General features: G+C 45.5%; 163 protein-coding genes and 2 tRNA genes (1 of these 165 only partly in view). 35 read left to right on the top strand and 130 right to left on the bottom strand.

Going from position 1 to position 230,686, the window contains the following annotated elements; translation table 11 throughout:
• Positions 1-1,492: the 3' portion of a choice-of-anchor X domain-containing protein gene (locus C7475_RS18920; protein ID WP_110054946.1), read on the top strand. The gene continues 425 nt to the left of window position 1, outside the view; the window shows 1,492 of its 1,917 coding nt (coding positions 426-1,917); its start codon lies beyond the left edge, outside the window; the stop codon is at positions 1,490-1,492.
• A gap of 559 nt (positions 1,493-2,051) precedes the next feature.
• Here C7475_RS18920 and C7475_RS18915 read toward each other — a convergent pair.
• Both C7475_RS18915 and C7475_RS18910 read right to left on the bottom strand, forming a co-directional pair.
• Positions 2,052-2,324, bottom strand: coding sequence for a hypothetical protein (locus C7475_RS18915; protein ID WP_146217591.1), 273 nt, complete (start codon positions 2,322-2,324; stop codon positions 2,052-2,054).
• Positions 2,325-2,605: 281 nt separating this feature from the next.
• Positions 2,606-3,418, bottom strand: a complete 813-nt coding sequence (locus C7475_RS18910; RefSeq protein ID WP_110054944.1) for an alpha/beta hydrolase family protein — start codon at positions 3,416-3,418, stop codon at positions 2,606-2,608.
• A 115-nt stretch (positions 3,419-3,533) separates the two neighbouring features.
• On the opposite strand from C7475_RS18910, the gene C7475_RS18905 reads away from it, so the two are divergent.
• Both C7475_RS18905 and C7475_RS18900 read left to right on the top strand, forming a co-directional pair.
• The gene (locus C7475_RS18905) at positions 3,534-4,409 is read left to right on the top strand and encodes an SPFH domain-containing protein (protein ID WP_110054943.1); all 876 of its coding nucleotides are present in this window, start codon (positions 3,534-3,536) and stop codon (positions 4,407-4,409) included.
• Positions 4,410-4,425: 16 nt separating this feature from the next.
• A complete protein-coding gene (locus C7475_RS18900) occupies positions 4,426-4,614 on the top strand; it encodes a hypothetical protein (RefSeq protein WP_110054942.1) in 189 nt (62 codons plus the stop codon).
• 60 nt (positions 4,615-4,674) lie between these two features.
• On the opposite strand, the gene C7475_RS18895 is transcribed toward C7475_RS18900, so the two are convergent.
• Positions 4,675-7,002 carry a M1 family metallopeptidase gene (locus C7475_RS18895; RefSeq protein WP_110054941.1) on the bottom strand — a complete coding sequence of 776 codons (2,328 nt, stop codon included), beginning with the start codon at positions 7,000-7,002 and terminating at the stop codon, positions 4,675-4,677.
• 47 nt (positions 7,003-7,049) lie between these two features.
• Entirely contained in the window at positions 7,050-7,637 is a 588-nt protein-coding gene (locus C7475_RS18890; protein WP_110054940.1) for a HupE/UreJ family protein, read from the bottom strand.
• A gap of 70 nt (positions 7,638-7,707) precedes the next feature.
• Here C7475_RS18890 and C7475_RS18885 point away from each other — a divergent pair, with 70 nt between their 5' ends.
• A complete protein-coding gene (locus C7475_RS18885) occupies positions 7,708-8,193 on the top strand; it encodes a DUF6702 family protein (protein WP_110054939.1) in 486 nt (161 codons plus the stop codon).
• A gap of 16 nt (positions 8,194-8,209) precedes the next feature.
• Here the strand turns inward: C7475_RS18885 and C7475_RS18880 are convergent, their stop codons facing one another.
• The 30 genes from C7475_RS18880 to C7475_RS18735 form a co-directional block, all read right to left on the bottom strand.
• A complete protein-coding gene (locus C7475_RS18880) occupies positions 8,210-9,499 on the bottom strand; it encodes a phenylacetate--CoA ligase family protein (protein ID WP_110054938.1) in 1,290 nt (429 codons plus the stop codon).
• 12 nt (positions 9,500-9,511) lie between these two features.
• The gene (acpS, locus tag C7475_RS18875) at positions 9,512-9,889 is read right to left on the bottom strand and encodes a holo-ACP synthase (protein WP_110054937.1); all 378 of its coding nucleotides are present in this window, start codon (positions 9,887-9,889) and stop codon (positions 9,512-9,514) included.
• 1 nt (position 9,890) lies between these two features.
• On the bottom strand, positions 9,891-11,579 hold the full coding sequence (locus tag C7475_RS18870) for a C45 family peptidase (RefSeq protein ID WP_110054936.1): 1,689 nt from the start codon (positions 11,577-11,579) through the stop codon (positions 9,891-9,893).
• Between the two features lie 13 nt (positions 11,580-11,592).
• A complete protein-coding gene (locus C7475_RS18865) occupies positions 11,593-13,098 on the bottom strand; it encodes an NAD(P)/FAD-dependent oxidoreductase (RefSeq protein ID WP_110054935.1) in 1,506 nt (501 codons plus the stop codon).
• Complete coding sequence (locus C7475_RS18860) at positions 13,088-16,963, bottom strand: trifunctional MMPL family transporter/lysophospholipid acyltransferase/class I SAM-dependent methyltransferase (RefSeq protein ID WP_110054934.1); 3,876 nt, start codon at positions 16,961-16,963, stop codon at positions 13,088-13,090. The genes C7475_RS18865 and C7475_RS18860 overlap by 11 nt, the downstream gene beginning before the upstream one ends.
• A 7-nt stretch (positions 16,964-16,970) precedes the next feature.
• On the bottom strand, positions 16,971-18,182 hold the full coding sequence (locus tag C7475_RS18855; RefSeq protein ID WP_110054933.1) for a DUF2062 domain-containing protein: 1,212 nt from the start codon (positions 18,180-18,182) through the stop codon (positions 16,971-16,973).
• On the bottom strand, positions 18,182-18,547 hold the full coding sequence (locus tag C7475_RS18850) for a 3-hydroxyacyl-ACP dehydratase (RefSeq protein ID WP_110054932.1): 366 nt from the start codon (positions 18,545-18,547) through the stop codon (positions 18,182-18,184). Before C7475_RS18850 ends, C7475_RS18855 begins: the two co-directional genes overlap by 1 nt.
• A complete protein-coding gene (locus tag C7475_RS18845; RefSeq protein ID WP_110054931.1) occupies positions 18,547-19,167 on the bottom strand; it encodes a hypothetical protein in 621 nt (206 codons plus the stop codon). The genes C7475_RS18850 and C7475_RS18845 overlap by 1 nt, the downstream gene beginning before the upstream one ends.
• Positions 19,145-19,780, bottom strand: a complete 636-nt coding sequence (locus tag C7475_RS18840) for an outer membrane lipoprotein carrier protein LolA (RefSeq protein ID WP_110054930.1) — start codon at positions 19,778-19,780, stop codon at positions 19,145-19,147. Before C7475_RS18840 ends, C7475_RS18845 begins: the two co-directional genes overlap by 23 nt.
• Positions 19,773-20,549 carry a polysaccharide deacetylase family protein gene (locus tag C7475_RS18835; protein ID WP_110054929.1) on the bottom strand — a complete coding sequence of 259 codons (777 nt, stop codon included), beginning with the start codon at positions 20,547-20,549 and terminating at the stop codon, positions 19,773-19,775. Before C7475_RS18835 ends, C7475_RS18840 begins: the two co-directional genes overlap by 8 nt.
• Entirely contained in the window at positions 20,543-21,607 is a 1,065-nt protein-coding gene (locus C7475_RS18830; protein WP_233259896.1) for a beta-ketoacyl synthase N-terminal-like domain-containing protein, read from the bottom strand. The genes C7475_RS18835 and C7475_RS18830 overlap by 7 nt, the downstream gene beginning before the upstream one ends.
• A 3-nt stretch (positions 21,608-21,610) precedes the next feature.
• On the bottom strand, positions 21,611-22,825 hold the full coding sequence (locus tag C7475_RS18825; RefSeq protein WP_110054928.1) for a beta-ketoacyl synthase: 1,215 nt from the start codon (positions 22,823-22,825) through the stop codon (positions 21,611-21,613).
• A complete protein-coding gene (locus C7475_RS18820; RefSeq protein ID WP_089838859.1) occupies positions 22,825-23,085 on the bottom strand; it encodes a phosphopantetheine-binding protein in 261 nt (86 codons plus the stop codon). The genes C7475_RS18825 and C7475_RS18820 overlap by 1 nt, the downstream gene beginning before the upstream one ends.
• A gap of 23 nt (positions 23,086-23,108) precedes the next feature.
• A complete protein-coding gene (locus tag C7475_RS18815; protein WP_110054927.1) occupies positions 23,109-23,726 on the bottom strand; it encodes a 3-oxoacyl-ACP synthase in 618 nt (205 codons plus the stop codon).
• Position 23,727: 1 nt separating this feature from the next.
• Positions 23,728-24,975, bottom strand: coding sequence for an NAD(P)/FAD-dependent oxidoreductase (locus C7475_RS18810; RefSeq protein ID WP_110054926.1), 1,248 nt, complete (start codon positions 24,973-24,975; stop codon positions 23,728-23,730).
• 28 nt (positions 24,976-25,003) lie between these two features.
• On the bottom strand, positions 25,004-26,071 hold the full coding sequence (locus C7475_RS18805) for a methyltransferase (protein ID WP_110054925.1): 1,068 nt from the start codon (positions 26,069-26,071) through the stop codon (positions 25,004-25,006).
• An 11-nt stretch (positions 26,072-26,082) separates the two neighbouring features.
• Complete coding sequence (locus tag C7475_RS18800; protein ID WP_110054924.1) at positions 26,083-27,237, bottom strand: beta-ketoacyl synthase N-terminal-like domain-containing protein; 1,155 nt, start codon at positions 27,235-27,237, stop codon at positions 26,083-26,085.
• Positions 27,234-27,683, bottom strand: coding sequence for a thioesterase family protein (locus C7475_RS18795; protein WP_110054923.1), 450 nt, complete (start codon positions 27,681-27,683; stop codon positions 27,234-27,236). The genes C7475_RS18800 and C7475_RS18795 overlap by 4 nt, the downstream gene beginning before the upstream one ends.
• A 17-nt stretch (positions 27,684-27,700) precedes the next feature.
• The gene (locus C7475_RS18790) at positions 27,701-28,405 is read right to left on the bottom strand and encodes a hypothetical protein (protein WP_110054922.1); all 705 of its coding nucleotides are present in this window, start codon (positions 28,403-28,405) and stop codon (positions 27,701-27,703) included.
• Positions 28,406-28,418: 13 nt separating this feature from the next.
• Positions 28,419-28,838, bottom strand: a complete 420-nt coding sequence (locus C7475_RS18785; RefSeq protein ID WP_110054921.1) for a 3-hydroxyacyl-ACP dehydratase — start codon at positions 28,836-28,838, stop codon at positions 28,419-28,421.
• Between the two features lie 8 nt (positions 28,839-28,846).
• The gene (locus tag C7475_RS18780; RefSeq protein ID WP_110054920.1) at positions 28,847-29,737 is read right to left on the bottom strand and encodes a lipid A biosynthesis acyltransferase; all 891 of its coding nucleotides are present in this window, start codon (positions 29,735-29,737) and stop codon (positions 28,847-28,849) included.
• On the bottom strand, positions 29,737-29,994 hold the full coding sequence (locus C7475_RS18775) for an acyl carrier protein (protein WP_110054919.1): 258 nt from the start codon (positions 29,992-29,994) through the stop codon (positions 29,737-29,739). Before C7475_RS18775 ends, C7475_RS18780 begins: the two co-directional genes overlap by 1 nt.
• 232 nt (positions 29,995-30,226) lie before the next feature.
• A complete protein-coding gene (locus C7475_RS18770; protein WP_110055060.1) occupies positions 30,227-31,450 on the bottom strand; it encodes a beta-ketoacyl synthase in 1,224 nt (407 codons plus the stop codon).
• 73 nt (positions 31,451-31,523) lie between these two features.
• Entirely contained in the window at positions 31,524-32,252 is a 729-nt protein-coding gene (fabG, locus tag C7475_RS18765; protein WP_110054918.1) for a 3-oxoacyl-ACP reductase FabG, read from the bottom strand.
• Between the two features lie 20 nt (positions 32,253-32,272).
• On the bottom strand, positions 32,273-33,811 hold the full coding sequence (hutH, locus tag C7475_RS18760) for a histidine ammonia-lyase (protein ID WP_110054917.1): 1,539 nt from the start codon (positions 33,809-33,811) through the stop codon (positions 32,273-32,275).
• Positions 33,812-33,971: 160 nt separating this feature from the next.
• Positions 33,972-35,273 carry a hemolysin family protein gene (locus C7475_RS18755; RefSeq protein ID WP_110054916.1) on the bottom strand — a complete coding sequence of 434 codons (1,302 nt, stop codon included), beginning with the start codon at positions 35,271-35,273 and terminating at the stop codon, positions 33,972-33,974.
• Between the two features lie 24 nt (positions 35,274-35,297).
• A complete protein-coding gene (locus tag C7475_RS18750) occupies positions 35,298-36,029 on the bottom strand; it encodes a ZIP family metal transporter (RefSeq protein ID WP_110054915.1) in 732 nt (243 codons plus the stop codon).
• Entirely contained in the window at positions 36,026-36,604 is a 579-nt protein-coding gene (locus C7475_RS18745; protein ID WP_110054914.1) for a phosphatase PAP2 family protein, read from the bottom strand. The genes C7475_RS18750 and C7475_RS18745 overlap by 4 nt, the downstream gene beginning before the upstream one ends.
• A gap of 2 nt (positions 36,605-36,606) precedes the next feature.
• Positions 36,607-37,350, bottom strand: a complete 744-nt coding sequence (locus tag C7475_RS18740) for a class I SAM-dependent methyltransferase (RefSeq protein WP_233259895.1) — start codon at positions 37,348-37,350, stop codon at positions 36,607-36,609.
• 47 nt (positions 37,351-37,397) lie between these two features.
• The gene (locus C7475_RS18735; RefSeq protein WP_158286546.1) at positions 37,398-39,335 is read right to left on the bottom strand and encodes an LTA synthase family protein; all 1,938 of its coding nucleotides are present in this window, start codon (positions 39,333-39,335) and stop codon (positions 37,398-37,400) included.
• A gap of 300 nt (positions 39,336-39,635) precedes the next feature.
• On the opposite strand from C7475_RS18735, the gene glmM reads away from it, so the two are divergent.
• Positions 39,636-41,018, top strand: a complete 1,383-nt coding sequence (gene glmM / locus C7475_RS18730) for a phosphoglucosamine mutase (RefSeq protein WP_110055059.1) — start codon at positions 39,636-39,638, stop codon at positions 41,016-41,018.
• Between the two features lie 241 nt (positions 41,019-41,259).
• Complete coding sequence (locus C7475_RS18725) at positions 41,260-42,387, top strand: cysteine desulfurase family protein (protein WP_110055058.1); 1,128 nt, start codon at positions 41,260-41,262, stop codon at positions 42,385-42,387.
• Between the two features lie 90 nt (positions 42,388-42,477).
• Here C7475_RS18725 and C7475_RS18720 read toward each other — a convergent pair whose 3' ends face one another.
• The 4 genes from C7475_RS18720 to C7475_RS18705 form a co-directional block, all read right to left on the bottom strand.
• On the bottom strand, positions 42,478-43,188 hold the full coding sequence (locus tag C7475_RS18720) for a LytTR family DNA-binding domain-containing protein (protein WP_110054911.1): 711 nt from the start codon (positions 43,186-43,188) through the stop codon (positions 42,478-42,480).
• A complete protein-coding gene (locus tag C7475_RS18715; protein WP_110054910.1) occupies positions 43,163-44,425 on the bottom strand; it encodes a sensor histidine kinase in 1,263 nt (420 codons plus the stop codon). Before C7475_RS18715 ends, C7475_RS18720 begins: the two co-directional genes overlap by 26 nt.
• 179 nt (positions 44,426-44,604) lie before the next feature.
• Positions 44,605-45,000, bottom strand: a complete 396-nt coding sequence (locus C7475_RS18710; protein WP_158286545.1) for a DUF4907 domain-containing protein — start codon at positions 44,998-45,000, stop codon at positions 44,605-44,607.
• Positions 44,984-46,000 carry a kelch repeat-containing protein gene (locus C7475_RS18705; protein WP_110054908.1) on the bottom strand — a complete coding sequence of 339 codons (1,017 nt, stop codon included), beginning with the start codon at positions 45,998-46,000 and terminating at the stop codon, positions 44,984-44,986. Before C7475_RS18705 ends, C7475_RS18710 begins: the two co-directional genes overlap by 17 nt.
• Positions 46,001-46,251: 251 nt before the next feature.
• On the opposite strand from C7475_RS18705, the gene C7475_RS18700 reads away from it, so the two are divergent.
• Together C7475_RS18700 and C7475_RS18695 are read left to right on the top strand one after the other, a co-directional pair.
• A complete protein-coding gene (locus C7475_RS18700; RefSeq protein ID WP_110054907.1) occupies positions 46,252-47,583 on the top strand; it encodes a DUF4270 family protein in 1,332 nt (443 codons plus the stop codon).
• Positions 47,584-47,603: 20 nt separating this feature from the next.
• Positions 47,604-48,836, top strand: a complete 1,233-nt coding sequence (locus tag C7475_RS18695; RefSeq protein WP_146217590.1) for a hypothetical protein — start codon at positions 47,604-47,606, stop codon at positions 48,834-48,836.
• Positions 48,837-48,908: 72 nt separating this feature from the next.
• Here C7475_RS18695 and C7475_RS18690 read toward each other — a convergent pair whose 3' ends face one another.
• On the bottom strand, positions 48,909-50,270 hold the full coding sequence (locus C7475_RS18690) for a GH1 family beta-glucosidase (protein ID WP_110054905.1): 1,362 nt from the start codon (positions 50,268-50,270) through the stop codon (positions 48,909-48,911).
• A gap of 102 nt (positions 50,271-50,372) precedes the next feature.
• Between C7475_RS18690 and C7475_RS18685 the strand changes: the two genes are divergently transcribed.
• Positions 50,373-51,425: a formylglycine-generating enzyme family protein gene (locus C7475_RS18685; protein WP_110054904.1), complete on the top strand. Its 1,053-nt coding sequence runs from the start codon at positions 50,373-50,375 to the stop codon at positions 51,423-51,425.
• A 158-nt stretch (positions 51,426-51,583) separates the two neighbouring features.
• On the opposite strand, the gene C7475_RS18680 is transcribed toward C7475_RS18685, so the two are convergent.
• From C7475_RS18680 to C7475_RS18485, 40 genes are all read right to left on the bottom strand, one after another.
• On the bottom strand, positions 51,584-51,928 hold the full coding sequence (locus tag C7475_RS18680; protein ID WP_146217589.1) for a hypothetical protein: 345 nt from the start codon (positions 51,926-51,928) through the stop codon (positions 51,584-51,586).
• Positions 51,929-52,279: 351 nt separating this feature from the next.
• Entirely contained in the window at positions 52,280-53,845 is a 1,566-nt protein-coding gene (locus C7475_RS18675; protein ID WP_110054902.1) for a M56 family metallopeptidase, read from the bottom strand.
• Positions 53,846-53,850: 5 nt separating this feature from the next.
• Positions 53,851-54,207 (bottom strand): BlaI/MecI/CopY family transcriptional regulator, encoded by a 357-nt coding sequence (locus tag C7475_RS18670; protein WP_110055057.1) that lies wholly within the window; start codon positions 54,205-54,207, stop codon positions 53,851-53,853.
• Positions 54,208-54,396: 189 nt separating this feature from the next.
• Positions 54,397-55,551, bottom strand: coding sequence for a TlpA disulfide reductase family protein (locus C7475_RS18665; protein WP_110054901.1), 1,155 nt, complete (start codon positions 55,549-55,551; stop codon positions 54,397-54,399).
• 129 nt (positions 55,552-55,680) lie between these two features.
• Positions 55,681-56,766, bottom strand: a complete 1,086-nt coding sequence (locus C7475_RS18660; RefSeq protein WP_110054900.1) for a TlpA disulfide reductase family protein — start codon at positions 56,764-56,766, stop codon at positions 55,681-55,683.
• A gap of 24 nt (positions 56,767-56,790) precedes the next feature.
• The gene (hisIE, locus tag C7475_RS18655; RefSeq protein ID WP_110054899.1) at positions 56,791-57,399 is read right to left on the bottom strand and encodes a bifunctional phosphoribosyl-AMP cyclohydrolase/phosphoribosyl-ATP diphosphatase HisIE; all 609 of its coding nucleotides are present in this window, start codon (positions 57,397-57,399) and stop codon (positions 56,791-56,793) included.
• Between the two features lie 57 nt (positions 57,400-57,456).
• Positions 57,457-58,212, bottom strand: coding sequence for an imidazole glycerol phosphate synthase subunit HisF (gene hisF, locus C7475_RS18650; protein WP_110054898.1), 756 nt, complete (start codon positions 58,210-58,212; stop codon positions 57,457-57,459).
• Positions 58,213-58,268: 56 nt separating this feature from the next.
• Positions 58,269-59,423, bottom strand: coding sequence for a 1-(5-phosphoribosyl)-5-[(5-phosphoribosylamino)methylideneamino]imidazole-4-carboxamide isomerase (gene hisA / locus C7475_RS18645; protein ID WP_110054897.1), 1,155 nt, complete (start codon positions 59,421-59,423; stop codon positions 58,269-58,271).
• Between the two features lie 6 nt (positions 59,424-59,429).
• On the bottom strand, positions 59,430-60,023 hold the full coding sequence (gene hisH, locus C7475_RS18640) for an imidazole glycerol phosphate synthase subunit HisH (RefSeq protein WP_110054896.1): 594 nt from the start codon (positions 60,021-60,023) through the stop codon (positions 59,430-59,432).
• Positions 60,024-60,036: 13 nt separating this feature from the next.
• Positions 60,037-60,807 carry a tryptophan synthase subunit alpha gene (trpA, locus tag C7475_RS18635; RefSeq protein ID WP_110054895.1) on the bottom strand — a complete coding sequence of 257 codons (771 nt, stop codon included), beginning with the start codon at positions 60,805-60,807 and terminating at the stop codon, positions 60,037-60,039.
• Positions 60,808-60,816: 9 nt separating this feature from the next.
• Positions 60,817-62,043, bottom strand: coding sequence for a tryptophan synthase subunit beta (trpB, locus tag C7475_RS18630; protein ID WP_110054894.1), 1,227 nt, complete (start codon positions 62,041-62,043; stop codon positions 60,817-60,819).
• Positions 62,044-62,050: 7 nt separating this feature from the next.
• Complete coding sequence (locus C7475_RS18625) at positions 62,051-62,686, bottom strand: phosphoribosylanthranilate isomerase (RefSeq protein WP_110054893.1); 636 nt, start codon at positions 62,684-62,686, stop codon at positions 62,051-62,053.
• A complete protein-coding gene (gene trpC / locus C7475_RS18620) occupies positions 62,683-63,483 on the bottom strand; it encodes an indole-3-glycerol phosphate synthase TrpC (protein WP_110054892.1) in 801 nt (266 codons plus the stop codon). The genes C7475_RS18625 and trpC overlap by 4 nt, the downstream gene beginning before the upstream one ends.
• On the bottom strand, positions 63,480-64,475 hold the full coding sequence (trpD, locus tag C7475_RS18615; protein ID WP_110054891.1) for an anthranilate phosphoribosyltransferase: 996 nt from the start codon (positions 64,473-64,475) through the stop codon (positions 63,480-63,482). Before trpD ends, trpC begins: the two co-directional genes overlap by 4 nt.
• 10 nt (positions 64,476-64,485) lie before the next feature.
• Entirely contained in the window at positions 64,486-65,055 is a 570-nt protein-coding gene (locus tag C7475_RS18610) for an aminodeoxychorismate/anthranilate synthase component II (protein WP_110054890.1), read from the bottom strand.
• Between the two features lies 1 nt (position 65,056).
• Positions 65,057-66,466, bottom strand: coding sequence for an anthranilate synthase component I family protein (locus C7475_RS18605; RefSeq protein WP_110054889.1), 1,410 nt, complete (start codon positions 66,464-66,466; stop codon positions 65,057-65,059).
• A 914-nt stretch (positions 66,467-67,380) separates the two neighbouring features.
• A complete protein-coding gene (gene hisB / locus C7475_RS18600) occupies positions 67,381-68,517 on the bottom strand; it encodes a bifunctional histidinol-phosphatase/imidazoleglycerol-phosphate dehydratase HisB (protein WP_110054888.1) in 1,137 nt (378 codons plus the stop codon).
• A gap of 83 nt (positions 68,518-68,600) precedes the next feature.
• On the bottom strand, positions 68,601-69,656 hold the full coding sequence (gene hisC, locus C7475_RS18595) for a histidinol-phosphate transaminase (RefSeq protein ID WP_110054887.1): 1,056 nt from the start codon (positions 69,654-69,656) through the stop codon (positions 68,601-68,603).
• An 18-nt stretch (positions 69,657-69,674) separates the two neighbouring features.
• Entirely contained in the window at positions 69,675-70,964 is a 1,290-nt protein-coding gene (hisD, locus tag C7475_RS18590) for a histidinol dehydrogenase (protein ID WP_110054886.1), read from the bottom strand.
• A gap of 67 nt (positions 70,965-71,031) precedes the next feature.
• A complete protein-coding gene (gene hisG / locus C7475_RS18585) occupies positions 71,032-71,886 on the bottom strand; it encodes an ATP phosphoribosyltransferase (protein WP_110054885.1) in 855 nt (284 codons plus the stop codon).
• Between the two features lie 225 nt (positions 71,887-72,111).
• Entirely contained in the window at positions 72,112-74,367 is a 2,256-nt protein-coding gene (gene bglX, locus C7475_RS18580) for a beta-glucosidase BglX (RefSeq protein ID WP_110054884.1), read from the bottom strand.
• A gap of 199 nt (positions 74,368-74,566) precedes the next feature.
• Complete coding sequence (locus tag C7475_RS18575; protein ID WP_110054883.1) at positions 74,567-75,106, bottom strand: hypothetical protein; 540 nt, start codon at positions 75,104-75,106, stop codon at positions 74,567-74,569.
• 396 nt (positions 75,107-75,502) lie between these two features.
• Positions 75,503-77,068 (bottom strand): glycosyl hydrolase family 65 protein, encoded by a 1,566-nt coding sequence (locus tag C7475_RS18570; protein WP_110054882.1) that lies wholly within the window; start codon positions 77,066-77,068, stop codon positions 75,503-75,505.
• A complete protein-coding gene (locus C7475_RS18565) occupies positions 77,047-78,030 on the bottom strand; it encodes a pectinesterase family protein (protein WP_110054881.1) in 984 nt (327 codons plus the stop codon). Before C7475_RS18565 ends, C7475_RS18570 begins: the two co-directional genes overlap by 22 nt.
• 257 nt (positions 78,031-78,287) lie before the next feature.
• Complete coding sequence (locus C7475_RS18560) at positions 78,288-81,044, bottom strand: family 78 glycoside hydrolase catalytic domain (protein ID WP_110054880.1); 2,757 nt, start codon at positions 81,042-81,044, stop codon at positions 78,288-78,290.
• Between the two features lie 5 nt (positions 81,045-81,049).
• Positions 81,050-83,446, bottom strand: a complete 2,397-nt coding sequence (locus C7475_RS18555; RefSeq protein WP_110055056.1) for a sugar-binding domain-containing protein — start codon at positions 83,444-83,446, stop codon at positions 81,050-81,052.
• 2 nt (positions 83,447-83,448) lie between these two features.
• Entirely contained in the window at positions 83,449-87,816 is a 4,368-nt protein-coding gene (locus C7475_RS18550; protein ID WP_110055055.1) for a glycosyl hydrolase, read from the bottom strand.
• 90 nt (positions 87,817-87,906) lie between these two features.
• The gene (locus C7475_RS18545; protein ID WP_110054879.1) at positions 87,907-88,806 is read right to left on the bottom strand and encodes a sugar phosphate isomerase/epimerase; all 900 of its coding nucleotides are present in this window, start codon (positions 88,804-88,806) and stop codon (positions 87,907-87,909) included.
• Complete coding sequence (locus tag C7475_RS18540; RefSeq protein WP_110054878.1) at positions 88,797-92,594, bottom strand: family 78 glycoside hydrolase catalytic domain; 3,798 nt, start codon at positions 92,592-92,594, stop codon at positions 88,797-88,799. Before C7475_RS18540 ends, C7475_RS18545 begins: the two co-directional genes overlap by 10 nt.
• A complete protein-coding gene (locus tag C7475_RS18535; protein WP_233259894.1) occupies positions 92,594-94,438 on the bottom strand; it encodes an exo-alpha-sialidase in 1,845 nt (614 codons plus the stop codon). The genes C7475_RS18540 and C7475_RS18535 overlap by 1 nt, the downstream gene beginning before the upstream one ends.
• A gap of 5 nt (positions 94,439-94,443) precedes the next feature.
• Complete coding sequence (locus C7475_RS18530) at positions 94,444-95,277, bottom strand: glycoside hydrolase family 43 protein (RefSeq protein ID WP_233259893.1); 834 nt, start codon at positions 95,275-95,277, stop codon at positions 94,444-94,446.
• Positions 95,278-95,761: 484 nt separating this feature from the next.
• Complete coding sequence (locus C7475_RS18525) at positions 95,762-97,156, bottom strand: glycoside hydrolase family 140 protein (RefSeq protein WP_110054875.1); 1,395 nt, start codon at positions 97,154-97,156, stop codon at positions 95,762-95,764.
• 9 nt (positions 97,157-97,165) lie between these two features.
• A complete protein-coding gene (locus tag C7475_RS18520; protein WP_110054874.1) occupies positions 97,166-100,261 on the bottom strand; it encodes a DUF6298 domain-containing protein in 3,096 nt (1,031 codons plus the stop codon).
• On the bottom strand, positions 100,254-102,359 hold the full coding sequence (locus C7475_RS18515; protein ID WP_110054873.1) for a DUF3826 domain-containing protein: 2,106 nt from the start codon (positions 102,357-102,359) through the stop codon (positions 100,254-100,256). Before C7475_RS18515 ends, C7475_RS18520 begins: the two co-directional genes overlap by 8 nt.
• A 64-nt stretch (positions 102,360-102,423) precedes the next feature.
• Positions 102,424-104,187, bottom strand: coding sequence for a RagB/SusD family nutrient uptake outer membrane protein (locus C7475_RS18510; protein WP_110054872.1), 1,764 nt, complete (start codon positions 104,185-104,187; stop codon positions 102,424-102,426).
• An 11-nt stretch (positions 104,188-104,198) separates the two neighbouring features.
• Positions 104,199-107,375, bottom strand: coding sequence for a TonB-dependent receptor (locus tag C7475_RS18505; protein ID WP_110054871.1), 3,177 nt, complete (start codon positions 107,373-107,375; stop codon positions 104,199-104,201).
• Between the two features lie 571 nt (positions 107,376-107,946).
• Positions 107,947-109,500 carry a T9SS type A sorting domain-containing protein gene (locus C7475_RS18500; RefSeq protein WP_158286544.1) on the bottom strand — a complete coding sequence of 518 codons (1,554 nt, stop codon included), beginning with the start codon at positions 109,498-109,500 and terminating at the stop codon, positions 107,947-107,949.
• Positions 109,501-109,782: 282 nt separating this feature from the next.
• Positions 109,783-111,648: a beta-N-acetylhexosaminidase gene (locus C7475_RS18495; RefSeq protein WP_110054869.1), complete on the bottom strand. Its 1,866-nt coding sequence runs from the start codon at positions 111,646-111,648 to the stop codon at positions 109,783-109,785.
• 896 nt (positions 111,649-112,544) lie between these two features.
• Positions 112,545-113,549: a helix-turn-helix transcriptional regulator gene (locus tag C7475_RS18490; RefSeq protein WP_110054868.1), complete on the bottom strand. Its 1,005-nt coding sequence runs from the start codon at positions 113,547-113,549 to the stop codon at positions 112,545-112,547.
• Between the two features lie 32 nt (positions 113,550-113,581).
• Entirely contained in the window at positions 113,582-114,094 is a 513-nt protein-coding gene (locus tag C7475_RS18485; RefSeq protein ID WP_146217588.1) for a hypothetical protein, read from the bottom strand.
• Between the two features lie 633 nt (positions 114,095-114,727).
• Between C7475_RS18485 and C7475_RS18480 the strand changes: the two genes are divergently transcribed.
• Positions 114,728-115,120 (top strand): response regulator, encoded by a 393-nt coding sequence (locus tag C7475_RS18480; protein ID WP_110054866.1) that lies wholly within the window; start codon positions 114,728-114,730, stop codon positions 115,118-115,120.
• Here the strand turns inward: C7475_RS18480 and C7475_RS18475 are convergent.
• The 3 genes from C7475_RS18475 to C7475_RS18465 form a co-directional block, all read right to left on the bottom strand.
• Entirely contained in the window at positions 115,117-116,268 is a 1,152-nt protein-coding gene (locus C7475_RS18475; protein WP_110054865.1) for a glycoside hydrolase family 172 protein, read from the bottom strand. The genes C7475_RS18480 and C7475_RS18475 overlap by 4 nt on opposite strands.
• 111 nt (positions 116,269-116,379) lie before the next feature.
• Positions 116,380-116,907, bottom strand: a complete 528-nt coding sequence (locus C7475_RS18470; protein ID WP_110054864.1) for an O-acetyl-ADP-ribose deacetylase — start codon at positions 116,905-116,907, stop codon at positions 116,380-116,382.
• 3 nt (positions 116,908-116,910) lie between these two features.
• A complete protein-coding gene (locus C7475_RS18465; RefSeq protein WP_110054863.1) occupies positions 116,911-117,444 on the bottom strand; it encodes a hypothetical protein in 534 nt (177 codons plus the stop codon).
• A 79-nt stretch (positions 117,445-117,523) separates the two neighbouring features.
• Here C7475_RS18465 and C7475_RS33020 point away from each other — a divergent pair, with 79 nt between their 5' ends.
• A complete protein-coding gene (locus C7475_RS33020) occupies positions 117,524-117,667 on the top strand; it encodes a hypothetical protein (protein ID WP_158286543.1) in 144 nt (47 codons plus the stop codon).
• A gap of 149 nt (positions 117,668-117,816) precedes the next feature.
• On the opposite strand, the gene C7475_RS18460 is transcribed toward C7475_RS33020, so the two are convergent.
• From C7475_RS18460 to C7475_RS18415, 10 genes are read right to left on the bottom strand one after another with little or no spacing between them, the layout of a single operon-like run.
• Positions 117,817-119,199 carry a discoidin domain-containing protein gene (locus tag C7475_RS18460; protein WP_158286542.1) on the bottom strand — a complete coding sequence of 461 codons (1,383 nt, stop codon included), beginning with the start codon at positions 119,197-119,199 and terminating at the stop codon, positions 117,817-117,819.
• Positions 119,200-119,228: 29 nt separating this feature from the next.
• On the bottom strand, positions 119,229-120,956 hold the full coding sequence (locus tag C7475_RS18455; protein ID WP_158286541.1) for an alkaline phosphatase family protein: 1,728 nt from the start codon (positions 120,954-120,956) through the stop codon (positions 119,229-119,231).
• Between the two features lie 17 nt (positions 120,957-120,973).
• The gene (locus C7475_RS18450) at positions 120,974-122,551 is read right to left on the bottom strand and encodes a DUF5008 domain-containing protein (RefSeq protein ID WP_158286540.1); all 1,578 of its coding nucleotides are present in this window, start codon (positions 122,549-122,551) and stop codon (positions 120,974-120,976) included.
• Positions 122,552-122,568: 17 nt separating this feature from the next.
• The gene (locus C7475_RS18445) at positions 122,569-123,270 is read right to left on the bottom strand and encodes a hypothetical protein (RefSeq protein WP_146217587.1); all 702 of its coding nucleotides are present in this window, start codon (positions 123,268-123,270) and stop codon (positions 122,569-122,571) included.
• A gap of 10 nt (positions 123,271-123,280) precedes the next feature.
• A complete protein-coding gene (locus tag C7475_RS18440; protein WP_158286539.1) occupies positions 123,281-124,807 on the bottom strand; it encodes a RagB/SusD family nutrient uptake outer membrane protein in 1,527 nt (508 codons plus the stop codon).
• A 20-nt stretch (positions 124,808-124,827) separates the two neighbouring features.
• Positions 124,828-127,959: a SusC/RagA family TonB-linked outer membrane protein gene (locus C7475_RS18435; RefSeq protein ID WP_233259892.1), complete on the bottom strand. Its 3,132-nt coding sequence runs from the start codon at positions 127,957-127,959 to the stop codon at positions 124,828-124,830.
• Positions 127,960-127,984: 25 nt separating this feature from the next.
• On the bottom strand, positions 127,985-129,025 hold the full coding sequence (locus C7475_RS18430) for a DUF5007 domain-containing protein (RefSeq protein WP_110054856.1): 1,041 nt from the start codon (positions 129,023-129,025) through the stop codon (positions 127,985-127,987).
• A gap of 13 nt (positions 129,026-129,038) precedes the next feature.
• On the bottom strand, positions 129,039-130,619 hold the full coding sequence (locus C7475_RS18425) for a carbohydrate-binding protein (RefSeq protein WP_158286538.1): 1,581 nt from the start codon (positions 130,617-130,619) through the stop codon (positions 129,039-129,041).
• Positions 130,620-130,636: 17 nt separating this feature from the next.
• A complete protein-coding gene (locus tag C7475_RS18420; RefSeq protein WP_110054854.1) occupies positions 130,637-132,151 on the bottom strand; it encodes a RagB/SusD family nutrient uptake outer membrane protein in 1,515 nt (504 codons plus the stop codon).
• A complete protein-coding gene (locus C7475_RS18415; protein WP_110054853.1) occupies positions 132,151-135,054 on the bottom strand; it encodes a SusC/RagA family TonB-linked outer membrane protein in 2,904 nt (967 codons plus the stop codon). Before C7475_RS18415 ends, C7475_RS18420 begins: the two co-directional genes overlap by 1 nt.
• A gap of 857 nt (positions 135,055-135,911) precedes the next feature.
• Here C7475_RS18415 and C7475_RS18410 point away from each other — a divergent pair.
• Positions 135,912-137,426 carry a hypothetical protein gene (locus C7475_RS18410; protein ID WP_110054852.1) on the top strand — a complete coding sequence of 505 codons (1,515 nt, stop codon included), beginning with the start codon at positions 135,912-135,914 and terminating at the stop codon, positions 137,424-137,426.
• A gap of 3 nt (positions 137,427-137,429) precedes the next feature.
• Here the strand turns inward: C7475_RS18410 and C7475_RS18405 are convergent, their stop codons facing one another.
• Genes C7475_RS18405 through C7475_RS18395 form a run of 3 tightly spaced genes read right to left on the bottom strand, consistent with a single transcriptional unit; the run spans position 137,430 to position 141,373 of the window.
• Complete coding sequence (locus tag C7475_RS18405) at positions 137,430-139,025, bottom strand: MFS transporter (RefSeq protein WP_110054851.1); 1,596 nt, start codon at positions 139,023-139,025, stop codon at positions 137,430-137,432.
• Positions 139,018-140,085 (bottom strand): HlyD family secretion protein, encoded by a 1,068-nt coding sequence (locus tag C7475_RS18400; protein ID WP_110054850.1) that lies wholly within the window; start codon positions 140,083-140,085, stop codon positions 139,018-139,020. The genes C7475_RS18405 and C7475_RS18400 overlap by 8 nt, the downstream gene beginning before the upstream one ends.
• Before the next feature lie 4 nt (positions 140,086-140,089).
• Positions 140,090-141,373: a TolC family protein gene (locus C7475_RS18395; RefSeq protein WP_255412658.1), complete on the bottom strand. Its 1,284-nt coding sequence runs from the start codon at positions 141,371-141,373 to the stop codon at positions 140,090-140,092.
• Between the two features lie 146 nt (positions 141,374-141,519).
• Here C7475_RS18395 and C7475_RS18390 point away from each other — a divergent pair, with 146 nt between their 5' ends.
• The 7 genes from C7475_RS18390 (at position 141,520) to C7475_RS18355 (ending at position 147,843) form a co-directional block, all read left to right on the top strand.
• On the top strand, positions 141,520-142,314 hold the full coding sequence (locus tag C7475_RS18390) for an AraC family transcriptional regulator (RefSeq protein ID WP_110054848.1): 795 nt from the start codon (positions 141,520-141,522) through the stop codon (positions 142,312-142,314).
• A 287-nt stretch (positions 142,315-142,601) separates the two neighbouring features.
• On the top strand, positions 142,602-144,170 hold the full coding sequence (locus C7475_RS18385) for a S8 family peptidase (protein WP_110055054.1): 1,569 nt from the start codon (positions 142,602-142,604) through the stop codon (positions 144,168-144,170).
• A gap of 389 nt (positions 144,171-144,559) precedes the next feature.
• Positions 144,560-145,408, top strand: a complete 849-nt coding sequence (locus C7475_RS18375; RefSeq protein ID WP_233259890.1) for an AraC family transcriptional regulator — start codon at positions 144,560-144,562, stop codon at positions 145,406-145,408.
• Between the two features lie 110 nt (positions 145,409-145,518).
• Positions 145,519-146,016: a nuclear transport factor 2 family protein gene (locus C7475_RS18370; RefSeq protein ID WP_110054846.1), complete on the top strand. Its 498-nt coding sequence runs from the start codon at positions 145,519-145,521 to the stop codon at positions 146,014-146,016.
• A 72-nt stretch (positions 146,017-146,088) separates the two neighbouring features.
• Positions 146,089-146,478: a nuclear transport factor 2 family protein gene (locus tag C7475_RS18365; protein WP_110054845.1), complete on the top strand. Its 390-nt coding sequence runs from the start codon at positions 146,089-146,091 to the stop codon at positions 146,476-146,478.
• A gap of 207 nt (positions 146,479-146,685) precedes the next feature.
• Entirely contained in the window at positions 146,686-147,081 is a 396-nt protein-coding gene (locus tag C7475_RS18360) for a VOC family protein (RefSeq protein ID WP_110055053.1), read from the top strand.
• Between the two features lie 222 nt (positions 147,082-147,303).
• Positions 147,304-147,843: a hypothetical protein gene (locus C7475_RS18355; RefSeq protein ID WP_110054844.1), complete on the top strand. Its 540-nt coding sequence runs from the start codon at positions 147,304-147,306 to the stop codon at positions 147,841-147,843.
• A 260-nt stretch (positions 147,844-148,103) separates the two neighbouring features.
• Here C7475_RS18355 and C7475_RS18350 read toward each other — a convergent pair whose 3' ends face one another.
• Positions 148,104-150,221, bottom strand: a complete 2,118-nt coding sequence (locus tag C7475_RS18350; protein WP_110054843.1) for a hypothetical protein — start codon at positions 150,219-150,221, stop codon at positions 148,104-148,106.
• A gap of 253 nt (positions 150,222-150,474) precedes the next feature.
• On the opposite strand from C7475_RS18350, the gene C7475_RS18345 reads away from it, so the two are divergent.
• On the top strand, positions 150,475-151,455 hold the full coding sequence (locus tag C7475_RS18345; RefSeq protein WP_110054842.1) for a lipase family protein: 981 nt from the start codon (positions 150,475-150,477) through the stop codon (positions 151,453-151,455).
• 194 nt (positions 151,456-151,649) lie between these two features.
• Positions 151,650-152,351, top strand: a complete 702-nt coding sequence (locus tag C7475_RS18340) for a DUF695 domain-containing protein (protein ID WP_158286537.1) — start codon at positions 151,650-151,652, stop codon at positions 152,349-152,351.
• A gap of 53 nt (positions 152,352-152,404) precedes the next feature.
• Here C7475_RS18340 and C7475_RS18335 read toward each other — a convergent pair whose 3' ends face one another.
• From C7475_RS18335 to C7475_RS18325, 3 genes are all read right to left on the bottom strand, one after another.
• Positions 152,405-154,417, bottom strand: coding sequence for a hypothetical protein (locus C7475_RS18335; protein ID WP_110054840.1), 2,013 nt, complete (start codon positions 154,415-154,417; stop codon positions 152,405-152,407).
• A gap of 38 nt (positions 154,418-154,455) precedes the next feature.
• Complete coding sequence (locus tag C7475_RS18330; RefSeq protein ID WP_110054839.1) at positions 154,456-156,177, bottom strand: alpha-keto acid decarboxylase family protein; 1,722 nt, start codon at positions 156,175-156,177, stop codon at positions 154,456-154,458.
• Positions 156,178-156,527: 350 nt separating this feature from the next.
• Positions 156,528-157,553 (bottom strand): metallophosphoesterase, encoded by a 1,026-nt coding sequence (locus tag C7475_RS18325; RefSeq protein ID WP_110054838.1) that lies wholly within the window; start codon positions 157,551-157,553, stop codon positions 156,528-156,530.
• 258 nt (positions 157,554-157,811) lie between these two features.
• On the opposite strand from C7475_RS18325, the gene C7475_RS18320 reads away from it, so the two are divergent.
• From C7475_RS18320 to C7475_RS18310, 3 genes are all read left to right on the top strand, one after another.
• On the top strand, positions 157,812-158,666 hold the full coding sequence (locus C7475_RS18320; protein ID WP_110054837.1) for a TIGR02452 family protein: 855 nt from the start codon (positions 157,812-157,814) through the stop codon (positions 158,664-158,666).
• Between the two features lie 409 nt (positions 158,667-159,075).
• A complete protein-coding gene (locus C7475_RS18315) occupies positions 159,076-160,809 on the top strand; it encodes a family 43 glycosylhydrolase (RefSeq protein WP_110054836.1) in 1,734 nt (577 codons plus the stop codon).
• A 236-nt stretch (positions 160,810-161,045) separates the two neighbouring features.
• Positions 161,046-163,448, top strand: coding sequence for a glycoside hydrolase family 2 protein (locus C7475_RS18310; RefSeq protein WP_110054835.1), 2,403 nt, complete (start codon positions 161,046-161,048; stop codon positions 163,446-163,448).
• A 341-nt stretch (positions 163,449-163,789) separates the two neighbouring features.
• Here the strand turns inward: C7475_RS18310 and C7475_RS18305 are convergent, their stop codons facing one another.
• Together C7475_RS18305 and C7475_RS18300 are read right to left on the bottom strand one after the other, a co-directional pair.
• Positions 163,790-164,329, bottom strand: a complete 540-nt coding sequence (locus tag C7475_RS18305; RefSeq protein WP_110054834.1) for a DUF1349 domain-containing protein — start codon at positions 164,327-164,329, stop codon at positions 163,790-163,792.
• A gap of 264 nt (positions 164,330-164,593) precedes the next feature.
• On the bottom strand, positions 164,594-165,433 hold the full coding sequence (locus tag C7475_RS18300; protein WP_146217586.1) for a DUF4846 domain-containing protein: 840 nt from the start codon (positions 165,431-165,433) through the stop codon (positions 164,594-164,596).
• 276 nt (positions 165,434-165,709) lie between these two features.
• Here C7475_RS18300 and C7475_RS18295 point away from each other — a divergent pair, with 276 nt between their 5' ends.
• Positions 165,710-167,761, top strand: coding sequence for a metallophosphoesterase (locus C7475_RS18295; RefSeq protein WP_110054832.1), 2,052 nt, complete (start codon positions 165,710-165,712; stop codon positions 167,759-167,761).
• Between the two features lie 78 nt (positions 167,762-167,839).
• Here C7475_RS18295 and C7475_RS18290 read toward each other — a convergent pair whose 3' ends face one another.
• Both C7475_RS18290 and lysA read right to left on the bottom strand, forming a co-directional pair.
• Entirely contained in the window at positions 167,840-168,496 is a 657-nt protein-coding gene (locus C7475_RS18290) for a suppressor of fused domain protein (protein ID WP_110054831.1), read from the bottom strand.
• A 19-nt stretch (positions 168,497-168,515) separates the two neighbouring features.
• The gene (lysA, locus tag C7475_RS18285; protein WP_110054830.1) at positions 168,516-169,823 is read right to left on the bottom strand and encodes a diaminopimelate decarboxylase; all 1,308 of its coding nucleotides are present in this window, start codon (positions 169,821-169,823) and stop codon (positions 168,516-168,518) included.
• Positions 169,824-169,925: 102 nt separating this feature from the next.
• Here lysA and C7475_RS18280 point away from each other — a divergent pair, with 102 nt between their 5' ends.
• Complete coding sequence (locus tag C7475_RS18280) at positions 169,926-170,228, top strand: helix-turn-helix transcriptional regulator (protein WP_110054829.1); 303 nt, start codon at positions 169,926-169,928, stop codon at positions 170,226-170,228.
• Between the two features lie 51 nt (positions 170,229-170,279).
• On the opposite strand, the gene C7475_RS18275 is transcribed toward C7475_RS18280, so the two are convergent.
• The 11 genes from C7475_RS18275 to C7475_RS18225 form a co-directional block, all read right to left on the bottom strand.
• Positions 170,280-172,514 (bottom strand): GH92 family glycosyl hydrolase, encoded by a 2,235-nt coding sequence (locus tag C7475_RS18275; protein ID WP_110055052.1) that lies wholly within the window; start codon positions 172,512-172,514, stop codon positions 170,280-170,282.
• Positions 172,515-172,607: 93 nt separating this feature from the next.
• Positions 172,608-173,183, bottom strand: coding sequence for a collagen-like protein (locus tag C7475_RS33170; RefSeq protein WP_199236253.1), 576 nt, complete (start codon positions 173,181-173,183; stop codon positions 172,608-172,610).
• A 93-nt stretch (positions 173,184-173,276) separates the two neighbouring features.
• On the bottom strand, positions 173,277-174,314 hold the full coding sequence (locus C7475_RS18265; RefSeq protein ID WP_110054828.1) for a type IX secretion system membrane protein PorP/SprF: 1,038 nt from the start codon (positions 174,312-174,314) through the stop codon (positions 173,277-173,279).
• Positions 174,315-174,317: 3 nt separating this feature from the next.
• Positions 174,318-176,087, bottom strand: a complete 1,770-nt coding sequence (locus C7475_RS18260) for an OmpA family protein (RefSeq protein ID WP_110054827.1) — start codon at positions 176,085-176,087, stop codon at positions 174,318-174,320.
• Between the two features lie 18 nt (positions 176,088-176,105).
• Positions 176,106-177,113 (bottom strand): PorP/SprF family type IX secretion system membrane protein, encoded by a 1,008-nt coding sequence (locus C7475_RS18255; RefSeq protein ID WP_110054826.1) that lies wholly within the window; start codon positions 177,111-177,113, stop codon positions 176,106-176,108.
• 45 nt (positions 177,114-177,158) lie between these two features.
• Positions 177,159-181,286 (bottom strand): gliding motility-associated C-terminal domain-containing protein, encoded by a 4,128-nt coding sequence (locus C7475_RS18250; RefSeq protein WP_110054825.1) that lies wholly within the window; start codon positions 181,284-181,286, stop codon positions 177,159-177,161.
• A 2-nt stretch (positions 181,287-181,288) separates the two neighbouring features.
• Entirely contained in the window at positions 181,289-190,198 is an 8,910-nt protein-coding gene (locus tag C7475_RS18245; RefSeq protein WP_110054824.1) for a right-handed parallel beta-helix repeat-containing protein, read from the bottom strand.
• Between the two features lie 24 nt (positions 190,199-190,222).
• Positions 190,223-191,524 (bottom strand): DUF4302 domain-containing protein, encoded by a 1,302-nt coding sequence (locus tag C7475_RS18240; RefSeq protein WP_110054823.1) that lies wholly within the window; start codon positions 191,522-191,524, stop codon positions 190,223-190,225.
• 99 nt (positions 191,525-191,623) lie between these two features.
• Positions 191,624-192,535 carry a putative zinc-binding metallopeptidase gene (locus tag C7475_RS18235; protein ID WP_110054822.1) on the bottom strand — a complete coding sequence of 304 codons (912 nt, stop codon included), beginning with the start codon at positions 192,533-192,535 and terminating at the stop codon, positions 191,624-191,626.
• 29 nt (positions 192,536-192,564) lie between these two features.
• Positions 192,565-194,013, bottom strand: coding sequence for a RagB/SusD family nutrient uptake outer membrane protein (locus C7475_RS18230; RefSeq protein ID WP_110054821.1), 1,449 nt, complete (start codon positions 194,011-194,013; stop codon positions 192,565-192,567).
• Positions 194,014-194,024: 11 nt separating this feature from the next.
• A complete protein-coding gene (locus C7475_RS18225) occupies positions 194,025-197,435 on the bottom strand; it encodes a SusC/RagA family TonB-linked outer membrane protein (RefSeq protein WP_110054820.1) in 3,411 nt (1,136 codons plus the stop codon).
• 445 nt (positions 197,436-197,880) lie between these two features.
• Between C7475_RS18225 and C7475_RS18220 the strand changes: the two genes are divergently transcribed.
• Genes C7475_RS18220 through C7475_RS18210 form a run of 3 tightly spaced genes read left to right on the top strand, consistent with a single transcriptional unit; the run spans position 197,881 to position 201,506 of the window.
• Positions 197,881-199,941 (top strand): sensor histidine kinase, encoded by a 2,061-nt coding sequence (locus C7475_RS18220; protein ID WP_110054819.1) that lies wholly within the window; start codon positions 197,881-197,883, stop codon positions 199,939-199,941.
• Positions 199,916-200,551, top strand: coding sequence for a response regulator transcription factor (locus tag C7475_RS18215; RefSeq protein ID WP_110054818.1), 636 nt, complete (start codon positions 199,916-199,918; stop codon positions 200,549-200,551). Before C7475_RS18220 ends, C7475_RS18215 begins: the two co-directional genes overlap by 26 nt.
• Positions 200,552-200,588: 37 nt before the next feature.
• Positions 200,589-201,506: a hypothetical protein gene (locus C7475_RS18210; protein WP_110054817.1), complete on the top strand. Its 918-nt coding sequence runs from the start codon at positions 200,589-200,591 to the stop codon at positions 201,504-201,506.
• Positions 201,507-201,855: 349 nt separating this feature from the next.
• On the opposite strand, the gene C7475_RS18205 is transcribed toward C7475_RS18210, so the two are convergent.
• The 3 genes from C7475_RS18205 to C7475_RS18195 all read right to left on the bottom strand — a co-directional run bounded on the left by C7475_RS18205 (position 201,856) and on the right by C7475_RS18195 (position 206,409).
• Positions 201,856-202,650: a hypothetical protein gene (locus tag C7475_RS18205; protein WP_110054816.1), complete on the bottom strand. Its 795-nt coding sequence runs from the start codon at positions 202,648-202,650 to the stop codon at positions 201,856-201,858.
• A 574-nt stretch (positions 202,651-203,224) separates the two neighbouring features.
• Positions 203,225-205,561 carry a family 78 glycoside hydrolase catalytic domain gene (locus C7475_RS18200; RefSeq protein ID WP_146217585.1) on the bottom strand — a complete coding sequence of 779 codons (2,337 nt, stop codon included), beginning with the start codon at positions 205,559-205,561 and terminating at the stop codon, positions 203,225-203,227.
• 149 nt (positions 205,562-205,710) lie between these two features.
• Complete coding sequence (locus C7475_RS18195; protein WP_110054814.1) at positions 205,711-206,409, bottom strand: HAD family hydrolase; 699 nt, start codon at positions 206,407-206,409, stop codon at positions 205,711-205,713.
• A gap of 259 nt (positions 206,410-206,668) precedes the next feature.
• Here C7475_RS18195 and C7475_RS18190 point away from each other — a divergent pair, with 259 nt between their 5' ends.
• The 4 genes from C7475_RS18190 (at position 206,669) to C7475_RS18170 (ending at position 210,094) form a co-directional block, all read left to right on the top strand.
• The gene (locus C7475_RS18190; protein WP_110054813.1) at positions 206,669-207,466 is read left to right on the top strand and encodes a TerC family protein; all 798 of its coding nucleotides are present in this window, start codon (positions 206,669-206,671) and stop codon (positions 207,464-207,466) included.
• Between the two features lie 468 nt (positions 207,467-207,934).
• Positions 207,935-208,594 carry a bifunctional 2-polyprenyl-6-hydroxyphenol methylase/3-demethylubiquinol 3-O-methyltransferase UbiG gene (locus tag C7475_RS18180; RefSeq protein ID WP_110054811.1) on the top strand — a complete coding sequence of 220 codons (660 nt, stop codon included), beginning with the start codon at positions 207,935-207,937 and terminating at the stop codon, positions 208,592-208,594.
• 199 nt (positions 208,595-208,793) lie between these two features.
• On the top strand, positions 208,794-209,795 hold the full coding sequence (locus C7475_RS18175; protein ID WP_110054810.1) for an acyltransferase: 1,002 nt from the start codon (positions 208,794-208,796) through the stop codon (positions 209,793-209,795).
• 228 nt (positions 209,796-210,023) lie between these two features.
• Positions 210,024-210,094, top strand: a tRNA-Gln gene (locus C7475_RS18170).
• A gap of 104 nt (positions 210,095-210,198) precedes the next feature.
• Here the strand turns inward: C7475_RS18170 and C7475_RS18165 are convergent.
• From C7475_RS18165 to C7475_RS18150, 4 genes are all read right to left on the bottom strand, one after another.
• A complete protein-coding gene (locus C7475_RS18165) occupies positions 210,199-210,591 on the bottom strand; it encodes an acyl-CoA thioesterase (RefSeq protein ID WP_110054809.1) in 393 nt (130 codons plus the stop codon).
• Between the two features lie 413 nt (positions 210,592-211,004).
• Positions 211,005-211,075 (bottom strand) — tRNA-Gln (locus tag C7475_RS18160).
• A 68-nt stretch (positions 211,076-211,143) separates the two neighbouring features.
• Entirely contained in the window at positions 211,144-212,190 is a 1,047-nt protein-coding gene (locus C7475_RS18155; protein ID WP_110054808.1) for a glycosyltransferase family 9 protein, read from the bottom strand.
• Positions 212,191-212,193: 3 nt separating this feature from the next.
• A complete protein-coding gene (locus C7475_RS18150; protein WP_110054807.1) occupies positions 212,194-212,796 on the bottom strand; it encodes a DUF4254 domain-containing protein in 603 nt (200 codons plus the stop codon).
• A gap of 154 nt (positions 212,797-212,950) precedes the next feature.
• Here C7475_RS18150 and C7475_RS18145 point away from each other — a divergent pair, with 154 nt between their 5' ends.
• Positions 212,951-213,481: an RNA polymerase sigma-70 factor gene (locus C7475_RS18145; protein ID WP_110054806.1), complete on the top strand. Its 531-nt coding sequence runs from the start codon at positions 212,951-212,953 to the stop codon at positions 213,479-213,481.
• Positions 213,482-213,501: 20 nt separating this feature from the next.
• Entirely contained in the window at positions 213,502-214,896 is a 1,395-nt protein-coding gene (locus tag C7475_RS18140; RefSeq protein ID WP_110054805.1) for a S41 family peptidase, read from the top strand.
• A 203-nt stretch (positions 214,897-215,099) separates the two neighbouring features.
• Here the strand turns inward: C7475_RS18140 and C7475_RS18135 are convergent, their stop codons facing one another.
• The 9 genes from C7475_RS18135 to rpoC all read right to left on the bottom strand — a co-directional run bounded on the left by C7475_RS18135 (position 215,100) and on the right by rpoC (position 230,657).
• A complete protein-coding gene (locus tag C7475_RS18135) occupies positions 215,100-215,795 on the bottom strand; it encodes a hypothetical protein (RefSeq protein WP_146217584.1) in 696 nt (231 codons plus the stop codon).
• 18 nt (positions 215,796-215,813) lie between these two features.
• Positions 215,814-216,623, bottom strand: coding sequence for a hypothetical protein (locus C7475_RS18130; RefSeq protein WP_146217583.1), 810 nt, complete (start codon positions 216,621-216,623; stop codon positions 215,814-215,816).
• Positions 216,624-216,735: 112 nt separating this feature from the next.
• Complete coding sequence (locus tag C7475_RS18125; protein ID WP_110054802.1) at positions 216,736-218,103, bottom strand: hypothetical protein; 1,368 nt, start codon at positions 218,101-218,103, stop codon at positions 216,736-216,738.
• Positions 218,104-218,152: 49 nt separating this feature from the next.
• Positions 218,153-221,389 carry a TonB-dependent receptor gene (locus C7475_RS18120; RefSeq protein ID WP_158286536.1) on the bottom strand — a complete coding sequence of 1,079 codons (3,237 nt, stop codon included), beginning with the start codon at positions 221,387-221,389 and terminating at the stop codon, positions 218,153-218,155.
• A gap of 95 nt (positions 221,390-221,484) precedes the next feature.
• Complete coding sequence (locus tag C7475_RS18115; RefSeq protein WP_158286535.1) at positions 221,485-222,447, bottom strand: FecR family protein; 963 nt, start codon at positions 222,445-222,447, stop codon at positions 221,485-221,487.
• Positions 222,448-223,264: 817 nt separating this feature from the next.
• Positions 223,265-224,686 (bottom strand): APC family permease, encoded by a 1,422-nt coding sequence (locus tag C7475_RS18110; RefSeq protein ID WP_110054799.1) that lies wholly within the window; start codon positions 224,684-224,686, stop codon positions 223,265-223,267.
• A gap of 108 nt (positions 224,687-224,794) precedes the next feature.
• Positions 224,795-225,412, bottom strand: a complete 618-nt coding sequence (locus C7475_RS18105) for an OmpH family outer membrane protein (protein WP_110054798.1) — start codon at positions 225,410-225,412, stop codon at positions 224,795-224,797.
• 148 nt (positions 225,413-225,560) lie between these two features.
• The gene (locus C7475_RS18100; protein ID WP_110054797.1) at positions 225,561-226,262 is read right to left on the bottom strand and encodes a DUF4397 domain-containing protein; all 702 of its coding nucleotides are present in this window, start codon (positions 226,260-226,262) and stop codon (positions 225,561-225,563) included.
• A 99-nt stretch (positions 226,263-226,361) separates the two neighbouring features.
• Positions 226,362-230,657, bottom strand: coding sequence for a DNA-directed RNA polymerase subunit beta' (gene rpoC, locus C7475_RS18095; RefSeq protein WP_110054796.1), 4,296 nt, complete (start codon positions 230,655-230,657; stop codon positions 226,362-226,364).
• Between the last annotated feature and the right edge of the window lie 29 nt (positions 230,658-230,686).

Raw genomic sequence — 230,686 nt, 5'->3', positions numbered from 1 at the left:
CAGATGGGCCGGCAGGTCTGCCACGGTGATCGATAACCTGGTGAAAGAAAACAATGTGAGGAACCTGGATTTCGTTAAAGGCGCGAACATTAATCCGGAGTTGTTCAAGCTGATCCCTGATCCTGAGTTAAGAACACGTTCACTGATGATCACTGATCTGGGCGTGATTGAAGATCCTGACCGCACGTTTAATCCCTGTACGAAGAAAGGTAATCCCAACGGGGTATGGACCTTTGGTCATCTGATCACACAAATGGCCAATACGCCTTCCACCGGCATTAGTGTAACGGACCTCATTCAGTCCTGGCTGGAAAAATGGATGGCAGCGCAAACCATCAATACTGATAACGTGCCTGCCCGTACTGCCATTTTCAACCAGGTGATCCTACCCTGGTTACAGAAAAGTAACCCCGGGGCGATCATTACGACCGCTAACTGGAAAACATTTCCGTTTGATCCTACCTTCGCCCCTTTCCGGCTGCTGGCGATAGTCAACCGTCTTGACCTGCGTGGTAATAGCGGCTATACGATCAGCAACGCGGGAGAAGGCCGTTTTGTGTTTGGCGTATTGAGCTCGAGCTGTACGCCATTGCGGTTTACCGCCATCCTGGAATACGGCATTCCGAAAAACAACTGTAAGGAACTGCATGAATTTGCCCAGCAATGGTGGGACCTGAAATCACTGGTACCAGGTACGGGTGCATATAATAGCGCTTTACAGGCTATTACAGACCAGTTCACTCTTGCGAACACCAGTACATCCAAACCAAACGGAAGCAGCTTAAATCAGCTTAGAACGAACGAAATTGCGCTTTCCCGTCCCTGGGAGCTGAGAGAGTTCGTAATAGGCAAAAAAGGCGTCTTTGAAGAGGTGACCGTTAAACAGGAACCGGCATTGAAATTCAACAGGATATCAGGAGCTACAGTTGCCAATCAGCAAGTGCTGGCCGTATATGCCAATACCAATCAGCCTGAAATTCTTGACCAGACCTACGTCATACCGAACGTCGATCCGATCAGCTCACTGAACTTCCTGGGAGGCAAGGCACATACCGTTACTGCCGGTCATTTCTGGGATGCCTCTGCTACTGCAGGTCCTGCTTTTATCACGAACGATACGGTACGTCATCTTCTTTCCGTGAATACCTGTAGTGGATGTCACGGAGGAGAAGCGCGTACAGCTGTGGGTAACCTCATTAACGACCCTGTTGGTGTTTCCCATGATCCTTTCCTGCAGATAGCACCGAAACCATTTGGCACCAAACCTACCCTGGCGGCCTTCCTGACAGGTGATCCATCTCAGCCGGACGGCTTGTTCCGGGTAACTGATCCGGCAGGCAGACCAACAGGATCACCTATCCAATGGACGTTCAATGACCTGGCCAGAAGAGCGGAAGACCTGGAATTACTGGTGAAAAAAGGTTGTGGGAAGTCTAGATTGAAGGAAATTGTGGGTGTGTTATCGTTTAAACCATTGAATGCCACTCACTAATAACAGTATTTCATAAGGCGGCTCAATAATATTATTTTAACATTGCTGGATTTTACACTGAATTTCATTAGCTCACACCAGGACAAACCTTGTACTATGGATACTTTAACCCAGTATCAAGCATGGACTTGAGGTGGAGTTAAGGTGGACATGAGCTGGACTTGATCAGGACCTAATTCAGAGAAGATAGTATTATAATAGGGTGTATCATGCAAAGATACACCCTATTATGATTTTGATTTTTTGGGGCTTAGAACTTATTATAGCCGGTAACGTGTTAGACAAACTGCGGACTAAAAAAGGTGCTGAAGCCCCCGTATGAAAATACACTATACGATTATGGCTAACAGGCTCACCATCAAAATAAACAACTCCAACAATTACAGCAATAGCAATGGAGGCGGTAGCTGTAACATAGTACTTGATTGACCTATAATCTGGTCTCTTTTTTGACGGTCGTTTTGATTCCTCTATTATCCGTAATAGTTGCAATGCGATTGCACCCAACATACAATAGTAAATTGGAGATTGAAAAAATGCCATACAGTTTTGGAAATTTTTAAACTATTCTATCAGTAACGGCGCTTAATAGCTTTTGCCAAAAAGAGGCTCTCTTTCTGTATACATTACGAGTGGTAAAAACAGGTTCCCCATCTTTTTCTCTATAAGATGCCTCTAAAAATTCCCTTGAAGACAAAACTATTTTTACTACATCATCCAGCTTGATCCTGGAGGATGTTGCGATTTCCCCTAACGTTTTCCAATAGTCATCGGAAGCTTCTTCAAAAGAATTTAAAATTGTCTCCTTTTTTCTTTCCATTAAAGCATTCATAACGTTCATTTAATTAAATTAATAAAAACTGAATCATAGAGGGAATTACACTTCAATACGTTCAGACAGTATCAAAGTCTGATTATCCTTGAAATAGATAACAATCGTCTTAAAATAATATTAAGGGAATCAATTTGTGAAGAGGGCCTAATGCCGGATTCTTTTGGGCCAATGGCTATATGTAAGCAATATCATACTTTTTCCTGAATGAATAAAAAAAAGATCCCTTGAAAGGATCCTTTTTTATTCATTCAGGAAAATTTTAGTCTGTACAATATTTACTACTTCTTAAAAAACCTGTTAAAGTAAAACAACTGATACATGATCGAATTGCTCCAATAGTCCCAGCTATGCCCGCCCTCGCGTTCGATATAGTCATGTGAAATACCTTGCTCGAGTAAACGCTGATGTAACTGACGGTTCACATCGATGAAAAAGTCCTTTACACCACAGTCTATAATCAATGAGAGAGAATCGTTCTTTAAACCCGACAACTGGTTTACTACCACGTTTTGATCCCAGTTACTTTCATGCCCTCTGTAAACTCCCAACTTTGCTGCTAATTGCCAGTTATTAGGGAAAGGTCGAAAATCCACGCCCCCACTCATACTGCCTGCAGCACCAAAAGTATCCTGGTGACGGATGGCAAGATACAATGCCCCATGTCCGCCCATACTCAGACCGGTAATAGCGCGATACTTCCGGGAAGTCTTTGTGCGGTAATGCTGATCGATCCAGGATGGGATCTCCCTACCTACATATGTCTCAAAACGCACGGCGCTATCCACGGGACTGTCCAGGTACCAGCTGTTAAAACCACCATCGGGGAAAACCAGTATTTCCTGATAAACATCTGCCATGGCTACAATTGCCGGGATCTTCTTTACATAGTCGCTATAGTTTCCACTATGACCGTGCAGGATATATACTACAGGATAACGTTCCTGCTTATCCTTATAACTATCAGGCGTTACCACTACACACTTAATGCTCTTGTGCATAGCATTGCTAAAGATGTCAATTGTATCCACGCTGGCAGCCTTTGTAGTCAAAAAACCGCTTAATATCAACAGCGTTCCCATTATAAACTTCATAACCAGAATTTTGCTTTAAAATAATCCCTTTAGATGATGCCTGCAAATTAATAGCCTGAATTTGGTTTCTTTTAATTACTTTTGATATCATAATGATATCAAAACAACATTACTTATGGAAAAGATCATTAAGCCTGTATCGGGCTACCTCGCTATTGTTATGGCCCTGGTCACCCTCCCTTTATCCATCGTCTTTTTTGTAATGATGGGACAAACCGGGAATTCCGGTTTTTTCTTCCTGGCCGCCATTTTTTTTATTGCCTTTATCTTCCTGGTCAAAGGTATCCTGATCGTGAACCCCAATCACTCGCGCGTGCTGACCTTCTTTGGTAAATATATCGGCACTGTTAAGGAAAACGGCCTGATGTGGGTCAACCCATTGTATAAGACAGTACATCTGTCTTTAAGGGCGCATAACCACAACGGACAACAGTTAAAAGTGAACGACAAACTTGGAAACCCTATCGAAATTGCTGCTGTTATTGTATGGAGAGTAAGTGATACTTACAAAGCATCCTTCGAAGTAGACAACTACCTGCAGTATGTAAATGTACAGAGCGAAGCGGCCGTACGTCACTTAGCAGTAAGCTATCCCTACGACAGGATGGAAGAAGAAGGCTCAGAACAAGATATCACACTGCGGGACGGTGGCGACAAAGTAAATGAGATGCTGGAAAAAGAGCTGAATGAACGTCTCGGCCCGGCAGGTATCACCGTGCTGGAAGCCCGTATCAGCCACCTGGCTTATGCCCCTGAAATAGCAGGTGCGATGTTGCAACGTCAGCAGGCAACCGCTATCGTTGCTGCCCGTACCAAGATCGTGGAAGGTGCTGTTGGTATGGTAGAACTGGCACTGGACAGGTTATCCCAGAAAGATATCGTGGTATTGGATGAAGAACGCAAAGCGGCCATGGTATCTAACCTCCTTGTAGTGCTTTGCGGAGAATCAAAAGTGTCACCTGTTGTCAATACCGGAACGCTGCATCAATAATCTGTAAATTTGCGGTATGGCGGATAAGAAATCATTTGTATTAAGGATAGACAGTCAGACTTATGATGCATTGGAAAAGTGGGCTGCGGATGAATTTAGGAGCATCAATGGTCAACTGGAGTGGATCATCCACCGCGCCCTTAAAGAAGCTGGAAGAATGCCCAAAAAAGGCCCTTCGGAGAAGGAGAAACCTGGTAAAAAATAAAAAGGAATGCCGCGAAAATTATTCGCGGCATTCCTTTTTATGATCGTTTATCTTGATCGTTTATTTCTTCGCTTTCTGCATTGGGTTACCACCTACAGACGCACCACGTACGCTCTGTGACTGACGGAACAATTCGAAACGGGAAGGTGCTGCAACACGTGGCCAGCTGTTGTTGGACTCATCGATATCAGCAGTTTCACGTTGAGGGTCCAGTTTAATAGCTACTACTTCTTTATCTTTTGCAAATACCTTGGATATATGCTGCTCGCTCTTGCGCCAGATATAAGCGGAGATACGGTCAGTTTCCTTAGTACCATCTGCATATGTCCATTCGATGATCAATGGCATTGGCAGACCGCCTACGTTTGAGAAAGATACTTCGTAGAAGTTCTTCTTGCTATCGTACAGGCGCTTTTCTTCCGGTGACAGACCTGCATAGAACGCATCATAAGTTGTTTTGTCTTCCGGAGTTACTTCAAAGCGGTCCCATTTAACATAGAAATCCTGCAGGGCTGTATCCTGATCTACGGCAAACTTCATTCCCGCTGCCTTGTTACGTGCACGGGAGATATGATCTGCAGCGCGGTCATATTTTGCTTTTGCTTCAGCCTTGCTGATCTGTGGTTCTTTTGTATCTAAACGGAACAGTTTCACGCTATCGAGAGAGATATCAACAGGTTCGATACCAAAGAACCAGCCACGCCAGAACCAATCCAGGTCTACTGCAGAAGCGTCTTCCATTGTACGGAAGAAGTCAGCAGGAGTAGGATGTTTAAATGCCCATCTGCGTGCATATTCGCGGAAAGCGAAATCGAACAGTTCCCTGCCCATGATAGTTTCACGCAGGATATTTAGGCCGGTAGCTGGTTTTGCATAAGCGTTCGGTCCAAACTGCACGATATTCTCAGAATTAACCATAATAGGTTCCAGCTGATCTTTCGGCATCTTCATGTAGTCGGTGATCTTGTAGGCTGGTCCACGGTTGGAAGGGAAGTTATTATCCCACTCCTGCTCAGTCAGAAACTGGCAGAAAGTGTTCAGACCTTCGTCCATCCATGTCCACTGGCGTTCGTCAGAGTTTACGATCATCGGGAAGAAGTTGTGTCCCACTTCGTGAATGATCACACCGATCATACCGTTCTTAGTGCTCTCTGAATAGGTACCATCCTTTTCAGCACGGCCATAGTTGAAACAGATCATCGGGTATTCCATACCGTTCGCAGCTTCCACAGAGATAGCTACAGGATAAGGGTAAGGAATAGTATGTTTGGAATACGTTTTAACAGTGTGCGCTACAACTTTGGTAGAGTAACGGTTGTACAGCGGATAAGCTTCAGGACCATAATAGGACATCGCCATTACCTTCTTACCTTCCACGTTGGTAGCCATAGCGTCCCATACCAGGCGACGGGAAGATACCAGGGCGAAGTCACGTACGTTATCAGCCTCATATACCCATGTTTTACGGCCTGTAGCATGTCCCGCAAGCGCTTTCTTAGCCTCGTCCAGGTTTACCACTTCCACCGGCTGCTTTGCAGATTGTGCCTGCTGCCAGCGCTGGAACTGTGCAGGAGTCAGTACTTCTTTGTAGTTCTGACATTCGCCGGTAGCACCTACTACGTGATCGGCAGGTACATTCATACTTACCTTGAAGTTGCCGAAGGTCAGTGCAAACTCTCCACGACCGGTAAACTGTTTGTTCTGCCATCCCTGGAAGTCGGAATACACCGCCAGGCGAGGGTACCACTGGGTGATAGTATAGAGGTAGTTTTTGTCTTCTGCAAAGTATTCATAACCTCCGCGGCCACCTTGAACCATACGGTCAGAAATGTTGTACCACCACTCTACCTTAAAGCGGAGCTTCTGGCCCGGCTGCAGGGTCTGTGGCAGATCAATGCGCATCATGGTCTGATTGATCGTATAAGATAAAGTCTTGCCGCTTTCGTCGGTCAGCTTTACTATATTCATTCCAAATTTCTTGCTGCCCGGATTACCAAGTATACCATTTACGGTACGCATGCTCATCTTATCGGACATAGAGCTTGGATCAAAGCTGTTGTTATCGCTTTTCAGATCGTGCTCATTTTCATCCAGCTGTAACCAGATGTAAGTCAGCGGATCAGGCGAATTGTTGTAGTAAGTGACAGTTTCCGCACCTGTAAGTTTCTGCTGCTCATCGTCCAGCGTAGCGGTAATGTCATAGTCGGCCCGTTGCTGCCAGTATTTTGGACCGGGCGCTCCGGAAGCAGAGCGGTATTCATTAGGATCTGTCAGCATAGTACCCAGCTGCTCAAAGCGGTTACCATGATTAGAACCTGGATTTTGCGCCTGCGCCAGTGCCGTCATAAAGCATAGGGCCAGTGCCAGTTTGAAGGATTTCTTTCTCATAAACAAGTCTATATTACAAAGGTTAGCAGCTGGTTGATACTGCTTACTTAACCAATCAATTCTTTATACCGCTCAACGGCCATCATTAAAGCAACGCCAAAAATGGCGGAAGAAAGAAACAGGTTCCAGTCCCTCCGTTTAACGTGCCCGATATTCACAACAATAGCGGCCAGTACAAGTACGCCTGTCACTATTAGGATCTGACCAAATTCCAGCCCCAGATTAAAGGCCAGCAAGGGTTTGACAATATTTGTCTGCGACCCGAGCAAACTTTTCAGGTAACCTGAAAAACCCATTCCATGTATCAGGCCAAAAAATCCTGCAAAAAAGTAGTTGATCTGTATTTTCGCCGGAACGGCTTGCTTCCTTACAATGTTTGAAAAAGCAGTAATAGCGATTGTTACAGGTATCAGGAATTCTATCAGGCTGCTCTTGATATAAACTACATTCGTTACGCTCAGTGCAAGGGTAATAGAGTGACCTATCGTAAAAGCCGTGACCAGCACCAATACTTTTTTCCAGTCGTTCAGCAGGTACACAGCACATAGCGCAGCAATAAATAATATATGATCCATCCCCTCCAAATCGACGATATGCTGCCACCCCATCTGAAAATACATCACAAACTCGTTCATTAACCTATATTTGTTGCCAGTTTCAGTAATTATACAAAGGTCATTTTAAAATTTAAAATTTTTTAGGCAAGTGGGGGTATTATTATTTAAATGGTTGATTACGGCGTGGGCGTCTTTCCATCCTTTCTATGTAAGCGTCACTGAAATAGCACATGATAAGTCCAGGAATGAGTTACAGGTAAGCTGCCGGATCTTTGCTGATGACCTGGAAAATGCAATAAAAAAGCAATATAAAGCGCCCCTTGACATTATACATCCGGCCAACAGGGCTGTCGCCGATAGCCTGATATCCGTTTATCTTTCAAAACATTTGTTTGTAACAGCTGATGGTAAAACTATTCGCCTGCAATATCTTGGTTATAAGATCGAGGAAGAGGCGGCCTGGTGTTTCCTTGCGGCTGAAAAAGTACCGGTGTTCAAACGTGCTCACGTCAGGAATGATATCCTTTATGCCGAACATCCGAACCAGATCAATATGATCCACGTGATCCAAAACGAAGTGCGCAAAAGCACCAAACTGGATAACCCTAAAGCGGACGCCGACTTTGACTTCTGATCATCCCGTTTTTCTTCTATCGCCTGTCAATAAATTTGATCGGCTTCCTGCTGCCTTCCGGGAATTGCATTTTCATGATATCTGACTGGGAAACATATCGTACCTGTGGAATAACCCTCAGTTTTGCCTGAAGATAGGAACGTATCTTCCGGTCTATGTCTTCTGTTTCCGCTACCGGCCAGAGATGCAGCAATATTTCGTCTGTACCTATTTCGTTAGAGAATACTTCCACTACAAATTCACGTACTTCCTCCATATCATTCAGCAGATCAAAAAGCGCAGGTGGGTACAATGTAGTTCCCTTGTATTTGATCATTTGTTTCCGCCTGCCTATTACGGGCGATAAACGCATGGTGTGCCTGCCGCAGGAACAGGGCTCATCATAATAACGGCAGATATCCCCGGTCTTATAGCGTAACAGGGGCATCCCTTCTACGCCGAGTGTAGTGATGGTCACCTCTCCGTCTTCGCCGGGACCAACAGGCTGGTTATTATCGTCCAGCAGCTCTATGTACAACAGTTCAGGATGATGATGTCCTCCCTGGCCTGTCTTACACTCTGTAAATGCCGTCTGCATTTCTGTAGAGGCATAGGTGGAATACAGCTTGATATCCCACTGTTCAGTAATCTTCTTTCCCAGTACGTTCAGGGAGAAATCCACATTACGGATATTCTCTCCGATACATACCGCACTTTTCACGGAAGAAGCGTTGATATCGATATTATGCTCTTTGGCAAAAGCGATGAGTTTCACAATAAAGGATGGTACCGCAACTATAGTAGTCGGTTGTATACGACGAATGTTTTCCCATTGCAATGAAGGAACTCCCGGTCCTACGCGCAATACGCCGGCCCCCAGCTTGCGGATACCGTTATAATAGGCCATACCAGCCATAAACTGACGGTCCAGTGTCAGCATCAGCTGGTAAATATCGTTTTCTGTACCATCTGCACAACAAAATGAGATGTATTCATTGTAACTAAGGCGCTCCTGGTCTTTCTGCGTCAGCGCAATGATAACAGGATGTCCAAGTGTGCCGGAAGTGGTCGTATATTCTGCGATCTTGCTTTTATCCACACATAAAAAATCCCAGTTCTGCTCCTGCAGATGCTCTTTGGTAACAGGCGGGATCAGCCACAGATCATTCAATGATTTAACGGTAGAGGGCTGAATACCATGTTTCACAAACCATTCCCGGTAAAAGGGAGAAAACTCGCGCAGGTATCCCAACAGGTGAAGTACTTCTTTTTCCTGGAATTGCCTGATGGCCGTTTTTGACTGTAGTTCGATGTTGGGTATATACATGGGCTTCAGTTTTCAGATCTCTATTACCACCATGGCGACTGCCATTGTTTTTACATGGGATAAAGATACCAGTATCTGTTTAATCTGTAATTCATTATAGCAGGAAGCGGCATTGCCTATCAGCTGTAATAAGGGCTTTCCCGTTTCTTCATTGCGAACCTCAATCTCGTTGAAGTTGATCTTTCCATGCCCCCAGCCTGTGCCCATTGCCTTCAGAAAAGCCTCCTTGGCTGCAAAGCGGGCTGCATAACTCTCGAAAGGATTTACCTGTGCCTCACAGTAATTTTTCTCATGCGGAGTAAATACCAGGTCCCGAAAACCGGTTCCCTTTTCCATCTTAACCGCGATGCGGTCTACTTCCACGATGTCGGTACCTATCCCGTAGATCATGTTATTTACTTTTAGCGCACTTCTCCAATTGTTTGCGGATATGATCTTCCTCCCCTTTCGTTGCAATCACTTTGGTCAATGCTTTCTGATAATACCCTTCTGCTGCCTGATAACGTTTGTGTTTGAATTCATAGTCGCCCGCCAGCACATAAGCATGGTAGTACTCCGGATTAAGACGGATAAGTTGCTGTACATCTACCTCTTTCCCATCCATGATATCTGCCTTCATGGCTCTGAAGGCCACAAAAGAACGGTAGTCCTGCGTTTGCAGGAAAGGATCCGCAGCGATTGTCTTCGCACTGTCGTAGATCTCGTGGTCATATTGCAGTCCCTTCATATTGAACACAGAGTCCAGGTTATAAGCGACGAACTTGCCTAACTGCCAGGGAGCAGTCGATACCCACACCATCTTCTTCTTCGGTTCAAATACCACTGCATGGTGTGCAATTAGCTGGTTGATCGCACGCTCATTACCCATTCCGATATTCTCTCCATGCAGGCCGTAGCGGTCACGCAGGATGTCGACAGTTTTCTGTGGAGTATTCGGACCATGTTGCTGTAATAACTCAGACAAACGGTTAAAACGGTAACCGGAAGAAGTTTCGTCCCGTTGCTTAATATTCTTTTCTTCCTTTCCCAGTGTAGCTCCCTGAAAGTGGTTGGTACAGGTGATGAATTGATCCTTCGGATCGTACATGTCCATTTTTTCAGGCGTTTTCTCGATAATAGCTGCACGGTTATCTTCTGCGGAACCTACCAGGAAAGATTCTGATACGAACATCTTATGCTTCTGAGCAATAGCCCATGCTTCATTTATGTTCTTTGCATACTGCAGGACCTCTCTTGCTACCAGCGATACTGGTGTGGCAGAGCCTGTGGGGATATCACTTTTATCGGCATTAATGGTAACCGTCAGTCCTTTCTCATTCATGCCGGAAGCTACACCGGTGAAGCCGCCCCAGGTCACCATCATAAAACGGTAACCCTTTTCAGGTTTATAGAACGCTACTATCTTATCTTCAGCAAATTTATCTCCTACATAAAAGTCGAAGTTACGGCCGATGATCAGGTTACTATCGGCGGAGGCGCCGTTCCAGGTACCGAAAGAGGTACAAGCCACCAGCGCCATATTCTGCAAGGCATGGCCTATGTCGTGCGCTGCATGATAATTCAGAATACGCTCGTAATTGGTACCAATGAAGTCGTACCTGTCAGATGCGGAAAAAGAGATCCCATAGATCTCCTCTTTATTTTCTTCAGCAATATTATCTGCCAGATGCCTGTTAAAGAACCCTACAAAATAGCGGAGGAATTTCAGGTATGACTGGGAAGGGATCATCTTCTTGATCTGATCAGTGAAATGATCTTCCTGTCTCTGTATCAGCTCTGCTGACAGCTTACCTTCCACCACTCCCCTTTCAAAAGGTTTTCCTTCTACATACATTTCGTACAGGCCGCTCTCACTTTTGCGGAACCAGCTATTACCCAGAGTGTAGCTGGTACTGTCAAGCGGTTTACGCTGCCATTGAAGGGATTGTTTATCAGCTATCTCAGGCGGGGCTATATGCGATACACTGACTACATAAATAACCAATATGATCAGTAGTAATACAATAGTGCCCGTTATATACAACAGCGCCCTGCCCAGTCTACGCCATCCGCTCCGTTTTTTCCCCTTTTTCAATGACATCTCTCAATTTAGTTTATGCTGCGTTAATATCGTTTATAAGCTTTTCCATGCCCAGCAGTACCGAACTTGTGACCACTGCTGTCATTGTAACCCCTAAAATTCCATGCAAGTTCAGGTTTTGCCCGGTAAGATACAAATTGGGCAGCCGGGTAGCTGCCGAGATCATCGTTTTTAACGGATCTTTGGCATCTTTGGCGATGCCATACATACTTCCTTCCGGCATAGCCAGGTAATCCCTGTATGTCAATGGCGTAGATGAATAATACGCATGTATACAGTTGCGAAGTCCGGGATACTGTTTTTCCACTGCATCCAACAGCTTCTCGGACTTTTCCTTTTTGAACTCCTGATAATCCGCATTCCGCTCATCCGGCCGGGAATCAGTATTAAACGTGTCCTGCCAGCGCTCCACATCCGCGTAACGCATATAGGTCATGATGGAAATGTTGTCAGTGAACTGTTCTTCTTTTGCACCGGCAGCTACAAACATCGCATAGGTGCTCGGCCAGTTATCTGCCGTATAGTTAACGCCATCCCAGGCGTTATCCGAATCATGATGATAGTAGTTATAGTTCTGATAAGGAAAGGACCCTGGCTTCAGTACTACATTGAGCATAAACGTGCCTGGTGTATTCTGCAGAGCACATAACCTCGCTTTGTAGGCCTGCCGCAGACTGATGCTCTCTGTCATTTCCATGGTCTTAGCAGGATGCAGACCGGAGATAAAATGCCTTGCAGTGACCTGTTCTCCACCTGCCAGTACGATATGATCTACCTTACCGTCAAACTCGACGATACGCACAACTTCCGTGTTCCGGATGATGTCACCGCCATTTTCTTTAATCACTTTATTCAGGCCACGGGAGATCTGGGAACCACCATCTACACATTTCCAGGAGCTTTCTATGTAACTATGCTGGATAAGGGCATGCACATAAAAAGGCGTCTTGCACTGTTCACCCGCATACAGCATATTATTGCCAGCCAATACATGTTGCAGCCGTTCGTTTTTCGTTATACTGCACAGGAATTCGTGAGTATCCAGCCCCATGATACCTTCCTTCTCACGATAGTCGCCCATTCTCAGATTGAACAACGGGAACTTAGCACACACTTCCTGCATTTTATCCCAGTACGCATGCAGTGCGTCCTTCTCGCCCGGAAAATCCTTCAGCAATTGGGTTATGAAATTATCATAGCCCTGGGCTAATTTATAGACCTTCTGCTCATTGCCAAAATGGATATGATCAAATCCGTCGGTATCTAATTGGCGCAGTTTCATTTTATCCATAATACCCAGGTAGCGGAATACCTGATTCAATGTTTCTCCTTCTCCCAGTCCGCCGATATAGTGCACACCTGAGTCAATAATTGCTTTATCACGCGAAAAAGTTTGCAGGCAACCACCTATCTGGCGGTTCTTTTCATAGATACATACTTTGTAACCATTCTTGCTGAGAATGGCGCCACATACAAGGCTTCCGAGGCCACTGCCTATTATGATTACATCATACTGCATGTACAGGGGATAACTTTTTGATAATGAAAATTACGTTGGAGGTATATTTTGTATTGTCGATCTGCTCCATTACCGCGCCATTTGCTGAAACAATTTCCCGTATGCGGGAAGAAGAAAAGAATGACAACGGTTTATCCTTGGTCTTGTTAAATCCGATCAGTTTAGTGGAAAAGAACTCTGTCAGCTTAGTGCCTTCATGTCTTTCTTTCAAATCGCTATCTCCATCACGTACAATGATCACACCATCGGGTCCCAGTTGGCTGATACAGGCAGAGAGTACCTTCTCCTGTTCTTCAGGTTGCAGGTAGTGCAGCACATCACTTATCACGTAAGCATCATACTGTTCAAATGCATAATTGGTCACATCTGCATGCGCAAAGTTGACATGTTCATTTCGCATGTAACAATGCTGTGCGGTGATGATCTTTTCTTCGTCATAATCGATCCCTTTCATTTCACGCTCTTCTGACAGCCAGTGCAGCATGTAACTCATGAAGCCGTATCCGCAGCCAACGTCCAGGATACGTCCTTTTTTGGGCAACAGCTGATCAAACAACGCATAGTTACCTTCCAGCTTCGTTTTAATACGCATGTACCATTCCAGTACAGGCCCTTTATAAATATAGTTATAGATCAGCTGTTCCCTGAAATAAACGGGCACTTCTATTTCCTGGCGCAGTTTTTCATACTCAGCTTTAAAGTAGCGGCTGATCTGTTTAGTACGTGCGGTATAATTATCTCCCCAGGCGTCGGCACCGGCCTTGATCCTTGGAAGATACTTCACCGTAATGGAGCCGTCTTTCAGCAGGAAATCATTCTTGCTCATGGTGTATGCCGTACCATGTAAGACAATAGGCAGAATGTCCAGGCCCATTTGTTCTGCAATATAAAAAGCACCCTTATGGAAGCGTTTGATCGAAGCATCAGAGGAACGGGTACCTTCCGGATAAACTACAATGGAATATCCCTCCTCCACTTTCTTTCTCAGCTTCTCAATGCTACCTTCCGCTCCTTCTGCTACCGGATAATAATCTCCCATCCTTACCACGGCGCCGAACACCGGAGAGTTCCATACCCACTCACTTGTGAGCAGGATCACTTTTGGGTGTAACATTGTTGACACCAGGATGTCCAGGAAAGACTGGTGATTACTGATAATCACAGCAGGAGTTTCCAATTTCTCTCCCAATGGATTAATGATCTTCTTTTTCACGTTTCCCATAATGAAGATCACTGACCGTGTATAAGCTGATAAAATGCGATGATATATGTATTTTGCCTTTTCCTTTTTCTTAAACGGATTGAATTTCACCAGCACCCATCCTATTACTGTCAGCACCAGGCAACCTGAAGTAAAGTAAGCGAATGCGAACACTGATTTCAGCCATCCGTTCAAGGTCCATGGCGCTTTTCCTTTACGTGTACGGTTGGTGATAAGCCAGTTGAAGAGGAAAGGGATCATTACCTGCGAGATCAGCACCACACATCCGATACCGATGATAGAGATCAATGCGATTGAACGCAATGAAGGATGTTGTGCGAAGATCATTACCCCCAGTCCCAATATTGTGGTAATAGCGGAAAGGAAGATGGAGGTACGGAATGAGGAAAGATTATCTTCTCTTCCGGACTTATATTGCTGTAGCAAACCGTCCATGGTGAAGATGCTGTAATCATCTCCGAGGCCAAAAATGAATGTACTCAGAATGATGTTAACGATATTGAACTTAATGCCGAACAGTCCCATAATACCTAATATCCACACCCAGCTGATAAGCATGGGAATAAAGGTGATCAGCGCCAGCTCTATCCGGCCGTAAGATATCAACAGGGCAAAAAACACCAGTAAAGAAGTCATCCATGCGATGCTGTTAAACTCATTACGGATCACTTCTGCAAGGCGATTAGCCACGTATTGTTTATCGAGTACCGTTGTATGTTCCTGTTCTCCGAGTGCTTTATATACTGCTGCTTTCTGTGCAGGGTCTACCTTCAGCAAGGTGACCAACGATACACGGTCTTTCTTCTCGGTGATAAAGTCGCCCAGATTGCCGGAACGCAAAGCCTGTAGGTCACTATCCGGAATTGGCGTAAAATCCTGTTGCAGCCATTGCGCGAACGGATCAAATGCAGCGGCCCTAAAACCAACTACAGGCCCGTGCTGCTGCAGGTAATTGACCAGTTGTTGTTTCTTTTCAGTTGTCCAGTATTTATTCCACCGTTGTATCCTTTGCTGCTGTTCATGCTGGGACATCAGTAAAGTATTCACACCTGCATATTTCTTTATAACACCTTGTTCCTGTAACCGGTGCACCATTGGTAGCAAACGTTCACTATTCTGCAATGCAGCTTCCATGTTTGCACCATCGGTAACCAGGTAGATGGATTGTGCAGTGTATGCATTGACCTGGTTGAACTTCGCTTCTGCTGCTTTTAGTTCAGGACGCATGAAGTTCATACGCATCATGTCGCTTTCAAAGCCAACCTTACCTGCTGTAAAGAAGAAAACAACTGTTAGTAATATAATGGCGCCTACCAGGTATTTATTCTTTTCCGGTTTATATGCAGAAAGTTTGTCCAGCCAGTTATGGTGTTGTACTTGCGGATGTTCCGATTGTTTTCCCAGCACGATCCAATGAGGTAAAAAGATCAGTGAGAACAAGGCGGCCCCTATCAGGCTGAAGGCAGCGAACAGGCCAACATCCTGTAAAATAGGCGACTCCACAAATTGCAGGCAAAGGAACCCTCCTACAGTCGTAAAGCTACCAATGGTCATAGGTGTAGCCAGGTCACGTATCACTTCACGAATATCAGGCAGGTGACGATAGTGGTTAAATACATGCAATGAATAATTCACCGCAATGCCTAATACCACTGCTCCCGCTCCTAAAGCGATCACCGAAATACTTTGCTGTACAACAGCAACTATCGCCAGTGAAAATAAAGCGCCAAATACTACAGGTAGCATTACCAGCAATGGCGCGCGTTTTTTCCTGAAGAACAAAGCGATCAATATTATCAGCAATACCACAGTAATGCCCTGCGTCAGCAAAGTGTCCTGCCGGAGCTGTGTTGCATTGCCTGCAGATACAGCAGCTGCGCCGAAAAAAGATGCTTCAGTAAAAGCGGAACTTCCCTGTAGCGAGTCTATTTCTGTCTGTAGCCCTTTCAGTAGTACCACATTCTTTGCCGTAGCGCTGGCGGGATTAACAGGAGTAATGAAAAGTAATAAATGCCGCTGGTCTTTGCTCATCACAAAACCATCATATAACTCAAACTGCTCATCATACTGCAGGTGTTGCAGCTTTTTAATACCCACCCAGGACATGCCGGTAGGGTCTGAAGCAATTACTTTCTTTACGACCAGTCCGGCGGGTGAGATCAGTGTGTTATAATTATTTTCCAGGGTCTGCTGCAGCCTGTCAGGCATGATCAGCGAGTCGATCTTCTGATAGTCTTTTTCTTCCAGGAATACCGGCAGGTGTTGCTGTATTACCTGCATCAGGTCGAGCACTGCAGCATCCTCTATCTGGGCCTGAAATTGTTTGATATAGGGTGCATATCGTTCGTTTACACGGGCTGTCAGTGTCTGTGCAAAAGCGGTCAGGCTATCCGGTTGAGCTGCCTGTGTGGTATCTTTTTGTGAAATGGTGATCACCAGCTTGTCGGCAAACCGGGAATCGTTGAACACCTGTTGTAGTTTATCGAGCTTTTTATCCTGCGGCAGGATACGGGTAATATCTTCTTCCAGTTCAATACGGGACGCGAAGTAACCGGCCAAAACAAAACAGGCGATGGTACAGATCCATAGCCAGGCCTTGCGCTGTTGAAAGAAATTATATATGCTTACAAATAACTTACCCATATCAAATTCATACTGAAGACTTGCTGACCTGTTTCACAGGATCTTTACGGAAGATGGACAGCATTACATAAACAATCAATGAAGCCAGTAACCCTGCAACTATTGCCAGTGTAACGGCCCCTGTAAGGTATTGAAACAAATTCTGCGTGATCATGTCCAGAGAAAGATTGCTGGTAAGTGGTGGCAGGATACTGCCATCCCGTATCCATATCTTTCCTGTAGCAAAACTGGCGAAGATCACAAAAGGGATCATCGGCGGCAGACTGATATGGCAGAACATAAATACCAATGCCTTGTTCAACCTGAATAATACAGCCAATGCCATAGCCGTTACCATCTGGAAGCCCCAGATAGGTACGATGCCCATAAATATGCCGAAGCCTACGGAGAGCGCTTTCCGTGCATTCGTTTCCTCCTTGTTCAGTACATGTTCGTACCACATCATCCGCCAGCTTTCTGCTTTGAACAGAAAGCGGATAAAATCACGCGGTTTGATATAAAGGAACGTAATAAATACCAACACCGTATTCAGTACGCTGATACGGGAGAAATCCCTGAAAGGACGAAAATGAGACACTCTTTCCCCGGCAGGTGGATAATATACTTTAATAGGCGCCCAATCAATTTTAACACCTTTCCAGGCGCTGCGTACCAACACTTCTATTTCGAACTCATACTTGGTACACCAGAAACACATCTTTCTCATGGCATGAACAGGATACAGGCGATAACCGGACTGTGTATCCGGCGCTTTCAGTCCTGTTTCCACATAGAACCAGAAGTTAGAGAACTTATTAGCGAAGGTGTTCTTACCCGGCATATTCTCCTGTTGCAGGTTACGTGCGCCGATTACAATAGCTTTACGCTCTGTGTTCAGCTTTTCAAGCAATACAGGCAGGTCAGAAGCAAAATGCTGACCATCCGCATCCATGGTGATGACATATTCATATCCCTGGTCAACAGCAAAGCGGAAACCCCGACGCAAGGCAATACCCTTACCCCGGTTGGCAATATATTCTACTCTTTGTATCTGCGGAAAAATATCGAGTATAGCAGCGGTGTTATCCGTGCTGCCATCGTTTACGACAATGACATGCGTGGTATAAGAGAGTACATCTCTTAATACCGCCTCCAGCGTTTTGGCGTTGTTGTAGGTTGGCACCAGTACAGCTGCCTTATGCGCGGTGAACTGGTCATGATATGTTGTTGTTTCGATCATTATGCATCAACAAATGTTCCCTGGAATTTCATAAAGGTGAGCGCCTCATATTTCAATGACGCAGTCACTTTTATTTCTCCGTCCTGCAATTTGTACTGAACACTGACTTCTACCTGCGGATTTGCGGTAGGATCGATCATGTTCAGAAACTTCATATTGGACGCTTTTTTTAATATCACTTTCTTTTGCACCAGTCTCTCCAGCAGCTCCTGAACGGTCTGCATCATGCAAACTCCAGGCACGACAGGACGACCAGGAAAATGTCCTTCGAATACAGGATGTGCTGCATTCCATAAAACCCGGTAAGTACCGGTTTCACCAGCAGTCTGCTCCTGCTCAAGTGTATATAGTTTTCCTGCTAACATTATTTCTGTACGCGTTGTAATGATATATTAAAAGTGAAGCCCTGATGACGGATAGCTATTGTATCCGGCACACCTGCCTCATAATGTCCCAGCCATACTTTTACCACCGGTTTGCGTTTGGATGACTTCTCAATTCGTTCCAACCGTTCACAGGCAGCATCAGTTATATAATAATTATTGCCCTTTTCCGTAGGCACTACGGTATAGCGATAAGTACTGTCTTGCTTCACCTTTGCCTTACTAAGATCCGGGCGTAGCAATACCAGTTCAAAATCACCACGCAGTGTTTTCACTACTGCTTTTTTATCCATCTTTGGCAGCATATAATGTTTTACAAAACCGCCATCCTTTGTGAATTCAAAATCAAAGAACTTAAAGCCCATCTCATTGGCAAACACTACACGCAAACTGCTGTCTGGCATTTGCTTAAAGAAAAGTAGGCCGCTAAGATGATGCTTCAGTATATCCACCTGTGTACTATACAATGTGTTGGCAAACTGCGGACGGAATTTCGTAATACAGTTCACATCACCACTGGTTTCCTGCAGGTTTTTATATGCAGAGCTACAACCGGACAATAGCCCCATCAGCAGTATACTATTTAACAGCAAAGACCGCATCTGGAATATTTACGTTCAGTTGTTTATGTAAAAAGCTGATGCTGGTATCATCGCCACCTGCTTCATACATCTGTATCTTCGATACGGAATAATCCTTCTTGTCTACCAGCAGATGAATGGATTTGAAATACTGCGCCAGAGATTTGTTCACCGGCGTCATTTCCAGCAGGTAAGCCTGCCCATTCTCCAGGATGCGGGTATTGAAATCAGTATTATTCACCACGTTTCCCTGCACACAATCTACTGTGATCTTATTGATCTGTTCAAACAGTTTATTCCCTTTGGTGGATACACGGTTCTCTTTCTGTCCGTCTTTTGTTTTGATATCCTTTCCATTCATCACCAGCAAGTAATAAGAAGGTTGCATGTATTCCATACGTACCTTGTTTTCTTTCCTGAACCAGAACTTACCTTTGGATACGATCTTATCAGATAACATGCTCAGGTTCTTCTCCTGCACAAAATCGCACTGAATGGATTGTGTAGCCTGGGAAGCTTTTGCAAACTGCTGTTTGAAAGCCGCTGCATCTGCTACCGGCTTAAAGCCCGGCTGTTGTGCCATTGTCGTTATGCCACATACTATACTACCCAATATCAAAAGCCATCTACGCATAAGCGGGTATGTTTAATAATTTGTCAATTCTTTCAATGCGGTATCCTTCCTTTTTCAGATGTTGCAGCAATAATGGCAATGCCTGTACTGTTACTTCCATCGAGTCGTGCAGTAGTAATACTGCTCCCGGTTTGATACCCTTTTTGATCCTTTCCAGCAGCTGATCCTTGTCTTTCGCTACCGTATCCAGTGAACGGATGTTCCAGCCAATAGGCAAATAACCACCTTTTATGATCGCTTTGGCCAGGTTCGGGTTCGTCACTCCGTATGGCGGACGGAAAAGCCTGGGCCTTCTCGTGGTTACACTTTCCACGACATCGTCCATCTGTTTTAGTTCAGCCAGCATTTTACCGGAACCGAACATATCAAACCAGAAGTGATGGGAGAAACTATGGTTTCCTATTACATGTCCTTCTGTATCTATACGACGCAAAAGTGTTTCATTCCCCTCTATCCGGTTGCCGATGCAAAAGAATGCCGCGGGCACCCGTTCCTGTTGCAGTATGTCCAGGATCTCCGGCGTGTGCTTTAGCAAAGGACCATCATCAAATGTAATAGCAATGACCTTTTCATTTGTTCTGGCAGCACATAATGCTGGTATATAAAAATTTGACCGGATATTAATGGCTCCCCATACCAGCGCCGCCACATAAAGTATTGGCGGGAACAGCATGATCCACCAGGGCAATACTGGCCATAAGTTATGTCCCAGCCATACGGCTGCAAGCATCACTAACAGGCTGATATTTGCAGTACGGAGCGTTAGCATACCGACAGCAGGATCAATGAGTGATGCGTTTGTTTATACTGATTGTAGATCAGGATCTTCTCAAACTTTTCCGGTACTTCCCCCTTGAACATAGCAGCAGCGGCTACCTGTTGTTCTGCCAGTATCCGGCATCCCATCCACATGCCAAAAGAAGCGGCGGTAGGATATTCTCCGCAGAGGTGTTTAAAGGTAGCTACCGGTTTACCTGCCATAATGGTATTTTCCACATGCTCATACCACTCATCTCCACTGGCATCACCATTACGGCCGTTAATGAACAGACTGACTTCCGACTGACTGCAATTATGCGCTGCCATGAAAGCGTCAATATCAGCCGAAATTTCGGCTTTCCCTGCCGGTTTGTACAAAGTGGTCAGTCCGCTCAATCTGGCCTTTGTATTAGGCCCTCTTTCCGTTCCCAGCACAAAACAGGCGGCGCCCTCTCCTGCCACGGTACCATGCGTATCGCTTTTCAGCAATTGTTCATGCGTAACAGGGACTTTCTTATAAATGTCAAAACGGGAAAGGATATTAAAACTGTGATTGGTCAGCTCGTCCATCGCACCGGTCAGAATGCTGCGTAAACGGCCTTCTCTCAGTATCATCATGCTGTCAAGCAAAGCGCTTTCGAATGAGAAGGCTTTGTGGACAAACGTATTATTGTAACCGTGACAACCCAGCATCAGTGCGATCTGTCCGGCTACGGTATTGTGAGTGGACTGGATGAACGCTGTAGGCGTTAACATCTCTTCCTGCTGATTGATCATTTTTGAAAGGAACACGCCGGTATCGTCAAGGCAGCCATAGGCTGTACCCGTAATGATCGCGTCGGGTTTTTCCACTCCTGCTTCCTGCAGGCTGAGTTTCGCCGCAGCTACGCCCATTTTGATAACGCGGCTCATGCGACGGATCAGCTTCACATCTATCCATTGCTTGTAATCAGGTTCCCAGGCTTTCAGGCGTGCCCCTTCCCAGGGCGACACCGTTGCCGGTAATGCATTGCCAGCCGCAGTTTCCTGTGGTGACACACAACCTGTTCCTTGTATATAGATGTACATATGTTATGATTGCGCATTTTTTGAAAACACCAGGCTGGAGCAGTTACCACCAAAACCAAAGGAGTTGGACATTACATGCTTCAGTTCCTGCCCGGCAGTGAATTTCGTAACAGGTGCAAAAGGCAGTTCCTTCATCTGTTTATGGAAATTCGCATTGGGATAAATAATACCTTCCTTTACCGACCAGGCGGAAAAAACCGCTTCTATTCCTCCACTGGCGCCCAATGTATGCCCTGTGAAGGATTTAGTACTGCTTACCGGCGGATATTCCGGTGCAAAAAGGCGGGCAATAGCCGCTCCTTCTGCCGCATCATTATTCTGGGTGCCGGTACCATGCAGGTTGATATAATCGATATCCTCAGGCTTAATACCACTCATTTCTAATGCGCCCTGCATAGCCAGGAAATTGCCTGTTCCATCCGGTGAAGAAGCAGTTTGATGATATGCGTCATTTGCATTAGCATAACCACTTAGTCTGCACCAGGGTTGCCGGGTAGCCGGCAGTTCGGCCGCCAGCGCGTCACTCACCAGTACCACATATCCTGCACCTTCTCCCAGGTTCAACCCTGTACGGGTATCGTCAAAGGGACGGCTGGCAGCAGGGTCCAATATCATCAGCGTATTAAAACCATTCAGGGTAAAGCGGGTCAGTGCATCTGTACCACCAGCTATTACCACATCTACCATATTATTTTTGAGCAGCCTGGCTCCATACATCAGTGCGTTGGCACTGGAGGAGCAGGCGGTACTGATCGTTGAGATATGATGACGGATGCCCATGGCATCGGCCACCAGCTCTGTAATAGCACCACATTCATGATGCACTACCTGGTTAAGATGACCTTTGGAAGTATCCTGCAGATAATCTGCAAAAAAATCTTCTGTTTTGTCCATACCGCCAACAGTATTGGCGGAAATAAATCCTACACGGTATTGACTGATATCGCCAAGACCGGTGCTATTCCAGGCTTCCTGCGCTGCCACGCAGCTTAACAGGGCTGTACGGCTGATGTGTTCAGGCATGCCTGTCCACTCAGCCAGGGTAGCATTAGACGCTTTTACTTCCACCACAGGAAATGTATGGCGGTGCACAGAGTGCAGATACTCCATATGGGCCATACCGGGCTCCATACGTTTGAATGCTTCCAGGCATTCAGGCAGGTTGTTCCCTATGCCGCAAATGACGCCACCTCCGGCAATCCATACATTACTATTCATTATTTGGCGGTTTGATGCGCGGTAATGAATTCAGCGATCGTACGCACGGAATGGAATATTTCCGGTCCCTGTTCAGGATTTGCAATACGGATACCATAATGCTGCTGTAGCAGTACTATAATCTCCAGCGCATCTATAGAATCCAGACCCAGACCATCTTTGAATAATGGTTGATCATCTCCGATATCTTCAGGTTTTACTTCCTGCAGGTTCAACTGCTCTACGATCTGGGCTTTCAACGCCGCCATCAATTTTTCCATGATAATTATTACTGTATATTAATTTAAATACTTGCTGCTTTCTGCAGATTATCTGCATTGAATACTAATCCTCCATCACCGGTACGCTCCACTTTATACAACATAACTTCGTACGCCGGCCCCATTACTTCCACCCATCCACAAAGACAGGCCGAAACAGCATTTTCCAGGAACAGCTGGCTGATATAACCAACCATGAATTCCCTGTCAAATACATCTGTGGTAAAAAAGGCATTCTCTCCTTTAAAACCATGACGAATACTAATCTCTCCCATTACGATATTGGGCAGTGTATATACGAATAACGCCGGACTGGCGATATCTTTCACCGAGTCAAAATAGCGAAGGTCAGTATCGAGACTGGCGCTTTTATTGGCCAGTATCAGACCTACACTTTCCCGCGGATAACTACTCAGCGGAACTTCCTTTAACAGTACTTCTGCTGCCAGCCATCCGAGCTTACTCAGCGGATCCATTTTATGGAACTTCGGGTACTGACCAGAAAAATGATCATATCCCGCTCGCAGGAATTCCGGCAACTCCAGTTCCCGTGGCGTTTCCAATAATTGCACTCCATCCCGATACACCCGGTTATCCCGGATCACGCAGCTTCCTGTTATATATACATCGCCGTTATACAAGCTATTGGTCCTGTTTTATTATTTCTGTTAATTCAATGGTACGCGCCAACCGCTTCAGTGCTGTATCATGATTTTGCACAAAAGGATTGCTCATGTCCCAAACGTATCCTGCCAATACCGAACAGATCTGGTTCTTTACATCCGGGCGCGGATTTTCTGAGAAGAAAATCTTGTCCAGTGTACCCTCATACCAGGCCATCACATAAGAGCGGAAAGTATTCACGCCTTGCATGGTAGGCGCCATGTATTCCTTTTCCCAGTCAACCTCACCGCCTTTCAGCTTACGGATCACCAGTTTAGCCGCAGTTTGCGCAGAAACGCAGGCTAAAGTTACGCCAGATGAGAAAATAGGGTCCAGAAATTCTGTTACATTACCTGTCAACACAAAGCCATCCCCATAAAACTTATCGGTGGTGGCTGACCATGATTCCAGGATACGTGGCTCAAAGACCAATTCTACGTCTTTAAAACGTTCTCTTGTATAAGGTTCAGCGTCCAGCAAAGCGCGATATTGCTCTTCAGGTGTACCCGGATAACTGTTGAAGAAAGCCGGATCACTTACAAATCCTAAAGAAGTTACTCCTGTTGAGAACGGAATGATCCAGATCCAGGTGCCTGGTTTATGTACTACTGCTGTAATACGGTTAGGCTCTTTTTCCATGGAACGATTTACGTCCACCGTATGTGCAAATAAGGCTTTACGTGGCTGCAGGTTTGAATTCTTTTCCAGGTTGAACAAGCGGGGGATTACCCTGCCATATCCGCTGCCATCCACAATAAAACGGGCGGCTATTTCACTTTTATTGCCATGTACGTCTTCGATAGTAGTAATAGAATCTGATCCATTGAATTGAATTCCTGTTACTGTTGTTTCGTATGCTACAGGCACCCCCATCGACTCCACGGTATCAGCAAGTGTCTTGTCGAAATCCGCTCTTGTTACCTGCCAGGTCCAGTTCCAGCCTGGTGTATGTTGTTCCTTAAAGGTAAAGTCGCATATCCTGTCTCCCTTTACGAATTTAGCCCCAAACTTCTCCTGGAACCCTTTTGCTTTAATAGCATCAATAAAACCAGCTTCCTCAAGGGCTTCCATACTACGTGGTAACAGGCTTTCGCCAATCACAAAACGGGGAAATTTCTGCTTCTCTACTATTTTAACAGAATAACCTGCCTGGTGAATGATAGAGGCCGCTACCGTTCCCGCAGGGCCTGCACCGATCACTAATACATCTACCTTTTCTGTGGTCATGGATATGTTTTATGGAGGTTTGTGAAGATTATTTTCTCTTACATTTTAACAGTGTATAGCTGAGTCCCATCTGGTTATTCTCCTCAACTATCTGCAATCCTGCGTCTTCAATACATTTGAAGAAGTCGTCAGTATGGTACATCTGGCTATTGCCGTTCGCCATGGCTGTGAAATACAGGGACGTCTGCTGGAGGCAGAAAGCGGCCGATTTAAACGGCTGCCTGTTCCAGAAAGGTTCGAGGATATAAATGGTCCCCTGTTCTGTTAGCGCCTCACGGCAACGTTTCAGGATAGACACGATCTGCTCTTCAGAAAAACAATCCAGGAACTGGCTCATCCAGATAGCATCAAAACCAGAAGGGAAAGGCAGGCTTTCATCCAGGATGTTGGCTTCATGGAATGACACGCGGTCTGCCACACCAGCTTCTTTTGTTCTCTGTTGGGCGATAGCGATCTCTCCCGGCAGGTCGAACATGGTCACTTTTACATCTGCATCATAGGCAGTAACAGCAAGTGTCCACTTACCTGTATTACCACCAATGTCCAGTAGTGTACGTGGTTTATTTTCAAATACGATCGGCAAAGCTTGTGGAAATGCCAGATCGGAATAGTAGTGATCAAAATCGAACCAGCTCTTGCCTATTTCCGGCGGCAGCAGTGGTAATCCCGGATAAATCGTCTCCCAGGGCCCAAGCTCCTTCAATCCGGCAGGTCGTCCTTCCAGTAAACTTTCCTGCAGGTGGTCCATACCGCGATAACAGATGTCCTGGGAAAAGTCCATATTAATACGGGTCAGTTTATCGTGCAGGATAAAATAACCGGTCTTTGTCAGAATATATCTTTTATCATTGATGATAAGCAGTTCAATACCGAGGCCCGCTTCCAGCAATACGCGCGCAGCATAACGGGACAACGATACTTTTTCCAGTACTTCTTCTATGGTCAGTCCCTTTTGTCCGGCGTCACTGATAACCTGCAGGATGCCCATATCACGCAGGGCACGGGTGGCCTGAAATGCTATCGGCGCAAAAGCCAGTCTTAATGCCGCTTCCTGCGCCTGTAATGCTGTTTTCGTTTCTTTAGTAAAAAACTCCATTCTGATTAAGATTAAATTATTTTCGAAAATATCATTGCTGCGTTACAACCGCCGAAACCGGACCCTGTTTTTAGGAAATGCTGCATAGGCCTGCTGGTCAGTTGATTACTCACCATTACCGGGTGAGGTACGCCCAGGGACTGGAAACCAAGTGTAGGGATCACCAGTTGCTGCTGCAACGCGTGCATGCCTATCACTGCTTCTATCAGCCCGGCAGCGCCCAGGGTATGCCCGTAATATCCTTTCAGACTGTTCACTGGCACTTCCAGCAGCCCTGCCAGGTGCAGCGCTTTGGATTCCATCTCGTCATTGTACGAGGTGGCTGTACCATGAGCGGAAACAAAACCGATATCAGCAGGTGTCAGCCCTGCGCCTTTCATAGCATTTTGCATCGCAGTACTGAGCTCTGCTCCTGTACGGGATGGCCCGGAAATATGATTGGCGTCATTACTTACCGCTCCGGCTCCTGCAAGGATGGAAGACGGTGTAACATATGCTTCGTTATTTGTCAGTACCACAGTGGCAGCGCCCTCTCCTAATGTCACCCCTTTACGGTCAGCGTCAAAAGGCCGGCACGGTTCACTGCTGACAGCCTGGAATGACTGGAAACCAGATAATACGAACCTGGTCACCACGTCAGCTCCGGTTACAACAGCATTGTCGTAACGGCCGGAAAGGATCAGCCTTCTGGCCGTTAAAATAGCCAGCAATCCGGAGATACACGCGTTACTGACAACTATAGGATCTTCTGTATAATTAAAGTATTGTGCTATCTTCTTTGCAGTATGGAACAGTTCCATTTCCTGTAACGGAGCATTGGCAGGATCTTCCTGTTTCTCCAGTAGCTCTATATTCCCCTTTGTAGTGGATACGATGAAAGCAGTACGGCCATTGGTGATGTCAATAGACGTTCTGTCCAGTGCATTCTGCACGGATAGTATCAACAGCTGTTCAAACTTTGTATACTGTTCCAAGCTTTCGTCATTCCAGCTGTTTTCCAGCTGGTCAGACGCCATCATCGCAGCATAAAACGGTCCTGCAGCCATTGCAGGATCATCATGCAAGCTGATACCGCTCAGTCCACTCCTCACATTCGCAAAGTTTTCTTCCGTTGTTCTGCCCAGCGGCGATAAAATATTATCTGCCACTACATACACACTTTTCATTTTTTCACATTATTAGGAGGAAGGATCTGTCCATATTGCGCTTTCCATTTTTCAAAAAACGGAGGGATGGTCAGCTGCAGCGTTGACGTGGGTACATCCAGGAATACCTGCAGGGAACTTCCGTCAGCAACCAGCTCACCCGTCGCAAAATTGTACAGCTTGTACTCGAACTTAATTTTCGCAGCCGCGGTATTTACATAGGTAGTTTCTACCACTACACGGTCTCCGTATCTCAGCGAGCGTTTGTAATTACATTGTACATTCACCACAGGTACGGTATATCCTTCTTTATAAATGTCGAGGTAACGTAACCCGTATTTTTCACCGAAAGCTTCCCTCCCGTCTTCGAAATAGCGGATATAATGTCCATGCCATACTATACCCAGCGGATCTGCTTCATTGAACTTCACAAGTATATTCGCACTCTCGGTCAATACAGGGCTCATCTTATTATTTTTCCGGATTAATTTGCCATCAGACTGGCCTCACTTTTTACAGCAGCTACTTTTGTTTCTGCAGTAGCTGTGGATTTATTTTTCCACTCTTTATATTTTCCGTGATCGATGGAGTTCAGCACTTTGTAGATCGTATAAGCCCAGTAGTTACGGAAGCCAAAGCCCTGCGCCTTACCGGTGAAACGTTCGGTCAGCAGTACTTTTTTTGAGGACAGGTCTATCAGTGTAGCGTATACGTAAGCTTCCTTATTCGTCTTACTCATACCATCCATGATAAATACCAGTCCGATACCTTTCTGACCTTTGAGATCATACTTCTTGACATGCTTGTCGATATCGGCAGGTGTCAGACCTTTTTCGAGGTCAGCAACGTTATTGGTTTTGAGGGTAGTAGGATTAACACCCGCATTGATCGTTTGCACGGCATCCAGGAAAGTGCTTATACTGCTCCTTTTAAAGGCGCCTGCAACATCATACTTCTTGGACTCTGTAGTGATCACCGTGTTAATCGGTTCGAACTTGTTGATGATCTCTGCGGCGGTTGCAGTTTCTCCTTCTATTTTGGCTGCAGAGAAGTCAACGCCCAGATATGTCAGCGGAGTCGATTCATTACTGAAAAACTCTTTCAGGGTCTGTGCCTGGCTATGTCCGGCAGACAGACAAACAAATACTAAAACAAAGCTTGCCAGCAGGCATTTCTTTAAGGTGGTCATTACAAATGGATTTTTATGGGTTTATGAAAATTTTCAATTCACATTGAGCCATCACCTTTCCATCCAGGGTCACTTTGGCCGCTACCATAGTAGCGTTGAAGACCTGACTCTGTATTTCTGTGGTTGTTTCGATAAAGGAGCCGGCAGAAGGAAATTCAAAGACTTCAAAGTCTTTCACAGCACCGATGAAGCCAATAGGAACAGGCGTATTTTCCTGGAGCGCGATATATCCTACACGGGCAGCAGCTGTTTGAGCCATGTTCTCCAACAATCCGGGCGACTTCAGCACGCCATCTTCCACAAAAAGATTATCAGCTGCGATCTGCAAACCGGTACGGGTGATATTGTCTCTCACTTCCAATATGCCGCTGATCATTACTATCGGCGTACGTTGCGGTATATATGCTGTAATGTTGTCGGTGTGGATGAACATAAAATCTCTTATTTATCTTCCGGTAATTCCCAAAAATCGTAATAGTTAAACCATTGCTCAGGATATTTCTTCACCATGACTTCCAGCTCCTGTACAAAGTCCTGAACTGCAATTTCTACGCCCTGCCTGCGGCGGCCATGATATTCTCTTGGCTGCGTAGCATATAAATGATAATGCCTGTTGGTTTCCTTAAAAGCAAACACAAGCGATACTGGCACCCTAAATGTAGCTGCCAGCAGGAAAGGTCCTGCCGGGAAGCGGGCATCAGCACCCAGAAAGGGAACAGTTACCGTTTTATTGCCTTTCAGAAATCTGTCTGCGTGCATGCACACAAGTTCCTGGTTACTTAATGCGTCATTAATAGCGTAAATGTGCGATAAATCATCCTTAATAACAATAATATTCACATTACGTTCGCCAGTCACAGATGACAAATACTTTTTTATACGCTCATGCTCACCATCAAACATGACAATATTAATACGTGTTTCCAACCGGCGGAACAGATGTCCTGCCACTTCCCAGTTCCCCAGGTGAGCACTGAGCATAATACCACCCTTACCGGCAGCAGTAATTTCCCGCAGGTACCGCTCGCCTTCAAATTCAAAGGTGAACTTGTCCCTGACGCCGGACATTACAATGACCTTATCGATCAGCACCTGGCCGAAAACATAATAGTTACGGTAAACACTAATCAATGACCGCCACCAGCCATATCCGACCCGGGTATGAAAATATTGAAAAATGGGGCGTGAAGAGCTGTAGGAGAACAGAAAATAATATGCGGCAACAAACCTTAGTAATACATAAGCAGGCAGTACGCCCCCATAACGCAATGTTCCGATAAAAATACTGTACCCCAGCTTATTTCCCTTGGATTTCCCCTCCCAGGAAGGCATTATACCAGTTCTTTTTGTTTGATACGATTAGCCACGTAGTCATAAAAGTCCTGGAATGTGGCTATCCCCTGGAAATCCTCAGGATTTACTTTAAATCCAAAGTTGTTTTCGATCACAACAACCAGGTCAATGTAGTCCAGGCTATCCAGATCGAGGGTAGCTTTCAGGTTGGCATCAGGCGTTATCTTGTTTCCGTCCGCTTCAAATTCCTCAACGAGGAATGCATTCGTGATTTGTATGATTTCTTGTTTGTCCATATCAGTGTAACTCTAGGATATAGGTTGAGCTATATACGTGATTATCAGAATTAAAATATTCGCTTAGATTGGCTGTTAGTCCGGGCCCTTGTATCTTAAAATTTTACTTCGATGATAGTTCACCTGATCAACCTTCCTTGCATCTGTAAATTAGTCCCTCAAAGGTATAAATATCCGGGCAGATATTAAATATTGCCTCAGTTGTGGTATTAAAGTGTTGACAGTTAACTATTTACTCAGTCCATTTCCTGACTATCAGAGATGAATTAGTACCTCCAAAGCCAAAAGAATTAGACAAAAATATATTAAAATCTTTATTAATGGTAGTATTGTTGATATTTAATCTGGCAGCTGCTCCATCCGGATTCTCCAGGTTAATATTTGGGGCAATAAAACCGTTCTGCATCATCAGCATGGAATAGACTATTTCACTGGCTCCAGCCATCCAGCACTCATGCCCGGTCATAGACTTTGTAGAGCTGACATGCGGCCTTGATCCGCCGAATACCTGATCAATTGCCGCTGCTTCGCTGGCGTCTCCTGCCGGCGTGCTGGTGGCGTGCGCATTGATATACTCGATGTCTTTAGCCTGTAGTCCTGCATCTTGTAATGCGATCTGCAGGGAACGTACCGGCCCGTCTATTGTTGGATTGGAAATGTGTGCACCATTGGAAGAGAATCCATAACCGATCACTTCCGCCAGGATATTTGCACCTCTACGCTTTGCCGATTCCAGACTTTCCAGGATCACAGTAGCACCTCCGCCACTTGGCACCAAACCATCACGGTCACAATCAAACGGGCGGCTTGCCTTTTCCGGCTCATTCTCTCTTACAGAAAATGCTGCTATTGCATCGAAGTTACCCATAGAATAAATGTTTATCTCCTGGGCGCCACCACATACAACACAATCCTGCATACCATTGCGGATAAACATATATCCCAGTCCGATAGCATGGGAACCGCTTGCGCAGGCCGCACTTACGCTGAAGTTAATACCTCTCAGCTTGAATATAGTAGCCAGATTCATGTTTACCGTCGAGTTCATGGTCTGGAATACCGATCCGGAACCTACCAGCATCGTATCCTTTTTCTCACGCATGATATCCGTTGCCTCTACGACCGGCTTGGAAGAGCTGTCATTACCGAACAGCAGTCCCACTTCTGTTTTTTCTATATAATCGGGATCTATCTTTGCCTGCTCCAGTGCCTCACGAGTGCTCATAAAAGCAAATTCCGCCTGCTCCGGCATCATCATGCGGGCACGGCGGTCAAGCACTCCTTTCAGGTCAGGACGGTCTACATACCCGGTCAAACCGGAACGGTAACCGAAAGCCTTCCTGGCCGGGTCCAGGATAATACCGGATTTTCCTTTATATAACGAATCACGTACCTCGTCCAGGTTCTTACCTATACAGGAATAAACTCCCAGCCCTGTGATCACCACTCTGTTCATATAAATCAATTTAAACCGGGAATGAAGAACCGGGACCTGCATTTAATGCCCGTTTCCTGATCCCTGATTGTAATCATGTATATAGTCCTCCGTTGATAGACAAAACCTCTCCTGTAATGTAAGAGGATGCTGAAGAGGCAAAAAACGCAACAGCTTCTGCAACTTCTTCCGGTGTACCAAAACGGTTCATGGGTACCTGTGCGGCCAGTTCCTTTTCATTCAGTTCAGCCGTCATATCCGTTTTGATAAACCCGGGGGCAACAGCATTAACAGTTACTCCGCGTTTGGCTACTTCCTGCGCCAGGGCTTTTGTAGCGCCAATTACGCCTGCTTTGGCAGCAGAGTAATTAGTCTGGCCCGGAAGCCCTTTGATACCTGACAGGGATACAATATTAATGATGCGTCCGTAACGTTTCATCAGCATATTGTTCAGCACCTGTTTAGTGACATTGAAAAAGCCATCCAGGCTGATGTTCAGCACATTCCTCCATTGGTCGCTATTCATCCAGAATAGCAGGTTATCTTCACGGATACCAGCGTTATTAACCAATACCTGGATCTGTTTCTCTTTATTATTCTCTACCCAACCGCCTAATACCGCCTGTACTTCTTCGTTGTTACCAACATTGAATTGCAGCAGTTCACCATCACTTCCTTTCGCCCTTACGGCTTCCAGTGTTTCCTGAGCAGCAGCTTCATTGCCTTTATAATTGACAATTACATAGTATCCCAACTCCGCCATCTTAACACATATCGCCCTTCCTATACCCCTGGAGCCTCCTGTTATTAAAGCACATTTCATCCGATAATTATTTTAGTAGGTTACCATGCTATTTCAGGATCATGCTGTACCAGGTATTCCTTGATCTTTTTAGCATCCTTATACTTAGGACTGTCCTCAATAAATTTAGGAAAAATTGCCCTTACTTCACTGTAAATGCGGCGTGAGAAAGACGACAGTTTTTCCTGACAGTTCAGGTAATCAACCGCCTGCAACATCGTCATTACCTGGATTGACAATACCTCGTAAGCATTTTCAATAACACGGTTTGTCATCAATGCTGCATTACATCCCATGCTCACGATATCCTGGTTATCATTATTGTTGGGGATGCTATGTACATACATCGGGAAGGATAATGTCTGGTTTTCAGCAACGGTAGAAGTCGCCGTAAACTGAATACCCTGCATACCGAAGTTCAGTCCCAGTTTTCCCAGGTTCATAAACGGAGGGAACTTATGGTTCAGTTTGTCGTTCATGAGGTAGTTCAGTTGTCTTTCAGACAGCATAGACAACTTGGTAATAGCGATCTTAACCTTATCCATCTCCAGGGAAATATAATCTCCGTGGAAGTTTCCTCCATGAAATACGTTCTCCTGATGATGATCTACAACCGGGTTGTCACTTACAGAATTCAGTTCCTGTATAACGATCTTTTCAGCCTCTACCAGTGTATCATAGATAGGGCCTAATACCTGTGGAACACAGCGCAGGGAATAATATTCCTGCACTTTATCTTTAAAGATCTCTTCCTCCAGTTCTTTATAGAAATGGTCAGGACGATGCCTGATCATCTTACTGTCTTTCAGGATGTCGCGCATGGCAGCCGCTACCTTGTTCTGACCTACATGGCGTTTCACAGCGTTCAGCTCTTTGGACAGGTGGTCGTCAAATGCTTCTACTACTTCATTGATCATGGCGGAAAGTATACAACTCCATCCGAGCAGTTTCTTCGCTTCAATGATATTCACCAACCCAACACCAGTCATTGCTGAGGTTCCGTTAATCACCGCCAAACCTTCACGTACATGCACTCCCATAGGTTTAATACCCAACTGGGCAAATACTTCAGCAGTGGGACGTAATTGATCTTCATACACGACCTCACCTTCACCTATCAGTACCAGCGCCAAATGGGCCAGCTGAACCAGGTCACCGCTGGCGCCTACGCCACCGTGTTCATATACACATGGATATACGTTTTTATTGATCAGGTCACGGAGCAGCGTCACCACTTCAGGGTGTATACCGGAGTGCGCCTGCATAAAGCTACTGAGACGCGCTATCATGAGACCTTTTGTTAACAGAGGCGGCATATATTTACCGGCTCCTGAACTGTGGCTGCGGATTAGATTGTATTGTAACTGGTGGGTATCGCTTTCGCTGATGCGATATTGTGCCATTGGGCCGAAGCCGGTATTGATACCGTAGATAAGCTTCTTGGCTGCAAATTTCTTTAAAAACTCAAAGTTGTGCGATACCTGCTGTAAAGCGGTTTCATCCAGGCTCAACTCCTCCCCGTTAAATAACACGCGGTACACTTCGTCCAGTGAAAGCACCTTACTTCCTAAAACAACCATTATTTTAAATTAAATTATTTGATTATGTAAAAAAGTGCTCAAAATTAGCAAAAAACAATTACGAATCACAAATGGGGAACTACGCAATTTATCGGTATGATAATCATACGTATCTGCCATTTACAATTCGTAATCAAAACTGTGCCCCCCATTAATAAGATCAGCCTTCTTCTACGGTATCTTCAGGCGCTTCCACCAGTACTTTATCTATACGGTGTGCGTCCATATCAACAATTTCAAAGGTGAATCCCCGCCATTCAAATTTTTCGCCGATCTTGGGAATATGCTCCTGGTGGTGCAAAATGAAGCCAGCCATCGTATCAAATTCCTGCTCAAACTCCGCCATCCAGTCTTCCTTGTCAAACCGGGCCAGGAAATCGTAAAAAGGGATCTGCCCGTCTACCAGGTAAGAACCATCCTCCCGGCGCACTATTTCATAGTCATCATCCTGCCCTGTCTCCGGCATATCGCCCACTATTGCTTCCAGGATATCGTTCAGGGTGATCATTCCCAGGAAAGTGCCATATTCGTCGACAATAAATGCGGCATGGCTCTGAGTTTCTTTGAACTTCTCCAATACCTGGTAAGCGGAATTATTTTCAGGAACAAACAGGGGCTTTTTCATGATAGGCGACAGTTCATGACCTGCTCCAGCCGCAGACATATAAAGATCTTTGATGGAGATAATACCGAGGATATTGTCAATCTCATCATCACATACAGGATAGACCGAGTGCGGACTTTCCATGATCTTACTACGGATGATCGGTTTCGGATCACTGATATCGAGGTATACAATGTCCGTCCGGTGAGTCATAAGAGAAGTGATATTACGGTCTCCCAGGTGAAATACCCTTTCAATGATCTCCTGCTCTGTTTCTTCAATTGCGCCTGCAGTGGTCCCTTCGTTGATCAGTGCCTTGATCTCCTCTTCCGTGACATTGTTATCGGTAGATGGCTGCAAATTGAAAACGTTCACCAGGAAGTTGGTAAAGATGGTCAGCAGCCAGATGAACGGATAGGTGATCATAGACACCCAGGTCATAGGACCTGCCGTTTGCCGGGCAATGGCCTCCGGCCGGAGGATGCCCAGACGTTTGGGTACCAGCTCTCCTATTACCAAAGTAAAATAGGTCACTACCACCACTATAACGGTAATGGCAATACCATCACTATAAGGACTTAATTGTGGATAACCGGAAATGTATTCAACCAGGCGTGGTTTGAGGCTAATACCTGATAATATTCCTATTAAGATGCTGATAAGTGTGATTCCCACCTGGACAGTAGAGATAAATCTGTCCGGATTGCTGGCCAGCTTGAGTGCGGCCTTTGCCTTTTCATCCCCTCGATTGGCCAGGTATTCCAGCCTTGCTTTACGAGCATATTCCATGGCCACCTCTGACATTGAGAATAAGCCATTCAGTAGAATAAGGATGAGGATAATGACGACGACTTCCATGTTTAAAAGGCTAAAAATAAAGAATTATTCAAATATTAAGGTAAGAAATGCTAAAAGCAGCCCTGCCACTATGGCAATTACTTTACGATAGCTCAGTTCATGGTGTTTGGTGCCGCTTTCGTAAAAAATGGTCGTGGAAATGTGCAGGAATGCTCCTATCACCAATGCCACTATGTAGGCTGTAACGTTCGATATATATGTTGAATGCTCTCCCAGTACGGATGCCAGGATGGCTGCAATGGGCGTGACCAGCGAAAAAATGACAAGGATACGCCATAGTTTTGCCCCCCGTTGGTGTGCATGTACCATTACTGTGATCAAAGTAAACGCTTCCGGCAGTTTATGGGCCGCTACGCCTATTACCAGGGACGAAAGGGCTGCTTTGTCTTCGAACTGGAACCCCAACGGGATGCCTTCCATGAACGCATGAATGGACAGTCCCAGCAGCAAGGGGAGTATCTGAACGTGATGGTGCCCATCTTTCGGAATATGGGTATGCCCGTGCTCCGTTCCATGCGATAATGTCTGCAGGGCTACCTGCAGAAAAAAGCCCAGTAAGATATAGATGCCTGCACTATGCCCCAGTTCGTGGTACACTTCGGGCAACAGGTGCATGATAGTGACTCCAAACAGGCAGGCGCCGGTAAATGCCAGCATATAGATCGGAAAGTTGGGGTTCACCCTTCTTACCATCATGGGAATTAAACCGCCGCCTAACGTGGCCAGAAAAACAATTAAAAGAAAGCTCCAGTTCATGTTGTTAATTCAGGTTCCAGTCTGATACGCCGCTGAAAGAACCCGGCGCTCAACGTACCGATGATCATACCGAGTACGCCGCCACCAATTACATCCAGCGGGTAGTGGACGCCTACATAGACCTGTGCGTAACAGATCAGCGCCGCCCAGACGAAAAACAGCGAGGCATACAACTTTGAAATATGCCTGAAAGTGAGGAAACAAAAAGTGCCCAGTGCAAAATGGTTCGCCGCATGGGAAGAGGTAAAACTGCCGCTACCTGGACAATATACTACCAATACCCTGACAAAATGCTGCATCAGCGGGTCCCGGCATGGCCTTAACCGCCCTACAGCTTCCTTGATATGTAAACTGGACTGGTCCGCCAGCCCGAAAGTAACCAGGAAAAATACCATCCACCAGAAACCTTTCCAGCCATAATTGATCGATACGAACAATACCAGGAAAAGGTACAAAGGCGCCCATACATAAGGTTCCCTTAACCAGGGCACAATAGCATCCAGCACAGGATGCTGCCACACGTTATTGATATAGAAAAAGAGTTTAAAATCCAGTCTAAGCAGTCTTTCCAGCATGGCTATTGTTTTGTCGCTATGATGATCAGTCTCGGCGAATGCTGTTCATCATAACTGTTAAAATGATAGTCTCCAAAGATATCCGTTATTTGCAAACCTTGATTGGCGAACATTTCCTCAAAGTCATGCAAGGTAAAGGCACTTACGTTCTCGGTAAATGTTGTCCGGTACAACCGGGAACGGTCCAGGATGTTGATCTGTTTCTGGAACTTCCCGTCATTCACCTCCCGGACAATATCGAACACCACGTTTCCTTTTTCCTTCACTTCATAAGGTACCAGGTTCGCCTCCACGTAAGGACTGTTCAGATAGTCCAATACCAGACAACCTCCCGGCTTCAAGGCATTCCGCATTGTACGCAATGCGTTGTCATTCTCTCTTGCCGTATCAAAATAACCAAAGCTGGTAAAAAAGTTAAATACGAGATCAAAATAGTTCACTCTGAATGGAAGGCGCATATCATGCTGGAAAAAGCTGAGATGGTCATTTTCCAGTTTTTTGGCAATGTTGATACTGCGGATTGAAAGGTCAATCCCTGTTACAGTATACCCTTTTGAAGCCAGATAACTGGAATGACGGCCTGTACCACATGCCACGTCCAGCATGGTAGCTCTAGCGGTCGGACGAAGATAATTCAACAGCTTATCTATGAAAGTTGCCGCTTCCGCATTATCCCTGTTATTGTATAACAAGTGATAGTAGGGAGAATTGAACCAGTCTTTAAACCATTGTTTTTGTATTTCCACTGCTAACTCGTTAAAAACTTCCATGATCAGATGAACGCCCCAAAGCTCTATTTTTTATTATTAAACATCAAATATCGGGTGCTTTCATAAAATGCACGCGTTAAATTATCCAGCGCCTTCGCGGTGTCGGGAAATTGCGCCCTCACATTTTTCAACGGGTCCCCTTGAAGATCATACAGATAAGCTTCTTTTGCTTTATCATTGATCTCGTACATATAGCGTTCTCCAATCACCGCTATATACCCCTGAAGGTTCTTGGCATAGGTAGCAAAAGCGTACCGGCTGGTCTGGGTAGAATCCAGCATATCCTGTCCTAAGGTATAGTTCTTTACCGGCATCCCCACAAGTTTGGCCATGGTAGGGTAAATATCCACCAGGCTTACGGCATAATTGACCACCCGGGGCTTTACCAACGCCGGGGCATAAATAAAACAGGTAGCATGTACAGAGCCGCTCACCAGTTCATATTCCGGTACTGGCGTGAAATGATAAGGGTTTAAGGTGCAGTTATGGTCACCAAACATGATAAAGATCGTATTGTCCAGATACCCTCCCTTTTTTGCCAGATCGATCAGGTGCCCCACATTATAATCCTCATAACGGATAGCGTTGAACTGATCGATGGACACAAATCCCGATTTTTTAAACTTGTCCTTATCGATTTCTTTTGCAGTTACTTTTTTGAAATCACCTGCTCCCTTCGTAATTGTATAGGGAGGATGATTGTCCGCCAATTGCAGAAATGCCACGAAAGGTTGTTGCCGCTTGCCTGCATCGCGGAATATTTCATCTGCCTCTGTAATGAGATCATAGTCGGATACGCCCCATACATCCGCTTTAGGCGCTTTATAATAACCTTCCTCAAAGATCTTCACACCATCCACATTATTCGTAAATACCGCTCTGATATTGGCCCAATTCGTATTTCCTCCCAATAGATAATATTTCTCATAACCTTTGAACTGGTCAAGTACTACCCGCTGGTCAATCATCTTTGGATGCCGGGAAGCCGTCTTCGTCATGCTAATATCTGGCAATCCTGTGGTCACGCCGTACACTGTTCTTGCAGTGCTCACCGCAGGTACATAAAAATTATTGAAAAGGATACCGCTGTCGGCCAGCCTTTGCATATTGGGCGTAGGCTGCATAGGGTTATTGAACATACTGGTTACGGCTGCTCCGGTCGATTCCAGCATCACCAGCACAACGTTCATTTTTTTGTTATCCGATCCCGGAATGTCGCGTATGAAGTTCAGTTTTTCCACATCAGGTTGCTCCACCCCCAGGTACCGTGCCATCACAGGATAATGTTCCCTTGTTTTAGCGATATCATAGGTATCGGTTTTGCCCGACATATTTGAAACGTAATACAGTACAGGATTCAGTGCCAGACTGGTCACCCCGTTGTCTCTTGTGAACATTGCCTGGCTCCAGCGCAGAGGAAAATAAGCTATGTTAGCGTAGATACCGGCAGCAAACAGGATCACCATGGAAAACAGCCATCCGGTATACTTCCGGTTGCTGAGTTTCACGGCCGGCTCTTTTGCCAGTTTTTGAAAGGAACGGATAAAAAGGCAGGAGATCAGGAACAGGAACAGGCCGATCCCGATAAAAGTACGTACCACCGGATAACTCTGCCATAACATCCTGGCATTATCAGCCCGTTCGCCGGAAGCCAGGAAACGTGTAATGGTAGGGTCCATGCGTAATCCCAGATAGGCATAGTGCCCCAGATCGAACACATAGGCAAAGGTCAGCACCAGGTACACCAGGAAGAGATATACAAAAACCGGCTTCCTGATAGCCGGTTTGGTAAAAAAGTTATTTCTGAAAACAAAAGCGATCAGCAGTAAAGGGACGGTCAGGATCAGGGACAACCGCATATCGAACTTCAATCCCAGTACCCAGGCTTTCAGGATAGGCGCACTATCTGTAACAGTGGTCTTAAAGAAAAACAGAAAGAAAACCAGACGAAACACGACCATGAACAGATATAGGAATAAGGCCTGGATAATCACGTATCGAATATACCGGGGTATACTCTTCCATAAATATTTCATGTAAACGTAGCTGTTGATTAATTTGACATGCAAAAGTATGTTAAACTGAGGCATTAATGAAAAACGGTGAAAAGTTTCCTAACCCCTAGTTAAATAGCCCACATTAAAACCACAATGCATCTATTTTAATTAATATATCAAGAGAAATAAGGAGTCCGTATTTAATTCATTTGTCTATTGCTGATTGTAATTTTATATTTGCCCTTCCTTTAAAAATTGAAATTCGTGGCACTGATCAAATCGATTTCTGGCATTCGCGGAACCATCGGAGGCAAACCTGGAGAAGGACTTTCTCCGCTCGATGTTGTTAAGTTCACAGCAGCATTTGGCACATGGCTCATCAAACAATCCGACAACAAAAAAGTAGTAATTGGGCGTGACGGACGCATTTCAGGTGAAATGGTGAAACAGCTCGTAGTTGCTACCCTGAACGGATTGGGGCTGGATGTTGTGGACCTGGACCTCTCTACCACGCCTACAGTCGAAGTGGCTGTAAAAGCAGAGCAGGCCGCAGGAGGCATCATTCTTACGGCCAGTCATAATCCTAAAGAGTGGAACGCTCTGAAACTGCTGAACAGTGAAGGCGAATTCATCTCCGGCGAAGACGGAGCCATCGTACTCGATCTTGCTGCCCGCGAAGATTTTTCCTTTGCAGATGTCAATAAACTTGGCACTTATCGCAAAGATGACAGCTATCTGCAGAAGCACATTGATATGGTGGTGAACTATCCACTGGTAGATGTTCCTGCTATCAAAGCCCGTAACTTCAAAGTGGTAGTAGACGCCGTTAACTCTACCGGCGCTATCTTCATTCCTGCCCTGCTGAAAGCATTGGGAGTTGAGGATGTAACTGTATTATTTGATGAAGTGAATGGCCGTTTCAGTCACAATCCTGAACCTCTGCCAGAAAACCTTACGGCGTTAAGCAACGAAGTGAATAAATCCAGCGCAGACCTGGGTATCGCTGTAGATCCTGATGTAGACCGCCTTTGCTTCGTTTGTGAAGACGGTAGCATGTTCGGTGAAGAATATACACTGGTTGCCGTAGCTGATTATATCCTGAAAACACGCAAAGGGAACACTGTATCCAACCTCTCCTCTACTCAGGCGCTGAAAGATGTGACCCTAAAGAACGGCGGTGAATATCATCCTTCCGCAGTAGGTGAAGTGAACGTAGTACGCAAAATGAAAGAAGTGAATGCAGTGATCGGCGGTGAGGGTAATGGCGGTATTATTGTACCGGACCTGCACTATGGCCGTGATGCGCTGATCGGCATAGGTCTCTTCCTGAGCCATGTGGCACAGACTAAAAAGAACCTGAAGGCCCTGCGCAACAGCTACCCTGACTATTTCATCTCAAAAAATAAGATAGAACTGGATAAAGGTGTTGATGTAGTTACAATCTTTGATAAGATCAAGGGTAAGTACAAAAACCAGCCTATTAACGTCGAAGACGGTCTGAAAATCGAATTTGACAGGGACTGGGTGCACTTACGTACCTCCAATACAGAACCTATCATCCGTATCTACGCAGAAAGTCAGAATGAAACAACGGCAGATAACATCGCCAAACGTATCATGCAGGACATCCGTGAATTTATGCATTAATTTTCAACGAATTAGATAAAACAAAGAGCGGATGCAGGTATTGTGTCCGCTTTTTTGTTTTATACGAAGTGTCCTTCTTATTCCCGCCAGCAGCGAATAAGCAACGATGAATTGAAGGCCAGTTAGTTACCCCCGATCATCACAGGAATGTCATGTCGTATTTCAGTATAATTGTATTTTCTAAAAAAATCAGACATTTGTGTCCGCCAACGGCATTTTTTTATCAAAAACCACCACCATCTTGAAAAGAATTTATTTTGATAATGCAGCCACCACGGCGCTGGATAAAGACGTGCTGGAAGTGATGCTGCCTTACCTGACAGAAAAGTTCGGAAATCCATCCTCGATTTATTCGTATGGCCGTGAAACAAGACTGGCCATTGAAAATGCACGTAAATCCGTAGCGAAGATCCTGAACGCACATCCGGGAGAGATCTTTTTTACCTCAGGTGGCACTGAAAGCACCAATACTGCGGTATGTGCGGCTATTCATAACCTGGGCTGCAGACATATTATCTCTTCTGAAATTGAGCACCACGCTACCCTCCATTCCGTGGAGCATGCGCATTCAAAAGACAAGATCAGATTGAGTAATGTCAGACTGTTACCCGACGGTCACGTGGATATGGCGCATCTGCGAGAATTGCTGGCTAACTCTCCTGAACGTTGCCTGGTAAGTCTCATGCACGCCAACAACGAAATAGGTAACCTGCTCGATATTCATGCAGTAGGTAATCTCTGTAAGGAATTCGATGCCATCTTCCATTCTGATACCGTGCAGACTGTAGGGCACTATGGATTTGACCTGCGTAATACGCCTGTACATTTCATTAACGGCTCCGGTCACAAGTTCCATGGCCCCAAAGGCGTGGGGATCCTTTACATCAATGAAAATGTGAAGATCACTCCGTTTATTCATGGCGGTGCGCAGGAACGTAACATGCGTGCCGGTACCGAGAACGTATATGGTATTGTAGGTTTTGCCAAAGCATTGGAACTGGCTACAGAACATATGGAAGCGCACAGCAAGTATATCAATGACCTTCGTATTTATATGATGGAACAGTTGAAACAACAGATACCGGGCGTAGGATATAACGGAGACCTCTATGGTCGAAGCCTGTATACTGTATTAAACGCTTCTTTCCCTAAAACAGAAAAAAGCGAAATGCTGTTGTTTAACCTGGATATTAACGGTATCTGTGCATCTGGTGGTAGCGCCTGTACTTCCGGCGCTGATGCAGGTTCCCATGTCATTCGCGCCATCAACAGTGATCCTAACAGGATTGCAGTACGTTTCTCTTTCGCCAAAGACAATACCAGAGAAGAAGTTGACGAGGTGATCACAAAACTGAAAGAGATCGTTTAAGCAAACATTCTTAATATCATAATTAAAAGAAAACGGTAAATAGCAGATCGCTGTTTACCGTTTTTTTATACTATTGATATTGCAGACTGATTAACTGTTCCGGTTGATCACATCGTAGAACTTTTCCCTATAGCCGTCGCTGATAGGGATAGATTGATTTGCGATCATCACGGTATTTTTCTCTACAGAATTGATCTTGTTCAGTGATACGACATATGATCGGTGTACCCTGATGAATTTATCTGCAGGCAAACGTGTTTCAAATGATTTAAGACTGCGCAGTGTAAGTACTGGCTGAAAAGGTGTATAGATTTTCGTATAATCTTTCAGTGCTTCGATGAATAAAATATCTTCCAGATTGATCTTAATAATCTTGTATTCTGTCTTAATGAAGATGTAGTCGTTAACATGCCCATTGTTGCTATCACCGTTTTTCTGCTGGGACATACTTCTCAGCTCCAGCGCTTTGGTTGCTGACCTGAGAAAACGTTCAAAAGGAACGGGTTTCAACAGATAATCTACCACTTCAAGGTCAAATCCTTCAAGAGCATATTCTCCATAGGCAGTAGTAAACACCACCATTGGCGGGTACTTCAGGGATTTCATCAATTGAATACCAGTGATGTCAGGCATCTTGATATCGAGGAACAGCAAGTCTACCCGCTCCTCCTGTAAAAAACGTAACGCCTCCGTCGCATTCTCAAATGTACCAACCAGCTGCAGGAAAGGAACCTTCCTGGCGAAGTCTGTAATTATTTCCAATGCCAGTGGTTCGTCATCCACCGCTATGCACCTGATCATTTTTCAACACGATTTTTAGATCAACAATAAATTGGTTTTCGGATTCTGTGATTTCCAGATCATGGTCATCGGTATATAAGAGTTCCAACCGTTTACGCACATTCTGTAAGCCAATTCCCCCCTTTTCGGCTACACGCTGTCTGAAGCGGCTATTTTCTACTACCAGTCTTACCTGGTTCCTTTCGATAGCCAACGCAATGGCGATGAAAGAAGGTTCTGCATAGCTGATCCCATGTTTAAAAGCATTTTCCACAAAGGGCACCAGTAACATGGGCTCTATCTTCAATCCTGCCGGATTTCCCTGCACCGCATAATCTACTACTATATCATCCGGCATTCTTAGACGTTGAATATCAATATAGTCCTCCAGGTATTGCAGTTCCTGTTGCAACTGTACTTTATCCTCGTTAGAATCATAGATCATATACCGCATGATGGTAGACAGCTTCACGATAGCGTGTTCTGTCTGCGCGGAATGCTTATGCGCCAGGGAATAGATGGTGTTTAGACAGTTAAAAAGGAAGTGAGGATTAATCTGAGACTTTAAAAATTTTAGTTCAGCATTCAGATTCTCCACTTTCAGGACCTCCCTTTGTTGTTCACTCTTAAACCACTCCTGTGCGATCTTGATAAAGCCACTCATAAATAGCATGAGCAGCGCTGCAAAAACCGACTTCCGCAATATTTCCGGGAAAAGGATATAATCTACGAATGACAGTCCCCGTTGTGCATTGATAAATTCTCTTTTCCTGAAGCCCATCGAATCATTCAGCGTTGCGGCCGCATAAAGCGGCGCATTGTGTTCCCGCGCTGCCACTTTCGACTGCATTCTGCTCTCCAGCAGATGGTAACGTACAAAAGCGGGTGGTGGCGGGGCAAATCCCGGTTCCCTCTCCCTGTTTGACGACATCACCGTTTCCTGTGAGACGAACGTTTTCCAGAACACATACTCCGTAACTGCCTGTTGCATAATGATGAATACCAACGTTAATACAACAAAAGACAGGTAATAGACTATCTTCTTGAGCGTGAAAAAACGAGGGATCAGTACATAAAAATTGAGATAAAACAGTCCTATGAGGAAGAGGTTGTCCACGATTTCCCGGGCGAAGAACCAGGGATGCTGGATCTTGATCCGGTAAATAAAAAAAGGAAAGAACAGGAAACAGGTCCAAACTACAATATGCAGTCCTACGCTGAATAACCGGTTCCTATAGAGTTGTTTTAAATTTATCATGTAGCCCAAAAGCGCGATAAACTTACACTCAATTCCCGTAAAGAGGCTGTTAAAATTTGTTAAGCGTAGTAAAAGGAATGTTAAAATTTCAGAGGGAATAGGGAACCCATATGGCCAAATACAGTACTGTGGCCAATATTAATATAAGTTACAATGTGTCTACCGGAGAGTCTTTAGTGCTACTCTACACCGGCTATTTTCATATCAAGCAGCTCCTGCCTGGTTAAGTCCGGTAATCCACCGGGATTTCTTCTCAATTTGGCGGCGAGGTATTCCCCTACTTTCATGGCATCTTCAGCCGTCTGAAAAGGCTTTCTGCCCATGATCACAGGAATAAAAGGCTGTTCTATATAATTATGGGAGCCTTTATTGATCTTAAATCCCCATCCTCCGCCTTCAGGCTGAAACGTAACTACCGCAATGCTGTCTTGCATTGCGGTAGCCGGCGCCTGTTTAATATGTTCAGTTCCTTCTGTTTGTTTGGGCGGTTGCTGACAGGCTGCGAAACACAACGTAGCTGCCAGTACCGGCATCCATACACTCAGAATTGACTTATAATTAGTCGTTTGTATCATTTTCCTGGTCTGGTAAGAACTCATACAGATCATCCAGGTAAGAACTAGCTGAGTAGCCGGTGCTTACAAAACCTCTGCCTTTCACAGTGAAACCCACAGCTGATGTACGGCTTGCACCATCAAAAGCAGTTTTTTCTGTCCAACGGTCGTTGATCGGATCATATTCCCAGGTAGTTGCGCTGTTGCCAGTAGTAACATAACCTTTGTTAGCGATCACGAAAGCAACACCGCCAGAACGTGCGATAGAAGAATAGTCATCATCGAAAGAGTCGTCAGTAGCGTTTTCGATCTTCGCCTTCTCATTCCACTGGTCATTAGAAGCGTTATAAACGTACATACGGGTAGGCGTTGTACCTGCACCTGTACCGGTTACAACGTACGCGCTATCGCCAATTACGAATGCAACAGCTTGTCTTCTCTTGTCTTTCAGAGAGTTAGCAGAAGACCAGGTGTTACCAACCGGATCATATTTATAGAAATCGCTCATGTTGTTACCGCCATCAAAGCCGGTACCTACATAACCCAGATTCTTCAGACCGAAGCCGACTGCATAGTAACGGGCTGCGCCTGGGAACTCGGCTCTGCTCTCCCAGCTATTGGAAGCAGGATCATACGCCCAGGTATCTTTTAATGAGTTCTGATCAGCACTACCGGTCGTTACATATCCTTTACCAGCAGCTGCAAACGCTGTAGCAGCAGTACGGGCGAGATTTTTCGTAGGATCGTTCTTATCCGCCATAGACGCTATCAGAGTCCAGTTGTCTTTTACGGGATCATATTTATAAAAAGAACTTAACTCAGTTCCTCCATCAACACCACTGGTGCCAGTTCCTACATACGCTGTATCTCCGATCACAAAGCTCACGGCATCCCTTCTGGCGTCTCCCTGGTAATCTGCTCTTCTTACCCAGTTACCCAGCTTGGTCGTATCTTCGCTTGATGAACAGGAGGCTAACGTAAGTACTGCCAATCCCAGAAAACATACATTTAAATAGCGCATAAGTGATTTTTACTTTTTTAATAGCTGCCAAAATTATCCGCACTTATTTAAGTGCAATCACGAAATAGATGTTTAGGTGTTTTTGACAGACAAATCAGGCCTTTTTATCTGCCAACTGGTTTTTTACCTTAAACGACACCTTGCTACCCCAGCAGTAGCACAAAGAGCACCGGGGGGTATTCGTCGATAAAAAGAGCCTATTCGCATATTAAATCAGCGTGAAGTTGGGTTCCTGTCTAAAATTGCGCTCCATGAATAAAAGTATCCGCGCCAAAGTGGCCTGTAAATACCTGGTTTGTGCATTATTGATCACTGGCGCCGCCGCCTGTGATAAGGAGGGTTTTTTATACGATGATATCACAGATGAGAGTGGTACAGAATATCTGGTAACAGATACTATTACCATGAACATGAGCACGGCGTATCTGGATTCTGTTCCTACTTCGAACCTCGGTGTTGCCCTTGCCGGTGTCAACAACGATCCTGTATTCGGAAAAATTTCCGCTACTTCATACTGGCAGGTAAGAGCTTTCAGCGGTACGCTGCCTGACAGAGCTATTTACGACTCCATAATATTATTAGTACATCCTAAAACTGAATATTACGGAGATACTACATTAACCCAGCACATCGAAGTATATCGTGTGCAGGAAGAAATCAAAAGAGCAGGAAACAGTGCTTTCCTGTATAGCCGTAGTTCATTTGCAACAGACCCTACCCCCCTGGGTAGCCGGGAAATGAAAATACGTCCTCACCGCGACTCCATATTTAAAATAAGAATAGACGACGCATTGGGAAGAGAGTTTTTTGAACTGATCGATAAAAACTCAACCACAATTACGAATCAACTCTATTTTGGCAGATACTTTAAAGGCCTCGCGCTGAAACCAGGCGCCAACAGCCAGGTGATCACCTCTTTCAGAGCTGACGATTCCCTGAACCTGCGCCTTTTCTACCATACTAATCCTGGCATACCGGTACAGGCATACTTTGACTTCCCGGTATATAATACAGCTTTGCAGTTCAACCACATAGATGTTGAACGCCCTTCCGGATCTCCGTTGGCTGCATTGAACCCAACTAAAAAATTATTGCCATCATCAGAGGCTGACAGAAGATTATTCGTACAACCACTGACCAACGTCATAGGCCGTATAGATTTTCCTTACCTGCGGACCTTTAATGAGTTGAGCCAGTTCTCTAAGATCATGCGTGCCACACTTACCATAAAGCCGGAAAAAGGCACTTACAGATATCCATATGTAATTCCAAGAAATATGGTTGTCGGTGTAATCACAAATGGCAACGTGGTAGAAGATACCCTTATTTCTCCGTCCACCGGGGCAGTACAATACGGTAATCTCATCTATGATCCCGTTTTTAATGAATCGACCGCCTATACTTACGATATTACCAATTATTGCATTGCACAATTAAACAGTACTGATAATTCATACAGAGGGCTGGCGTTGCTGCCCCCAAGAGGAACCGGTCTTTCTAACTTTGACCGTGCCATCCTGGGCGACAACAGAAATACGAAAAGCAGGATATCAGTTCAGATCTATTACCTGCGGTATAAATAATGCAATCAAGAATTGACTACATGAAGCGATTACAATATACAACCGGCTTATGTGGCCTGATGCTTTTACTCGGTGGAAAAGCAATGGCACAACACGGTATCAATTCACTCTATTCTGCGTATGCTATCGGCGACCAGGAAGAGCATGATTACACCCGCAACTTTGGAGTGGGCAGTACTGGTATAGCCCGCCGTTCAGATGTTTACCTTAACGAACTGAACCCGGCTTCCTATGCATTTATACCACGTCAGAATTTCATGTTTGACGTATCTCTGCGTGCACAGACCATCACCTACAAAGACGCTACTACCCTGAACAGACAGGCGGGCGATGTGAACATCAAACGACTGGCAATGGGTTTTAAAGTCAATAACAGGTGGGGCATGAGCGCTGGCTTCGGACAGTTCAGCAGCGTTGACTACAAACTGCTTTCAACCACATTCATAGATACATCTCCACAGGTTACCACTACCGAAGGTAATGGCGGCGTTTATAAGGCGTATATATCAAATGGTGTAAGATTAACGAAGAATTTCTCCATTGGTGTGTCCACTAACTTTCTGTTCGGTCCCAACAATGTAACAGAGAATATCGGAGGCGACACAGTATCCACCAAGATCCAGCGCTATGCATTCAATACTAATTTCAACACCGGTATTCAATATGCAGGCATGCTGGGTAAACACTGGATGTTAGGCCTGGGTGCTACCTATCGTTTCAAAACCAAATTGAACTACGAGAAAAAGCTGATCGTACAGAACGCAAGTGAAACTACACTGTTCGAAGACGATCTGGCAAGAGAAAAATATACTTTACCTGAACAGTATGGCGCAGGTATTTCAATCGGTAATGGTAACCTAACCTGGTTGGCCGACTGGCGCAGACAGTTGTGGAGCGACAGCCGCATTGTCAACGCCAAATACAGACTTACCAATTCTGAACGCTATTCTACCGGCCTTGAATATTCTTTCAAACGTAAATACGGCCAGCAGCAGGGTGAAGGCATTGTATTACAGGGAGGTTTCTCTTACTACAAATCATATCTGATCGTTAACAATAATCAGATTAAGGATGTAGCTGGTACCGTAGGTATCTCCATTCCGGCTAAATCCAATATGCTGCGTTATTACATAGGTATCGAAGTTGGCCAGCGCGGTACTACCAGCGGCGGACTGATTAAAGAAACTTATGTGAACGGTGTGTTCCATTTCTCACTGAGAGATATCTGGTTCCTGCGTAGAACATACGATTGATCTGATCTGACAAATGATGAAATAATTAAAGCCCGCAGCACTTGCTGCGGGCTTTTTCTTTTTCTTTCCGGATCAATGCGTTTCACGCAACAGATCCCGGAACCAATATCCTGAACTTTTTATTGTTCTTCGTTGAGTTTCAATATCCACATGCACCAATCCGAAGCGCGCCCGGTAGCCTTCAGCCCACTCAAAATTATCAGTAAGCGTCCAGGCAAAATAGCCATCTACCGGTACCCCTTCCCGCTTTGCTCTTAATACAGCTGAAAGGTATTCTTCGAAATAACTGATGCGGTCCCTGTCGTTTATTTCGCCACCGCTCATAACATCGTCAAATGCAGCACCGCTTTCTGTTACCATTAGCCGCTTAATTCCTTTATAAGCACCAAACTGTTTAAGAATAGAATATAGTCCCTCTCCACTGATCTCCCAGCCAAGAGCTGTCATCGGTACCTTGCGGAACTTCGGCTTAACTTCTGAAATACCTACCACCGGCATGAATGCATTCCTACGAACCACCAAGGGGAAGTAATTCTGTACGCCAATAAAATCAAAATCAAAGGATAATTGGTCCCAATCCCGCCACAGGGCATACCGCCTTTCAATACGGCGCAATAATGGGAAATCGTTCACCGGATATCCCATGCCTAATACCGGCTCAAGGAACAGGCGGTTAAACAGGGCGTCAGCCTTCTTTGCAGCCTGTATATCGGCCTCTTGCCGGGAATAAGGGTGAATATATGAACAGGACAGAGAAGTCCCTATATTGGCCTCTTTCACCATTTCTCTGATCACCTTTGCTCCCGCTGCCTGCGCCAGCAACACATGATGTACGGCTGGCAGAAAATAGGACAACCCGAATTTTCCCGGTGCATGCACCCCCAGCATATAACCGAGGGATGTAAAGCCAAATGGCTCATTCATCACTACCCAGTTCTTCACTTTGTCGCCATATTCTTTTACACAGATGCGTACATATTCTTCAAATGCAAAAATAACCCCACGATGGCACCAGCCTCCTTTCAGCTCCAGTGCATGTGGCAGGTCCCAGTGATAGAGCGTCACATAAGGCGTCAATCCAGCTTCCAGGCAGGCATCAATCACCCGGTGGTAAAAGTCGGTCCCGGCAACATTTACGGCTCCGGTACCCTGTGGCAAAATGCGCGGCCAGGAGATGGAAAAACGGAACACATCAAATCCCAGTTGCTTCACCAGCAGGATATCTTCCCGGTAACGGTTATAGAAGTCGTTTGCTATCAGTGCATTTGTTCCATCCTTGATCTTACCTTTCCTTGATGTAAACTCATCCCAGATAGACCTGCCTTTACCATCAACATCACAAGCCCCTTCATTCTGAAATGCAGAAATTGTCACTCCCCATAAGAAGTGCTCTCCAAAATCCTGACGGGTAAAAGGCGCCGTAAATTGTTCCATAGATAAAACAAGGCTGCAGTTTACAATAGATTATTCGTATAACCCATTATTTAATTGTTAAGGGGCTTGAAATTTAACATACAAAATAGCGATCTTAGGCGAATGTTTAGTAAACACATCACAGGATGGACATTGGGTATGAGCCTGTTGCTATACGCCTGCCGGGACGGTCAACCGCAGCAGGCCGCTAAAGATGGCACGGCTGACCATATAACAGCAGCCGATACTCTGAACCACATGGTGCTTATTCCCGGCGGTATATTTACAATGGGCGCCGATGATCCGGAGGCAAGAAATGATGAGCAACCACGTCATGTTGTAACTCTGGATAGTTTCTGGATGGATGAACATGAAGTGACCAATGCCGAATTTGCGACCTTCGTAAAAACTACCGGATACATTACTACTGCCGAGAAACCCATCAGCAAAGAAGAGTTGATGCAGCAATTACCACCCGGCTCTCCAGAACCGGACAGCAGTATGCTATTACCCGGTTCCCTTGTATTCACACCTCCCTCCCATCCGGTGCCACTGGATGATGTATCTCAATGGTGGTCATTCGTAACAGGCGCAAGCTGGCAACATCCAGGTGGGCCAAACACCAATATCGCTGGTAAAGAAAAGCTACCCGTTGTACACATCTCCTGGGATGATGCGCAAGCTTATGCAAAATGGGCCGGTAAACGCCTGCCTACCGAAGCAGAATGGGAATATGCTGCTCGTGGCGGGTTAAAAGAGCAACCTTATCCATGGGGCGCTGAAGCGCTGACAGCAGGGAAACCTAAAGCCAATACCTGGAACGGACATTTCCCTTATCTGAATACACAAACGGATGGATATGCGGGAGTTGCTCCTGTAAAAAGCTTTGTACCTAACGGTTACGGATTATACGATATGTCGGGCAATGTATGGGAATGGTGCGCCGACTGGTATGACAGCCGCTATTATCAGCAGCCGGGTAACAATAATAATCCGCAGGGACCTGCCAGTGGTTATGATCCTGATGATCCTCTTACAGCAAAACATACGATCAGAGGAGGTTCTTTTATGTGTACGGATGAATATTGCTCCGGCTACAGGGTTACTGCAAGAATGAAAACATCACCGGAATCGGGATTGGAAAATCTTGGTTTCAGATGTGTAAGGAATAATTAAAGATAACTCCACAGTCTAAGATCCCGCCTTCTTTTACTGCATCAAAGCGAATAACAATACTACCATCTGACAGATAAAAGTATTTATGCCGGAAACACGCAACATTTGCTCTGTTGCATGTTTCCGGCATAAATATTATTCGATGTAGTAGTATACCCTTAGAGTGGTTTTAAGAGTATTTGAAAATCAGCATGGAATATTTCCACGGTCTGAGCGATCGCAAACGCAATATTAACGTTTAACGGATTCTGATCAACTTTAGGTTTGCCATTGGGATGAATAAGTGCCGGATTGAAAATGATCAGACCACAGAGACGCTCCTTCGGCGACGGACAGTCCAGAAATGGTACCGCCACCCAATTATTAGGGTTAGACCAGGCGGTAGTTGATATTGTGAAATAGTAAGTCACAAACCGTTGTGATTCTCTGGCTTTAAAAGCCAGTAATCCACCCACAAGTGCAGATATAAGGATAAGACTGAGGATGATTTTGGGCGTTTTCATAATTGAAGTTTTAAGGGTAAAGAAAAATGTATTGTTCATGGAAAGTCCCTCTCATTGAAAACTCAATGATGTCCTTTCAAGCTAGCGTTGTACAAAAAGTCGTTGTAGTGATGACGACTTGTTGGTATTATTCGTTGGTTTTAGTCAGGTATTCTTCTGTTGGGGGATATACATTCTATGTGCAGGTCAAATGACAAGCTAAATGTAGGCTGATTATGGTGGAAAGAATTAGGAGATGAAGACTATTTCAGACGGTCTATAACAATTTAATATGCTTTACTAGTTTGGATAAAAAGGGGCTAACCGTATGGCTAGCCCCTTTTTAATCATATGCAGCAATGATATCATTGCTTACTTATTTTCTGTTTTTTTCTTTGCTGCATCAGTATTTACATTCGTATTTGTCTTACCGGATGCATTTGTATTAGCATTGGAAACAGTGCCATCACTACCTACATATCCAACAATCTTTACGTCTGAAATCGTTTTGGCGTCCTCATTTGCAGCTGGTACAGGGGTGCCGGTACCGGTGTTGGCTTTACCTACGTATTGAACGACAGTCGGCTGTTTCTGTACCGCGCTTCCATCTTTTGTTGCTTTCGTCCCCATATAACCTTTGGTGTTAATAAGTATTACACCGTTTTTTCCATCCTCTCCATATACAGCTGCATGTTCGCCTTTAAGAACATTAATTGACTGTATGCTTTCAGGCATCAGACCTTCAGGCATAGTATGTCCGAGATTTACGCCATCGAGGAATATCAGTGGTTCGTGACCATTTGACGGCTTACCTAACGAGATACTTTTCGCGTCCATTTGCATTGAAGTAGCTCCAGGCGTTGCAACAGGTGCAGGTGCTGCCGGAGCTGCCGGCACAGCAGTTGCTGTCGGAGCCGCAGGTGCCGGAGGCACAGCAGGAACGGCCTTGCCTTTCACTGGCGCAGGAGGAGCCGGAGGAGCTGGTGGTGGAGGTGGTGGCACCGACCACGGTGCTGCAGGTTTTACTGTATCTTTCGGAAGAACAATACTGGCAACATATTTTACAGACGTCTCTGTCTTAGCTATTGCCCTTGTAAAGTTTAACGATAGTACTGCAATGCCCATTATGGCTCCCAGCACAACATAACGTAGCAAATGATAGCGGGATGATTTTTTCTTATTCATCATCATAATCCTTTGTTTTAAATGTGAGAAATTGAAATTGTTTGCGATGGCCGTCGCATATGGGATCCCACTTACTTTTATTAAACTGTATTGATAAGCTTTTGCATCCATTCCCTGTCTGAGAATACTTCTGTCAGTGATGAATTCAAGATTCTCACGGATCGCAATACTCATTAACCAGGCGCCAGGATTGAACCAGTAGAAGATCTTGTTTAGCTCTCCCATCAGTACATCCAGTGTATGCCACTGCCGTACATGCACCTGCTCATGCCGGATGATGGAAGTAAATTCCTCCGGACTATGCAGGGAAGGATTGATATAAATATTACGCATGAATGAAAACGGGTTAACCTGCTTCTCCATTATTCTCAGCTGCTGATCGTCTGGCGAAAATGTTGCCCTGGTATGCCTGTGCAACCTCCACAGGGAGAATAGCTGTATCATCAGGCGAATGCTCATCACTACTACTCCTGCCCAAAAAACATATTCTACCAATACATTCATAAAGGGCACTGACTGGCGCGTCTGGAAAGCCGTTAGATCTGGTATGTAGGTTTCAGCAACCGCGTTCAGCGGCTGATGCTGCTGTATAAATAATGAAGGGTCAATGAACGGACAGACCGCTGCACATATAATACCTCCCAATAGAAAAAAACGGTTCAGCGTATAAAAAGTGAGTCGCCTCAATCCAAAATGGTAGGCCAGATAAAACAAAACAAGTGCGATGTTGGCTTTAAGCAGATAAATAAGCATAACTATCAGTTTTTCTCAATCATCTTAACAATTTCCTTGAGTTCTTCCGGAGTGATCTTCTTCTCCTTTGCGAAGAAGGTGACCAGGGCTTTGTAAGAATCTTCGAAATAGTCTTTTACAAAACCATTCATAAATTTCTGTTTGTATTCACTTTCCGCTATCACAGCCGTATACTTGTATACATTGCCTGTTTTTTCACTTTTGAGATACCCTTTTTTTTCCAGGTTCTTAATAGTGGATGCCAGCGTTGTATACGGTGGTTGCGGAGAAGGATGTACTTCCAAAAAGTCCTTCACAAAACCAGGCCCTGTTTTCCAGATGGATAACATTGCTACTTCCTCCTGTTGTGTCAACTTTTCCATATTCATTTGTTTTAGACACAATCATCTACGATTGTTTCGTAAATCTACGAATATTTCGTAAATAACCAAATAAAAAAAGAAAAACACCAGGTTTTTAAACAGATGTTTTTCTTTCTATGATGATTCGTAATTATTTAACGCCTGGGATTTTACAACGTCCCCGGATTAAATCCCGGTTTGCAATGCTTCTTACTTCAGCACCTCTTCCAGCTTCTTTTCCAAAGCATCACCCCGAAGATTCTTGGCAATGATATTTCCCTTAGGATCGATCAGCAGGTTTTGAGGAATAGCCCGGATACCATATTTCTCCGCCACCTCATTTTTCCAGCCCTTCAGATCGGATACCTGTGTCCATAGTAAATTATCGGCCTGGATCGCTGCAAGCCATTTTTCCCGTTTTTCATCCAGGGAAACGGACAGTATATCAAATCCTTTGTCACGGAAACGACTGTAGGCCTTCAGTACGTTCGGGTTCTCTGCCCGGCAGGGACCGCACCAGCTGGCCCAGAAACCTATTAACAGGTACTTACCCTTGTAGGCTGCCAGGCTGATATTTTTACCTTCAGCATCCGGCTGCGCAAAGTCAATAGCCGGCTGTCCTACCGCTGTTTTTTTGGCAGCCTCCAGTCCTTCGGCGAAGTCCTTTCCTGAAGGAGTATTACGTATATGTCTTCCCAACCTGTTGAATATGGGTTCTATTTCGGCCAGGTTGATCTCATAGTCTGCATATTTATTCAACACGTACAATGCAATAGGCGAATTAGGATTATTCCGCAGATAATCCCCCATGATCTGTTTCTGCTGTGCGGCCAGTTCATCAAACTGGGGTTCCAGCTTTCTCATACCCTCTTCATCTTCAGCCATGTACAACTGACGGTATTGCTTTTCCAGTTCATCCAGGCGGCTGTTAACATCTTTCAGCTGCCCGTTCAAACGGATATAATCATTATTAGCAACAGATCCTTTTACAGTAGCTTTACTGATAGAGTCTTCAGTAGTGATCGTGATATCTCCTTTATCCAGGAACAGTGTCAGCAAATCTCTCTTCTTTGTTTCAGTAGTCTCCTGGCTGTCTGTCTGAACAGGAGGCTCCTGTACTTTCAGCAACAGATTGGCAATAGTCGGTTCGGCCAGAACACCGGAAAAAGTAAATTTACCATCCTTTACATCCGTGCTATCCAGTTTGTTATCACCACAACGCCTGATATTCAGATACACCTTTGCTGGCTTCTGTAATGTAGTAACAGTTCCCTCTATTTTAAATGATTGCTCACCCTTCCATTTTTCCTGCGCCAACAGGACCATAGGCGCAAAAAACGCCACGGCCATCATTACGGACTTCATTGATTTAGATTATTTAAGAATAACGAAATTCACATATCCCGGCAGGAAAATCAACCTGTTTGTGATAAACGGTGAGGGAGGTGACTATAAAAGAAGCGGCCTCGTGTAGGTACGAGGCCGGTAAGTAAATTATTTTAATATTTGTTCCAGTTTGGCTTCCAATGCGCTGCCACGCAGGTTACGGGCAATGATCTTTCCTTGCGGGTCGACCAGGAAGTTGGCTGGAATGGCGCTTACACGGTATAACTGTGCTACTTCATTCCCCCATCCCTTCAGATCGGATACCTGGGTCCATTGCAGATTATCCTGCTTTACAGCCCCAATCCAGCGATCTTTGTTCTGATCAAGAGAAACCCCCAGGATAGTGAAGTTCTTGTCTTTAAAGCGCTCAAAAGCCTTCACAACGTTTGGATTCTCGGCACGACAAGGACCGCACCAGCTGGCCCAGAAATCGATCAGCACATATTTTCCACGGAAGGAAGAAAGCTTGATCTGCCGGCCATTGATATCTTCCTGGGTAAAATCAGTCGCCTCGCCTCCTTCAGTTTCTCCTTTTACACTACGCAGGTATTTAGCAGCAGCAATCCCATACTTTGATTCCTTCAATGGCTTGTCCAGTGAGTTAAAAACCTTCTCAAACTCGTCAGGCTCCAGGCGGCCGCGTAATTCATTCACCAATATCCACAGACTGGCCACTTGTTTAGGATGACCTTTGATGAAATCCCTGCCGGTTGTCACCACATCTTCATTAAACAGGGACGCCTTCGCACGGAATGCATTTTTGCCAGCTTCATCATCACCCGCTATTTTCGCCGCTTCTGCATTCAGGACCTGGGCCCGCTCAATCAGTGCCAGAAACGTCTTCTGATACGCCTGCATGGTTTTGTTTTCCTCATTTCCCTTTACAGCAGTAGCAATCGGAAAACTTTTTGCATCCAGTGTGTATTGAACTGATTCTTTACCAGTTATAAACAGCAAAGGATTCTGTACTCCCTCCAGGATCACCGCATAAATAGACGGGCCTTTAGATTCAGGTACGCTAAACGAGAATTTGCCTCCCTTCAGGGATATTGAATCCTTCGGACTATTATCATCATCAGAGTACAGATAGAGCTTTTTGCCTTCAGCACCCGTCAATGTTCCGGATACTTTCTGTTGAGCATAGACTGTACATGAGAAAAGCACCGCAAGGGTGCCGGTAACAAGTTGTTTCATCCCTACTAATATAGAAAATAACTGTTATTTATCGTGCCTTTTCTTCAGAACGGCCAATACATCGGATAACTGGTAGCCTTTCGCATTGAGTAACACCAGATAATGAAAAAGAAGGTCCGCCGATTCGTTCAGGAACAGTTCTTCATTATCATCCTTTGCTTCTATAACGACTTCCACCGCTTCTTCCCCTACTTTCTGCGCTATCTTGTTAATTCCTTTTGCAAAAAGTTTCGATGTATAAGAACTCTCTGATGGATTGTTCTTTCTGTCTGTAATGATGCTTTCCAGTTTGCCCAGGAAATCATTACTTACATTGTTTTCTTCCCAACAGGTATCTGCCCCCGTATGGCATACCACTCCGGCCGGAATGGCCTTGATCAGCAGAGTATCGCTGTCACAATCCACCCTGATCTCCTGCAGTGTCAGGAAATTACCGCTTTCCTCTCCTTTTGTCCACAAACGCTGTTTGGAACGGCTGAAAAAGGTCACCTTGCCTTCCTGCAGGGTCTTGTCCAGCGCTTCCTGGTTCATGTAGCCCAGCATCAGGACTTTCAGGGTAGCTGAATCCTGCACTATGGCTGGCACCAGGCCGTCTGCGCATTTCTGGAAATTTATCTGTTTGTTATTATACATGCAGTGGTTACTTTTTTTAGTAAAAATACCGTCTGGCCGGTAAAATTAGTGGTTTTCTCAGAACCTGATGTTTACGCCTCTCTGGTACAGGTAAGTTTTTAATGCCTGAATTTCAATCTCTTTATAATGGAAAATACTCGCGGCCAATGCAGCATCCGCCTGGGCATTTTCAAACACATCCATGAAATGCTCCATTGTACCCGCTCCGCCAGACGCAATCACAGGCACATTCAGGTTCTGCGACAGTTTTCCGGTAATGTCCAAAGCAAATCCCTGCTTAGTACCATCATTATTCATAGAGGTCAGCAGGATCTCTCCTGCCCCGCGCTGAACCGCTTCTTTCGCCCAGTCATAAGCTTTGATCTCGGTTTTCACCCGGCCGCCATTCAGATATACATACCAGTCACCATCTTCAAAACGGGTATCGATCGCCAACACCACACACTGACTGCCAAACTCACGGGCCAGTTCATCTACCAGTTCCGGACGTTTAAAAGCCGAAGTATTAACAGATATCTTGTCTGCTCCTGACTGTAGTAAAACATTCACATCTTCAACAGAAGAAATACCACCACCTACAGTGAATGGGATATTCACATGTCTTGCTATGCGCGTTACCAGTTCAGATAAAGTCTTTCTACGCTCATTAGTAGCGGTGATGTCCAGGAACACCAGTTCGTCCGCTCCCTTTTCTGCATATAATGCACCCAGTTCGATCGGATCACCGGCATCGCGTATATTTTCAAAGTTCACACCCTTTACTGTGCGGCCATCTTTAATATCGAGACAGGGAATGATACGTTTTGTCAACATGATTTGAATAATTAGGAATTAAGAATTGAGAATGCAATACAGCCGGAAACAAGCCCTTAATTTTTCAGGAACGCTCCCAGTTCCGCCATACTGATCCTTTCCTCGTAAATTGCTTTCCCCACGATCACACCGCTGCAACCGGCTTCCGCCAGTGCATGCACATCAGCCATTGTACTCACGCCACCACTGGCAATAAAATCGATCTGCGGAAAACGTTCCAGGATCTTTTTGTATAAGTCGATAGAAGGTCCCTGCAATAATCCATCCTTGGCAATGTCTGTACAGAAAATATGCTTCACTCCTTGTTTAATATTCTCCTCAAGAAAATCAAACACAGAAAGATCTGTGGTTTCCAGCCATCCGCCTACCGCTATCTTCTCCTCTTTCACATCTGCCCCCAGGAAGATCTTGTCAGCGCCGTACTTCTTCACCCAACCTGAAAACAGCGCAGGATCCTTCACTGCTATACTACCGATAGTCGCCAGTTCTGCTCCGTTCTCATATACAATACGAAGATCATCTTCTGTTTTAATACCTCCGCCGAAATCTATTACCAGGTTAGTTTTACCTGCTATTGCTTCCAGCACCTTCCAGTTCACTACGGCTCCTTTCTTTGCTCCATCCAGGTCTACCAGGTGTAAACGGCGTACGCCAATACTCTCAAAAGCTTTGGCTACTTCCAGCGGATGTTCATTATACACTTTCTTCTGTCCGTAATCGCCCTGCGTGAGACGTACACACTTACCATCTATAATGTCAATAGCAGGAATGATGGTAAATCCACTCCCTGTTGCTTTATCAAGTTGCAATTTCATCTTGCAGAAAACGATATTATCTTTTGTAAAATGATCTCCCCAGAATTCATAGCTCCGTTTTATATAAAAGCCTTCCGCCGTTTTACGGGCATTACACCATAAAAATGTAATATGCTCCTTCCTGCAAAAATCTTCTATATACTGCATCAACAGGCTGCCGTACCCTTTACCCTGGCTTTCCTGATGAACAGCGAGTTTGCGGAATTGCGCGGATTCTTTTCCGGGTACCAATGTCACTACTCCCCGCAACCTGGCGTCTTCAAACAGGCCGAAATGGAGACTGTCATCATCATGTTCCAGGCGCATCGCCTCTGGTGTTGCGTCAGGGTATAACACATCCCTTCGCAGTGCTAATATATCTTCTGTATAAACTCTTCTTATCTGTATTGGCTGCATAGTCCTTTATAACTTCAGAAAATTCTCGAGGATCTTCTGTCCTTCGCCCGCAGATTTCTCCGGGTGGAACTGTACTGCATAGAAATTGTCTTTCTGTAATGCAGCACTGTAGTTGATCACATAATTGGTTGTAGCTACAGTATAAGGACTTAGCGCCGCATAATAACTGTGTACAAAGTACATGTATGAGTTCTCCGGCACGTGCTCAAACATGGTGCTGTACAATCCTGTTACGTTATTCCAGCCTATCTGTGGTATCTTCAGCAGATTATCCACCGGCGATTGGAAACGTTTTACTTCCACATCAAAAATGCCGAGGCAATTGGTATCGTTCTCTTCTGAGTGTTTACACATCAACTGCATGCCCAGACAAATGCCCAGCACCGGCTGTTTCAGACCGGAGATCAGCTGGTCGAGTTTTCTTTCCTGTAAATAACGCATGGCGGAACTAGCCTCTCCCACACCGGGGAAGATCACCTTATCGGCGGCCTTAATTGCTTCAGGATCGTCTGTTACCACTCCTTCCACTCCCAGCCGGTCCAGTGCGAACATCACGGAACGGATATTACCGGCATTGTACTTTATGATGACCGTTTTCATATACTTTTCTTGTCTATTTTACGCCAGCAACAAACTGCTGTATTGCTGTATCCAGGTTAGTTGCATTCTCGATAGCCCGAATAAAGGCCGTACCTATCACGCCACCATTACTATGAGTAGTAGCGGCATCAAAGGTAGCTTTATCTTTGATACCAAACCCGATCAGTACAGGATTCTTCAGCTGCAATGACTTCAATCTCTCGAAATAGATCTGCTGATTGCCCATGTCCTTATCCTTACCTGTTGTAGAGGAAGAAGACACCGCATATATAAACCCTTTGCTCAGACTATCTATTTTCCTTATCCGCTCCTCACTGGTTTCAGGCGTTACAAGGAATACCAGGTGCAGACCATATTGCTCAAACACCGGTTTGTACTCCGATTCATATTCATCCATTGGCAGGTCAGGCAATATCACACCATCCACACCCACTTCCGCGCATTTCTTACAGAAGTTTTCAATACCATACAGCAACACCGGGTTCAAATATCCCATCAACAACACAGGCACATGTACCTGCTCACGGAAATCCTTCAATTGCTCAAACAATACTTTTAAGCTCATACCATTCCTGATGGCCCGATTGCTGCTATCCTGGATCACAGGACCATCAGCCAGCGGATCAGAGAAGGGCATACCTAATTCAATAATATCCGCGCCATATTGCTGTAATGCTTTCATGACAGGCAGTGTATCATTCAACTCAGGATATCCTGCTGTGCAGTAAATATTCAGGACTCCTGTTCTTTTGCCGGCAAATAATTGATCTATACGATTGCTCATAAAATATATTTATACGTTACCGCCAGTATTACCGGGCAAATTACGAATATAAGTCTCCATGTCCTTATCACCTCGTCCGCTCAAACACACTACTACCACATCATCCGGCTTGAATGCCACCTGCCCGAGTTTAGACAGTGCGTGAGATGATTCCAGTGCGGGAATGATACCTTCCAGGCGGGTCAGTTCGTAGGCAGCCTGCAAAGCTTCATCATCCGTAGCATTCAGGAAAGTAGCACGGCCTGTTTCATAGAGATGTGCGTGCAGCGGGCCAATGCCGGGATAATCCAGTCCTGCAGAGATAGAGTATGGCTCGGTGATCTGTCCATCTTCCGTTTGCATCAGCAAGGTCTTACTTGCGTGGATGATACCCAGTTTACCCAGTTGTGTCGTTGCGGCAGAATGACCTGAATGCACACCTTTACCACCTGCTTCTACGGCTATCAGCTTCACATCAGGTTCATCCAGGAAGTGATAATAGGCACCTGCTGCGTTGCTACCTCCGCCTATACATGCCATCACGTAGTCAGGATTTTCGCGGCCTGTTTTCTCGAGCAACTGTTTTTTGATCTCTTCACTGATCACCGACTGAAAGCGGGTTACCATATCCGGGTAAGGATGCGGGCCTGCCGCTGTACCGAGGATATAATGGGTGTCAACCGGGTTATTGATCCAGTCGCGGATAGCCTCGTTACAGGCGTCCTTCAGGGTCTGGCTACCGCTGGTAGCAGGTACTACGGTCGCTCCCAGCATTTTCATACGCGCTACGTTCGGCGCCTGGCGCTTAATATCGATGCTGCCCATATATACCACACACTCCAATCCCATCAACGCGCAAACTGTTGCCGTAGCTACACCGTGCTGTCCGGCGCCGGTTTCAGCGATGATACGTGTCTTGCCCAGCCGTTTTGCCAGCAGGATCTGACCGATCGTATTATTCACTTTATGCGCACCTGTATGGTTCAGATCTTCACGTTTGAGATAGATCTTCGCGTTATATTTTTCAGATAAACGTTTTGCAAAGTATAAAGGAGACGGACGGCCCACATAGTCGCGCAACAGCTGGTCAAACTCTTCCTGGAAGCCAGGTTCACGCAGTATTGCCAGGTAATTGCGTTGCAGCTCATCCACATTCGGATATAACATCTCCGGGATGTAAGCGCCGCCAAATCTGCCGTAAAAGCCTTTTTCATCTACATGATACTTAGAGCCGAATGTATTTTCCGCAATCTTCATGCTATGACTATTTTAAATAAGTTGATTGAATCTGATCTGTAAATAACCGTACCTTTTCCATGTTCTTCACACCGGGCTGGATCTCAAACTTACTGTTCACATCTACTGCAAACAGCGCCGGTAATTTCATCTGCAGCAATTCAGGCGTTTCTTCCAGCCCTATGCCGCCACTCAGATAGAACGGATGTGCATAAGGATAGGTCTGCAACAATTCCCAGTTAAACCGTTTGCCGGTGCCACCGTATGCTTTACCAGCTTCTGTATCGAACAGGAAATAATCTGTTACCGGCAGGTAAGCCGAAAGCAATGCCGGCCAGTCTACGTTCTCTCCTACACGGAAGGCCTTTATTACCGGTACGCTTTTTCGTATAGCTGCACAGTATTCCGGTGTTTCATCACCGTGTAACTGTACCATATCCAGACCATAGTCGGTAATGATACGCTGCACCTGTTCAAGCGGTGCGTTTACAAACACACCTACCTTCTGGATACCTTCTATTTCGCGGACGGTACGGGCATCTATTTTCTGTCCCGCAAAGCGCGGCGACTTTTCATAGAATATAAAGCCGGCATAATTAACCTGGTAATTCACCAGTTGTTGCAGGTCTTCTTTCCGTGTAATACCGCAGACCTTTATTTTCATTGTGCTGATTTATTGGCCAGTTCCGTTACAAAGTGCTCAAATGCCCGTGGCGGATTTTCCTGCCGCATAAAATGTTCTCCTATCAGGAATCCCTGGAAGCCTGCCTGCTTCAGCGTAATGATCGCATCCGTATTACTGATACCGCTTTCGGCCACTTTACACTTGTCTGCAGGGATCTGGGGCGCCAGTTCACAAGAGCGGTTAAAATCGACCTTAAACGTAGTAAGATCACGATTATTCACTCCTACTAGTTGTATATGATTAGTCACTTTATCCAACTGATCGCCGCTATGCACTTCCAGTAATACTTCCAGTCCCAGGTTATTTGCAAAAGCTGCCAGTTGTGCTACTTCCTGCTTTGTCAGGCATTCTGCTATCAGCAGTATCACATCTGCACCGATGGCCTTTGCTTCCAGGATCTGGTATTCATCGATAATAAAATCCTTCCGGAGGATAGGAATATTGTTCAATGCCCTTGCCTGTTGCAGATCATCCGAAGAACCACCAAAATACTTTTCATCAGTCAGTACTGACAAACCCGATGCGCCATAACGGGTATATGCCGTTGTTACATCCTGCACAGTTACTTCACCATTGATGAGACCTTTTGAAGGAGACCGTCTTTTGAACTCTGCAATGATTCCCGTCTTCTCAGGGTCCCGTAGAAACTGCGCCAATGATAAAGGCGTTCGTTTGAACCAGGATACCTGTTCTAATTCTTCCACGCTCCGCTGTTCTTTGCGGGCAGCCACTTCTATGTGCTTGTGGGCTACAATTTCTGTCAGGATATTTTTCATGATTGCAAGCTTATCAACTTCTTAAACGCGTTATGCGCTGCACCTGATTCCAGTGACTCTACAGCTGCCTGGAAACAGTCAGCATAATTATCAAATTTCTTCATACAATATAATCCCATCGCAGCATTGGCCAGTACTACCGAGTTTTGCGCCCAGGTCCCTTCACCTTTCAATATCTTCATAAAGATCTTTGCTGCGGCTTCTACAGTGCTACCGCCATATATATCTTCAGGATATACCTTACGTTTACCCAGCTGTTCTGGCGTCCAGTCTTTTTCTCCCTCATTCGTAATTACACGGGTATCGGCTGTCAGAGAGATCTCATCATAACCATCCAGGCTATAAACGATCGCATAGCGCTTGTCAGTCTGCTGGAACAGATAATTATAAACTCTCGCCAGTTCGAGGCTATAAACGCCTATCAGCTGATGTTGTGCAAAGGCAGGATTTACCAGCGGTCCCAGCATATTGAAGAATGTACGGATACCCAGCTGGCGGCGAACGCCGGCCACATTCTTCAGTGCGGGATGAAACAATGGTGCGTGCAGGAAACAAACGCCTGCCTGCTCGAGCTCTTCCCGGAGTTTAGCATCATCGTTCTTGAATTTATACCCCGCCGACTCCATCAGATTGGAAGCTCCGCTTATGGAAGATACGCCATAGTTGCCATGTTTGGCCACTTTCCCGCCTGCGCCCGCCACTATAAAACAAGATAGCGTTGACACATTAAAAGTATTCTTTCCATCTCCACCGGTACCTACTATATCAAGTACTTCATAGCCATTCAGATTAACGGGCACGCAGAGTTCAAGCAAAGCATCCCGGAATCCCAGCAGTTCCTCTACTGTTATACTGCGCATGAGGAAAACTGTCATAAAAGCCGCCAGTTCGCTTTCATTGTACATGCCCTTTGAAATACTCATGAGTATCTCTTTGGCAGCCTCACGGCTAAATGTTTTATGTTCAAAAAGGTAATTAAGTATCTTTTTCATTACTTGGAATTTATGCTTTCAACCAGTTACGAAGTATCTGTTCTCCCTGTGGCGTCAATACACTTTCAGGATGGAACTGTACACCACTTACATCATATTTGTTATGTTGCAGCGCCATGATGTAATTATTATCGTCCCTGGCAGTTATTGTCAGGTCGGGAGATAATGTTCCTTCATCTACTACCCACGAATGATAGCGGCCTACTTCCAGCTGATCAGGCAAACCGTTGAACAGTCTTCCGTCTCTCGCCGTGATGTTCACATTTGTTGCTACGCCGTGATATACATCTTTCAGATTGATCAGCTTTGCGCCGAAAGCTTCTCCTATAGCCTGTTGTCCCAGGCATACACCGAAGATGGATTTACTTGACGCATACTCTTTGATCAACGGCAGCAGCAATCCTGCTTCTTCAGGAATACCAGGTCCCGGAGACAAGATGATCTTATCGTAATCTTTTACTTTCTCTAATGGAATTTCATCGTTGCGCACCACTGTCACTTTACCATTGATGATCTTCTCCACCAGGTGCACCAGGTTGTAGGTAAATGAATCGTAATTATCAAACACCAGAATATTCATGTCAGATATTTTGAGCCAGGATAATGGCCTGTTTTAATGCATTCAGTTTATTGTTCACTTCCTCCAGTTCGGACGATGCGACAGATTTCGCTACCACACCCGCTCCCGCCTGATAGTATAATGTGTTGGCTTTGCTCATCACAGAACGGATCATGATAGCATGATTGAAGTCACCGTTAAATCCTACTGATCCGATACAACCACCATAAAAACCACGGGCAGTCGGTTCATTCTCATCAATGATCTCCATTGCCCTGTATTTTGGCGCACCGGATAGTGTTCCCGCAGGGAATGTAGCTGCCAGTAACGAGAATGGGTTCAGGTTCGGTTGTATCTTACCGGTCACTTCACTCACGAGATGTATCACATGCGAGTAGTACTGTATCTTCCTGTAAGATTCCACTTCCACATCTGTGGCCAGTCTGCTGAGATCATTCCTTGCCAGGTCGACCAGCATTACATGTTCTGCATTTTCTTTCGGATCTTCTAACAACTTTGCCGCCAGCTGCCTGTCCTGCTCATCATCGCCTGTACGTTTAAATGTACCGGCTATCGGATGAATAGTAGCTTTATTGTCTTTTATGATCAGCTGGGCCTCGGGTGAGGAACCCATTAGTTTATAATCGCCGTAATCGAAGAAGAAGAGATAAGGAGAAGGGTTAATGGAGCGGAGGGCGCGGTATACATTGAATTCGTCACCTTTGAACTTTTGCTGGAAGGCTCTGGAGAGTACTACCTGGAAAACGTCTCCGCGGAAGCAGTGTTGTTTACCTTTTTCGACGATCTCCATGTATTGTTCATTCGTCAGGTTACTCTTTTCATCCCCGTCTGCCTTGAAGCTGTAAGTCGGTACGTCTTTCTGTCTTATCAGGGACTCTATCAGATCAAACTCACTGTCAAGGCCTTCCACCACATTTTCACAGAGATACAGTTCATCTTTGAAGTGATTGATAGCGATGATATACTGATAAAAACGGTATCGCATCAATGGAATGGTATTGCCGTTCTGTTTGTTCTTATTAAACTCTATCGTTTCGAAAAATTGCACTGAATCGAACGTGCTATACCCAAATAAACTCTGCACCACGGGCAGTACCGGCTTATCAGCGAAAGTAAAATTACCGAGGAACTTCTGCAACTCATCTAACACGCTCTGTTTGTTCTTCAATTGTTTCCTCTCTGGCGGGAGATTAGGATACTTAAATTCAAAATCCGTGGTACTGGTCACTTCTATGCCTGCTATCGGCTGGATGCAGATGAAGGAGAAACTGTTTTCACTGGCGCGATAGTCAGTACTTTCCAGCAGTAGGGTACCAGGAAACTTGTCGCGGAGCCGCAAATAGATACCAACAGGCGTGAATACGTCTGCCAGCATTTTCTTTGATCTTGATTTTACTTGAATACTACCCATTGGTTTGTGATTGAGTTAATTGGGTGACTATCTAAAACGAAGAAGGCCCGCTGTGTAACAGCGAGCCTTCCAATTATATAGTTTCATTACGAAACATGGCACTGTAACACCTTATCAGGAACTGATATTGTGCCACCACCAATGCTTGTTTGTAATGCTTGTTATCATGTTTTAATTTCTTGCGGAACAAATATCCGGTCTTTTTTGAAAACATGCAAATTTATTTTGAAAAAATTTGTGAAGTGATAAGTTCAGGGCGTTCTGACGCGAAATTCATCAATCTTTGGCTTATCTAAGACGTTTACTTAAAGAGCTTTTGACTACTTTCACCAGGCCTTCCTTCCCCTCCAGGGCCGGTATGATACGGCAGGGGTCCAGGTAGGACGTCGGTCGGCGCCTCTTCGGATGGAATGCTATCGGGCTTTTTCAAGCGTATGAGCATTGGAACATGGATCTGGCGGCATCAGTCGTACCTCAAAGAGCCGAAGGCCCGGCATCTCTACCTGCCCCCCTTCTGCTCATTGCCGGCCTATGGTAGTCAGCCCATTATAGGCAGGACATCGTCTTCTACAAAAGAGCCTTCAACGACTTGCCTGACAGTCTAATGATCTCCCGTTTGAATGTCTCTCCCCACAGTAAACCACTATCATTATTACTATTACTATTACTATCACTTTCCTCTACCTTCCCTGCCATTGCATGAAAAAAGTCCTGCTACTTATGGGGAGCAGCTAAGTAGCAGGCGGTTAAAGATGGAGACTGCGGGCCTTCGGCTCTTTGGGTGTACGATTGATAAAGCTAAATAGATATTCCCAAGCCCATACGCTTGAAAAACCTAAATAGTAATTCAAATGCCCAGAGAGGCGCCGACCGCAGGCCCATACTTTAACCGCAGCTACTTGCGGTTAAATATCTTACAACACGCCCTTCGTACTCGGTAACTGCATGTTGGCAGGATTACGCTTTACCGCCATTTTAATAGCTTTCGCAAAGGTCTTGAAGATCGCCTCGATCTTATGATGCTCGTTTTCACCTTCGGCCTTGATGTTCAGATTACACTTTGCAGCATCAGAGAAGGATTTAAAGAAGTGAAAAAACATCTCCGTCGGCATCTCCCCTATCTTCTCACGATTGAACTTCGCATCCCAGACAATCCAGTTACGACCACCAAAATCAATAGCAGCCTGCGCCAGACAATCATCCATAGGAAGGCAGAAACCATAGCGCTCAATACCTCTCTTATCTGCCAGACCTTGCGCCATCGCTTCGCCTAAAGCAATCCCCACGTCTTCAATTGTGTGATGCTCGTCAATATGCAGATCGCCTTTTGCTTTTATAGTCAGATCAATACTTCCATGACGTGCGATCTGATCCAGCATATGATCAAAGAACGCAAGGCCTGTACTAATGTCAGCCTTTCCTGTACCATCCAGGTTCAGAGAAATATTGATATCTGTTTCCTTAGTAGTACGCGTATGAGAAACAGTACGTAGTCCTAATTTCAGGAACTCGTAGATCTTCTCCCAGTCTGTAGATTCCAGTGCGATCACATCTTTCAACGCCTGCACATCGGCACTGATCTCAGCACTTCCGAGACCGGTACCCTCATTCATCCAGATAGCTTTTGCGCCTAGATTCTGCGCCAGCTGCACGTCTGTAATGCGGTCGCCGATCACGAACGAATTCGCGAGGTCGTAGTCAGCAGAGAAATATTGTGTCAGCATACCCGTGCGCGGCTTACGGGTAGGTGCATTCTCATGAGGAAAAGAACGGTCGATATGCGCCGCTTTGAAGGTCACCCCTTCATTTTCAAAGGCCTTCAGAATGAAGTTCTGCGCCGGCCAGAAATCTGCTTCAGGAAAGCTGGCAGTTCCCAGGCCATCCTGGTTGGTAACCATTACCAACTCATAGTCCAGTTCCGCTGCGATGCGGGACAAGTAAGTGAATACCTTCGGATAAAACTCCACCTTTTCAAGGCTGTCGATCTGGTAAGTAGGCGGTACTTCCTTGATAATGGTACCATCCCTGTCTATGAAGAGGACTCTTTTCATTATTGCTGTTTATTACGGCGCTTGTATTGTTATGTTGTACACAGTTATCTGCAATAGTTAACTGTTTTGTATGTTCATTTGAATTACTGTTGTACAGTGACTTCAGCAATGGTTTCTATCAATGTCACATTCTCTTCCGGTGTACCTACGGTAATACGCAGACAGCCATTACATAGTTCCACTTTTGAACGGTCACGTACAATGATCCCTTTTTCCACCAGGTAGTTATAAATACCTTTTGCATCAACTGTTTTAGCCAACAGGAAGTTCGCATCGCTCGGATACACTTCCAGTACCTGTGGCAGATTGATCAGTGATGCTGCCAGTTTATCTCTTTCCACAACAGTATCCTTGATCCATTCATTTACCTGGATGATGTTGTCGAGCGCTTCCAGTACCAGGTCCTGTGCTGCCTGGTTGATATTGTAAGGAGGTTTTACCTTGTTCAGTACATTGATGATCTCTTCTCCGGCGAAAGCCATACCCACACGTAAAGCGGCCAATCCCCATGCTTTGGAGAGCGTTTGCATCACAACAAGGTTTGGATATTCTGTCAGTTCGGGAATGAATGTTTTCTGACGGGCGAAGTTGATGTAAGCCTCATCGATCACCACTATACCATCAAAATTATTCAGGATCATCTCTATATCGGAACGGTTGATAGAATTGCCTGTAGGGTTGTTGGGAGAGCAGATGAAGATCAGCTTTGTACGCTCATCCACTGCTTCCTGTAAAGCGGCCATATCTATCTGGAAGCCGGGCGTTAATGACACCTTACGCACGATCACATCGTTGATATTAGCGCTCACCTCATACATACCATAAGTAGGCGGGAACAGTACAACGTTGTCAACGCCCGGGCGACAAAAGGACCGGTACAGTACATCTATCACTTCATCACTGCCATTGCCGAGGAAGATATTCTGAGGTGGTACACCTTTGATATCTGCCAGTTTATATTTCACTTTCCACTGCATCGGGTCCGGATAGCGGTTATAAGCAACCGGTAGTGGAGAGCCATAACTGTTTTCATTTGCATCAAGGAAAATAGAAGCTTCTCCTTTGAATTCATCCCTGGCGGTTGAGTAAGGCACCAGACGTTTTATATTATCGCGTAATAAGCTATTAAGATCGAACATGATGTTAAATGTTGGATGTTAGAGTTGAGTCTTTTGTTTCAGGCGAACGGTCACAGCATTCTTATGCGCGTCCAGTCCTTCGGCGGCAGCCATCGTTTCAATGGTAGCCCCGATCTGCTGTAAGCCTTCCTGTGTCAGTCGCTGGAAAGTGATCTTCTTCACAAAACTATCGAGAGAAACTCCACTGTATGCAGTGGCATAACCATTCGTTGGTAAAGTGTGATTGGTGCCTGAAGCATAATCGCCTGCACTTTCAGGAGAATAATTACCCAGGAATACTGAACCCGCATTTACCACTGCATCAGCAATAGTAATATCATCTTTGCAGGCTACGATCAGGTGTTCAGGCGCATATGCGTTCAGTAACTCCATCGCCTCGGGCGTATCTTTTACGAGAATGATGCGGCTGTTTTCCAGTGCCCGCGCAGCAATATCTTTACGGGGCAATTGTGCTAGTTGAGCAACCACTTCTTCCTGTACCGCATTGATGATACCTGGTGCTGTTGTTACAAGCAATACCTGGCTATCGGGACCATGTTCCGCCTGTGAAAGCAGGTCGGCCGCTACGAAGGCCGGGACGCAGGTCTCGTCCGCCAGTACTGCTACTTCTGAGGGACCGGCAGGCATATCGATCGCTACGCCGTTCTTATTGACAAGTTGTTTGGCGCAGGTCACATACTGATTTCCCGGACCAAAGATCTTATGTACACGTGGCACACTTTCAGTACCATATGCCATGGCGCCTATTGCCTGTACACCACCTATTTTGAAAACACGTTCAACACCTACTTCCTGCGCCGCAAACAATACTGCAGGATGTACTTCACCTGCTGCATTAGATGGCGTGCAGAGGATGATCTCCTTACAACCCGCGATCATGGCTGGTATACCCAGCATCAGTATCGTAGAGAAAAGCGGGGCAGAACCACCCGGAATATACAGCCCTACTTTCTCAATGGCCACTGGCTTACGCCAGCATTGTACACCCGGCATTGTTTCTATGATCCTGCTTTGCTCCTGCTGCGCTTTGTGAAAGACCTCTATATTCTGTTTCGCCTGAAGGATAGCTTTTTTCAGTTCTGCATCCAGCACATTAGCAGCATGTGCAAATTCTGCAGGAGTGACCTCCAGTGCGTTCAATGCTACTTTATCAAACTGCTGTGCATATCGGCGCACTGCTGCATCTCCTTCCTGCTTTACCGCAGCGAGAATATTACCTACACTGGTTTCCAGGGCTGTTGTGTCTAAAACCGGGCGTTGAAGTAATGCCGGCCATTGTGAACGTTCTGGATATTCGAATACAAGCATGCTATTATCGATTACGAATGGACTATTACAAATGACGAATGATCAGTGATGAAGCAATGATCATCTGTTATATGATCATCTTTTCAATCGGCACAACCAGGATACCCTGTGCACCTGCGGCTTTCAGACTTTCAATAATGTCCCAGAAAGCATTTTCATTCAGCACGGAATGCACAGAGCTCCAGCCTTCTTCCGCTAATGGCAGTACTGTCGGGCTTTTCATGCCTGGCAACAAACTGATGATCTCTTGTAATTTATCGTTCGGAGCATTCAGCAACACGTATTTATTGTTCTTTGCTTTCTTTACTGCCTGGATACGGAACAGCAGCTTCTGCAAAAGTACTTCCTGTTCTGGTGTCAGGTTATCATTGCTGATCAGTGCTGCTTCAGATTTCAGGATAACTTCCACTTCTTTCAGGCCGTTCATGAACAGGGTGGAACCACTGCTAACGAGGTCACAGATCGCATCTGCCAATCCGATTCCGGGAGCAATTTCAACTGAACCGCTGATCTCGTGAATGTCAGCTGTAATGTTATGTTCATTCAGGAAGTTCTGCAAGATCACGGGATAACTGGTAGCGATACGCAGTTTGTCCATATCCTTTACACCGTTGTACTCTACAGATTTTGGCACTGCCAGGGAAAGACGGCATTTACCAAAGCCCAGCTTCTCTGCGATCTTCACAGGACGGTTCTTTTCAATGATCACGTTTTCACCGACGATACCGATATCTGCCACGCCGTCTTCCACGTATTGCGGAATATCATCATCGCGCAGGAAGAAGACTTCCAGCGGGAAATTACTGGCTTCCGTTTTCAGCTTGTTAACACCGTTGTTGATGTCGATACCACATTCTTTCAACAGCTTGATAGAGTCGTCGTGCAAGCGACCGGACTTCTGAATGGCAATTCTCAGTTTCATATTTTAGACAATGTTCGGTGAAAACAAAAAAGGGGCTTACCGTTTGGTAAGCCCCTGATGATGTTCTAATATCTTATTATATAGTACATAAAATCATCCCAGCCTACCTGCGTGGTAAGAAATGATGGTGATGATGTGTATGTACGTTAATGTTCATAATTTGAATAACGATGCGAAGTTAATAACTATTTTGAATAATCAAACTAATTTTTGACCTGATCGCCATTATTTTAATGTAAACCCTGCTGACTGGACATCTCTGCTATTAGAGCCTACAAACACTGTAAAATCGCCTGGTTCGGCCTTCCAGCGCATATCTTTATCGTAGAACTTCAGGTCTTCCACTGAAATATCAAAAGTCACTGTACGAGTTTCTCCTTTTGCCAGGGATATCTTTTTATAAGCCTTCAGTTCCTTTACAGGACGGGTCACCGATCCTACCAGGTCCCTGATATATAACTGGACCACTTCTTCCCCTTCGTAGTTTCCGCTGTTAGTTACCGGTACGCTGATCTGCAGCTTGTCTGCCGCGGTGATCTGCTGTTTATTCAGTTTCACAGCGCCATAGGTGAACTTAGTATAGCTCAGTCCATATCCGAATGGATATAATGGTTCGTTGTCTGTATCGAGGTACTTGGTTGAATACTTATTGTTCTGGTTCAGTGGTCGTCCTGTATTCTTATGGTTGTAATAGATAGGTATCTGACCTACATTCCGTGGGAAGCTCATTGTTAGCTTGCCGGCGGGATTATAATCGCCGAACAATACGGAAGCGATGGCATTACCAGCCCTGGTGCCCAGGAACCATGTTTCAAGGATCGCAGGAATATGGGCGTCTTCCCACTCCAGTGTCAGCGGACGGCCGTTCGACAGCACCAATACTACTGGCTTGCCTGTAGCGTACACGGCCTTCAACAATTGCTGCTGGTTCTCGGGAATGCTGATATTGGACCTGCTGGCCGCCTCTCCTGTCATGCCCTGGGATTCACCCAGCGCCATTACAACAACATCTGACTGTTTTGCCAGCTCCACGGCTTCGGCCAGCATCTGTTGACTGTTAGCCGTATCCGCCGCGTCCAGTCTGAACTTCTGGGTAGCTCTTTTATAAAGCGTAGTATCCGCTGTATAGTGGGCGCCGGGCAGGTAGGTCACATTGGCCGAACGCTCTTTCAGGGCCTCGAACAGTGTTACCGCCTTGTTATAGTCGCCTGCAGCTGACCAGTTACCGATCATATCCCGCTTACTGTTTGCCAGAGGGCCGATCAGTGCGATCTTTGCATCCTTCTTCAGCGGCAGCAGCTGGTTTTCATTCTTTAACAGCACAATAGAACGTTCTGCTATTTTCTGAGCAGCGGCCAGGTTCTCTGCCGACATGATCTCTTTTGCCGCCCGGGCAGTATCACAGTATCTGAACGGGTCCTGGAACAGGCCCAGGTCATATTTGGCGGCCAGGATACGGTAAACCGCGCTATCGATCGTTTTCTGGGTCACCTTTCCATCTTTCAACAACTGCTTCAGCTGACCTCCAAAAATACCGCCCTGCATATCCATATCCACACCGGCGTTCAGCGCTGCCGCTCCGGCCTCATATTCATCCTTTACATTACCATGGGCGATCATTTCGGTTATGGCGGTATAGTCTGTCACGATGAAGCCTTTAAAGCCCCAGTCCTTGCGCAGCAGGTCTGTCAGCAGCCATTTATTGGCAGTGGCAGGTGTACCGTCAATTTCGTTAAAAGAGGTCATTACGGTAGCAGCTCCGGCGTCTATAGCGGCCTTGTAAGGAGGCAGATAGTACTGGTACATCTGCCGGCGGCTCATATCTACGGTATTATAATCACGGCCGGCCTCAATCGCGCCATATAAAGCAAAGTGTTTCACACAGGCCAGAACAGTGTTATTGGCTGACAGGTCAGATCCCTGGTAGCCTTTCACCTTCGCTTTTGCCACCTGGCTACCATACCAGGTGTCTTCTCCTACTCCTTCCGCAACGCGGCCCCAGCGAGGATCACGGGCAATATCCACCATGGGGGAATAAGTCCATTGTAACCCGTCGGCACTGGCTTCTTCCGCCGCTATCCGGGCACTCTGTTCCAGCAGGGCCATGTCCCAGGTACAGGCTTCACCCAATGGGATAGGAAAAATGGTCTTGTGACCATGGATCACATCATAACCGAACAACAAAGGAATTTTCAGCCTGGTTTTCAGGGCCATTTCCTGTAACTGGCGGGTATATTGGGGGGTATAGGCATTGAAGATCGAGCCACATAAGCCGGCCTCAATGTCTTTTTTATATCCCGGTTTCATAAAAGGCCCTGTTACGTCCATATCGCTGGTGAGCAGGTTCAGCTGACCGATCTTCTCTTCCAGCGTCATACGTTTGATGAGGTTACTGATAAAGGCCTGTTTGGTATTTTGTGCCTTCACGCTGAGGGCCGCCAATAGCAGAGATGCTACCAGCAAGCGCTTGGGGATCTTCATAATCGTGTTTTTTAATGTTTATAAGTGAGGCTAAGGTAGGGATTAATTCAAAGCGGAATACCCGGGGACCTGTTTCCCGTATCCCCTCTTACCGAAAGAATAACATATGTGAAATAATCCGGCAAATTGAAGAATATTCAAGAACACCGACAAAGCTCCCAACAAGAAAGAAGCCATTCGTAAACAGTGAAAGCGGCTTTTATGTAAGCAGTAATTCCTTCACCGTTGGATTGCCCGGCAAATCTTTCACTGTCACAATGATCTTACCGCCTGCAGGCAGCGCAGTGGCTTTATAATACCAATCTACTCCATTCCGGCCTAAAACTGCACGGCCACTCTCAGTAATAACACCGTCACCGTCTATTACCTTTACCTCCACTGCTGCTACCCGGAACTCATCTTTGGCAGTCACTACTACCTCCTCCCCTTCCAACCTGATATTCTGGACCTCTGGACTGCGGTAAGCATCCTTCACCGCCATATTATAGGCATTTTGTCCCGGCCCTGCCAGCGACTGGTAATAAGCCTTGATCTGCGGATCTTCCAGCATTATATGCGCGCGCATCGAAGCGATGGTCATCTTATGCCTGGCCTCTAACTGTTTCTGGGTAGGCTTTTTCGTTGATGGACCGCGTTTCTTCGCCATAATGATCTGCCCATTCCGTTCGTAGATGGTGATTTGCTTGCCGAGGGTGCCCCGGACAAGTTGCATGAGGATATTGTCTTTAACAATGGCCATAAAAGGTTTTTTGAGGTTATAGATACAAGTTTAATATCTCTTACCTCTAAGGTACATATAACTATACTAAATTGACATTAAAAGATCACTAAAAGGGCACTTCAATATCTAAATGGATATTGAAGTGCCCTTTTAGTGATCTTTTGATACCCTTATAGTAAGCTTATATAAAGCCGATAGAATGGTTATCAGAACGCGATAGACAGATTAACTGTACCAGGTTAAGCTATTATTGGGGAAAGCAGCTCCTAGACGTATGATTATATACAATAATACAAGCAAAAAAAAGCCAGACCCGGATCTGAAGCGATCCGGATCTGGCGAATAGCATATTCCATTCGTAAATGCTTTTCAGAATAAAAGGGCCTGCCCAAAACGAAGGGCAATTGATTTACATTATTTATTAAGCCTCACCACTACCGGCTTCAACTGCTTCCCGCTATACACCTCTTTCCCATCAACAATCACCTTTAACCCCTTCCCCTTTTTATAATGCGCCCCCGTCTTATCCCATCTCACAGTAACAAGCCTTCCATGATAAGGCACTCCCTCCAGCAGAAACCAATCCCATTGCCCTGAAGGGATCAACGGATGCAGCTCCAGGCTATTATCCGCGCGGGGCTTTAATCCTATCAGATCATTGATCACCAGGTCACAAAATCCCGAGTGATTATAATAACTGCTACGCAGATCATCTCCTTTCAACCAGTAGCCATTACGTTCGTCCTGGTATTCCCCCAGATAAGGCTTTCCATTTTTCTGATGAGAATTTGCGTAGACCTGCAATGCACGATAATAAACAGCTGGCGACATCCCATCATGATGTTTATAATCTGTCAGCAGGTTAGCTAATCCTTTTAATGTTTGCGTAGTCGCAAATGGCCATATAGCGCCATCCCATTCACAACCGCCGCTGCCGTGCGAACGGAAAGCAGGATGCCTTCTCTCTGCAGTGGTCAGTCCCCAGGGAGCATCAAAGCCGCTGGTGTCTGTAAGTTGTTCCCATGCTTTGGCAAATTTTGATCTATCCGAAGGCAAGTTGAAATACCATGGAATAAAACCTATCTCCTCCCGCGCGTTGGAAAGCTGTGTATCCTTACTGCCTTTTATGGCTTGTCTTACCTTGAAGAATGCAGCGGTATCATCCCATAGCTGCTCCTGCACCAATCCCCTGATCTTCGCTGCATCAGCAGCATATCTTTGCCGGAGTGTATCATTCCCTGCCATGATAGCCATCTTCGTTAATGCGTTTGCATTACCATACATATAGCTGCTGATGGTAGGACGTGTATGTTTTTCCCTGCGTGCACCACTAATAGATTCTTCCATTCCATCTTTCACATCAAACTGCCAGAAGAGGCCATTGGGCAATCTTTTCTCCTGTTCCCATAAACGGTAGTCTTTATCAATATAGGGTAACAATGCTGTCACAAAACTGGTATCCCCTTCTACCAGGAAACGGTTGTATACTGCATCTGCGGCCCAGCTGCTGAACTGATGGAAGCGTGGAGATTTTTGCTGCGCATCCTTCAGATACCAATACTGGATATATTGGTCGATATATTGCTGGTTACGCAGCCATCTTCCTTCATACACATGATGTCCGAAAGCACAGCTTAGTGCATTAAATCTGCCTGCATGTTTAACCGGGGTAATAAATTCAGTGAAGATGAATCCGTCCGGCGTTTCCTTCAAATGTTTACGGAACGTCCACCAGCGATAATAATACGTTTGCTCAATAATGCTATCCGGGCATTCCAGTAAAGGCACATTTGTTTTCAGCCATTCAAAGGCCTGTGCATTGCTTACATAGTTGACCACATATTCCGAGTCAAGGGTATTGAAACGGTCTGTATACTTCTTCAGTGTATTTTCAGGCGTGCCCACATTCCCCTGTTGCGCACAAAGGTGTAAGGGAAAGAAAATACATATCGCTGCTGCTATTGCTTTAAAGGATCCCAACTTCCAAATACTTTAGTGAGTGTAATATTTTTAGCTTCTTTAGCTGTTAATTGCTTTGACCAGCTTACACGCTGACTGACGGCCGCACCATCGCCCACATTCTCATATTCCGCATACCTGGCTGTTTGTTCATTTTCCGGTTTGCTCCAGTTATGCCATCCTTGAGGAAGTATGTGTGCTCCCAGTGTACTATGTATAAATACCGTCGCCCCATATGGACGCCAGGGCCGGCCGAGATAAACCTTTCTGGCGCTGGTGTCTGCCGTTAATGAACAATGACTGAATATGAACCCGTATGACTGTCCTTCTGTCGTAGATGCAGCCGTAATGAAAGAATCTTTTTTACTGTGGATGATACAGCCTTCGAACCAGACTGTCGCAGCACCGAATATGAAATCCGTCGTACCGGTGATATAACAGTCTTTGTAGTACTGCCTGCTGCCGGCGCCCCCTGCATACAATGTATCCTGGTTGCCCAGCAAACGGCAATTGCGGAAAATACAACGATCGCCTTCCACATGCAATGCTACTGCTTGTCCTACAGGACCGGCTGCATTCTCAAACGTCAGGTTTTCTGCAATGATATCATCGCCTTCTATCAATACCGTATATGAGTTAAATGTTCCGAATTTGTCCCTGCCTGAAGCATCTTTACCGGGATAAGGCTTTCCCGAATAATCACTATTGGTGATGATGGTACTGTCCCTGTCTTCCCCCTCCAAAGTGATGCTGCATTTCCAGGAGGGAATGCACAGTTTTTCATGATATATTCCCTTGCGGATAAAAATAGTAACGCGGAAATACGTAAAATCCCTTACTGCATTTACCGCTTCCTGTATAGTTTGATAATCACCGGTGCCATCCTGTGCTACCACAAGCCGCTTACGTGTGTCCTGTGCATGCGCACAGACTACCAGTATTAGCAAAAGTGGAATAGTTATAAAACGAATATATTTCTTCATAACAAGGAATTCATGCTTACTGTGATGGAACAAACTATAAAAATCCCCGCGGTTGAAGAAGAAAGCAATGCACTTTATTTACCCAATCGTTGCCGGTACATCACCTATCTGAGAAGCTTCCACCTATACGCGTACAGGCCATTTTACACCGGTATTACAGGCCTTATTGTATAGTCAACACTTTATAAAAAAGCCTATACTCTATACCATCAACCGGAGCTGCAAGCCAGATCAAGACTTTCAGCACGCCTAAAGAGCTATTTTACGATAAATCTATAGTCGCCAGACCCTGCTGTAAGCACGATCCTGCCGTCTTCATGCGCCTTAATCCGTACATCTCCCTGTTTATCAATTGCATTACCACTTTCAGTCACCTGCTGCCCTTTCGTAAAGGGCAGTTTGATCAGGGCAGTACTATTAGCAGGGATCACGATATGGAAAGTCAGCTCTCCGTCCTTACGGTCCCATTCGCTACGTATAAGCCCATTTTTCGTTTTATAGGATGTTTTGACCCAAGTAATGTCTCCCACCATTTCAGGCCGGATAACGACCTCTTTATAGGCAACAGAGGCATCCTGCTGGGTTATTCCCCCAAGACCGGTATAAAACCATTCCATCAGGTGCCCCAGCATCAGGTGATTATTTGACACCTGCTCCAACGCGGCCCAGGACTCTGTCAGTGCAGTAGCCCCCTTTGCCAGCTGAAAACCATATCCCGGCACATCATTCCGGTTATTCATCTCGAACAGCAACCGGGACGCTCCGCCTTCCTGTAATGCCTGTACCAGGAAATGAAAACCGATATCACCGGCGGTAAGCTTAAGACCACTCTGCCTGATCGAGTCCACGAGGTTACTGAAAACAGCGTTCCGGTACTTATCATCAACCAGCCCCACACATAAAGGCATCGCCATAGACGTTTGACTGCCGGTGGCATATACTTTCGTTACCGGGTCGAAGAACTTTCTGTTAAATGCCTTTTTTACTTCCGCCGCCAATGCGGTGAGTCTTTGTGCCTCTTTCCTGTCATTGTTCAAACCGGCCATTTTTGCCAGCAGTACAAGATCGTAGTAATAAATAGCCGTAGCTGTCAGTGCTTTAGGCGTCAGTTGTGCTACGCCGGGGCGTTCTGGGCCATTGTCGTACCAATCGCCCAGGCCATAGGACAGTATATTGTTATCCGCTCTTGATCGCAGATATTCCACATACTTCCTCGCCGTAGGATAAGCCGTGTAGAGCGTTTTTTTGTCTCCATACCATTTATACAACTGCCAGGGCAATATCACACAGGCGCTCCCCCACTCAGGAGAGTCCCTGAAACCAAACCCCTTATCATCAAAGAATACATATTCCGGCGCTATATCCGGCACCAATCCGCTATCTGTCTGTGCTTCCCGCATGTCATCGAGTAATTTCCTGTACAGCAGTGAGATGTCATAACTATACTGCATGGAATTTCCCATCAGATAATCCTGTTCCAGCCAGCTGAGTTTTTCTCTGTGCGGACAATCGGTCACAACACTTTGCAGATTACTCTTAATGGCCCACAATATCAAGGTATGAATACGATTGAACAGATCATTCGAACAAGAGAATGTACCCATCGACGGAGCTGAATTACGCGTGTGCAGAAAACTTAGTTGAGTTATTTTAGGTAGCGCTGTATTAGATGCCGTATCTGGCGCAGCGCCCTCCACCTGCACATAACGAAACCCATAATAAGTGAAACGTGGCCGCCAGGTTTCTTCGCCATCTCCTTTTAGTGTATAGGAGAAATAATAGGGAGAGCCGGTTGCCTTCTGATTAGATAGTTTGCTGGCATTGATCAACTCCGCCGGTATCAGTTTAACTGTTTGTCCCTTTTTCCCCTTTATCTTGAGCTCCACTATTCCTGATGCGTTCTGACCGAAATCATACATGTAGATACCTGGCTGTGGCTGCGTGATCGACTTTACCGGCAGTACCTCCATCACCTTCACCGGATAATCGCTCTCCGGATTAAGCCTTTTTTCAGTTGCTTTTACAACTATAGCCTGTTTCCAATGCGCATCGTTAAAAGATGCCTGGTCCCATCCTTTTTGTTCCAGTCCTGCATCATAGTCCTCACCGCCATAGATGCTCGCAAAAGTAATGGGCGATGGTGCTGTTTTCCAATCATCCCCCGAAACAATATTCTTAACTGTTCCATCCGCATAGATGATTTTGAGGTTACAGATCATCCTGGGCATCCCATAGGCAACAGACAGCTTTTTATAACGTTCCTTGTTCACATTGAAGAACCCATTTCCCACAATTACACCCAATGCATTTTGTCCCGATTTTAATTTATCGGTTACATCATAGGTATTGTACAATACCGTTTCTTCATAATCGGTCCAACCAGGCGCCAGGAAATTATCTCCCAGCCGCTCTCCATTCAGGCTTACCTCATATTGCCCCAATCCACTGATAGAGAGCAATGCAAGCTTTATGTTGCCTCCGCCTGTAAATTCCTTACGAAACAATGGAACCACAGGACGCTGACGGGCTTTATGTTTCGCATAAAATTTGTCTGCACCGCCATGCACACCTGGTACAACCCGCATTGAATCAGGAATGTCCTCATACCCGATCCAACGGGCCTCTCCTAAGGACATTCCTCTCGTAAACGTAGCTGCGGGGCTCCAGGGTGATACATTGCCATGATTGTCCCATACACGTACGCGCCAGTAATTCTTATAGCCATGTAGCATCGCTTCACCCAAAACTGCAGTACTGATGTAAGAAGCTGGATATTTAAGCCGCGGACTAGTATCTTCGGCTCGCCATGATGTACTGTCTTCAGCCATCATGATCTGTACAGCGGCCTGCACACTTCCTCTCCGTGAAGCAACCATTTCCCAGCTAAATACCGGTGATAAAGGTACTCCTACAGGATCTACCCTGCCCTCAGTTCTCAGGTTAACTACCTTTAACTCCTGTCCCAACACACTGGCGGACAATAACAGGAATAACATTGTAATATATCTCCTCATCCTTATTATTCTTTATTCGCTGAAGCCGATGCGATAGTCAGTTGTGCTGACGGTAACCCGGCTACAGTAGCCTGTAAGATAATATTACCTGCGGCCTTATCTGATTTTATAATAGCCAGGCACCTGCCCTGCCAGGCTTTGCGCTGCGGCAGTTGATAACTTTCCACACTCATCGGATTGGCATTACCTACACCCGCAATAGTGCCAGGACCAGTGATCTCAAACTTTACCAGGTCTTCTGCGTTTGGCAACTTGTTCCCCGCTGCATCCGTCAATTCAACAGTCACATAACTCAGGTCCTGACCGTTTGCAATGATATTTTTTTTATCGGCAGTCAGTTTAAGCTGCACTGCTTTCCCGGCTGTACTTAAAGTAGCTGCCGGAGATTTTTGCTTGCCATTATACCCTATTGCTGTTAGCTTTCCCGGAGAATATGGCACCTGCCACACAGCCATAAAACGGTTCTCTCTACCTGCCTTTTTGCGGCCTAAAGAAACACCATTCAGGAATAGTTCCGCCTCTCCATAAGAAGTATATACTGATACCTCAAGCGGTTTTCCTTCATATCCTTCCCAATTCCAGCTATCACGTGCATCATGCCAATGCCATTGGCTCCAGTCTACTTTACGGGTATTCGTATCGAAAGAAGGTTTAGGAGGTTTTACAAAAAGGGAGATCTGATCTGTCTTCCAAAGCGCATCCCTATAGTATGACTGCGGCCGTTTCCAGCCACAGATATCAATATCACCGCAATAGGCAAGGTTCCAGGGATAAAAGTCCTGACGCTGCATATATCCCAGCCATCCGATACTGGCCTCTCCAATGTAATCAAAAGCGGTCCATACAAAATCGCCGATCACCCAGGGATGATCCGTCACTTCCATCCAGTAGTCATATGCTTCTATCGCAAAAGATTCTGTCGCCATCATTACACGTTGCGGCACACGTTCATGATCTTTTACGTACTCTTTACGCGCATAGTTATAACCTGCAATATCCAGTGTTGACAGGAATGCATCTTTGTCGGGCGCAATACCATTTACGCCGCAGGTAATAAAACGTGTTGTATCTATACTGCGGATATGGTCGCTTAACATACGGGCCACCTTTGCTACTTCCGGCTTTTCGCGATGAGGTATTTCATTACCTGTACTCCACATGATGATTGACGGATGATTACGATCGCGATATAACATACTCTCCAGATCGCGCTTCCACCATTCATCAAAGTACAGGTGATAATCTTCCGGGTTCTTGCCGTCATTCCATATATCAAACGCCTCATCTATTACCAACATCCCCAACCTGTCACAGGCATCCAGGAAAGCTGGTGAGGGCGGGTTGTGCGAACAGCGGATCGCATTATAACCACTGGCTTTCAACAACGCCACTTTCCTCTCTTCGGCCCTGTCATATGCCTTTGCTCCCAGTGGCCCGTTATCGTGATGCACACAGCCTCCTTTCAATTTGATGGTTTTACCATTCAGCCGAAATCCGTTTTGCGCGTCCGCTGTAATACTGCGGATACCGAATGAAGTAGTCATACTATCTGTCAACTGATCACCTACATATATCTGCGTGATGGCATTATACAATACAGGTGCATCGACCGACCAACGTGCGGGCGACTTTACGGCAATCTCCTGTTGTAATACTGTATCTTTCCCCGCTTGGATCAGTTGCTGTCCTTTGTGTTCTGCTATAACCTTTCCTTTTGCATCAGCCAGACGTGTAACTACCGTGGCCGTTACTACATCCTTTGTATCATTCTGTAATGTGGTCCCGATCCGGACAGTTGCTGCATTATCAGTTACCACAGGCGTGGTGATATATGTGCCCCATTGCGCCACATGCACCGGTTCCAGCGCCTTCAGCCATACATGACGATAGATGCCCGAACCCGCATACCAGCGACTATTCTCCCCTTCATTCCTCACCTTCACCACCAGGAGGTTCTGCTTCCCAAATCTTACATATGGCGTAATATCATACCAGAAAGACGTATAACCATAAGGATGTTTACCCAGCTTCTTACCATTGATCCATAACTGCGCATTCATATACACGCCATCAAACTGAATGATGATACGTTTGCCACGCTGCGCAACAGGCATTGTAAAATGCTTGCGATACCAGCCGCTGCCCCCGGTTGTAAAACCACCGCTAACCTGGCTGAGCGCGCCCTTATTAAAAGGGGATACCGTTCCCGGCAGATCTTCTATACTCCAGTCATGCGGTATTGATACCTTACGCCAGTCACTATCATTAAATAAAGTATCTTCTGCACCCTGTGCAGCGCCCCGCCAGAACAACCAGTTATCGTCAAATAACTGCACACGTTGCGCAGCAAGCGTTTTGCAGCACAACAGAAAAGAAATAAACGCTATAAAAAAACGGCTCATCATCATTTATCATTCGTGAAAGTAAGTGTACTCTTGCCCAGGTCTTTAGAAGTTGCTACCGCTATACCACGCTGGTCTTTCTTGTTGACGGCACAATAAAAATGATAGACCACTCCTTTGTAAGAAATAACAAAAGATTTATGCGCAAAGCGATTATCATATTCTTCTGTAGAATTGATCAGATCATCTCCCTGCCAGTCTGACCAGTGTACAAGGTCATAAGAACAGGCAAAGCGGTTGAAAGCAGTAGGCCTGTTCTTCCAGAAGGCGCCAAAATAAAACATTACCCATACGTTGTGCATACGCTGTATCACCGCATCTCCGGTGATACCCGTATAATGGTCCAGCACCGGCTGATCAAGGTATCTTTTCCAGTGCTCCATATCGTCAGACACCGCCATACCTATACGTTCCTTACCACGTTTTGGATGGAGACTATCTCCTTTAGCATTGTAATACATCACAAAAGGATAACCTGTGGTTTTAGTCTTATCCCAGATCACAGAACTTTTGTAGATCGTATTATTTTCCCACCAACCTGCATTACTGTCTGTCGCCTTGAGGGCCGGTTTATCATAGCGATGCCATTCATGTGGCTTCGTGATCCTTTTAGTAGTATTGGCTATGCCTACAGACAATAAGCCCTGTTCATACCCTGTCTGGGCACCGCCTATATAAGTCATCCAGTGTTTTTTATTGAACGACTCCCATTTATAATTGCCGCCCCACACATGATCCTGCAGGGAAATGTATCCCGCTCTCTGATTCGCATCCCAGGAAGTAGTGCTATCAGTAAATGACATCAGCTTTCCTTTTATCTTCCAGTTCAACAGGTCTTTACTTTCAGCCAGCAACGTTTCGTATCCCCTTCCATCATACATGATATACACCATGTACCATTTTTTCCCTTTACGGAATATGCTTGGACAATCCAGTTTCCTGCTATCGTCCGGCGGTACCATCACCATACCATACTTGTAAGGTGTTTTTATCTCCTCGTAGATCTTTTCCATCACGGTACCACCTACTTCGCCAGCGGCCGATATTTTCTCATGCTGCAGCTGCACCGGCCCTAATAAACCAGCTTCCAGCAAAGGAGCGTTCTGTAGTTTTAATGGAGCCGTAGTATGTGTGATACGCTGTGCTTCGGGCAATGCAGTGTCACCGATCAGGCGATTAGCCCATGTATTAGTCACAGCTATAGAAAGCTCATTCATTCCTTTCCGTATAGCTTTTGTAATATCCACGCGATAAGGATAGGTCCATGCCACTCCACAGTTAATGCCATTCACCGTCACTTCTGCGATGTTAGCTACGCGACCTAAGTCCAGGAATAAGCGGGACAATGTATCCTTACCATCAAACCTCCATTCAAGTTTTCGTTTGTATACAGCAGTACCTGAATAATAACGCACCTGTGGGTTTGTATCCTTGCTCCAGTCTGTCAGCTGAGTGAACATCACCGGGGCTGCCGGCCCGCCTGCGGCTGTATCAAACCTCACTTCCCACGGGCCGTTCAATGTACCGATAGTCTGCAATGTAGGCCAGTTCCTGGCGTTATGAGCACCCTTCAATGCTACTTTCCGGAATACGATAAATACAGAACCATTGGCAGGCAATTGCAATTGAAGATCAGTACGTCCATTCTCCACCGTCCAGTCGGTCGCTGTACGTTGCTCGCCAGTTACAGGGTCCCACAACTCAGGCAATCTCCCCGTTATGCGGAAAGACAGGTTTACCTGGCGTTCCAGCTCCTGCTGATTAGACACAAAATAAATGTCATAGTCTGGTGCTGTGCGGTGTGTCCATGCAATGGCGGAAGCTCTGTTACCTGACAGCTCTTTCACAAGCAGATCAGGCGCCAGTCCCAGTCTATCAAAAGAAGATGCACGCCAGGGGCCTTCCAGCACCCCTTCTTTGCCCAACACGATCACACTGTCCGGCGATTCCATGGACCTGACAGGGCCATTCACCAGTATCGTAGCGCCTGCGTTTAACAATCTTCTGAGATGGAAAACTGTTTCCCTTGACAACAAATTTCCTTCAGGAGACATTGCCAGTGCGCCCGGCAATACCAGCACCCTGTATACCGCACCTCCCGGCAAAACAATGTTGCCATTTTTCACAGTCGCCAGCCTCAATAAAGCATCCTTATTAAATGAATCATAGTTATACCCATGCAATGCATCTACCCAACGGGTAGGATCTGTAATGTTAGCGGAAGCAGTCACTCCCATCGGCATTTCCCTTAAAGGGCCTCCACGATTGGCCATACGCTGCGATTCTGTAGAGATAATACTATCTCCGAAAAGCCCCGGCAATACATTGACCAGTCTTTCCGGCAGCACGGACCTTCGTGGTATTTCTTCTCCTGTGAATACAGCCAGATCTGCTACAGGCCGTCCCTGTTGTAGCAAGGCCTGACAGCGTTGTGCATAGGCCACCCATGCCCTGCCTGGTTTCCACCACGTCTGATTACGTTGAAAATATAACCCTATACCATCCAGCGTCATACCAGGACGCTGATCTGTCCACGGATTATGAGCAAATACATGATATACCAGTTTATTAATACCCAGTGAATAGTTACGGTCAGCCAGTGTTTTCAGCATGCCCGGATATTCGTCCCAGCGCATGCGCAACTCCGTAAATGCCTCTGCCTGCACGATCTGTTTACCATAGATATGCGCTCCTGAAATAGCGTCCAGCATGTCATTCGGCTTGTCATGCGTCGGACTGCGCAACCAGTATTCCCCCATAGGAATATCCGCTGAACGATAGTGCTGCATGCCATCTCCGGGCATGACCGGCGCTACACTTTCTGCTGTGAAAGTACATTTGTGTGCATGTGCCAGTGCAGCCAGCGTATCATAGAAATGCTGTTGTACCAGTTCCGTGATAGTGTTCCTGACATCATGCAGGAAATGTTCGGCTGTTTGCGTATTCTGCACAGGGTAACCCGCCATTGCCGGCAGGTAACGCAGCAGGTCATATCCACGTCGATTACGGAACTCTTCCCTGAAACGGGAAGACCAGTTCTGGCTACCACACTCCCAGCTATCCACATGAAATACTTTTAACACACTATCTGCCAACTTAGGACCTATCTTACGAACAGCCTCTCCAAACCAATGATCAAACTGCATTCGCACTGCTGCACTATTGAACTTGTCACATTCCAGTCCTGCACCAGCACCTCCGGTAGCATTTGTATGCCCTGTAGAAGTATGGCCTATTCTGAGAATTGTCCAGTTGCCTGCCGGTGCCTTCCACCGCAATCTGCCATTTGCATCCAGCTGAGCGGTGAGATCTACTATTTTATCTAAAGGAATACAATCCTTATCGGGGATCTGTTTTGTTGTTGTATAAGGGCTGATACGCCATACTGCCGCGCTCTTACCTTCAAACTGATGAATGCGCGGCTGATCGGATAAAAGCAGACCCGATACTTTCAGGCTTTGTTTCCATTTCGCTGCATCGAGGTCTTCTGCTCCCGGCTCTGATCCTTCCTTATCGTAATAAAAGCGGAAGAAACGTGCGGTGACAGGTGTAATGGCATGTGTAACCGGAGCATCGGTATCCTGCCAACCATGACGCGGCGCCTCAAGTTTACCTGCGGGTCTGAAATCCACACCGTTATCACTAACGGCAATACTCAACCGATGCGACTGATAGTTATTACCGTTGGTACAAACTGTCACTGCATAACAAGTGAAAGGCTGCGCATATGCATACTGGACCCAGCAAGGGTCCTGGCTACGGAAACTTTCTTTACTCCCCGGCACTGTGAGGAATTGTGCATTGACACCCGGCTGACTGGTAGTTACGACAGGCGTTTGTTTATTGGCGGGTAAAGAGGGGAACGCCAATACAGCGATGTCTTTATAATAATTTTGATTAGTCTCAGGTTGACGTAAAGTATCGTTGAAGTCAGTATTGCCTTTTATTGTTGTTGCTGTCCACACCACTTTCTGCATAGACAATTCAGGTGTTATCCAGGGACCACCGGCCAATGCAAAACCATCACTTACATGCATTCCCAACTGTAAGCCCAATCTGCCTGCTTCATTATGTGCAAAACGCACCATATCCCACCAGGCAGGACTTAGCTGCTCAACCGGCGGATCGATAAAAGGAGGCTTCGCCTTTCCTTTGATAGGCATCAGGTAAGCACCTCCGATACCTGCCTCTTTCATTGCCTCCAGATCGGCAGTAATGCCTGCACGGCTTACACTGGCATGCATCCAGTACCAGAATACCCAGGGCTTCGCAGCAGCGGGCGGCTGCCTGAAAACGCTGTCCAGGCGGTCCTGCCCCATTCCGGCATTTACACAAAGGCAAAAAATAATGAGGAAGAAATATCGTTTCATAAAATTCATACGCACAAACTAAGCGGGCATCTATTGGTTGACTAATACTGTTCCCGGAAAATCTCCGGTAATAACATTTAAACTGCACGCCTACTGAAACACAGATTTCATATAAGCAGCATTCGCACTGAAATTCTTCTTTACATTCCGCGGATCATTTGCGTCGCGTGAACGTTCTATCACCAGCCATCCACTCCAATGCATCTTGTCCAGTGTTTTCTTCACTTCTTTCATATTGATGCGGGTATTGTTCTGCAACCATACGCCATCCGTATCTGTACAATGTATCTGGCAGATACGTTTTGCGCCCAATGTCTTTAATTCCTGGCTCAGATCACGCCCGGCCTGCAATGCATTTGAAAAGTTAAAATAACTCTTCACAGCAGGCGAGCCTATTTCATCGAGCAGCTTCGCTTCCTCAACGGCCGGTAATGCCGTTTCCACACCGATGATCACTCCGGCCTTTTCTGCATTCGCACCTACCTTCTTTAACCGCTGTATAACAACCGGTCGCAGATCAGGACGTTTAACCAGATCCACCTGAACACCTAGTGGCAGAAAAGCGACCTTTATATTCATCTGCACCATTGTATCTATACAATCCTGTACCATCTTCTCCACTTCCGGTCTTTCAGCAAAAGATTGCGCATAGAATCCAGACATTGCCATAGAGCTGATAGCAACATTCAGCGACTTTGACGTATCTAAGAACTGCTGCCGCACAACGGGATCAGACAGTTTGCTGTCAAATGTCGGACGGTTACCCAGTCCTCCCATGTCCACTTCCACTCCATCCGCTCCAATATCTTTTGTAAGCTGAAAGGCGCCTAATTTCTGGCGTTTTAGGATCATCCAGTCACATACTGCTATCCTGTATTTCGGGTCCTTCTTAAAGGCTGCGAATACCATTTCCGGCAGCAACATTCCGCCTGCCAATAAAGCCGCATTACCCAGGAAACGGCGCCTGTTTGTTTTTTCCATCATGGCCATTGCTCGTTATTTATTGGTTTCAATTCAAGGGCGCGAGGATCTATTTTTACGTGCCTGATCCTTTGCCTGCGCCAGGTATATACAACATGCACATAACCGTCTGCTGTCTGTATCACTGACGGATAGGAATACTGGCTTACCGGCGAGCCTTCCAGCACCAGTGCGGCAGACCAGTGAATACCATCGTCGGATACGGCCACATTCAAGGGTGTACGTGCACCTTTTGATTTACCTGCCGGCGTCTTTACGTGATTATACACTATTAACTGCCTGCCATCAGCCAGGGTTACTGCATCTGTTCCTGAGTTATTGTTGGGCAATGCAGTAGCGCTGAGAGCCGACCAGGTTTTACCATTATCTTCCGACCATGACTGCACTACTGCTCCTTCCTTACTTCTGCACAGTATCTGTAATTTGCCTTTACCGTGCTTCAATACACTGGGTTGAATGACATTAAATGTTTTACCGTCGTTGATCGGACCGCGCATTGTCCATGTCTTGCCATTATCTGTAGAACATTCGAAATGCACCTTCCAGCCATTTCCTTCGGTGCTCGACGGACAAAGCAACTCGCCATTGTCAAGAAGTACAGGTTTATTCTTCACCGGCCCCAGGAAACCATCAGGCAAGGCCTGTGCGGCAGACCAGGTTAATCCGCCATCGGCGGATGTTTTCATCCAGCCTTTCCAGGTAGCCACTCTCGTACCCGTCTTATAGTATAATTGCAATGCACCGCCCGGCACCTGGTATAATACAGGGTTCCAGCAGGCCACACGTTCTGTGTCTGACATGATCCCATTAGCTACTTCTACAGGCGTCGTCCATTTATCGCCTTCTTTACGGCTTACCCAGATCCCCACATCCGGGTTTCTCTCTTTCGTACCGCCAAACCAGGCTGCCACCAGCCCTTTAGGCGTTTCTGCCAATGTAGCGGCATGGCTTTCCGGGAAAGGCGCGTCTTCAAAGATGAATTCATCTTCCACAATACCTTTCTTCCAGGGCAACTGCAGGTCAGACGTAAACTCATAGTCGCCCGAGCCGATCTTATACACGGCTCTGTCATCTTCCATTCTCAGGAAAGTAATGTCTTTTACATCAGCGATCGGCCTTCCTCCCTCCAGTATACCCGACACAGCACGAGCGGGTATATACACGGAGGCAGTGGTATTTGCCGGAATCGTCAGCTTCCAGGTAAACTTATTAATGTCTTTTTTCCAGCTGCTGCGTACCATGCCATACATAGTATGGTAAGATGCATTCGCACGGTCTAGCCCAGGCACCAGTACCGGTTTCATCTCTAACTGGCTATAACCCGCTGCACCGCTTTTAATGCCTGCAATATCCTCATATAACCATACCAGCAGGTCGCCCAGCAGCATCACATGGTTATGCGAATTCATAGCAGGAGCAGCTGTATTACCATTCCATAATTCCCAGATAGTAGTAGCGCCATTTTCCACCATATACCCCCATCCCGGATAGTCTCTGTCTGCAGCTATCTGGTAAGCAATATCAGCCCTGCCGTTATGGGTCATTCCACGCATCAGCCATTGTGTACCGATTAGCCCTGTACTGATATGTCCACCATATTTTAAGAGAGTACTGTCAGTGATATGTTTGAACACCCGTTCCCGCATACCGGCAGGCACCATCTCAAATGATAATGGTAGCAGATTAGCGGTCACCGTATTATTTCCATAATGATCTGTATGAAAGAAACGTTTGTTGAACGTGGTTCTAATACTATCTGCAGCAGCTTTGAACGCAGTCACATCATTAGGCTGATGCAGTAGACCTGCAAACTTTGCCATCATGTTCAGATAGTGATAATAGTAGGCAGTAGCAATTAACGCGCCGTCTGTAATACGTGAAGGGTCTTTTGTATGGATCAACTGCTTAGACTCCGGTGGCACACACCAGTCTCCGTATTTATCCTTCGTCATAATGCCCTCCACCAGGTATTTTGATCGCATATAATGCAGCCATTGTTTCATAGAGGCATAATGCTTTGTGATGGGTTGCAGATCGCCGTACTGCTCATAAAGCGTATTAGCGATCATCAGGTAAGTACCCGGCCAGGTCATATTATCGGAGTAGTAATTCCAGTAAGCAGGTGCCACATCAGGAATGGCGCCGGCTTTAGTTTGCGACTGTTCAATATCATCCAGCCACTTGGCGTATAGTTTGGCATTGTCAAACAGGAAGCTTTCTCCGTATGCTCCCGTAGCACGGTCGCCCAACCAGGGCATCCGCTCGTTGCGTTGCGGACAGTCCAATGGCATGCCTTTGTAGTTACCCAGGATACCCCAGTAAGCATTTTTATAGATGCCGTTGATAGTTGGATCTGATGTTTCAAAAGTACCTGTATGTGCCAGATCATCGCTGATCACCTGCCCTTCGAGATCGCTCTTTTGCAATTGCCCGGGATAACCACTGATCTCCACATATCGAAATCCATGATATACAAATGCAGGCGCCCAGGTTTCTTCTCCCTGCCCTTTGAGGGTATATATATCCGTTACTTTTGCATCACGAAGATTATCTACATAAAGACTACCATCTGCTTTCAGTGTCTCTGCAAAACGCATCACCACCTGCTGCCCCTTCTTTCCTTTTACTTTCAATTGCATCCAGCCTACCATGTTCTGCCCCATATCCACAATATATACACCTGGCTTTTTCTCTTTTATAGACAACGGATGTAATCTGTCAACAATCCGCATCGGTTCATTCATTTGTGCCCGCAGTACACCTTCCGGCGCAGGTACAGCTTCCGCCTGCTGCCAGGTCTTATCGTTAAAGCCAGGAGTATTCCACCCCGGCATTTCTTTATTCGCATCGTATTCCTCTCCGTCATATTCATTATTCGTTCGGATAGGGCCATCTGCTGTCAGTTTCCATGTCGGGTCACTGTTGATGATCTCCTGTTTGCCGTCTGCATATATCACTTCCAGCTGCAATAACAAACGGGGATAACCAAATGTGGTAATCTTATGCGGCTTATAAGCCTGCCGCATGGTAAAGTATCGTCCATTACCCAATACAGCGCCAATAACGTTCTCGCCCTTGTGTATTGCATTAGTAACATCATAGGTATTATACTTTACCGTCTTCCGGAAATCCGTCGGCGATTGCGACAACACTTCCGTGCCTGTACGTTTGCCATTTATATACAGTTCATACGAACCCGGTCCTGCCACATAAACTGTAGCACGTTTAACAGCTTGTTGAACTACAAAAGGCTTACGATAATAACGGGCAGATAAACGGGAGAACTTTGTATGCGCACTGTCCCAGGCAAAACTGGTATCAGCGCCTATCCACCGGGCTTTCCAGTCTGACCTGTTCAGCAATCCCATGCTCCACGAGCCAGCATTGCTCCATGCGGATTCACCTGCAGTCGTCCACACTTTAACCTTCCAGTAACACTGCTGACGGCTTTGCAAAGCCTTACCGTTATAAGGAATATGAATGCTATTCCGGGAGATGATCTTTCCTGAATTCCACAGGTCTGCCTGACCTGCGGCGAGTTTCTCAGGAGTAGACGCTACCATCACCTGATAAGCCGTTTGCATAACGTTACGATTGGTACCGGCAATTTCCCAACTAAGCCGTGGGAGAGTAACATCGATACCTACAGGGTTAACCAACATCTCACAACGGAGATACTGCAGAGAGACAGAGCCAGGTGCTGGTACAGCAAATACAGCACCTCTACCGGACATTGGTTCTGCTGTTAAAGGTTGAGCAACACCAAGCATGAATAATATAGAAACAAGCGCTCGCATTATAGTTCTGCTGTTTTAAGAGACCTTATATAAAATTTCGCATTACGTGCTTCCTGTTCCCCTGCCTGTTTCAGATCATACTCCTGATCAGCCGGTGTATCCGCATCAGGGAAATGTCGCGGCTCACCCGTCCGGAATACTATTCTTTCCAATTTATCCACAGGTGCAAACATTAAACTCGTGAGTACGTCCTTACCATTTACATTAATAGTATAAAAACGATTGGTAGTGTTAATAGTGAGCCGAACGTTATACATGCTATCCGGTGAATATTTCATAAAGTTCTTAAAGCGGGCGCCTGCCTTCGCCTTAAAAACACTATCGGCATCAAACACCAGCCTGAGACCCGGAGTGCCTTTTCCATCCTGCAATTCAACATGCAAAGCGCCATGGCTATTCTGAGCAGCAGTTACAGTAAAGGAAACTGATAATTTTGAGGATGCAGGGAACAACCTTTCGGCCTTTCCATAATCGAAAGGATCTTTGTCTTCCAGTATTAGTTGCTGTTCTGCTTTTACGCCAGGCACTTTGCCTATAGACACCGGCGCCCACCGGGGACTATAGATGTTCCAGTCTTTTAAAGCAGTAGACGGCTTCAACTCGGGAAATACATCATTAACATGTGCAGGAGCTTTATCAATAACAGGTACCGGTATTACCGACACCCAGATATCTTCTTTGTTCATACTATAGGTCACCCACAGGTTACTATCTGGCGGGTTACCATTACCTTCCTCTATCCCTCTCACATACTGCGGACCATAAGACTTATAGTTACCACCATAACGCATCGGTGTAATCTCTCCATTCACCAGCAATAGATTTGTATAGTCTATTCCGTCCTTACTTACAGACAATGCCAATGGCCAGCGATATTCTGAAGGATTGTATACTGTCGCAAAACGGCCATCTGTAGTACGCTGTCCCCAGATCTTCGCATTACTATTCACAAACCCTGGAGCACGCGCCACTGTGCCCCATGTGCGCCCTTCATCTTTGCTCATACTGGTCAGTGCATTCTTCCATAAACCCACTACACGGCCATCCGGCAGGTGATAATAACAGAAAGCCTTATACTGTTTCTGTAACGAGATCAACGGATCGTCCCTATCTGCCTCTTCATTCCATTGCTGCGTCATCAGGGGAGTAGCTAACAATTCATTACAGGCGGCCACAAACGCCTTGTCTTTACTGCTCGTATAAAAAGGATAAGATGTATTATCCTTGTTCCATTTTTTATTATACCTGATAAAATAAACAGGGCCAAACTTACCATCAGGCAAGATCTCCCTTACGACACGGCCTATACCGTTCCCATCGTTCGGGTCATCTTTAGCATCCAGGCAAATACCATAAAAGCCCAATGCCAGCAATTTGTTGCTCTTCGACACATAAAAGCCCATGCGCTGATGCATAACAGCAAACAGGTCCTTAGCCACACCAGGATGCCCTTCCTTCACAGTACCATCCGGTATTTTATAAGGAGGGAATAATACAACAGGCATTCCCCAGTTATAACCATCTTCAGAAGAGAGCAATAACGTTTGTCCGGGCGGTATGCTTTCTCCTTTCTCATCACTCAGGTATTCCACATAAAAGCGCTTATTCCAGTACGCCAGCATGGGCGCATGATTGTAGGTCCATCCCATCTTGTCTCCCAGTTCCGGATGCTCCCTGTTAGCGCGCATGATCTGTATGCTGTGCACCCCCATCACCGGGCGCAGTTGCCCATGGTGATAATCTACATTCACCAGTGTATTCCCTGTATAACGTATACTTTCCTGTGCCTTCACAGCTGTACTTAACAGTAAGCTCAAAATGCATATCGTTGCGCTGATCCTCATATCTTTCATTTGATCTGATGTAATACTTTCTTACGGACTTTAAACACCGTTCCATGTTTATGTCCATCGGGCACGCTTATCTGACCTTTAATATCTTTAAAATTGTGAAAGTCTGTTGTGCTCACAGCTCCATACCTTTTATTGTCGTAATCATCATAATAGATCAGCCATTCTTCACCATTCTTAAGCACTGTAGGCCCTTCGGTAAGTTTGCCCGTAAACGCGGCAGATGCAGTACTATAAGGCCCCAGCGGATGTTTCGCAAAAGCCACTTTAAGGTCCCGTTCATTCCGCGTATTATCTTTTAACACTAGTGTATACTCCTGCATACCAGTCTTCACAATAACCGCATCTATCACACTAAAGCCAGGATCGAGAAACAACTTCGCCGGAGAGAAAGTTTTAAAATCTTTAGTAGTGGTGTAATACATCCTGTGATTGTTGGCCTCCTCTTCTATGCCTTTCTCAAAACGTCCAGGTATACAGGATGCCCAGATGATGATGAACTGTTTTTCATCTTCATCATAGAACAATTCCGGCGCCCATACATTTACTGTTGTGGGCTCATGCTCCATAACAGGTATAAATTCTTGTTGCTCCCAGTGCTGCAGGTCTCTGGAAGAAGTATACCCGAACCCTTTGTCACCTTTCCAGCTGGTGGTCCACACGAGATGAAAAACGCCGTCAGGCCCTTTCACAATACTGGGATCCCGCATGATCTTATCCTTGCCTACGACGGGGGTTAAGAAACTATTGGGAAGACTATCCCATTTATAACCGTCGTAGCTGTAAAGGAAATGCAGGCCATCCTTCCCTGGTTCGCGGAAAGATGTGAACATGTAAACATCTTTTCCTGAACGACAAGCAAATAATGTAACTGCTAATATGTATATAGTGAGTTGCTTCATTTTTCAACCGGGAATCTTTTTACAGTTTTTGGGCCTTGCACGGTTCCAGATGGGACGGCGGTCGGCGCCTCTTGGGTTAGATCTCTATTTGGCTTTATCAAGCGTATTGGCTTTGGAATATGAATATAGCAGCATCAATCGTACATCCAAGAGCCGAAGGCCCGCCATCTCCATCTGAAACCGCTTGTGCTTCTGTTCTCCCAACAAATTCATATCGCCATTGATAATAACCCATCAGCTACTTATGAACAGCCCTGAAGTAGCGACGGTTTCAGGTGGTAATTGCGGGCCTTCGGCTCTTTGAGGCACGATTGATGCCGCCAGATCGAGTATTCCCAAACTCAAACGATTGACAACGCTCAATAGAAATCCAACCAAAGAGGCGCCGACCGCAATGCCACCTGAAACCGAAAGCTTACTTCATCTTATCTATCACCAACACCCAGTCATTTCCATTCTGCTCTTCTCCGGGCGGGTCAAAAACCATCACTCCTTTATTCGGATATACACCAATTTCACTGGTATTCCCATTTCGCGGATCATACCAGGAAGCCTTCACACGGCTACCAGCGATCCGTCCCATATTCACCGGAATATTACGACCTGTATAACTATACACAAACGCATAATCCTTCCCACGCGTAGCTAAAAGATGCCGGTATCCTGTGCCACTATCAGATACTAAACTCTGATCTGGTACACGATCCGCATAACCACGCGAATAGATTAATTTCTTCAGATAGATCATCTGCCCTGCACCCGGCGAATTGATCGCCGTCTCCCAAAATTCACGAACTCCATATACACCACGGCCGTCGCCATGTTTATGCATCTGCATAACAGCATTATGGCCATAAGTATACCCACATGCGCCGGCGAAGACTGACCAGTAAGCATACCGGCGTACGTCACAGTCTTTCCAGAAAGGTTCTAAAGTATCATGCAACCCCTGTGGAATACCCTCATAAGAGGGCTCCCCATCTATAACAGGTTTAACAGGCTTACGATTATAATCGACAGTAACATATCTCCAGTTATCTTCTCCATACTTTTTATCACCGGCACTAGTGTCCTGATCATAGCGACGATGACCAGACTGGAACATATTAAATGCCAGCCAGGAAGCATTATGGAACCAGTCGGATGATTGTGCACGTCCACGCGGATGATAGGTTACAAGATGGCCAGGATCTTCCTTGTGTAAGGTATTACCAATAGCCATCCAGACATTCATCGAATCACTTCCTTTAATGTCACCACCATTCATCCAGATAACGTTCGGCTGATCTTTATAACGCTTTGCGAGGAAAGATGCGTAAGATGTGGCGTCCTTCTCCGTTACAAGGCCCGCTTTTACAGGACTGCCCCACACAGGCACCAGTGCCATGTAGAGGCCCTTCTCAGCAGCTTTGGCAACCACGAAATCCATATGGTCCCAATAGTCATATTGGACAGTATCAGAGAATTGACTACCGTTCGTGGTTAACGGATGCGCCACATTCCTGGCTATCAGTGCAGAGTCACCATAGATGTTGGCAGCACCGACACTGGGAAGCACCATTACCTGGATAACGTTGAAACCCTTTTGCTGGCGGTCACTAAGATATTGTTCTGTTTCTTCCCTGGTTAGTCTGGTGAATAACAACCAACCAGTATCTCCCAACCAGAAGAAAGGTTTGCCGTCTGAAGTTTCAAAATATCTTCCGTTGGAAGATACACGTAGTGGTAACATCTTTCTTTGCTGAGCATCCGCATATACTGTCAGACAAATGAACAGGCAAAAGGTCACAAAACAGATCTTGTTCAGCATGATAGGTCTTTATTTACGCACCAGCCATAACACCAACGCACCGTTTTGTGGCGTCGGTAGTGAATGACCGGTACCGGCTTTAATATTTTTCTTATTTAACAGTGTTTTCCCCGTGGCTGCATCTATCCATACCGCATTAAAAGTACCTGCCGCACCTGCAACATCAATAGCAGTTGCTCCCGGTGAATAAATGATGTAGTCACCGCGATCATTTGCAAGGGCAAAGAACCCCGGAATGTCTGCCGGATGCATACCAGCAGCGGCAGACAGGAAACCGGGTGCAGCTATGGATGGAATATTGGCAAGAGAACCTCCTGCCATAAATACAGCCCAGCCGTTCTTATCATAACTGTCAGCAGAGTAGATCACCGCCTTAGCAGGATACTTGTCACGGTACTCACGCACTGCACGATATATTTCTTTTTCGTCACTCCGTTTCGGTTTTAGCAAACGTGCATGCTGACGGGGCGCCAGGCTCTGGCCTCCCTGTGGTGCATAAGCCGTTCCTCCCACCTGATAATGCCAGTAACGGATATCTATCAGATCGATCAGCGGCGCACGTACCGGATCTTGTAGAATGGCATCCTGCACGTCTTTCGTGGTACTCAATCCGATCACAGGATGTTGCCGTTTTTCTTTTTCCCATGCATTGATCACATCTACCCAGAAATCCACAAAATGTAAAGGACCGGTGAATTCTGCCCCTATCAGCTGGATCACGTTGTGATTGCTGCTGAAGTTGTCCAGGCATTGACGGATGTATGCGCGATGAAACTGTTTTCTGGCGGTGTTAGTAGTATCGTAAAATTGCTCCGCCATGAAAATGCGTTTACCACCTGCATATGGCGGTGGTTCTGGAAAACCGGTCGCATTAACATTGTTGGCGGGCCTCCAGGGGAAATCAGCATAGTGAGCCCCTGCTTCAATAATATTATGCTGAAAATACTGCTGATGGATCAGTACCTGACCTTTACGGTCAGCCAGACCTGCAAACTGTTGCAGGCGGGACCAGTACCAGCGATTGCATTTGTTGAGATCATACTTGCTCAGCCCATCCCACGCAGTACCTTGTCCGCTACGGGCAAAAGGCTGCTCATAAAAAGGAGGCCATACATCACCATCCAGACGTAGTACACGTTCATGATCATCGCGACGTCTTTCATACCACAGTCCGTAGTTATGATCTATTGCTACAACATGTTTGCGTTCCATCCAGGCAGATACGGAGTCAAGATCATCTGTTAGCCCGGTACCTGTTCTTCCTGGCACAAAACGGGTAATATGCGGCGAAGCTTCCTGTATACCATCGGGACGTATATTTCCACGCCACCAGGATACTTCCCGCTTATCGCCGGTCATAACAGCACCGTTATTCACTAACCATCCATTCATTATTTTCATTCCGGTTACTGCGGATGCCTTTGGCTGAGACACCTCTTCCTGTATCCTTACACCTGCTGCATCAACAGGGATAGGCTCACGTTGTGAAGCTTGTTTTATCCATTCATATAATGTAGTAGCTGGTTGCATTGCCTGACGGGACAACTCAGCAGCTACTGCTGCTGAAGGACTGCTGGAAGCATCTCCCAGATCAGGCAGCAAATTAGCACGTGCTGCAGCCTCCTCTCCCAGCCTTGCGGCCAGTTGTGCATAATACAAGCTATGTGGCTGAACATATTCATTGGAACTATACCATTCCCCGTCTCCCGTAAATTGTGCCCAGGCCCCAAAAGACCAGTTATTAGCGCCAGGTGGCCGGGGACAATCAATCCTGGCAGCAGCACATTGCCACAACATGCTGTTTGCAGCAGTCCATCCTGCACCTTGTCCGTCCTGACCGCGATTAGGAAATCCCAACGCCTGACCGTTTACAGTTACATTGTCAAGCAACAAGCCTGAAGCCCAACTATCAATAGCTCCACTAAAACTGTATGGCAGATCAGACATACATTCTACAAATGCATTCGGACCTGCAGCACAAAAGCCGGTAGCAAAATCGTGGTAACCGTATTGCGCATAGTTGCGTTGAAATAGAGTTTGCTGACCGGAAGTAAAAAAGGTATAACGGCGTTGCCCTCCTATTTCAGATACTGGCGACAAAGAGATACAATCCTCTACTGTCACTCTGCTGGCCGTTTCCAACACCGATACAGCCGAACCGGCGAAGTGTTCAAAAGTGAGCCGTCTTACCCAGGCATCCGTGGTATTTTCTATTGCGATGGCTGTCCAGCAATGATCTTCATCCTTCGGATTATTAGCATCAAATACTGAACGGCAATGCAGGTTTTCCACACCTACCTGTGAAATACGTCCCGGCCATTTGTACACAGCAATGGTAGCTCCGCCAAATGTAGTGTCCAGCGCTGTTGTTAAGGGCACGTCCAGCGTTACTGTATTTCCTTCTATTTTAGTGATCTTCCTTGACCAGTGAATATCACGGTCGCGAGGCTTCCATCCCAGGGTAGTAATGCCACCACCGAAATGAGCAGTGCCCAGCTGCTGTATCCAGGAGAGTGTGCAAGGCCTTACTAGTTCTACCTCATCTCCCACTTTGAATGTGGCACCCGATGGAACATGAACTACGGCACTGTTTACAGGTACATAAGCGTCCGTCAGTTTTACGGCAGGCGACAACTGTTTATCGTTACGGCCACCTACATGCACCAGTACAGCGCGGCTGTAACCGGTAGCCAGTAATACCGTGCTGTCTCCGCTTCCTCTCAGCACGACACCTGAAGTACGGATGCGCAGACTGCCATTAACGGCATATGTTCCTTTATCCAGCAACACAGCTCCGCGTATGCCGTCTTTATCCGCCGGTAGTGATGCGACATAATCCAGCGCTGCCTGTATCCTTGCAGTAGCATCCTCCTTCATAGCAGGCACCCTGACCCTTATGGGGGTCAGGGGCAATGCTTTATTTCCAGACATGTAACCACACCAGGAGAAATCGGGAACACGGTTTCCCCGCTCATCCTGCTGGTATATCAGCTGCCCTTTCTCCCATGAAACGGGAGGCAAAGGCGCCTTCGGTTTCTTTGCCTGCGCTGCAGCCAGTAGCGGCATACAACAGGCGATCCATGCTATTAATATTCTTCTATTCATTCCTTCGTTTCTTCCAGTCGGCTTCCGCCTTTTTCATATCAATACCTGCTGATGATAAATAGTTGTTGATGCGGCCTTTATATTTACCAAACCAAGCATGCTTCTGTTCAGAACTACCAGCATCCATTGCTTTCTCGCGTGCTTCTTCCAACCAGCTCATGATCTGTTGCTGCTGCTGTTTGTTCAGCTGTGGCAACATCTGCAGATATGCATTGTAGGTGATCGGGAGAACACCATAGGTCATACCATCTTTTACTTTTGTAACCTGTTCGGTAGTCAGTACTGATGATAATTTTGCCAGGTAACGCTCATGCAGTTTGTGCACAGCAGCCGTATCCTTCTTTTCTTCCGTATCATGCAGATCAACATATTGCTGTGCAATGATATCCTGTACCTGCAGTGATTTACCCGCATCATGAATATCCAGCGTGGAAACGATCTTGGCAGCACGTTCAGTTACGATCATCTGGTAACTTTTTTTTTCGCCTTTGATATCGTTCAGGAAGTCTTCGATATTGGTATAACCATCTCCATTGGAATCCAGTACAGCGTCTTTCGCATCTTTAGGATTCAGTTTATGACGGGTTTCCCAATCATCAGGAATACCATCACCATCAGAATCTTTATAAGGCTTTCCTTTGTATTCAGGATATCCGCCTACCTGTGAGATATCATAGATGATACCTTGTTTGTAAGAATCTGCAGGTAAGCGGCGTTTGATAAACTCACTGCCTATCTTGGAAGATGTATTGTCTTTGTACTGGATCTTACCGGTCCTTACCTGCTCAATCACCCTTGTATCTACAGGATCTCTTACAGGCAGTGTAGCGCCTGCATTATCCAGTACATACTGATAAGCGTCTTTTGCAGACATCACCATCATACGAGGCATAGGCAGCGGTTTATCCACACGCATATCAGCCTGGTATTCGCCGGCATTGTCCATATCTTCGATCTGTACACCACCATCCCAGTTGTTACTGGTGATCTTCGGATAACCTTCCATAATGTTACCTGAAACATATGTACGGCCAAATTCACGGTATTTCAGTTTGCTGCGGCCTGATTCAGGCTTCAGTATCCTGTGTCCCACCGGATCATCCGTAGGTGTAACAGGTCCTGGTTTAAAGTAGTTGTTGATAATGTTGTACTGTGAACGGTAATCGCCGCCATCTACAGTACGGTGCTTCCAGTTGAACACAACGTTATTCACAAAATTGAACACGCTGTACCAGCCGATAGACGGGTTACGTCCGGCATTGGAAGCCCAGAGGTTACGCATAAAGGAACAGTTCTCACCACCCAATGTGCTACCGAAAGCATGATTGTAAGTATCCAGTGCTTCAGCAGAGATCGTGTTCTGGATAGTGATATTCACAGTAGGCAACTTTTCGTCCTGGTATCCTGGACCTGGATTATACATGTGGCGATAGAGGGAAATATTTTCATCAAGGCCCCAGCTCGTAGAGCAATGGTCAATGATGATATTACCGATCGGGTTACCACCCAGTGCATCATCTCTACGGCCTACGGTCGTTTCACCACGACGGAAGCGCATATAACGGATCACCACATCATGTGTATTGATCCAGAAAGATTCGCCAGCTACACAAACACCGTCGCCAGGTGCTGTCTGACCGGCGATAGTGATATAAGGCGCCATGAGAATGATAGGCGTTTTCAGTTTAATGATACCTGCTACGTTAAACACGATGGTACGGGCGCCACCTGCTTCACAGGCTTCACGCAGGGTACCGGGACCGCTGTCGGCCAGACTGGTCACCACAAAGATCTTTCCTCCCCTTCCGCCAAACGTGTAGGCGCCACCACCTTCCGCACCAGGAAAGGCTGGAATGGTAGCCTGTGGCAGGTCAGTTGGCCGGGAGGCAAATGGAATGTAAGGCCTTCCCTGACGGGCTTCCTGTTTCACGATAGGCAGGGCCTTTTCCCATGCCTCATCCGAATGTTTTTTGGCTGCATCCAGCAACGAATCACTGACATCCTGTACTGCTTTCGGGATGGTGGGATACTGGGCATAAACGCCTTGCGCCGTGCCGAGGGCGGCGATAAGCAATGTTCCGGCGAGATAATGTTTCATTAGAAGTAGTTTAATGGTCCTTGAACTTCAACAGCCCAGAGATGGTTGTATTATGTTATATGGTTTATTCCAGCGGATTAAAAGTGCCATTACCCCATCCGATAGTTTGCACCAAGCTCGGATTCCTCGTAAGATTCGTGGTCGGTATGGCATAGAAATAATAGTTAGACGGATAGTTGATCGGCTTCTGTGTATCCAACACATCTTCCGTCACCTCAAAATACGTTGTATAATCCGGTCCGTTCAGGTCGAGCTTGTCACGCAGCATAATTCCCGTAGCGTCTGGCTTTTCCAGATCAGCAACTGTATAAGGCGCCTTTACTGTGATCTTTAAGATAGAACGTTTTTTTCCATTCAGCTGATCAAACAATTTATTACGACGCAGATCATCATAACGCTTACCCTCAAACGCCAGTTCAATACGGCGCTCATTGATAATGGCGGTAAACATTTCTTCTTTGGACATAGCCGGCTTCAAACCATACAGCCCGCCTTCGCCGGCATTAATACCTGCTCTTTTCCTGATAGCGATGAGCATATCATAAGCCTCCTGCGTACGACCGGTGGCATTAGCACATTCTGCCAGGTTCAGCATCACTTCTGCAAAACGCATTTCTATCCAGTCTGTTTTACCCAATTTGGTGTTATCCTTAATGGTAGAAGTATTGACATTTTTCCGGCAATAGAACCCTGTTGCATTCGCCTTGTTCTTATCTTCCGTTACACCGGTGTAGTTCCATTGCTTACGGCCTGTTTTGTTACTCAACGGCCATACACAACCATTGTAAGCGATGGTCGCATCAAAACGCGGATCGCGGTTCTTCCAGTAATAAACAGGATCATACCCTGAAGCAGGATCTGTAATAGGCAGTCCATCAGCAGTAGGGAATGCATTCACCAGTTCCAGTGTTGGCTGATAAGAGCCCCCGCCGCCATTGGATTCTGAATAAGGACGGGCAGCATCATCAAAAGTGCTGGCCTTGTTAGCCCCGTCGAAAGAGCGTAACATGATCACTTCTTTGTTACCGGTCCCTTCATCCAGCCAGATATTAGCAAAACTGGAGAACAATCCATATCCATCTATCACCAGGGTATCATATGCCGCTTTATTGGCTTTATAAGCCCTTTCCCAGCGTGCAGGGTCATTATTGGGGTTAAACTGGGGACTTGCCCAATATAGCAGCATACGGCCTTTAATGCCCAATGCAGCCCCTCTTGTGATCCTTCCCTTGTCCGCACTGCCCCAGGTACCTGGTAAGGAAGTTGCCATATCAAAATCCCTTGCGATAGAGTCAATACATTCTGAGGTTTTGTTCCTGGCCACATAGAGGTTTTCAGCGATCCAGTCCTGCGGATGACTGATATAAGGTACCCCACCGTACAGTTTCACAAGCTGGAAATACAGCCATCCTCTCAGGAAATAGGCCTGCGCCTTAATCTTTGTCTTTACATCCACAGGCAGTGTGCCCTTTTCTATTTCCGACAACAGGATATTGGTCTTACGGATATATGTCCACCCATTGTTAGAGGCATTACCCGCAAAGAAATCATTGATATTGTCTACTGATAATGTACCGTACCAGAGCTTTGCATCTCCTCCATTATAATCGTCAGACAGGTCATGTATCGCTGTAGGTAAGGTAGCTCCTCCTGTCAGATTAGGCCAGGTAGGCATGGACTGATCATATACCCTGTTGAGGTAAAGCGTGGCGGTAGATTCATTATCCCAGGTACGTTCGTCAATACCTGTCAGGTCGGTCTTGTCAAGAATGTCGGAACAGGCGCTCAGACTGACAGTAAGTAATATATAGCTGAATATTTTTCGCATGGCATAATAGTTTACAGGCTCACATTCAATCCGAAAGTATATGTACGCAGGGCAGGGTAATCTACTGCCAGGTTCGTAGCCGGATCTTTGTAAGGCGTATTATTAATGATATTCCAAAGGTTGGTGCCGGTCAGGAATATCCTGAACTCAGGTACTTTCCAGCGGGCAGAAAGGTCTTGTGGAATATTGTAAGACAGCATCATGTTATTCACGCGCATCGTAGTAGCGCTGCGCACCCAGAAGTCGGAAACTTCCTTGATCAGCGGGGAATTGATGAGCGGGTATTTTGCATTTGGATTTTCCGGCGACCATGAATCTTTCCAGATAGCCAGTGCACGTTGATTTTCTGTAGCCGGTGTCCTTGCAGACTTGTCGTAAGCAATAGAACCACCTACCTGTAAACCAATATTCACACTGAGCTTGATCGTCTTCCAGGAAGCACCCAGGTTAAACCCTACCCCAAACAGGCTGCTGCCTCTCGGTGCAATACGTGTCTTGTCATTCTCATCTATTTTACCATCACCGTTGATATCTTCGTAGTTCATATAACCAGGAACAAGCTTTTCACCGTCAATAGTCCAATCCGGATTCTTGGCCAGGACAGCATCAACGTCCGCTTGTGTACGCAGGATGCCGGTTGATTTATACCCTTCGAGTCCATTATCTGTTCTGCGGCCGATCGGATTTCTCCACGCGGTGTCGCCTGCGCCATAGTATTTGCGGATCACTTTATTATCGCTGATGCCGAAGTTGATAGAAGTAAAGTATTTGAAGTCCTTACCGATACTACCATTATAACCCAGCATCGCTTCAATACCATATGATTTCAGACGACCATAATTCTGATCGGAGATGCCACCCCCAAAGCTGGTAGGTACCGTACTTGTAGGCTGCATCAGCATATCATAATTGTATCGGTGATACAGGTCGATAGCGAAATCAAAACGGCGGTCGAAGAAGCTACCATCAAATCCCAGGTTCTTATACAGCGCCTTTTCCCAGGTGATGAAAGCATTCGGAATATCATTGTTGTTCAAACCACTGGTCATAGTGTTTCCAAACAACATCCCGGTAGTTTGCGTGTAACGCTCCTTGTACTGATAGTTCTTAACGGCATCATTGCCAGTCAGACCTACCTGGAACCTGATCTTCAGATCATTTATAAACTTCACGTTGTCAGTAAAGAATTTCTCCTGTGATATTTTCCAGCCTACTGCTACAGAAGGGAAGTATCCCCAGCGGGAATTCTTTGGAAAGTTCTGTGAAGCATCCGCTCGGAAAGTTGCTTCCAACAGGTACTTGTCATTAAAGCCATAGTTCACACGGCTGATGTAACTCATCCTGCCGGTTTCGCCGGAAGAACCGGAGTTATCATACAAGTTTTTATCCATGCTGAAAGCGAACAGCTGATCTATGCCAGGTATTACCACCTGTTCACGACGGGTATCGAAGGCATCGGTGAACGACTCACCCTGTTCTGCTACCAGTACTACATTGATATCATGTTTGCCAAATGTGCGCGCATAATTAATTGCTTCGTTCAGCTGATAGTTATTGGAACCTCCATAAGATTCAGTCATCAGGTTACCATTCTTGATGAACGTAGTCGGATTGATAGCTGTCAGCTGATTGGTGAAAATGACGTTCTGTGTAGTCTGGTGATTGCCTTCCCTCACGAAGTTGTACAGCGAATAAGGCAGATAGAACTCCTTACCGAAAGTATTACGGCTATTGCGGGCATATTGTACACGGAAGGAAAGTCCTTCGATAGCCGGCAGTTTATATTCCAGGCTGGCGTTAATGGTCTGCCCCTGCGAGCGGGTGCGGCTGTAACTGCCTGTCTTTACCAGTTCTCCGGGATGCCATCCTGGTAGGGAAGAGAACACCGGTCTGTCGTCAATATACATGGGTACCCATCCTGGAGTAAGCAGCAGAGCGCTTACGGTAGCGCTCATCTGGTCGGATTGCTCCGTCAAACCGGCTTGCACCGTTTTAGGCGTAGGCCTGTTGATATTCGAGTTATCGGTAGCAAAAGAGATATTGGCAGTCAGATTGTCGATGATCTTTGCATTTACTCCCATACGCAGTCCGTATTTGGTAATATTAAGATCTCCCACGTTACCATCTTCTGAATAGTAGTTACCACCTGCGAAAAATGTCACCCTGTCACTACCACCGCTCACGTTCAGCGTATGACGGCTGAGATGTGAACTTTTCCATACGTCATCTATCCAGTTATAATTATGTGTTTTGAGATAAGCCAGTTCTTCTGCAGTATAATACCTCGCGGTGTTGGCATCCTGCAAAGCAGTATACTTGTTGTTCAACTGTACTGCATGATCGTAGGAGTTCAGCATCTCAGGAATGTAGGTCGCGGAAGATTTACCGTAAGACCCTGCATAACTGATACGGGGTTTGCCCGGACGACCTGTTTTAGTTTTCACGAGCACCACGCCGTTAGCACCTCTGGCCCCATAGATGGAAGCCGCTGCATCTTTAAGGAAGGTGACACTTTCTACCTGGGTAGCATCCAGGTTGTCAAAATCCTGCTTTGTCATTTGAAAGCCGTCTATTACGAACAGTGGGTCTGTAGAAGAACCGGTGGCTGCCCAGGTCACGGGATTACGGATGGTGATAGAAGTGTTGGACCCCGGACGACCGGAAGATTGATTAACAGATACTCCCGGCACCTTGTTCAGAAGGGCCGTAGCCAGGTTGGCAACAGGAAGGTCCTCAATTTCAGCGGCATTCACTGAAGCGACAGCACCCAGTACATTAGCCCGTTTCTGAGCGCCATAACCGATGATCACCGCCTCATTCAGAGCCTTAACGTCTTTGGCAAGGAATATGTCGATACTTTGTTGCCTGTTCACAGGGATCTCCTGTGTGAGATAGCCTATCAGGGATACCACAATAGTTGAATTCTCATGCACTTTCAGTGTATAAGAACCATCAGGTAAAGTAGTGGTGCCCTTATTGCCCACTTTTACGCGAACAGTAACACCCGGCAAGCCGGTACCCTCTTCAGTCCCTATTACTTTCCCCTTCAGGATAATCTCTTTAGCCTGCGAAACAGCAGGTGGTGTCGCATTTGGATTGTTAACTGCCAGTTGTTGCGCTGCTGCAGTCATTTGAAACAGTAATGCCCCCGGCAATAACAGTTTTCTGTGGAATAAAAAGTTCTTCATCAGCTGATTTTTTTGCTGAATACAGCATGCTGAAAACACGGTGGTCTAACGGAATGCTGCTTTTAATAGTGGAATTCTTTAATAATGGTGTCCTTAATTCAGGAAACGGTGTTTAAATAACCGCTGGCAAAATATCTTCTGAGCGATCAAATGGTGGAATACATAAATTTTCATACTAAGGAATTTTTTAAGCTTCTCTATATCCTTGCAATGGAGTAACTGACAATACTTACAGGCCAATCCCCAAACTACAATCCCCTTTCACAACCATGGAATCTTAATTACTATTCGTCAACAGTGTCTGTGTGACACTAATTTTCGACAAGCTACAGAATTATTTAATTCTGGTACTTTTTATTTACGCAATCGTTGCCGGAAATTATTTCTCTTTAAATCAATATAATTTTCACATGACGCCGGGATCGTCCCGGTTGAAGATAAGGCCTGGAATAGCTGGTATATCAAGCGCATACAGTGTTTCTGTCCGCCCCAAAGATAATGGCGTGGCAAATAAAATGCACGGAAAATATTAAGAAATGTTGTAACAATTGTACGTGAGACGCTTATTATGCTAGTGTATGATGATCACATTTGTGTAAAAATCATAATTCTTTGACTTCATCCTCATGATGTAGGCCCCTGGCTCCACACCGCTTACATCGAGGGTCAGCGTTTTATCATTCATCTGTAGTTCTTTTTCATACACCACGACGCCCATAAAACTTGTCATGCTCACTTTTGCCTTTTCATTCACTGTACCCGTAAAATGAAGATGCATCGTACCAGATGCCGGATTAGGATAGACTTTCTCAAAATACCCCCCGAAAAGAGCTTCTACTTCCAGATCTTTAGCCGCCAGGCTGGGATTACCTGCTACATCATGGGCCGAATTGGCAGCCAGTTTCAACGTGACCTTACCGTCATACTGCGGAGTAACCAGGATAGTCATCACATTATTACTAATGTTGGTCTGTTCAGAAATAACGGCATTCGTCACTGTCAGATAGCTGGGATCGAAGTCTGTAATGGCCTCACTGAAACTGATATAAACGAGAAATGCATTTCTGAGCGGAGAAGTTTCTATGGTATTCAGGGTAACCGCCGGTGGTTTTTTGTCAATAAAAACCTTGCTGTTATCCGTAGAGGTAGTGATAGTCACGCCTTCATTTCCATGCACATCTTTGAAGGCAATGGAAAAGGGGACCAGACCATCCGCATCTGCCGCGGTAACTGTGTACCTGCCAACATATTCCTTATCGCTCATCATAGTAACAGGAACAGGCTTTCCCGCAATCATGATATCGGGTGTATTGATCGCATCATCTACTGTAAAATAAACAGTAATAACATCACCTGCTGTGGCGTATGAATCATTTTCATTGCCAGACAGGATAACGACTGACATTGCTCCGGGTATGGTAACATCTGTTACGACGGGTATTGCAGCACTTAGCGGGCTTACATTCTTTGCGCTATCACTAGCAGTAGCCTTAATATTGTGATTGCCATCTGTCAGGGAGTTAGCTGTAAAAGCTGAAGACCAGTTGCCATTTGCATTGGCAGTTGCGGTGGTCAGCACATCACCATCTATGTATACTGTGATCAGGGTATGAGGCTCTGCTGTACCACTGATCAACATATCTTTTGTATTGAAAACAGCATTCCGGAAGGGAATAGTAATAACAGGCGCATCGGGCGCATTACCATCAATGATGATCTTATGCTGCCCCGCAATAGAACCTTCGCTCCCTGGCGCAGGCAATACCAGTGAAGCTGGGGAGCCACCACTACTTCGAATAACAGCCCCATTGAGAAGCAGTGCGTCCGTACTGGTGTAATCCAGCATGGCAGTGGTATCTCCTTTATTTACAGTATAGGCAAAAGCAAGGGTATTAGTACTACTTCCGGAAACATATAGTGCAGTTCTGATCACTGGATTTACACCCAAAACAATGGCGGGTGTGCCGCCGGTTACTATCACATCATGATCAAAGGTAACATACAGCGTGATCGTGCCGCCTATGCCATAAATACTATCTCCAGCAGCAGCTATAGCGGTAACAACAGGCGTAGAATCGAGGTCCGGGGCGCATGCGCCGGCATCGTTCATCCTGTTCAACCGCATATCAGATGGTTGAAAGCGGGTTACATTGTCTGTTCTGTCTGCAATACTGTTATTCCACGCATGAATAAAAATTGATGAGACCAGGCAATAAATAATGGTTAGAGCCACTGAGGGAAGTGAACTCCTAGTTGGTATAGTCATTAGGTTTTCCGGATAGTTAAATTACATTCAAAGTAAGGAATAGTTTCTTGAAAAAAGAATAAAAATGTTATATATGTAATACAGTAAAGCGCCGCCCGATAACCCGGACGGCGCTGCTATTAATAGCCCACTGGCTATTAATCACTTATCTTTTAGCCGTTTTAACAACTCTTCTTTACTAACGGTAAACTGCTCTCCGGCCTGTTTCCCGTTCCGGTAAGTAGTGATACTCAGGTTTGCCGCTCCCTTCGGGAAGCTAAGTGGCTGCCCTGTATAACGAGGATACCATTTATCAGGATCAGAATTATCAAAAGTGTAATAAATGTCTAAACCCTTGATCTCTGTTGATAATTGTACCGATAATTCTCCGCTATTATTTTGTTGAGGTTTTACGATCGCATTCCAGGCGCTGCGCGAATACTTGATCCCTGCAGTATCCATACGTACAAACTGGGTTTCCAGCCTGTCAATAAAATCATCCCAGTTACGTTTTGATTTCGGGCTCCAGTAAACTTCTGACAATGCCAGTGCTCTTGGCCATGTCATGTACTGAATATGCCTGTAATTAGATACAGACTCTGTCCACAGGTTACCTTGTCCGCCGAGGATATATTTCTCATCCACTCCTTCCGGCACGGGATCGTAGGTATATGAATCGGTAAGCCTGCACATACCATAAGTGGGTGGTTCTGCCGCGGGATCTCCCTGATAGAGGTCCAGATAGCTAAAGGCCCAGGGACTCATTACCACATGATGATTCTGCTTTGCCGCTTCAATTCCGCCATTCATGTTCCTCCAACTCATCACTGTAGCTTCCGGCGCCAGTCCGCCCTCCAGGATCTCATCCCACCCGATCAGTTTTTTCCCTTTACTCTTCAGGATCTTCTCCATGCGCTTCACAAAATAACTTTGCAGTTCATCTACATTTTTCAAATGCTCCTGCTCCATTCTTTTTCCACATTTCGGACATTTAGCCCAGAAGCCTTTGAAAGCTTCATCGCCGCCTACATGAATATAATCGAAGGGGAATAAAGCTGCTATTTCCGTGAACACCTTATCCAGCATAAGGAAAACAGAATCGTTACCTATACACAGTGCATTATCTTCTGCTTTATAAAAGTGACTACCCGGATTCACACTATACTGCAATTGTGTACAGGACAAATTAGGATATGAGGCTATCATAGCCATGCTATGCGCAGGAACATCTATTTCGGGCAGTATAGTGATATAACGTGACTGAGCATAGGCAATGACCTCTTTTATATCCTCCTGGGTATAGAAACCGCCCTCTGTGGCTTTTTCTCCCGGTTGAGGAGATTCAAAGCTACCCCACCTTCCGGTACGTGGTACCCGCCATGCACCGGTCTTCGTAAGTTCAGGGAGGCTTTTTATCTCTATCCGCCAGCCATTGTCATCACTCAGATGCCAATGAAAGATATTGTACTTGTATTTAGCCATTTCATCTATGTAACGTTTCACCTCTTCCTTTGTATAGAAATGACGGCTCACGTCCAACATCAGCCCTCTCCATCCGAAACGCGGATAGTCGCTAATAGTGGCGCAGGGTATGGTCCAGGTACGGTTAACGACCTTCTGCCCTTCTATATCCGGCGGCAACAACTGCAATAATGTCTGAAGTCCATAAAAAGCACCTGCAGCAGTGCCGGCAGTAAGTGTTACTTCTTTCGGAGTAACTGCCAGTATATATCCTTCCTCCTTTCCTCCCTGCTTCAGAACAATGTTAATAGCCTTTCCTTCTGCCTGTTTCGTCTGTTTTAAACGGAACCCTGTAGAAGTGTTGATCCGGTCGAAAAACCACTGTACTGTACCAGCCAGCTGTTTGTCTGCAGACGTGGTAGTTATCGCAACATGCGGATCGAAAATAAAATCGCCTGGCTGCTCCTGTACTGACACAGGTTCAGGTATAACATGCACCCTTTTCTGGGCAAATACCTGTGAGAGCAGGCAACATAACGCGGCACAAAATAATACGGGATACTTCATGGAGAGTCGGTTTGTGGGCTATAAGATAGCAAATACTACCCATTTCAGGAATATCAGCAGGAGGATAAAACTGAGATAAAGTAGCAGCGGAAATATCGTAAGAAGAGCGGTCAGAAGATTGGACAAGTCGCCTTTGAGGTTACAAGCAGACAATTGGCAGGAACTAAATACAAATTCCGGGAAAAAAACCTGACGGCAATTCTCCCGGAATGATCAAAATACAGTTGATGGCTCTACAAGTTAACGAGGGAAAGTTGAGCCCATATGTAACTGTACTGCGAAAGTGCTGCCTGTCTTCGGAGGGGTTTGACCAATGGATGAAGAAAGGTGACAGGCGAGGTACCAACGCTTAAAAAATGTTTACGAACAAGCATCGCTTTTGTGATGGGAATCCCATCGGATGACCATCTCCATGGCTATATCTTTAATCTGTTGTGGAATGTCCCGCCTGGACAAGCAGAACAGCTAGATATCCTCAATATACCATTAAAAGAAGCTGTTCATAAGTCCTGCTGTCAGCGGATTCCAGACCTTTGCAAACGCAAAGGAATGGACATCCGGCTGATTGATCTTTTGCGGACATACTTACTCCGTAAGTAGTTGAGGAAAACAGCATTCTTCCGGGGAGAATACCTGCCCGCATTATTATGAAAAGGCAAAAAATATATTAATGCTATGATGGCTTAAGTAAGACCTGGATCAGTTCACAAACAAGGTTCATTTTATAGATCTTTCATAAGACGCTTTCTTTTGTTCTATTAACAATTCTGAACGCTGTGATCTTTATATGGGTTAATCTCTAAACACAACACGAATATCGCAAGGCATTGGTTAAACTGATAGGACTAAGGCGGCAAATTATCACTGTTTTTTTATCTCTTTAGTCCTATACACAGCTATATAGCCGCACTGTGATCACTTCTGTATCTCCCCGGAGTAACGCCTTCCGTCTGCTTAAATATCCTTATAAAATAAGACGGATCGGAATAGCCTACTTCCATCGCGATGTCTGTTACCGTATACATAGTGGCCAGTAGCAGTTGCTTGGCTTTTTGTACCCGCTGCTGTAATATGTAGATCTTTACCGTGCTGCCCAGCTTCAATTTAAATGCATTTTCCAGTGCACGTTCGGTGAGGCCCAATGCATGTGCGCGTTGCTCCACGTTAACATGCTCTTCCGGACATCTGTCCACTCTCTCAATAAACTCATCTATCTCTTTTTCATGCAGCAATATTAACCTGCTGTCCTGTAAAGTGATGCGATGCATACTGTCAAGGTAAGCGATCACCACATCACTGATACGGTTGTTATAATACAAGGCACGTGCCTGACCTGTCAACGGACAATTCTTCATTTTCTCCATCTCGCTGCGCATAGCAGCGCTCAAGCGTATATAGGGCAGATGCGTAGGGAAGTCACTCCCCGTCTTTACAGTTTCCAGCATATCATTTATCTGCGGATAGGTATCAGACAGCTCTTCCAGCATAGTAGCCGGCGTCTGAAAATAAATACTGCGGTACTGCTGCCCTCCGGTAAGACTAACAGTGTAAACAACTCCCGGAGTCAGGTATTGCATACCCACCTTGCCGGACTGCAGCTGCATACGGTCGTCTGAATAACTGACACGCACGTTGCCAGTCACCATCGCCTGCATAATAATAACAGGCGTAGTAACAGAGATCTGTAGATCTATATCAGCCGTTGGCTCAGCATACAATTCGCAATAGAAACTGTTAGCAACCTTTACTTTCTGTTTAAGCAGTGTCCCCCATTTGCCGGATACGAACAATGTGTCGGTATCTTCAATGGGCAATCGCAATTTGCGGTAACGTGCGGGCACGGCATGCGTTACCACAGCCTCCTGCACTAAGTGGTCAGGTAACCGGAACTCAATTGGCATATTGGTAAGGTTTTATGATAGAATAAGTGTCACTACTTTCTAGTCTCTGTATTCAGCAGGCCCAGGGCAAAAAGGAACTTGTTTACGAACGAAAATGTTTCTGCGCTTTTCATACTTTCACTATCATCCTGATCAGGAGAAAAAGGAAAAGCGAATGACTGATAGGTACCTTTGCTGACCAGCACCCGTAGATCTTTCGGCTGGAAACCTCCTCCCAGGTAACAATAATCATTCTCTCCTATGTCTATTCCTATGTCCTGATGCAGGAACATCATTTCATCATCATTCTGGATATTGTAGATCAGTAATTTATTCAAACCTGGTACGAGGTCGAACCTTAACAGCAAATTATCTTCTGTAGAACTGATAACAGTATACCAGAAGCTTCTTTCAAAGAGTTGCATCTGTTGTATCAATACGTTGCACTGGGGCGTGGAGTAAAATAAAGGGGGCTTCTCTGAAGACAAATAATGCTCAAAAGATGCAGGTACATTTTCTGATTGCTGAAATGCTAAAAGTGGATTAAAGTTAACATCTAGTTTCATGTGTGTTATTTTAAATGAGGAGGAGAACTTGGTAGGGACTGTTTCTTCCACACTATCCGGGAGGGGCATTCAGCCAGCTTACAGATTGCGCTGCGGAGCTGTTGCAGTAATGGAGGCGGTTATTTGCTTGGACACCTGGGAGAGTGAAATATAAACACAATTTTAAAGACAGCGCGCTGAGTATGCGCAAATAAACGTTGTCTTCCATTTCAATCAGGTTAACTTTGTATCCTGCAAGGGATCAACTGAATTCCCGGCAGTACTGCTATTGCAATGCAGTACTGCATTTTCTAGCTAGTCTATGAGTACTGAATTTACAACATTTTCAAACAAAAAAATCACCAGAATGGATAATATTCATAAGCCATTCTTTTCTAATATATTATATCAGCGCCTTGCTGTTATGGTAACCCGGATATAAGCGCAATTGCATTTTCTGCCTATTAAGTCAAACTTAGAAGTCCACCTATGCGTCATGTATACGCCATGTATACGCCGTATATACGTCATATATAAAGCGTACTTAGGGCTATTGAGGTTTACCCGGATGGCAGCTTTTATTCCCCAGGATATGCCCATATTCTCTCTCCGTCCGGTATTGATTGCTGGATTATCCCTAATTTTGCGGCACGTATGGCAAAAAAAGTAATTTTACTGGTAGATGACGACATGGATGATCAGGAGTTATTTGGGGAGGCAATGTCCATCGTGGACAGTGCCGCTACCTGTCATTTCGCTTCTGATGGGGAAGAAGGGCTACGTATATTACAGGACGGCGGCCTGCAATGCGATCTTATCTTCCTTGACCTGAATATGCCCAGAATGAATGGCAAACAGTTCCTGGCTGAAATTAAAAAGGACAGTGCCTGCAGCAATATCCCGGTTATTATTTTCAGCACCTCGCAAAGAGAAAAAGATGGCATTGAGACCGCCGCAATGGGTGCTGCACACTTTCTTACTAAACCTCCCAGTTTCGGTGAACTGTGCAGGCAGCTGGAAATTGTACTTGCAAAAATCCTTCCCTAATAGACCTCCAGTTTATCTTTAACAGGTAACTTCGGAAACGGTTGATGTGGTTCAGTCTGGTACCAGTACACTACAGACGAGATATCCGAACGCTGCTGTAAATACCTGCCTCCTTCTCTCCAGCCCAGGTCCTGAATAGTTACCCGTAACTCTTTATCAAATCGTATCGGGTCCATGATATGCCAGCGGTACATACCAAACCGCTGACGTGCCCGGTAAGTGCCGTCAGGACGTATCACCTGGTGCAATCCCGCATAAGGTGTGCAAAACTCAGTATACTTGCCTCCCCGGTCAAAATTGTAGGAACCACAGAAGTAGTCTTCCGTTCCCGTTCCGCAGATGGTGGGAAACTTCGTATCCCCGTCCATGAAGAACTTGATCTCTCCTTCTCCCCACCAGCCTGAATTATTCACGCCCAAAGCCATGAAAGTACCCACATACTGCCCCTTTCCACGGATGTTATCCACCAGGACATAGTCTGATGTGGTGTCAGGATTGGTACGGCGGAACTGCGCATGGAAATAAGCGGCATCATCAGGCACATCTGTCAGCGTATAGTCCACCTGGTAATACAGCGTCATTTGTTCCGTATTTATATTCTCCATAGTAATACGGCATTTCTTCCGGAAAGGCATCATCCAGTAGCTGTTAAAGGCACTGCCTGGATTAACGGTGATAGCCATAGAATTCAGTGGTGCATATTCATTCCAGGCCATACCGAAGAAGTCGCCTACAGGACACTCTACAGATGGCTCTTTTTCATCGTCCCAGTAGATACGCAGGATGGAATAACGCCAAACGCCTGTTGGCGTCATCCAGATATGCTGAATAGCACCTGGACCGCTCATTTCGGCGATAGTAAATGTCTGTCCTGGTTTGATAATAATAAAAGGATTGACCTTCCACCCCTGTCCCAGGTCGCGCGCCGCATTTGATGCATTGGCTGTATTCAATGCTGCATCTTTCTGCGGAACGGCCATACCGCCTTTACCTTTCTCTCCGGTGAAATTTTCCGGACTGATAGACCTGGTCTTCGCGTTAGACAAACGGAACAGGTTACCAAGATTCATATCCAGACCATTGAACTGTTGCGCAAACAATGGTACGGTAAAACAGCACAGTAGTACTAATAACGGGAATTTTCTCATGAACATTTGCTTTGAGCGAAAAAGTACTAAATGAATTTTAAAAAAGAAAAGCGTGATAGCATTTATATGCCATCACGCCCATACAGTAATTTTTCATTTTATCAGGGAAGCCTATATAGTTCCGTGTTGCGTCAGCAATTGAGAATAGATATCATAATTGTCTTTTTCAAAACAAACAAAGATCAGGTTACTTATCTTGTTGTTCTTTTCCAGGAACTCCCTGACAGCCGCCACCGCTATTTCCGCTGCTACCTGTTTAGGAAAACGGTATACACCTGTACTGATGTTCGGAAAAGCGATCGTTTTCACATCATACTTCACCGCCAGTTGCAGACTATTCAAATAAGCGTTCCGTAGCAAAGCTTTCTCCGCATCGTCTCCCTTATTCCATACAGGCCCTACCGTATGGATAACATACTTGGCAGGCAATCTGCCAGCTGTTGTGATCACTGCTTCACCTACAGCGCACCTTCCCTGCTTATCGCGGATCTTACGGCACTCTTCCAGTATAGCCGGTCCGCCAGCTCTGTGGATAGCTCCGTCCACACCACCTCCACCCAGTAAAGACGAATTGGCTGCATTAACAACAGCGTCTGCTTCAACTTTGGTAATATCCCCTAGTAATAGTGTTATTTCCATGTTTTAGTTTTCCTGGTACTCACCGTCATACCTGTGTTTAAACATAATCTTGTACAAATTTGCTGCCCGTTCCAAATACCCCTTTTCCTTTTCAATAAATGCAGCATCTCTTGCTGTAAATATCTTCTTGTTTGCATCCATCCACCTGACCAGCTTTCCTCCGTGAAAATACGCCCTTTCTTCTTCTACGTCCCATTTATACTGGTTGAAGGTGGAATCATACATCGGTACTTTATACTTATACCCGCGAGAATAACAGAATACCAATGCTCCTTTGTCATAGTATACTTCCGTCCGTTCTTTTCCCATCGTTTCATATATCACCTCTACCATCAGCTGAAGTGAATCTCCGATAAAATACCCTTGCAGGCTGGCCCCTTCCGCACTGATACCTGGCATACTAATTTCTGACACCTTATATGAAGTAATATTCTTATTAACCTCCTGGTACCTGTCTCTGATATGTTGCAGCACATTTTCTGTCTGCGCAAAGGTTTGGGCACTCAATATCAGTAAAAATGGAAGAAACTTTAGCATGAAGCAGGCATTTAGCAAGTCTCAATTTAGTAAAATTTATAACTTGTGCCCCGGTAGCATATATAAACATATCTTATCTATGAACCGTAACTCAAAAACTGCCATGATCGGGAAGGCTTCCTTATGCAGCAGAACCCCGCAGGTCGTTATACACAGCAGCCGCTACCCTACCGCTTACTGCATTGAAAAAGACCAGCAACGAAAAATACCAACGGTGAAGTAAGCGATATACTAAACATTTCCCTGGCAGACGGAAAGATGAGGACCTATAACTTCAAATAAGAAAAATATAACTAACATACTATAGAAAGAGGCCGGCTATAACCGGCCTCTGGATCTAAACCTCCTGATTCTGAGGGAACAGGAAAACTATTATGGACGTTTCAGCAGCCTCCATTCGGCCAGCTGGAATAAAGTACTGTTTTTTACCGCCGATACGTTCAGGCGATAGAACTTGAAGGCCACCTGATTAGAGAAAGTATACTTCACCGTCAGGAACCTGGAACCAAAAGACTGGTCCGTTTGTGTGTCAAGTATCGTCCAGTCGGTACCGTTATCCGAACCTTCGATCGTCCAGTTCTTCGGATCACGTTCGGGTGCGTCATTAGCTGAGGTAATGGTATAAGCACCAGTGGTCTGCGGAGTGGCAAACTCCAGTTGCGCCCAAAGCGTAGAGAAGTTAAACAACAGGAACTTCGAGTTGATGTTGTTGTCTATCAGCTTCCCTGATGTCTCATTTGCATTACTGGTATTCTCGTATTGTGTCTTATAACTGATATTGGTATTGGTAATATCTGTTTCAATCAGCCGTGATGGGTCCAGCTGCATCACAACAGTACTACGTGCGGAATCTAACAGGTGCCTGGTCGGGCTGCTAAGCCTTAAAGCCAGTACCGGCTTATTTTGCTCGTTCCTTCTCAATGCTTCCGTTTTTACAACCAGGTTAAATCTGGCCGTACTTGTATTGGCCGGAAATGTCAGTGTAGCTGGAATAGAATAATCATCCCCTTCCTTCAGTAATACAGATCCATTCAGCGTACCGTCGTCTATCAACGCCTGCGCTGTATCAGGACTGGCGCTTACGTTTACTGTAAAAGCTCCTCCGGGTACTCCCCCGAGTGTTACACTAACCGGTAATACCACTTCATTAGTACCCAATGTATGATCAGTGCCTGAAGGCTGTCCAAATACACTGCCCGCTCCTGTAAAAAAGAGATAATGAATATCCTCCTGCCGGATGATCTCATCTGTCTTGATCAATAAAATAGCGCTCCTGCCAGCAGCATCCAGGGTATTGTTCTTACCTGCATCCGACAGGCCAATGGCCAGTGCCAGTGTTTTACCGTAATACTTTTCAATGGCCTGCATACTGATACGTAAGGGCAAGGTAAAAGTATCTATACCAAACCTCATCTCTGCTGTTTTAGGTAACTGGTAGTAGGTTTCTTCCAGCAGTACCGCATCACCCAGTTGCTGTTGTTCTATCAGGTGTGTAATGGTATCGTTATTCACATGTACATCCACCGTAAAGATCTTCGGTGTTGTGGCAGAGAGCACGATCTTAACAGGTATATCGACGTAATCAGTTGTTTTGGTGTAATTGTTACCCGCAGGCACAGCTATTCGTCCGTTCGTGCTTTGAATGGATACATTCACCGGGTCCAGCTGCTCATCCTGGTACTTATCATCCTTCTTACAGGATAAAGCACCAGACAGCAGGAGCAGTAACAACACAGGGAGCATATTGCGACTCATATCAGCGTATTTGCAGTTAAAAAATATTGTCAGATAGATGCATAGGAAGTTACCCATACCCTGCCGTCCATCTGCCATTTGGTATCTACAGCTATCTGCAGCCAGTTCATGATCTGCCTGGCTACATCAACAGGTTGCGGTACCAGTTGCGTCAGATTAGAGGCGGAACTAGGACACATCAGATCACTGAAATCATCCCATTGGTAATTGTTATGTATCTGAAAATCGTGTTTGTATTCCGACTGATCTTTAAATACTCCTCCAAAACCATCTCTGCATGGCCAGTACCCGATCAGGTAATCGTGATACGGATGAGATGTAGGCAGTTCATCTGTACACACATAAGTCCTGATCACACTATCCGGTAAAGCAGCGCGCCAGAAACGGATCTCGGTAACATATGCATTCAGCCAGCGGTTATCATCTGTCACATTACCAGGCACGTATCCAAGCGTCAGCGGAGAGCCATTATCAAAGTTGCCGTAAGAAGTGATCTCTTGTTCGGTATTAAAGTTTCCATCTGTGAAAAGACGTATGAAACGTTTGTTGTCCCTGTTCAGAAATACAGCCGTCAGGTCATGCCATCTGCCGTCACTAATATTGGCGCCGGTCACCATATTAAAGCCCGCACCATCCTGTCCGTAGTGTACTCCCCAGCCATTTGTTTCCAGGGACATGCTCCAGCCGGTATTCTTCCACCAGTCCAGCGACAGATTATTACCAATGATGTTCGGATAGGTATAGGAATAATCACCATAGGTAGTCTTATTCTTTTTGATCTTCAGCGCAATGGTCACCTCATTCGTCTTACCAAGATTCAGATCTTCCTTCCCTTCATTAATGCTTGCATACACGGCATCTCCAGGAGTTTTACCATACAGGCGCACGGCCTTCCCCGTATAACGGGCGCCGGTATATGGCCTGTCTATGAAGTTCGGAACATAACGGGGCGAATAGAATATAGTGAAAGTATTGACCTTCGGGTTACTGAGGATAGTTCCGTCATCTTCTTCAGGCGTTATTGCAAAAGGCCCGCCCTTACCCGATGTTACGACTACCAGCCAATCTTCATGCTGATAATTCTTCCGCTGCCGTAAGGCATTCATGATATTACCGATGTATTCATCTACCTTCAGAATTGCAGCCTTATACTCAGGAATACCTGCATCATAACCATATGCCTTACCTGCTGTTGCTACCTGGCTGAACTGACCGAATACCAAACCGGCTGTATCAACTTTTAACTCATTCAGTATGGCCTGCGCAGTAGCATCATCGTCATTGCCGAATGTCTGGTTTACATCCGCATCAGTGATCAGCATTCTACCCAGCGAGTCTGTTGCACTATATGCCGCGATCCTGAATGAAGGCATACGCGCCTTGATATACTTGAAAAAGACAGGATATTGCCCAAGCCTGTTGTCAGCAAAATCACTTTTGACTACACCATGCTTTTCCTTACGCACGCCTGTCAGCAGATCAGCCCATGCGGAGGCATCCAGCCCGATAGTGTCACTGATGCTGTTCCAGGAATAGATCGCATTATCTCCCAGCTCGAGCAGGTGAGATGCCTGTGCATTCCGTACCGATTCTCCGCGGGCGCCATCCACCACCAGGAAGAGTATTTTAGGCTGCTTGCCGGTTACACCGGTAGTATCTTCATACTCCCGCTCTTCGAGCAGTCTGTCAAAACCTTTGTTACAGGCAGTAAACAGTATAACCGTAGTGATGACTGCCAGCCAGTTGAAGTTCTTCATATATGCGGATAATTTTATCATTTGAATAACAGGCGGACTACGTTACTGATCTCTTTATTATTAAAGCGGCTAAACTGCCCCATAATAAGGGCCTGCGTTTGTCCGGAGCTATTGATCGTTTCAAATACTCTTACCAGGATACCCGAAAAATCAGCAGTGTTATTATATCCCGGCGCCAGTTTTCCTTTCTGGTCCAGCACCATAAACCCACTACGATGCACCTTATCATAGCTGGTAAAAGTACCGTTGACCACTATCAGGCCATTGCTTAGTTGTTGTGCACAGTAATATCTTTCGTTACTTGCCCTTGTTGCTGCATGGAACTGCTCATCTGGCGTACCATCAGGCTTCAGCATTACAAGGCCGCTATGTGCAGCACCATCAAACTTGTCAAAGTTGCCGGCCAGCACGAATCGCTGCGTTGTAGCATTATAACGGATGGATATAATATCGTTATCTGCACCGCTGCCACCGAAACCGGGATCGAGGCTTCCATCCAGATTGAGGCGGGCGATGTAAGGCGCCGGCTGCCCGTTATAACGGGTGAAACGGCCCACAATAATGATCTTTCCATCCGGCTGCTGATAGGCATCGCTGATAGGGCCATTAGCGCCATCAAAGCTTCTATGACGTACAAGGTCATAGTTGAAAGACGAATCCAGTGAACCATCAGGATGGAAACGTACTAACTGGCGTACGAGCGTACTGTCTGTAATGAGTGAATCCCTTTCCTGCAGATAATCTGATTGGCCGTATACGAAACGCAGGTAATAATTAAAGTAACCTATAGCAGTGATACGGTTATTGTACACAAAAACACGATTGATCCTTCCGTCAGTGCCTCCGTTGAATGAAGGTACGGTGTCCTTATCCGTAAAAGTGTTTACGCTCATTGAATCAAGCGATCCATTACTATTAAGTATCGTGATGTTGTGCATCTCTGCCTGATGAATATCGTATGAAGCAAAGCTGCCACCTACTACCAGCTTACCATTAGGCAGTGCGCCTATTGTATTCAGGGACCCATCAGCTCCTCTTCCTGACTGCAGACTGCGGTCCATTTCGCCATCGCGTGATGTAAGCACGATCCTGCTGATAGGTCTTACTATTCCCTTACGTTCATAATCCAGGAAATCGCCCACCAGCAATAGTCTGCCATCAGCAAAACGGTATACATCACTCACCCAGCTATTAGCGCCAACCACAACTTTGTAGTTGTTGTCAATATCCAGGTTGCCCCTTACCTTAAAGAGAGGACCGAAGAAGATCTGGTTGCCGATAGTTACAGAAGTCACACCTGTACTGGCAGTAACAGGCACTTTCACCTGTATGCCGGCAGAATCTACTTTTACGATCTCCGCCGGTTCACCGTTAAAGTTGAACAAGAGCGAATCTTTATGTTTCAGTAACCCTTTACCCTTAAAGGTGATCACAGTACCGGGGGCTGCTTCCGACGGATTCGGTATTTCCGTGCTTAGCGTTACGCCCAGCGGTTCCTTTCCTCCGGCATAAGGATCTTCATACACCTTATCTTTTTTACAGGCTGCTGAGAAAATCATCGTTAACAGCACTGCCATTGATATTATTCTTCTCATGTGATTCATGCTTTTTATTAACCTCCGTTTTCCATTGCAGCGATCACGTCCTGAACAAACACATACGGAGCAAATCCAAAATAGACATGGTTGTCATTCAGCGCATGAACTACACCGTTATTGGTAGTAATGTTACAGGAAGCCACGTAATCAATGACCCAGTTATCGCGTGGCTTGGCCGGGTCGGTTATGTAAGCGATAGACAATTGCCGGTAGCCTACGTATTTCACCCCGTTATCATCATTGTACACTACACCGATGTTCATTGGCGTACCGTTCCATGACAGGTAACCCTGACCAGGATATGTATTCAGAAGGTTATAATCTATCTGCGGATAATCTTTCAGTTCATTACTGCCATGAAACATATATCGCTGAAGATATTTGAACCATATCTCCTTCGGCACGTCAGACAAGGCTTTCACCGTATCATTCCCTAAAAAGAATAGTTCAGCATTGAGGTCTTTTATTAAACGCAGCACACTTCTGTCTGTCGGTGCGAAGAAGGTAAGCGTATCACTTTTAAAGACATCTTCCATACCCGCCAGTCTCACTATTGTTGCTACGGTATCGAAATAGAAAGGCACCGCATCCAGGTATTCCAACGTACTTCCTTTAAACACGGGATCGTGGGTACCGGAGTCCTGGTAGTATTCATCTTTACTACAGGCGCACAAACCCAATATCAGGGCTGTCATTAAGCACAGTATTGTCCGCATAAGTTTCATTTTATCTTAACCAATAATTGTTCAGTTGCATATAGGGATTGTTATCCAGCGCTGCAGAGTTGATAGGCCATGTCCAGCCACCATTATCGAATTGTGCCTGCGTAAGCGGATAATAACACCATTGCTGGCTCATTACTCTGCCCGTACGTACCAGGTCGAAATAATAGTGTCCTTCCATCATCAGTTCCTTCGCTCTTTCAGTAAAGATGGCATCTTTCAGTGCCTGCAATGTTCCGCCCTGGTAAAGCGTCGTCCTTGCCCGTTGCCTGATCATGTTCATCGTCCGGATAGCTTCATCTGTCTGCCCCAGTTCCGCCAATGCTTCTGCCCTCAACAGGATGGCGCCTGCGTATCTTAATACAATGAGGTTGTTATCCACATTCACATCTTCATTTCCCTGTTCATAAAGACTGTTATACTTGAGGAACATAAAAGTGCCGTCGTTGGCAAACATCTGCGAGTCGAACCACATCTGTATCCTTGCATCAGGCACACCTGAAGGATACAGGCGGCGCAGGTACTCTGCACGGAAATAGGTAAAGCTGTACTGGTGGTTCCAGGCCGGGCGCTTATATGGATAATGCACTACCAGCTCAGAAAGGTCATTCCATTTCTCTGCCAGGCCTTCTCCGTAGTTGGAACTGATCACGATATCAAACAGGCTTTCTCTCGAACGCCCTTTGAAGATGGTGAACGACTCTTCCATCGGCAGCAGCATATAAGCACCGCTCTTTATGAGCTGATCTCCCAGTTCAGCTGTAGCCTGATAATGTTGCTGCGCAGCAGATTTATCAAAACCGGCATTCCACATATGCATTTCCATCAGCAGCCCCACAGCCGATCCTCTGCTGGTACGGGCGCCCTGGTAAGCAGGTTCTGTAAATGTCCAGGGCAGTTCTTCCAATACCGCCGTCAGGTCCGTAATACAGTTATTCATTACGGTCACCATCTTTTCTCTTGGTAACGGCGCCTCGTGATAAGCGTCCGTGTAGTACACCACATCTCCCCATAACCTTACCATGATGAAATAAGCAAGACTGCGCATGAAGATCGCTTCTGCCTTATACGTCTCTTTACGGGCCTCGTCCAGGTCAGGTATCACCCGTCTGTCCACTTCATAGATCAGGATATTACATGCCTGTATAACACGATAGAACGGCTTCCAGTCGGCCAGCATATAAAGGTCAAAGATGTCCCAGAACTCTTTACCTGCCGGTCTGTAAATAACCGGTATCAGGTCATTCTTGGCTACGTATTCCACGAAGGTCCTGTCTGCTCCATCACCCTTCGGAGACATCGCCAGCATGCCGCCTCTTGCCTCTCCTGCAAGGGCAAACAACGGACACGAGCCGGTAGCGTCCCTGAACAGACCATAGATGTCCCATATATTATCTTCCACATCTTTCGCCGATTTGAAGAACGTATTTCCTGAAAGCCGGTCAAGCGGCTCCACATTTAGAAACTTCTTACACCCGAACTGACTGCAAAGCAGCAAACAGGCAGTGATATAAATAAACCTCCGGATCATAGCAATACTTTTTAAAGACATTAGAATTCCACATTCATCCCGAAGTTGTAACTGCGGGCTATAGGATAACCTCCCGACTGATCACGCCCCAGTGCAGATACGTTCTCAGGATTGGGACCACTGTACGGTGAAAAAGTGATCAGGTTATTGGCAGACAGATACATACGTACAGAGTTGATGCTGTAACGGTTAGTGAATTTCCTGTTTACCAGGTAAGCCAGTGTTACAGTATTCATCTTGAAGTAAGAACCGTCTTCCTGTATCAAAGTCTGGTCATAACGATAAGGCCTGATATCATTGTAGCGTTTGTAATCAAATGGGTTCGGATAACTTGCAGTTGATCCCGGTCCTTTCCAGTAATCGACATCATTAAAATCCACCATCGCCTTCGGATTGTAAGGATCTCCCAGGTACTGCATCCTTTGTGCGAAGGCATTGTTCAGCACATCTCTGAGCAGTGTAAAAGAAGTACTGATATTAAGTGAGAAGCTCTTCCAGTTTACGTAAGACTGAATACCTCCGGTGATCAGCGGCTGTGAATTACCGGCAGGCACATAGTCATTTCCATCCAGGATGTAATTGCCGTCCACATCCTTCCAGATAGGATCACCAGCCTTAAAGTAAGTGCCGTTAGCAGTACGGTAACGTTGACCTGTTGCAGGATCAACAGGTACGTCTGCATCAGTGGCGTAGACGCCTTCTGTTTTCAGCAGGTAGTTCGTAAGACTATTACGTCCTACCCGGAACAGCGTATGCTGATTGGTTACATTGTCATATTGCACCAGTTGTCTTGCTCCATTCGGAAGACTGGTCAGTACATCTTTATTCAGTGCACCGTTCAGGGATATTGTCCATTGTACAGCACTGGTACGTGGCAGTGGGCGGAACGTAAATGTCAGCTCATATCCGTAGTTGATCAGTGAAGTTTCGTTTGTCGTGATCTCATTGAAACCCGTGATGTTTGACACTGCTTTCGTACGTAACAGGTTCTTTACTGTCTTATAGTAACCATCAAAGATCACTTCTACCCTGCTGTCAAATAAACCGGCTTCAAAACCAAAGTTATACTGCGTCGTAGCGGTCGGTTGCAGATAAGTGTTCGGCAATCTGCCAAAGTTGATACCTAAACGTGGATTGGCATTGTAGGTACCGCGAGGATCATACGTACCGTAGATAGAAAAGATATCTCCACTGGGTACAATGTTCTGCCCCCAGCTACCGCGCAAGGAACCATAGGTGAGCCACTTAAGGTCACTCAGGCCAGGTTCCTTGTTGAAGTTCCAACGTACACCGACAGCCGGGTTCTTGGAGTAAGGATCTTCAAAGCCGCTACTGGATGTACCATCCATACGATAGCTGACGTCTACTACATACTTCTGCTTAAAGTTGTAGGAAAATGTTCCTGCAAAGGAGGCCACGTGTTGCTTGCTGTAGTTATCCAGGAGGCCCCCTCCACGGGAAGCATATCCATCATAACCGAGCGGTCCTTCGTATTGGTTATTCGGCGTTTTCTCCTGCCGGATCACCTGCGCCTGGAAGCCACGGTTATAGAATTCGTTGAAAGCAGAGATGAAGAAATTATGGTTTGTATTCAGGATATAGTTGTATGATATCGTATTACGGTTGTACAGTGTGAACTTCCTGTCATTGTAAGCATAGATCTGCGAGAAGTCGTTGTTGGCTTCCGCTGGCGTGAATTTATCTTCCGTATTGGAAGCATATTCATAGCTCACACTGGAACCGATGTTCAACCCCTGTATCAACTGATAACTTACATCAAGGCTGCTGCGCACATTGGCTGTCTTATTATCGTTCCTGGTATTCAGTGCTGATAATACCCCCGCAGTACTTTGATAAAACGAAGGCCCTGGCAATAACGAAGAGGCAGATGCATTCTCAGATACGCCGCTCTGCGTAAGGCCATTACCATCACCCTTATTTCTTTTACCCACCTGTGTAGATAAAGTTGTGAACACCCTGAGCTTAGTATTAGGTTGATAAAGCATGTTGGTGTTGATGGAGTAACGGTCAAATCCTGTATTACGGATCACACCATTTTCATGATAGTAACCCAGGTCCACTTTATAGTTGAACTTAGGATCACCACCGCTGATATTCATGTTGTGCGTCTGATTGTACGTCGTTGCGTAGAAAACGTCCTGCCAGTTGGTTGAGTTGTTGTAATAAGGATTCAAACTATCTGCGAGGAAAGGTTTGGTAGATATCTGATAGATATCCTCGATGTTGTTTCCACCGTTGATCATTCCAAGTCTGATCCTTCTTTCTTCCTTACCACCGATAGTAGGACGCAACTTTGGAGGATTGTTGATAAAGAAGTTTCCTGTATACCTTACCAGCGGGATAGGAGAACTACCACGTCTTGTTGTGATGAGGATCACGCCATATGCACCTCTTGATCCATACAACGCTGTTGCCTGCGAATCTTTCAGGATCTCCATGCTTTCAATATCTTCCGGAGGAATAAGCGACAAAGGGCTTACACCCGGACCGGCAGACTGATATCCATATTCGAAGTTGGCGTCTGCTTCTACCGGCACCCCATCAATCACATATAGCGGAGAAGTTGGAGAAAGGAAAGCATCATTACCACTTCCGGTAACACTGATATTAGACAAGCCCCTGATCTGAATGATACCACGGCCACCCGGTGTACCGGTATTATTCTGGATATTCAGACCTGCAACACGCCCCTGTAAGAGCTGCTCTACGTTCGATACAGGAATGTCCTGCAGTTCCTTTCCACTCACGATTACAGCAGAACCTGTTGTAACCTCTCTGGTTTTCTTCTGATAACCGATCACGACCGCTTCATTCAGTTTATTCTCCGTCACCACTAACCTGATCACAAGATCACGTTTGTCTTTCAGTTTAAACTTGTAGTCAGAAAAACCGATGTAACGGAACAATAAGTTCGCATCTGCGGGAACAGATACACTGAAAGCACCGGTGGAACTGGTTACACCCACAGCCTTAGGAGGTGTGCCTGCCATGATACTCACACCTACCAGTGGCTCGTTGGTCTGGGCATCCCTTACTACGCCCCGCACCTGTATTTTCTCCTGCGCCTGTGCAGCCAGTACAGGCAACAACAGTAACAGTCCTAAGATCTTATATAAACGCAGACATTGCATAGTCACAGTTTTTTTTGTTGTTAACTCATTCATCCCTGAACCGTGGATTATTACGGAAATAGAAAATGATCTCCCAGTCGCCTTTCTGGTAGATGTTGAAATTGAGGTCCAGCACACCGATCTGTCTGATGTTGCCAAAAGCCAGCCTGCTGAAACTGAATTTGACATACGCCTGTGATCCGTCACCGTTAGTATATCTTGTTTTAAAGCGCATTGCAGGGATCGGATACGCTACCTGGTAAGTCACTTCCGTTGCTGTCATCCGCTTATCAAAACCGTGGAGGAGAGAATCCCAGGGCGTCAAATTAAAGTTCATAGGGTTCATAGGCAGTGAATCCTTGTCCATAAACTTGAACGATAGAGAATTGCCCGGGCCTTTCCGGTGAAAGAATACCCTGACACTATCGCCTTTCAGCTCCAGGTTAGTACCATCGTCCACCATGTTATACACACCGGGATGGTTGTATATCAGTTCAAAGATTGATGAATCATTCGGATTGGGATAGTTCGCACGATGTATACCTGTGATCGCATCGTATTCGTAAGGTGCATAAGGTTGTTCTCTCATCGGCATCAGTGACATATCTTTATACATCCTGGTACCACCGGAATTGGTAGCTTCCACATCAAACAGATATCCCGAATCTGGTTGCTGACGCATAGGCGTGCTGCCGGCTTCAGCCCATAGTACAAAGTCGCCCGACTGTGGTCTTACTTCAAAAACCGGATGGGTTTCCACACCACGTTTTGCTTCTATTTCAGCTAATGATTTTTCTTCGCCGGTATAAGTCACTTTCCATATCTGCGCTTCTACCTGCTGTTCGAAATCATTTGTTGGCTTTCCATCTTTCTTGTACCTGACATTCAGGATGCGGAAGTTGATGGGCGTAGTAGAGTTGTCCGTATTAAAGATCTGTGAGTATAAAGTCGTCCTGCCCAATATGGGAGAGAATACCTTCTGGTTATATACAGCGCGTTCGCTGAGATAATCAAGATCATCCGCAGCCCATTTCCGGCAGGCGAAGAACAGTAAGGACAAAGAGAATATTATAAGAAGTCGTCGCATGGGTCGTAATGTTTTAGTTTATTGGCCGGAATGTGACAGATTTTACATCAAACCCCTCGTGGTCTACAAAGAAGCGCATCACATGTGTACCTTTCGTGAGATAAACACTGGTCGTAATGTTTTGCCGTTTATGATAATCGCCGGTATTAGGGACTTTCAGCTGGCCCGTAACATCCACTCCGTCAAATTCAAGGTGAAATACGCCGTCATCCCTATTTGTACCCGCCAGTATGAATGTGTTATAGTAGCCTGTTTCTTTCACAACAACGGTATAGTTCATCCATTCGCCGGTAGATGTCCATCCCACCTGGAAGCCACCGCCTTCGTTCTTGGAGAAGTCAATATCCACACCTTCATCGGTACGATATTTACCACCTTCATTATTTGTATTATTATCATGATAGGCAACGCCTTCGCCGCCGCTGTCATAGTCCTCCAGTGTGATCACACCCGGAATGGTCATCGGAGCGTCTTTACGCATAAACTTGAGGAAACGCAGATCGAAATTGGCGAAGTCAAAATATACCTTCAGCATATGACGGCCTGCGGTTAATTGTATCGTAGTTGTGATATCACGGAAGGTGTCATAACCGCCGGAACCCGGCATTACTATAGCGCTGCCTACTACAGGTTTGCCATCCATCTCCAGGTGTATACGGCCATCATCTCCGCCGCTGCCATACCGTAATGTCATATTGTATTCACCGCTTTCCGTTACCTCTACCGTGTAGTCCATCCACTCGCCAGTTTCCGTCCAGCCTACTTTCAGTCCGGCTTCTCCGGCGGTGGTAATATCCACCTGATCGGCAGGGCGATACTGTCCTCCCTGGTTGTTGAGGGAAAAATCCAGGTAGGCTACCTTATTACCGCCACGATTATATTGTTCCAAGCCTATTACGCCAGGGATATAAAAAGGAAACTCATTCCAGGACGAAGAAACAGTAGGGTTCATGCGGGGGATGAATTCATCAAAGCCGAACATATGGTCCTTCTCCAGCACATTCACCAACCCGTTTTTGGTTTTGATATCAATAGCCACCGTAGTTGCATTACTCCAGCGATTGGTATATATCACACCTTTCGTATCACTATAAGTAATGATGCCCGGTCCTCCGTTCACATGTCCTTCTGCATCAGTGCGGCTAAATTTCCCGTGCATGGGATAATTATACCTGATACTTGTCAGCCCTATACCATCCTGTAATACCATGTCGCGGGAAGCAAAGGTATCTCTGACAATATAGCGGCATACAAGAGAATCCAGCTGTTCATAAGGAACAGTGCTAATGAACATATGTGCGCGCCCCTGGATAGAACGTAGTGTGTTCATATTTTCTATCGCCTGTTTGAAACTGGCATCTGTAGGCGCGAACACTGTATACATACCAGACTTCAATGTATCGGTCAGATGTACCCTTTCAACGGCCAGCAGGAAAGAATCGTACTGATGTTCACTTTGCAGGAACTCAAAGATATTGCCGTCAAATTCTCTCAGCTGGTTCTCATAACTATAATATCCGCTATCCTTTTTACAGCAAAGGAGCAACATGATCATTCCCATACCCGCTACCAGGAGCATTTTTATGTTAACCATATATCTCATCTTTTTAATCATTGCCAATAGGGATTCTGGGTGATCAATGGATTTTGTTTGATGACATCTTCCGCAACCGGCCAATAGATACCGCCTTTGGCTATCAACTCCATAAAAGCGGGATCATTCTGTTTGATCTTATTATACCGGATGAGGTCAAACCAGCGCCACCCCTCTCCCATCAACTCTTTACGCCGCTCTCTGAATATGGCGTCTATCAGGTCTCCTTCCCTGACGCTATCATATCGTTTTATCCTACGCAGGTCCCTGATAGTATTCAGCAGATCGATCGCTCTTTGCTGTTCGCCGATAACCGCCAGCGCTTCTGCCTGCAGCAGCGCAATATTCTCCAGGCGGGTAATAACAATGGTGCTTGAGAATATTCTGAAAGACGGATCAGAAGTATTACCATCCTGTATCACTTTTATCTTAGTGAAGATGGGGATCTGACTGTTAAAGTTTGAAAAGTAACGTTGCGAAGTAGGCGTACCTGTCAGCGTGTCCAGGCTGAAACGCTCGTCCACTGGCTGGTCAAAAACGGAGAGTATCGTATCCTTCGGCACATAAATATCCGGCAAGGCTTTATTAATAACCGGTTCTGCAAGCGTCATCTCTTCCAGGTGACCTGAGAATGATGCATCCACATGCCCCCAGTCAAAATTGAATGCAAGAATGTGATTGTCTTTCTTCCATTTGAAAAAGCCATTTCCACTTACCAGTTCATCGGTATTCACATAGTAACTGCCACCTTTTGAATAGTTGTCTAGTACAAACTGTCCGTATACAGATGCATCCACATACTTTCCCTGCCACGCAGCCACGTGCGCAAGAATGGCATAAGCAGTATGCTTACGGGCCAATACACCGTACCAACGGGTACTGGTTTCATTATAGTAAGAACCTAACTGTTGTGGGTCATTTGAGCTGTATTTATAGGGAAGGTCTGCGGCAGACTGCACCAGCTCTTTCTCTACGAATGCAAGAATGGTCTGTTTATCTTCTCTCGGTTTATTTGCAAATTCACCATCATGTGAAGAAGTGATCAGTGGTACATCTCCCCAAACAGATACGAGGAAGAAATAAACATATGCCCGTATACAGCGCATTTGTGCGATGTCCACCCTCATATTCTGTTCTGAATATTTAGGATCACGCTCTCTCACTTCCCCGACATGTTCGAGGAACATATTGGTGGCGTTGATCACTGCATAGAAGCGACGCCAGTTTGACAATGATTCCAGAAGCGGATAAGCTGCTTTGAGATCATTGCGGATAATCGCCTTCATATCCTGCCGTTGTGTTGCATAGAAATCTCCCTTACGGAATTCGCCATACATCCACCAGGCATTATTATCGGCCATGGCAGCCCTCAGGAGGCCATAAACACTTACCAGTGCTGTACGTGTATCCTCATGGGAGTTCCAGAAGTTCTCTTCCGATACAGCATGAGAAGAATCAATATCCAACAGCTTGTTGCAACCGGCAAAAGCGGTGCAATAAATGATGATTGTTATCAGGAATAAGCGTTTCATCAGAGATCCATTTTTAACCCTATAGTATATGTCCTGGACAATGGCAGAGAGTAGCCAGTATCAAAACCATTGAAATCGACCAACTCAGGGTCGCCGCCAGTATAAGGCGTGATTGTAAACAGATTGGTAGCCGTCCCATATACAGCAAGCCCATTGATCTTTCCTTTTTTATTCCACCATTTAGCCTTAGTCAGATCATATTGGAGGGAAAGATTGCGCAGCTTCAGGAAAGAACCATTTTCCAGGAACAGGTCCTGGTCCAGGCGATAGGCATCTACAGTGCTCCACGGATTATAGAGCGGATACTTATCATAGTTGCCTGCCTTACTCCAGAATGTGATTTCCTTCACTGCACTCATGTCAATCTTTCCTTCCCTGTTAATAAAGTCAAAGTGATTCGCCACTTCGGCATTCATTACTTTCCGGCCCAGTGTATAATAGAAAGACACGCCAAGCGTAAAGCCTTTCCAATAAAAGTCGTTGTTAAAACCACCGGATATAACAGGTGATACATGGCCTTTCAGGACCTTATCCTTATCATCGATCACATGGTCGCCGTTCTGGTCTTTCCAGCGAGGGTCGCCCGCCAGTAGTGGAATACCTTTATAGTTCAGGCGTTTTCCTTCACCGGGACTTACAGGAATATCAGCATCACGATTATAGATACCATCATTTTCCAGTACCCAGTATTGATCTATTGAATTGCCCACCTTCAATAATTTGCTGCCATTAGCTACACTTAACTCGTCCAGTCCATCGGGAAGGGCCAACAACGTATTCCTGTTATAGTTAACTGTAATACCCGGTACCCATTGCAGCGCGCTCTTTGCAGGAAGAACAGTTGCATTCACAGCAAGATCGATCCCACGGTTACGCACGGCCATACCGTTCTTATAGCGGATGTTATAACCATATTCAGCACCGAAAGGCACACCTAACAGCATGTTATGATCTGTCTTGTTATAGACGTCCAGAGAGATCTGCACCTTATTATTCAGCAATGCCGTGGTAGCATTTATATTCAGCTGGTCGGTATAAGGCCAGGTAATACCATAGCCGATATAACCGGAGGAGTAGGCCCGGCTGATACCCGGAAAACCATTGTAGGAGAAGCGAACAGGGTTATTACTGAATGAAAGGTCCGACGTGTATTGTGGTCCTTCACCGAAACGATCGTCCGGCATCAACCTGCCTACTCTTCCCCAGCTGGCTTGTAACTTTAATGCGTTGATGCTATTATTATCCTTTAACCAGGTATTCTTTATGTTGAGACCTGCCGTGAATGTAGGCGTATATAACCACCAGTTGTCCGGTTGTGCACTGGAAGAACCATCTGCCCGGAATAGTACAGAGAAGTCCAGTTGCTCATTGTAGGAGTAAGCCGCGCGGCCATGGAAAGACAATAACCTGGAGCGCTGTTTATCCAGGAAAGTAAAGATCAGCGCATGATCGAATGATTTAGGCAGAAGATATTCCGGTTTTGTATTGTCTGAATTCAACAGGTTCACGCGGATCAGGTCATTCGGTCCCTTATACGCATATGCATAGTTATACCGGTGATAGTCAGCCTGGAATCCCTCTCCCACTTCAACATTCACGCGATGTTTTCCCTTCCAGGTATGATTATAGCTGATCGTGTTATTGAAAAATACCCGTTGATTATACCCGAAATAATTGGACAGGTAGTTCACCGTTTCCAGTAGTGTACTTGGATAGAACAGGTCTCTCAGTCCCTCATTATAATCAAATCCAAACTGTGACGTGATATCCCAGCTATCGCCCAGCTTTACATTCAGCTTAAAATAACCATTGACTTCGTTGGTCTTGTTATCATCAAATGACTTAGTATACTCGTGCAGGTATTGGCCATAGTAAGTTTTATTCGGTGGTAGAGGACTGCTCAGATCAGGCAGGTATTGCATTTCGGCAAACCTGTCGCGCAGCCATCTGCTACGTTTACGTTCCAGCCTTGTAGCACTGATCATAGATGATACGGTAAACCCTTGTAGCGGCACCATATTGATCTCAAACATGGCGTTGTATCTGTCCATGTTACTGTTATCGGCAGTATTGGCGGAACGTTGATTACCGGCAGCAAACCTGAAGTTCGCCCTGTCTGTACCGCTGGACAAACTTGCATTCACACCATATACAGGCGTATTTTTAAAGTAAAGGTCAGTCCAGTTAGAAGGGCCATAGTAAGCATTATTGGTAGAATCACGCAGATACAGCGGATAGGTTTGCATTTGCTCTGTAGTCGCATATTTGTTGTAGAACTGCTGACGGAAATCATTCTCAAATTTTGAATTTGTCGTATAGACATGCGGCCTTTGTACCATTCCGAAATATGTATTGAAGCTGATCTTCCTTCGACCAATTACAGGCGCTTTGGTCGTGATCAGGATTACACCACCGTTAGCAGCGCGTGGCCCGTACAGCGCGGCTCTGCCAAAGTCTTTCACCACTTCTATCTTTTCAATATTGTTAGGATCAATAGCCGACAAAAGGTTAGTAGCAGGTCCCAGGTGATTGTAACCGAATAGCTGAATATCGAACGTAAAGGGATGGTCCATTATCAGTGGAATACCATCCAATACAACTGTAGGCTGCGATTCATAAATGTCTTTACTGGTAATGTAAGGAATGGCAGAACCTCTCAAGGCCATGCTGGTAAAGGCGCCCGACTCACCGGTGGGTTCCTGTATATATACCCCCGCAGTGTTTCCTTTTAACAGCTGATGTAGTGATGAGTAAGGATAAATATTTTCGCGCTCGGGCGAAATGGAATCCGCTTTTGTCACCCTCACCACGGGATAATGCAACTTAACTGTATCCTGCCCAAAGGCAAACTGTGAGCAATACACAGCCAGGCACGTGATGAAGATCCGTACAAGTACACGCATAACGTAAATGATTTAAAATAGGCAGAGCAGATCACGCCGGAGACTATAACGTCACCGGGTAATCGATTACATCATGTATTTAAGATTGATAATAGATAAGGAACACAGACCAACAATGACAGGCCTGCCTTCCATAGCAAAACGCTAAAAGAGATATTATACTTTAGTGAGCAGGGTGAACAACACCGAACCGGTACCCGTGGAAACTATAACGTGAAAATAGATGATCTGCAAATGTCGCAGCATTGGTATTAGTATCTCCAAACTGTTGTATAAAACGTTTTAGCGTATACTTTTCATCAATACAAATTGTGTTTTAGTTTTAAAATAAATTGTTTGCTGTTGATACTTTGTGAAGCTACTGGTTACTTGTAATCCTGTTAATCTAATTTATTAGGTTCCTGCTACAATTTTCTTGGTCTTCGATTTAGGTTGATGCAAAACGATTAACTAAACTCTTCATTTCATCAGGGCTCGCTAACGGGAATCTACAAAATACAGGTTACAATGCTAGTCGCATTTGTGCCTTTATTACGATTCAAATATAATGAGCCGTCTGATAACTTTTTAACCTTTTTTTATAAAGAATAGACATTCCCAACGCGAATATTACTAGTTTAAGCACTCTCCACATGAACGCATATTAAATTATAAATCAATTATTTAAAACAGCCTGTATCTACACAAATAGTGTATTTATAATATACATTTAAGATAATCCAAAAGCTGAATGTCATGTTTATAAGATCAATAACCTACTATTCGTTATTTAACTTATTTTGGTTTCATATCAACCAAGATCTATTACTGAAACAATGGAAAGTTTGGGGGCCTTATAAATTTAAACCAGGTGGACTATGGCTAAAGCGGATATGCTTAGCAGACTTATAAATACACTTACGAAAGCTGAAAAAAGATATTTCCGTTTGTATACTGCACTTCAGCAGGGCAACAAAGACTATGTCAACCTCTTCGATATGATGGAACGCATATCGTTTAGAAGCACTGCTGAACTGAAGCAGGCTTTTCAGCAGCAATATGCCGGCTGTAATTATGAAGTTTGCAGTAAATACCTATATAAAGTCCTGCTGGATTGCCTGTTGCACCTGCGGATGCAACGACATTCCACTGCCACATTAACAGCAGGCATATTGAAATGTGATATCCTTTTTGAACGCTCGCTGCATGAGGATGCATTGAAGCAATTACATAAAGTGCAAACAGTTGCATCAGCCAGTGAAAAACAACTATTACGTCTATGGGCACAACAACAGGAAATGCAATTATTACAACAGATGAACTTCCCGGGTATTACAGAGGAAGACTTATCACAAAAGCAATCAGCTATACAGGATACTATTTTAACAGTGCAGCAAATACGAAAACAGACATCACTATACGAAACACTCAGACATCGCTTACTCTATGTAGGTAATGCGCGCACTGCACATCAGCAGGATGCTGCAGATGCTCTAAATGCCGAGATACCGTCACCTGTCCCTGATTCTGCTACCAGCCTGAAAGTGCACCTGCTATTCAAAGCACATTACCATCTCATTACCAGCGACTATCCCGCGGCATTACAGGTCTTTCATAAACTGCATCAGTTACTGGAAACACATCCTGCACTTTTTGAAGATACTCCTGCAGACCATTTGCTTATTATTGAAGGCATCTTAGATAGCTTACGTGCAGGTAAACATTATGATGAGTTATCTTCTTTCATAGATAAAGTAAAACGCCTCAATGGCGACAGTGTTTATTTCTCTCTCATGCAACAACGTCTGCTCTTTATCTACGAAGCAGGCGCCTGCATAGACAGTGGCAACTTCCCGTCAGCACTAAGGTTACTGGAGCAATATGCACCTGAAATCAGGAAGAATATTTTGATGATGGACATTAGTAAGCAGGCAGAGATCTATCTATACATGACCTTGATCTATTTAGGTAACGAAGACATTAACAATGCACATAACAGCCTTGAACAGGTATTACAAAGTAATCTTTACAGCACATTACCTATCTACCGCACCTGCCGTTTAGTACATCTGCTCATACAATATGAGCTGGGTAACTACGAATATATCCGGTATGAAACAAGAGCTTTCCGGCGCAACCTGCAGCCAGATACAAAGAGGTCTTACCTATTGGAAAGAACTGTGATAAAATTTCTCGGTAGCGGGGAAATACCATCGGTCACTGCGTATCGTACTACACTCTGGAAAAAGATCAATGCCAGTTTTGAGAAAATAAAAGCGGATAAATATGAACGCCAGCAATTAAAACTATTTGACTTCTCTGCATGGATTGAAGCCAAGTTAAAACGGAAGTCATTAAGCGCCGTATTGCAGGAAAAGATCAGGACATCCTGACACCTAATAAGACGCTGGTGCAGGCTGGTTATTACTCAGATTGATCACTGTCCTGTTCAGGTACGGCAATAGCGCAATTAGCAATATCACCACTACCAGCAAACAACTGATCAGGTAATAATAGTCCATCGAAAAACGGATCTGCGCTTGTATATCCGCCGACCGGTATAACAATCCATTTGCGATCTTCGCAGCCTGGTCTGCCGGGACCCCTTTGGCTGTAACGGCCGTTTTATATCCCTCCAGCCTGGCCGTTACAAAGGGGTCCAGCGATGTGACCAGATCCAGGAAACGGTTGTAGTGCACCTTCCTGGAATAAAGTTGAAAATAGTTGAAAAGAGCAATGCTGGTGCAAAAGCCTGTAAAGCGGAACAGCACACCCGTAGCCGACGCCGTTCCTCCGAGATGTGGCGGTACAGAAGAAATTGCATAAACAATGATAGGTGCCATCAGCATGCCTGCACCTAATCCCTGTATGATCAAAGGCGTTATAAAAGAAGATGCATCTTCCTCTGAGGCAAACAGGAAATTCATCCACAGATGAAATACCAGCAATAAGGCAAAGCCTCCCATCCAGATCCACCGCATAGGACGTTTCATCACGATCCATCTTGAGGAATACAATACGCCTCCTATGATACCCGCTATATTAGCCAGCAATATATAGGACAGATGCCTGGGATCCATCCCCAGTACAGTTGTGAAATAGTTCGTAGTAACATTGAACGCGCCCCTGCAGATATAAAGTATCAATATCAGGAAAACACCAATAACATAGTTCCTGTAGCGGAAAACATCCAGACTCAGATAAGCCCTCTTTAAAGCACGCTGCCGGAAAATATGTAACAAGGCCAGCATTACAACTCCTATCGTAGCTGTTACAATCCTCTTGTCGGCCCACCAGTAGTATTGCTGTCCGTACACAAGGATATATCCGATTAAGCAAAGCACGGTAGTATAGATCACATAACTTGCCCAGTCAAGCTGATATAATGGAGCTTTCCTGTTTAACCGTATCTTGTTCATGATCAGTACAAGTAATACTGCCCCCGGAACGTACATAAAGATCATCCACTTGTACAATACATTGTAATCAAAGGCATCAATGATAGGCGCTGTTACCAGCGTAGAAAAGGCTGTGATACAAAGCAGCATACCGTAAAAAAGAGAATAACCTATTTCACGGGCACGGTCTGTTTGCAGCCTGCTGAATACCAACGTGAGACATACGCTTGTCGTGATACAGTTTGCCATCCCCTGCAGGAAACGTAGTGCCAGTAACGTATGCAGATCATGCGTTACATAACAACCATAGGAGGTAATGATCTGAAGTACGGTACCAATGATCAGGTATTCTTTGCTGGCAATAAAAATAAAGAACCTCCTTTCAAGTGCAAAGAATCCTGCAAGCGAGGCATAGAACACGATCATCGAATACTGTACATCCGCCGGTTCTATTCCATAATAACCTGCCGCTGCCGGTGCACTGGCTGTCGACAGGCCGAACACCAGCAATCCTGGCAGTATATTCATAAAGATCACCGCCCTGATCAGCCACTCGGAGGCCCAGGATTTAAAGATGGGAGTATGGTCAGCCATTTTTCTTACTGATTGAAACGGTTGCATTCATACCTGCCCTTAACAATGCTGTCTCGCTGGAAGTACTTGTCAGTTTAATGCGTACAGGTATGCGTTGTACGATCTTCACGAAATTGCCGGATGAATTATCCGGAGGTAAAAGAGAAAAACGTGCGCCTGTTGCGGGTGACAGTGATTCAATTGTTCCATTAAAAGTTTTACCAGGTAAGGCATCTATTTCAATATCTGCGGACTGCCCTATCTGCATATGGCTTACCTGCGTTTCTTTAAAGTTGGCGATGATCCATTTACCGGTAGCCTGGTTTACGATAAAGGCCAGTGTTTGTCCTGCCTGCACCAGCTGTCCTTCCTGGATAGTACGGCGTCCCATTTTACCATCATAAGGCGCCTTGATCACTGTATATGCAACATCCAGCTCGTTACGTCCCAGCAGCGCTTCCCGGCGATGTATCTCTGCCATTAGCACCGCCTTCTGTGATCTGATATCATTCACCTTTGATACGGCAGCATCGTAGTTGTTAGTGATGGACTGATAATCCGCTTTCGCTACATTCAATGCAGTTTCCACATTTTCCAGTTGCTGTTTGGTAGCAGATTCCGCATCGTACAGCTTCTTATAACGGTCATATTCCTGCTCCTGTTTCCAAAGCTTCGCTTTGGCCGCAGCTATCTGTGCCTGTGCAACTTCAGCTGTTTTACCGCTGGTAGATACATTACTTTCCAGAACCTGTATCTGTGCTTTTGCATTCATCAACGCGGCGCTTGCCTCCTGCTGCTGTAGCATGTATTCGCTATCGTCTATCACCAGTAATGTATCCCCTTTTTTTACATCCTGGTTTTCCTCATAATTGATCCTGCTGATATATCCTGTTACACGTGTGGTAACGGGGTTAATATATTCTTCCACCTGCGCATCGTTGGTCTCTTCGTACCGCTGTAGTTCAAATAATGTAATGATGCCCCATACAGCCAGCATCACCAGGATGATACCGGCTATCCAGCCTGTAATAGCAGTAATTAATTTGTCTGTCCTGGCATAGTTGTTCTTCCCGGTCGTCATAACTTTATAAATTGCCTATAACTTTTTGTAACTGGTAATATCTGACACGCGCCGCAATATTGGCTGATACAAGATCGAAGCGTGTTTGCAGCATTTGTGTGTCAGCATCAAGCAGGTCGGTAACAAGAGATAGTTGGTTGAAGTAAGTGTTGTTAACTATCCTGAGATTCTCTGCTGCTTGTTTGACATTCGTCTCTGCTACATCGATACGTGTCAGCGCCTCTTTATATCGCAGGAAAGCTTCATTCACATGTTGCCTCACCACATCGCCCGTTTCTTTATGTTCTATTTCCTGTCTGTGCAGTTCTATCTTTGCAGCCTTTTCTTTATGCTTATTATGATAAAATGAAGAGATGGGAAAAGCAGCTTTTACACCATACATTCCCAGTCCGTACATTGCACCGGCATAGGGATAGAACTGTATCTGCGGATAAGACCATGCATATTCTGCAAACAGTCCCACCTTTGGCGACACATTGGCTTTCACCTGTTTCAGTGATAATTCTTTCAGCGCGGTTTCGCCTTCGGATATTTTGTACTCGTACGCATGTTCTGCTGCACCGGAGAGGTATTCCTCATAAGTGCCTGTTACCGCCGATTGTTCTGTAAGTGAGGTATCGGGCGCTATCAGTACATGTTCATCTGCTCCGATCATGATCGCCAGTTGCTGACTCGCAATGGCAATATCGTTGTCGATCTCCACCATACCCATCTTCTGACGGGATAACTTTAATGTAGCTCTTAATACATCACTTTTCAATACAACACCATTTTTCTGTAATTCCTGGATATGGGCCAGTTGCCTTTCCTGTTCGGCAATATCCTTTGCTATTAATTCTTTAAACCGGCAACTACGCGCCAGGTCCAGGTAACAGACTGCCGCATTGAATTTCACTTCCGATACGGTCAGGTTCTTTTGTTGTTCAGCTATAGCATGTTCCGTCGCTTCTTTTTTAATCTCAAGAGTTGTCTTATTCCCATTATAAATATTAAAGTATGCTTCGCCTCCTACTTTATAATAGTTATGTAAAACAGGAAATTGTTCTGGTGTATGAAAGATCCCATCTTCATATACCGGCATATTGGTCACACGTGCATAAGCTCCTGCTGCATTGATTTCCGGCAGCCGTTCGGCCTTTGCGTCCTTCAATGCTTCTTCACTACTTTCTACGCGTAGCTTTGACATTGCTATCCTTCTATTGTTCACTTCCGCCTGCTCCCAGATTTGCTCGATCGATAGATGTAACGGTTGGATAGTATCATGAGGTCGTTGTGCCGTCACACACATTGTTAATATCATAAAAGGCAGCATCAACGCGGCCTTCCGGCTATTAGTACACATATTCATTATTCTGAGGACAAAGGTACTATGCCTGGATATGAACGTTTTTATCTAAATTGCCAATTATTTATCCATTCAAGCCATTTAGAAACATGCAATCCCTGGCAGGTTATTTAAGTGATATAGACAAACATCCGCAATCAGTCTATGTAATGCACGAAAAGATCGAGAGAAGACTTTCCATGCACGCGCATGAAAAGAGTCAGCTGACCTATGTGGAAGGAGGTATAGCCTATTGTAACATGCCTGACAGATCTTATGTGGTACCTGCCCGCCATTATATATGGATCCCGAAGCATCAGCAACATTACATCCAGATCAAACATTCAAAAGAAACCACTACACGCAACCTGTACTTCTATGGTCATAACGATCATATGAATCCGTTTTATACACGCCTGGGTATTTACCCTGTTAATGAATTACTACTGCAGATGATCAATTATACCGCCCGCTGGGATAAACATGTCTCACCGGGTGAACCAGGCTTCCCTTTTCTAAGCGCGATCAAAGATATCCTCCCTGATATCAGTACATCTGCATTACCAGTTGCCTTGCCGACCACTCAACACGAACGCTTACGGCCCATTCTTCAATATATAGTTCAGCACTTTGACCAACAGCTAACATTGGAAAGCCTGAGTCACGAGTTCGATCTTAGCCCCCGTACGCTTTCGCGTCTCTTTACCAATACGCTGGATATGTCCTTTGTACAATACCTGAAAACACTAAGGGTCGTAAAAGGCATCGAGATGATCCTTCAAACTAATCAGACATTAAGCGAAATAGCTTATCAGACAGGATATAGCTCTATTGCTGCTTTCAGTAAAGTGTTCTATCAGCTGACGAATAAACGGCCCTCCAGTTTCCAGCAGAGCATCCATTAAAATGTTCGCTCAAACTCTATTTTTCAATGGCATATTAACCCTATAACATGCACTTCCTTACAAAAACCGTTAATACTATTGAATAAATCCCTTACCGCTGAGCAACTTTTAACATTTCCAATACTATTAAATCTCTACCTTGCGCAACAGTATTTCCGTTCGGGAGCACAGGTCAGAGCAACTCAGGATTGGACGTAGCATATTATTTAACACACAATTCTATATTAAACCAACCCCAGCTAGTCACACTATTAGAACAGACTACAGCTGATTCAATGATTTATCACATGAATATTTTCAAGCGGACGGCAGCCATTGCCTCATTACTATTGTCAGGATATGTTTCACAGGCGCAGATACAGAACTGGCAGAACATGGACCTTCAGAAAGATTCCGTATTCGGTATCAGTGTTGAGAAAGCTTACACGGAGCTGTTAAAGGACAAGAAATCAAAACCTGTAATAGTTGCAGTAATAGACAGTGGTATTGACACTACGCATGAGGACCTGAAAAGTGTGCTGTGGGTAAACGCTAAAGAAAAAAGAGGTAACGGTAAAGACGACGATAAAAATCATTATACAGACGATATCAACGGATGGAACTTCATCGGCTCTCCTAAAGGTAATGTCGGCTACGACAACCTGGAGCTGACACGTATCATCCGCCAGCAACAGAAAATATTCGGCAGTCTGAACAGTGTTCCTAAAGATACCGCCGGACTGTACAAGTATAAGGAGCTGAAAAATAAATACGATCTCAAAGTATCAGAAGCACAGCAAACGCTCACAGGTATCACCCGTTTCGTTCAGATGTTGGATACTATGCTGGTGAAGCTCGGCAATAACAATCCGACAGCTGCTGAATTCCAGGCTTACACACCGCAGAACCCTGCTGAAGCACAGATCAAACAAGTGATCTCCCAGCAGCTGGAACGCTACCCGGACTTCAAAACTTTCCGCGAGAAAGAACTGGACGCTGCAGTGGATCATTATAAAGAGCAGGTAGAGTACCAGCTCAACCTTGACTATGATCCCCGTGCAATTGTGGGCGACGATTATAACAACCCGACTGAAAGATATTATGGTTCCGGTGATGCTACCGGTCCGGATGCAGATCACGGTACCCACGTAGCAGGGATCATCGGTGCAGGCAGGAACAACGACCTGGGCATCAATGGCGTGGCTAACAATGTTCAGATCATGTCAATAAGGGCAGTACCTAATGGTGATGAAAGGGACAAGGACGTTGCCAATGCTATCCGCTATGCGGCCGATAATGGCGCCCGTGTGATCAATATGAGCTTTGGTAAGGCCTACTCCCCTAACAAGAATGTAGTGGACGAAGCGGTTAAATATGCTATCTCCAAAGATGTATTGCTGGTACATGCTGCCGGTAACGATGCTGAGAATATAGATGTCACTCCAAACTATCCCAGCCGTGTTTACGAAAATGGTGACACCGCAGCTGCCTGGATAGAAGTAGGTGCTTCCGGCCCTGAAAATGACGAAACATTGGCAGCGCCATTCTCCAACTACGGTAAAGTTTCTGTGGATGTATTTGCTCCTGGTGTAGCTATCTACTCCTCTACCCCGGGTTCTCACTACGATTACCATGATGGTACCAGTATGGCTGCCCCTGTTGTAACCGGCCTGGCGGCGCTGATCCGCTCTTATTACCCTAAACTGAAAGCAGTGCAGGTAAAAGACATCATCCTGAAATCGGCCGTAAAAGTAGACCACCCGGTAACCATCTTCGAAGACGGACAGCCTAAAACGGTACAGATGACTGACCTGTGCCGTACCGGTGGTGTGGTGAACGCTTATAAAGCGCTGGAGCTGGCCGCTACTTACAAATAAACTTATCAGATCCTCAATATCCGATAAAGGTAGTTCCGCACATGTGGAACTACCTTTTTGATTTTCAGGCATTTACAATTTTCTTTTGTATTTTTTTGGAAATTGAAAGGAAATATATAATTTTGCCGTCCCGAACGGGGAAATATTCCCCGGTACTATTGCCTGATAGTATAACGGTAGTACAAGCGACTCTGACTCGCTTTGTCTTGGTTCGAATCCAGGTCAGGCAACAAGAAAACGCTATAGTCTCTGGCTATAGCGTTTTTGTTTTTCTGCCCTCCGGACTGTCACTATCCAAATGATTTGGACCTTCAGCTTGATCATAATGGAAAATTCTGAACTTTGCCACAAGACTGATCAACATGCAAATCTTGAAAAATGATGCCCCAATGGATCACAATGCTTCAGTAGCCGAAGTAGCTTTATCGCTCGATGGATATTCACTGATCGAACAGTGCGCACATAATATAAATGAGAACGGCACCATGTACCTTGAGGAACACCTGCTTCTTTTTTTGCTGGAAGGAAGTTTAAAGGTTATTTATGGCAAAGAGTCTTTTCAGGTTAACAGGAACGAGATGATACTGCTCAAAAAAGCAACGCTGATCAATTACGAAAGTGTGGGCAATCCTCTAAATAATAATTTGTTCTCTTGTCTTATGTTTTCTCTGAAGGATGAAATGATCAAATCATTTTTAACCAGCACAGACCTTAAGATCGCTAAACAGGATGTTGATATAAAAGATCTTTCATCTGTACAACCAATGGATGATTGCCTCATCGCATTTGCACATTCGCTCGGACCTTTTTTTAAAAATGTCGATAAAGTTGCGCCAAGCCAGTTACGTCACAAAATGATGGAATTGCTGTATGATACCGCTGTTTGCAGTGATACTATATTTCAACAGATACTCCATCTCCAGGAGCCTGTTCGCATGGACCTGCGCGAAGTAGTTGAAAGGCATTATGCTACCCCTATTCGTATAGAAGAACTAGCCTATTTATCCGGCCGGAGCTTATCCAGCTTTAAACGCGAATTCCAACAGATATTCAATGTACCGCCCGCAACCTGGATACGGGAAAAACGATTAAATAAGGCCAAGGAAATGCTGGAAACGACAGCTATGTCCGTTTCTGAGATCTGTTATTCCCTGGGGTTCGAAAACGTTTCTCATTTTTCAAGGATCTTCAAGCAATATCATGGCATCATGCCAACCAGTTTGCGGCAAGATAGCTGATGAACCGGGCCGTTTAACCCTGAACTAAATAGAACAAAACTTTAGACTTTTTAGAAAAGTCGCAATGCGGGAATAAGCCTTTTTTTGCTTTCAGATAAATATCAAAAGCAATGAAAAAAGCATTCCTGGTTCTAGCAAGCCTCTACTCCACCACAGTACTGGCAAAGAAGGATCTTCCACCTCGCCAAATAAATCTAACGGCAACAAAAAGTCGAGAACTGACCAGTCTATCAACACCGGAAATTGCGGATAAGCAAGCAATCCTTGCCGTGATCGATACTTATATCGAAGGATTAAAATCGGGCCGGGTCGACCTGTTAAAGAAGGTCTTTTACAAAGATGCGATCATGTACGGTTTTTCTGAAGAAAATAAAATAACTGAGGGCAGCGTACAGCATCTTTATGACATCATCGAGAAAAATGGTGCACTGGTAAACGTCACTTCAAAGAACACTATTCAGCACCAGACTTCCAATACTGCTTCAGTTCTTGCTGAACTCAAAAACACTTCGCCAAATCAGAACTCTACCGACTACTTATCCCTGATGAAGATCAATGGGGAATGGAAAATCATTTCAAAGGTGTATCACTTATCATACGCTAATTAATATCTAACGTAAGGAATAGCCGGTTGATCGCTTCAGCCGGATTCAAATCATACAATCTTAAATTTTTAAAAAATGTCAGCTAATAAAAACAATAACTTGATCGCTGATTACGATGCCATTCTTGCTGTAGCGCAAGTATATGTTGAAGGCTTAAAAACCGGTAACGTAGATCTGCTGAAACAAACCTTTCATCCGGATGGCCTGATGGCAGGTTTTATGCCGGATGGAAAACTAACGACAAAACTTCAATTCCTGTTTGACTTTACCGAAGAAAATGGCGAAGCAGCGGACGTTAAGGCGCACGTGAGCATATTACATAAAACTGAAACCGCGGCTGTGGTGCTGGTGGAACTGGAGGATCTGCAAGGCGGCGTAGGTTCAACTGATTATCTCTCCTTTTTGAAGATTAACGGTGATTGGAAAGCCTTATCTAAAGTGTTTAACCTGTATTGGGGCAGGTAAAAATGATGTCTGTCGGATAAGGCAGCCCCAAAAAGACCGATCTGCTGCCTGTCCATTAGTGATGTATTGTACCTGAGAGGACTGAATCAGCCCCTCTCAGGTGCCCTTTAGAAATTTCAATTACAGGCATTGTTCAGTCAAAGAAGTCACAACATTATGCGTTCAGCTGCCTTAGTCCGGCCATCACCAGTAAAAAGAATAGTAGTCATGGAACAGCGAATAGCACACACCGTCTATTTAGTAAAAGAGTATGATGAAGCCATTGAATTTTTCACCGGGAAATTGGGTTTTATTCTTATTGAAGACACTCCACAAGGTGACGGGAAAAGAAGGGTAATAGTAGCGCCTCCAGGCGCCGCAGAACGCAGTTTGCTATTGGCCAAAGCTGCGAACAAACAACAAGCCGCAAGCATTATTAACCAAACCGCTGGACCGGTATACCTGTTTTTATCCACTGATGATGTTTGGCGCGACTACAATACTATGGTCGCGCGACAGGTAAATTTTATCAGCTCCCCAAAACAAGAGCAATATGGGACGTTAGCGGTTTTTGAAGATCTCTATGGCAACCAATGGGACTTGGTCGAACTTAATAAAAAATAATAAAGGAGCAAGTATCTAACCAAGAAGCGTCCCGATAGGCTCTCTATTAGCTTATTATCGGCTTACCAAAAGTACACTAAAAGGGCATTAAAAGGGTATTTATATATCAATTCGATATTGAAGTAACCTTTAAATGACCTTTTAATGTCCTTTTAGTATAATTATATGTACCTTAGATACACAAGACAGTAAACTTGTTAATTATAACCTCAAATAACTTTTATGGCCATTGTTAAAGACAATATCCTCATGCAACTTGTCAGGGGTTCTCTTGGCAAGCAAATCACGATCTACGAAAGGAATGGGCAGATCATTATGGCGAAGAAACGCGGCCCTTCAAGGAAAAAGCCTACACAAAAGCAGCTGGAAGCAAGGCATAAGATGACTATTGCTTCGATGCGTGCGCAGCAAATGCTGGAAGATCCGCAGATAAAGGCTTACTATCAGTCGCTGGCGGGGCCGGGGCAAAATGCCTATAATATAGCGGTGAAGGATGCCTACCGCAGTCCTGAGATCCAAAATATCAGGTTAGAAGATGAGGAAGTTGTAGTGACTGCCCAAAATGAGTTCCGCGTAGCAGAAGTGGAAGTAAAGGTAGTAGACGCTGACGGCGTTGTTACCGAGAGCGGGCGGGCATTTTTGGGTAGGAACGGAGTAGATTGGTATTATAAAGCCACTGCCCTGCCTGCAGGCGGTAAAGTCATTGTGGCAGCGAAAAATCTGCCGGGGAATCTAACGGTGAAGGAATTGCTGCTTTCATAAAGGAACGTTTTCACTGTTTACGAAGGGCTTCTTTCTGAGTGGGGAACTTGAATATTCTTCAATTTGTGAGCTAGTGAGGATTATTTTGGCATGTGTTGCTCCCACGTTAAAAGTGGATAGGCGTAGCTATGGCTTTTAATGTGGATTTATAGTTGAGACCTATTCATTTTTGCTATTGATATTAGCATACAAATCCTTTCAAGTTTTCAACTTGATCCCAAAATAGCCTGGCAATGCCTGACATGCACTAAGTTATGCTGTCAATCCTTTACAAATTTTTCCGCAACCAATGCCTGACGTATCTCTTCCAGATCTCCAGAAGCTAAAAACTTTCCGAGAGACGGGATCAATGCACATGCGGTAACCAATGTTCCATGTTCCGCTTCTACCTTCCTGTCCTGGACCGACAGCAGCACTGCCCATCCTGCGAGGCTATGGGCGTCTTCCGCATGATGTTCACCCACCAGTAACCCTCCACCTCCATCAATCACTTTTAAAGCTATTCTAAGCTTTAATGCACGCTCATCTTCGGCCTCCATACCGAGGCGTCGCCTTAGTACAGCGGCACATTCCTGCGGCTTTCTTTTGGCAATAATAAGATCAGTCAATGCTTTAAATGACAGCATATCCTCGTCCATAAATTCCCAGATCTCATTATGAAAAGAGTAAGATTGCTCCAATAGCCTCACGAGAAGTTCATTATCTTTCGGTCTGGATTTCAAAAGCTCCCATGCCTGGTCACGGACAACCGTATCTCTTATAAAATAGAACAGTTGATCGTCCGTAACATTACCACGCCGGCACCACTCTTCCCAGGCAATCTTTGCCATCTTCTCCGATATAAACGTTATTGAATGAAGCTCTCTGTCTCCCAGTGGCAGATCCATCGCTTTCAGGAAAGCCGCTCTTAAGATATCCTCATCAGTGTTATTCTTCATGATCAGATAAAGCTGTTCATAGATAGGTGACTGTTGTAGCAACAGGTCTCCAGCAGGTCTTCCGAGGCCAAACTTTATGATCTCCACCAGGCGTGTCTTGTCAAGCCCATTTTCTGTTAATTGCTCCCAGATCTCTCCACGAAAACTGCTATCTGCGTAACAATAGTAATACACGAGATCATCTTTTGTCAATGTATCCTTACGAGCCTCCTCCCAGATAAGATGTCTTATACCATACCCATTCTTATACAGAACCTTTAGTTTCTCTGCGGACAGTAAATTCAGCCGTTGTAGTTGCTCAAATACATCTTTCTTCTTTTCATATTCATGCTCAAAAATCTCCATCAGATCGTTCTCAGAATGGAGATTGGAGACATCACTTTTCGCTATTTCACTATCGGAGAAACGATACTCAGCGATCAATTCGCGTTCCTTCTCATTAGGCGATTGTTTCAATAACATATCGATAGCAGCATCCCGTACCTCTGCCACATAGTCGATCAGGTAACAAAGATACTGGTTGGTAGGAGAGCATTGCAGCATATATGCCCCGATAATGGCATTGTATTCATTATCCTCATCTTCGTAATTGATTGCGCCAAGTAACTCATGAAGTGTCGGCGACTGTTTTTTCAATTGCTCCCATGCCAGCTCTTTAAACCGGGTACCATAAATAAGACTAGCCAGCTCAAAGTTTCCTATCCCACGCTTCAACAATTCTTCCCATGCTGGTTGCCATAATGAAGAGTGCCCCACAATTTCCAGCAGGTCTTTTTGTGTAGGCTCTCTGCGTAACAATTCTGCTGCTACGATATCGGTCATGCGTTCATTATAATGCATGAGAACATACAGATCAAATTTTTCAACCGGGAATCTCAGATACAACTCCCATGCCTCTGCCGCGTAATCAGACTTCATTGCCGTTTCCAAACAATCCTTATCAGGATTGTTCTTTTTTAGCCGCTTCCAGGCTGCTTCCCCATGATCTGTATATTGGACTATATAAGATAATAATTCATTGTCATCGGGCTGTGTCAACAGATAAGCGGCAACCTCATTCCTGTACCCCGATCTTTCCAGTACATCCAATAACTGACGCTTGCCGGGTGATGTTTTCAACAGCCGTTGCCAGGTAGCTTCCCTCCCTCCGCCATAGGTGAGGAAACGGTATAGTTGTTCCTGGTTAAGATCGAATTTCAGTAAGGGTTCTTCCAGCCAGTCCCGGACATGTATCCAATGGATATCACCATACAATTCTTCTTTTGTTGCCCTGCTTTTATACAACTCCCAGGCGGCTTTCTTATTATGCAATTCACGACGTATGATCTGCACGAGATCATTCTGGGAAGGGGATTGTTGCAATAGTTGCATAGCCGCATCATCTCTCATTTCTTCATTATCGAGCAATGCCACCAGCTCGGCGTTTGTTTTATTCTGCATAAGATAGGTATAGAGGGTCCGTATATACTATAGCACAATATAATACAGATTTTCAAATTCGTATTTCTGGTTAGTGCGAAACTGCACGGCAGTTACAAGCCCCTTTTCAATACCACTATTTGCTATTGCTACAATGGATAACTCCATATAACATGGTTTCAATATTTTGGATTAAATTCCCGTAATTTTAGAACGCTTTCTACCCCGTATACAGAAAACTCTTTTACTATTCTTTAACCTTAAAAATTTCCACATGAACAACACCCCTCAACCCTCATTCCGGATCGATCCCACACTCACACTCGCTTTGGCACAGGCTTCTTTGGCCGCTTATAACGATTATGAACGCAAACCTTTCAAGGCACCCGACAACTACATTTACTGGGCCAGGTTCACCGGTTGGGATGACTGGTTCAGCACATATGGCCAGGAAGAACGTTTCGGATTGATCTTTAAATATGTCGGACCAGAAAACGTTAAGAACCGGTTCATCGTTGCATTCCGTGGCACCAGTTCAATAGCGGACCTCTATGAAGATGCGAATTTCGAACTGGAAGCATTTAAGCCCTTTAGTAACACAGTATCTCCAGTAGCAAATGTCAGTAGCGGATTTAATAGCATTTATGCCACTAAAGGAGGGAATATGAAGCTAACCATGCAGCAACAGATCTTTACCGCCCTGGCGCCTACCGCATCAGAAATATTCATTACCGGGCATAGCCTGGGCGGCGCATTATCACAGCTCTTTACACTGGATATGCGTGTCAGCTTACCTACTGTGCGTATCGGTACCATTAACTTTGCGAGCCCTATGGTAGGAGATGCCAGCTGGCAGACTGCCTGCAACAATGCTGGCGCTACAGGAAAGATCATCCGCGTAGCCAATTACTGGGACATTATTCCAACTTTCCCATGGTATGTTCCCGGTTATGTGTCTATAGGAAGAGAATTCAACATCGCGTTCAGTTCCATCTTTGGTACTGTTGACGCACTTTCAGATCATAGTCTTCTTAATTACCAGACAGTGCTGAACCATTGTGTATGGCTCAATCCACAAGTATGGGTAGGGCACTTCATTGATGCTGTATACGGCCTGCGAATGTCAAGTACGGCAGTTCCTTCTGTTGCCAAAGAAACATGGCTGTCGACGCTTAAAGAAATACATGAAATGAAGCGTTCTTTGCTGGCCACAAATGAGATTGCCGAACGCGAAATTGTACTATTTGAAGAATAAATATATCAGCAACTATCTCAAAAGAATCCGCCCGGAAGAGCGGATTCTTTTTATTTATACCCTATCTTTCCGGTACCATATCTATAAATACAGACCAGATGCACATTACTATTCGTAAACCCGTATTAATGTTCGCCTTACCTATGATGATATCCGTCACATCAAAGGCCCAGCATGCAAATCAGGACGGTAACATGTCGCAATATAAAGAAGGCGCAGGCAATACTGTTCTTAATAAGGACCTTAAACAAACAGGTCCTGTCAGCGGCTTCCCCTATGTCCTTATCACAAACGTAAAATTCAAGAACTGTGACCAGGGCATACCAACCGAAACTGAATTATCCAGTCTCTACCGGTTATCAGATTCCGTCTATGCAAATGTCACCGCACATGTAAAGAATATCATGGCCGGTACCTTCACTTATCAGTGTGAACGTATGGAATACTACTATTTAGTGGATACTGTTGGCATAAGGGATCTCCTCGTTACGCTGTTTCAAAAGCATTTCAGTACTTATGAACCGGGCATCACTATCAAAGCTGATAAAAACTGGGACGCATACCTGAAATTCTTACACCCGAATGAAGAAACGCTTGAATACACACAAAATGAGAAAATACTGATGTCCCTTGAACAGCAGGGTGATAAGCCGGAGAAAGAAAGACGGGTTGACCACTGGATATTGTTCGCTACAGAGAAGGATATGGATTATTTTATCCCATATGCCACAAGTCAGCACTTCAAAGTAGAAGAAAAAACAAAGAACAGATTGCGTATCTCCCGTATGGATAAGATCGCGTTACCAATTATCAGTAAGATCACTACAGAACTAAAAAAGGAAGCGAAGAAATATAACGGTGTCTATGATGGATGGAAAACAACAATAGTTAAATAATTAAAAAAGCCCGCTGCACTAATCGCAGCGGGCTCTTATTCTTCATAAGCAAATCACTTTCCACATGGACATATGAACGGATAATGTGTATTATCGATCAAAGGCGTCACGCCAAAGAAATCATTCAGTACTGACTCAGCTGTGCAATAAGCTCCTTCCACCCATGCCTGATCATTCGAATACGCCTCTCCCACTATAAAGATATTCGCATCTGCACCATTGATCAGCTGTGAAGGTTTCCTGATCTTCTGCTGCACATCACAAACGTCATAATGCGCTGCATAAGCATGATAACCGGCATTGAATGGCGGTAACGACCAATCCATATAACGCGCTTCCAATGGTTCAGGCACACTCAGATAACTGGACTGCGGACCGAAATGTACGGCTGCCAGTTGCTGGCGTAACATCTTGACCATAATGTCCGGAACCGTACGCGGACCATCAAGCGTTTGTGTATCCTGCGATACCGGCGTTATTCTTCCCTGGTTTGGTCCAAGCTCCAGCTCTCTCCAGAAAGTGGTGAACTGTTCATCATCGTAAGCGGCGAGCAGGCCATACACTGGCTCTCCAGTGGCGTTCAGGGCATTATTACCAAAATAAACCACCTGGCGGATAGGAGTATCAGTCACGCTTGGCCCGATGGTATTACGCTCAGAAGCTTTCAGTAACTGTTCTTCCTGCGGCACTGTCAGTCTTGCCTGGATAGCATGTTCTACCGACTTGATGAAAATATCCGTAGACGCATAAGGCACTTCCAGGATCTTATTGCTAGGGTCTTTCATCGCATCCAGATAACCCGGCGGAAATCCTTCTTTACCCAAAGCATTAATGACATCCTGTGTTACCTCATAACTGTTGATCTGTGCAGGATAGGTAGCAGAATCATCTCCCTGATAATTATTTGCCCACCATGGATGTTTAAAGAACATGCCCACCTTATAAGAAGGCTGCAGGATAGCTGATTCAAGATACAACTGTACCTGCGTATCATTCAGTACATCAGTACCTTCATGATCTTCATAACGGGTAGCCTGGGCTACCATTTCTATCGAAGCACGCGGCATCGCCATCCAGGCAGCGTCCGTGAAACCTTCAGCGCTCTTTTTATTAGGATTGGCGCGGGCGGCTGTGGTATAACGTACCTTACCGTCCACCGTCGACAAGATGGAATGCAAACGTGTATTGGGTTGATATTTAAAGGTTACACCGCTTTCCTTCGCCAGCCTCAGAATATCATCAAATAAGGCATTGAACATACTGGAATACCCGGTTTTCAACGTCCGGTATTCTGTACCTGGTGTAAACTCGTTATTCGCCTGGAAAGCTACCGCAGAGTTCCAGTTGATCACGTTCGAGGTATAACCGTTACCAGCAGCAGTATAAGCGAACCCCTCCGATCCCAGTTGATCAAACATGAGGTTCCAGTAGCCGATATCACTCAGTTTATCGCCCTTTTTAAATACAGAAGTATCCGGCAGATCAACATTGATCACACCGTTCTGATAGAACTTGCACCACTCTGCTCTTGTTGATGGCCCGGAGTCGGCAGTAACAGCCAGGTTCTCGACTGTATTGAAGCCGGTATCAGGAGAGTCTGCAGCAGCATAATGATCTGCATTGTAAGGAGCAGGATTACTCGATGTAATATCATTCAGGTACATATTCTTCGTACGCAGATAGAACAGTGGATTTGTCGACTCATTGAACGGAACAGACAATGGTGTTAATCCAAGCTGCTCGATCACTTTTGTTACCAGCCTGTGACCACCACTCTTGCCATCATTGTTGCCATCCCAGTATGAATAACGCATCCCGCCTACTTCCAGGTATGAGTTGTTGGGATCATCCTTGTAATGCCATGTACATACACGTGCACCAGCCTCGCGGGTCCCTTTGTTATCTTTATTGAAAGTATACTCGCCCCAATCGAAGAGCTCCAATGTATCGCCTGTTTGCAGCTGTTTAGCTTTGGCAGATTCGCTGTCCACAATACCGTTGAGTAATCGCCATGCAGTATAAAGCCCCGAGGCGCCGGCGCCGAAGATAGAATAGGTTTTAGCCATAGAAATATGTTTAATGTTGAGTATGTAATATTTACTTGTTATTCGATACCAAGTCGGTACATCTGTTGCGGAAGATCCTTTTCAGGAATAACCACTTCCACCAGCGCAGGCACGTCTGTCAGGCTTTCTAACTGAGGTAATAAATTCACCAGCTCATCTACTGTTGTTACACGGTAACCTTTAGCGCCAAAGGCTTGCGCCAGTGCCAGGTAATCCCATTTAGGCAGGATGTCGAAGGTATCAAACTTGTGTTCCGGCCCAGGCTTAAAGGCATTCAGGTCCACATATACCTGCTCTATCGCATACACGCCGTTACTCATTACGAATATCACGGCGTTAAGTTTGTTCCTGGCAAGTGTGGACAATGACTGACAAACCATCATAAAACCGCCATCCCCTGCTACGGTAAATGCACGTTTTCCACTACCCAGCTGTGCACCTGAGGCAGCGCCTGTTTCATAACCAATGATCTGCCAGGCTGCAGATGCCAGGAAACTATTCTGAAATAATCCATAGGCATTTGTAGCCACATACATGGCGGAGCTGATGCCGAAAGTCCAGACGATCTGGTTCAACAGATTGTTATCTGTCAGGTACTTCATCGTATACTGGAAGAAACGGTTATAGGTGATCACGTCTGGCCTGTCGTTCCAGCGGGGATCCGAATTGGCCGCCCATGGGTCCGGATAAGGCGGCTGTGGCGGCGCCTTTACCTCCAGCGGATAGGGCTTGCCCTGCGCTTTGAAACGGGCTATAAGGGCTTCCATGAAGTCCTTCATGGTCACACCCTCATAAATGAAATACCCGACCCTGATCAGTTCCGTGGTAGCCAGCACCATGTTTGCATAATTATTCTCAATGAACCAAAGATAATCGTCTGTGATAATCGTACCCAGTGTCAGGAAACAATCTGCATCCGATACTACGTCCAGCACACTCTGAATAGATGCCTGATCCGAATAGGTACCAATAAACTTATCTCCGCCTTCATCAAGTACTGTTTTACCCAGGCTCGTGGTAGTATACAGAAAGCCGCTTACGTCGATCAGCTCCTGTAGCAGAGGCGATAGACCATGACGTAATACTTCCACACCGGCAAAGATTATTGGATTCTTCTTCGCCTGCGTGATCTGCGCCCACGCAGCTGTCACTGCATTTTCCAGTGCCAGCGGTTCACTTTTGGGAATAATAGGTTCTAACCTGGTGTCAGGCGGCGGCAAACAGGGTTCGCCCCATACCTCTTTGTAACATTCAATGAACACAGGTCTTTTGTGTGTCAGCGCTGCTATCAGCAGGTTGTCGATCTTTTCCGCTGCCCCCGCCGAAGTGCTAAGCGTTTCACAGGCAACAGTCACCTGGTCGTACACCTCCTGGTCTGCCGCCAGGTTGCCGGTGGAGTGGTGGTACAGCACATCATACATCTTGGTGATCTGGCGGGCATCCGCGCCGGGTGTGGCTGAGATAACTACAACGGGACTACGTTCCACATAGGAGCCTCCCACTGCATTGAGGGCAATGAAAGTGCTGACGCCATATTGAAGCGATACAGCACCCATACCCCTGGTCCTGCCATATGCATCGGCAGCGTAGCCGGCATCCAGCTCGTTGATACATCCAATAGCGTTGACACCGTCAAAATGTTCCAGTGCCTGGGTGAAGTGTTTAACATAGTCACCGGGTATCTGAAAAACCTCTGTGACATTCAGTTGCTTTAACCGGGTTAATAAATAATCCGCAACGGTAAAGGTGGTTTTTTGCATGAATTGTGGTTTATATGATCATTCGAGGACAACTTATAGGGTGTAGCAGTTACACCGGACCAACAGCCCGGGTATTGAAACAATAAGGTGTATTTCTCTTTATAGTTATTCCGAAGCGCCCAGTAAAAGCACGTGAACTGTATTACATCAATTGATTAACACTTCCGATGCGATACAGTAAGAGATAAAAGTTAAAGGCGTTAAATTATTCCGTTGATGGTATTAGTAACTTGAGGTCTGGTTATATTAAAGCAAAAAGGTTATCTGAGCACGTCGGTTATTGTGCACTCAAATTATAGCAATTTTATAAAAAAACAAAAACTTCGTTAAGAGGGTCTGTCTGACATTAATTATTTTCTCTCAGGGATATTGGCCAATCCCAGGCTCCTCGCCAGCGCCGCGACTTTGGCTGGTGTGTTCAAGCTTTTCTCCAGATCTTCTATTTTCAGATTATTGCCCTTACTCTTAAACAGATATGTTTTAAATGTATAATGATTGGCCTCTTTGGAGAAGTCTGCTCCGTGTGTGGATACCAGTTGTGCCACAAATGCAGCCAGTGCATCTATCAGGCCAGGATATAATGCGATAAGTGCGGCCGACCATCGTTCTATCCCTGCCAGGAACGCCTTCACCTCCGGCGTCTCTATATATGCAAGCTTATCCAACTGCTTCCGGATAACATCGAATTGCATATTCTCCCAATCCTTCGCCTGTAGTACAGGGATCTGCCAGCTGGCCTGTTCTTCTTTCCAGTGATCCTTTGTTGCTTTTACCTGGTGTACGATAAATCCAGGCAGTTCTATAGCCGTAAGATATCCTCCATGACAGGCCCCTGTATCAATACCAAATGTATTGTTCCTCACTTCCGGCACATCTCCCGTCACATGATGCCCGTAAATAACAGGTTTTACGCCCTTGTACTGGTTCACCCATTCGGCAGCGGTCCCGTATTTCTTCTCCAGGTACTTATCACCCGCCGTCGATCCGCATAACACGTCTTCCCGCTGCTCCGCCAACGCACGATCATGTTCAAAAGCCGCGTGTACAATAATAGCATCAGCTGTTTCATAAAAATAGCCGATGGACGCACACCACTCCAGGAATGCAGGATACTCCTCCCCGAACTGCAGCTTCACAATGTCCTGTGCATAACTCAGTACCCCATTCAGATGCTTCCGCTCGTGGTTGCCTGCCAACACGATACTGTTTGGCCTGTTCCTGAAATAATGATACACTTCTTTCGACTTTCCTCCTCTGTCCACGATATCGCCGACAGAAATGAGCATATCATCGTCTTTTAGCCCGATCCGGGCTGTCAATTGCATTAACTCGTCATAACAGCCATGGATATCTCCAACTACGAATGTGCGGCTCATATTGCGGTATAAGGTTTAGGGTAGGGTAAAATTACAATAATTATCCATCTGAGTACCGGGGCATTAACAGCGACGTCTGTTTGTTATTCCGGGAGATGATCTATCCTATAATCATCAAACGAAATGTTTTTCAGATGTTTAGCTGATAATTAAGCAGCTTCTATAGCGGCTTCCGGTGTGCCACGCTCAAAAAGATTTGTTGATCTCTTAAAAAAGCATTCTCTTTGCGTCATATTAACACAAAGATAAATACCCCCTATGAACAAAAACGAAAGGATAGCAATCGCCTACGAGACACTGGACATTCTGGATGCCGGCAAATATGTTAACCAGCAAGGAGAAAAAATTAATATCAGCAAAGACCTCAGATATTCAATTGAACATACCATTCATTATAAGCCGGAAGATTTTGAAAAGGTATTCATTACAAGAGATAAGATGCTGAAGAACACCCCTGCCAGCCAATGCCGGTTTGAAGTAACAAATGAAACGACATTTGCCGCAGCACACAGACTTATCGTAAAAGAAGGATTAGAAAATGTGTGTTGCCTCAACTTCGCTTCTGCCAAGAATCCGGGAGGTGGTTTCTTAGGAGGTGCACAGGCACAGGAAGAAAGTCTGGCAAGAGCCAGCGGTCTTTATCCTACACTGAAACAGCACCATACGATGTATGATACCAACAGAAAACACGCCAGCCTGCTATACACAGATCATATGATCTATTCCCCACTGGTACCTGTTTTCAGAGATGATGAAGATAACCTGATAGACGAACCCTATCTCGTATCGATCATCACTTCACCTGCTGTTAACAAAGGCGCCCTGCTGATGAATGAGCCGGAATATGCCATCAGCATTGAAACCGTTATGCTGAACAGGATTGAGAAACTCCTGTCTGCGGTGATAGTAAATAATCAGTCCACATTGATACTCGGTGCCTGGGGCTGCGGTGTATTCAGGAACAGCACAGAAGACGTAGCCGCCTGGTTCGCACAATACCTCTTAAAGAATGATACCTTTAAAAATGCTTTCACACGCGTTGTATTCGCTATCTATGATCCTTCAGAGAAAAAGAAAACTGCTGAAGCATTCAAACGACAGTTTCAATTTTAAACAAAACCTCATTTGACGTTTAATGGCCTTCCTACCCATTGTTTGTAAATTTTAAACGGGGCTGACCACAAAAAGGTCGGCCTTTTCTTTGCAGAAAAAGGGCCATTAGTAATTTTAATTATCACATCAAGGTTTTCTACAGGCTGCTAAAAACATAATGGTAATGAGGCGCAGGAAAACGAAGTATCTGTCCAGATACCGTACATGGGGATACCGCATAGAGAAGGGTTTAATGTTTGGGTCTACTAATTAATAATGGTTATAAAATATAGTTTACTCGTCAACAGATTTAAGGTATATCAGGTAATTGAGGTATGATGCAAATTTAAGCTATTTCCATTTCAATAAATATTTAGACTTCTTCAACCAACTTCATTTCCTTAAATTCGATTAGTGAAAAAGGGCCGCGATGAAAAACTTAGCATACATACTCTCAATATTACTACTGCTTGCTTCCACAGGAAAAGCACAGCAAAAAACTTACTGCAATCCCATCAATATAGACTACGGTTTTACCCCCATACCTAATTTTTCAGAAGCCGGCAGGCACCGTGCTACGGCCGATCCTGTCATCACCCTGTTCAAAGGTGATTACTACCTGTTTTCTACTAATCAATGGGGCTACTGGTGGAGCAGTGATATGAGCGACTGGCATTTCGTACCAAGAAAATTCCTGAAACCTTATCACAAAGTATACGACGAACTTTGTGCCCCTGCTGTATTTGTATTGGGGGATACTTTGCTGGTGATCGGCTCTACCTACGAAAAGAATTTCCCCATCTGGATGAGCACCAATCCGAGGGTGGACGAGTGGAAAGAAGCTGTAGACTCTTTCCGGGCCGGCGCCTGGGACCCATCTTTTTTTCTTGATGATGATAACCGCCTCTATCTCTATCATGGTTCCAGCAATACCTATCCATTGTACGGCCAGGAAGTGGACCGCCATACCTTACAACCCATCGGCGAGCGTCATGATCTCATCAAACTTCACGACGACCAGCATGGCTGGGAACGTTTCGGCGAATACAATGACAACAACTTTATGCCTCCCTTCATGGAAGGCGCATGGGTCAATAAACATCATGGTAAATACTATCTCCAATACGGCGCTCCCGGTACTGAATTCAGTGGTTATGCCGATGGCGTATATGTCAGCGATCATCCTTTAGGTCCTTTCACCTACCAGGTGCACAATCCCTTTAGTTATAAAGCCGGAGGTTTCGCCCGTGGCGCAGGACATGGCGCTACCTATCAGGATACACACAATAATTGGTGGCACGTTTCCACCATGGTCATCAACGTAAAGAACAATTTTGAAAGAAGGATCGGCATCTGGCCTGCAGGCTTCGATAAAGATGATATCCTCTATTGTAATACAGCATTCGGGGATTATCCACATTATCTGCCTGATGAAAAGGCCACCGGTCAGTTCACCGGCTGGATGCTGCTGAACTATCAGCAGCCGGTAGCAGTTTCCTCTACGTATGGGGCGTATTATGCCAACAATGCTGTAGACGAAAGCATCAAAACCTACTGGTGCGCCGCTACTGCCAATAGCGGAGAATGGATCTCTACAGATCTCGGCGAAATATCCACCGTCAATGCTATCCAGATCAATTATGCCGACCAGGATGCAGACATCCTGGGAAAACGTACCGACATCTATCATCAATATCGTCTCTGGCAATCCACAGATGGCAAGAGCTGGAAATTACTGGTAGATAAAAGCCGTAATAAAACTGACGTTCCGCACGATTATATAGAGCTTTCCAAACCTGTCAGGACCAGGTACATCAAACTGGAGAACCTTCATATGGCCAACGGCAAATTCGCCATCAGCGGCTTACGTGTATTCGGTAAAGGGAATGGCAGTGCCCCGGCAGAGGTGAAGAACTTTATCGTACTGCGTCAACAATCCGATAAGCGGAATGCCTGGCTGAAGTGGTACCCTTCAAATGATGCATATGCGTATAATATCTATTACGGCATTGCACCCGACAAACTGTACACCAGCATCATGGTTTATAATGCCGCCGAATATTACCTCAAAACACTTGACAAGAATACCACCTATTATTTTTCAATTGAGCCCATCAATGAAAATGGTATTGGCAAAAGGAGCCCGGTGATGAAAGTAGAATGATTATCAATGGATTTTCCATATCTTTAGCCCAGACAAGATCAAACGAAAGAAGTTACCGACCAAAACAATCTCCGTACGACGACTAGCGGCCACGTTACCATTTCACCAATTAATAGTTATTCAATTGTGACACCTCATCAAAGGCTCTTTTACGACGCATGACGTAATCGATTACCTGAATTTAATATTTCATTCCACAGCAACTAAAATTAATTAATAACCAATCATTTACAGCAATGAACCTGTCTAAGACTGCTAGTGTATGTTTTTTGAGTGTCGTGCTTGGTCAAGGCCTGATGGCGCAGACCAACTGGCAAGTCCAGCCTACAACGATCAAAACCCGTTGGGCAAAGGAAGTTTCCCCCACTAATGCATTACCCGAGTATCCCCGTCCGCAGATGGTACGTGAGAACTGGCAAAACCTGAACGGATTGTGGAACTACGCCATTACTCCAAAAGACGCTGTCGCTCCTTCCACCTACCCGGGACAGATCCTCGTTCCTTACCCCCTGGAATCAGCCCTTTCCGGCGTAAAAAAGCCATTACAGCCATCAGAGAACCTCTGGTATAGAAAGACCTTTACAAAGCCGGTCATGAAAGAGGGCGACCGTTTATTACTCCATTTTGGAGCCGTTGACTGGCAGGCTACCGTATATGTGAACGGCAGGGAAACCGGTAACCATACCGGCGGTTACCAGGCCTTCACGCAAGATATCACCACTACCTTGAAAGACGGCGAAAACGAGATCGTAGTAAAGGTATTTGATCCTACCAGTGAAGGCGTAGGCCCGCACGGTAAACAGGTATTAAACCCCGCTAATATTTACTACACGCCTTCCTCCGGTATCTGGCAGACCGTATGGCTGGAAACAGTTCCTGCCGAATATATCAGCGGACTGGTTTTAACGCCCGACATCGACAAAGGTGTCCTGAACGTTAACGTAAAAGGCCCTGCCGGCGCCATTGTTGAACTAATAGCCAGCGATGCAGGCACTGAGGTCAGCAAGACAAAAGGCAAGGCAGGCACTCCCCTGAAACTCTCTGTGAAGAATGCTAAATTATGGTCGCCTGCACATCCTTTCCTGTACGACCTGACCGTTAAACTTACCAAAGGCGGTAAAACCATCGATGAAGTAAAGAGCTACTTCGGTATGCGTAAGATCGCCATTCAGAAAGATGAAAAAGGCGTAGACCGTATCTTCCTCAACAATCAGGCTTACTTCAACCTGGGCACCTTAGACCAGGGCTTCTGGCCCGATGGTCTGTATACCGCCCCTACAGATAATGCCCTCAAATTTGACATCGAAGCTGTCAAGGCTATGGGCTTTAATACCATCCGTAAGCACATTAAGGTGGAACCGGCCCGCTGGTATTATCATGCCGACAAACTGGGTATGCTGGTATGGCAGGACTTCGTGAATCCTAACCAGGGATTACCGGAAGGCTCCAAAGCAGCATTCGAGAAAGAAGCCAAAGAAACCCTCGAACAACTGCGCAACAGTCCATCTATCACTACCTGGGTGATCTTTAATGAGAAATGGGGCGTGTACGATCAGCAGCGTATCACTGAATGGGTAAAAGCTACAGATCCATCCCGTATCGTAAATGGCCACTCAGGAGAAATGCTATATGTGAATGAACAACTCCGCAGCCCCTCTCCTAATGCATGGGTAAGTGCCGATATGACGGACGTTCACTCCTACCCTGACCCGATGAATGCCCCTGCCGTACCAGGCAAGGCAAGAGTACTCGGTGAATTCGGCGGTATCGGTGTATTCATTCCGGAACATCAGTGGAATACCGGCAGCGCATGGGGCTACATACAGGAAAAAGCAGCAGCACTGGCTACCAAATACACCATCATGAATCAGCACCTGAAACTGCTGGAAGCCGAAGGACTTTCAGGCTCTATCTACACCCAGCCGTTTGACGTGGAAGGAGAACAGAATGGCCTGCTGACCTACGATCGTGAAGTGGTAAAGATCCCGTTCGAGCAGATGCGCCAGATCCATTCACAGCTGAATCCTGAACAAGGTACGATCCCGCAGGTAGTAGCGAAAAATGCTGATCTCACTGATCCCGGCGCAGTATATAGCAAGATGTTACAGGAATATATTGACGGTCGCAGGGAACCGGAATTTTTATTCAAAATGGCCATGATAGCCAAACAGGCAGGTGATAAAAACGGCGCTACCATGGCAGGCAGCGCATACATTGCTACCCTGCAGGCCCCTTATACACCTGAACAGCTGGACCTGATCCTCCAGTTCACCAGCAGCACAAAAGACAAAGGATTCACCGTGCTGCAGGAACAATTGCAAGCCACTAATTCGAAACTGGAAAAAAGACCGGTTACTGTTAAACTGATGAACATCGTTTTCAAAGACGTGATCGATCCGGTATTGCAGAAAAGCGGTAATACACCCGACTGGGATGCCATCGCCAACAGCATCAAACCCTACGGTGCACCAGGCGAAGAGATCTTCCTGAGAGCGAAAACAGTGTATACGTTTAACAAACAGGATTGGTCAAACTACGCATCCGTAGCCAATACCTACCTGGAGAAATACGGTCAGAACATTCCGGAACAGGAAAGGAATATGTTCCAGCAGGCCATCAACAATAACAAGAACCAATAAGCATATCTGACTATGAATACAGGTGATATTCCCACAATATTGCCTGTATTCATTCTAAAATATCTCCATCGCTGTCCATCCTTATTCCTCATTAGTCTCACATTGAAAAGCCACGCCCGGGTGGCCATTAAAAGCACACTTACATTATCCCTATACCTTACCTCCATCTCTCACAATACAACATTAAGAAAGATCATCAAGCGCTAAAAAAAAAGCTGCTCATTGTTGCATTCCTCCAAAGTCAGCGCTTTAGGAAACACAAAAATGAGCAGCTCATTTAACTCTGTTTATACCGCACAGCTATTACCTGCGGATGAATACCTTTCTTCTCCGGAGTTCAGTTATTGCACCGGCTTTACTTCAAAATTTTCATATGTCACATTGAAGCTTTGTTTACCGGGTGCAGCAGCTACGATACCAATACCTGCCTTCACATTTGGAGGGAAGTAAGCTAAGCGCAGCATATCATATTTCACACCATCAAAAGAATATTTTATCTCCACGTAATCGTTCTTCCTTAAGAGTTTCAGCCAGATGGAAGCAGGGCTGTCATGTCTTGGCACTACAGACCAATCAGATACTTCACGGGTTACAACGGCGCTGACGTTCTGTACGCCATCCACATATTCTATCCCGGTTTTGATCCAGTTCTTCTCATCGATACGTACCATCAAACCGGCCTGGTGGAAGAGTTCTCTGTATTCGCCGCTGATCTTAACGCTGGCCTCAAAGTCACCCTCCACTTCCTTATAGTAGAATGGTCCGTTGTCACGTATGAAACCATAATGGGTAGTACGCCAGTAGTCTGTATTGGGATCAATGGTACAGGTCAGTTTCTTGTCATTGCCCGACCATTTTTTGGGTTCGTTGTTCCACTTCATCGGATTATTTTGAGCGTATAAAAATGTTGAGGAAAAAACGGTACTGAGAATTAAGATTAAATGTTTCATGAAATATTTATAAGTGGTTTAAAACGGGTTACATCAATGCAAAATATTCAAAATTATACGAACTACAAAAGGTACATCCAGATGGTATACCGGGCCATAGAATAAACGCGTGCAGCAGAATGTTCAAAAACAAAAAGCTGGCAGGCATACCGAAGTAGCCCACCAGCATCGCATGGTATAGGGAATCGACAATCTTTATCTGAACCGCATTAACTCCTCTGTTTTAAACACCCATTCCGGTGTTACTACCAGCTTATCTATACTGGCCACATGATACCAGGGGAAGAAAGAATTACCGGGGCTCTTTAATATGTGAATATCCTGTGCGGGCATATAACTCTGCGCCAGTAAAAAGACCTTCTGACCGGCAGCATTCTCCGCCATATCCATTACTAACACTGCATGCCCCGGAGAGCCCCCACGTATAAATACATCCCCGACACGTATACTTCCTGCCGACGCTACAGTGCTCAGTTCTTTACTAAGCGACAATGTGCCTGCATATGAAAAAACAGTCTGCAAAAACTGATTAAAACAATCTCTCCCCTGGCAGACAGTAGCAGTTCGCTGCTTCCGCAAACGCCCATCCTTAACAAGGAAACGGTATCCGCTCATCCAGCTGTTATATTCCATCAACGTACCATCAGTAGCATGAAAGGCGATCCTCCCAAATTGCTGTGAAGCATACAGGTACTCTGCATATAATCTGATGACAGCATCCGCACATTGTTGCAGGTCTTTTTTGCCTACAGAAATATCCAGTACGGCAAACTGCGCCGACTGATTCGGCTTTACCAAACCGTTGTACAGGTATACTGTGTTATCCGTTTTTAAGGGAATCTTCCTTAACCACGCCCCGAAAGAGCCTGCTTCCAGGGAGATCCGCTTGTAACCAGCGGGTAAAGGTATATGCGCTACCGTTTCATAATGAACGGAAGGTCTGAGTTGCAGGCCTCTGGCTTCGAGATAATGCCAGAACAGAATAGAAGCCCCACTAACAAACATGACCATAGAGGCCCAGGGAAAGTACTTCAATTCGACAAATTTCTATAAGGATGCAAGAAATAAAAAGATTCCATAAGAAGGTGTTAAAAAACTTTCACGCTCATAAAATAAATTTGTTCAGGTTAAACAGAAACTCCATCTTAGCAGTACCTTATCGGATACCTGAAACTCGTATCCATTTCCTTCCTGAGACATAATAACCACAAATCGTTGAAGATCAACTTGAGTAAGCAATAACATCCTTATTCTTACGGGTCTTTCGCATGTCCGATCGTAAACATTTTACTCATTCCTAAAACCCACTTTATGTCTCTGAAAAACTTTGTCCGGGTACACAATGTCGACTTATCCTTTTGGCAATCTGTCGTATCTCAATACGCACGCAAACAGCTAGAGCTGAGCGGCAGTAAAGTTAGTCACAACCAGTTGCTCGCTCATCCTATGATCGCCGCCACTGCCAAACATGTCACATTAACCATCAAAGGCACACCTCCTGGCCCGGACACGTTAAACCTTGCTGATCCTGACGAACAGGCGGTATATCTCTCCCACCTGGCTTACGAAAAAGGGTTATGCCTGACAGAAGGCGACATGCAAAGAGCCGGTGTACTGGATACAGAATATCGTAAGTATAGCGACAAAGACGTGATCGGCTTTCTCTCCTGTGCCACCACCTTCGCAGAATATTGGATCGAATATGACGGCGTCTTCGCTTACAACGACTGGAAAGATTTAGGAGAAGATATCTCCACCTACAGTGTTATCAATGAAAATGATAACGGTAACGGTTTCACACTTCCTTCTGATGCAAGAGTCGCCATCATCGGAGATTGGGGCACCGGATTGGCAGATGCACAGGCCTTGCTGGTAGACATCCTCCAGACTCATAATCCGCATGCCATTATTCACCTCGGGGATATTTATTACTCCGGTACACCAGAAGAATGTATCAACAATTTCTCCGCTATCATTAAAAATGCTTTTGATATAGCGGGCATCCCACCGGTTCCGGTATTTACTATTCCCGGCAACCATGATTACTACTCGCTGGGATGGGGATATTACAGCATGGTATATGATCTCAACAACGAAATCGGTACAGGCACTGCTGCTTTTCAACCTGCCAGCTATTTCTGCTTACGCACAGAAGACGGCGGATGGCAATTCCTCGGAATGGATACCGGCTATAACGACAGCAATCCTGCCGACCAGATAGACTCATTCTATGCCGGTCCATGGTTGCAGCCAAACGAATTAGAATGGCACCAGGATAAACTGAATAATTTCGGGGGAGCCACTATCCTGCTTTCTCATCATCAGTTATTCTCCAGCAATGCAAAGATCAATGGAGCACTATCCGATTACAGCGCATTACCTGAACAAAACGTCTACCTCTACCAGGCATTCCAACCTTATTTCTCAAAGATAGCCGCCTGGATCTGGGGACATGAACACAACTTTGTAATGTTTGAAGATAATCTGCTGGGACTATCCAAAGGTCGGTTAGTAGGCTGCAGCGCCTTTGAAGAACTGACCTCTTCTGATCCTTATGCAGTGAACTATCCCGACATTAAAAACTTCATTGATCCGGAAACAGGAAATACAATAGAGCTCTCCACTAATGCCGATCTTAATGGAGTAACCTATTATAATCATGCCTATGCGATCATCGATTTCAGTGGCAGAACAAATCCGACAGACCCTGTTACAACAACGTATTATGAGTATCCGTCCTGGGGCGATAACCCGCCGGATAATCCCACGGCTACGCAATTGTACCAGGAACAATACAGCCTTCCTGCACCATCAGCGATACAGGTACCTTACAACACCGGCAGCTACCTGCTCTCACAGGACGGACAATTCATCGGACCTGAGTATAACGACTATCCTTACATGGACAATGCAGCCCCGGTAACACTGCAGTTCTATCCGCTATCAGTACAAGGCAGCTACCTCACTCATGGTGACACCTTACGTATCCTTACCACCGAAAGTAGCGTGGGCGATAAAAATCAGTTAGGCGCCTTTAGTACCAAAGCACTGTATTATGACGATGACAGCAGTGATAAAACAGCATGGTTCGTATACAAACGCGACACTTCTGTAAGCACTGATATTCACTACGGTGATGATGTATATTTTGTTAACGTAGACTGGGACCAGTGGATGCTGCCGTACGATCGTATCCGCTACAGCGTATTATATCTTACAACAGAGGAAGATGCCAATTATTTCTGGACTATTGCGCAGCCACAGAACAGCGCACTGGAAAGCATTACAGTAACGCAAAAGAAAAGTCCTTACAGGAAGAAATACATGCCGTTTGTGAAGAAGGAAAAGAACGTTATTGTATAAAACACACTAACATTTCATAAAAAAGAAAGCGACTGTTCATACGCATGAACAGTCGCTTTCTTTTTATATTCTTTCCCATCAATCCACCCTATCAAGATCCGTGATCAGCAACGGATTGTGCAAACGCATATCATTGATCATCTTCTCAACCTCGCTCGTATGAGGTTTAGCCAGCAAACGGTCCACTTCTTTAGTAGTCAAACCAACCATCTGCAGAAAAGAAACTTCTCCATGTGGTGTCTGTATCACACCCAGTTCAGGGTCAGGTACAAATGCCAGTCCGACGATATCTGTAGCAGTCTCCAACCTGATCGGTCCTTTGGCGGGAATGAAGTGATAAGGCTCAAACCAGCGTTTACTTTCATAGACATAACGCGCCAGGTTGTTCATTACCTGTATAGCCCATAAAGGGTCTTCACCATTATCTTCTGAGAAAGGTTTGATCCTGAAGGTAAATTCAAAGCCCCATTTGCTGAACTCACCACCGGCTTGTTCCGCATCATAATAAAGCTGGGACATGCCATAACTAACGAGATGGCGGTGTGAGGTTTGTTTCTCACTGTCATAGATGCTGGTGCCGTCAATAGGATCTTCACCTCCTATTGCAAAGTGCAGGGGCGGAGCATAGTGTCGTGGCTCCGTTTTACCATAGATAGTTTCCAGTTGCTTATCTATCGACAGCCAGCCTACTGCATCGTCTTCTTTGAATAACTTTTTGTACTCTTCCTTAGTCATAGGTTCAATAACGTTTACATTACAGTTCGTGTCTGATCATTTTTCTCACCAGGTCATCCTGGGTTTCACGTTCCCTGATGATATATATTTTGTCTTTATCGATCATGATCTCTGCAGGCCTTACATGCAGGTTATAGTTGCTGGACATCACCATACCGTAAGCACCTACTGTAAATACAGCAACATAATCCCCCTGATGTAACGGCGGTAAAGGTCTTTCTTTCGCCAGGTAGTCGGATGATTCGCAGATAGGTCCTACCACATCATAATTGATCAATCCGGACTGCTCTACAGGGTAATTACGATTGGCCAGAATATGCTCCTGTTGTGGTTTCACAGGCCAGATAAAATGAAAGGCATTGTACATGGCAGGACGGATCAGCTCTGTCATACCGCTGTCCAGGATCGCAATTTTCTTATCGCCAGACTGTTTTACATAGAGCACTTTTGTAACCAGGATGGCAGTATTTGCAGAGATAGAACGTCCCGGTTCCAGGATGATCTTAAATCCTTCATTCTTCACATATGGCTCCAGCAATGCAACGATAGGAGCAGCAAAGCTCTCCCACGAGAAGTTGTCGTTGTCCTTATAATTTGCAGGGAACCCACCACCAATGTTCAGCACATTCAGGATGATGTTCTGCTGTTTTAAGGATTGTACCAGTTCCACCATTTTATGGATCACCTCTTCATAAAAAGAATAAGAAGAAATGGGTGAACCGATATGACAATGCAGACCGCTGATCTTCACATAAGGATGATCAGCATTATCTACGACCAGTGATTGTACATTGGCAAAGTCGATACCGAATTTCGCGCCTTTATATCCTGTACGGGTTTTCTCATGTGTTTTCTCATCCAGGATGTCGGGCAGGATGCGGATCAGTACCTTCACTTCCCGTTTCAGTTCACCAGCCAGTTCCTGTACCCTTGCCAGTTCCTGTTCTGATTCTATGTTGATAAAACCTACCTCGCTGAGAATAGCGTCTGTAATTTCTTCATCAGACTTACCCACACCGGCAAATACTACTTTTGAAAGATCTGCATTGCTCTGTTTCACAACAAACAGCTCTCCCCCGCTCACAATGTCCATCCCGGCGCCCAGTGCCGCCAGTTCATTCAGCAGGTGTACATTATTGCTCGACTTCACAGAAAAGCAGATCATAGGGTCCAGCTTTTCAAAAAGCCCGTAGATCTTCTTGTAATGCTCTCTGAGCGTATTAGCTGAGTACAGGTAAAACGGCGTAGGAAGACCTCTCTCCGGCAAACTATTCACCGGAATATCTTCACAATACAACACTCCATTCTTATATTGAAATAGATCCATAATAAATTATCTATAAAACAGTAAGATAAAAGAATTTATTGTTATGAAAACATTATAAAGCGCCATTTCAATAAAATCGAGGAATTCCGATACCTTTGTCTCATGGATCAAGTAGACGTTTTTAAGGCCTTATCCAATAAGAAAAGATTAGAGATACTGGCCTGGCTAAAGGAACCGGAAAAGCATTTTCCCAAACAGGAATGTGGGGAATTTGGCGAGACAGGCGTGTGTGTAGGCCATATTCAACAGAAATCGGGACTTACCCAATCTACAGTATCGGAATACCTGTCGATGCTCCAGCGGGCCAACCTGTTAATAGCCACCCGACTGGGTCAATGGACGCATTATAAAAGGAATGAGGAAGCTATCAAAAAGCTGGGCCTCCACATCCAGGATGAACTATAGAACATTTATCACTGGGGAACCAGCAAGCCTGTCTCCCCAGTGGTAAATCGTTTATTTTCCAGGCTTATATTCAAGAGATGAAGGTGGCGCAGCCTGTTCCCCATTACCCCACTGCTTATTCGGCGCTTCTCCCATCACCAGTTTCAATACACCTCCTTTCAGCAATGACTCGTGTGTAAACCAGGGCATATTTACCGGCTGACCGTTCAGCGATGCCTGCTGGATGTATTTATTTTTAGCAGAACTACCCGGTGCAGATACTGTAAATACCTTACCGTTTGATAGCTTAATATTCACTTCCTCAAACACAGGGCTACCGATGTTATATACTGGTATACCAGGTGTTACCGGACAGAAACCCATCATAGAAAATACCACGAAAGCCGTCATACCGCCACCATCTTCATCACCGGGAATACCGAACAGGTTATCTGTATACCAGGTGTCCAGCAGCATGCGGATACGCTTCTGTGTTTTCCACGGCGCACCCATATAGTTATACAGGTAAGGAATATGGAAGCTGGGCTCATTTCCCATTACGAACTGACCTACCAGACCGGTAGCATCAGGGAATGTGTACCATAACTGGTATTTGCTGCGCCCCAGGTCTTCGCGGAACAACTGATCCAGCTTTTCTTCCGCTTTGGACCTGCCACCCATCAATTCAAACATACCATGCAGATCGTGTTTCACATCCCAGTTATAAGTGTAGGCATTGTTCTCTGTAAAGTAGTCACGTCCACCCTGACCACCGGAGAACTTAGGATCGAATGGCTCTATCCAGTTACCTGCTGCATCTTTCGGCCATACAAAACCTTTGTCCGCGCGATATACATTTTTATAGTTAGCCGCTCTTTTCAGGAACAGGGCTGCATCTTCCGGTTTACCGGCTGCTTTTGCCAGCTGCGCTATACACCAGTCGTCATAACTGTTTTCCAGTGTTACCGCTACTGCCTGACGGCGTTCAAAACCATGCACTTCCTTCACGGTTTCCTTCTCGTCAGGTTTCAGTGCAGGCATATATCCATGTTCATTATAGAAAGAATCAAGAGAGGTTGCAGGACCATTCCTCCAGGGCAACAGGGTAGCCTGCAGGGAATTCTTTTTCAGCCCTTCGTAAGCCTTCGCTATATCAAAATCTCTCACGCCTTTGAACCAGGCATCTGCCATCCAGGCCGCAGCATGGTTACCCGTCATACAGGGATTATCTCCCCATAGAATTGAGAAGGAAGGCATCCATCCGCTTTGCTCATACATCGTCACGTAAGAGCGGATCTTATCTGCTTCCATCGCTGGGTTCAACAAAGTCTGTAATGGCTCAAGTGCAATGTAAGTATCCCACAGCCAGTTATCCACATAAAAAGGCTTGTCGGAGTTGTGTACCTGGTGATCGTATGCGCTGTAGTACTTCCCGTATTCACTGATGTCCACCATTCGCTCATAAGATCGGTACAGAGAGGTGTAGAACACCCTTTTCTGCGCAGCAGTGCCCCCTTTTACGTTGATCTGGCCCAGTACCTTATCCCAGGCCTGGAATGCCTTATTAGTCACGGCAGCGATACCCCATGCAGGAATTTCTTTCTGGAGATTGATCTTCGCCTGTTCCACACTGACGAATGAGATGCCATATCGCACATCTACCTGTTGGGTTTTATCGCCGGTACCAACAAAGAGTTTTTTGTTATCTCCGCGATATGCTGTGCCGGTAATATCCGTATTCAGTTCAGCATAGAAATATGCGCTCATACCTGAGAAGTTCTCTTTCCCGGTTATCACACGCTTACCGCTCACAGTCAGCTCCCCGCCCTGGTTAAGAATGCTAAACCGCAGGTAATGCGGCTGATTGCCTGCAAAACGGATGCTGAAATACCCGCTGCGCGCAGTTGGCGAGAACTGCACATTGTCTGTATCGTCGAGGTACACATCGTATTTATACGGCCTGGCTTCCTCTCTGTCAGATACCCGGGATTCCTGCCCGTTGCTGTTACTGATCTCCCCGGAGACGGGCAGTAAGCCGAACAGGCTCTGTTGACGGTGAGAGGCTATCGTTAGCGGGAAATAATTGATCTTATCGTCCAGCTGGTCCTTACGGGAAGGAAATACTCTTATCATACTGTTAGGCAGGTACATCGCCGGGCGGGTAGGCTCCAGTATAAGCCCTACACTGCCGATAGTGGGATCTACGTACGATACGTTACTGGCTTTTGCTGGCTGTTGTGCCATCGCCGCAGTGACCGATCCCAGTAGTAAAATAGCTGTACTTATCAAGTGCCTGTTTCTTTTCATATGTTCCATTTTGCATAATCAGGACGGGCAAAGTACAAATGAAAAAAGAGACTCCAAAACCGGAGTCTCTTTTTTATCAAGCTTTTTAAATGATTAGTCTTTCAGTTTCAGGTAAGCTTTTACCTGTTTGTAGTCGTTCCAGTCAATACCGGCAGCCTTACGGGCTTCTTCGCTACCTGGGATCAGTACATATCTATACTGTAGGTATTTAACTCCTTCGTCCTCAATTGTACTGGCGTCACCACTGGCTATCAGTGTGATCAGCTGCTCCGAAAAAGACGGCGTAATAGTAGCTCCGTAGAATGGGATGCTATATGGTAACGCTACGATCTCTTTTCCATCTTCTGAACCCAGGTTCACAAATACTTTTACATCACCGGTAGACAGGATCTCGTCAGTCAGCTTTTCAGCTTCGATACCTGCACCAAAGAAAAGGGTATCCAGCTGACCGTTGTCATTCTCATCTGATTCTTCTTTCACTGCCTCATACTCTACATCCAGCCAGTCAGAATAAATAATGCCAGGACCATTCTCACCGGCATCGCCCTTAGGGCCCGCAGGACCAGCTGCACCTGTGTCGCCTTTAGGACCGGCTTCGCCATCTTTACTACATGCGCCAAAAAAGCAGATACCACATAACAACAGGGCATACAAAGACATCTTTCTCATGTTTCGATTTAGGTTTTAAAATTTAAATGTTAAAGTGATTGTTAATTATCTCCATCAAATAGTTGGCTTCCGTTAATGGCTGGTTTCCATCTGCTACCAGATATTACGCGGGCACAGGTCCGCAAAGCGGTTGCCTATCATAATGCCCAGTACGATCTCATGAGAACCATGACTGGCGATATTCAGTCCTGAAGTAGTATAATCATAGGAATATCCGACGTTGAAAGTTGCATTGACATTAATACCAAGCATGCCCGCCACACCGTCTTTATGCCGGTAGGATGCTCCTACCCAAACACGATCACGGTATTGCAGTTTGGCATTCACATCAAACCCTACCGGCAGCGCAGTTACATACCTGATCATCACAGAAGGCAACAGGCTGAGATCTTCATCTACCCACAAACGGTAACCGGCTGTAGCAAATAAATGCGGTATCAGTTTCCCACGGTACACACTATCCCCTCTCACCTTCCCGTCGTCAAAACCGATTGACGACGGCACCACATTCTGCGCAGAGATACCGGCAAAATATTGTGCAGAATACAGGTACAAGCCCACACTCACATCGGGACGCCACCTGCCTAACACTGTACTGCCAGCTATTGCAGGGTCAGACGGGTTCTGAAATTCCAGCTTGGAAGCATCCAGCGATATCCGCTGCGCTCCCACCGAAATACCCGCACTCAGACTTGTTCCCGGCGCTATACCAATATGATGGGCATAGGTACCACTCACGGAAAACCTGTTCAGCGGCCCTGTGCGGTCGTTCAGGATCGTTAATCCCGCGCCGGCATGAGACGCTGGCGCAGAATAAGAGTCCCAATACGCCTTCCCGCGGGGGTTAGAGCCTTCCGGATTGAAACCCGTAGCCGAAGCCTGCGGATAGTCCGTTTTGCTCAATGGCCCATGTACCGTCAGGTAAGTCGTGACAGGGCTGCCATTCAGACCCGCCCACTGGTGCCGGTGACTGGCCTTCACGTCCCAGTAATTCTCTATGCCCGCTACAGCAGGATTAATGATGAACGTGTTCAGTACATACTGTGTGTAATGTGGTCGCTGCTGCGCCAATACCTGTACTGGCAATGCCAGTACAAGTACTATTACAGCTATCATGCCCTTCAACTGCATTCGTTACTGTTTTAAGATCCTCAGTTCTATACGCCTGTTCAGTCTTCTGCCTTCCGGATTGTCTGATCCGTCAGGTAAAGTGTTAGGTGCTACTGGTTTGGTTGCGCCATATCCTTTGTACTGGAGGCGTTTTTTGTCAATGCCTTTATTCACCAGGTAAGCCACACAGTTCAACGCACGTTTCTCTGACAACTGCTGGTTAAAGGCTCTCGTACCGGTATTATCAGTGTGTGCACTGATCTCTATTTCCATCTGCGGATGATCTTTCAGTAAGTCCACCAGTTTATCCAATGCAGGGTGTGATGCTGGCGTAAGCACAAACTCGTTCACCTCGTAATAGATTTCCTGCATAGTGATCGCTGTATTTACCGGAGCGCTCAGTATCGTGTCTGCCAAAGTAGGCGCAGGTTTCTCAACAACAACTACTACCGGCTCTTCCTTCACAGGTGGCGGTGGTGGTGCCAGGTGCAGACTGAAAAGCTCAAGGCAGCATTCTGCGGAACGATCGGAACAAAACCAGGCATCCTCAAGAATGTATTCAGATTTACTTCGACTGAAGAAATACATATCATCCTTCACGTCATTTACAGGATAACCGAAGTTCACGGGTGCATCCCACTTACCTGGAGTACCTTTTGCGTAATACAGGTCAAAGCCGCCCATCCCTGTTCTTCCGTCACTGGCAAATACCAGTGTACCGGAAGCAGGATGAAAGAACGGCGCTTCCTCGTTAGCGGAAGTATTAATGGTTGACCCTAAATTCTGTACAGATAAAGGTTTGCCGGCAGCATCCAGTTCTGCAGACCAGAGATCATATCCTCCGGAACCACCTGCCCTGTCACTTGCAAACAACAGGTGACGGCCATCTGCCATTACGAAAGGCTGTTGCGTATTGGCGCCCGGCGCATTCACCACATCACTCAATTTCACTGCCTCACTCCACTTGTCTCCCTCTTTACGACTGGCATATATTGCTGCGGATTTTTTTCCATCTGCCACTGTCCATTGCGTCAGGTATAATGTGTTACCATCTGCAGAAAGACTGATCGCACCCTGATGCGTCCTGGATGGCTGTGGTATACCTGCTTTGCTGATGGCAGCTGCAACAGTATCTTTCGCCACATAAATGCGGTTCACGTAGTTGGACTCTTTCGTAGATGTGAACAACAACTGATCACCCGACCATACAGGGGCATAAGTAGCGCCCCCGGCATTCAGCACAGGAGGCGCTTTTTTGATATGATAGTCGGACAGTTCCTTTTTCTGTAATTGCTCAGCGATATAAGGCAGATTACGCAACTCCTGTTCGGCAGCTGCACTGTAAGTATCTTTCTGACCGTATTGCGCAAGGAAACCTTTAAATGCAATGGCTGCACTATCATACTTCTCCAATGCACGAAGGCTTTCCCCATAGTAATAAGCCGCCAGTGGGAACCGTGCGCTGTCAGTAGTTACTACTTTACCAAACAACGGTGCAGCCTTTACAGGATCATGCAGGCGACGGTAACTGTCTGCCAGCTGATATGCTGCCTGTATCTCATCGCCTGCAGGTTTTGTTTTTACAGAACCTCCCGGCGCTGCATAAGGGCTATACCCCCCTTTTGCAATATCCTTTGTATTCACAGCCAGGTACTTCTCATAATACAGGGATGCAGAATAATAATCCGCCTGTTTATAATAGCTGTCTGCGGCCCTCAGATAACTTACTTTATGTTGAGCCCATGCCAGCTGCATAGCGGCCAGGCCTATAACTGTCAGGAATAATTTCTTCATGGTGCAAATAATTTTTCTTTATAACCTCGGACAAACGAAATCACCTGCCGGTGTCTTCACTGATTTCCTGCCGATGAACGATAACGATAATTCAAAACTGTTGGAGCCCCTGGTAATCTTACCCAGGTCGGACGAGTTCACATCGTAACTCAGACCCAGCATAAAGCTTTTATAACTCACACCGGTATATACAGAGAACGCATCTTTGAAACGGTAGTTAGCACCCAGCATCACATCTGTCTCAGCAGCAGCAGTGTACTGACCATAAGCACCCAGCATTTTTTCCTGCGCCGACCCCTGTTTCATATACAGCACATTCGGCGTAAGGCTGAATAACTCAGAGATCATCACCCTTACTCCTGCGTGTGCAGTTGTACGCATTGGTATACGTGCATCTCCTGTAGCGCTGAACTGGTCATTCGGCTTATTCAGGTGCATGACAGAGAAACCGCCATACAGGTTATATTTCTTTCCCGGCTGTGCATCATAATACAGTACGCCTGCACCTGCATCGAATGTGGAAGCAGTCGTTCTGTTGAACATGTCGTTTGTTGCCTGACCCGGATTATAACCGGTGATAGGATTCCATTGATCTCCGAAATGCAGCTTAGAAGGATCGAACTTGCGTTGTATCAATCCCATCTGAATGCCAAATACAAGCCTGTGCTGCTCAAATGCTCCAAATCTTACACCATTGTAAGAAGCGCTTCCGTACGCAGTTGTATAGTTATACCCGCCATCACCCGCCTCCTGGTTCAGCACACTGGCGCCGAAGCTGATATTGCTGTTCGTATTGACCTCTCCCGCTATGCCATAAGTCTTAAAGGGACTGCTCACACTTCCCCATTGTGAACGGTAGATCCCCGATACACGGTAATTACCATCAAACACACCTGTCAAAGCAGGATTCAACCATGCAGGGTACACGTAATAGCCAGAGAAGTGCGGGTCTGACTGCGCCTGCAGCTTTTTACCGGTAAGGCTCACCAGGGTCAGCATCAGCAATGCTTTGGTAAAAGTTCTCATGATGTCAGCATTTTTTATTGATCAATGTTTTTTTAAAAGTTGTTCTTATCTCACCAACACTACATAACCAGTCATCGGCGCAAATCCATTCTTCAGTTTTATAACATAATAGTAAGTCGCAAGTGGTAAGGGATGTCCGTTCATCGTTCCATCCCACGGTGTTTCATAACCGGTGGACTGATACACTCGCTGCCCGTTACGGTTGAAGATCTCCACGGTACAACCCGGATAATCCGACAGATTGGTCAGCACCCATGTATCGTTAATACCGTCACCGTTCGGAGAGAATGCGTTAGGCGCTTTTACAGGTTTGAACACTTTCACAGTCAGCTCGTCACTGGCAGTACAACCACCCAGACCTGTTGCTGTCAGTGTATAAGTAGCATCGTCCATCACTGTAAGCTGTGGCCTTAATACATCGGGATTGGAAAGGTCTGTTACAGGCGTCCATCTGAATGTCAGTCCTGTTTCATCATTTACTACAGGTTTGAACTGTACAACAGTGCCCTCGGTCACTACAAACGAAGGACCTGCATCCACAACCGGCTGCAAATAGATCTTCACAGGAGAAGTAAATGGTTCGGATACACAACCTGCATTGCTGGTTACTATCAGTTGCACATTATAATCGCCCGGATTCTCGTAACGTTTAACAGGATCAGCTATATCAGCCGTACCGCCATCGCCAAACTCCCATGCCCACGCACTGATCATGCCATTGGTAACAGTACTTTCATCAGCGAAAAAGTTATCAGTGCCTTCACACAATGTATCAGGAGAAGCTGTGAACGCTGCAACAGGCGTATTGAAAAATGCACTGAGCGATTTAGTCGTATCATGCGCGCAACCAAAGGTTGATACGACAGACAGTGTAATATCATAGGTGCCCGCAGCAGCATAATTATGTACAGGATTAGCAGCGGTAGAAGTACCGGCTCCATCTCCGAAATTCCATTGATAACTTAAAGTAGACTGATCTCCTGAAGTAGATGCATTCACAAATGAAGCAGCTCCTGCCGGCATGCACACCGCTGTTGGCAAACGGAAGTCAGCAACAGGTAAAGTGTGCACAACAGCGTTCTTAGTAACCTCATCGCTCACACAACCGTTATCACTGACAGCAGACAGCTTTACTGCATAAGTACCGGCCCTTGTGTATAACTTGTCAAAAGTGCCGGTTTGTGTACCTGTAGAACCATCTCCGAAAGACCAGTTCCACGTGGTGATTGTACCACTGCTTACGGACGACTGATCTGTAATAGTTACCGGTGCGCCAAGACATACATCTGCACTGACGGTGAAATCAGCATCAGGTGCTGGCATAACAGTCACCGTTGCCGGGATAGAATCCATACATCCACTGGTGGCGGTAAACACATACTTCACAGTATGCGTACCAGCTCCTGCTGCCGACGGAGTAAAATTGCCGGCAGCATCAACATACGGGCCCCGGTAGATACCGGCCCCGGTCACGCCATTCGTAACCCCGGCAAGCGCAATGGAGACTGTCCCCTTTACGCTTTCGCAAACAGCTGGTATGTTGGCATACGTCAGTACCGGTTTCACATTAAATGTGGCCGTTACAACAGTATCCTTCACACAACCGTTTACGGTCGTCACACTGTGCCGGATTTTATAGGAACCATAGTAGGTATAGGAATGTACAGGATTAGCTAAAGTCGATGTGTTTGCATTACCGGGCGGTGTCGCATTGACATCTCCGAAATCCCAGGCATACGATGCCAGGGCCTGCCCATCAGGCGTGGTAGACGTAGTGGTGAACTGCACCTGTCCACCTTGTGGCATACAATTCAGCGGGTAAGTAAAGGAAGCCACCGGTGCTGCATACACAGTCACTGTTTTCTTCACTGTATCACTCACACATAGCTGGCTTACCTTTACCACCTGCTTAACAGTGTAGGTTTTATAGTTCTGATAAACGTTTGTCGCATTAGCATTGGTGGTATTGGTCTTAGTAATACCATTACCGAAATCCCAGTACCATTCTTTTATCGGAGCAGTACCGGCGTAGCTGGCATTGTCCGTAAAGGTGACGGTACTCCCAGCGCAAACCGCCGCTGGTGTTGCGGCAAAGTCTGCGGCTGGTTTATTATATACTGTCAGATTAAAGCTCGTATCAGCCACACAACCATCTTCGGTAGCCACTGAATATTTCACCAGTGGTGTACCTGCTGCCAGCTTCTGTGCAGCGCTTTTTGTTGTAGCAATAATATTACCCGGGAACTCCCATTTCCATTGCGCCAGCTTATAACCATTACTGGTATCCTTTCCGGCAAAGTATGCGGTATCAAGCACGCAGCCGGAAGGAAAACTGTAGGTAGCCAATGCATTAGGCTTCCCTTTTACTATTACACTGAAATTAACTTCCTCGGTGTTGTTACAATTGTCAATATGCGGAGCAGTGGAAAGTACGGTTACATCAAAATAACCTGCATTGGTAAACTGGTAACGTTGAGGCAAAGTGTATTGATAATAAACCACGCCGTTCACCACCAGCTGTTTGGCCGGTACTGGTGCATTCTGCAATACATCGGTAGCCGGTGTGATGTTCGCACCCAGTTTACTCAACTGCCATTCAAGCTTTGTAGGCTGATAAGTTAACAATACTGAGAGGTCCAGCGGCGTGTTCACACAGGTAAATGCATGCACATCTTTTGTTGTATCTGCCTCATTATGTATCTGCCCGATGGCATTAAGATTATTGATGAACGTACCCGCATTATAACCATAGCTTTCAAAATCACCTAAACCATAAGTAATAGCATTAAAAGCGGAATCACTCTGCACCGTACACTGTGCAGCTGCCGCTGTCCAACGTTTAACTACAACAGTATATCCCGGCAGATTGGGATGTGGATATGTAACATCAAACGTATTACCACCATCAACAGTGAGAGACTGCATCCCGTCATTAGGAATAACCAGCAGTAACCCGTTCACGGTGATCCGCTCCACATTGTTCCTGTAAAAAGCAACCTTCTTGGTCGCCTGTTCAATAGGGCTTAAATAGATCATCTCGGGGTCGCCGATACCGGACGTATTGGGACAACCACCCTGCGAAGCCATGAACTGCGCCAGTAAGACCGGCTTATCCGCCTCTATATAATCTGCGCTACTACTCTGGAATTCATAACAGGAATGAGAGGTCAGTCCTGTTAAGCGTACACCATTACGCTTTACTATTGTAGAAGGGTCTTTAACAACAACTTTATAAATATTGGTCTGATAGCTGGTAGCCACCCTTCCGGAAATAGGCATGGTCAGGTAACGTTTTCCCCACGCCTGATAAGGGAATACCTGTTGCATGTTATTGTCTCCACTGGTACCGGCAGTAACTCCGGTACAGTTGATACTGGTACGGCTGCTACCAGAAAATACGGCTATGGGGTAACATTTGCCGGATGCGTTTGCGATAGAACGGACAGTAGTTCCTGTCAGTTCCTTACCTCTGCCGCTTCCCAACGGAGCGCCGATCAGCTGGTAAATATCGCCTTTGTTGAGTGTCACCGTAAACGGAACGTTTGCAGCACGTCCGTTACGGCTCGACTCAGAGGGGTTAATCTCAACCATCGTATTGTCTTCCTTGGCAATAATATACATCCAGGAAAAACAGTCATCTGCAAAAGCCTGCTGGCTGTTTAATGAGATATAGGAATATCCCCAGGTAGATACCGGCATCAGCATGGTAGCTCCTGATGATACACTTCCAAAAATGTGCGCATAAGCAACAATAGGCACGTTACTTACGATGTGGATTCCTTTGTTACTGAATATCCCTTCCCCTCCCGTACCTCCGTAAGAAGGCGGTACTGAGTAAAGGCGGGCATCATTAGAACCTGACTTCGGGATAGTTTCTGTTACGATCACCGTGTTGGCAGGTATATTATATGTTCTCGTCCATGCCGTACCGTTAATAGTTACCGTCACTGTAGCAGCTTCCTCTGCACTCAGGTACACGACCATATCCTGGCTGTTGGTAGATCCTGGTTCCATAAACTGGTGGTGCCCATATCCTACCCAGAATTCCTTTCCGCGGTTAGACAGTCCCTGTCCCATCGCACTTATTCCGCACAGTGTGAAGATGCAGGCAACAGCGCCTTTACGGACTGCTGCCTGCATATTTTTGATAATATTGGTTACGAATGTCGTCATGGTTATCTGATCAGGTTGATAATACCTTTCTTATCTACCGTTGTTCCGTCAATTAAATTCAGTCTGCATACATACATGTATACACCTGATGGTTGCTGTTTGCCTTTGTGTGTTCCATCCCATCCTCTGTCCTGACTGTCAGAGTCGAACAGTTTCTCACCCCACTGGTTGAAGATCATCAGGTGCATGTCTTTGATGATGCTGCCATATACTTTCAGGATATCGTTCACCGCATCGCCATTCGGTGTGAAGGCGTTCGGGATATAGATACCATCCAGCAATGTCGTACCACTCACAGGAGCCGCCGCCTTCGGTTCACAACCCAATGCGCGTACATACAGTTTCACTTCCTGTACCGGTTGTAAACCGGAGATAGTATGAGAAAGTCCTTTGCTACCAGTAGATGGATTGCTCCAGTTCAGACCATCTGTCGATACTTCATAACCTGTTGCATTCGGCACTGCATCCCATGTAAACTTGAGTGAATTAACACCCGCTGAATCCAGTTTCACTAACGGCGCTGTCAGCTGTGGTAATACCACTACTACGGCACGTGTACGTTCGGAAGACGCACAACCGTCTTTAACTGTTTCGAGGAAGTATTCACCGCCTGCTGTTACATTGGTCAGGTTCAGCGTGCTGCCTGTTCCTATGTTCCTGCCACCTGTTGCTGCATCGTACCAATTGTAGTCTATACCGGTAGCAGGGCTTTGTACTTCGAAAGTCACGTTACTGCTTAAGCACACCGTGAAGGAATCTGTTACCAGGATACCCGCAGCAGGTCCTTTCACCAGCAGGTCTTTCGTCGTATCAGCAATACATCCGTCTTCACCGATCACTGTTAATGTTACCGGATAAGTACCACCGGCGCTGAACAGATGAACAGGTGTTTTTACACTGTCAATCGCACTGTTGCCAAAGTCCCATTTCCATTTGCTGATAGCTGCACCATTTGCAGTTACTGCACTGCCTGTGAAGTGTACTGAGTCGCTCACACAACCGTTGAAGGCGCTGGTATAGTCAACCTTCGGTGCATCGATCACCGTTACAGGCAGGAAGGTCTCTACTTTATTATCACACGCTTCGAAAGATGGGTCCTGCATTACTACCGGTACATGATATACACCCGGTTTAGAGAAAGAATAATCCTGATCTATTATAAAGCGATAGTATTTCTTGTTATTCGCAATGAAGGAATCTACCGGTACCGGATCGTTCTGCGTTACATCAGCTGCTGGTGTGATGTTGCTCACTTTGCTGATGTTCCACTGCAAACTGGCTGGTCGCTGTGTAGCAATGAATGTGAAGCGGAATGGCGTATTCACACAGGTATACTCATTGGCTGTATTCGGGTTACCATTTACATTGGAGATAGATGTCCTGGTATTCAGGTTCCTCACCAGTGTACCTGCGTTATAACCATAACTTTCATCACTGCCAAGACCGTAAGTGATGGCGGTAAATGCAGAATCACTTGTTACATAGCTCTGCTCTTTCGCTGCATCCCAGCGTTTTACCACTACGCTGTATCCGGTCAGGGAAGGATGCGGATAAGTATAATCAAATGTTGCACTGTTATCGATCTTCAGGCTGGTCACACCGTTTGTAGGAATGATCAGTGTCAGATAGTTGGTAGTGATTCCTTCTTCAGTATTACGATAGAAGCCCATTTGTTTGATACCCTGTTCCAACGGACTGAGATAGATCATCTCAGGGTCTCCGTTACCGCCGGTGTTCGGACATCTGTCCCAGGAAGACATGTATTGTGCTACCATGATCGGCTGATCTGCTTCTATATAAGCAGGTGCATCACTCACGAACTGATAGAAACGGCCATTGTTCAATCCTGCAAGCGGCGCTCCGTCTATCTTCACTTTCGTTGCTGCATCTTTCACCATGATCCTGTACACATTACCCATCATCGTTTTTGGATCATCGTCAGTAGATGTAGGCGCTGTCAGGTAACGTTTACCCCATGCCTGTGACGGGAAGCATTGCTGGATGAAGTTGTCTCCATTACCACCGCTGCCGCTCGGATCACAGCTTACGCTGGTACGGCTGCTTCCGGAGAATACCGCTATCGGGTAACATTTACCCTGTGCGTTCTGTACTGATCTGAAACGGGTACCGGTTACATCAAGACCTACCGCATCACTCACTCTTCCGCCGAGTACCTGGTAGATCTCACCTTTGTTCAGCGTCACTGTGAATGGCATATTCGCCGAATGACCTGTTGCAGTACGCACAGATGGCGTGATCTCTACAACAGTGTTTGGCTGATCAGCCACTACATACGCCCATGAATAATCGTTACTGCCATATACCTGGCTATAACCCAGTGCGTAATATTCATATCCGTAGGTACCTACCGGCAGGAGCATGGTAGCGCCCGATGACTGGTGACCATAAATATGTGCATACGCTACGATCGGTTTATCACTCTCGATACTGATACCTCTGTCGGAAATACCCTCTGCTGCCAGACGTGCATCTTCAAGACCATTCTTCGGTATCAGGTCGGTAGATAAAGTAGTATTCGCCGGTACGTGGTAACGTTTGATCCAGCTTGTACCATTCACTTTCACAGTCACATCAGCAGCTTCCTGTGCACTCAGGTACAATACCATATCCTGGTCATTGCTGCCGCTGAAGAACTCATGGTGACCATAACCCACCCAGAAACGGGTACCTCTGTTGGAGCTGTCTGCCGGAGGAATAACTACTGGCACTACTGCTCTCGCGCTATCTACCAGACCGGTGAATTTATCGAGGAAGCTGAGCTTAGGCTCTGTGATATAATTGTCGAACTCATTTACTTTACTGCTATCTCCTACAAGCCATTTGTCATTGGCATCTGTTCTGCCCAGTCCTAACTGGTACTGTGCTTTTACAAAGCCCTGCCATGGGTCCATGTAGAATTGTTTTACAGAGAAGTCATACGTGCCTGTACCGGTTGCGTCAACATCATTATAGAAGTACATCTTCTCAGCAGATGCCGGTACGTTAGCAGGCAGTACGCCTGTATATCTTCTGATGTTCAGGGTAGCAGGAACAGGTGCGCCTGCCGCCCAGGTGATGCTCATTACACTGTCAGATCCCATCATGAAGTGCTGGGTAGTACCTGCAGCAGGAGCAGCAGGAATAGCTGTCAGCAATGCAGGAATAGAAGTAGGTTCGAACTCATATGCTCCGAGGTCTGGTACGCCTGCCTGTAAAGTAACAGGCCTTGATTGACCGTCAATATCATGATCGTTACCTGGTAACTGTACGCCACGGCCATGCAGTGCCCATACATCAGGACTGCTTACTACAGGACTGCCATCCGCCAGGTTCAGTTCAGGTTTGTAATAAATAGAGTGAAGGTCTTGTCCTGTACGTGCACTCCATGCTGGCAGCGTCGCTTCCTTATAAAGAGAAGTAGACGCCAGTACAGCACCGGTAGAGTACAATACGTTATAGTCTGTATTCTCTTCCTTCTCATCACTCATTTCCAGGGCAATACCAGCTGCGCCATGATAGAAGATGTTATTCCTTACCACCACATTGCTCGCGCCATCTTCATTCAGTTTGACTGCACTGTTGGTTTTGCCTGACAGGTCAGGAGAACCATTATAGATCGTGTTATTATAGTAAGTAGCATTAGCGTCTGACAGTACCCAAAGCCCGTAAGCCAGTTTAGCAGAAGTCTGTACACTTGATACGTTATTGAGTACGCTGCTGTATTCGTTGTGCTCAATGTACATACCATACAGACTGGATTTGTTGTTGGTCAGCGCGCTGATCTTATTACCTTCTATCTGCAATGGCTCGGAAGGTATTGTTGATGACCATGTTGTATAGATACCATATACCTTATCACCGGCAACAGTATTGAGAATGCTGATGGTATTGTTATTAATATGCCATGCAGTATCCGATTCAAACTGGTAAATACCATAACCGGAGCTGCTCATATCACCATCCAGGCTAATACGGTTCCTGGTAATGTTCACACGGCTGGTGTATTGTGAGAACACACCCCATTTAAAACTATTGTTGATAATATTGCTGTCAATCACATGGTCCTGCGACAGGTTCTGGTCGTTCACACCAGACAGGTAAACACCGGCAGAACCATTGGTAATAGCATTGCCCTTGATCACAATATTCTTGCCCAGGAAATCTTCACCGACGATAGCGGCAACATCTGTGCTGCTGTTGATCACATCAGGCGCATAGATATAACAGTTCACAATGCTGTCATAAGAAGCAGGGCCTGACAGTAATACTACTTTACCATAGTCATTGTCGGTCGCCTTCATAGTAATAGCCTTGATGGTCACATACGCAGCGCTGTCGAGCGCGAACACATAGTTCTTATCATAAGCTGAAGCATTGCTAAGTGTAACACTGGCAGCATCGTTATTCGCACTGCAGAAGGTGATCCTGCTGTCGGGGCCTGCACCTGCTACATCATGCATTCTTACCTGCTCATTGTAGAGGCCAGCTGCCACCTTGAATACTATAGGACCAGCAATACCACATTCCAGGGCTTCCACTGCCTTGTTAAAGGATTGGAAGTTGGTCACACCCGCAGGTAATGCAGGGTTGATAGTGTATTCGCCCGCAGGAAGAGCTGCGTTCATATTAACATGTACAGGGGCAGTATACACAGTATCAGTACCACAAACCAGTATGCAACGGAAGTAATTTTCGAATGTAATTGGAATAGCAAGAGAAGACAGATATTGCCATTCTCCCATGCTTGTCCATGGACCAGCTGCTGTTTTAGCAGACTGCCAGCGGTAAGTTTGTGTACCTCCTTTTGTATTGCCAGACAGGTCCAGCAACACAGTATCGCCCAGGCAAAGACCACCCGTTGGAGTAGCAACAGCAGTACCTGGTGTTGGTGGTGCTGTACATGCAGGAATATTGATCTCGTAAGCGCCCAGGTCAGGTTTTGTCGTGCTCCTGTTCACCCCGATGATGTCTTTCAACACACCTACAGGTGTACCTGCATTATCAAACGGAGAGATGATCGGTGCGTAGTTGCCATTCACCACATCTGCATACACCGGCGCAACACCGATAGAAGCTACACCAAATGGAGAAGCCTGCCATCCTGCGATATCGGTGATACCTACTCTGTCAACCTTTCCGATATATGAAGCGGAAGTAGCTTTCAGATAGATGTCGTTATGGCTGATGCTCAGTATCTGTTGACCGGCGTTCTCCAGGTTCAGACCGATCCTTTCACTTCTGCTGGTCGCACTTCTGATGCTTACAATGTTGTTCGTGAAAGCAAGGCTGTCTGCATTACCGTTCAAAGTAAAACCGATAACATTCGCCTCAGGAGAACTTTCTATTTCGATAGTATTATGATAGTAGTTTGTTTTGTCAGTGAAAGAGGAGTAGATACCAACTACATCATTACCTGTTCCTCCAGTTGCATGAATCACGTTGTTTCTAACATTGTTCCATGTTTTCTCTCTTGTCTGTTCGATGTCAATACCACGGAAACCACCGTACGCGGAAGGATCGCCGCCATAAGGATTAACCAGTTTGTTATTCTCGATCAGCAGGCCGCTCTGGAATTCTGAGAAGATACCATTGTAAGAAGACATACCAGCGTTACGGGTAGGACGGCTGATGATATTACCTGCTATGGTAGTATTAGCGGTACTTCCCATTGTGATACCATACTGTCCGAAGTCAGAGATCTTGTTATTCAGGATGCGGTTGTTCCTTGCAAAGTAGTTGTCTCCACCATACAACGTTACACCTGAATAACCACCCACAATATTATTCTTCTCTATCAGGTTCGCATCGCAATAGGAAACATTGTACCTGTCTGATTCATCATTACCATTGATCACCACAGCTGCTCTTCCGAATTGTTCGGTAGTGCTTACAAGGATGTTACATCTGCGGATAATATTGCTGTCTGCATCGTTCAGTAATTGAACGCCGAATCCGTAATCACCGGCGCCATTCGCATCAATGGTCAGGCTATCGATGATCACATGGTCTGCACCACGCAGTTTTACAACCGCTCTTTCCATTGATACAATAGAGCTGTAAGCGATGGTGTTACCATTACCATTGAAAGTAACAGTGTTCACTGCAGAAGATCCCTTGATAGAATCGATGATGAGTTGTTCATTATAAGGGCCTGAGTTAGCTACCACATTAAATACCACAGGACCGGTAATACCGCAGGATAAAGCATCCGCTGCAGCGGCAAAACTGGTAAAGTTGGTAGCAGAAGGCAGCGCACCTTTATTAATAGTATAAGTATTTGGCGCCATAGCCGGGTTCACTGTCAACAACACTGGTGCGGAATAAGCGGTGTTACCGCTACAGGTTACCGCAAGACGGTAATACCTTGTAACAGTAGCAGTGATCACTGAGTCAGGGCCAGTCAGCACATTACCAAGATTAGTGAAAGGACCTGCAAGTACAGTAGCTGTCTGCCATTGATAGGTTTGCCCTACACCTACTGAATTGCCGGAAGCGCCCAGTATAACAGACGTATTCACACACACTACAGGCTTGGATAATGTTGCAGTACCAGGTGTAGGCGGTACGGTACAAGGCGGCGGTGTAAACTCATATGCCCCGATGTCAGGTGTAATATTGCTACGGCTGGCGCCAGTAATGTCCACATTGACATTTTCATAACCACCCTTATTATCAATTACATTATTCCTGGGCTGGAAGTTACCAGTGCTTGGATCTACAAATAAAGGCGGTGCAAACACAGACGCCTGATCACGGCTGCTAAGTGCCTGCCATTGTATTAATGTAGCTGCATCCTGTCCTTCAAATCCCACGAATGCATTGGTAGCGGCAGCTTCTATATAGTAGCCATTATTATCGGCCTCAAGACCGGCACCTGCTCCATCAGAAAAGATCGCGTACTTTTTGGAAGTACCTGTCCTGGAAATGTAGATCAGGTTATTTTTGAATACCTGTCCACCGGCACCATTATCCGTAGCAAACCCCTTAGTCTCATAAGTTCCAGGGTTTACGGCACCATCCAGGATGATCGTGTTGTGGAAGAAAAAGATATTGTTGGAATAGTAACAGCTGATACCTATTACATTCTCACCACTGTTCATGTTATAGATCAGGTTATTGGTGATCTTGTTCTCCAGCCCTGTCAGTGCCACTACCATGTTCACGTAAATACCTGTTGCCGGATCGTCCTTTCCGGGCGCTGCACCGTAAGGATTGCTGATACGGTTACCGTTGATGGTTGCCTTTGTATTCAGTGTGTTTAATTCTATACCTGCAAATGACCAGGAAGAAGTACGTGTCGGACAACTAACCTCATTACCTTCTACCAGCGCATTGAACGTACCCTGAAGTTTGATACCTGTATTATGAAAATCGTAGATCTTATTGTTGATGATCTTGTTATTCATTACTGCCGTTGCGTTGCTTCCCAGCATCACAATACCATAGAATCCACCTGTGATAGTATTACCACTGAAGGTATTATTATCGGAACGGGCATCCTGATCGTCCATCGTTGCTCCGCCAGTCACCGCAATACCGGCAAAATTGCCGTCGGATGATTGTGTATCAGATATGATCGTACAGTTACTGATCGTATTATTATCGGCATCGTTTGTCAGGTGCACTGTAAGACCGTATTGGTTCCAGCCGATGCCGTCCGCTTTTATCCGGAGATTATTTACAGTCACATAGTCAGCACCGTTCAGCTCAAGTACAGCCTGTTTGGTGATATCTGAAGATAGATAGTTCAGCTCCTGACCATTACCGTTAATAGTAATAGTATTGGTAGCAGAAGCCCCCGTAATGGCAGGGATGATCACCTGCTCGGTATAAGGACCGGAATTAGCAACAACATTGAATGTTACCGGACCATTGATACCACATTTTATAAAATTAATAGCGTCTGCAAAAGACTGGAAGTTTGTACCTCCGGTAGCAGCACCTTTATTGATAGTAAACACACCACTCACCGGCGCAGGTGTTACCACCTCTACAGCTACTGATGTAGATGATGCACCGCCAGCAGTACAGGTCACCTGGCAACGGTACCAGGTAGTTTCTGTTTGCGATGCAGTATATGTAGGTAAAGACGCACCTGGGATATTTGCCCAGGTAGTATTATTATGAGAAGATTGCCATTGGAAAGTCAGACCGGAAGCAACTGAAACGCCTGTCAGGGACAGTTCTGCCTTGCCTGTTGTACAGATATCCGCAGCATTGGCATGCGCTGTTCCTGCTACAGGTGTACCTGTACATGCAGCAGCCGCAGCCCAGGAGAACATGATGTCAGGACGCGTGTTCATCTTACCGATATTAGTCGTCTGCGTAGTACCGCACTGCCCCGCACCATTCGCGCTATAGGTATGGGAAGCCCTGAATGGCAACAACTCCGTATAGGCTACTTCCGGATTCTGACTGCTTCTGGAACCGCCCGGGTCACCACTGCACACTTCCACAATGATATTGTCCAGGCCATTCCAGGTAACAGCAGAAGAGAAATTAAATTTATTGTAACCCGCTACCGGCTGATAATTCACAGGACCATATACCTGTGTATTCACCGTTTCCCAGCGGGTATCTTCCAGATTATTCAATGTCACGAACCCTATCTTTATTACATAGCCTTCTACCAGACCAACACCACGAAGGTTCAGCATGTTAAAGGCCAGCGCACTGATGTTGCCCGCTTCCATCCCTGCTGCATGCAGTTCAGACGCCAGATAGAGATATTGTGCACGGGCGCCGGTCCTGTAGTCCTGCAGCGGACAGGGATAGAAACTGATCTCGTTACCGACCGTACTTGACCCGATCTTAATATCGGTTGTCTGGGCCTGCGTAAGCTGCACGCCCATCAGCAGTACCGCTATGAGCAAAAAGCCCCTGTAAAAAGAATAAGTAAAATGCCGTTTCATATGAATAACTTTCTTTTTGGATTGTTAGAACCAGGATATCCAGGATTTGCCATCTTTCGCGCTCACCATGTCATACCCATCAGCTGTTTTCACGAGGTAATAACCATTGGAGTCAGTAATTTTTACAAGCGTGTTGGTCACCGCTGTCTCCCCTTCAGGAAGGTCTCCCAGGAATCCCAGGTAAGGGAATACGATACGTCCGTCCGCTTTATAAGTTGGAGGTCTGAAAGCCGGTCCGTATTCCAGGATATTCTCTCCGTCAATGCGGGTCACAAAACCTAAAAGGTCATATACAGTATTGCCGCTTTTTCCATTCTGCGGATAGAATAACATGAAAGAATAATTAGGAAGATTAGCCACACCATAAGCATCGTCAACACCATCCACATGGAAACCGTCAAGCGTTACCCAGTAAGGAACGCCTTGTCCTTTTTGCTCCCACCATGTTTTAGGCGCATCCCTGTCTATCACGATCGGCTTAGCCGTTTCTTTAATAGTACCGGCATCACCGTTCATAGTAAAGCTCAGTGTAGTACTTGCTGCGCTCCAGGAGATGTCATCAAAAGAAGTCAGTGTTGCTCCACCAACAGTTATCGCCGGTGCGAAAGCCACGCCGGTCGGCGTATAATAAAATCCGGTAGTTGCAACATGTGCTTCGCTATTTTCATCTATCCAGCTGAAAGTAGCCCTCCTGTTCAGGATATTGAAAGCCACATCATAGTCATTACCGCCAGTGGTAAAGCGCTTGAAATAGGTCAGATAGGTATCGATCTTGTCGATCAGGCGGTTTGTCTTTTCTGCAGCATAAGCAGCTTCCTCTGCTTCAGTTGCTTTTATCAGTACCGCTTTGCTATCATGAAACCTTCCTCTCAGCAGGATCGTATCGCCGCTCATGCCTTCTATTGAAAATTCAAAGTCAGACTTCAATCCTTCACCATACACACCGCCATTTACAGCCGCATCAGGATCACTTAACAGGTGGATGTAAGAGTAAGTATCAAATAACAGACACGGTTGCTGTAACGCCTTTAAACGGTAACTGCTCTCCATTCGTGTAACAGCAGATGCCGAGTCAAAGTCAGCATACATCTTCACCCTGTTAGCATCATTAAACTGAAAGAAGAAAGAAAAGACGCCATCTTTCAGGCCCTCCGGATATACAAGTCCCTTCCAGCCATGTGGAGCGGCAACCAGTATGTCCCCGTATTTTTTTAAGGTATCGTTCAGACGGGTATCAGGCGGAGCGCTGAACACATCTTCATCCGACTTCTGGCAGGCAGCCAGTACGGACAGGGTAAAACATATCAGGAATAACCTTTTGTACATAATATCTTTTTAAACCTTTTCTTTGTTTTTATACCTAATCGTTAGTGGAACATCTCCGGCACGCTTCCTCTCTTCCACATTTGTTCGCTGTCAGTCCGCTTAATAGATCAGCGCTTCCACTGCCTTCCGCTTTTTCGTTTGCAGACTATAGAAATCAATGTTCCAGGCAGTCTTGAAATAAGCCACGACCATCGCCTCTTTTTCACGCAGCGCCGCTTTAGCCTGTGCCTGGGTCACACCACTTGCAGAAGTGCCTGCCGGAATACTTTCCACAAGCCTGTTAAAGCCGTCACGGCCGTCTATCATCATCAGAGAGATCATCTCTACGAAATCATCATCAAAACCAGACATTGCGTAAGCAGAGATATAACCATTGGCATGTGCCTCTTCCTCACTGATGTTATTCCAGTTGGCCGTATAGTGACCGGCAGAGATACTTTTGAACGCAGGAGGGTAAAGTATCGTCTGATGAAGAATATGCCCGAATTCGTGCTCTATTACGTGAAAGATCTGCTTTAAGGTGGCAGAGTCAGAAGGCTTATAATTAGGCGTGCCTTTAATGCGGAAAGAGTTGATGGCATAGATCACCACTTTACGGCCGCCTTCTGCTGTTCCCAGCGTAATGGTACCGTTATCCACGTTCCAGCTCGCGCTTCCGCACAGTATCAGGAACTTCGGACTGTTACGTTTGAAGAACAGCTCACCCGCTTCTGCCACATAAGTATCGATCCACACTTTCTTGATAGACTGCAGCGCAGGTTTTATCATAGCCTCCTGTGGCGGTACCAGCGTTTTGTCCAGGTCAAATTCAAACTGGTCCCATTTGTATTTTGCTTCAATGTTGTAAGGCACCACCAGTGTATCGTACAACCATTTATCCAGTTCTGTCTTCTGCCAGGTGTCGCCTCCCAGTCCGGGGATGTCTTCCAGACCGCTGAGATCATCGTCGCCGGAACAGGCTGTGAACAGAACAACACTGAGAAGTATTATTATTGATTTTATCGTTTTCATGCTATATGCTGATAGATCTGAGAATGTTTTTAACGAGGGTTCATAGGAAGGCCGGAGGTCTTGGCCGTAACTGGCAGCTGGAATACCCTGCGCGGATCGTCCGGACCCAGTGTCAGTGTTTCCCCATCGCTGGTATAATGTGTGATGGTCCCTTTATAACGCATCGCATCAAACCAGCGCAATCCCTCCTGTACAAATTCTGCTCTTTTGAAATCGAGCACTGCTCCCAATAAGGCATCCTGGTTATTAGCGCCATCATAGAACGCTTTACATTTGGCCAGTGTGATGTTATTAGCTGAAGCATCGTAATTCGCGATACGTGTGCTGGCAAACAGATTAAGATCAGCCAGTACAGCAGCGGTATTACCCAACATCGCATTAGCCTCCGCCCTGTTGAACAATACTTCTTCAGCTGTGAACAAAGGCACCATAGTATAGATGAAACCAATATTTGCGTTAACAGACTGCTTCACGAAATATTCACTGATCTTAGGCACGAAGTAATCGTTAGTACCATAGAAATAAACAGGATAACACCAGCCACCATCTGTTACATTAGCGCCCATGATCTCCCTGTACATAGGATAGTTCATGCCATAACGGTATTGTGCTAAATAACGGCCATAAGGAGACGCTGTTTCTACCAGTAACAGGTTAGCTCTCTCACTGGAATTGGTGTATATATTGAACAGTTCCAGCGGCGTCAGGTATACATAAGATGTATTCCACGGACGCAGGTAAGCGCCTGTCTGATTAGTAGGAAATGCCATATCAGCATACATCACCACTTTATTGTAGTCACGTTTGTACAGGTAGAACCTCGCAGCGAACGCATACGCCGCTTTCTGGTTAAAGTGATATTTAGGTACCTTGTATTTATCATCACGGATCAGCGGTAAACCGGCCAGCAGATCTTTTTCTACTTGCTCATACACATATGCTACCGTTTTCCTGTCATATTGTTTGAATACAACGTCTTCCGGCTCCGTTACATACGGAATACCCATATCGGTGTTAGCAGTGGCAGCATCATAGCTTTTAGAAAACAGGTTCACCAGCATGAAGTGTGAATAAGCGCGTGCAACAAGTGCCTCGCCTTTCTGGCGACTATAAGCCGCGGAGTCTGTTGCATTTTCACAGGCCTTCAGTGCATTGTTCGCTGCCGCAATCGCTTTATAAGCAGCTGCCCAGTAATACTCCGGAGAATCCTCATTTACGTTCTGTACATCATTGAAATAATAAGGATCTCTGTTAGTGCGTGCGTCCACACCCACTCCCTTATCAGTCACATTGTCCGACATCGCTTCACAGAAAGCCATATAGTTGGCCTGCGGATAAGCCGTGCCTAACAGCTGGCTCACCTTCTCAGGCGTGTCCAGCTGCGTCCAGGTACTGTCAGGCGCCTGATCCAGGTATTTTTCACAACCAGCAAATGCCGGGAGGATAGCTATAAGTATATATAGTGCGTTTCTTTTCATACTGTCTGTTTTTAAATGCCCACTTTAACGGATAATGTAAACTGCTTCTGGATCGGTTGTGCAACACCACCGGTATTGAAGAACTCGGGGTCCTGCCCTTTCAGCTTCTTGTCTGAATAGATCAGCCACATGTTATTCGCAGCACCGGTTAATGCCAGGCTGTTAAATCCTGTTCTTCTGATAAAACTGTTAGGCAATTGATAGGTCAGGGATACTGTTTTCAGACGTACCATATCTCCTTTCGCTACGCGCGCAGTAGAAAAGTTGTAGTTGTTATAAGGGTAAGCACCTCCAAGTAAGGTCTTCTCATAAGCGTCCAGGATAGAAGGAACATCTGTCTTTGTTTCGTCCTTCGGCATTACCCAACGGTCATAAAACTCATTTGGCATAGCGTCCAGATCAGAGTAGGATGTTTTGAATGCAGGGTACAGACGGATCTTGTTTCCCCACTGATAAGTCATGAATACATTCAGTGATAGTGATTTATAACGGAAAGTATTGTTCAGACCACCAATGATTGGAGGATCAACCGCGCCCTGGTATACCAGGTTGTCAGTAACATCGTCCTGCAGATCTATATCAGAGCTTACATGACCATCAGGCGTTACGAAACTTGGCTTACCTGTATGCGGGTCCAGTCCTTTATAATCAAGTGAGAAGAGGCTACGTACAGGATATCCTTCCTTGTTACCACCTTCTGCTGCTACCAGGTCAAAGATCAATGGAGTGTTCTTCGCATTGGTGATCTTGTTTTTGTTATAACTGAAGGTCAGGTTCGTTTTCCAACCCCACAATTTCTTCCTGATCACTTCACCGCCGATCATCACTTCAATACCTTTCGAATCCATATCAGCATAGTTAGCAGCCTTATACAATTCACCACCAATGCCGGCAGTCTTGATAATGCTGATAAGGTCAAAGCTTTTACGGCTATACACATCGAGTGTCAGGTTCAAACGTCTGTCAAAGAAACCGGCTTCCACACCCAGGTTCGTAGTATATAATTTCTCCCAGGTCAGCTCAGTGTTCTTTAAGTGCGCCAGCTGGATCACCGATTCCACCTCATTCAGGTGCGCACGGCGGCTGTTTACTGTCTGATATACGATGTTAGAATTCGTAGCAGGTCCCATACTTGCAGTCAGACCATAACTCGCACGGAGTGACAGGTAATCAACTCCCCTTACATTCTGCATAAAGCTTTCCCTGTCCAGGTTCCAGCGGCCGGCAAAGCTCCATGTAGGTAGCCAGCGCGCACTGGATGAAGCTCCTAAACGATTGGAGCCATCATAACGGGCATTACCGCTGATGCTGTACTTATCGCCGTAAGAGTAATCTGCTGTTGCATAGAAAGCCGCAAACCTGTCATAATCGCGGGCCATCCCGAAATAAGGGAAATTGCTTTCTATTGTTTGTTTAAGGATACGGTAGTCTATATAAGGTACGCCACCGTTATTATACTGGTAACCGTAACCAGTGTTAGATGCATTCTGTCTGTCAGCATACTTTACCTGCTGACCGGCCAGTACGTTCACATTGTGGTTGCCGCCAAAAGTAGTCCGGTAAGTCAAAGTATTGCGGAAGTCATAGTTCAGCAACTGATCTTCCGTACGGTTGTAGAAACCACCAGCTGGAAGTACGATCACTGGCGGCGCATCCGGGTTCTCAGGATCTCTGTACAGGAATTTATTATTCTGCGCAATAGTAGCATTATCTGCCGCCCTGTATGCATTAGCCATGTTAGCGTCTTCTGTGATCTGATGCTCACGGGAAGACTTCACATAACGCAATGCACCTACGAATTCCCATTTCAGTTTATCGGTGATCTTCCATCCGATGTCACCCTGTAAACGGAGGTCCATTACATTCAGGGAGAGGTAGTTATTCTGCAGCTCGTCAATGATATTGAAATCAGTAAAGTTGCGTCTGAAATACTCCTTCTGACCTTTCTCATCATAAGCTCTCAACGTACGACTGGTATTCAGCGCATAACTGAATGGATTGATATCAAAGTCACGGTCATACTGCCCCTCAACAGGATTGCTGTTACGGGCCAATGCGCCCGGAGCACGCTGCTGACGCACGGAACCCAGGGTAGAGAAACCGGCAGACAGCCTGTCGGTGAATTTATAGTTGTTACGGAAGTTCAGTGTATAACGGTGAACCTTATCCGCCAGTGTCCAGCCATTGTCGCCATAGTAACTGGTGGAGAAGTAAGACTGGGAACGGTCAGTACCGGAAGATACACTTATAGAATGCTCCTGTACAAAGTTGTTACGGAACAGGATATCAAACCAGTCCGTATTCGCTTTTCCATATTTCAGCAGGTAGGCTTTACGTGCTTCAGGCGTATTCTCCAGACCATAATTCCCATTTTCATCTGCCTGCAATAATTCATACATCTTTCCATACACACCTACATCGCCGCGGGAAAGGATGTCGGATGTAAGAATCCCCTTCCGCTCCAGCTCCGCCAGAACTGACATCTGTCTGGCGGAGTTCATAATATTAAAGCTTCCATAGGTAGGTTTCAACTGAGTACTGAAATTGCCGCTGTAAGCAACGGACGTTTTACCGGCACGTCCTTTTTTGGTTGTGATAACCACTACGCCATTCATAGCACGGGCGCCATACAATGCAGTAGCAGCAGCATCTTTCAGGATATCGAAGCTTTCAATGTCGTTGGAGTTCAAACCGGCCACCGCAGAACCTAATAAGGTGGTGGGGTCTCCGCTTGAAAGCTGATCGTTTGAAATATTGGCCACATCTTCCAGCACTACACCATCCACTACCCACAGTGGCTTGTTATCGCCATTAATGGAAGATGCACCACGAATACGGATCTTAGGCGCCGTACCGAATGTACCGGATACGTTCTGGATAGATACCCCGGCAACACGGCCCTCCAGCATACGGCTTACATCCACCACGCCATTCAGCTTCACATCCTCTGCCTTCAGAGATACGGCCGAACCGCCAAATTTCTTCTTGTCCACATTCTGATAACCGGTTACCACCACTTCAGACAAAGAGCCTTCCGTACCACTCAATACCATGTTCAATATTGATTGTCCGCTGAACACTATTACTTTAGACTGTTTGCCGATATAGGAAAAACGGAGACTGTCGCCGGAGCGGGCGGATATCACGAAATCTCCATCCACAGTAGTTACTGTCCCTTTGCGTGTAGATACATTGACTACAGATACATTGGGTAATGCAATTTTTTCTTCGGCGCCGGTCACACGTCCCTTTGCCACGCTCATAGGAATAGTATCTCTTACTGTACGGCCGTTAGCCGGATGGGTTGTACCAGCGGCATGAGCGCTGGCGGATAGTAATAACAATATTGTTACCGTAATAATTCCCTGCCGGCGTCTTTTTAACGGCGCCGTCAATTGATTACCATGCATAGGTAATGTCATATGTATAGCTGATTTACTGAATAGATACTGGTTGTTGTAAAAATTCTACTTTCTGGTTGTTCCTTGTACTACAATAGATTGACGTTTCTATTGGGTTAGTTTACAGATCAGGCATTAGATTCAGGCTGTTACGATTTTATACTCATCTCCATCCATTCCCCCTTGACATTGTTTCCAACTATGTTCCTTTTTCCAAAAGCTAAAATTATTCAGTTGACAACGTTCTTCCATCCGGGTAAACCGCTTTTATAGAAAATAGTGGTAAACCACTATTTAATTATTATCTTACCTCTCGGAATCAACCAGGAATTATATTCGTAACGTCTGTTTTGTAGGAAAATCCTTTTGTCGCAACCAAATCTATTTACAGGCCCTGTGATAACCGTCAATTTTACAGGTATGCTTTGCCAATAATGCCACAAAGAGGAAGAAATGACTTCTGATCATGGGTAACCTTAGTAACAACAACCACGGACGTGTCCGTTGGGCGCTGCTTTTCTTACTGGTGCTCCTTTTAGGTAATAGTTTATCCCTTACCGCACAAACGGTAAAAGACCGATTACCACAAACCGTCACACATCCGCAGACCAGTAAGAAGAATGTGGACAGCATATTGAGGCTGGCAGGCTCTAAAAGAGATACTGCTACGAGTACTGCTATGCGCCTGTATTATGCAAGCATGGAAGATGCCCGTATGCTGCGGTACAACAACGGGGTTGCCCGAGCTTTGTCCGGGCTGGCCCTCTGTTATAATAACAACAATGAAAAGGACAAGGCCCTCTCATGCGAGCGCCTTGCATTACATTATTGTGAAAGCAATGAAGAAGGAATTGAAGTAAAGGTCGACCTCTATATTCTCTTATCGCAAACATTCTACTACAGGGGAAAATATGACTCATCAGCCTTCTACCGCTACGCAGCGCTCGATGTACTGGAAGCTAACCAGGTAAAGGACAGGAGGATGCAGACCAGGGTATATTGTAGCCTGCTGGACTTCTGGCTGAACATCAACGAGAATATCTCCAACGATATGCACATTCAGCAGGTAATGGGGCATATCAATGTATTGATCGATAGCGCCAAAATAAAAAAGGATACAGCCGCCCTGATGATGTTGTACTTCTATAAAGCCGGATACTACAACAATGTCACGAAGAATGATTCCGCCCGCTACTACTGTCAGTACTCCATTCAAATGGGCAAGTCAACAAAGATCTCTCCCAGTATGGAAGCCGGTCTGCTGATCAATACAGCCCTCACCTACCTGGACGACAAAAACCCTGTGCCTGCCATTCAATACCTGGAAAAAGCAAAAGCCCTTTTTCCTCCCAATACACCTGCTTCCAACCGCCACCTGATCTTTGCCAACATCTGTCTCGGTCAGGCTTACCTGATGCAGCAGCAATACAACAAAGCGGTCGCTATTACCGTGCCCGCCCTGCAAAGTGCCCACGAGCGAAATATGGTGCACATCCTTACAAGTCGTGGCAACCAGGTAATGGCTGACGCCTTTGAAGCACTCGGCCAGTATAAAAAGGCTGCAGCATACCGAAAAACATACAGCGCCATCCGGGACAGCATGATGAAAGTGGAAAAGCTGGAACTGGTGTACAACCTGGAAATGAAATACCGCATTGCTGACAAGAATAAAGAACTGGCAGAAAAACAACTGGCCATCACCCGCAATGAAAGCAGGATCAAAACAAAGAACCTGCTCATCATCGGTGTATCCGCCGGCTTGCTGCTCATCCTGATGGTCAGCCTTCTGATCTACCGCAACAATCTTAACAAACAGAAACTACAGGCCGAGAAGATCCGTAACCTCCGGCAGGAATTACAGATCGGTAATCTCCAGGCCATGATCGCCGGAGAAGAAAAGGAACGCAGCCGCATCGCCCGCGATCTGCACGACGGCATGGGCGGTACACTCGGCACTATCCGTACACGTCTCAGCGCCATCTTCCGCCGGCATACCACCACCGATGTTACCGACGATTTCCTGGAAGTATTACAGCTGCTGGAAGAAGCCTCTGTAGAGCTGCGTAAAACAGCCCACAACCTTATGCCAGAGATCCTGTTACAGGAAGGACTGTCCAAAGCTACTGCCCTCTTCTGTGAACGTGTCCGGAAAGGTCATACGCTGGATATCTCCTTCCAGTCTATCGGCACCGCATCCGGCCTCTCCAGGAATGCCGAACTGACGATATATCGTGTCATCCAGGAACTGATCCATAATATCCTGAAGCATGCCAATGCTACAAATGCCATCGTACAGATAGCCTGGTACGATACACAACTCGCTGTTACTGTTGAAGATGATGGCAACGGCATGCTGGGGGCATCACAATCAGATGGTATAGGATTGAAAACTATCCGGGAACGCGTAAATTCGTTGAACGGGGAATTGCATATAGACAGTGTGCCTGGCGAGGGAACCAGTGTACATATAGAAATTACGCTTAAAGAAAATACTGCCAGACATGCCTATAAAACTAGCGATTACTGACGATCACCCCATTGTAGCTAATGGCATCTGCAGCATATTACGTGATGCTGCCAATGTTGAAGTGACCGACATCTATGCCAATGGCACCGCCCTGCTGAAGGGCATCAAAGAAAGACAGCCCGACGTATTGTTGCTGGACATGCACCTGCCCGATATGACCGGCCCTGAACTGGCTGCCAGCATCGTAAAAAACTATCCAAAGGTGCACATCCTCGTGCTCAGTAGCTCCGATGTCATCTTCCAGGTAAAGAAGATGCTGAAAGTAGGATGTATGGGGTATCTGCTCAAAGACTCTGATGACACCACCATCCTCCAGGCCATAGAAACCGTGCATAAAGGCGGCCAGTTCCTCTCCCCTGTGCTCAATCAGCTGCTCATAGAGGACATGTTCCGTAACAAGAAATCAGAAAAGAAGTCAACCACCCTCACACGCAGGGAAAAAGAAGTGTTACAGCTGATCATTGATGAACATACCAACCAGGAAATTGCCGACAAACTCTTTCTCAGTCTGCATACAGTAGAGAACCACCGTATCAGCCTCCTGCACAAACTCGAGGTAAAAAATACCGCCGGACTCGTAAAGGTAGCTTTACAGACAGGACTGGTTTAGAATGGGTTATATGCTCATTATTTCGTAGTATCGTATAATGAGAAAAGGGATTTTTAGCAGCCTGCTGTTGGTGACACTTTCCATCGCCATCGCAGCGCCTGCACAGAAGAAGAAAGATAAGGACAAGAAAAAAGGAAAGAAATCCGAACATGCGGCATCTTCCCATAGCTCCGTCAAACCCGTAGTGCTTGGCATTGTACAGTCGCCCGCCATTGCCGAGGCGTCCGGCATTGCTGCCAGCAAAGCTCTTCCCGGCCATTTCTGGACACACAACGACAGCGGTAACAAACCCGAAGTATACTTGCTGGACAACAAGGGCCAACTCGTTAGTACCATCCACATGGACGGCGTATCTAACCGCGACTGGGAAGATATTGCCGAAAGTTCCGGCCCGGTTCCACACAAACAATATGTCTATGTCGGCGACATTGGTAACAACGTCCAGGTCGATCTGCGTACGCGGATCTTACGCTTTCCTGTGCCTTCGCAGGTACCTGCGCAGAAAGCGAATATCAAACCCGAGATACTGTATGTTTCTTTTGCGGATGGTTCACGCGATGCGGAAACACTTATGGTAGATCCTATTTCCCGTAGCTTTTATATTGTCAGCAAACGTGAAAAGGCTGTTGGCATCTACAAGGCCCCTTTAGACTTCAAAGATGGCGACAGGGCGATATTCCAAAAGGTCGGCTCCGTCCCTTATACATGGGTTACTGCCGGTGATATTTCACAGGATGGTCGTCACATTGTTATTAAGAACAGGAATCAGATCTTCTACTGGCATCGTAATGCGGAGGAAAATGTAGAGACTGCGATGTCGCGTCCTGCTGTTGTGCTGCCATATGTACCGGAGAAGCAGGGTGAAGGAGTTACTTTTACTGTTGATAATTCAGGGTATATAACGATCAGTGAAGGCAAGAAACCGGCAGTAAATTACTATCCGCATAAGTTTTAGCGAAGCTAAAAATTCGCTGTGTGTGTTCCTTTAATTAGTGATTATAACGCGGCCTTTGAGGGATTCGTTCTTGCTCATCGTTGCTAACAATTCCTGAGATGCGTATATAAGCTAATAGTAATTCTTTCCTGCTAACAGTTTCAAGTGCTTTTAGACGCGAATATGGAACGCTGTAATTCTAGCGCTGACCTTCTAGCTCACGGTTGCAAGTGATTCATGGATCGCGCATATGGAATGCTGTAATTCTAGCGCTGACCTTCTAGCTCACGGTTGCAAGTGGTTCATGGATCGCGCATATGGAATGCTGTAATTCTAGCGCTGACCTTCTAGCTCACGGTTGCAGGTGGGATCACTGACTGTAGTTCTTTGAAGTTCCCTTACTATCTGGCATTGGGGGGCGGTTAGGCTTTAGTTGAACTATCAAACCCCTATCTGTCGCATCAGCATACTTCAAACAACTAAGGCCAGTGATTCCCGCCTGTACCGCTCGCTGCGGCCGGTCTCCAAAATAATAGCAAGGCTGTGTAGATTCATATCTTACCTTATTTACCTTATTTGCCTTATTTGCTATCTCATTTACATTGCTGAATTTATCTATCACATACATCCTGTTTCCTCTTCTATTCTGCTTATCATTCCTTTTACTCTTAATATCGCTCGTCCTTTTATATTTATTTCCATTATAACTTGCTTCTACACATTTGCACTCACATTCAGTCCTTCCAACATTGTGGATAGTACATATACTGTTATTACTAGTATTTGCGTTGGTATGCGTGTAACCTGTTCCATTACATGAATTATCATTCACTAATTGGGGCAAATAAACAGCTTCCAGCATGATGATGACATCTGCTACATGGAATCCTTCTTTCAGCAGAGACATAGCTTTCCCGGTAAGTTGTCTGTACTGCTTATATATCCGTTCATCAGATGGCATCTGCTGATATACGACTGAAGCAATCTTTGATGCTTGTTTAAGCCATCCTGCATACATCATTGTTTTAGCAAACGCCGGATCACGTTTAACGCGTTTACCGGTAAGCGAGCTTTTAGTGCGGACAATATACTCCCCGTTCATAAGATATATTGTGAGATTATCCTGAGTCCCAACAAAGGGAGGAACACCAATAAATTTCGGCATATGATGTAGTTTATACGAATGTAAGACACTAAGGGGATACGCCGTATTAACGCCGGGGTAACGTCATGTTTAAAGCGTACTTCATTGCCGTATATGCCGATTATGCGGTTTATGCCAGATATACCGCTTTTGCCGGATATGCCGTTTTTGCCAGCAATGCTGTATAGGAATATCGTGCTCAATAAGCATAATGGAAGTTCTGCTATTATTTTGGAGACCGGACGCAGTGAGCGGTGCAGGTGGGAATCACTGGCCTTAGTTGTTTGAAGTATGCTGATGCGACAGATAGGGGTTTAATTGAAATACTAAAGCTTATCCGCCCCCCAATGCTTAATAATTAAGATACTTCAAAGAACTACAGCCAGTGATCCCACCTGCAACCGCGAGCTAGAAGGTCAACACTAGAATCACAGCATCCCACACTCGCGTCCCAGTTACAACCAGAAGACAGAGCACTACCGTAAACCCCCATAAAAAACCTCGATATCGCGAAAACTTGAGAAAGCAGTTATCGGTCTGCATGCGCATAAAAAAACGCCTGGCAAAAACCAGGCGTTCCAAAAACAACATAAAATCATTTCGCAGAAAAATCAAAACTATGTTTCCCAGCCTTCAACTCAATCTCAAACGCTTTATCATAAGCAGTCGCGCGCCTGCTATTCTCAGATATCGTGCCCGCCGGCAAACGCAACGTAGCCATCGTCCCGGCCGGTACTTCAAATGAAAGCCTGATAGACTTTCCATTCCGCCGCCATTCTGATTTAATCAAGCCATAACGGCTCTCATAATCCGCTTTCACAAAATTCAGCTTCTTCACAAAAGCAGGCTGTAAAAAGAAATGTTTGAACCCAGGTGCTTGCTCATCCGGACGGATTCCAGCAAGTGTTTTATAAAACCACGCACAGTAATCACCAAAGAAGATATGGTTATGAGATAACTCACCAGGCCAGTCTTCAAACAAAGTAGTAGCGCCATTAGCGATCCAATGTCCCCATCCGGCATAACCAGTATCAGTTAACATACGGAAAGCAATATCAGCATAACCATGCTCACTAAGAACAGGCAAAACATACTTCGTACCCATTACGCCAAAGTCAGCATGATAGTTACTACGCTGCACTTTAGCCGCCAGTTGAGATGCGGCAGTTGTTGCAGCAGCAGGCGAAGCTAATTCATGGAAGACGGCAGCGCTCAACGCCGTCATAGTACTATCTTTATAATGGCCGCTCACCGGATCAAAGAATGTACGGTTAAAGCTGGTACGGATGCTGTCTGCAAGTTTGTTATAGGTCGCTTCATCTGCCTTGTTGCCTAACACGCGCGCCATCTTTGCAACAAGAATAGCATCCGTGTAGAAGTAGGCAGTAGAGGTAAAAGTAGTAGGTGTTTTTACGAGCGACATCCAATCATCAAGCCCCCATTTGAAAAGGTAACCCTGCGCCTGTTTCGCTACAACGTCAGTGTACTTTTTGATCGCATCATAATGCTTCTTCACTAAGGCAGTATCACCATTGTAGAGATACATGTACCACGTTACATAGCTAAGTGCACTACCCCAGGCAGGCCCGAAAGTATGTTCTTCAGTACCCGGCTGATCATAGCCCCAGCCATTAGAAGGCGCAATACCAGGCATGGAGCCGCTAGGTAACTGAGCGTCACTTACATCATCCAGCCATTTACGGTAACCATCAGCAGCTTTGTAATTCCAGAGACCTACTTCAGTGGATATATGTGCATCAGCCGTCCAGCCGTTCTTTTCACGTTGCGGACAATCAGTCGGAATGCTTAAGAAGTTACTGCGATAAGACTGGCGTGCCGCAGCATACAGTTTATTCACCATAATGTCAGAGCTGGTGAAGTGACCAGCTTCTTCAAAGGCAGTACTGTAAAATAAACCCTCCAGTGATCGGATGTCCAGTACAAGCGGCTTGTCAGTTTCTACCTGTACATACTGGAAACCATGATACACAAAACGAGGCGTAAAGGTTTCTTTGCCTCCGCCTTTCAGATAGTACACATCTGTCTGGAAACGCAATTCACCAGGCATGCTACGCATATGTTCCGTATTATGTTTCATGTCCAGTTCTCCGTCCTTCAATACTTCCCCGTAATACATCGTCACTTTGGTACCAGCCTTACCGCTAACATTCAGTGTGGCCACACCGGCAAAGTTTTGTCCCATGTCAAAAAGATACCTGCCGTTACCCAGCTTCTTTACAGATACAGGTTTGATCCGGCGGATCACTTTAATAGATGGCATGATCTGCTCATGCAACTTACCTCCGGGAGAAGATGTTTTTAACGCATTCGCCCAACGGGAATCATTGAATGCCGGCGTATTCCATCCCGGTACTTCCTGACGTGCATCGTATATCTCGCCCGAATACAAACAGTTGAACTGACTCGGGCCGGTGGCGCATTTCCAGCTATCATCAGTGGCAATGGTTTCACTGGTGCCATCGGTGTACTTTACAACGAGGTCTAACAACATACGTGGAGTCTTTCTCCAGGGAGCATTCTGAAAACCCCATACAGCGTGCGACTGGATGTTATACCAGCCATTCCCCAACTCCGCAGCAATGCTTTGTGTATTGGTATTGCTTTTGGATAGTAGTGCAGTAACGTCGTATACCTTGTATAAAAGACGTTTATCATAACGGGTATATGCCTGTTCAAGTACAGCATCAGTAACGGGTTTGCCGTTCACATATACGATATGATATCCTACGCCTGCAACATAAGCAGTGGCACTGGCTACATTCGTTTTTAGCTTGAATGTCTTTCTGAAATAAGGCGCCTTCGTAGCAGTAGTGTCTTCTGTATTGGTGATCCAGCCTCCCTTCCAATCGGGATGCTGTGCATATACCATACAGCTGATCAAAATAAAAATAGCAGACAGCGTGAGTCTCAATGTTTAAAAGTTTATTGACCTGTAGTGAATAATATGGAATTCTAACGTGGGCTACAAAATAGTAAATCCTGCTTAATAAATAAGCATCAAAAGTCCCGCTGGTAGTGGGACAGTATAGGATGGAGAATCAATAAAAAGGAGTTATTCCATTAGGAATACATGGCATATAGCAAAGGCAGCACTTCGGAAATATGATCTATCTGTCTGAAGTTAGGATTATCAATATGTATATCTACATGTTCATGTTCCCAGGTAGTGTGAAACGGAATATGAACAGCATGCCCCCCGATCCCCAGTACCGGCAACACGTCCGACTTTAATGAATTACCGATCATCAGGAACTGCTCGGGTTTAATATCGAGATGTTTTAATAATTTCCGGTAGTCGCCCTCCTGTTTATCCGACATCACTTCCACATGATGAAAGAAATGCAGTACACCGGAGTTGCGCAACTTGCGTTCCTGGTCCAGCAGATCGCCTTTGGTGGCCACCACCAGCCGGTAATTATCTTTCAGGGCTGACAATACATCGGGCACGCCTTCCAGTACTTCCACCGGTCTGGCCAGCAGGTCCTTACCAAACTCAATGATCTTCTCAACGGCACGGATGTCGATAGTGTTATTGGATATTGTCAATGCTGTTTCTATCATCGACAGGATGAATCCTTTAATACCATAACCGTACAGGGAAAGATTTTTAATCTCGGTCTGAAGTAGTTCACGTGCTGCAGTATGCTGAGGTAGATAACTTTCCATCAGTTGGCAAAACGCTGCTTCGGTTTCGCGGAAATAGGGTTCGTTTATCCACAATGTATCGTCCGCATCAAAGGCAATTACTTTTATATTCATATATCGTCTAACAAGGGTTACTTCAACAAAAGTATCCAATTAACGCCGCTTTTCCTCCTTTTTTTCACCATTATAGTTCACCGCGGCAGTGGCGCAGATTTTGTGATACCCTAATTGATAGCGTCATAGAAAAGCATGCCTGTCAGCAGGTTATCCCGGTTATACGCTAACGGCTGACATCGCCAATTTCTCAATAAACTTCGTGATCAGCTTAAAAAATTGTAAGATTGCGCCATCAAACCTATAATGCACATTAATCATGGGAGATTTATTTTCCGCCGAAGGCCTGTTTACAATAGATTCATTGATCAGCCTTTTAACCTTAAGCGTACTCGAAATAGTACTTGGAATTGATAACATCGTATTTATCTCTATCATGGCGGGTAAATTGCCTGCCGCGAAGCAAAAAAAGGCCCGCAGACTCGGATTGACCCTCGCCATGTTCGTCCGCATACTGCTCCTGCTGTCCATCAGCTGGATCATGTCATTAACCACCACCCTGTTCAATGTAGGTGAATGGATCGGTATTCATAATGAGAAATGGCTGGAAGCTACCGCTATTTCCGGTCGCGACCTCATCCTGCTCATCGGTGGATTGTTCCTGATCTATAAAAGTACTGCTGAGATACATGAAAAGTTGGAAGGCGGGGAACACCTGGAAGCTAATCCGAAACCTGTCAGCTTCACACAGACCATTATCCAGATCTTACTCCTGGACATCGTTTTCTCGCTGGATTCTGTTATTACCGCAGTAGGTATGGCCGATCATATCCAGATCATGATCGTTGCAGTGATCATCGCAGTAGGCGTAATGGTGCTGGCATCCGAAGCCATCAGCAATTTCGTTGATAAACATCCAACAGTAAAAATGCTGGCTTTGTCCTTCCTGTTGCTGATTGGCGTATCACTGATAGCGGAAAGCTTTGAACAACATATCCCGAAAGGATATATTTATTTCGCAATGGCGTTTTCTGTCTTCATAGAAATGTTGAACCTGAAAATGAAAGCTAAATCCGGCAAACCGGTAAAGCTGCATCAGCCAAGACTGAAAGAATAACCGTATATAACTTTATACAAATTATAAAAAAGCTGTCCGCCATAGGGCAGCTTTTTGCTTTAAAGCGACTTACTTCCCATACCCGGGGAACGTTTCCCTCATCTTGCCTGCCATAGCAAGGTCACGTGTTTGAATGCATAAATCTATCCTCCGGGACATATATTTTTCCCTTCGGGAAAGATCTGAGCCGGGGTACCCCTGTTCCTCCAATGGTAGCCACTCTATACCAATTGCCTCAATGCTTTCATCTCGCATATATTGCTTATCTCATAATACTTCCTGGACCCTCACAGTCCCGAAATAAGCAAATCACCGCCTCCTTCTCAACGATGCAATCACCCCCGTGCCCATTGCCCTGCCCTCATCTCACATAAATTACTTATATTACGATATTACTGCCTTAAACCCTACAATCCTGAAATAAACAAAAACACCCACTGTAATCTAAAAGCGTATCAATATGTTTTTATGAGATACCTCTTATACTTTTTATACGTTGGATGGCACTGGGGATTAGGTCTGGCCGTTTTCATCATCAGGCATGAGATCCGGGGAGAAAAGAAATATGCCATCCGGACCATTGGCACAGACAACCTTACGACAGATGTTTCCAAAGAAGACAGGAAACACGTTGCCATGTATGAACCAGTTAACTACTACACTGCTACCTGGCTGTTTGACCGCCTCGAACCTGCCGACATGGCCACTACCCTACTAGACGTAGGCTGCGGCAGAGGGCGCGTATTAGCAATGGGAGCCGCATATGGCTTTACTGCACTCGCTGGTATAGACCTCTCCCCCAGGCTCTATAATGCAGCCATAAAAATGCGGGATATCCTATATGCCCGATACCAACATATCAGGATCAATCTTGCCTGCCAGGACGCCCGTGCTTATACCATTCCCGAAACAGTTGGCGTCATATTCCTCTTTAACCCGTTCGATCATGTCATCATGGAAGAATTTATAGGTAAAGTCGAAGAGAGCCTACGCAGAAAACAGCGCCCACTAAAGATCTTATACGCCAATCCACAATGTAAACAACAATGGCTGGACGCAGGGTTCGAAGAAACCGCCTCGTTTGTTAAAATGAACTTCCTGAAAGGAAGCGTACTGGAAAAAGCCTAGTCTCCTTCCTCCATTCAATGGCACGCCAGCGCCCCTTTCTTTGAAAGTCTTATTGATAATTTCATATCAGATACGTAATTCATAATCACCAGACTACGTCAAGACTACTATTATAAGTAATATTTTCACCATTTGTAACATCTTAAAAAGAGTATATTTACAGCCACATTTTAACTGTACTCCGACCGAAAAACAATTTATGGAAACTAAAAGAAAAGTTGAAAGCCTTAGCTTCTTAAGAGGACTGGCTGTACTGCTTGTGTGCTTTTGTCATTTTGGAAATCCCTTTGCTGAAGGTAATGCCTTAAGCGGCATGTTCGATGCCTTTCATGAATATGGCAAATACGGCGTACAGATCTTCTTCGTAATATCTGGTTTTGTTATTCCCTTAAGTCTTGATAAAGCAGGTTACCAGATAAAATACTACGGGAAATTCCTGTTAAAACGGGCTATGCGTCTTCATCCGCCATATCTGATCGCACTGGCGCTTACACTAATCATACTGGCAGCGTCAAATGCAGTTAAGCATATACCATTCCCTGAAACATTCACCTCTATTATCCAGAGCTTGTTCTATCTGCATTATCCTGATAGCAATCCTGTATTCTGGACATTGAAGGTGGAAGCACAATACTACCTTTTCATCGGTCTGTACTTCGTTATACTGCAAAAGTATCCCAGACTGACACTGGCAATAAGCATTCCGCTGTTTATGCTCATCAGCCAAACGCCTGTTGTAAACTACCTCGACCTGTTCCAGCATCTGTTATATTTCATTATCGGCATCGCAGGTTATCTGATTTACATGAGACAAGGAAAGAGCTGGTTTGAAATGGGCTGTATTGCAGCAATAACCGTGTTCTGCTTCATCTTCTATGGTGCCGCGCCTACAATAGCAGCTGCGTTCACAATACTTGTTATTCTATTGTACACAGGCAAGGTACATAAGGCCTTCGATTTCCTCGGAGAGATCTCCTATTCTGTGTACCTGATACACTTCCCGATAGGTGTTAAACTGATCAATCTCACTTCAAGATATGTAAAGCCGGAATTTGCCATCATATTGTTCAGCATCACCCTGGTCACTTGTCTTGTTCTCGGAGTGATTTTCTGGAAATATATTGAACGGACGTTCAGCGAAAGATCAAACAAGATCTCTTACGGACAACGCAAGAAAGCTCCGGTACTGGCGACTTCCTGACAAATAATGCATTTGAAATAAAATAAGGGAGCCGGTATCTTACTTGATACCGGCTCCCTTATTTTTATACCTAATGACAGGTGATCATATAAGTAATGCTTAAGAAACTCGTTTATTTTGACGCATCTTCTTTCCTATTCCGTACACTGATAGCGTCAGGCATCCATGTATATAATTCTTAGGACGTTTATTCATTTTTAATGCTAATTTTGTGATACCCCATAACACTGTCCTATAGTATAATGGTAGTACAACTGATTTTGGTTCAGTTTGTCTAGGTTCGAATCCTGGTAGGACAACAAATAATTAGCAAGCCCTTGTAAGTGTTCACTTACAAGGGCTTTTTCGTTATGATAACCCGTTAACCTTTGTCTATTTCTGAATACACTTTCCTTTATAAAGATCAATCCTCTCTCAGCCGTTCGTCAGTATAAGTGATCTGTGTACGTCCATGTGGTGTTGGTGTACCATTCTCGTCCACACTTACGAATACCATCTTATCAACGGTCAGGATCGTTTTCTGTGTGATCTTATTCCTTACCTGGCAGGTCAGTGTTAAAGAGGTCCTCCCAAAATGGGTTGCCTTGATCCCCAACTCTACAATATCACCCTGCTTTGCAGAGTTAATAAAGTTGATCTCAGACATATATTTCGTCACACATCTGTTTGTACCCAACTGAATGATAGAATAAATAGCTGCCTCTTCATCGATCCAACGCAGCAGGCTACCGCCAAATAATGTCCCATGTGCATTCAGATCCTCTGGTTTCACCCATTTACGCGTATAAAAGTTCATTTGCTCAAATAATTTTGCCGTCCCGGATATGGCGCAAAATTAAAACACAATGCAGCAAATTGCTAATCAATTCTCAAACAATGATCTCCGCTCATGACTCCTGAAATTCTGGGCATCAACTAAGGCATTCATATGTCTTTCATCCTCAATATCAACTATGGGGTTTAAGCTACGTATAACTATACTTAATTGTCATTAAAATATCATCTAAAGGTCACTTCAATATCGATTTGATATACAAATGCCCTTTAAATATCCTTTTGGTGACCTTTTAGTAAGCTTATATGAAACCTATAAATAACCTATTCGGGCACTGTATAAGGATAAATAAATATTTACCACGGCTTCACCACCTGCTACAACGAAAAAGCCCTTGCAAGTATCTACTTACAAGGGCTTTTGCCATTTAGCTGTTGTCCTACCAGGATTCGAACCTAGACAAACTGAACCAAAATCAGTTGTACTACCATTATACTATAGGACATCGTTATTTGGGATGGCGAAATTAGTATTTTTTCTTATTCCACAAAAAAAACTTTTGAAACTTTTTCCTCACTCCACCACTTTGACGACTTTATCTACGATCGCAGCAGGCGGGATCCACTCCATACATGCATGATCCCCCCTGAAACAGGGTTTATTGCCAAATATCGAACAGGGCCGGCAGGAAAGGCTTTCCAGCTGTACAATATTCGATTCGCTCTGCCCGAATCCCATAAACCCCGCAAAAGGATGCGTCGCTCCCCAAACGGAAACTGCCGGTACACCAAACAGGGATGCCAGGTGCATATTGGCCGAATCCATACTGATCATCACATCCAGGTTACTGATAATGACCATCTCCTCAGGCAGGTAAAAACGCCCGGCAACTACCACAGCATCCGGGTATTTAATAGCCAGCGTAGTCAGTTGCGCTACTTCGGCAGCCCCACCTCCCATTAACAATACTTTGGTTTGCGGATACTTTACCAGCGTTGCCAGCACCTCCTCCATTTTTTCCAAAGGATAGGTTTTCTCCTTATAGGTAGCAAAGGGCGCCAGTCCAATCCATCTGTCCCCGTTTTTAGGCCCTGTAATGGCCATTATTTCACCTGTAAGCTCTTGACGGCCAAATGGTGCTCTTGTTTGATTAATGGTCAGGGATAGCCCTAAATTGCGAAATACGGTAGCATACCGCTCTATAGTGCTGGTCAGCGGCATCAATATCTTCTCCTCCGGTCTCGCCAGGGCCTTCTTTTCCTCCCTTCCCTTGTCAATAAAAACCACGGGACAGCCCGTCAACCGGAAAAAGGTCCGCACGATCTGAGAACGTAAAACATGATGCAGGTCGGCCACAGCATCAATCTTCCAGGACTTTCGGATAGCCTTGAAAAGCCGGTACAACCCTTTAAAGCCTTTATGCGCACCTTTCAGATCGGCCGGAAAGAATATCAGCCGGGGAATGCCTGCACATAAAGCCCCCCAGTTCTTATTAGAGACAAAAACAATCTGTATGTCAGGATTTTGCTCCAGGACCTGCTGCATCACCGGAATGGTCATGGCCACGTCGCCCATAGCAGAAAAGCGGATAGACAGTATCGTTCTCAATTGTTCTGACATATATTATTTTCCCTTGTAAAGAACAGGGTTTAAGGCAGGGTCATTATACATCTTCATCTGCTTGTACACTTTCATGTACTTTTTGCCAGCTGCAATGTCTTCCAGCAACCGCGTAATAGCACTACCCAGATCTCTCCGCTGCTCCAGCAGAATGTCCAGTTTGCGCTGGCAGGCCTCCCGGTGTTCAGGACTAGCGTCCGGACGGGTCGCTTCCTCACGCATATGATAGATCTTCAGTGCCAGTATAGACAGGCGGTCTATCGCCCAGGCAGGACTCTCGGTATTGATGATCGCATCAGCTGCTGGCTTCACATCTTTGTAGGTATCAAGAAAATAGCTGTCGATATACTCTACCACGTCTGTACGTTCCTGGTTAGAACGATCTATCCAACGCTTGATTTCCAATGCTTTTACAGGGTCGATCAACGGATCACGGATAATGTCCTCCAGGTGCCACTGCACCGTATCGATCCAGTTTTTCAGATAAAGCAGGTGCTCTATAGCCGTCTTTTCGTAAGGGTTCTGGATAGGCTGATGCACGCTGTTATGCACATGATAATCAGCAATGCTCTGATCAAATATTTGATTGTACAGTTCTGTAGACATGGGGCAAAAGTATATATTTTGGTGAAATAGTCCATAGACGCGTTCCCATACCGCGCCAGTTACCACCCAAATGCAGCAGTACAGACTCTTAACATTCAAGTAACATGTACTTCTTACATTTATTTTCCATTATAGCAACCACATATCAAACTATATGTCTGATAACCCATCCAGAATACTCTTTGGTCAATTATTTGAAGCCAACAGGGAAAAGGTGTACCGGTTAGCATTCAAGCTTACTTCCGATCGGCAACGGGCGGAGGAAATAACCCAGCAGTGCTTCATCAAGCTCTGGGAAAACATGCATAAAGTTGAGGAAGGACAGGATGTCTTCCCGCTATTGTTCGTATTTACCAAACACATTGTCATTGATGAAACCCGTAAACTGTACCGTGAAAGAAAAAAATTGTCCCAGATCTCTCAAAACCAGACCATCAGCAATGATAATGCTGAAGAAGACGCATTGCTGAGAAAAGAATTTAACCAGCATATGCACAAGGTTATTGAACAAATGCCCGAACAGCGGCGGAATGTCTATATCCTCAGTCGTGACAAAGGACAAAGTAATAAAGAAATAGCCAGCCAGCTTTCACTTTCACCTACTACAGTAAGAAATCATCTGACCCTTGCCCTGCAATCATTAAAGCGGGAGCTAATGGTACATTACGATATGGAAACTAAATAGCGCGACATTAAAACCCTTTTATGGACTTAAGGATTTTCCCACGTAAGATCGTATGCATCTCTGGCGTCATGGCACTGCTATTTGCATGTCGTAAGGATGACGCACCTCCACCCACCCCCACAGGTCCGGTTACCCAACAGGAAACAAACAACTGGATACTGGACAGCATGCGGTATTATTACCTGTGGAATGATGGCTTACCGGGACACGCTGACACACAGCTGACTGCCATGAATTTCTTTAATAGCCTGAGAAAAACGACCGACAGCTTTTCTCAAATGATCGATGCTAACAATGTTTCCGGCACTATTCAGAAAGATCTGCTGCACGTCTATGGTTTCAGTTATGCCGTCGTCTCTGTCGGCGGAACATCGCAGCCAATTGGACTGATCAAATTTGTTATCCCCGGCAGTGATTCAAATCTGGATGGATTAAACAGAGGGGACTACTTTACCCGTATCAACGGAAAATTGCTCACGGCCAATAACGCACTACAACTGGAAAGTGAATTGATGAAGGCAACAAATGGTACAATTACCAAAGCTGCCATTAATGGCTCTTCGGTTACAGAACTGAACGAAATATCCCTAAGAAACAAACTGTTGTTGGAAAATCCGCTGTATGTGAAAAAGATATGGAACGTAGGGAATAAGAAAGTGGGCTACATCTTTTATAATTACTTCGAAGATTATTTTGATGATGATCTGGTAACTGCATTTACCCACTTCAAAAACAATCAGGTCAATGAACTGATCATTGATCTGCGTTATAATCCAGGTGGTAGCCTGACAGCGGCTGCCGTCCTTTCAGCGCTTGCTGCTCCGGACATTACGGAAAAAAGTATCTTTATAAAATACAGTGGCAATAATAAAATGGGGAATCAATCCGCTTCATTTGAAAATTTGCTGTTAGTACCATCAAGTGGCAAATTTGTTTCCTTCGCTAATCTTACCCCGGGACGCCTGTCACTCAAACGTGTCTTTGTGATCACCACATCTCTCACAACATCATCGTCAGAAGCAGTGATCAATAACCTGAAACCTTACATGCAGGTTGTTACAATAGGAGAACGGACCTATGGTAAAGATAAAGCCTCGGTAATAATAACAGATATGAGAACGCCCCAGCGTATTTCCTGGATGCTCTATCCTATCACTTATTTATTATCCAATGCTGCAGGACAGGGTAACTATGCAGGAGGTATAGCTCCCGACTATCAGATAAACGAATTAAACTCACTCCCTTTGGAACCACTGGGAGATTCAACTGATCCGCTTATTGCCAAAGCTATTCAGCTAATTGATGGAGGAGGCAGAATAAGAAATGTAACTCCTGAAACCACTCCCCTCTCCCGATCTTACTATGATAGCCGTAAAAAAGCAAGTGATGGCAGTCTGATGATCATTCCTCATTAAAAACTGTATGGAGCAGGAGAAAAAATATTCCACTGCTCCATGCAGTTCAACTGCCAGGATAACTTCATGTGATTGTGCTTTCGGCTTACTTACCAGCCCTAATCTTCGCATATCTGTAGGTGAAATAAATGGGGTCAACAAAACAATTGTAATCAATCTTCGTTGATAACATATCAGCTATAATATGTAACATCTTTCAATGGCTATCTCAGTTTGATCTGTATATCCGGGGTTACCTGTCTTAATGTTATATTCTTGATGATCGTTTTACTTCCTGTACCCATCGGGAACACACCCGCGCGCAAGCTATCCTGCCTGGCAATCTGCTTATGCAGGATATAGGGATAAATAATTTTTACATGCTGCAACAGGCCGGAGCTATCATCCGGCAACTGGCCTCCATAAGCAAGACTTCCGTTTAACCCGCCAAAACCTGTGATGACAGATAAAGGCGCTTTCACTGGCGACTTACCCAGCAATACTATTGCCATTTTTACTGCGTGGTAAGTTATAACCGTATCATTACAGGTCATTATAATAGGCGCATATTGTGTACCCGGGGCAATGATCTTAGCTCCACGGGTGATGATCAATCCACCATCAATATTCTTCTGATCGTTCTTCAGTACTTTTAATACCGTACCTGGTTCGATGCTCAGCACAGCCTCATTGGCAATGTAAACCCAGCCATCTATGTACCAGGTACGGCTATTAGTCAATAAAGTGTTCTCCCCGATAAAACCTCTTAGCGTATCCATAGCTGGAATGGCTTGTATGGATCTAATAGGGCTAGAAGCGTCATCCTTTGAGCAGGCAGTGAACAGCAATAATAGTAAACCGGCGATACCGGCAATACCGGATCCCATCCTTAATCCTATATTCCTGACTAGCGTACTCATTGTATGCACCTGATTATATTAGTAAGAAATTAATCTGATAGAAGTTATATCAAAAAATTCCGGTGAGCCTGTAGCCGAAATATCATTGATATAATGTTTCTCTGTTCCGGTCGCACCAGTTTCAATAGGGAACAGCACACCTGAATAATTCACCGGATCAAATGGCACTGCCTGATTCGGCAACGCCTGTTGCGTATTAACATCCAATGGCTGAAAGAAGTAGTATACTATTGAAGGATCAGGATTGTCTTCTATCAGCATAAATTCAGAGAGTTCGCCCTTCTTTATCTTTGGATATGTTGCAAGCGTATCAACCCCTAACAATTCAAAAGTATTAGGATCGTAGTGAACTCCGTAAACCTGGAAGCCAATGGAGTCAGGCAATATATCGTTAGTGTAGAAGATTGCTTGTAACCTGTGATTTTCCGGGATGTCTTCTTCACTTTGCCCCACCAGTATAGGATCACTATCCGCATTCAACTGCAATAAAGTGAGAGAGGCTGTTTTTCCAGGTATAGCGATTGAAGTATCTATCAGGACAGCATCAGTAAAATGGTCCTTGATAATTATATGCTGCATGCTCTCAGCCTTCGCAACCAATTTTGAAGCGCTTCCACCGTTATATAAGCTATCTTCCACCACATCATCGTTAACTACCACTGCAAAAGCAGCTGCTGCATCTGTAGAAAAACTGGTAATTGATATGTTCACTACTTCTGTAGCCTTCATCAGTTCACCGTCTTTTTTACAGGAATAAAATAGCGTGATAACGCAGATCAATAAAGCTGTTGTAAAAAATGTTCTAAGCAAAAAAAATTCTTTATTCATGATCATTTAAAATTTTAAAACCCTATTAAATAAGCAGGTGATAAAATATCACCTGCTTATGCTGTTCAAGCATCTAATTTTTCATTGAGGAAAATAAAAATAACAGCCCTGATTACAGACCTACAGTCCAGGTAGTGATCCAGTTTTTGCTACCTACAGCAAATGCACCTCTGTAAGTAGTACCTGAGAAGAAGCTGCTCAAACCAGCGAAACTAGTACCTGCAGTTGCAGCTGCGCTAGTTGAAGATGGCCAGGGAGCAAAACCAGTGATCGGGTTAGTACCTACTGCATATGGACGAACGATACCGAGCTGTGTAGCTGGATTAATACCAGTATACAGGATATTGTTAGGAACAGCCAGCGTACCACCAGATACAGATGTAGAGTAACCGTGAATTAAGTTGTAATCGATGTTAGCAGAAGAAGCAGCAGAACCGCCTTCCAGAGCAACACCATTGTTGTAACCGAACAATACTGAGTTTCTGATAATGTAGCTGGTATTTCTTCTCAGACGTGCGCCGTTCAGTGTACCAGCCAAAGCAGCGGCTGATGTACCTGAAATCAGGGTCATGTTAGAGATCTTAGCCTGAGTCTGAGGCAGCAGACCATCACCTGCAGCGTTGTTATCTGATTCGATACCATTAGCATCTGCATAAGAAGCACCAACACCAGTGTCTCTGCGAACACCCAGGATGAACTGCAGCTGCCCGGTGTAACCGAAATCGAAATCGAAGATGTCATCGTTAGTGTTCAGGGAAACCAGGTAACGAGCATTTACAGTACCACCGAAGAATTCAAATGCATCATCCTGACCATAAGCAGCTTCTACGTGGTGCAGTTCAGTACCGCTACCAACACCACCCAGGGTGAGGCTGTTCAGTTCATTACCGTCGCTGATAGCAGCACCAGCATACAGGATACGAACGAATTTGAAAGTACCTGAAGATTCAGTGTTGTTAGCATCAGTTGCGCTACCATAATGAACGTCGATACCAGCTGGTAATGATGGCAGGTTGATACCTTCAATTACTGGTTCAGAAGTTGCAGTGTTCTGGTTAGTACGAGCACCACCCAGAATAACTACACCACCCCAGTCACCTACAGCTGGAGTAGCTTCAGCTGAAGTGAAAGTGATTGGATTTAAAGAATCACCCAATGCTGCGATAGTAGCACCACGTGTAATAACCAGTGCAGAAGCTTCAGCTGGAGTGCTTTTCTTCTTACCACGGATTGTTACACCTGGATTGATGGTGATTTTACCCTGTGCATCTACATAAGTTTTGCCATCCAGGAAGTAAGTTCCGTTAGTTGCGAGTACATACTCGTCTCCGGAATTAATTACGTTAGGCAGTGTAGAGCCAGAAGGCAGGTTAATAACAGCGGCGTTTACGGACTTAGGAGCTGTGTCTTGTGCTTCCTTTTTACATGCACCGAAAGCGAGCAATGATAAAGCTCCGGCTGCAAACATGATTTTTTTCATGGTTAATCCTTTAGGGTTTTAAGAATTGTTGTATGTTGATGCTTGAACATTAAAAATTGTATGTAATATTTAAACTCAGGTTCCTGCCTTTAAACCATTTATGGTAAACAAAATCCAGGTCCTTGTTGAAAGATGTTCCCTTCGGATCGTGGTTCGAATTCGGACTGCTGGCCTGCTCTTCCGCTGATTCAAAAACAAAACGTCCTCCTCCGATCTCTGTTGGCGCAGTAGCTTTTACGTTTTGATAAACGATATAATCCTGCTGTAACAAATCACTGATGTTAAATCTGATCTGCATCTTATTCTTCAGTAATGCCGCACTTAACTGAAGATCTATCACGTCACGTGCATTTTCGTACTGGTCCTGCCATGGATTAAAACCTGCATTCAATATTCTCTTTCCGAAACGGTTATAAACCATATTTACACCAAGTACATTACCGAAATAACCAAGTCCTCCGTTTATAACATATGGAGAAAGACCCTGTAACGGACGGTCACGCTTTCCTGCCGGAGCCTGACCTGGAGCAGCTCCTGCATCTGCAGCTGCTTTTAACAGCGCATCCGGGCTATACTCAACATTTGCCTTCATCCATGAACCATTTCCGCTGATAAATACCTTCTTTAACCATGCAGCAGAAGGAGAAACAAAACCAAGCGATTTTCTGAAGTCTACTTCGATACCCTTGTTGGTTGACCTTTCCAGGTTGAAATAAAATAAGTTTAACTGTCCACCGGCATTTGATGCCACCACTTCTACCGGACTGTCAAACCTTTTATAGAATCCGGACACAGAGATCACTTCCCCTGGACCAGGATAGTATTCATATCTGATATCCACATTGGTGATCTTGGCATCCTTTAAACTAACTGCACCACGATAAGAGTTTCTATCCCGGAAATCATAATAGATAAAGGGCGCCCTTTCCCTGAAGTCGGCTCTGGCAAGTGTCTTCGAATACGCCAGTCGCACATTCATCGCTTCAGTGAGGTTATAGATCAGGTTAAAAGATGGCAACCAATCGGTCTTGCGATACTTCACCAATGTATCCACCGGTATACCTGTCGTCTTATTGTAAGAGATGCCATGCACATCCATCGCATTATTTTCCATACGCACACCTCCAATGAATCGGAAGTCCTTCAGGAAATTGATGTCTGCCATGAAATAAGCAGCATGCAGTTTCTGATCACCTGAATAATCCTCTCCATCATCTCCTGCACTGATAGAGGCAAAACGGTAAGTCAGATATCCCGGTTTCAATAAACTCTGCAACTCATAATCAGGTAATCCCAATACTGCTTCATCAATTTCTTTCTTATTTCCCTTCGGGTCATATAACATTCTCAACGCTGATGACTTGAAGTCAGCCTTACGGAAGGCGCCCGCATAACCCACTTTGATCAGTTGATTAGCTTCCCCTACTTTAAACGGAACAGAAAAATTAGCTGTCACGTTCTTTCTCTTTTCTTCAAGAGCAGAGTTGAAAATTGCATTTCCCCTATTGATAAAACCAGATGCCTCAGTCAGGAGATATTGATAATATCCTTTAGGACCATAAGCCTGGTATCCCAGTGAGGCACGCGTATCCGGCTGATCCCTGTGTACAGTTATATAATCGGCAGACCAATCCATCTTCAGATGCTTATGCAACATATGCTCGCCTTCCAGCCTGCTCTGCCACAGGTCATTGATCACTACCTGGTCTGAATAGTATAATACATCGTCGCCTTCTTCTTTGGATGTTACTCTGAAGTTGAACTCCTTTCCGTAGTTGGCAGCAGATTCATGGCTGAATCTTCTGTTGTAAAGATTCTTCAATACTACTTTATGGCCCTTCGTTTGAAACCCGATGTTCGCAACAGCACCTATTGCAGTATTAAAATTGTATGTGTTAGCATTGTCATAGTAATAGAAAGAAGGCTGATAGCGCTGATCATCTACAATGCTTTCTTCATGTCTGTAAGTTCCCGCTACTGTAATACCCAACGAAGTGGCGTCTTTGAGTTTAATCCTTCTGCCAACTGTTAACTGGTAATTCTGTACCGGTGAATAACCATACTTATGCAATCCCCAGTTATTCGGAATGCGGGCATTCATGGAGCTGGTTTTTACATTATCTCCGGCAACAGCAGCTTGCCTGTAGTCATCACGCAACCAGTCTTTTTCCCACCAGGTACGTCTGCCGTCATCCGCACCGAAGTATTCTTTGTTACCTCTTTCTGTTGAATACAGCGACTTCCCTGTACTGTTAGTATTCAATCCGCTTCCTATAGTAATAGATGCAAAGTTCTGCGCGGGAATATCCTTCGTATTGATCTGTACCAATCCACCCGCAAACTCGGCTGACATATCAGGTGTAGCTGTTTTATTGATCACAACATTGTCTATAAGTCCGCTGGGTACTACGTCAAAAGAGAAATTTCTTCTGTTAGGTTCTGTGCTCGGCAGGTTAGCCCCATTGAGTATAACGTTGTTATAACGCTCACTCAAACCACGTACAGTAACAAACTTATCATCCTGTACCGTTAACCCGCTGATACGCTTCAAGACCTGCGCGGCATTGTTATCAGGAGTAGCCCTGATCTGTTCTGCACTTATACCGTCAGATACTGCAGCGTTATTCTTCTGTATTGCATACAATCCCTCCACAGAAGCCTTCTGATAGTTGGCAGTCACCACCACTTCTTTTAATGCGGAGGATGATGGCTGTAAAACAATATTCAAAGGCGTCAGTTTCTTTTCTGTTACAACTACATCTGTAATTCTCTTTGTATTGTATGATATAAAACTGAACTCCAGTGTATATTTTCCTGGCTCCAGCTCCAGATCATAACCTCCATCCACCTGCGTTACAGTTCCCTTGCCATTGTTCACCTTTACAGTCACACCAGGCAAAAACTCATTTTTATTATTAACTACTTTTCCTACGATGTGACCTGTCACTACCTGTGCCGGCTTTTCCTGCACACCTTTTGTAATTATTATTCTATTATCATTGAAAACTATATCGAGTGGCGCACGTTCATCCAACCACTGCAGTACTTCAGAGAGTTTATTCACCTGAGTACTCATTGGTTTTATGTGACATTTCTTTAAATATTCAGGATCATAAACAAATGTATAAGCTGTTTGTCGCTGCAGGGTATTCACGATATCAGCTGCTGACGTCATACCTGCTTTAATTTGTACCTTTTCGTTCAATTCAGTATAGAGCTGTGCTGCAAGTACTTCTGATTGTCCGCATATTAGTATGCTCAATTGCAGCAGCAATGCAATAGGCATAAATTTCCCCTTACAAAATCTGTACGTCGATTTTTGCATGTTTTTAAATCCAGTTTTTATTTAAGAATGCCGTCGTGGTAAACTATATAGGTTTCCTATTTTTTCCTGATGATGTAGTGGTTCTCGTTCGCCCGATAAGTATTTGTAAAATGGTGCACATAACCTAAAGCCTCGAGAATACCGCTGACAGATTGATTTGCACTAAAGATGCCGTTAACTTTTTTCCGTATGAACGTTGTGTCTTCTAATGTGATCTTGCAATTGTAACGGCTTTCAAGTAATGTAAACGCATCTGCCAGCATTGTATGATCGAATATAATTTTATAGCTTTTCCAGGCTAATACATTTTTACCATTAAATTTCCTCGGACCAACTGGTCGCTCTCCATCCTTGTATTCCAGCATTTGCCCCGGTTCCAGTACATAGTGGAATGAACCACCTTTTACAGTATCACTTACAGCTACCCTTCCCTCAAGAAGACTTACCTGTATTGAGCCATCAGCTTTACCCGTAGTTGTGATATTGAAAGATGTACCTAACGCCGTTGTTGTCAGTTTAGCGGTGTGTACCCTGAATGGAGACTCCGCTTGTTTACCTACTTCGAAATATGCTTCACCTTTTAACCAAAGATCTCTGTTGCTAATACTGTAGTTCTTATCATAGATGATAGATGAATAAGCATTCAGCCATATTTTGGAACCATCTGTCATATGTACAAGACGAACAGTGTTACTGTTGTTAAAAATTGTATCAGATAAGATGGACGCTGTCCGTATTGCTTTTTCACGAGGCTGTTGCCAAAGCCAGGCAAGTACGCTCAAAACAACCACTACTGCTGCTGCCACACTATAACCTGGATGAATAAAACGCCTTTTTATGGGAAGCTCAATATTCTGCTTATTGACAGGACCTGCTTCTACCGCTTCATTCACTTGCATGAAATAAGCATCCAATTCAGGTGTTTGTTCCTGATCAAGATAGGCCTCAACCATCGCTACCTCTTCATCCGTACAAAGACCTTTAAAATACTTCTCCAATAGCTGTGCGTTAATCTTCATCTTTTTGAAATACCGTGGGTCATTGTGCTTTTTGTGACCCAATACAATAAGAGTACGATTGTAAAAGAAGGATGTCCTAATCAAAAAATGGAGTTCATAATTCCTTAACATTGAGCCTGGAAAGAGAATCCGCTAGTGCAGAAGCTTATAAGTATTCCCGGTAGCCTGGCGGCTGCTTATATTGACAATACACGCCATAAGCGCATAAAAAAAGCGTACGGTAGATACCATACGCTTGTTGTTAAGATTGTCATGTGAATGTTCGAGAATGCAAATCGTGTAGGCTTTTAATGGTCATTATAGGGCTAAGAGATTCTTTCAAATCTTCTTAACTCCCACCCAATGAGAAATAATTGCCTTTATAAATATTTTATTGAATATTGTTTTTGATGTTGTTTGTTGGCATATAGTCTTCTAACGTTAACTTTCGTTTTTCAGTACGTACTACCTATCTTCAAACAATGTTGACAAATAACTATTCCTACATCATCAGTTAATGAATGTTTGAACACCTATTTCCTTCTCTCTCATGTATTCTTGCGGGCTTCCACCGTAGTGATATATGATAGGTTCCCTCCCCTTCTATTCATTGCTCCTTGGTAAAGCAATGCTCTATGTTGACAAAGGGTTTTCTATTCATACGTGTCGTTGCGTCAAGGGTTACACACAAATCAATCCTCTATTCCGGAAGTCTTCATGCAAATTACATCAATTCACTGAAAGTTCCACAGCAGTCGGATAAATTTTCAACCGTTTTACATACAACTTTTGTGTCAAGCCCGCTTTTTATTTGTCCATGTTAGCTTTTCCGTGGTTCTTACGCGCTTTTTTGTGTCTTCATGGCCAGGTAGTACAACGGGAATCCGATGACAATGATCAATAAGCCCAATAACGCATAGCTACTCTCAAAACGAAGTAATAATAATGCGAGTGCTGATGCTACAAAAATATAGATCATTGGTAATACCGGATAGCCAAATGCTTTATAGGGACGTGGAATATCCGGACGCTTGCTGCGTAACACAAATATACCAGCAATTGTGATAACATAAAATATTAATACGCCAAAAATTACCATTGCCAGCAGGTCATTGTACTTACCAGTCAGACATAACAACGAAGCCCACACGCACTGTATCCACAAACCGTTGGCTGGCACTTTGTTATCGTTCAACTCCGCTGCTTTTCTAAAGAACAGACCGTCTTCGGCCATCGTGTAATAAATACGGGCACCGGAAAGGATCAGACCATTATTACATCCAAAAGTCGATACCATGATCATTACTGCGATCACCAGAGAACCACTCCCACCGAAGATCTGCTCGGCAGCAACAACGGCTACACGGTCTTTCGCAGCGAAGGCAATTTCATGCATAGGCAATACAGCCAGGTACATCAGGTTCGCACTTACATACACGATCGTCACTAACAGTGTTCCCAGGAATAACGCACGTCCTATGTTCTTCTGTGGATTTTTAATCTCCGCTGCAATGAAAGTAATATTGTTCCAGGCATCACTGCTGAACAATGACCCCTTCATAGAAATAGCAATAGCTCCCAGCAATGCAAGTCCGGATAACAGTGTTGTAGTAACCTGGCCGTCCACTTGCGTGAGGTTCACAGCCTCCCAGGCATTCGCCCAGTTAGCATTCCACACTTCCTGTTTGGCGCCCAGCAGGAAACCAAATATGATCAGCCCAAACAACGAAAGCAGTTTCGCCAGGGTAAATACTGTCTGAATGATCTTACCGCTCTTAATACCCCGTGTATTGATCCACGTAAGCAGTATAATAGAAATGATAGCTACTATCTGAGCGGAAGATACCTTTACAAACCCGGCATCCAGCAATATGTTCTCTTCGCTGAAGGCAGGAATAAGATAGGAGGAAAACTTTGCAAAGGCCACGGCTACCGCCGCAATAGTACCTGTCTGGATCACACTGAACTGTGTCCAGCCAAACAGAAAGGCTACCAGTGGATTATACGCTTCACGCAGATATACATACTGACCACCGGCTTTAGGGTACATACCTGACAACTCTCCATAACTCACTGCCGCAATGATTGTGACAATGCCCCCCAATACCCACATTAATGTCAGCCAGCCCGCAGATCCCACATTACGGGCGATCTCTGCGGAGACCAGGAATACACCGGAGCCGATCATAGACCCGGCAACGATCATGGTTGCGTCCAGTAGACTTAAACTGGGGCGAAAAGTTGTGTTGTGGTTCTCCATTATGTTCTTGTTCTGTCTATATGATTAAATAAAAAAATCCCGTCTCAGTGTTTACGAGACGGGATTCAAGTTATAATTATTTTTCAAACGATGCTGCTATAGCAACTATTATTTTTTCTCAGTACTAGTGGCATTGGCCTCATTCAGACCTTTAATCACTTCAGTTGTAATATCGTACTTCTCATCCTTGTACAAAACATTACTAGCTCCAGTACGGTAGGAAAGAATATAGGCATAACGTTTATCACTGTTATACTTCGTCAGGAAATCGTTCAGCCTTTTCTGCAGCTCCTCATTGAATTTATTTTCCTGCTCAGCATACTGGGAACGCATGTTCTGCGCCTTACCCTCCAGCTGCTGCTGTTTGTTATACAAAGCACGTTGCGTTGCTTCACCTTCTGACTGTGTCATGGTGTTAGCCCTGCGTTGAAAATCAGCAGCTTCGTTCTGTAATGCGCGTACATTAGCCTGCAGTTCATTGTCAATAGCCTGCTGTTTCTTCTCTAATTCAGCCTTCTTCTCTTTGAAATAATCGTAATGAGCTTCAACGGTATCGATATCCACATATGCAATGATAAAGCCGCTATTAGGTGCAGCACCGCCGTCCTTGGCAGCTGCTGCCGGACCACCGTTCCCTTGTTTATTAGTCTGCTGGCAAGCAATAAATGTTCCGGCTGTTAATACTGCTAATAATCCGCTTTTCACAATTTGTTTATTAGTGCGCATGTTGTAAGGTGGATTTTTTAATATCCTGAAATACTTTTTAAAATTTTGAACGGCTAAAATAAGGTTTTTAGATGATTATACTTAGTCCCCGGCTATCTTAACAACACTTTCACATATAAATTTTTTACGCCACTTACCAAGTCACTTTTTAATGCTCAAATGTGGTAAGCTTGAAAGAGTCCTTCTTCAAAGCATCTCCATAACCTATAATCGTATATTGCTTCTGGGCCTCGATCACATAGTTGTGACTGTTGCTGCCGATTACGCTCCAATCCGGTTTTAAAGCGGAATCAGCCCTTATAAGATCTAAATAACGTGTCCCTGCTGGCACCTCTGCAAACTCTGACACCGCCAGGTAGCCCTGTCTCCGGAAGTAACGTAAACTATCTACGTAAACGTCCATGGTTAGCCTTGATGTTGTATTTACCCAGGTATCACTCAGATTAATGAACCTTACCTTGCCAAAATTAGGCTGGGATGGCCCCATCTTATCCTCTACCAACAGCAGCTGCGGTATCCTGTTGATATTCTGAGACAGGAATACAGAATAATAATGTCCGTTCCGTAAACTGACCTCTCCTCCTCCTACGGGCGTTGTACGGTTACCTGCAGGGTAGATCACCAGCGAATAACGCTTTGCCTGAAATGAATGATAACCTGTATTCTGACCGTATCCCAGATCAGTTCCAATAGTAGTGGTATCTATCAGCACATCATACTGTTTGTCCGGTATCGCGAAAAACACATTGATGTTGGAGCTTGTATCAGGTATAGAGCTGTCACTGTCTTTACTACAGGCAATGACTCCTGTTATTATTACTAACAATATTAAATAAAGCCGTTGCTTCATAACAATCGTCCGATGGTTTAATTAGCGGAAAGTTACACGTAAAAAAAATGTCCCGGCACTACGCACGGGACATTTTTTTTATACATGAGAGTATCTCTACTATTCTTCTTCGTCAAACTGGAACACTTCTTTGGAAGATGCCAGGATGTCGTATTCTTCTTTGGAACCTACGATCATGTTTTCGAACTCACGCAGACCAGTACCTGCTGGTATCAGGTGACCGGTGATCACATTCTCTTTCAGGCCGAGCATGTCATCTGTTTTACCGTTGATGGCTGCAGAAGACAGTACTTTGGTTGTTTCCTGGAAGGATGCGGCAGAGATCCAGCTGTGAGTACCAAGGGAAGCCTTGGTGATACCCTGTAACAGCGGGCTGGAGGTAGCCGGTTTTGCATCACGGTATTCCACCAGTTTTTTATCTGCACGGCGCAGCAGGGAGTTTTCTTCCCTTACCTGACGCAGGGTAACGATCTGACCAGCTTTCAGCAAAGTAGATTCGCCTGCTTCGGTAACTACCTTCTTATCGAAGATGTTGTCGTTTTCCTCAAAGAATTCAAATTTATCGGTAGTGTCACCTTCCAGGAAGCGGGTATCGCCCGGATCCTCGATGTTCACCTTACGCATCATCTGACGTACGATCACCTCAATGTGCTTGTCGTTGATCTTCACACCCTGTAAACGGTATACTTCCTGTATCTCATTTACCAGGTATTCCTGAACAGCAAACGGTCCTTTAATGGACAGGATGTCAGCAGGCGTGATAGAACCATCGGACAGCGCTGTACCTGCTTTCACGAAGTCACCGTCCTGTACCAGGATGTGACGGGTCAATGGAACCAGGTATTTCTTGATATGACTTTCACGGCTTTCAATGATGATCTCACGGTTACCACGTTTGATGTTACCGAAAGCTACCACACCGTCAATTTCAGATACGATGGCAGGATTGCTTGGGTTACGTGCTTCAAACAGTTCAGTTACACGTGGCAGACCACCCGTGATGTCGCGCAGTTTACCGAGTATACGAGGGATCTTAACAATTACCTGACCAGCTCTTACAGCTTCACCCTCTTCAATTACGATATGGGAGCCTACCGGCAGGTTATAAGATTTAACCTCTTTGTTACCATCTACATAGATAGACGGGATCTTGTTCTTGTCTTTGGTCTCAATTACCACTTTCTCACGGTGACCAGTCTGTTCGTCAGCCTCTTCACGGAAGGTGATACCTTCGATGATGCTATCGAAACGGATGTTACCCGCGATTTCAGATACGATAACAGCGTTGTATGGGTCCCATGTACAGATCATGTCACCTTTTGCAACTTTCTGTCCGTCTTTTACCAGCAAGGTAGAACCGTAAGGAATGTTGTTTGTGATCAGTAACCTGTCGTTCTTCACGTCCATGATACGTAATTCACCGGTACGGCCAATTACCACCTGAACTTTCTCTCCTTCGTTGTTTTCGTATGTTGTAGTACGCAGACCATCGAATTGTACGGTACCATCGAATTTAGCCTGTAAGCCGGTATCCACGGAAGTAGAACCAGCCACACCACCCACGTGGAAGGTACGCAGGGTCAACTGTGTACCAGGCTCACCGATGGACTGTGCTGCGATAATACCTACAGCATCACCACGCTGCGTCACATAACCGGTAGCGAGGTTTTTACCGTAACATTTCACGCACACACCTCTGCGGCTTTCGCAGGTCAGTACGGAACGGATCTCTACTGTATCGATAGAGCTGTCTTCGATACGGTGAGCGATATCTTCGTTGATCAGGCTTCCTGCTTCAACGATCAGCTCCTCGGTATGAGGATCGAATACATCATGCAGGGAAGTACGGCCAAGTATACGGTCGTACAGCGGTTCAACCACCTCTTCGTTATCTTTCAGTGCGGAAGTCGCAATACCACGCAGGGTACCACAATCTTCTTCATTGATCACCACATCCTGTGCTACGTCCACCAGACGACGGGTCAGGTAACCCGCATCCGCCGTTTTCAGTGCCGTATCCGCAAGACCCTTACGGGCACCGTGCGTAGAGATGAAGTATTCCAATACGTTCAGACCATCTTTAAAGTTGGACAGGATCGGGTTCTCGATGATCTCAGAACCGGTAGATCCACTCTTACGCGGTTTTGCCATCAATCCCCTCAAACCAGCCAGCTGTTTGATCTGCTGTTTGGAACCACGCGCACCGGAGTCAAGCATCATGTACACAGAGTTGAAGCCCTGCTTGTCATTCGCCAGCTCACGGATCAGCGTTTCGGTTACTTTGGTGTCCACACGTGACCAGATGTCAATGATCTGGTTATAACGTTCGTTATTCGTGATCAGACCCATGTTATAGTTATCCCATACTTCGTCTACTTCACTTGCAGCACCATCGATCATGTGCTGTTTCACTTCAGGAATGATCAGGTCATTGATGTTGAAGGACAATCCACCACGGAATGCCGTACGGAAACCAAGTTGCTTGATATCATCCAGGAACTTCGCAGTTTTAGGGATATCAGTATACTTGATGATGTCACCGATGATCTCACGCAGGGACTTTTTAGTCAGCAATGCGTTCACATAACCAGCTTCTTTTGGAACGTGCTGGTTAAAGATCACACGACCTACGGTTGTTTCGATCAGTTTAGTTTCCAGTTCATCCTTCTCATTACGAACAGTCGCTCTTACACGAATGTTCGCATGGAGGTTAACCCTCTGTTCATTGTAAGCAATGATCACCTCTTCTGCAGAATAGAAAGCCTTACCTTCTCCTTCTACTTTTTCAGTAGGAGTAGATTTCTTGCCTTTGGTGATGTAGTACAGACCCAAGACCATGTCCTGTGAAGGCAGGGTGATAGGCGTACCGTTCTGAGGGTTGAGGATGTTGTGTGAAGACAGCATCAGTAACTGTGCTTCCAGTATCGCAGCATTGCTGAGCGGTACGTGCACGGCCATCTGGTCACCGTCAAAGTCGGCGTTGAACGCAGAACACACCAGCGGGTGAAGCTGGATCGCTTTACCTTCCACCAGTTTAGGCTGGAACGCCTGTATAGACAAACGGTGCAGGGTCGGAGCACGGTTTAACATTACAGGATGTCCTTTCAGTACATTCTCCAGGATATCCCAAACCACTGCTTCTTTTCTGTCAACCAGCTTTTTCGCTGATTTTACCGTTTTAACGATACCTCTTTCTATCAGTTTACGGATAATGAACGGTTTGAACAGCTCAGCCGCCATATCCTTAGGCAAACCACACTCGTGCAGTTTCAGTTCAGGACCTACCACGATAACGGAACGACCAGAATAGTCAACACGTTTACCCAGCAAGTTCTGACGGAAACGACCTTGTTTACCTTTCAGTACATCTGACAGGGATTTCAGTGCACGTCCACCTTCAGCTTTCACCGCATTTGATTTACGGGAGTTGTCGAAGAGGGAGTCAACTGCTTCCTGCAGCATACGTTTTTCGTTACGTAAGATCACCTCTGGCGCCTTGATCTCGATCAGACGTTTCAGACGGTTATTACGGATAATTACCCTGCGGTACAGGTCGTTCAGGTCGGAAGACGCAAAACGTCCACCATCCAGCGGCACTAACGGACGCAGTTCTGGTGGTACTACAGGGATATATTGCATTACCATCCACTCAGGACGGTTCTCAACGCGACCATTTGCTTCACGGAAAGCTTCCACCACGCTCAGACGTTTCAGCGCTTCCGCCTTACGTTGCTGGCTGGTTTCAGTTGCAGCCTGGTTACGCAGCTGGTAAGAAAGGCTATCCAGATCAATTCTGGCCAGCATCATTTCTACCGCTTCAGCACCCATCTTGGCGATGAACTTATTCGGATCCTCGTCAGGCAACAGCTGGTTGTCTTTCGGCAGAGTATCCAGTATGTCAAGATATTCTTCTTCTGTCAGCAGATCGCCGTAGTTCAGGCCTTTCTCCTGTTTAGCGCCCGCCTGAATGATCACGTACCTTTCGTAGTAAACGATGGTTTCGAGTTTTTTAGAACTCATACCCAGCAGGTAACCGATCTTATTTGGTAATGATTTAAAGTACCAGATGTGTACAACAGGCACAACCAGGCGGATGTGACCCATTCTTTCACGACGTACTTTCTTCTCAGTCACTTCCACACCGCAACGGTCACACACAATACCCTTATAACGGATACGTTTGTATTTTCCGCAATAGCACTCATAGTCCTTTACGGGGCCGAAGATCCTTTCACAGAATAAACCATCACGCTCCGGCTTATAAGTACGGTAGTTGATGGTTTCCGGCTTCAGCACTTCCCCATATGAGCGCTCCAGGATTGAATCCGGAGAAGCCAGACTAATGGTAATGCTGCTAAAGTTTGATTTAGGACGATTTTCTTTCTTGATGGCCATTGTATGTTGTTTAAAGAAAATTCACATGT

The sequence above is a fragment of the Chitinophaga sp. S165 genome (genome assembly GCF_003182155.1).
Classification (GTDB): domain Bacteria; phylum Bacteroidota; class Bacteroidia; order Chitinophagales; family Chitinophagaceae; genus Chitinophaga.
Note: the sequence above shows the minus strand (reverse complement) of the source record. Positions and strands in the feature narration are given on the sequence as shown.

What these genes read in the sequence shown, in the direction of transcription:
- C7475_RS18915 (WP_146217591.1), bottom strand. Translation starts at nt 2,324, where the DNA reads ATGAATGCTTTAATGGAAAGAAAAAAGGAGACAATTTTAAATTCTTTT.
- C7475_RS18910 (WP_110054944.1), bottom strand. Translation starts at nt 3,418, where the DNA reads ATGAAGTTTATAATGGGAACGCTGTTGATATTAAGCGGTTTTTTGACT.
- C7475_RS18905 (WP_110054943.1), top strand. Translation starts at nt 3,534, where the DNA reads ATGGAAAAGATCATTAAGCCTGTATCGGGCTACCTCGCTATTGTTATG.
- C7475_RS18900 (WP_110054942.1), top strand. Translation starts at nt 4,426, where the DNA reads ATGGCGGATAAGAAATCATTTGTATTAAGGATAGACAGTCAGACTTAT.
- C7475_RS18895 (WP_110054941.1), bottom strand. Translation starts at nt 7,002, where the DNA reads ATGAGAAAGAAATCCTTCAAACTGGCACTGGCCCTATGCTTTATGACG.
- C7475_RS18890 (WP_110054940.1), bottom strand. Translation starts at nt 7,637, where the DNA reads ATGAACGAGTTTGTGATGTATTTTCAGATGGGGTGGCAGCATATCGTC.
- C7475_RS18880 (WP_110054938.1), bottom strand. Translation starts at nt 9,499, where the DNA reads ATGTATATACCCAACATCGAACTACAGTCAAAAACGGCCATCAGGCAA.
- acpS (WP_110054937.1), bottom strand. Translation starts at nt 9,889, where the DNA reads ATGATCTACGGGATAGGTACCGACATCGTGGAAGTAGACCGCATCGCG.
- C7475_RS18870 (WP_110054936.1), bottom strand. Translation starts at nt 11,579, where the DNA reads ATGTCATTGAAAAAGGGGAAAAAACGGAGCGGATGGCGTAGACTGGGC.
- C7475_RS18865 (WP_110054935.1), bottom strand. Translation starts at nt 13,098, where the DNA reads ATGCAGTATGATGTAATCATAATAGGCAGTGGCCTCGGAAGCCTTGTA.
- C7475_RS18860 (WP_110054934.1), bottom strand. Translation starts at nt 16,963, where the DNA reads ATGGGTAAGTTATTTGTAAGCATATATAATTTCTTTCAACAGCGCAAG.
- C7475_RS18855 (WP_110054933.1), bottom strand. Translation starts at nt 18,182, where the DNA reads ATGATCGAAACAACAACATATCATGACCAGTTCACCGCGCATAAGGCA.
- C7475_RS18850 (WP_110054932.1), bottom strand. Translation starts at nt 18,547, where the DNA reads ATGTTAGCAGGAAAACTATATACACTTGAGCAGGAGCAGACTGCTGGT.
- C7475_RS18845 (WP_110054931.1), bottom strand. Translation starts at nt 19,167, where the DNA reads ATGCGGTCTTTGCTGTTAAATAGTATACTGCTGATGGGGCTATTGTCC.
- C7475_RS18840 (WP_110054930.1), bottom strand. Translation starts at nt 19,780, where the DNA reads ATGCGTAGATGGCTTTTGATATTGGGTAGTATAGTATGTGGCATAACG.
- C7475_RS18835 (WP_110054929.1), bottom strand. Translation starts at nt 20,549, where the DNA reads ATGCTAACGCTCCGTACTGCAAATATCAGCCTGTTAGTGATGCTTGCA.
- C7475_RS18830 (WP_233259896.1), bottom strand. Translation starts at nt 21,607, where the DNA reads ATGTACATCTATATACAAGGAACAGGTTGTGTGTCACCACAGGAAACT.
- C7475_RS18825 (WP_110054928.1), bottom strand. Translation starts at nt 22,825, where the DNA reads ATGAATAGTAATGTATGGATTGCCGGAGGTGGCGTCATTTGCGGCATA.
- C7475_RS18820 (WP_089838859.1), bottom strand. Translation starts at nt 23,085, where the DNA reads ATGGAAAAATTGATGGCGGCGTTGAAAGCCCAGATCGTAGAGCAGTTG.
- C7475_RS18810 (WP_110054926.1), bottom strand. Translation starts at nt 24,975, where the DNA reads ATGACCACAGAAAAGGTAGATGTATTAGTGATCGGTGCAGGCCCTGCG.
- C7475_RS18805 (WP_110054925.1), bottom strand. Translation starts at nt 26,071, where the DNA reads ATGGAGTTTTTTACTAAAGAAACGAAAACAGCATTACAGGCGCAGGAA.
- C7475_RS18800 (WP_110054924.1), bottom strand. Translation starts at nt 27,237, where the DNA reads ATGAAAAGTGTGTATGTAGTGGCAGATAATATTTTATCGCCGCTGGGC.
- C7475_RS18795 (WP_110054923.1), bottom strand. Translation starts at nt 27,683, where the DNA reads ATGAGCCCTGTATTGACCGAGAGTGCGAATATACTTGTGAAGTTCAAT.
- C7475_RS18790 (WP_110054922.1), bottom strand. Translation starts at nt 28,405, where the DNA reads ATGACCACCTTAAAGAAATGCCTGCTGGCAAGCTTTGTTTTAGTATTT.
- C7475_RS18785 (WP_110054921.1), bottom strand. Translation starts at nt 28,838, where the DNA reads ATGTTCATCCACACCGACAACATTACAGCATATATACCGCAACGTACG.
- C7475_RS18780 (WP_110054920.1), bottom strand. Translation starts at nt 29,737, where the DNA reads ATGCCTTCCTGGGAGGGGAAATCCAAGGGAAATAAGCTGGGGTACAGT.
- C7475_RS18775 (WP_110054919.1), bottom strand. Translation starts at nt 29,994, where the DNA reads ATGGACAAACAAGAAATCATACAAATCACGAATGCATTCCTCGTTGAG.
- C7475_RS18770 (WP_110055060.1), bottom strand. Translation starts at nt 31,450, where the DNA reads ATGAACAGAGTGGTGATCACAGGGCTGGGAGTTTATTCCTGTATAGGT.
- fabG (WP_110054918.1), bottom strand. Translation starts at nt 32,252, where the DNA reads ATGAAATGTGCTTTAATAACAGGAGGCTCCAGGGGTATAGGAAGGGCG.
- hutH (WP_110054917.1), bottom strand. Translation starts at nt 33,811, where the DNA reads ATGGTTGTTTTAGGAAGTAAGGTGCTTTCACTGGACGAAGTGTACCGC.
- C7475_RS18755 (WP_110054916.1), bottom strand. Translation starts at nt 35,273, where the DNA reads ATGGAAGTCGTCGTCATTATCCTCATCCTTATTCTACTGAATGGCTTA.
- C7475_RS18750 (WP_110054915.1), bottom strand. Translation starts at nt 36,029, where the DNA reads ATGAACTGGAGCTTTCTTTTAATTGTTTTTCTGGCCACGTTAGGCGGC.
- C7475_RS18745 (WP_110054914.1), bottom strand. Translation starts at nt 36,604, where the DNA reads ATGCTGGAAAGACTGCTTAGACTGGATTTTAAACTCTTTTTCTATATC.
- C7475_RS18735 (WP_158286546.1), bottom strand. Translation starts at nt 39,335, where the DNA reads ATGGTCGTGTTTCGTCTGGTTTTCTTTCTGTTTTTCTTTAAGACCACT.
- C7475_RS18720 (WP_110054911.1), bottom strand. Translation starts at nt 43,188, where the DNA reads ATGATCAGGTGCATAGCGGTGGATGACGAACCACTGGCATTGGAAATA.
- C7475_RS18715 (WP_110054910.1), bottom strand. Translation starts at nt 44,425, where the DNA reads ATGATAAATTTAAAACAACTCTATAGGAACCGGTTATTCAGCGTAGGA.
- C7475_RS18710 (WP_158286545.1), bottom strand. Translation starts at nt 45,000, where the DNA reads ATGATACAAACGACTAATTATAAGTCAATTCTGAGTGTATGGATGCCG.
- C7475_RS18705 (WP_110054908.1), bottom strand. Translation starts at nt 46,000, where the DNA reads ATGCGCTATTTAAATGTATGTTTTCTGGGATTGGCAGTACTTACGTTA.
- C7475_RS18700 (WP_110054907.1), top strand. Translation starts at nt 46,252, where the DNA reads ATGAATAAAAGTATCCGCGCCAAAGTGGCCTGTAAATACCTGGTTTGT.
- C7475_RS18695 (WP_146217590.1), top strand. Translation starts at nt 47,604, where the DNA reads ATGAAGCGATTACAATATACAACCGGCTTATGTGGCCTGATGCTTTTA.
- C7475_RS18690 (WP_110054905.1), bottom strand. Translation starts at nt 50,270, where the DNA reads ATGGAACAATTTACGGCGCCTTTTACCCGTCAGGATTTTGGAGAGCAC.
- C7475_RS18685 (WP_110054904.1), top strand. Translation starts at nt 50,373, where the DNA reads ATGTTTAGTAAACACATCACAGGATGGACATTGGGTATGAGCCTGTTG.
- C7475_RS18680 (WP_146217589.1), bottom strand. Translation starts at nt 51,928, where the DNA reads ATGAAAACGCCCAAAATCATCCTCAGTCTTATCCTTATATCTGCACTT.
- C7475_RS18675 (WP_110054902.1), bottom strand. Translation starts at nt 53,845, where the DNA reads ATGCTTATTTATCTGCTTAAAGCCAACATCGCACTTGTTTTGTTTTAT.
- C7475_RS18670 (WP_110055057.1), bottom strand. Translation starts at nt 54,207, where the DNA reads ATGGAAAAGTTGACACAACAGGAGGAAGTAGCAATGTTATCCATCTGG.
- C7475_RS18665 (WP_110054901.1), bottom strand. Translation starts at nt 55,551, where the DNA reads ATGAAGTCCGTAATGATGGCCGTGGCGTTTTTTGCGCCTATGGTCCTG.
- C7475_RS18660 (WP_110054900.1), bottom strand. Translation starts at nt 56,766, where the DNA reads ATGAAACAACTTGTTACCGGCACCCTTGCGGTGCTTTTCTCATGTACA.
- hisIE (WP_110054899.1), bottom strand. Translation starts at nt 57,399, where the DNA reads ATGTATAATAACAAACAGATAAATTTCCAGAAATGCGCAGACGGCCTG.
- hisF (WP_110054898.1), bottom strand. Translation starts at nt 58,212, where the DNA reads ATGTTGACAAAACGTATCATTCCCTGTCTCGATATTAAAGATGGCCGC.
- hisA (WP_110054897.1), bottom strand. Translation starts at nt 59,423, where the DNA reads ATGCAGCCAATACAGATAAGAAGAGTTTATACAGAAGATATATTAGCA.
- hisH (WP_110054896.1), bottom strand. Translation starts at nt 60,023, where the DNA reads ATGAAAACGGTCATCATAAAGTACAATGCCGGTAATATCCGTTCCGTG.
- trpA (WP_110054895.1), bottom strand. Translation starts at nt 60,807, where the DNA reads ATGAGCAATCGTATAGATCAATTATTTGCCGGCAAAAGAACAGGAGTC.
- trpB (WP_110054894.1), bottom strand. Translation starts at nt 62,043, where the DNA reads ATGAAGATTGCGGAAAATACATTCGGCTCTAAGTATCATGTAGATGAA.
- C7475_RS18625 (WP_110054893.1), bottom strand. Translation starts at nt 62,686, where the DNA reads ATGAAAATAAAGGTCTGCGGTATTACACGGAAAGAAGACCTGCAACAA.
- trpC (WP_110054892.1), bottom strand. Translation starts at nt 63,483, where the DNA reads ATGAAAAATATCCTGACAGAAATTGTAGCCCACAAGCACATAGAAGTG.
- trpD (WP_110054891.1), bottom strand. Translation starts at nt 64,475, where the DNA reads ATGAAAAAGATACTTAATTACCTTTTTGAACATAAAACATTTAGCCGT.
- C7475_RS18610 (WP_110054890.1), bottom strand. Translation starts at nt 65,055, where the DNA reads ATGAATATTCTGGTGTTTGATAATTACGATTCATTTACCTACAACCTG.
- C7475_RS18605 (WP_110054889.1), bottom strand. Translation starts at nt 66,466, where the DNA reads ATGGGTAGTATTCAAGTAAAATCAAGATCAAAGAAAATGCTGGCAGAC.
- hisB (WP_110054888.1), bottom strand. Translation starts at nt 68,517, where the DNA reads ATGAAAAGAGTCCTCTTCATAGACAGGGATGGTACCATTATCAAGGAA.
- hisC (WP_110054887.1), bottom strand. Translation starts at nt 69,656, where the DNA reads ATGTTCGATCTTAATAGCTTATTACGCGATAATATAAAACGTCTGGTG.
- hisD (WP_110054886.1), bottom strand. Translation starts at nt 70,964, where the DNA reads ATGCTTGTATTCGAATATCCAGAACGTTCACAATGGCCGGCATTACTT.
- hisG (WP_110054885.1), bottom strand. Translation starts at nt 71,886, where the DNA reads ATGAAACTGAGAATTGCCATTCAGAAGTCCGGTCGCTTGCACGACGAC.
- bglX (WP_110054884.1), bottom strand. Translation starts at nt 74,367, where the DNA reads ATGAAGATCCCCAAGCGCTTGCTGGTAGCATCTCTGCTATTGGCGGCC.
- C7475_RS18575 (WP_110054883.1), bottom strand. Translation starts at nt 75,106, where the DNA reads ATGGCCATTGTTAAAGACAATATCCTCATGCAACTTGTCCGGGGCACC.
- C7475_RS18565 (WP_110054881.1), bottom strand. Translation starts at nt 78,030, where the DNA reads ATGAAGAAATATATTCGTTTTATAACTATTCCACTTTTGCTAATACTG.
- C7475_RS18560 (WP_110054880.1), bottom strand. Translation starts at nt 81,044, where the DNA reads ATGAGGAGATATATTACAATGTTATTCCTGTTATTGTCCGCCAGTGTG.
- C7475_RS18555 (WP_110055056.1), bottom strand. Translation starts at nt 83,446, where the DNA reads ATGAGCCGTTTTTTTATAGCGTTTATTTCTTTTCTGTTGTGCTGCAAA.
- C7475_RS18550 (WP_110055055.1), bottom strand. Translation starts at nt 87,816, where the DNA reads ATGAAACGATATTTCTTCCTCATTATTTTTTGCCTTTGTGTAAATGCC.
- C7475_RS18545 (WP_110054879.1), bottom strand. Translation starts at nt 88,806, where the DNA reads ATGGCCATGATGGAAAAAACAAACAGGCGCCGTTTCCTGGGTAATGCG.
- C7475_RS18540 (WP_110054878.1), bottom strand. Translation starts at nt 92,594, where the DNA reads ATGCGAGCGCTTGTTTCTATATTATTCATGCTTGGTGTTGCTCAACCT.
- C7475_RS18535 (WP_233259894.1), bottom strand. Translation starts at nt 94,438, where the DNA reads ATGAGGATCAGCGCAACGATATGCATTTTGAGCTTACTGTTAAGTACA.
- C7475_RS18530 (WP_233259893.1), bottom strand. Translation starts at nt 95,277, where the DNA reads ATGTTCACATCTTTCCGCGAACCAGGGAAGGATGGCCTGCATTTCCTT.
- C7475_RS18525 (WP_110054875.1), bottom strand. Translation starts at nt 97,156, where the DNA reads ATGCTGAACAAGATCTGTTTTGTGACCTTTTGCCTGTTCATTTGTCTG.
- C7475_RS18520 (WP_110054874.1), bottom strand. Translation starts at nt 100,261, where the DNA reads ATGAATAGAAGAATATTAATAGCATGGATCGCCTGTTGTATGCCGCTA.
- C7475_RS18515 (WP_110054873.1), bottom strand. Translation starts at nt 102,359, where the DNA reads ATGAAACATTATCTCGCCGGAACATTGCTTATCGCCGCCCTCGGCACG.
- C7475_RS18510 (WP_110054872.1), bottom strand. Translation starts at nt 104,187, where the DNA reads ATGCGAAAAATATTCAGCTATATATTACTTACTGTCAGTCTGAGCGCC.
- C7475_RS18505 (WP_110054871.1), bottom strand. Translation starts at nt 107,375, where the DNA reads ATGAAGAACTTTTTATTCCACAGAAAACTGTTATTGCCGGGGGCATTA.
- C7475_RS18500 (WP_158286544.1), bottom strand. Translation starts at nt 109,500, where the DNA reads ATGCGGTTGAACAGGATGAACGATGCCGGCGCATGCGCCCCGGACCTC.
- C7475_RS18495 (WP_110054869.1), bottom strand. Translation starts at nt 111,648, where the DNA reads ATGAAGTATCCCGTATTATTTTGTGCCGCGTTATGTTGCCTGCTCTCA.
- C7475_RS18490 (WP_110054868.1), bottom strand. Translation starts at nt 113,549, where the DNA reads ATGCCAATTGAGTTCCGGTTACCTGACCACTTAGTGCAGGAGGCTGTG.
- C7475_RS18485 (WP_146217588.1), bottom strand. Translation starts at nt 114,094, where the DNA reads ATGAAACTAGATGTTAACTTTAATCCACTTTTAGCATTTCAGCAATCA.
- C7475_RS18480 (WP_110054866.1), top strand. Translation starts at nt 114,728, where the DNA reads ATGGCAAAAAAAGTAATTTTACTGGTAGATGACGACATGGATGATCAG.
- C7475_RS18475 (WP_110054865.1), bottom strand. Translation starts at nt 116,268, where the DNA reads ATGAGAAAATTCCCGTTATTAGTACTACTGTGCTGTTTTACCGTACCA.
- C7475_RS18470 (WP_110054864.1), bottom strand. Translation starts at nt 116,907, where the DNA reads ATGGAAATAACACTATTACTAGGGGATATTACCAAAGTTGAAGCAGAC.
- C7475_RS18465 (WP_110054863.1), bottom strand. Translation starts at nt 117,444, where the DNA reads ATGCTAAAGTTTCTTCCATTTTTACTGATATTGAGTGCCCAAACCTTT.
- C7475_RS33020 (WP_158286543.1), top strand. Translation starts at nt 117,524, where the DNA reads ATGAACCGTAACTCAAAAACTGCCATGATCGGGAAGGCTTCCTTATGC.
- C7475_RS18460 (WP_158286542.1), bottom strand. Translation starts at nt 119,199, where the DNA reads ATGAGTCGCAATATGCTCCCTGTGTTGTTACTGCTCCTGCTGTCTGGT.
- C7475_RS18455 (WP_158286541.1), bottom strand. Translation starts at nt 120,956, where the DNA reads ATGAAGAACTTCAACTGGCTGGCAGTCATCACTACGGTTATACTGTTT.
- C7475_RS18450 (WP_158286540.1), bottom strand. Translation starts at nt 122,551, where the DNA reads ATGAGAAGAATAATATCAATGGCAGTGCTGTTAACGATGATTTTCTCA.
- C7475_RS18445 (WP_146217587.1), bottom strand. Translation starts at nt 123,270, where the DNA reads ATGCGGACAATACTGTGCTTAATGACAGCCCTGATATTGGGTTTGTGC.
- C7475_RS18440 (WP_158286539.1), bottom strand. Translation starts at nt 124,807, where the DNA reads ATGATCCGGAGGTTTATTTATATCACTGCCTGTTTGCTGCTTTGCAGT.
- C7475_RS18435 (WP_233259892.1), bottom strand. Translation starts at nt 127,959, where the DNA reads ATGCAATGTCTGCGTTTATATAAGATCTTAGGACTGTTACTGTTGTTG.
- C7475_RS18430 (WP_110054856.1), bottom strand. Translation starts at nt 129,025, where the DNA reads ATGCGACGACTTCTTATAATATTCTCTTTGTCCTTACTGTTCTTCGCC.
- C7475_RS18425 (WP_158286538.1), bottom strand. Translation starts at nt 130,619, where the DNA reads ATGGTTAACATAAAAATGCTCCTGGTAGCGGGTATGGGAATGATCATG.
- C7475_RS18420 (WP_110054854.1), bottom strand. Translation starts at nt 132,151, where the DNA reads ATGAAACGCTTATTCCTGATAACAATCATCATTTATTGCACCGCTTTT.
- C7475_RS18415 (WP_110054853.1), bottom strand. Translation starts at nt 135,054, where the DNA reads ATGCGTGTACTTGTACGGATCTTCATCACGTGCCTGGCTGTGTATTGC.
- C7475_RS18410 (WP_110054852.1), top strand. Translation starts at nt 135,912, where the DNA reads ATGGCTAAAGCGGATATGCTTAGCAGACTTATAAATACACTTACGAAA.
- C7475_RS18405 (WP_110054851.1), bottom strand. Translation starts at nt 139,025, where the DNA reads ATGGCTGACCATACTCCCATCTTTAAATCCTGGGCCTCCGAGTGGCTG.
- C7475_RS18400 (WP_110054850.1), bottom strand. Translation starts at nt 140,085, where the DNA reads ATGACGACCGGGAAGAACAACTATGCCAGGACAGACAAATTAATTACT.
- C7475_RS18395 (WP_255412658.1), bottom strand. Translation starts at nt 141,373, where the DNA reads ATGTGTGTGACGGCACAACGACCTCATGATACTATCCAACCGTTACAT.
- C7475_RS18390 (WP_110054848.1), top strand. Translation starts at nt 141,520, where the DNA reads ATGCAATCCCTGGCAGGTTATTTAAGTGATATAGACAAACATCCGCAA.
- C7475_RS18385 (WP_110055054.1), top strand. Translation starts at nt 142,602, where the DNA reads ATGAATATTTTCAAGCGGACGGCAGCCATTGCCTCATTACTATTGTCA.
- C7475_RS18375 (WP_233259890.1), top strand. Translation starts at nt 144,560, where the DNA reads ATGGATCACAATGCTTCAGTAGCCGAAGTAGCTTTATCGCTCGATGGA.
- C7475_RS18370 (WP_110054846.1), top strand. Translation starts at nt 145,519, where the DNA reads ATGAAAAAAGCATTCCTGGTTCTAGCAAGCCTCTACTCCACCACAGTA.
- C7475_RS18365 (WP_110054845.1), top strand. Translation starts at nt 146,089, where the DNA reads ATGTCAGCTAATAAAAACAATAACTTGATCGCTGATTACGATGCCATT.
- C7475_RS18360 (WP_110055053.1), top strand. Translation starts at nt 146,686, where the DNA reads ATGGAACAGCGAATAGCACACACCGTCTATTTAGTAAAAGAGTATGAT.
- C7475_RS18355 (WP_110054844.1), top strand. Translation starts at nt 147,304, where the DNA reads ATGGCCATTGTTAAAGACAATATCCTCATGCAACTTGTCAGGGGTTCT.
- C7475_RS18350 (WP_110054843.1), bottom strand. Translation starts at nt 150,221, where the DNA reads ATGCAGAATAAAACAAACGCCGAGCTGGTGGCATTGCTCGATAATGAA.
- C7475_RS18345 (WP_110054842.1), top strand. Translation starts at nt 150,475, where the DNA reads ATGAACAACACCCCTCAACCCTCATTCCGGATCGATCCCACACTCACA.
- C7475_RS18340 (WP_158286537.1), top strand. Translation starts at nt 151,650, where the DNA reads ATGTCGCAATATAAAGAAGGCGCAGGCAATACTGTTCTTAATAAGGAC.
- C7475_RS18335 (WP_110054840.1), bottom strand. Translation starts at nt 154,417, where the DNA reads ATGGCTAAAACCTATTCTATCTTCGGCGCCGGCGCCTCGGGGCTTTAT.
- C7475_RS18330 (WP_110054839.1), bottom strand. Translation starts at nt 156,177, where the DNA reads ATGCAAAAAACCACCTTTACCGTTGCGGATTATTTATTAACCCGGTTA.
- C7475_RS18325 (WP_110054838.1), bottom strand. Translation starts at nt 157,553, where the DNA reads ATGAGCCGCACATTCGTAGTTGGAGATATCCATGGCTGTTATGACGAG.
- C7475_RS18320 (WP_110054837.1), top strand. Translation starts at nt 157,812, where the DNA reads ATGAACAAAAACGAAAGGATAGCAATCGCCTACGAGACACTGGACATT.
- C7475_RS18315 (WP_110054836.1), top strand. Translation starts at nt 159,076, where the DNA reads ATGAAAAACTTAGCATACATACTCTCAATATTACTACTGCTTGCTTCC.
- C7475_RS18310 (WP_110054835.1), top strand. Translation starts at nt 161,046, where the DNA reads ATGAACCTGTCTAAGACTGCTAGTGTATGTTTTTTGAGTGTCGTGCTT.
- C7475_RS18305 (WP_110054834.1), bottom strand. Translation starts at nt 164,329, where the DNA reads ATGAAGTGGAACAACGAACCCAAAAAATGGTCGGGCAATGACAAGAAA.
- C7475_RS18295 (WP_110054832.1), top strand. Translation starts at nt 165,710, where the DNA reads ATGTCTCTGAAAAACTTTGTCCGGGTACACAATGTCGACTTATCCTTT.
- C7475_RS18290 (WP_110054831.1), bottom strand. Translation starts at nt 168,496, where the DNA reads ATGACTAAGGAAGAGTACAAAAAGTTATTCAAAGAAGACGATGCAGTA.
- lysA (WP_110054830.1), bottom strand. Translation starts at nt 169,823, where the DNA reads ATGGATCTATTTCAATATAAGAATGGAGTGTTGTATTGTGAAGATATT.
- C7475_RS18280 (WP_110054829.1), top strand. Translation starts at nt 169,926, where the DNA reads ATGGATCAAGTAGACGTTTTTAAGGCCTTATCCAATAAGAAAAGATTA.
- C7475_RS18275 (WP_110055052.1), bottom strand. Translation starts at nt 172,514, where the DNA reads ATGAAAAGAAACAGGCACTTGATAAGTACAGCTATTTTACTACTGGGA.
- C7475_RS33170 (WP_199236253.1), bottom strand. Translation starts at nt 173,183, where the DNA reads ATGAGAAAGATGTCTTTGTATGCCCTGTTGTTATGTGGTATCTGCTTT.
- C7475_RS18265 (WP_110054828.1), bottom strand. Translation starts at nt 174,314, where the DNA reads ATGCAGTTGAAGGGCATGATAGCTGTAATAGTACTTGTACTGGCATTG.
- C7475_RS18260 (WP_110054827.1), bottom strand. Translation starts at nt 176,087, where the DNA reads ATGAAGAAATTATTCCTGACAGTTATAGGCCTGGCCGCTATGCAGCTG.
- C7475_RS18255 (WP_110054826.1), bottom strand. Translation starts at nt 177,113, where the DNA reads ATGAGAACTTTTACCAAAGCATTGCTGATGCTGACCCTGGTGAGCCTT.
- C7475_RS18250 (WP_110054825.1), bottom strand. Translation starts at nt 181,286, where the DNA reads ATGACGACATTCGTAACCAATATTATCAAAAATATGCAGGCAGCAGTC.
- C7475_RS18245 (WP_110054824.1), bottom strand. Translation starts at nt 190,198, where the DNA reads ATGAAACGGCATTTTACTTATTCTTTTTACAGGGGCTTTTTGCTCATA.
- C7475_RS18240 (WP_110054823.1), bottom strand. Translation starts at nt 191,524, where the DNA reads ATGTACAAAAGGTTATTCCTGATATGTTTTACCCTGTCCGTACTGGCT.
- C7475_RS18235 (WP_110054822.1), bottom strand. Translation starts at nt 192,535, where the DNA reads ATGAAAACGATAAAATCAATAATAATACTTCTCAGTGTTGTTCTGTTC.
- C7475_RS18230 (WP_110054821.1), bottom strand. Translation starts at nt 194,013, where the DNA reads ATGAAAAGAAACGCACTATATATACTTATAGCTATCCTCCCGGCATTT.
- C7475_RS18225 (WP_110054820.1), bottom strand. Translation starts at nt 197,435, where the DNA reads ATGACATTACCTATGCATGGTAATCAATTGACGGCGCCGTTAAAAAGA.
- C7475_RS18220 (WP_110054819.1), top strand. Translation starts at nt 197,881, where the DNA reads ATGGGTAACCTTAGTAACAACAACCACGGACGTGTCCGTTGGGCGCTG.
- C7475_RS18215 (WP_110054818.1), top strand. Translation starts at nt 199,916, where the DNA reads ATGCCTATAAAACTAGCGATTACTGACGATCACCCCATTGTAGCTAAT.
- C7475_RS18210 (WP_110054817.1), top strand. Translation starts at nt 200,589, where the DNA reads ATGAGAAAAGGGATTTTTAGCAGCCTGCTGTTGGTGACACTTTCCATC.
- C7475_RS18205 (WP_110054816.1), bottom strand. Translation starts at nt 202,650, where the DNA reads ATGCCGAAATTTATTGGTGTTCCTCCCTTTGTTGGGACTCAGGATAAT.
- C7475_RS18195 (WP_110054814.1), bottom strand. Translation starts at nt 206,409, where the DNA reads ATGAATATAAAAGTAATTGCCTTTGATGCGGACGATACATTGTGGATA.
- C7475_RS18190 (WP_110054813.1), top strand. Translation starts at nt 206,669, where the DNA reads ATGGGAGATTTATTTTCCGCCGAAGGCCTGTTTACAATAGATTCATTG.
- C7475_RS18180 (WP_110054811.1), top strand. Translation starts at nt 207,935, where the DNA reads ATGAGATACCTCTTATACTTTTTATACGTTGGATGGCACTGGGGATTA.
- C7475_RS18175 (WP_110054810.1), top strand. Translation starts at nt 208,794, where the DNA reads ATGGAAACTAAAAGAAAAGTTGAAAGCCTTAGCTTCTTAAGAGGACTG.
- C7475_RS18165 (WP_110054809.1), bottom strand. Translation starts at nt 210,591, where the DNA reads ATGAACTTTTATACGCGTAAATGGGTGAAACCAGAGGATCTGAATGCA.
- C7475_RS18155 (WP_110054808.1), bottom strand. Translation starts at nt 212,190, where the DNA reads ATGTCAGAACAATTGAGAACGATACTGTCTATCCGCTTTTCTGCTATG.
- C7475_RS18150 (WP_110054807.1), bottom strand. Translation starts at nt 212,796, where the DNA reads ATGTCTACAGAACTGTACAATCAAATATTTGATCAGAGCATTGCTGAT.
- C7475_RS18145 (WP_110054806.1), top strand. Translation starts at nt 212,951, where the DNA reads ATGTCTGATAACCCATCCAGAATACTCTTTGGTCAATTATTTGAAGCC.
- C7475_RS18140 (WP_110054805.1), top strand. Translation starts at nt 213,502, where the DNA reads ATGGACTTAAGGATTTTCCCACGTAAGATCGTATGCATCTCTGGCGTC.
- C7475_RS18135 (WP_146217584.1), bottom strand. Translation starts at nt 215,795, where the DNA reads ATGAGTACGCTAGTCAGGAATATAGGATTAAGGATGGGATCCGGTATT.
- C7475_RS18130 (WP_146217583.1), bottom strand. Translation starts at nt 216,623, where the DNA reads ATGAATAAAGAATTTTTTTTGCTTAGAACATTTTTTACAACAGCTTTA.
- C7475_RS18125 (WP_110054802.1), bottom strand. Translation starts at nt 218,103, where the DNA reads ATGAAAAAAATCATGTTTGCAGCCGGAGCTTTATCATTGCTCGCTTTC.
- C7475_RS18120 (WP_158286536.1), bottom strand. Translation starts at nt 221,389, where the DNA reads ATGCCTATTGCATTGCTGCTGCAATTGAGCATACTAATATGCGGACAA.
- C7475_RS18115 (WP_158286535.1), bottom strand. Translation starts at nt 222,447, where the DNA reads ATGAAGATTAACGCACAGCTATTGGAGAAGTATTTTAAAGGTCTTTGT.
- C7475_RS18110 (WP_110054799.1), bottom strand. Translation starts at nt 224,686, where the DNA reads ATGGAGAACCACAACACAACTTTTCGCCCCAGTTTAAGTCTACTGGAC.
- C7475_RS18105 (WP_110054798.1), bottom strand. Translation starts at nt 225,412, where the DNA reads ATGCGCACTAATAAACAAATTGTGAAAAGCGGATTATTAGCAGTATTA.
- C7475_RS18100 (WP_110054797.1), bottom strand. Translation starts at nt 226,262, where the DNA reads ATGAAGCAACGGCTTTATTTAATATTGTTAGTAATAATAACAGGAGTC.
- rpoC (WP_110054796.1), bottom strand. Translation starts at nt 230,657, where the DNA reads ATGGCCATCAAGAAAGAAAATCGTCCTAAATCAAACTTTAGCAGCATT.